Genomic DNA, 230,686 nt, shown 5'->3' on the forward strand with positions numbered 1-230,686 from the left:
GAAGCGAAAGAAATTGTTAAGCGTATCGGTTTGCCTTGTATTATCCGTCCTTCTTTCACTATGGGTGGAACAGGTGGTGGTGTAGCATACAACCTGGAAGAGTTTGAAGAAATTTGTGAGCGTGGTCTCGATCTTTCACCAACCAGTGAGCTTCTAATCGATGAGTCTTTAATTGGTTGGAAAGAGTACGAGATGGAAGTAGTTCGTGACAAAAACGACAACTGTATCATCGTCTGTTCGATTGAAAACTTTGACCCTATGGGCGTGCACACCGGTGATTCAATCACAGTTGCACCTGCGCAAACATTAACTGATAAAGAATACCAAATCATGCGTAATGCCTCGATGGCTGTGTTACGTGAGATTGGTGTTGAAACAGGTGGTTCAAACGTTCAGTTCGGTGTTAACCCAGACGATGGTCGTATGGTTATCATTGAAATGAATCCTCGTGTATCACGCTCATCAGCTCTCGCGTCAAAAGCAACCGGTTTCCCGATTGCAAAAATCGCTGCAAAATTAGCAGTAGGTTACACCTTAGATGAGTTACAAAATGATATCACTGGTGGTAAAACACCTGCTTCATTTGAACCTTCTATCGATTATGTAGTGACAAAAATTCCACGCTTTAACTTTGAAAAATTTGCGGGTGCAAACGATCGTTTGACTACGCAAATGAAATCAGTCGGTGAAGTGATGGCGATTGGTCGTAACCAACAAGAGTCATTACAAAAAGCACTTCGTGGTTTAGAAGTGGGTGCAACAGGTTTTAACCCAATTGTCGCGCTAGATGATCCAAGTGCAAAAGAAAAGATTATTCACGAACTTCGTGAGCCAGGTGCTGAGCGTATTTGGTACGTTGCTGATGCTATGCGTCACGGCATGTCTGTTGACGATGTATTTGAATACACCAAAATTGATCGCTGGTACTTAGTCCAAATTGAAGACATCTTAAAAGATGAAGCAACCATAAAATCAGGCGGTATGGCTGGTTTGACGAAAGATTTCCTTCGTCGCCTTAAGCGTAAAGGTTTTGCGGATGCTCGTATTGCTGAAATTGCAGGTGTCTCAGAAGCTGAAATTCGTAAAAAACGTCATAGCTTTGGTATTAACCCTGTTTACAAACGAGTTGATACCTGTGCTGCAGAGTTTAGCTCTGATACAGCCTATATGTATTCAAGCTACGACGAAGAGTGTGAAGCGAATCCATCAGATAAAGACAAAATCATGGTTATCGGTGGCGGTCCAAACCGTATCGGCCAAGGTATTGAGTTTGATTACTGTTGTGTACATGCAGCACTCGCACTTCGCGAAGATGGCTATGAAACAATTATGGTCAACTGTAATCCAGAGACCGTATCAACGGATTACGATACATCAGATCGCTTGTATTTCGAACCGATTACACTTGAAGATGTACTTGAAATTGTTCGTGTTGAAAAGCCAAAGGGTGTCATCGTTCAATACGGTGGCCAAACACCACTTAAACTAGCGCGTGAATTAGAAGCGAATGGTGTGCCAGTTATTGGTACTTCACCAGATGCGATTGACCGTGCTGAAGATCGTGAGCGTTTCCAACAGTTAGTCGAACGTTTAGACTTGTTGCAGCCGCATAACGCTACTGTGACTTCAACTGAAGAAGCCATGGCTAAATCGTTAGAAATAGGTTTCCCTCTTGTTGTTCGCCCATCTTATGTACTCGGTGGCCGTGCGATGGAAATTGTATACGACGAAGATGATTTACGTCGTTACATGACCGAAGCAGTGCAAGCTTCAAATGAAGCACCAGTTTTACTTGACCATTTCTTAGATGATGCAATTGAAATCGACGTTGATGCAATTTGTGATGGTGAGCAAGTAATCATTGGCGGGATTATGGAGCATATCGAACAAGCGGGTGTTCACTCGGGTGACTCGGCCTGTTCATTACCTCCATATACGTTAAGCCCTGAGATCCAAGATCGCATGCGTGACCAAGTGACTCGTATGGCACTTGAGTTAGGTGTTGTTGGTTTGATGAATACTCAGTTCGCTGTTAAAGATGGTGAAGTGTATCTAATTGAAGTGAACCCACGTGCAGCGCGCACAGTCCCATTTGTTTCTAAAGCGACAGGTGTGCCGGTTGCTAAGATTGCAGCGCGTTGTATGGCTGGCCAATCGCTAGCATCTCAAGGAATTACTAAAGAAACAATTCCTCCATACTACAGCGTTAAAGAAGTTGTTTTACCGTTTGCTAAGTTCCAAGGTGTGGATCCAATCCGTGGCCCTGAAATGCGCTCAACGGGTGAAGTCATGGGCGTGGGTGATAACTTTGCCGAGGCGTTTGCAAAAGCGCAATTAGGTGCAGGAAACATTTTACCTCGTGGTGGCCGTGCTTTATTATCAGTGCGTAATGGCGATAAAAAGCGTATTGTCGAACTTGCACGCATTATGACAGAACTTGGTTTTGAACTGGATGCAACAGGTGGCACTGCTGCGGCTCTTGAGGCTGCAGGCATTGAAGTACGTCGTGTGAATAAAGTGTTCGAAGGTCGTCCACATATTCTTGACCGTATTAAAAATGGCGAATATAGCTACATCGTTAATACAACTGAAGGCCGTCAAGCGATTGAAGATTCTAAAGTTCTTCGTCGTGGAGCACTTCAGCACAAAACAAACTATACCACTACGCTTAACGCTGCATTTGCCAATTGTAAAGCCAATGCTGCGGACGATCGCTCTACCGTAAATTCATTACAAGAGTTACACCGTCGCGTAAAATAAAAAATAGATACCCTAGTGACGAAGTCGCTAGGGTATATAAGTGAGATTTTATGCAACAAACACCGATGACTGTTCGTGGTGTTGAACTTCTTCGTGAAGAACTGAACGAACTAAAAACAGTTAAACGTCCAAGAATTATTGCTGATATTGCAGAAGCTCGTGAACACGGCGATTTGAAAGAAAATGCTGAGTACCACGCGGCCCGTGAAGAACAAGGCTTTTGCGAAGGCCGTATTCAAGAAATTGAAGCTAAATTATCAAATGTTCAAGTAATTGATGTCACCAAAATGCCTAATACGGGCAAGGTTATTTTTGGTACGACAGTGACAATCATCAATGTTGAGACAGATGAAGAAGTGACCTATCGCATCGTGGGTGATGACGAGGCGAATATAAAAGCTAATTTAATATCTGTTAACTCGCCAATTGCGCGAGGGCTGATAGGAAAAGAGGTTGATGATGCAGTGATAATAACCACACCCAAAGGTGAGGTTGAATATGAAATCACAGCAGTTGAATATATTTAACAATCAAGACTACAATAAAAGCTCGGTATGTACCGGGCTTTTTTTTTAGGGAGATAAAATTGCGCATTACAAGAATAATAACAATTGCACCCTTAGTCTTATTTCAACCTTCTGTGTTAGGAGCTAGTTGTGAAGAAACCTTTGCTGCCAATAATTACTCCGAAGCATTTACTTTGTGCCGAGAAGACAGCGAAGACAATAACGCTGCAGCTAGTTTTATTATGGCTAAAATTTACGCGCGAGGGCTAAGTGTCAGCCCGAATGTTGATCAATCGATTTCTTACCTCACACATGCTGCTGAATTATCTCACCCTGAAGCCATGTTTAATTTAGCGGTCGCATTTGAGTTAGGAAAAGGCGTACTTAAGAGTTCATCTGACGCATTTGATTGGTATGTCCGTGCAGCCGAGGCCGATTTTATTCCTGCACAACGTAAAGTGGCGTTAATGTATGAAAAGGGCAAAGGTACAGTGATAGATGGGAAGCAATCGTATGAATGGTACAAAAAAGCCGCAGAAGCAGGGGAGTCATACGCGCAACTTAAACTCGGTGCTATCTTGCTGCAAGACAAAGTTGTGCCTAAAGATATTGAAGCAGGGTTAAACTGGATAGAAAAATCTGCCAAACAGGGGGAAGTGGAAGCACAATTTGCCTTAGCAACCTTGTTGTGGAATAGAGATGTTGAGCAATCATTACATTGGTATGAACGTGCAGCAGAAAATGGCAGTAATTACGCGATGCATAACCTCGCGTCTATTTATCTAAAAGGTGAAAAAGTCGCTATTGATCTCGATAAAAGCGAGTATTATGCGAAAATGAGTATTGCAAATGGCCAAGAAGCAAGTGGAAAAATTTTGGCATTAGTTGAGCAGCTCAGGTTAAAAGAACAACAGTTAATGGCGAATGACACCCAGATAGAGCAAATCGCTCAAGCTGAGCCTGTAAAAGAGCAGCCAGAATCGATCCTCACAGTTGCATCGGCCTCATCGAATGATACTCAACCTTTATCTCATTCTGAGGGCTTAGTGACTACGTCATCAGAACAATGGTTACCTAAATCGGGTTTTGTTATTCAGTTTGCAAAAATCCATAGCCAGGCAGGGGTTGACCATTTTATAAAAAAATACCGTTTGTTAGACTCAGTAAACGTTTTGCCATTAGCGCAAGAAGGTGCGTATTTAGTTATTAGCGACTCTTTTTCAACTTGGCAGCAAGCTAACACTGCATTGGCTATTCTTTCTGAGTCGGTGAAAATCGAACAGCCTTGGATCCGTAATAACTCTGCAGTCCTTGCATTGCTTTAGGTAAAAAATGCGCAACCGGTTATTATTTTCTATTTTATTTTTAGCCTCATTACCCAGTTTGGGTCAAGAGCAGGTATCGACACTCAAGATTGCCTCAGATGCTTGGTGTCCCTACATTTGTGATGATCAAGACAAACCAGGTTATGTTGTTGAAATTGTAAAGCAAGTAATGGCGTTACATCACATTCAAATCGAATTTGAAGTCATGCCATTAGGCCGAGCATTCTTAGAAATTGAACACAATCGCCTTGATATTGTGTTGGCACTGACTGAAGTGCATATTAAGGAGCATGGACTAATCGCAAGTGAAGTAACTGTAGGTGATTATGCCAATGATTTTTTTGTGTTATCTAACCATTCATTTCAATTCAAGAATATTGATCAACTAAAAAATCAACGCCTTGGTGTAATTGAGTCTTACGAATACGGTGCGAACCTCGATGCTTTTATTCGATTACACCCGCAAAGAGTGCATATTGCTCATGGCCGCTCTCCTTTAGAACAGAATATTAATATGCTGCTAAAAGGTCGCCTTTCAGTGATCCTCGATACGAAAAATACAGTGCAGTATTTTTTGCATCAACAAAAAATTGATAATGTAGTGTATGCTGGCACAGAAGGGATCACCTCTCCATTGTATATTGGTTTTAATCCGAATCTGGTTCAGCTACCCACTTTACAGCTTTATTTAAAGGAGGGGTTAGTGAAGTTGCGTGAAACGGGTCAACTTGATCAACTGCTCAAGCGCTACGGTATATCGGATTGGCAATTCTCTCAGCCCTTTGCTCATTTGTAGCGTTGTTGGCTTGCTTTAACTACCCTTTTTAATAACTTAGACAGATCATTTTTTAGCTGGGCATAAAAAAGCCAGCGAAAAAATCCACTGGCTCGTCAATTGATTACACTTAGTTTACTGAAACTTCAGCCGTAGGCGTGTCAGTTTTAGCTGTTTTATTGCGCTTGAGTACGCGTTTTAAATCCTCCAAGGCGACGTATTGGCATGGAATCAAAATAAGCGTGATAAATGTGGCAAACAATACACCAAATGCCAGTGAAACCGCCATCGGGATCACTATTTTAGCTTGTAAGCTTGTTTCTGTGATGATGGGAATGAGACCAATAAAGGTCGTCACTGACGTTAACATAATCGCCCGAAAACGTCGGCAACCAGCATCTTCTACGGCTTGTTTGAGTGACGTGCCTTTTTTACGTGCTTGGTTAACAAAATCCACCATCACCAGTGAGTCGTTTACAACAACACCGGCCACGGCAATGATACCGAAAATAGATAAACTACTCATCGTCATGCCTAAAATCATATGGCCAAACATCGCACCAATCACCCCAAAAGGGATAACCGACATAATCAATAACGGCTGTGAGTAAGAGCGAAGTGGAATAGCCAGTAAGGCAAAGACTAAAATCATCGATAAAACAAAGTTACGCATTTGCTCGGCAGCACTGTTCATTTCATCTTGAATACGACCTGCCACACTACTTTGTACCCCTGGATAGTTTTTAAGCAGTGCAGGGAGGTATTCATCACGGATCTCTTTAGCTATTTCGAATGGCTGAGCTTGGTTTGTATCGACCGATGCCCACACATTGATAGTCCGTTTCGCATTTTCACGGCGTATACGGTTCACGCCATCAGCCAGAGAGACTTGGGCAACTTCGGATAGTAAGACTTCTGCACCAGTAGGCGTAATAATACGGGTATCGTTAATTTCACTGATGGAGTTACGCTGCTCTTCTGGGTAGCGGATCATGACTTTAACTTCTTCACCATCACGTAAAATACGTTGAGCCTCCAAACCGTAATAACTAAAGCTGACTTGTGATGCGACATCAGACAACGTCAGGCCCATGCTGTATGCCAGTGGTTTGAGATCTAAACGGACCTCATCGGTGGCATTTTGCATTGAATCATTTATGTCACCCACACCTTTTATGGTATTGAGTTTGTCTTTGAGCTCTTGCGCTACTTTGCGTAAATCAGCCACATTTTTACCTTCGAGACGGAAGCTAATATCACCATCATCACGTCCACCACCAAAAATGCTGTCTTGGATAGTCATTGATTTCATGCCCGGTAATGGCGGCATATTTTTACGCCACAAATCTGACAGCGCAAATGTATCAATAGGGCGAGAGTCGGGATCGACCAACACTGCCATGATCCGTGCATTGGTACGGCCATTTAAACTAACAGACAAGTCTTTGATCATTGGCATACCATAATCAGCTTTTACTTGTTCTTCGACTTCTAAAATGACTTTTTCAACCGCTAGAACAGTATCAAGAGTCGCCTTTTCAGACGAAGATAAGTTCATCTCAATACGCACAGCAGGAAAATCATGAGGAATTTTAGGGCTAGAAACAAACTTTACAAAACCGCCAGCAAACAGCCCGGCACTAATGATTAATATTGCGATAAAGCTGGCTATCACCGCATAGCGATAATGAATGCATTTGACGATAAAAGGGCGATAGTAGCCTTCTACAAATGCTTTTAACCCGCCATCGATGCGATTGCGTAAACGGTGCATTGGATTACGTGGGTTGTGTGGTGTCATTTTCATTTTTGCGATATGAGCCGGTAAAATCAGCTTAGATTCAACCAATGAAAACAACAAACATAAGATAATGACGCCACCTATCGCTTTACCAAATGCTGACTCTGGGCCTGTTGATAGCGTCATTGGTAAAAATGCGGCCACAGTGGTTAGCACCCCAAATGTCGCAGGCATGGCAACGCGTTTTACGCCACGAATGACATTATCTAATGAATGTCCATGTTCTTCGATTTCACTGTGGGCGGATTCGCCAATGACAATGGCATCGTCGACGACAATCCCAAGTACGAGAATAAACGCGAAAAGTGATGCAACATTTATTGTGACATCTAAAAAGCCAATCGGCATGAATAAAAATGCACCCAAAAATGAAACGGGTAAACCCATCATCACCCAAAAAGCGAGGCGAGCGCGTAAAAACAATGCCAGGATTACCATCACCAATAATCCACCCCAAACCATGTTATCAATCATCATGTTTAGGCGACCTTCAAGGTAATATGTGAGGTCAACGATGGGAGTAAGTTTGACGCCATCAGGTAAGGTGGATTCTTTTTCTGCCAGATATTTTTCGACCACGGCCGCGACTTTGGTGATATCTTGGTCTTCTGAAGCGCGAATATCAAACGTTAAGGCATTATGACCATTATATTTATGGTATTGGATCCCTTCTTGGAAACCATCATTAACAGTGGCAACGTCACCTAAGAAAATTTGGGTGCCATCAGGCAGTGAAATAAGCGGCAGGTTTTCAAATTGACGACCCGTATAAGCTTGGTTTTCAACTCGCATCGAAATATAGCCATTTTCTGCCTTAATTTGTCCTGCTGACATATTGGCCGAAAATCCGCGCACGGCATTGGCAATATCACGGAAGGTTAAACCGTATTCTCTCAGTTGGTCGGGGCTGACCTCAATGCCTATCTCGTAATTGAGTCCGCCATTAAAGCGGGCGATGTTGATCATGGGTAAGGCTTGAATTTCATCATGAACTTTATTGCCAAGTTCGCGTAAATCACGACGGTTTAAATCCCCGTAGAGAGCCAACACCATGACTTCTTGCTCAAACTTCTCCTGTGCAACAATAGGGCGCTCCATTCCGGCTGGAAAACTCGATATTGAATCGACCTGCATTTTGACTTCATCGAGTACATCTTGCACATTGTAGCTTTCATCGACTTCAATCCAGGCATTGGCGCTACTGCGGTTTGAATACGTGATTAAGCGTTTGACCCCTTGGATCCCTTCTAACGCTTCTTCAACTTTAATGGTGATCCCTTCTTCAACCTCTTGAGGAGCTGCTCCTGGGTATGCAACTTGTACACTTAACCAGTTGATTTGGAATTGTGGGAACATTTGCTTGCGGATTGTCATCGCAGTGAGTAAACCACCGAGCAATATGAACACCATTAAAAGGTTGGCTGCCACAGGATTGCGAGCAAACCAGGCTATAATGCCTTTTTCTGTTTGGGCGCTCATGGTTAATCTTCCTTCATGGCAAGTTGCGTAGTGTTGGCTGTTTCTAATGATTTATTGAATTCAGGATCCAGTTTCATCCCTTCTGTCGGGTATTCTAGAGCGGAAGTGATAATATTTTCTCCTGCTTGTAGGCCCGCTTGGGTGATAACCATATTGTTTTGTTCTCGCACAATATCGACGGTTCGAAAGCTCAAAGTATTATCCGCATTGAGAATAGCAACTCGGTTATTTTTTACCAGATGATGAGGAATGCGAGTGGCTTGTTCTACTTTTACACCTTCGATGGTGGCATTGACATACGCCCCAAAGCGCAGTGGTTTTTGCTCATTTGTTGTCAGCGCGTAGGGGTCGTTGACTTGAGCAACGAGATAAGTCATGCGACTTTTGTTATCGATAACGCCTTCACTGCGAACAATGTTGGCGGGCCAAGTAACGGATTGCCCTGCATAGTTCGCTGATAAATGAACCTTAGCACCAAGGCCGCTATTGACTAAGTACTGTAGATCTTTGTCTGGTACAGGTAAACGGATCTCAGCAACTTGTGTCGCATTGACGACTCCAAACGTACTACCTTGATTGACGACACTGCCTAAACTGATATCACGTTCGGAGATAATCGCATCGTACGGTGCTTTGATGTAAGTACGCTCTAAATTACGACTAGCGCGTTTGACCGCTGCTTCGGCTGCGCGATAACGGGCCAACTTTTCGGCCAATTGTGGTTTTCTTAAATACAACTCAGATGGAATGGCTTCATTCGAATTTTTACTAATACGATCCCATTCGCTTTGTGCTACATGCGCCTGAGCTCGCTCAATTTCGAGTGCTGAGCGTGCCTGCGCTAAGCTCGCATCGGCTTCAGTTAATGCGGCTTCGTAATCATTGGGGTCGATTCTAACTAAGACTTCCCCTTTTTTAACAAAACGACCTTGCTCAAATAAAGGGGACACAGAGACAACTTGACCTGAAACTTGTGCAACCAATTTGGTCTGGTCTTTGGCCATGACTAGGCCGTGGGAACGCACATCAAGAGATACCGTTTCTACCGTTGCTGCAGTGGTTTTAACCAGAGGCAAGATAACTGTTTCTTCTTTTTCTTCGGGTGGTTTTTTCATTGCAATCAGCGTTGACGCAACTGCAATTGCGATGATACCGATGCTCAGCGGTATAAAAATTTGTTTTTTAGTAGCCACGATGACTTCCTTTATTACTTATATTGATGACCCCTTTATAATAAGCAATATGATGTTTACAAACTGCTTGAAGTTGTAACAAACTGTTTGTTTTTTTATTTTAAATTTACTTTTTAGTTATCATCTATTTATATCGTGATGATTTATATAGTGTTTTAAAATTGAGTATGAGTTTAAGGAACGGGAAATTATTTTACTGCAAAAAGTAAGAGGATTAAGAATAGATATTTTTGTTTTAAAAACAGGTAATTAGATTAGGTTCTTAATAAAAATGACGGGCTAAAAAGAGGTGTTATGTGAAGTTGGCGCATCATTCAAAGCCTTGGCCACTGCCAAGTTCAATGATTGATGCATAGCTAAAAATTGTTGAGGGTATTACAATAGCGCCTCAGTTTAACAATAGGTGCGTTGATGAATTCAGATCCTTTACTCATTGCCATTACTGATTGGTCTCCCTGTATTTCGTCTAGCCATAACGTGGGCTGCGGGGCATGCTGTATCGCACCTTCTATTTCATCTGCGATTCCTGGCATGCCTAACGGAAAACCAGCCGGAGTGCGTTGTATTCAGCTAGATGATAGAAATTTATGTAAGATTTTTGGCCAACCTGAACGTCCTGAAGTCTGTAGTCAGTTTACTAATGATGATTTTATTTGCGGTCAAGGCCCAACCTATGCGTTAGACACCTTAACTGTGCTAGAGCAAGCGACAAGTTAAACAGAACACGCCATCACACTAGATGATGGCGCGTGCATGAGATTTATTGGGGAGGGAAATTACTTAAAATAGCAGCAACAGTGGTATTAATTGTGGCAGTACGTTGCTCTGGAGTTTGATTCTTTTTCAAGCGTCCTTCTTTTGCACCACGCCAAATTAGCTGGTTTGTTTTTCTATCAATAATATCAATAACCAGTGTACCGACTTCATAATTAGTGGTTTGTGTATGATGTTGGTAGCCCATTCCCCAATAATCCCAGCGAGCACCATAGCCTGTAGAAAAAGTATCGACTTCCACTTTAGTATCAACAGCAGCATGGTAATTCACTAATAAATCGGCGTTTTGTTCGTCACTTTTAGCTAATCCTAAGCCCGCTAAGTTTTGATTAACTGCATTTTTGACCCGTTGTTCCATCAATGGACTAATTTGGTAATTATTGGTGTTTTTCGTTAAGCTGGCATTAGGGATCCACGCGAAACTTTTATAATTAGAGAAGGTAACTGATTTGTCGTAATCCCAATCAGGTGTTTTAGCGCAAGCGGCTAACAATAAAACGCAGAGCGAAACGAGTAAATGTTTCATAGCGACTCCTTTTGACTGTAACTGTAATTATAAGAGCAACATAACATAAAATATTAACGCTGTATTGATAGTAGTTATTTTAAACTGAACCCGCGCTGACTGACGCGCTAAGAGGGATTATGAAACGAGATTGGATAAATCAAGCCATAGCCAAAATTGAAGCCGATTATGTACGTTCAGCTGATACACACCTAATTGTCTTACCTTTAGCATGTTACCCCAACATCGATATTTACCTAAAAGATGAAAGTACTCACCCCACGGGTTCCCTAAAGCACCGTTTAGCGCGCTCGCTATTTTTATATGCATTGTGCAATGGTTGGATTAATCAAGATACGGTAATTATTGAATCTTCGTCAGGTTCGACAGCAGTCTCAGAAGCTTATTTTGCACGAATGTTAGGATTAAAATTCATTGCCGTGATGGCAAGAACAACGGCCGCAGAAAAAATAAAACAAATCGAGTTTTATGGGGGGCAATGTCATTTAGTCGATAATACAAACGAAATTTATCAGGCTTCACGACGTCTTGCAGAAGAGCTTGGTGGCCATTATATGGATCAATTTACTTATGCAGAGCGTGCTACAGACTGGCGAGGCAATAACAACATTGCAAAGAGTATGATTGAACAAATGCAAAAAGAACGCTTTCCTGAACCTCGGTGGTTTGTGATGAGCCCTGGGACAGGTGGAACGTCAGCCACCATAGGACGATATATACGTTATTTGGGTCTGAACAGCCAATTAATGGTGGCGGATCCTGAACATTCAGTTTTTTATGATTTCTACCAACACGGTGATGTGTCGATAACCTCTAAAACAGGCAGTAAAATAGAAGGGATTGGCCGACCAAGGGTTGAACCGTCTTTTATTGCAGGCGTGATTGATGAGATGCAAAAAGTGCCCGATGGACAGAGTATTGCCGCGATGCAATGGCTAAATCATCGATTGGGTCGAAAAGTCGGGCCTTCAACCGGCACTAATCTGGTCGGAGTGCTTGCGTTAGCCGAGCGAATGCAGGCGGATGGTCAACAAGGTTCAATCGTATCGTTGATTTGTGACTCAGGTGAACGCTATTTAAATACGTATTATGATCCAACATGGCTGTTGCAGCATATCCAAACAGATGATGATTACCTAGCTTATTTGAGTCATATTCGGTAATCCAACACAATTTAGTTTTGACCCCCGCGCGCTTATGAAATAATAAGCGCACTGTTGTATGCATAACAATAAAAACGAGATTCCAGATGCAAGATTCAATTTATACATTGTTGCCACCCATCGTGGCTATTTTTGTCGCTATTTGGCGAAAAAGTGCGATTCAAGCACTGGCGGTGGGGCTCCTATTAACTGGCTTGATGCAAGCACAATTCAATCCTGTTGCAAGTATATTAACGACCAGTGATACATTAATCGGGGTGTTTTCTGGCGCATCAAATCAACGGATTATTATTTTCAGTTTATTAATAGGTGCAATATTAATGCTGATTAAACAATCGGGTGGCGTCAATGCTTTTATTGCAGCATTATCAGAACGTCATTGGGTTAAAAATAAGCGTCAAGCCAGTTTATTACCGAGTATTATCGGCACCTCTATTTTTACTGATTCAAATTTGAGCATGTTTACCGCTGGTATCGCGAGTCAAAGTGTATTTGATAAATATGGGCTCTCGCGTGCTCGGTTAGCATTTTTAATTGATTCAACCTGCTCACCCGTGAGTATTTTATTGTTGATAAATGGTTGGGGTGCATACGTTTTAGGTTTGCTAGATGGTTATGCATTAACAGATACGGTTGGTATTTTAATCCAAACCATAGGGTATAACTTTTACCCAATTATCGTGTTGGTTATGGTTTATTATACTGCTATTTCGACGCGAGTATTTGGCCCGTTGAAATATGCTTCAAGCAAAGTCGAAGAAACAGCAGATCAACAAGTCTCAACAATGGGCAAAACTCGCTATATGTTAGTGCCGATGGGATTAATCGTTATTGTGACCTTGATTTTGTTATACATCACTGGCGAAGGCGATTTGCGCAGAGGTTCGGGTTCATTCTCAGTGATGTGGGCAGTGATAACGGCATTTATTACGCTCAGTGCATTATTATTTATTGATAAAGTTGTCACTATTAAAAGCTGGTTTAATTACTCAAGTGCCGGTATTAAGCAGCTTCTTCCTGCGGTGGTGGTGCTCGTATTAAGCTTTTCTTTTGGAGATGCGGTTAAAGCCTTTGGGACGGGGATATATGTGAGCGGTATTATGTCGGTTGAGGTTGCCCAAATAGGGTTGGCCCCATTGCTATTTATAACTGCTGGTATTATGGCTTTTGCCACAGGTACTTCTTGGGGAACCTTTGCTATTTTAATCCCAATAGCTGTACCATTATCATTGCATACAGGTTTGCCGCCGGCATTCTTAGTAGCAGCAGTGCTTGGAGGTGGGGTCTTTGGCGATCACTCGTCGCCGATTTCTGATAGTACGATAGTGGCATCAATAGCGAGTGGTTGCGAGCATATTGAACATGTTAAAACTCAGTTGCCTTATACCTTAGTCGCGGGGGGATTAACGATTATTTTATATATAGTGACAGCGTTAATGTTATTTTAAATATAATACAGAATATTTAAGAATAGTTAGTAATAAAAGGTCAATAGATTTGACCTTTTATTATTTTAAGAGCTACCTTATAATCATCGAAATTATTTAAAAGGTAGCCGGTCACAATGAAAGATATTAAATCATTTATTAAAGATGCTTCATTTAGCGATTTAGAAAAAGCAAAAGTATTAATCGAAAATGCGCTGGGAGAGCGTCAAGCCCAGGAGCAAGCTAAACAGGAAGTGTTGGCATTGTTAAAAGAAAAAGGATTAACAGTGGATGATTTAGTAGACAGTGGTGCACAAGATAAACGTGCGAAAGTACAAGCAAAGTACCGCATTACTCGTGATGGTGAAACATTTGAATGGTCTGGGCGTGGAAAACGTCCTAAAGCGTTTGAAGGTGTATTACTTGAACAATACCTAGTATAAGCTTAGTGTTAATGTGCAATAAAAAAGGAGCGGATAGCTCCTTTTTTATTGCTTAAAATAACTGCTCGTCTTTATTAAGGAAAAGAATAGCGTAAAATACGTTTTAGAACTTGGCTATATTGTTTAAAAAAGTGTCCTGAATTATAGGGGATACCGTGACGAGCAAAGATGGCTTGTACTTTTGGCGCCATCTCTTGGTAACGTGAGGAAGGTAAATCAGGGAATAAATGATGCTCAATCTGAAAGCTCAGGTGCCCGGTTAAAATATGGAACCATTTAGCTCCTTGGATATTAGATGAGCCTAAAGCTTGACGGTAATACCATTGTCCTTGGCTTTCGTCTTCACAGTCCTTAGCATTAAAAGTATGGACATCAGTGGTAAAATGACCACAGAAAATAATGGTTGAAGTCCATAAGTTGCGTAGTAAATTTGCAATTAAATTGCCACTTAAAACCCATAAAAATAACGGGCCGGCTAGAGCCGGAAATAATAGGTAATCTTTGAATAGCTGTTTACCGCCTTTTGAGAAAAAAGCGCGTTTTAATTGTGAAGGTTGAACTTTCGAATCGCGGTCTTGTTTCTTCCGACCTATAAACACACGTTCAGCAGCGAGTTCGTGGTATGACACGCCCCACTGAAATAATAAACTGAGATTAATATAAGTTATAAATTGCCAGAGGTTTTTTATACGCCATTTAAAATCATTGGATAGTCGTAATAATCCATATCCGAAGTCCCGATCTTTGCCGATAATATTCGTGTATGTGTGATGTTCATAATTGTGAATACGCTGCCAGCTCTTACCATCACAGGCAATATCCCATTCAAATTGACGAGAGTTTATATGGGGGTCGTTCATCCAATCATATTGACCGTGCATAACGTTATGACCAATTTCCATATTATCGAGAATTTTAGCGGTTGCTAGACTCACAACTCCAACAAGCCAGTAAATAGGGTGAATGAAGCCCAGCATTAGTAAAACTCGGCCACTCCATTCAAATAAGCGTTGGTAAGCAATTATTTTCCGGATATAACGCGCATCTTGAGTGCCTACTTTGGCTAAGGTGTTTTTTTTCAATGTATCGAGCTCATCCGCTAACAATGGGTAATTAATGTCTTTCATTTCTAAAGTTCCAATTCTAACGCGGTGACGGCTTGGCTGACGCAAAGTTGAATTAATTGCTCGCCATTCTGAGATAGCTGACCTGTTTTAAGGTGTCTCACAACCCCTGACTTTTTTACACACTGGCATTGGTGACAGACTCCAATCCGGCAGCCAAAGTTTGCTTTTATACCTTGCTGCTCTAACGTTGTGAGTAATATATTGTCAGTATGGGTATGAACTTGTTGTTGTTTACCAGCATGATTGACAGTGATCGCAATACGCGAACTATCGCTAGGTTTGTCAGAAGTGATAAGAGGAGGCTGGTAATATTCTGCTTGGCGCTGTGCAGGATCATGATGAAGTCGATTAAGTTCGTTATCAACGTGGTGTTTAAAATCTGCAGGACCACAAATCATTACTTGATCTGAAGCCGCGCAACCTTCTAGCGCAATAGCCAATGAATCGCCTTGTAATCGGGCAAGCAATCTAAGATTAAAGCTTTTATGCTGAGACGCGAGCGTAGTGAGTTCATCGGCAAATAAGTGTTGATCTGGTTTTGCAAAGTACAGTAAATGAATTGGACGCCGAGTGCCTGTTTGACGTTCATATACGCTATGAAGCATAGCCATAAAGGGAGTCACTCCTGAGCCTGCAGCCACCATGTAGAGTGGGGCCTTATGCGGGGCAATTTTGAATGCCCCTTGTGGGGCACTGATATTAACAAAGCTACCTTGATCTAAATGGGCTAATAGCTGACCTGTAAATGCGCCTTCTTCACTGATTTTAATGGATAATCGAATGCGGTTTTCATGATTGGCTTGGCCTTCACTTGACGAGATAGAAAATGCGCGAGTCATTAAGCGGCCATTGATTTGCGCCGTCAGTAGCACATGTTGGCCAGCATGATGAGATGGCCAGCAACGCTCAGGCTTGAGTTCCAAGCTGATACACTGCGCGCGTAAATGTACGATTTTCATCACTTTTGCGCGGTAATAGTGAGCTCGCCATTCAGGCTTTATTTGCTGGATTAACGGTTCTAAATACGCCTTCAGTGAAGATGTATGAAACAAAATCTTTGCAGTTGTGTTTGTAATTTTATTTAATAAATTCATTTTGAGCGTACAAGTGTTAGCTTAAATTTCAGCGCACAAGTGTACGTCGAAAATTTTAAAATTCAAGAGGGTTAGTGTAAATACTCAAACTGTTGTTGCTAAAAGCTCACTTTTAATAAGGGTTAAATCGATAAAGAGGGTGTATTTTAGAGATAGATCAGTAAGATGGTTCGTTAATTAATCTTCGTTTTGGCTAAAACATTTGGACAAGAAATAGAATTGCCAGTGTTGAGGTTAACCCGATAAAATAAAAATAACTAAACCAATAATACAAGAGGCGAAATGGACTTTGTTACTGCATTTAAATACAAACAGTGGGCTAACTCGCAGTTGTTGAACTGCGCAGAGCCGCAGATCGGGCAACTTCCACAAGACGAGGCTCGCTTTTTTATTCGGATTTTAAACCATACAACGGTTGTGGATAGCTTGTTCATCAGTCGAATAAGTGGCGCTGCTGAGTGTTATACGAGTGATAATACCGATGAAACACCAACGCTTAATCAGTTACAACAAACCATGAGTATGCATGATCAATGGCTTGTTGACTACACATTGCAAGTCAGTCCACAAGAATTGCTGCGAAATATTCAGTTTAAATTTACCGACGGCGAACATGGGCGACTCACGGTGAGTGAAATTTTACAGCATTTACTGACCCATGGCAGTAACCATCGAGGCATGGCCTCACGGGTGTTAGCATCACATGGACTTGAGCGACCAAAAGATACGTATACGCGCTATTTGCATCTTACTGAGCCAAGTCGACGTAAACATCCTTAGCTCTGTTTTGTGTATAATATGAATAGATGAAATATCTATGGGTTAACGAGTTCACCGATCGTGATTAGGAGGAAGCAAATGAGTAAACGTGCCAAAATAGCATTATTTTTCAGTCATATTACTGTGGCAGTAATTGCGTTTGCGAGTGGAGTTTATACGTTACCTATACTGATGGCTCCTGCTTCCCCCTCTGAAGCTGAGCTTTTAAACGTTACAAAAAACGCTCGTTTTAGCAGCGAATTTGTCCGAGGTTTACAAGACAGCGATTGGTTACACTTTGGTGAAGGCGAGCTGTTTATTAGCTCTACTTCGGTGGCGTTTTCGGGCACGCTTGCACCTGGGCCAGATTACAGGTTGTACTTTTCACCGCAATTTGTGCAAACTGAAACGGATTTTAAGCGCTTGAAATCAACGATGGTTGAAGTGTCGAGCGTGAAAACTTTTAATGATTTTTTAGTCACAATTCCTGCACATATCTCGCCTGATAATTACACCTCAGTGATTGTCTGGTGCGAAACGTTCGAGCAGTTTATTACCTCTGCGCAGTATCAATAGCGTTTGTAATCAATGAAAAGGCAATAAAACGCATCCGCTTTGAAAAGAGAAGGGTTAAATACGTCTTGTGACTTACTTAACCCACATTTGAGACGATCACTAAGTTGAAAATACAGCTTTGATCTGTTTTGCAGCTTAGCTTAATAAGCAGCTAAAATTGCAATTAACTTTGTTGGATCCCCCCTTTACTTAACTGTGTTGGATTAAGCAGGTTGGTGAGTTCATCGCGGCTTAAGTCAGTTTGCTGCTCAGCCACATCTATAATAGCTTGCCCTGTTTTATAGGCATGTTTGGCGATACTGGCCGCTTTTTCGTAGCCGATGATCGGGTTTAATGCTGTAACTAAAATAGGGTTACGGCTTAAAGCTTGGTTGAGCGTAGCTTCATTGACCGTAAAGCCAGCAATGGCTTGATCAGCAATCGACTGACAACTGCCACTGAGTAATTCTATCGTTTGCAAAATGTTGTAGGCAATCACAGGTAACATCACATTGAGCTCAAAATTACCTGATTGACCCGCAATAGTTACTGTGGTGTCATTACCTATGACCTGAGCACAGGCCATAGCAACAGCTTCAGGGATCACTGGGTTGACTTTTCCTGGCATAATCGAAGAGCCAGGCTGTAATGCGGGTAGGCTAATTTCGCCTAAACCTGCGAGTGGGCCACTATTCATCCAGCGCAAGTCATTGGCTATTTTTGTCAGTGCCACAGCCAATACTTTCAGCTGCCCAGAAAGCGCGACGATCGCATCTTGGCTGCCAATGTTGTAAAAAAAGTTGTTGCTGGGGCTAAAGTTTACGGCAGTGACAGTAGTTATATGTTGATTAAATATACTGGCAAATTCAGGGTGAGCATTAATCCCAGAGCCAACAGCAGTCCCGCCTTGGCCAAGCTGCGTTAGCTGCTTTAGAGAGTGGTCGATCCCGATTTCGGCTTGTTCGACTTGTGTCAGCCAGGCGCCTAATGTTTGGGCAAAACTAACAGGCATTGCATCCATTAAATGGGTACGACCTGTTTTGATTATAGCTCCGACCTCAGTGATTTTTTTTGTGAGTTGTTGTTTTAATTGTTCGATTGCAGGTTTCAGTTGTTCGTTGATGGCAAGAACAGCACTCACTTGAATGGCCGTGGGGATCACATCATTTGAGCTTTGACCCATGTTCACATCATCGTTTGGATGCACCGTTTGACCACTGTGCTGTGTTGCTAACGTTGCAATGACTTCGTTAGCATTCATGTTACTGCTGGTACCCGATCCGGTTTGAAACACATTAACTGGGAAATGATCATAAAAACGGCCACTGAGTACTTGTTGACAGGCAGACTCAATCGCCACACTGGTCTCTTGCGACAAGAGCCCAAGTTGATGATTACTTTTGGCTGCTGATAACTTTATGATAGCTAATGCATTAATAAACGTATGGGGTAGGGTCAACTTGCTGATGGTAAAGTTATTGACTGCACGCTGTGTTTGCGCTTGATAAAGTGCGTCAATGGGGACTTGCAGCTCGCCCATACTATCGTGTTCGGTTCGGGTTAATGGCTTATTCATGGAGATCCTTAGTAAGGGTTAAATTCGTGGCTGAGCACTCGCATTTCTTGTACGAGTTGTAAGTATTTTTGTTTTGATGTGTCGTTACGCAAATAAAACCGTTTTAAAGCGATCATCGGCTTGTAGATTTGGTCTAAGCACTGTTTACGCATCCGTTGGGTTTGTAATGGATCACAATACTTATTGAGTAAATCGTAAAATGTACGTCGTAAAAACAACTCTTGCAGTAAAATACACTGTTCTTTTTCGTAACATCGCGCGAGCAATAAACTTGCTTCAATGAAGTTGGCCACGCAGAGTTCTGGACAACGGGATTTTAAATTAAAATAACGCAGTCGTTGAATATATAAGCAAAACGCTTTTTCACTAGTCATAAATCATTTGCCACAACTGTAATGAGAATCATTATCATTGCAGTTGTGGCAAATAAATGCAATCTACTTTTAACTCGTTTTATCAATCTATGTGTTTAAAAATACCCAATTTTGTGCATAGGTCAAATATGAACATCAATATAATCGCTTGAATTAAAAAATAAATTAGTGATTTTTTACTTTGAATATAAAGTCGGGTTAAGCAATTTGGAGAGTGAATTATTTTATGCAAGATAGCTGATGAGTCGTTTTACTTTTACTTCTAATACCCAGTTAAGGGCAGGGCATTGATGAGCAAAACGAGTTATTCAGGTACTTAAAGTTAAATAACTTTCACTTAAAGTAAAAAATATTTGACACTGTAGTGGTAAGGCAACTAAGCTTGGCTATGTTAAAAATTTTTAACTCAAGGTAAAAGATAAATGACTAGAAAAGAAATGTTCAAAGACTGGTTAAATAGCATCAGTTTTAGAGAAGTGACCCTCAGTGTTGATTTACTGGCGTGTCTGTATATAGGTTATTTTTATATTGGCAGCGTTTTGAAGGCTACGCCTGAGCAGCTCGCTTCAGCCACATGGCTCTCAGGTTTGTTACTCCAAGTCATTATCTACTCAGTGATTTTGATGGTGGTCAGTTATATTTTATTGGCGTTTGCAACCGATAACGAGCTTAACGATCCGCTTGATGTGCGCGAAAAGCAAATTAGTCTAGTGGGTTATAAATACACTGCATATATTCTTCAAGTGGGGATCTGCGTAGCCATTTTTCAGTATCAAATTGAAGCACAAAACATCACACCGCTCGAGTATCACATCCCACATTTACCGTTACATATCATGGTGGGGGCGTTTATAATTGCTGAAATTGTGAATTACGCTACACAACTTTATAAAGGTCGGACGGGTAATATTTATGAGTAGCAATATCAGCAACTCAATTCGTACATTGCGTTTTTTACACAATGAAATGACGCAAAAACAACTCGCGGACGCAATCGGTGTCACTCGGCAAACGGTCATGGCTATTGAAGCGAATAAGTATTCTCCGACTTTAGAAGTGGCCTTTAAAATTGCGCTGGTGTTTGAGTTACCACTTGAAGAAGTCTTTCAATATCAGCGAGACATTATGTCTAAAGATGCCTAAGGGCGTATGCATGCCTTCAGCATCCATATTATTTAAGGGAGTTTATGGAAGGGCTTTGGCACATCATTTAGTTTAAATTATCAATTTTATTTTTTAATAATTAGCTAGCTAAACCATGTGACCAAACTGGTAATGATGATGAGCCAAAATACAATGCCAAGAAAAACACAGCTATTAACGTGTTTTTCAGTATTTCTTGGGGGATTTCCTTGGGTTAGGCAATATAAACAAACTCGTCCAGTCCAATATAAAAGTGCTTCGACAATGAGATCAACGATGATAAATCGCAAAAATCGCCCGAGTCCCTGAAGAAAAATATCGGCTTCCATCAAAGCACCTCTGGTTTGAATTGACGAGTTAAGTTCATAATTATCATACGGGCTTTATTCAATAGTTAACTTCGTTTAGTTTCTTTGTTTCGTAACTAATGTTGATTAGTGTTTAAGTTTTCAGGTAGCTCAAAGGTGCGAGTTTTAATTGTGGTCGAAAATACCGGTTTGGTTAGTTCATATTCGCCTGTTTGTGGATTGAACTCCCAATCAGATGAGCCTGAGGCAATTATTTCAGGATCGTATTGTGCAGTGTTTGTTTCTACAGTGACATTGCAGCCGGTTAAAAAAACTGCGGTTGCGCATACGGTTAGTAAAGAAGATTTTTTCATTGTTAACTCACTATTGTTATTGGGTTGGCTTCTTAAGTATTGGCGCAAGTATAAAAGCCTCTTTGTTTGCCGTTCATTGAAAATGATGAGCGGTAAAAATAGCGGTTAAGTGGTTAATTCATTGAGTAAGAGTGAATTAATAACTGATATTATCAGTTCTGGCGTATGTTGGGGTTTGATTCTGCACCTTGATGTGCGGTGCGCACTAAAGCGTGCGCGCCATTAAGTATGAGTCAACATAGACACCTGCTTTTAGAGCATAGTTTTTTGCGGTGCCCTCAATCACAAAGCCATTTTTTTCGTAAAGAGCCAGAGCCGCTTCATTATCTGTATAGACTTCGAGTTCGATTCGGCTAATCCCCATCCACTGGATCGCGAGTTCAATGAAGGCGCTTAATAAAGCATGACCTACTCCTTGGTTTCGGGCTGATTCACACACTATCATGCCAATATTACAGGCATGACGTCGGCGTGGGTTGGTGTAGTTCTCAGCGCCAAGTTGACCCACCACCCGGCCATCAATTTCAGCCACTAAACTTAACCAGTTATCGGGCATATTTGTGAGTCGTTTAATCCATTTCTCTTTGTTAGCAAAGGGGTGCTGAAGGGTATTACTGTAGCAACTTTTTTGTGAAATGATGGCAAAAATACCATCGATATCACTGGCGGCACTGTGACGGACCTTAATTGTCATGTTCGTTCCTTTTTTATCAGAGGGTTAACCAGATTACCTTTAATAATCCGTTGTTCACAAATGAATTAAACTGCTGATTCAGATTAGATATTTTTATCTATTTTGAGACACGATATACTAGTGATGTGAACGATTTAACTCTAAAGGTCAGATTATCTACACTCTTCGTCCTTATCAGCAAGAAGCTGTTAATAATACGCTGAGCCATTTTAGGCAAACCAATGATGCTGCGGTGATAGTTTTACCGACTGGCGCAGGTAAAAGTTTAGTGATCGCTGAATTAGCACGCTTAGCGAAACGCAAAATACTGGTATTGGCTCATGTTAAAGAGCTAGTAGAACAAAACTGCGAAAAATATCAGAGTTATGGCCTGACAGCGAGTGTGTTTTCTGCAGGCTTAAAACAAAAATCGCTCAAAGCGCAAGTGACCTTTGCCAGTGTACAATCGCTCAGTGCGAACCTAGCGCAACTCGACGAACCCTATTCGTTGTTGATTATTGACGAATGCCACCGTGTTGATAACAGTGAGACAACTCAATACAACCGATTGATTTCAAAACTACAGCAACTTAATCCAGAGTTAAAAATATTAGGCTTAACGGCCACTCCTTATCGTTTAGGGATGGGATGGATTTATCACCATCACTATCACGGTTTTGTCAGGGGCACAGCACAAAGCCCGTTTGTGAAGTGTATCTATGAGTTACCGTTACGTTATATGATTAAACACAAGTTTTTAACGCCCCCAGAGGTGTTAGATGCGGCAATTAGCCATTATGACTTTGCGGCGTTACCACATGATAGTTTTGGACGGATCAGCGGCACAGATTTAAACCGCATGCTCAAAGGAAATCAACGAGCGACAAAAGCCATTATTGAGCAAGTGATCAGTTTAAGCGACGAGCGACAAGGAGTAATGATTTTTGCAGCTACAGTTGAGCATGCAAAAGAAATTATGCGCTATTTGGTCAACCATCAAGCGGTGCTCGTAACAGGTGAAACTGATAACGCCGTTCGTGACAGGATTGTTATTGATTTTAAGGCTAAAAAAATCAAGTTTTTAGTCAATGTATCAGTACTCACAACTGGGTTTGATGCGCCGCATGTGGACTTTATTGCGATTTTACGTCCGACGGAATCAGTCAGTTTGTACCAGCAAATTGTTGGGCGTGGGCTGCGGTTAAGTCCGGGAAAAACAGATTGCTTAGTCATTGATTATGCAGGTAATGGATTTGATTTATTCTATCCTGAAGTGGGGGCAAAAAAACCAAGTACTGACAGCGAACCGGTACAAGTGATGTGCCCAGGCTGTGGCTTTGCCAATACATTTTGGGGGAAAACGGACGAAAAGGGGCAAGTCATCGAGCATTTTGGCCGCCGATGCCAAGGGTTATTAATTGATGATGAGTTACAGCAGAGTCAGCAATGTGATTATCGTTTTCGTTTTAAAGAGTGTGATCACTGTGGAGCTGAAAACGATATCGCAGCGCGTGTTTGCCATGATTGCCATGAATTGTTGGTGGATCCCGACGATAAATTACGTGCAGCACTTAACTTGAAAGATGCACTGGTTTTACGCTGTGCGGGGCTTACTGCCACAGCTGTTGGAGAGGATAAAATAAAAATCACGTACTTTGATGAGGCAGGAACCAGTTGTGATGAGGTGTTTAATTTTGCAGTGAAAGCTGCATTGTATATTTTTAATCAGCAATTTGGTCAGCGAATGGGGCAAGGGCAAATACCAGTCGAGTTTACTGATGTGACTCAAGTATTACGAGTCGCCGAGGCGCTAGTTGCCCCTGATTTTGTAATTGCTCGAAAAGCAAAGTTTGGTTGGAAAATAGCAGAAAAAATATTTGATTATGAGGGAGCATACCGTAAGGCTCACCAAGAGCGCTGAGCCTTACATAACCTGAGCTGCACATAAGAAATGGAACTAAATGCCCTTGCGGTGATCAGATCTTTCGACCAAGAAACATAAGATTACCGAGGCAAGGGCATGAATAACTTAGATGCAATTTACGTAGATGTCGATGATTTTTGTTTATTGTTTGAACCTCAATGGCTTAAACACCTAATAGAATCAGGTGAAAAGCAACGCATTAAGCCATCTCGACTATCCTCTAGCGAAGTGATGACTATATTAATTGCTTTTCATCAATCAGGTTATCGCGATTTTAAAACTTACTACACCAAATTTGTTTATCAGTATTGGCGACATTATTTTCCTGATTTAGTCAGTTATACACGTATGTTGAAGTTACTTCAGGCCACGTTACCTGCTCTGTGCAGCTATCTGAAGCAGCGCTTTGATAAACCAACAGGCATTGCATTTATCGATTCCACTTCTCTCAAGGTGTGTCACAACATGCGTATTCCTCGTCACCAAGTTTTCGCGGGAGAAGCCAAACGAGGCAAAGGAACAATGGGCTGGTTTTATGGCTTTAAACTTCACCTCATCATGAATGATGAAGGGGGTTTATTAGCTGTAAAAGTGACAGCTGGGAATGTTGATGATAGACAGCCGGTATTAGATATGGTTGATAATGTTACAGGTAGTTTATACGCTGATAAAGGTTATGTATCTGCAAACTTAAAAGCGGAACTTGCTGAGCAAGGCATTGATTTTATTACAGGTCAACGAAGTAATATGAAACGTCAGCCAATATCATCTTGGGATAGAGCGATGTTATCAAAGCGTTTCATCATTGAAACAGTTTTCGACCAGCTGAAAAATATGGCTCAAATAGACCACACAAGGCACCGCAGCTGCATCTCATTTATGGTTAATTTAATGGCTGGATTAATTGCCTATACTTTTCAGACTAAAAAGCCGAGTATAAAAGTGACTCGGCTTTAATTCTTATGCAGATCTGAGGTTACATAGATTGATGGTTGAGGTTACTCGTTTAAATCATCGCCCAAAATACCCCATCCATCACCGTAGCCATTTTTAGGATTGGCGAGGCTTTCAATATATTGCTCAGTTTGGCCCAATAACGTGTGATCTGGCACCATTTTGACTGATGCAATCACTTCCCACACCCCTGTGTCTGGGCATTTTTGCAACGCAGTACTAGGCGCAAGCTCATCTGTTTCGATAAGGGTGATGAAAGACTCGGCATCAGGCTTTTGCTCAAATAGAATAAAAAAATCAACGGTATGGACTTGTGCCAAGTCTAAACCTGCGTCCGCCATGTCGGCTAATAATTGCCCATTGTCATCATCAGGAAATTGCATCTCAGGTACTCAGTAATTCGAATTAGCCGCTATTGTCTTAGAATTTAATCAAAATAAAAAGCGTCGTTGTAAAAAAAGCATCGATTATTTTTCATGGATTACAATTGCGAACATAAAAGGCTCATTTTACTGATTTTATATGATAAAATTGTTTTGTTTTTTCGCTTCGTTTTTCTGTAAGGATTGCTTTTTTGTTGCGACTCACTTGGTTTTATTTATGTTTTTTTTCTTTGGCGATCAGTGCGAGTGAGCTGCCAATCGAAAAGTACTCAATTAAAGGGCTCGATAGCGCACTTGAAGAAAATGTGCTGAGTTACCTAAGCGAAACTTTGCAAGCCGAACCTTCACCGTACATAAAGCAACATATCGAGCAACAAACTAGGCATGCTCTTAAAGCGCTTGGTTATTATCAGCCGACCATTAAAACTAAGTTCGTTAGTAAAAAAACGACGACGGTTGTTGAGCTTGAAATAGCCCGAGGGCCGGTGACTCGAATTGCTGGAATAGATGTCGTCATCAATGGGGAAGCACAACACGATCCAGAATTTATGGCTGTTGTGAAAACGTTACCTTTGGTGCAAGGCCAGGTTCTTAATCACAGTGATTACAGTGCAAGTAAAGACAAAGTGAGAAGTATTATCTTAGAGCTTGGTTATTTTGATGCTCAATGGAGCCAATCTGAACTGGCTGTAACCTTAGCGACCAATAGCGCACATATTCATTTACATTTAGAGAGTGGGGTGCGTTACAAATTCGGGCCTGTACAGGTAAAAAGTGACACGCCAGCAGGGGATTTTATCCGGGGTTTACAACCGTTTAAACTCAATGATCCCTTTAAAGCCGAACAATTAGCGCATTTCAACCTTGATTTGGGCAACACCCCTTATTTTCAAAGTGTCCGTGTGCATGCTGATGTGAGTAAACGAGCCCAAGGAGTTGTTCCCGTGGTGGTCGAAATACTTCATAAACCAGCCAATAGTTATGAAGTTGGTGGAGGTTTTTCGACGGATTTAGGAGCGAAAGCTCGATTTAAATGGAGTCGTCCTTGGCATGGCGAACGAGGTCATTATATTGACAGCAATTTAGAACTATCCGAAATAGAACAAGAAATCCGCTTTTCTTACACCGTGCCAGTTGCAAACCCAATCGATGATGTATGGCGTTATGTCGCCGGTTATTTGCGAGAAGATAATCCAGAAATCAATAAAACAACTGCAAAATTAACAACACAAATCCAGCGGCAATGGTTAACTTCCGATAACTGGATCCGGACTGCGTTTCTGAAATATGAGCGCGAGGATTATATGTTAGGCGAACAAGCGGATAAAACAGAAATGTTATTACCAGGGGTGAGTTACGCTCGCAAGAAAGCGCGCGGTGGCATGACGCCTTATTGGGGGCAACAATTAAACTTTACTTTGGAAGCGGGTAGCGAAAAGCTGATCTCAAGCACCGATTTACTGAAAATTCAATTACAGACAGCCATTCTCAGAACTTACGATACTCGTCATTTGTTTTTTTCAAGAGCGACATTAGGGGCTATTTTGGTCGATGATATTACCAGTGTGCCTGTCTCGATGCGTTTTTTCGCAGGTGGTGATCAAAGTATTCGTGGCTTTCAATATGAATCGGTTTCTCCGCGCGAAAATGACGAATTAGTGGGGGGACGGTATCTGACTACAGGTACCTTTGAGTACAATTACCAGTTTGCAAAAAGTTGGCGTGCAGCGGTATTTGTTGATGCCGGGACAGCGACCAATGATTTTAGTGAAGATCTCTCCGTGGGGGCGGGAATTGGCTTACGGTGGTTAACGCCTGTAGGACCCGTTCGACTAGATACTGCATGGGCTGTCAGTGATCCAGATAAACCTGCCCGCTTAAGTATTACCATAGGGCCTGAAATATGATTCGTCTGTGGTTTCGCCGTTTGCGTCACTGGTTGTTTTGGCCTGTTGTAACGATTTTCACTCTCTTATTTTGCGTGTTGTTTACCATTCCCGGTAATCAATTCATTGCTTGGTCTGCAAACCAGTTGGTGGCTGGTTTGCATATTGATATCCGAAATACCCGATTTTTCGATAACAAACCTTTTTCTGTTAGGTATCAGCACCAAGGTGTTCAGGTTAACGCATCTCAGATCCGTTTGGGCTTAGATTGGTTTTGCGAAGATGTGTGTATAAATAACCTCAGTGTGCAGTCGTTGGTCGTGCAATTACCTGATTCCCCACCTGAAGTAGAGCAAGATATTGAACGCTTTTCTACACCGCAGGCACTTGCTAGTAAACCGATTGTCATTATCCCTGAATCAGAGTTAATTGAACTACCATTTAGTTTAACGCTTGATTCATTAACGGTTGCTCATTTTAGATTACAACAAGGCAAGTTTAAGCAAGTTAAAGCGGCGCAATTAGCTGTGAAATTGCATGCTGAGCAAAGTACGCTCACGCTTAGTTATGTTCGGCTAAAAGAGCTGATTTATGTTGATGAGTCGCCTAAGCCAAAAACGGACACATCGCCTTTAACTGAATTGCCAGCACTGGCGAATTTTGAATTGTATAGTCCTCTGTTAGTGGTGGCAAAGGATGTCAGTGTAGCGTCTTTTCAATTTGAGAACCCGCAGCCAGTAGTTGCAATATCTGACATTCATTTAAGTGCCCAATTACATGAACAAGCGCTCGCGATTGACACGTTGTCGTTACGTCATCCTCAAGGACAATTGCATATTGTGGGAGAAGCAGAGCTAGTTGCTGATAATTCGCTGTCCTTAACAATGAATATCCAAAATGAAAGCAATCAGTTAAGTACTGTTGTGCAAGGCCCATTACATGACTTATCTGTGAAAATGAATAACGCTGGTCAGTATCCATTTTCTCTGACCGTAGGTGCAGACTTGACCCATGTTAATTATCCCTTTTCTTTGCAAGGAACGATAAATAATTGGCAATTGGCCATGATCGAACCGGCTATTTTTATTTCAGAAGCTAGCGTAGCGATGGATGGCCAAGCAAATAACTATCAATTGTCATTAAGCGCACAAGCCCAGTTGAATGGTTATGCAAAACTGACTAGTGCCATAGCTGGCAAGGGTTCATTGACGCAATTTGAATTAGAGCATGCGCAGATCAAAACTCCCAAGAGTGACATTACATTAGCAGGTCAGGTCGACTGGCAAAATGATCTTAGTGCCGATGCATCGTTGGCGTTAACTCAACTAGATTTAAGTGAAGTATTGGCGGGTTATTCAAGTCAGCTTCAGGGTGAAGCCCGGGTTAAATTTGTGCAACAAGCTGAGCATTGGCAGCTGGATGTATCGAAATTTGACGTGCAAGGTGAAGTGAATGAAATTCCGCTTTCGGTTGACATAGCCGCAGTAATTGATGAGCGTTTACATGCCCAATTTGAGGGTGTAAATGTCCGTAGCGGAGATAATTTTCTGCAATTAGTTGGTAACGTGACCGATGAATGGCAACTTGAAGGCGTTGTTTCGTTACACCAGCCTCAACAAATATCAGCAGAGATATCAGGTTTAGCTCGTGGTGAGTTTTCAGTCAATGGGCTACGGGCCTCTCCTTTTATTGATTGGCAATTCGAAGTTGAGCAGTTTAATGCTCCAGACATCACCATTGAGCGCTTTGATTCGGTTGGTCGGGTTGATATTGCGAATCATTTTGAGGCGACAATCGACGTGAATGCGGCAAACATTATATTTGAGCAAAAGCATATCCGTGAATTAACACTTGAACTTAAAGGTAATGAATATTCTCAAACAGGGGTCTTTAATTTGGACTCAGATTGGTTGAGCAGTGGGTTTTCATTGAGGGGGAAACGACAAGATCAAATTTGGCAAGGCGAGTTAGCTCAATTGTTTGTCTCAGATAATGTAAAACGTTTCACGGTTGAAACGCCGATGCGATTGTCGGTCAATTGGTCAAAACAAGCTTTAACGATTGCAGCTCATTGTTGGCAGTCAATTTATTCAACACTCTGTGTGGATAAGCTCGCTGCTGATACACAAGATGGCCATATAAAATTAGCGTTAAAAGAATTCAACCTACGTTCAATAGACCACCTGTTACCCTCGGAAATCACTGCGATGGGCTTGTTTGTAGGTCGTTTAGATTTGAAGTGGCGACAACGCAAACTGACCTCGCTTGATGCGACTATTCGCAGTGAAGAGTTTGGCTTAACACTGCGACAAGATGATCAAACGTTTAACCTTCCATTCGAAATGACGCAAGTCACCGCGCTGGCAGATGCAAACAGTGCGCAGCTATCAGCTCAACTTGACTCCACATTATTAGGATCGCTTAATTCTAAGTTAACAATTTCGGATTTAATGGGGATTCGAAATCTGGTGGGTCACTTGAACCTTTCGCAGACGCAATTAAGTAACTTCAAACCTTTTTTAAAGCAGTTTGATCAATTAAAAGGCGGTGTTTCGGCAGATGTCGCTATCGCAGGCACTTTGGCTAAACCGGACTTAACTGGACGGGTTATTGCACATGATGTTGCTATTGCCGGGACTCAATTTCCGATTGCTCTCGATAAAAGTGAAGTGATGGTAGAGTTTAATCAGCAACAAGCTGATATTCAGGCCCAACTTTATGATACTAAAGGTGGTCAGGCCAATGTGAGCGGGCAATTAGATTGGCAAGCGGAGCACTTAGCTGGGCACTTTAAGGCAAAAGGGGATCAGCTCTTAATCCAGCCTGATACAGGAATTAAGTTAAAATTAAGCCCTGATGTACACATCGCATTTTCTGAGCGACGATTTAATCTGTCTGGTGAAGTCGTCGTCCCTTACGGTCGAATAGAATTAAAAACGTTACCAAAAGGGGCGGTTAAAGTATCGGATGATGAGGTGATTGTCGACGCGCAAATAAAAACTCAGAAATCCTTACCATTTGATTACATTCTCGATTTGGACTTAATCGTCCGTGATGATGTGCGAATTGATTCATTTGGCTTAAACTCTAAGGTCAGAGGGCATATTAATCTTAAAAAAAATGCACTTAGTCCACTGTTAGCTGTAGGGGATATGAATTTAGTGTCTGGCAAATATTTAGCTTTATCGCAGGACTTGCAAATTCAAAGAGGTCAAATAGGCTTTAATGGGGCGCTCGATAAACCTTATTTAAATATTAAAGCAATCCGCAACCCTGATACGACAGCTGATGGAGTCATTGCTGGAGTCAAATTGACAGGCCCTATTGAGACCCCACAGTTGGAAATTTTCTCAGAGCCGAGTATGGATCAAGCAATGTCGTTATCGTATCTACTCAATGGCCGTCCTCTGGGGGAGGGTGACACATCGAATGATGGTTTGTTGACACAAATGCTCATTACCCAGGGCTTATCTCGCAGTGAAGGCATGGTCAGTCGTTTTGGTGAGGCAATAGGCATTGAAGATATCGCGGTTGGTTCAACAGGCTCAGGTGATGATACTAAGGTTGAAATTAGTGGTTATGTATTACCTGGCGTGAAGGTGAGATACAGCATAGGTATATTCGACCCCATTACGGAGATTGCAGTTCGGTATCAAATTATGCCTCAGCTGTATATTGAAGCGACGAATGGGGTGAACAATGCTTTGGATATATTGTATAAATTCGATTGGGATTAATCTATGTGGCTGAAAATAACGTGTCTCGGTTTAAGTATGTTCTGCTTGTCTGCAATCAGCGCGGTTGCAAAAGAACAGCCTTTACAGGTTCGTTTTTCAGCCCCTGCGAGTGATTATATTGGCGAATTGGTCGTTTTAGCTTTAGAGAAATCCGGCGTACAGTACCACTGTGAAGCGGTTGAAAATGTGCCAAGTCAAACGCGGGCCATTCGATTGTTAGGTAAAGAGCATGGTATTGACTTATCTTGGCATGTGACAAACTATGAACTTGAGCAGCAAGCGAAAGCTGTGCTAATTCCAATCGATAAGGGCTTGTTGGGTTATCGAATTGCATTAATACGTGCAGACACGCCTGATTTATTCGCAAATATAAGTAGCCGTTTTGATATGCGTAATATTAACTTTGGCTTAGGGTTTGACTGGGCTGATTTAGCCATTTTTAAAGAAAACGGCATTAAAACAACGCAAATTAGTGATATTAACCAGCGTTTTAACATGCTTTCACTTGGCCGATTTGACGCTTTACCGCTAAGTGTTTTAGAGCTCAATGATACTGAGCTTGATGCTGGAATTATGTTTGATGAACATGTGCTGATCCGCTACCCTTCAGCAACCTATTTCTTTGTTGCAAATGAAAATAAAGCGCTTCATAGCGCATTAACTAATGGCCTGAACGTTGCGGTAAGAGACGGCAGTTGGCAGCAGTTATTTGATAAGCACTTTGCAACCTTAATTGAAAATGCACATTTGGCTGAGCGGCGTATTATTAATTTAGAAAATGAAACGTTACCCAGTACAGCACCTCGAGATGAAGCCATTTATTGGTATTTAAAACAATAATAAGAAGAATTGTATGAGAACACAGTTTAAAACACTCAGCTATGTGTTATGCCTAGCCACAACTTTAAATGTAGGCACTGCTCTTGGGAGTGATAAAGTCAGAAGTCCAAGTGAAATTATTGCTAAAGCCCCAGACTCTGATTGGCGTGTACTTGATTTAGATAACACACTGTTACTTGAGCTTGCAACGGGTACGGTTGTTATAGAGCTTAATCCTTTATTAGCACCTAACCATGTTGAGAATATAAAGAAACTCGCTCGAGAAGGGTTTTATCAAGGGCTCAATATGTATCGTTTTGTTGAGGGATTTGTAGCACAAGGAGGTGATGCGAATGAAACGAAAAAGATTACGACCGCTAAAAAATCGATAAACGCTGAGTTTTACCATTCATCCAACACACCTTTAGCTATGACGCTGGTGGATCCGCAAGATGGCTACGCAGATAAAACAGGGTTTTTAAATGGATTTGCAGTTGCCCAAAATCAACAAAGTACCCAGACGTGGCAAACACATTGTGTGGGGACTTTTGCAATGGCTCGCAGCAATGAGGCAAATAGTGGTGGGACTGAGTTTTATGTGTCTTTGGGAGTTTTGCGCTACCTCGACCGCAATATCACTGCTTTTGGGCGCGTAATTGATGGTATGGAACATTTGCAGCGTTTAAGTCGAGAACCTGATAACGCTTCAAAAGCGGCTGCTCGCGCGTTTAATCCGATCACAAATATGCGTGTCGCCGCAGATGTGAACGATTTAACTACAAAATATGAAGTAATGAAAACAGACTCGGCATCATTTAAAGAGCTGATAAAAGCGCGTAGAAATCGACCGGGAGCTTGGTTTATTGAAACCCCCAATTATACGGATGTGTGTGCTGTATCAGTTCCTTCTCGTCCTTTTGCCAAAAAATAGCCGAAACTAACCTGTATTGATTGAAAATTGAAAAAAGCCACAAAGTTAAGTGGCTTTTTTATTGTTTCATTGGCGGTTAATTTTGAGTGTAAAAGCCGTGTTGTTTTGCTTACTTGAACGAAAGGGATTGATATCCAGTCCACCACGGCGAGTGTAGCGTGCATACACTTCTAACTCATTGATCCCTAATTGTTGCTGAATATCGCAATAAATCCGCTCGACACATTGTTCATGGAATTCATTGTGATTACGAAATGAAATTAAGTAGCGCAGTAAACCTTCGTGGCATATTTGCTTTCCGGTATAGCGAATTACAATACTGGCCCAATCGGGCTGTGAGGTGATTAAACAGTTTGATTTAAGCAAGTGGCTGTGCAGTGTTTCTGTGACGTACTCTTGACGTCCATCAAGTTGGAGTAATTGTTTATCCAAGTCGTAGCAATCAACCTCAATATCTAAATTGTCGAGGCAGATCCCTGGCATCGGTGTGTTTTCGATGCAATTAAATGCTTCAGGGCCATATATTTTTACTACGACAGGGGCGTTACAACCCGCGCTTAAGTCTTTAACTAGCACTTCTTGAATAGCTTCTAGGGAATTAAAGCGAGTTTGATTAAAGCTATTTAAGTAAAGCTTGAACGATTTTGACTCGATAAGATGACTACTTTGACATGGGAAAACAAACTCAGCTACAGCGACTTGCGGTTTTCCTTTACTGTTCAGCCAAGAGAGTTCGTAGCCGGTCCAAGTGTCCTCTCCATAAAAAGGAAGAGCACATTCATCAATATTGAGTTCATCGCGATTTAATTTACGGGCGATTGGGAAAAGTAAGCTGGCATCGTATTGATCTTTATACTCTGTTGTTTGCCCAAGTAAGGTGCCTTTAAGTTCAGGCGAATTTTCGTAATCTGTCATAATAATCATTTTGTGGTTACAATCGCGTTTATTGTAGCGAAACTCGAGAACTAGTACAGCATGGCAGTACAACAAGTATTAAAACAATTATTATCACAATGGCATGATAAAGCCATTGCACACACAGGAAGTGCTCCTCTGATTGAGCATGACGAACAATGGCCGAGTCCATGTGAGGTTATGGCGTCTGAAAACGATGGCTGGGTTCAATGGCAGGCTGTTCAAAGAGACATCCCCGGAGAATTTGAGCAACTGGCCAAGGCGTTAGAAGTGACGTTTCATCCGAGTATAGCTCAGTTTTATGGCTCATTTTATAGTAATAATTTACCGGTGACGTCTCATTTTGGCCAGTTTGAACTGTTACAAGCGTGGAGTGAAGATGACTTTACGCGATTACAGCAAAATATCACAGGCCATGTGTTGATGAAACTAAAATTAAAACAAGCACCGACCGTGTTTATAGGCTTAACAAACGAAGAAGATCAGTTGTTGTCAATTGATTGCAGTAGTGGAGATGTGTGCTTAGAATATGTGGGTAAAAAGCCGCATAAGGTCTTAACACACGATTTAGCTGATTTTTTAAGTTATTGTGAGGCAGACTATCGTTATTGATAGTCCCAAGACATATTCGATACAATCGCGCAGGTATCACAGCGAAAGTCGAACAAATCAAACCAAGGTTCCTCTAAGCGCCATTGCCCACCACAACTAGGGCAAAGGCGTTGGCTTTCTAGCTCTTTATTTTTCCCTCCGACACGGTATAAGTAATAATAAACCGGCTTTTTGGTTAGATACGTAATGCGTTTACAAATATCCATGCCTCGACGATACAAGTCACTGTCTACATCTGATAATTCTACTAAAGCTGGAAACTCGCAACGTGTTGCACCATTAATTTGAATTTGATCACAGGCTTGCCAATCTTCTTGCCATTTGAGAAGTGTTTTGTAATCTCCATTGGCAATGGCAGGGATTTTATAAAGAGGGACGGGTAAAAAATCATCGCCGCAATATAAAGGGCTACATGTGTGGACATAAGTGGTGTAGAGGATGTAACTAGACGGTTCGTTACAGCAATCTGAACCATTTGCATGAATGTCTTGGCCAATAATTTTGACTTTGGGTTGCAAGAGGCCTACTTCATTGAGTTTTTCAAGGCTATGTTTTACGAAAGGGCTATGATTAAGCGGATGTAAGGAGTCTTGTTCAGGACACATAACACGCGTGACAAAAAAACCATCTTTAAGCACCGTCGGGAACTCTTCACCGATGATTTGGCCATTAAAACGCAGAGCATTCACTAAACGGATAATCGCACTCTCTGCGGCGGCTAATGTGGTTTCTTCATAACAATCGAAGGTTAAATCTGCAACAAACATAATTAATTCTTCTCGAGTAATTGTATCAGACGGTCGAGCTTCGCTTCGATACGATCAAGCTGTGTGCTTGAGTCTAAATTTGGCACGTCAGGGTGTGCCTCTGGCTCACAGGTTGTTGCGATAATACTGTGTGGATCTTTTTTGTACTGGTTTAATACACTGATAATGATGGGCATCGGTACCGATTCGATGAGTTTGCCTTTGATGAGGGCGACAGTTGGCGTTTTATTGTGAGCAACCAGTTGTTTAATGGCCTTGATGACAGCGTCTTGCATAAATCATATCAATAGAAGAAATTTGTTAAATTTTAACGTAATTATCAGCAAGAGACTAGCTACACAGTTTTAGTTGTCTTTGAGTGTCCTAGATTTTATTAATTATTTATTCACAAGTGTAACTAACGTACGTTTATCCTGATTTGATTACATCAAAACACTCTAAAAGTATTTCATCGTTCTGCAAATTGGCTGCGTGGATTTAAAGATAACTTAATTATTGCTCGGCTTTGGGGTGTTTAGTTGCCTAAAACGCCATTTACATCCTATAAGTTATACAGCGTTTGCATTGAAATACGCATCTTTACATCGACTATAATAATAAGAAGGAAAGCAAAATGCCCGAAATTGCACTCGAAGAGGTGGTTAAAGCCGTTTATTTAACTGCAGAAGACATTAATATTGCAGCTAGCTTGCTCTACCAGGCTTACCATGATGATCCTCTGCTGCAAGATATCCTCCACGCAAAATCAAGCGATCCGCAAAGTTATGAAAAAAAGCTGAGGGCACTGATCCGCGAAGAGCTCAATAGTTTTTGGCAAGGCCATCAACCATTGATTGGCATCATGAAGGGCGACACTCTCAAAGCTGTCGCGTGTATGATTAAATCAGATACAGATCTGCAAGCTAAACGCTACTGGCATTGGCGATTGAAGTTAATGTTAAGCGCCGGCTATCTCACTACTCAACAATTGATCGAAAAAGAAAAAACTATTCGCAATGAATTGGCCCAGTATGATCATTATTTTTATTTAGCATTTATAGCCGTAGCACCTGGCATTCAAAAACAAGGTTATGGACGTTATTTGTTAAGAGCGCTCGATGACTTAGTTGCAAGCACGGCAAATTCGAGTGGTGTAGCAGTCTATGTAACACGCGACGAGTTAGCTGGTTTATTTACTTCTGAGGGTTTTGTAAACCTCAAGCGTTTGGAATTTAACCGGATCAGTGGTCAGCTGTTGTTTAAACATCGGTAATTACCGCCATTATGGAATTCACTCTGTGCGAAATATCCTACATGAATGTGCGCATTTGAGGCAAAACTAACTATTTATCACCCATAAAAATATATAAGCTCATGTTATTGCTTATTTTATTGGTTGTTTCAATTGTATGACTCCCTCTTTAATTAAAAAAAGGTCATTTTCTTATTCGCTGAATTCTCTAAACTTAGTCATGTAAGGAAAACGAAGGTCATAGGAAATGACCGAAAGCCAAGGATAAAAAGGATGATGGCATGACGCAGGAGTGTCTAGGATACAGGGACAAGGATGCATGGATGAGTGCATACTGAATGATTCAGTATATAGCAGGATGCTAAGGAAGGATCACATGATGTGATTGGATGAGTTAAGGTTGACTCAATGAGCATGGACAGGCAAGGATGGTTTGGAACACTTCAGGATAGAAGCAGGGACCGTATCAGGATGATACCGATGGGGACCAAGAACGGCTCCAATCAGGGCGATAAATAGGAAGGCTTTGCCACAGATACAGGATGTATCTTTGAATCATGGAATGATGTCTAAGATTGGGGCGTAACTGAGGTTACGCCTTAGTTTTTTGTGCCATGAAGAAATGTCATAGCATGGTCATATTCATCACCATTCACACAATAAATAACAGCAATATAAGTTAGATACCCCCGCATTTTTTAAAACTCAGACAGTCTGAGTAGCGACTGCTTCTACATTCGGTAGGGGGGAATGGTGCTTTTCACTAATTTAATGTCTTCAAATTCAAGCTCCCCTTGGTATTTTGTTTCTCCATCACTTGAAAATTCAAATAGAAACAGGCTCTTTATGCCTGGCTTGCCACTTTTGAGGATACCAATGCGACGCTGTGTGCAGGCAATGCTGAGTAGCTGAACATTCAATTGCTTTGCTTGTAGCTCAGCATGGTGCCAAGCGGCTTCAGCTATTTTTCTATTTTGCCAAAAAAAATATATGACAGCGGCACTGAGCATTAACATCCATAAAGTAAACATTTATTTAAATAAACTCCCAATCGCACGTGCTAACTGTTCACTGCGATTTTCTATCCTTAATAAAGCTAATACATGGGGTCTAAGTGTACTAATCGCAACTAAATCGGCAAAAATACCGGCGAATAGCATAGATTCAGTTTTGTTTTTGGCGACGAGATCCATATACAAATGAAGGCGTTCTGGTTTTTGTAAATGCAGCCAACATCGTCCCGCAATGGTTAATTGTAGGTCAGTTAACTGGCCAAGTGGGCTCGCTAAAATACAGTCGACTAATTGTGCACTTAAACCAGAAGCAGGTGCATTTGAAATTGCCCTTAAATAATGAATAGCAAATGATGCATTTTCATTGTTTACTGCTTCTTTGCCTAATTCAAGCAATGTTTCTGCTAAGGGAGTTGAAATAGCGACATGTTCAAGTAACGCTGAAAGAGGGGCCAAGACTTCTCCAGGAATATATTTAAGAGCGGCAATCAAATTGGCTTCGTTGTTGTCTTTATCCAGCCGCATTACAAAGTCAGCAAGGCCTTGAACAGCTAAGCTTTGCCAATCATTAAAACCAAGTTTCCCAGTGAAATACAGTTGGGCGTGTTCATAATATATGGATGCAGCTTGGTTTAATTCAACTTTCATCAATGCATTAAAGGCAGCACGCTTATTGGCATTTGGTGTAAAAACGTAAGGGTTGTTATCGAGTTGACCTGCTTGTTGATCATCACCTGTCAATTGAGTCCCTAAAGCTTCAATCACCATGGACGCAAAATGGTTCCTACTCGCTTGTATTAATTTACTTTGTTCATCTAAAGGCAATTTTAAAAACCAGATATAAGGTTCTTTCGATGCTTTTGGATCCCAAAATTGAAAGGCTAAAAAAGCATGTTGTTGCAGTGGGTATGGATATGCGATTTCAGCATTTTCTATTTTGGAGAAAGTCGCTTTATCAATTTTTGCAATACGACGACCGATATCATAGACACGCCATTGTGTACCTGCTGCATCAAGTAATTGGGCCAAAGTGGCGATATTTTTATCCATTTCACACTCTATGTAAGCAATTATGAGCGAATTATAAAGAGTTTACGCTTGATAACCAAGGCTCTTTAATATCAGTAGGCTATTGAGCGGATCAGAATAAAGGTATAATAATGTTATCGCATTCCAGCAACGAGTTTACAGTTTGAAAGAAAAGCAAGTCGCATTGTTATTAAATGACTTAGAGTCAGCTTTAAAAGCTGCAAAATTATGGCAGCCTCAGGCACCTTCGGCAGAGGCTTTACTCTCAAGTGCACCATTTTGCTGTGATACTTTATCTTTTTCTCAATGGTTGCAGTTTATTTTTGTTGAAAAAATGCGCTTATTGATAGCCGCAAATGTGCCATTACCGACAAGTATGGCATTACTGCCCATGGCAGAACAAAGCTGGCCCGTTCTTTCGCAAAGCCATCAGCAATTAATGGCAATAGTGGCGCAGCTTGATAACGCAATTTGTGGGGATGTGCCCTAATGTTAACCATTCTTTTTCAAGATGAACATTATGTTGCAATTGATAAACCTTCAGGTTTATTGGTGCATCGATCCTTTTTAGATAAACATGAAACGCAATTTGCGATGCAAATGCTTCGAGACCAATTAGGACAACATGTCTTTCCTATCCATCGTCTCGATCGCCCTACTTCAGGCGTGTTACTGTTTGCGTTATGCTCAGAATCTGCTCGAAAAATGAATGAGATATTTGCCAATCATCAGATGACGAAACGATACTTGGCTCTAGTACGGGGGTTTGCCCCTGCTTATAAAGTTGTTGATCGGCCTCTTAAGGAGGAGCTCGACAAAATAGCAGATAAATTTGCCGATCAAAATAAAGCCCCGCAAGCCGCACAAACGGAATTTCATTGTTTACAGCAAGCAGTGTTGCCTATTCCACTGGGTAAATACCCGTCAATTCGTTACTCGTTAGTTGAATGCTGGCCAAAAACAGGACGAAAACATCAAATTCGTCGTCATTTAAATTATTTAGCCTACCCAATCATTGGGGATGTTAACCATGGGGATAATCAGCATAATCATTTTTTTTGGCAGCATTTTAATTTGCAACGCTTAATGTTATTTGCTCAGCAGCTCAGTTTCGTCCATCCTTACACTGGCGAACAGATAAACATTGAAGCGCCGATAGGCGAAGCTGCTTTAGCTGTATTTAAGCAATTAGGATGGCCTGATGAAGAACATGCCTATAGATAAATAGGAGAGGTACGTGGCGGCAATAACTGTATTGGTTGGGACTGTTTATGGTGGTGCACTTGGCTTAAGTGAAAAGTTAATCGAAGTGATAAATTCACGAGGTCATGTCGCTGAGATTGCAAAGGCTCACTCTATTGACACGGTGCAAGCTGCAAGTGTGTTGTTATGTGTCACGTCGACCACAGGCTGTGGGGACATCCCAGATGATTTAGCACCGCTCATTGAACAGCTTCAGCAGCAACGCCCGTCGTTATCATTGCAGCAATTCGCGGTGATAGGGATGGGAGATAGTAGTTATGGTGAGACTTATTGTGGTGCTGGGCGACAAGTCGATACGCTATTTGAACAATTAGCAGCTCGGCGGGTTGTGCCACGATTAGAAATTGATGCTTGTGAATATTTTGAGCCAGACAAACCTGCGTTGGTCTGGCTCGATACGTTTTTACAACGCTTAGTGTGATGAGTATTACAGGATTAGGTACGCTTTACGTCAATATTAAGTTTAAGCTTTTGACCAGGTTGTAAATACTTCTGTGTATCAATGTTGTTCCATTTCACGATATCTTCGACAGAAACCTTGAATTTTGAAGCAATTCTTGCAAGCGAATCGCCTTTTCTTACTTTATAAGTAATCGATCGAGCTGATTGTGCTAAACGCGATGGCTGGTGATCTTGCAATGTTTTATGAATCACTAATTTTTGGTTGAGTTTTAAAATGGCATTCGCAGAAAGCTTATTCCAGTTTGCGAGTTGCTGGATTGTCACGTCATGAGCGTTACTAATATCCCAAAGCGTATCCCCTTTTTTGACGCGATAATGCACTGTTTTCTTTTTAGCAGGGAGAGTTGCTTTGTTCATTTTAGCAGTGAGTTGTTCGTTATCGATATTGCCATTACTTAAAGGCACTAACAGCTCTTGACCGACACGAATAATATGAGAGTGAAGTTCATTGAGTGTTTGGATAGATTGTGTGCTGGTATCAAAGCGGCTTGCGATCACTGATAAACTATCGCCTTTTTGAACGGTGTAATGTTGCCAGCGAATACGTTGTTTGTGATCTGTGTTGGCAAGACGCTGATTAAATTGCTCAATACTATCTAGTGGTAAGAGCAAAGTATGCGGGCCTTCAGGATCGGTCGCCCAACGGTTAAAACCTGGGTTTAAGCGATAAAGCTCAGTGATATTCATCTCAGCCATTTCAGCGGCAAGTGCTAAGTCAATTTGTGAACCGACATCGACGACATCAACAACCTGAGCATTTACAATTGGATCCCATTTTACTTTGAATTCATCTTGGCGCTTTAATAAGTCAGCAAGTGCTAATAATTTAGGCACATATGCAGTTGTTTCTTTAGGTAAATCAAGAGACCAGAAGTCAGTGGGTAAATGTTTTTTACGATTTTTTTGGATCGCACGAGAAACGCGCCCTTCACCAGAGTTATAGGCGGCAATGGCGTTGAGCCAGTCACCTTCAAGGGTTTTGTGTAAGTACGATAAGTAATCTAACGCAGCGCGAGTCGATTCAACGATATCGCGTCGCCCGTCATACCACCAGTTTTGTTTTAGATTAAATCGTTCGCCGGTTTCAGGCATAAATTGCCAAATTCCAGATGCTGAACGATGTGAGTAACCAAATGGATCAAAGGCACTTTCTACAATCGGCAATAGCGCTAATTCGATAGGCATTTGGCGCTTTTCGACTTCTTCGACAATATAATATAAATAGGGTGATGCACGTTTTGAAATGCGATCTAAATAGCGTTGATGTTTATTGTAGTAATTACGTTCAGAAACAATAGGACGATTTTGCGGCACAGGAATACTCAGCTGATAGCGAATACGCTCCCATACATCATCAAATACCGGAGCTTCCTCTTGATCAACTTGCAGCTCTGATAACGCATCAAGCGTAAGTGCATTGACGACTTCGTAGGGCTGCGCTGCAGGAAAACCTGCAGGAGTTTGCTCGTTAACCTCAACAATGTGAGGTTCTTCAGTCATTTGGCAGCCAGAAACAAATAGCGCTGCAACTAAGGCGGTCGATCTTTTTATCATTTTAATTATTCACTGCTCAAAAACAGCCAATGATACTACCGTTAAATTCGTTGGAATTCCAATTGCAAATTGTTAAACAAAAGTATTAAGCCATTTTTACCTAAAAGTGGTCCTTCCAGCGGCGTAGGGATGTAAAAACATCAAGACTAGAATGAGACCTCGTCGCGTAGTCCGCGGGTAGATGTTGGCTTAAATGTGGTTGATCAGTGCGTAAAAACGGATTAATCGCGCGTTCTAACCCTATGTTGCTTGGTAGTGAACACTCGCCACTTGCTCGTTGTTCAATAACTGTTTGATTATAGCTAATCAGCGCGTGGTTATTTGGCTCGGCAGCTTGCGCAAACTTTAAGTTGCTGAGCGTGTATTCATGTGTGCAAAAGACGAGAGTATTACTAGGTAATTTCTTAAGTTTGGTTAATGACTGGTGCATTTGTTCGGGTGTACCTTCAAACAATCGCCCACAACCGCCACTAAATAAGGTATCTCCACAGAAAAGCCAATTAAGCTCAGGCGTGTAGTAGCAAATATGATCGAGCGTATGGCCAGGGGTCGCTATAACCTGAAAGCTCAAACCGATGCATTCAAACCTAATTGTTTGCTGATCTATCAAAGGTTGCCGAATGCCTTTAAAAGGGCTTTCAGATGGGCCATAAACGGCTAAATTCGGATTCTCATTGACCAGCGATGCGACGCCATTGGTATGGTCCCAATGATGATGAGTGAGAATGACTGCACTGAGCTGCAATTGCTCGGCAGCTAAAAATTGTTGGACGGGCTCTGCTTGTCCCGGGTCGACCACGACACACATTTTTTGCTCTGCATTAATTATCGCCCAGATGTAATTATCATCGAACGCGGGAATAGGTTTCACTTGCAGCATAGTCATTAGCTTTGTATGTTAGAGATATGGGCATTATAAACAGGGAACTAAAAATTGAAACCAGCGTTGAGCTTTCGATATGCGCCAAAACCCGAAAATTGGCAGCAATTTCCGCATGGTGATTACATTCAAAGTGAAATTGAACGTAAGTTAACCCCTTGGTTGAGCCGCATTTTTGGTTATCATTTGTTAAAGCTCGGGAATCTAAGCGGTTTAACGGATACCTCTGCCTGTTGTATTAAACATCAAGTCTGTGTGGCGCCTTACAGTGATTATGCAGGGGTCATTGCTGATATCGATGAGCTTCCTTTTTCTGAGCATTCTGTCGATGCTTGCTTATTAAGTCATTGCTTAGAGTATTACAGCGACCCACATCATATCCTGCGCGAAGCGCACCGGACTTTAATTCCTGGAGGTTATATCATCATCAGTGGATTTAATCCGCTTAGTGCCTGTGGTTTAGCGCGTTTATTGCCATTTAGCCGTCAAAAACTGCCTTGGAGTGGTCGTTTTTTTACACCCGCACGCGTTAAAGATTGGCTTCATTTGTTAGGGTTTGAAGTTCTTGAAGACGAGCGATTTATCTTCTCATCTTTAGCGAGGGGAAAACGCTTATCTCGCTTTGAAGCATGGCAGCGTTTTTGTAAGCAATATTTAAAACCAACAGGGAGTGTATATTTAATTGTTGCCAGAAAACGTGTTACACCTTTGACCCCAATAAAACCAAAATGGCACGCTCGACCTCAGTTTAACCCTGCCGTCAAAGCAGGGTTGCGTAGTTCAATTAAACATTCCTCTGTGGAGGCGAAAAAATAGCATCATGGATCAAAGGGATCTTTAGATAACAATTTTGCGAGTCTTTAAGTGGAATGAGACCAGCATTGATATTGACTTGTATTGAAGGGTAGAGCAGTTTTGGTACGGCTAATCCTGCATCCCGAGTGCGTCTGATTTGCACAAAGTCATGTGCAGAGATGTGATTTTTTAAATGGATATTATATTTTTTTTGTTCTGCGACAGTGGTTTTCCAATATAACTCTCGGCCATTGGGTTGGTAATCATGGCACATGAATAGGTTCATCTCGTCACCTAATTCAAAAATTTGGCAAATAGAATGGTATAACTGATTCGCGTCTCCGCCAGGGAAATCACAACGTGCGGTGCCGCTGTCGGGCATAAAAAGCGTATCGCCAATAAAAGCGTTTCCTTGCACTATATAACACACACTGTCACTTGTATGGCCTGGTGTCGACATCACCTGAACCTGTAATTGACCGAGGTTAAATGTTTCTCCATCATGAAATAAATGGTCATATTGAGAACCATCGGTCTGAATCTCGAGCTCTAAAGTTTTAGCAAAATGCTGTTGGACTTGGATAATGTGCTGACCCATCGCTAATTTTGCCCCAAATTGTCGTTTAAAATATTGGGCAGCCGTTAAATGATCAGCATGGGCATGGGTTTCTAAAATCCATTCTACATCGAGGTGATGGGAATCAATAAAAGCCAAAATAGTTTCAGCTGAGGTCGTTGAAACAGTGCCTGAAGCTAAATCAAAATCGAGAACAGGATCGATAATCATGGCTTTTAGAGAGGCGCTGTCGTAAACCACATAGGTAAATGTTGATGATGGCTGATGAAAAAAATGATGGATTTGAACAGTCATTTGTAAACTCTGATTTTCGTTATAACTTATATCATAAAGTAATTAAAAACCAATTCAAGCAGATCTTCGCTAGGGTTGGTAGCCAGCATCTTCGATAAGTAACGTACTTTGGGCGGCTGCTTTGGCAAGTTGATCACAGCGCTCATTTTCATCATGCCCAGAATGGCCTTTTACCCAACGCCATTGCACGTGGTGGCGTTGATTAATGGCATCAAGACGTTGCCATAAGTCCTTATTTTTAACAGCTTGTTTTGCAGCGGTCAGCCAATTCCGATTTTTCCACCCGCTCAGCCAAGATTCGATGCCTTGTTTGACGTATTGGCTGTCTGTCGTCAAGGTGACTTCACAGACTTGTGTCAGGGCCTCTAAGCCTACAATCGCGGCCAGTAGCTCCATTCTATTGTTCGTTGTGAGTAAATATCCTTGGCTAAGTTCTTTGCAGTGGCCATTGTAATTTAATACGACACCATAGCCGCCGGGACCCGGGTTACCTAAACAAGAACCATCAGTATAAATAGCAACGCTTTTTCGCACAGTTGACCTTTAATTTATGTACAATGAAAATAACCATTACAAAATATCAGAATCATGCAGAAGGTGATATGGACCGCAGACAAATAGTATTAGATACAGAGACAACCGGTATCGATCCTAAACAAGGTCACCGAATTATTGAAATCGGGTGTGTTGAACTCATCAACCGCCGTTTTACCGGGAATAACTTTCATGTTTATATCAATCCCGAGCGCGATATTGAAGATGAAGCGATCGATGTCCATGGAATTACTAACCAGTTTTTACGTAATAAACCTAAGTATCATCAAATTGCTAAAGAGTTTTTAGACTACATTCAAGGTGCTGAGCTAGTCATTCATAATGCAGCGTTTGACGTGGGTTTTATGGACATGGAGTTTCACCGTCTTAGAGCGGGTTTTCCAAAGACTGCGGAAGTCTGCACTATTCTCGATACATTAAAGATGGCCAGAGACTTGCACCCGGGGCAAAAGAATAATCTTGATGCGTTATGCCGTCGCTATAATATCGATAATGGCAAGCGAACAATGCATGGAGCATTACTGGATTCTGAGATTTTATCTGATGTCTACCTTGCCATGACGGGAGGGCAGGTCAGTCTAAACCTTAATAGCCAGCATCAGGGGGAAAATAGTGGACAAAGACAAGGCGAAATCATACGTCTAAATGCAGATAGAGCGCCACTAAAAGTAGTGATGGCGACCGATGAGGAGCAACAGGCCCATCAAGAGCGTTTAGACTTAGTGCAAAGCAAAGGCGGGCAATGTCTTTGGTTAGCTGAATAATAGAGGCGGAGCATGAATAAAATAGTAGCGGTACTGTCCTGTTTGATGATGTGTCAATTGTGTTGGGCTAATGAGCGCAGTGATCCACTGACGATAATTCAGCGTGAAGCCGGTGAGAATGAAATCAAGTTATTCAATAATCGGTTTCGAATTGATCATGAAGTTGATGAAATTACGCTGTTATTTTTTCGTAAACGTGGCTCTGCACCCGTAATTCTGATCCGCCCTGACGGCTCTAAAATGTACGCCACGCAATCAAAAGAGTTAGGGGGGGAGTATGAATGGTATGACGATTTAACTTACGACATTGTTAAGATCAAGAACCCTATGCCCGGACCTTGGCAAGCAGTCGGCAATATTCTCCCTGAAAGCCGTATTCTTATTTTAACTGATATTGAACTTGAGGTCGATCCGCTGCCACCGTTAATGTTTAAAGGCGAAACCATTAAGTTAACTGGTCGCTTGACCAATGGTGGAGAGCCAATCACGGCAGGGCAGTTTCGTGATGTGGTGACATTAGATGTTGATTTTGTAAGTACTAATGACAGTGATTATGATAATTATGGCGCCTCGACAGTACGAGTAGCTGAATTTCGAGATGATGGTAAAGGATTTGATGAGCGGCCAGGGGATGCTGTTTTTACGGGAGAATTTAAGCTCGATATTGCTGCAGGGGTGTGGCAACCGGAATTTTTCCTGATCACGCCTTTAGTTGAGCGTAAACTCGTCCATGACCTCATTCATTTAGTACGGGCTCCCATTAGTTACGAAACGACATTGGCAAAAGAGAAACTGGATCAACATAACGTTGAAATAACACTGGATGAGTCAAAAGTTGATCCTGCTAGTGTGTTAATTCAAGGGCGTATTTTTTATCCGAATAATGAAGAACAGGCTTTTTCAATTGAAGCGAATCCGAGTAATAAACGAGAGATAAAACTCAATAATTATGATTGGGGTCGATATCGCCTAGAGTTGTCGATGTTTGGTAATAATATAAATGGCCGTGAATTTATGGCAAAACTCGATAACTTTGAGTTTGCAATCGAAGAGCCACTTGAAATAGTCCCTCCTATTGATGAAAGTGAGTTACTGAGCAAGGAAAATGATCCTGCTGAGATTATAGAAGAACCTCCAGCCGATCCAACCGTATTTATAGTTGCTGTTATTTTAGGTAATTTAATGATTCTGTTAATTGGTTGGCTGGTGATCCGAGTCTTTGTACAGAAAAAAGGGCTGCCTAAATTCGCGTTTAGTTTTAAAAAGAATAAAACTTCACCAACAGAAAATTCTGAGAAAAATCCAGAAGATCCAACAAATGCTCGAAAACCAAACGATGGTGGTGAAATTTTAAACCTTTCGATGCCGGATGACTAAAAAACCATGAAAAACTGAAAAAAACTATTGACTCATAGGGGTCTCATTCGTATTATTCACGCCGCTGCCAAGGCATGGCCTAGCAGCATTTGGAAACAGCGGAGTGGTAGTTCAGTTGGTTAGAATACCGGCCTGTCACGCCGGGGGTCGCGGGTTCGAGTCCCGTCCACTCCGCCAAATTCCAAAACCGTAAGTTGATGCGGAGTGGTAGTTCAGTTGGTTAGAATACCGGCCTGTCACGCCGGGGGTCGCGGGTTCGAGTCCCGTCCACTCCGCCACACACTTACATTGCCGAAAGGCAGATTATTATTTATTCCTTAGCGGAGTGGTAGTTCAGTTGGTTAGAATACCGGCCTGTCACGCCGGGGGTCGCGGGTTCGAGTCCCGTCCACTCCGCCAATCGAATAGATAATAAGTTGAATAGCGTTAATACTGCGGAGTGGTAGTTCAGTTGGTTAGAATACCGGCCTGTCACGCCGGGGGTCGCGGGTTCGAGTCCCGTCCACTCCGCCAATTAATATATTCAGCAAATTTACTTACAGCGGAGTGGTAGTTCAGTTGGTTAGAATACCGGCCTGTCACGCCGGGGGTCGCGGGTTCGAGTCCCGTCCACTCCGCCAACAAGTAAATAGCATTAATATCTCTGCGGAGTGGTAGTTCAGTTGGTTAGAATACCGGCCTGTCACGCCGGGGGTCGCGGGTTCGAGTCCCGTCCACTCCGCCAACAGATATTAAGCATCAAGTTATAGACCACTGCGGAGTGGTAGTTCAGTTGGTTAGAATACCGGCCTGTCACGCCGGGGGTCGCGGGTTCGAGTCCCGTCCACTCCGCCACTTGATTTATCAATTCACCCTTCCACCCTTATAAAGAAAAAACACTCAATAATATCTTGTTTAATTTAAGCAATGTCATTTCAATAATTGATTGGTAATATTTATAAAAGCCATTTTTATTGAATCAGATGCTCAAAATTACCAACCTTAATCATTCATTTGTTAGTACACCTATCTTTAAAGATTACTCGCTTGACCTATCGGCGGATAAAACCTGCTTAGTAGCAGCCAATGGTCAGGGAAAAACCACGCTTTTTGCAATTATTGCTGGGCTTATTAAAGTGCAATCTGGCAGCTTGATGCTTAACGGCCGGCCTTTAGACAAAGCAAATCAACAGGTATCGTTAGCGTCTGATAAAATTACTTTTCCCAATTTTCTGACAGCAAAGCAAGTTATTGAGTTAGTTTGTGCTTGCTGGCGATGCCCTTGGCCTGAATCTCTTCTTGTGGGTTTGGCCTTTAATATTCAGTTGAGCACTAAGATTAAAAATTTATCTTCTGGTAGCTTGAAAAAGTTACAGCTTATCACTGCACTGGCACGCGAGACGCCTTTAACTCTGTTAGATGAACCGAGTGCGGCACTTGATCATGAAAGCCTGGCTTTTTTGCTGCAGTTCCTTACTGAGCGAAATGGGCAAATTATTATAACCAGTCATGAACCTGAGCCATTTATTGAAGTAGGATTTGAACTCAAGGAATTGAAAAATGTTTAAGTCTTTTTATCGGTATCGTAACCAGGCGTTTAAATATGAAGTTCGTCTATTATCAGAGCAATTGAAACAGATCTTAGGGTTGGTATTTTTGGTTTTTGCCAGTGCAGTCCCAGGGATACTTCTATTGATCTTTATGGGCTTAGGTAAAGTGATCACTGCCCAAGGGGGAAGTAGTATTCAAGCGGGTGCAGCTTGGTGCTTTTTAGCAGGCCAAACCGTGTTACTATATGCGCTTCGCCATGCTATTTTAAATAATCAGCAAAGAATGTTTCAATTTAGTTTAGCGCAAAAGCCATGGTGGATCTGGATCTGCGACGGACGTAATTTACTCTTATCGCATGTTTTTATGTGGTGTTCATTGTTTTTATTGTTCACGATGAATACGGCCCAGCTTATACAAAATAGTGCGTTTATTGTTTTTATTTTATTGCAGATCAGTCTTGCTGGTTTGTCGATTTATCGTATGCAACAAAGTGTTGTTTTTTGTTTGTTGACCGCGCTGACAAGCATTTATTGGTTAGATCAGTCAATGCTGTCGATTATGCTGGCTTGGGGAGTGTTATTGCTTTTTTGTGCTCTTATGCCTTCTTATTCTGTAAACGTTGCGATTTCTGTAACTGGTCAAATGCGATTTTGGCTCAGTTTTTATCTCAATCATTATAAAGTTTTAGTATGGCGAATTGCTTGTTCAGTGCTGATAATGTCAGTGATGGGGATTTTGGCTTCTGAGCGTGACGATATGAGTTACTTGGCGAGCTACTTAAGTGGCTTTTTTTCGCTATTAATTTGGCTGACATTGCACATTGAAGTGAAAAAAATAACAGATGAATATTCTCTCTTTTTTTGTTCTATCGATCAAACAACACCATTTTTTCGATTTAGACTTTTGAATACTCTCATACTAATAACACTGATGACGCTAATTCAAATTAACCTTTTTGAGCAAGCAAAATTAGCAGTATCATTTTGGTGTATGAGTCTCGTATGTTTATATTTGGCAGAAAAAAAACCAGAGCTATGCGCTCTGGTTTGGGGAATATGTCTGGTTGGCGGCTTATTTATTTAAGCTGCTTTACTTTTTTTGCCACTCCTAGCTGCACCGGCTTTGAGATCTTCAGGATCGAAGTCATCAACATTGATAACTTGCAAGCGTGCAGCTTCAGCTTTGATAAGCATATCTGCTTCTTGCTCATTGATCACATTCAGTTCAAGCCCCATAGCGGCGACTTTATCTAAAGCAAAGAACGGCAGCTTTTCAGCTTTTGCTAGACAGATTTTATCAAAGATAGGCTCAACAGCTAAAATGTCCTTGAGTGTTTGTTCTTGACGGCCGATTAAGTTGTTTGGCTCATTGGTTAAATAAATATGGTTTGCTAACCGATCGCGAGTAGCGCTAGGCACTTGTAATAAATGCGCAACTTTTTGCTCAAGTGAGTCAGTCGGCTTACGAACCGGACGGCCCCATGGGAATAGAACCACTTTTAAGATTGCTCGCAAAGGTGCAAATGGCATGTTATTGATTAAGTCGGCTAAAGCACGCTGACAATGATACAGGTGCTCTTGACAGCTCCATTGCACTAATGCGAAGTCTTCTTTTTTACGACCTTCATCGTTATAACGTTTTAAAGTGGCAGACACTAAATACAAGTAACTCAACAAGTCGCCTAAACGAGCAGAAATACGTTCTTTACGTTTTAATGATCCTCCAAATACGGCCATACAGATATCTGACATGAGTGCTAATGAAGCACTAAAGCGTGACGCTGTTTGGTAAAACTCTGCCGTTTCATCTTTGAAAGGTGTTTTCGCAAATTTAGCACCAGTTAAGCCTAGCCAGACGGTTCGGACAAAGCTAGAGATCGTATATCCAATATGGCCCATTAAGGCAGTATCAAATGCACGTAGTGCTTCATCTTTGTCTTTGATGCTGCAAGAAGCAAGTTCATCAAGTACAAATGGATGGCAGCGAATGGCACCTTGACCATAAATGATCATATTGCGTGTGAGGATATTGGCTCCTTCAACAGTTATCGCAATTGGTGCGCCTTGATAACCACGTCCAAGGTAATTGTTTGGCCCAAGCATGATGCCTTTGCCACCGTGGATATCCATGGCGTGTAGAGTCGAGTCACGCATTTGCTCGGTGAGGTGGTATTTGATAATCGCAGATACAACGGATGGTTTCTCGCCGAGATCGACCGCACCCGTTGACATGCTGACAGCTGCATCTGAGCTGTATGCATAACCGGCCAGTTTGGCTAATGACTCTTCAACACCTTCCATATGCCCAATAGGTAAACGGAATTGACGACGAATGCGGCTATATGAGCCACTGGCAAGAGCAATGGCCTTTACGCCACCGGCAGAATTTGAAGGCAGGGTAATAGCACGGCCAACAGATAGACATTCGACCAGCATACGCCAGCCTTGGCCAGCCATTTTTGGACCACCAATAATGTAATCTATTGGCACAAATACATTTTCACCTTTGGTCGGACCATTTTGAAATGGTACGTTAAGTGGAAAATGGCGACGTCCAATTTCAACACCCTGTGTATCTGTAGGAATGAGGGCACAGGTAATCCCAGGTTCTTTATTGTTACCAAGTAAGCCATCAGGATCACGGAGTTTAAATGCTAAACCGAGCACTGTCGCAACAGGGGCAAGGGTAATGTAACGTTTGTTCCATGTTAGATTTAAACCTAATACTTCTTCTCCTTTCCACATGCCTTTACAGACAACGCCATAATCTGGAATGCTACTGGCATCAGATCCGGCTTCTGGAGAGGTTAATGCAAAGCAGGGGATTTCATGACCGCTCGCTAAGCGAGGTAAGTAATGATCTTTTTGCTCCTGAGTTCCATAGTGTTGTAATAATTCACCAGGACCTAAAGAGTTAGGTACACCCACTATTGATGAGAGCAAAGTTGATTTACTGGTCAGCTTTTGTAGTACACACGATTGCGCAAAAGCTGAAAACTCAAGACCACCGTATTCTTTTTTAATGATCATGGCAAAAAACTTATTGTCTTTTAAATATTGCCAAACATCTTCTGGTAAGTCAGTAAGCTCATGGGTTGCTTCCCAATCATCAAGCATGCTACAGACAGTCTCAACAGGACCATCCATAAATGCTTGTTCTTCAGTGTTTAAACGAGGAACAGGGTACTTGTGGAGTTTGTTCCAATTAGGATCACCACAAAATAAATCAGCTTCCCACCAAGTCGTACCAGCATCGATCGCAGACTTTTCAGTTTCGCTCATTGTCGGCGTCACTTTTTTAAATGCCGCAAAAATAGGTTTAGTTATGTACTGCTGACGTAAACTCGTTACAGACAGTGGCAGTACGATTGCCAAAAATATCAACCAACTGAATGTTGAAAATGCACCGAGAATGCTGCCCATGAGCATAAATGCGATACCTATACCGACACAGGTATGCCAGTTTGCACGGTGATAACTGGCGATTGCTAAACAAGTTAGCAAGCAGGCTACCAAGATAATTGTCATGTTTATTTTCCTTATTAGAGGTCTGACCACTACCTTGTAAGAGTAGCGTGTTGTGAAATTGGTTGCAAGTAGTGAAATTTATAATAATTCATAGCGCCGAAATTGCTATTTTAAATGGCTTAAGTAAACTGCCTGTAAGTTGGAGTTGTATGAGTTTTGTTTTATGTGTGAGTTACTTGGCATGTCTGCAAATGTGCCGACAGATATTTGTTTCAGTTTTTCTGGCTTATTAGAGCGAGGCGGCAATACCGGCCCACATCGTGATGGTTGGGGAATTACCTTCTATGAAGGAAAAGGATGTCGAACTTTTAAAGATCCGCTACCAAGTTGTGAATCTGAAATAGCCAAATTAGTCCGAGCATACCCAATTAAAAGCTGCTCCGTTATAAGCCATATTCGTCAAGGAAATCGTGGGCGAACATGTCTAGAGAACACACATCCTTTCACCCGCGAGTTATGGGGAAAAGAAATCACCTATGCTCATAATGGCCAGCTGTCTAACTATCAAGACTTAAAACCTGAATTTTATCGACCAGTTGGCAATACAGACTCTGAACTGGCGTTTTGTTGGTTGCTAGATAAAGTAAGAGAAAAATACCCAACTAAGCCCAACAGCATGTTAACTGTGTTTCGGTATGTCGCAAAGTTAGCTCATACACTCAGAGAAAAAGGGGTGTTTAATATGTTACTAACAGATGGCGTGTATGTACTTGCATATTGTACTAATAATTTGCACTGGATCACTCGTCGTGCACCTTTTGGTAAAGCGACCTTAATTGACGCTGATTTGATCGTCGACTTTCAAAAAGAAACCACACCCAACGACATTGTGACTGTGATAGCCACTCGTCCACTGACTAATGATGAACAATGGCACAAAATGTCACCCGGTGAGTCGGTGATTTTTAAGTTAGGTGAAATACAATAAAAAAAACGCCTCCGCAGGAGACGTTTAAATTTATGCTAACTCATTGCTTGGGCGTAAAAGATTTAAGTTGAACATCAAATTGCTCGACATTTTTTTCGCCTTTCCACATCCTTACCAATAAATAATCCATTTCAGGGCACAGCCATGCGATTGCTTGGCGCTTGTCATTATCGTAGACGCGTTCGACTTTTATAGCCTCAAGATTACCAATGGGTAGCGTGATCGTTTCTTTGCCGAGTACTTTAAACTTATAATGACGAACATTGCCTTTTTTATCGACTAGTTCGTAATCAAACTCTTCTTTACCCAGTTTAAGCTCTTGGCGCATCTGTACTTGATATGAAATACTATCTTGCCAAAGTTCATTCCATTCAATTTTGAGTGGAAATTTTTCTTGGTTGCTAATCACTTGCTTTTTATTGGTATTAAAAAACAATTGATAGTCTTTGTCTCTCCCCGTACCTTCTCGGAGCATGCGATAACTAATAGGGGATACTTGGTCTTCTTGATAAGAAAACACAGATGATTCCGTGCGTTTATCAGAAAAAACCATCCAGCTGATATCGCTCTTATAGCTAATTTCGTAATGGCCATCATCACGTTGTGTCAGCGAACGAGTCGCGCTGCCATAACGCTCGCCTTTACGCATTACATCGTAGTCAGCTGTGTATTGGTTTAATTGAGTTGCAAAAGAAGGGGAAATAATCAAAGCGCTCAACAGTAAAGAAAGAGCACTTTGATTGTTTTTAATTGTATTGCGCGCCTTCAGGAGGAAGTTCTTTGTCATCAAGAACAGCATAATGTGCTTCCATAGTTAGTCGTTGTTCACTGAACCACTTGACCACCAAAGGATAAATAATATGCTCTTGTTGATGAACGCGCTGCGCGAGTGTATCTGCTGTATCGTTTGGAAGAATATCCACTTTGGCTTGTACTATGACAGGACCGCCGTCTAATTCTTCTGTCACAAAGTGCACACTTACACCGTGAACGCTGTCACCAGCATCAATTGCTCTTTGATGGGTATTCAGACCTTGATACTTAGGCAACAAAGAAGGATGAATGTTCAACATTTTTCCTTTAAATTTTTGCACTAAGCTTGGGGTTAGAATACGCATAAAACCAGCTAATACAACCAAATCTGGTGTAAAACTCTCAATTTTATTCATCAAAGCGGCATCATATGCATCGCGTGACTCAAATTCTTTATGATCAAGAGTCACGGTAGTAATGCCTGCTTTTTCTGCTCGTTCCAGACCCAACACATTGGGTCTGTTACTGATCACAGCGCATAATTCGGCTTGGATATCACCCGTTTTCACCGCGTCGATGATGGCTTGTAAATTCGAACCACTGCCCGAAATTAAAACCACAATACGAGTGCGGGTCATTTATTTAGCGCTCGTGATTTCAACTTGTTCTTCACCAGCTGCAGCATCTTGGATTTCACCAATGTGCCATGCATCTTCGCCTGCAGCCTTAAGAATCTCTAAGCTCTTGTCAACATCAGCAGCAGGAACAACAATAATCATGCCCACACCACAGTTGAATGTACGATACATTTCGTGAGTTTCGATGTTTCCGTTTTCTTGTAACCAGTTAAAAACAGAAGGCCATTGCCAGCTGTCACCCTTGATTACCGCTTTTGCTGATTCTGGAAGTACACGTGGGATATTTTCCCAGAAGCCACCACCAGTGATGTGTGATAATGCGTGTGCATCAACTTGCTTTAATAGCTCTAAAACTGGCTTAACATAAATGCGAGTAGGCGTAAGTAGGTGTTCACCAAGTGTTTTGCCTTCAAACTCTGCATTGGTATCAGCACCTGAAACTTCAAGAACTTTACGGACTAACGAGTAACCGTTTGAATGAGGGCCGCTTGAAGCTAATGCGATGATTTGATCGCCCGCAGCAACTTTTGTACCGTCGATAATTTTAGACTTTTCAACAACACCGACACAAAAACCAGCCATGTCATAATCTTCGCCTTCATACATACCAGGCATTTCAGCAGTTTCACCACCAATTAATGCACAGTTTGAAAGCTCACAACCTGCGCCAATACCAGTGACAACATCCGCTGCGGTATCAACATCAAGTTTGCCCGTTGCGTAATAATCAAGGAAAAACAGTGGTTCTGCACCTTGAACGATGAGGTCGTTGACACACATAGCAACTAGATCAATACCAACGGTATCGTGCTTTTTAAGGTCAATTGCAAGACGAAGTTTAGTACCAACACCATCAGTGCCGGCTACGAGTACGGGTTCTTTATAACCAGTTGGTAATTGGCAAAGAGCGCCGAAACCACCAATTCCGCCCATAACTTCAGGACGTCTGGTTTTTTTTACAACGCCTTTAATGCGTTCAACCAGTGCGTTGCCTGCATCGATATCGACACCGGCGTCTTTGTAACTTAGAGACTGTTTTTGTTCGCTCACAGAATTTCCTTAACAGTTGCATGTGGGTTGCATAGAAAACTGGCGCATTTTACATGAAATTCGCGGGGGCGGCTAGGACTAAACGGGAGGTTATCAGGGAATTTGCATGAATCGTGCTGGGTTTTGAGCAATAGGTAAAACACTGCAGAAGGTCATACCAGAATATGACCTTCAAATTGTCTTATTAAACCGATTTCAATAATAATTATACAGTCGCGATGAAAATTGCACGAAGTGGTGCAGGATATCCTTCAATAGTTTTAGTCGGATCAAGCGGATCGAGGAAGTCACTTAACGATTCAGTTGGCATCCATGATGTTTTTCGTTGCTCGTCTAATGAAGTAATATCTTTATTGACTACTTTGATATTTTTAAAGCCTACACGTTCCATCCATAATGTCAGTGCATCACAGCTTGGGATATACCAGACATTACGCATCTTTGCGTAACGGTCAATAGGCATAAGTACAGCTTGTTCATCCCCTTCAATTACCAGTGTTTCTAAAACTAACTCGCCGCCAGGTTTCAATTGTGCTTTAAGTTGAGCTAAAAAATCGATGGGTGAGCGACGATGATACAATACTCCCATTGAAAATACCGTATCGAATGCTTTCAATTCGGGTAGCGCTTCAACCCCTAATGGCAATAAGTGTACATTGGGATCGGGGTTATAATGTTTGATTGCTTGGAACTGGCATAAAAATAAATCAGAAGGGTCGATCCCAACCACAAATTTTGCACCTGCGCCACGCATCCGCCATAAATGATAGCCAGATCCACAGCCGATATCGAGCACAGTGCGATCGGTCAAGGGTGATATATGCTCAACTAACCGATCCCATTTCCAATCGCTGCGCCATTCGGTATCAATTTCGACGCCATGGAGGGTAAAGGGCCCTTTTCGCCACGGCATTAACCCTTTTAAAAGGTGCACCATTTGCTTTTTTTGGCCATCAGAGAGCTCATCTTCAAACCCAAATTCGACTTTAGAAGTAATATTAATATGGCTAGTGGTTGACACAGGCAAGTTTTTGAGTGCTTTTTGCCATTTAGGTAAATCACCATGTGCCGCTTCTTTTTGCCAATGTGCCAATTGAGCGGGTAGGGTTTCGAGCCAAGCACTTAGCGGAGATTCGGCAATTTGGCCGTAAAATTGATTAAACCAATTGTTCATACTTTCTCTTCTATTTTATCGCGATCATTGAGCAAAAATTAAAACACTGATACCAAACTTGTGTTTGATTAAATCCAATCGTTTGCAAGCGAGTCAAGTGTTGCGCAAGTGATTCAGGTCGCATCACGTTTTCAATTGCAGTGCGCTTTTGGCTTATTTCTAACTCGGAATAGCCGTTGGCACGTTTAAAGTCGTGGTGTAAGTCAATCAATAATGAATCAGCTTGTTCGTCATTCCCACGAAACTTTTCGCTGAGTAATAACACGCCACCAGGTTTTAGGCCTTGATAAATTTTTGTCAGTAATGCTTCGCGCTTTTCTAGTGGGATGAATTGTAAAGTAAAATTCAGAGCGACGACCGACGCGTTCTCGATTTGAGCAGCTGTGATGTCACCTAAACGAATATCTACTGGGACGTGCGAGCGAAAACCACCTAAATGCAGCTTACAACGTTCAACCATCGCGGCGGAGTTATCAATTCCGATAATGGCACAGTTTTCTTTATCAATATTGCGGCGCATTGATAAAGTAACCGCCCCCAATGAACAGCCTAAGTCATACAAGTTTGAGTTATTTTGTGCAAATTGCCCTGCTAATTTACCCATTGTACTGACAATTGTGGCGTAACCAGGCACTGAGCGCTGGATCATATCAGGGAAAACCTCAACCACTTTGGCATCAAAAGTAAAATCTTCTACAGCCTGCGTGGTGGCATAAATGTTGTCTTTATTGCTCACGCTATTGTACCTATCCATCAATAATTGGCGTATTTTACGCATTTTCATCGCGTTCGTCAGTGTTAAATTGTGATGACGTTAAGTTCGGCAAAAAAAATTATCACTTCTATACTAAGAATAAGTCTTTCTAAGAGTGAAAAAAATGACGAAAAATAAAGTAATTAGCACAGAAGCCATCTTATCAACATTATGTAATTCCGTGACGGAAGTTTTATCCTCTGCCAGTGGCAATGAAATAGGTTATTCCGCCATGGTACAAAAAATCACACGCACCTGTATGCGACCTGACATTGGTTGTTTTGTGTTATTTGATGGAGGGTTTACTGGGTTGGTCATTACTAACTTCACATCACAAGCTGCTATGGAGATTTACGGTGATTATATGCGAAATATGGGCATGCCAGAATCGGAAATCGCTCATAGTCACCTTTCGGATGATGTCTCCAATGTTATGGGAGAACTCATGAATCAGATTGTGGGTGATTTTACTGGTAAAGTACGCTCTCAATTACATACCTCAATTACCCAAAATCAGCCAAAAATGATGGCAATCAATAAACAAGTGCAAATCTCAGTTGATACTAATATGGATCGTCCACAAGCGCGTCGTGTCACCTTTACGACGGGTAACCAAAATATCTTTTATCTAGAATTGGCGATGGATAAAACAGAGTTTATAAAACTGCATGACTTTGACATCGTCGAAGATGAAGATCCTGATACCATTATTGCTGAAACTAAAAAGCAGCAAGAAAGCAAGTCAGCCAAAGCAACTGAACCGACAGATATTGATGATGATTTTATGGCCGATTTGGGGCTGTAAGCTTAGATTTTGGGCGCTGGATGCGCCTTATTTTTAATATAACCCTTCAAAAAATTCACACTGGTAAATAAACAAACGTAAGTCGAGTTCAAGCTGATGGTATTGCGGCAGCATATGCTCACATAAATTATAAAATGCTTTGTTATGATCTTTTTCTTTAAAGTGGGCTAATTCATGTACTATTAGCACTTTTAAAAGTGGCTCAGGAGCATGTTTTAATTGCATTGCGATGGCAATTTCATGAGCGATTTTGAGTTTTCCACCGTGATTTTTGCTGCTGAATGTATGGGTGCCGAGTGCATTTTTGACTAGATCTTTTTGCTTTTTATACAGCGCTTTATTGATCACAGGCGTATTTTTCAAATAGCGCTGTTTTAATTCATTTGTATAATGAAACAATGCCTTATCAGAGGTGATTTGATGAGCGCTAGGATACTTATTTAATAAATATTGCTTTAGCTTGCCTTGTTCAATCAATTGACTAACTTGTTGTTGAATCGCTGGTGGATAACCTGAAAAGTACTGCTTGTCACTCATTAATTATACCCCTGTAAAAATCAAAGTTTACCAAATTTTACGGCCAAAGTAGCGCTAAAAAAGGCTGTTTTGCTGCATTTGTTTTTCAGCAGGAAAAGGCGCTAATACAGGGTGAGGCAGCTGAAGATCTTGCATAAATTGTCTGGCGAGCAAAGGGGAGTCATGATTGTCAGCCGTATGAAAAAATACATAGGGTGTTTTACCTTCATCGAGCCAGTGTTTTATTTTGTTTAACCAAGGTTGATAAAAAGTACGGTTATTTTCTAACTGACTACAGCCTACAAAACGGATAATAGGGGTGCTGGCTGTACTAATGACATGCAAGGGCACACGGGGTTTCTTTTGTTGTGCATCAATAATTGCAGCAGTCGTTGCGGGTTCATTAAAAAGCGGCCGGGTATCCATCATTACGCGATCAACCTTGTACTTAATAAGCAATTGATTAAGGTGTGTCTCATTGTCGTCTTTTTTGAAAAAATCTAAGTGCCTCACCTCCACACTAAGAGGCAACTGATCAGGTACTTGCTTCAAAAAATTTTCGAGTAAAGGTAAATGATATGGAGCGAATTGACTGGGCAACTGCAACATCACACTGCCTATTTGCGAAAATAAAGGGCTGAATAAATGACACCATTTCGCAAACTCTGCATCAATATGCTGTAAGGCTGCATCATGAGATATTCGTTTCGGTACTTTAAAGGTAAAACGAAAATCAGGACCGACGGCTTTGAGCCAGCGCTGTAATGTTTCTGGGGTGGGGTCGGCATAAAAGCTTGTATTCCCTTCGACAGAATTAAATATTTGACTGTATTGGTGCAGCATGTCGGCATTTTTACAATCTGCACTAAAAAATCGCCCGCGCCAATGCGAAGAGCCCCATTGTGGGCAACCTAAATAAAGCATAACAATTTAATCACCGAATAAATAAAGGAAAATAATAACAAAGCTGTTACAGCAAGGCGAAGTATATGCATATCTCGATATGAAAAATTCACCGTGTTTAAAAATAATTGCTTAGATTGTGCATCCCGTGATGACATTAACTGTGATTTTTATATAATTGGCGATTAATTTGTTAAATGAATCGAGTTACCTCGCCAAAAACTGTGGCTTGAGGTGACATACACAGGATAAATATGCGCTCTATATATTGCGGACAGCTAAATAATACACATGTAGAACAAACGGTTGAGCTTTGTGGTTGGATCAACAAACGCCGCGATTTAGGTGGCCTTATTTTTATCGATTTACGTGACCGTGAAGGGTTAGTCCAAGTGGTATTTGACCCAGAAGTTGCGGGCTTAATGGATATTGCCAATCAATTACGTAATGAATTTTGTGTCAAAGTAACGGGTATTGTTCGCGCTCGTCCACAAAGCCAAATTAATAGCGATATGGCAACGGGTGAAGTCGAAATCTTAGGGCAAGGCCTTGAAATTATTAATCGCTCTGAGCCGTTACCACTTGATTTTAATCAGCAAAATTCAGAAGAAATGCGCTTAAAATATCGTTATTTAGACCTACGCCGTTTAGAAATGAGTGATCGCATTAAGCTTCGCGCTAGAGCTAGCAGTTTTGTACGTCGCTTCTTAGATGAACAAGGCTTTTTAGACATTGAAACACCAGTGTTAACTAAAGCTACGCCAGAAGGTGCACGTGATTATTTAGTGCCTAGTCGTGTTCATAAAGGCAGTTTCTACGCGTTACCGCAATCACCACAATTATTTAAGCAATTGTTGATGATGTCAGGGTTTGATCGCTATTACCAAATCGTTAAATGTTTCCGTGATGAAGATTTACGTGCTGATCGCCAACCTGAATTTACGCAAATAGATATTGAAACCTCATTCATGACATCTGATCAAGTGCGTGAGGTGACAGAAAGGCTCGTTCGTGAAATGTGGCAATCATTACTTGAAGTAGACCTAGGGGCGTTTCCAGTGATGCCTTATGCTGAAGCGATGACTCGTTTTGGTTCAGACAAACCCGATTTACGTAATCCGCTTGAATTGATAGACGTTGCTGATTTAATGAAAGACGTTGAATTTAAAGTCTTTTCAGGTCCTGCCAATGACGAAAAAGGCCGTGTCGCTGTATTAACAGTACCTGGTGGTGCGGCGCTTTCACGTAAACAACTTGATGATTATACCAAGTTTATCGGTATCTATGGCGCTAAAGGCTTAGCATGGATGAAAGTCAACGATCCGGCACAAGGTGCTGAAGGTGTACAATCACCCGTTGCTAAATTTCTACCACCTGAAATTGTCGAGCAACTTTTAGCACGTACGCAAGCAAACGCGGGTGACATCATTCTATTCGGCGCAGATAAGAAAAATGTTGTGAACGAAGCAATGGGGGCATTGCGCTTGAAAATTGGCTTAGATCTTGAGCTCACTGACTTAAATGCTTGGGCGCCACTTTGGGTTGTTGATTTCCCAATGTTTGAAGAAGATGACGAAGGCACATTACATGCTGTACACCATCCGTTTACTGCACCAAAAGGCATTTCTGCGGCTGAATTAGAAGCAGCCCCAGCTGGTGCGATTTCAGATGCATACGATATGGTATTAAATGGCTATGAAGTCGGTGGTGGCTCAGTTCGTATTTATAATGGCGATATGCAAGAAGCGGCATTTCGGATTCTAGGTATTGATGCAAAAGAACAACAAGATAAATTTGGCTTTTTACTTGATGCTCTAAAATATGGCACACCGCCACATGCAGGGTTAGCATTTGGCCTAGATCGCCTCGTGATGCTGTTGTGTGGCACTGAAAACATTCGCGACGTTATTGCATTCCCTAAAACGACTCAAGCCAGTTGTTTATTAACCAATGCACCAAGCAAAGCGAACCCTGATTCGTTGACTGAACTTGCTATTGCAGTAAAAGAAAAAGAGTAACTGTTTCTTTTTAGAATTAAGCGGCCATTGGCCGCTTTTTTATTGCAAAAAAGCTAATTCAAATAAAGTGCACTGGTAATTTATACAGTTGTAAGGCATTATGGCGACATAAGCTACAACGTTATGGAGTGCTGTTTGGCCATTATTTTAGGGATCGATCCCGGCTCACGTTTAACGGGCTATGGTTTAGTTGAATTTCAAGGTGCAAAATATTCCTATATTGCCAGTGGCTGTATTCGTTTAGGTGAAAAACTACTAGCGGAGCGACTCAAGACGATCTATTTGGGCGTGAGTCAAATAATTGAGCAATACCAGCCTGATACATTCGCTATAGAACAAGTGTTCATGGCTCATAACCCTGATTCGGCATTAAAGTTAGGTCAGGCTCGTGGTGCTGCAATTGTCGCGGCAACAATGAGTGACTTGATGGTAAGCGAATATTCTGCGCGCCAAGTAAAACAAGCTGTGGTGGGCAATGGTGGCGCAGATAAAAAGCAAGTGCAGCACATGGTCAAAACCTTGCTTGCTTTGCCAAGTATGCCGCAAGCCGATGCCGCCGATGCGTTGGCTATTGCTATGTGTCATGGCCACTCTGAACAAAATTTAATAAAACTTGCCGGAAAAGCGAAAAAAACAGTACGCGGCAGATTAAGGTAATACAATAATGATTGGACGATTAAGCGGGCTATTAATTGAAAAGCAGCCGCCACAAATTCTACTTGATGTAAACGGTGTTGGTTATGAAATTAGTTTACCAATGACGTGTTTTTATCACTTGCCTAAAGAAGGTGAACAAGCAACTTTATATACTCACTTTGTGGTTCGTGAAGATGCGCAGTTATTGTATGGATTTAACCATAAAACTGAACGTGCTTTATTTCGTGAATTATTAAAAGCCAATGGCGTAGGGCCTAAATTAGGCTTAGCGATTTTATCGGGGATGTCTGCAGAGCAATTTGTGCAATGTGTACTCAATGAAGATGCCACGACTTTAGTAAAGCTACCTGGTGTCGGTAAAAAAACGGCCGAACGTTTGGTACTTGAAATGAAAGATCGTCTGAAAGATTGGGGCATGGATTTGTTCAGTGATTCAAGTAAAGAATTGGTACTTGAAATGCAATCAACCCCATCAAGTCAAGATAATGCACAAGATGATGCCATTGCGGCACTGGTTGCCTTAGGGTATAAACAAGCTCAAGCAGAAAAGACCGTTAAAGCATTGCGCGCCCCGGGCAAAACCTCTGAGGTCTTGATCCGCGAAGCATTGAAATCGATGCTGTAAATTGAACAAGAGAATCCCATGATAGAAGCAGATCGTTTAATTGCGCCAAGTGAATTAGCCAATGAAGATATTATTGATCGGGCAATTCGCCCTAAAATGCTGGCTGACTACACAGGCCAACCCCATGTTAAAGGGCAAATGGAGATTTTTATTCAAGCCGCAAACTCGCGGGAAGAAGCACTTGATCATCTTTTAATCTTTGGGCCTCCAGGGCTTGGGAAGACGACCTTAGCTAACATAGTCGCAAACGAGTTAGGGGTGAGCATTAAAACCACCTCAGGACCTGTACTTGAAAAAGCTGGGGATTTAGCCGCGATGCTAACTAATTTAGAGCCACACGATGTATTGTTCATTGATGAGATCCATCGGTTGAGTCCCCATATTGAAGAAATATTGTATCCGGCCATGGAAGATTATCAACTCGATATCATGATTGGTGAAGGCCCAGCAGCACGCTCAATTAAACTCGATTTACCACCATTTACCTTAATTGGTGCGACAACACGTGCAGGCTCGTTAACGTCGCCCCTCAGAGATCGTTTTGGGATTGTCCAGCGTTTGGAGTTTTATTCAGTTGCTGACTTATCAAGTATTGTGAAACGCTCGGCACAATATTTAAATTTGCATTTGGATGAACAAGGAGCCATTGAGATAGCAATGCGCTCACGGGGGACGCCGAGAATTGCAAACCGATTACTACGACGTGTTCGTGATTATGCGCAAGTAAAAGCCGATGGTGATGTCAATCAAGAGATCGCTAGTTTAGCCCTTGATATGGTCGATGTAGACAAACATGGTTTTGACTTTATGGATCGTAAATATCTCTTAGCGATTATTGAAAAGTTTATGGGGGGCCCTGTTGGGCTCGATAATATCGCTGCGGCCATAGGTGAAGAACGAGAAACAATTGAAGATGTGCTTGAACCTTACTTAATCCAACAAGGTTTTATTCAACGTACACCGCGTGGACGCATCGTTTCTGATCGTGCTTACGCTCATTTTGGATTAGCAAAAGCAGATTAGTGTTAGCTAAAATGTGGAAGAGCCGTGTTAACGGCTTTTTTTATGCCAAACTACAGACAAAAAAAAGCCCGCATATTGATGCGGGCAAAACAACAAGTTGAAGGAAGTATCCAGGGAACATTAAATGTCTGACGTTTAATGTCGAGTAAAATGAAAAATCAGAATCACTTTACTAGTAACTGTTTAAGAACAAGTGTGTTCGTTCAGTACAGAGTGAATAATACAGCTGAGAAGGGCGCTTATCAAACTAGAAAAATTTAATTTTGACATTAGTTTTTTTAATGGGTGAGGTATTTTATTTGCTGGATTTCTGATTAACTTTTCAGCACCTATATTAAATACCACTGATTTTTAATGAAAAAGTATAGTGTTTAATCCTTTTTATAAATTAGATTTAGTATTGTGACTATGAGTGATGTTTGTAGTTTTGCTCACTTATGCATTTAAAATGCATAAAACACGAGTTTTATGTTGTTTTTCTCAATATTTATTACAATCTAAATCGATTACAAAAAAGTCAGTGATTTTTAAGTTAAAAAACAGTCATTCGTCTTGTAAGCCATTGTCAGCAACTCATTCGCTAGTTACACTAGAGCGCACAAAAAAGGCTGGCGAGTTAAATTCATCCCTTGTTGAACTATATCGCAATCATTATAACTAAGTAGCCAATTATCATATAAAAACTACAGCGAACTGGAGAAGAAAGTAGTGGGATCAGAAATGTCATTTATCGATTTAATTTTAAAGGCCAGTTTTTTAGTTCAATTAGTGATGTTGATGCTAGTGGCGATGTCAGTGATTTCTTGGACCATGATTTTTCAGCGTCATAAAGCCTTAAAGCAAGCCCAAGTCCAAGCAAAAAAATTCGAAGATAAATTTTGGTCGGGCACTGATTTAAGCAAAATTTATACTGAATTGTCTGCTCGTACGCAAACACCTGATGGACTCGAGTCTTTATTTTGCTCAGGCTTTAAAGAATTTGCCCGTCTATCTAAAAGTAATCTCACGGCTGCGGGCACAATTATGGATGGCACCCACCGAGCGATGCGAGTGGCTTTATCACGCGAGATAGAAAAATTAGAGTCGAGTCTGTCTTTTTTAGCCACTGTTGGCTCTATTAGCCCATATATTGGCTTATTCGGAACCGTTTGGGGGATCATGAATGCTTTTATTGCTCTGGGCCAAGTCAAGCAAGCAACATTACAAATGGTCGCCCCAGGTATTGCAGAAGCGTTGATTGCAACTGCTATTGGTTTATTTGCTGCAATCCCGGCCGTTATTGCCTACAACCGTTTTGCACATAAAGTAGAAAAACTTGAATCAAGCTATGGAAACTTTATGGAAGAGTTTTCAAATATCTTACACCGTCAAGCGGTTGCGCAAAATGAGGCGAAAGCGTAATGTACCAGCGTAAAAAACGCCGCCCTGTGTCGGAAATTAATGTTGTGCCATACATCGATGTGATGTTAGTGCTGTTGATTATCTTTATGGCGACAGCCCCTTTGATTACTCACGGTGTAAAAGTCGAACTGCCCCAAATGGATCAGTCTGAGTTGGTTGAAAGTGATGGTTCGCCACCGATTGTGGTGTCAATCAATGCACAAGGCCAATATTTTGCCAGTATTGGGATTGACCCTGAAGCCCCTATGGATGCGATTGATATTGCTGCTCAAGTGAAACTAGCACTAGATAAAGATCCAAAAACTCCCGTGATGCTTAAAGGTGATGGACGAGTGTCGTATCAAGAAGTCTTGTTATTAATGGACTTCTTGAAAAAAGCAGGGGTACCATCTGTGGGTTTAATGACAGAATCTTTTGGGGAGTAGTTGTGGTTTTTAAAGAGATACTTCCATCGTTAGCGAAATCGTCCGCGCTGCATGTAGCGATTATTGTGATTCTGGTTGTAAGTGCGGGCTTTCCTACACCTGAACCCCGAGTTTTAGAAGTACAATTGAATTCGCCTGCAACGCCCGACAATAAACAGGCCGTTGAAGCTATTTCTGTGGATCAAAAAGCGGTGGCCAAGCGTATTGAAGAGTTAAAAAACAAGGATGCAGAACAAAAGCGTTTAGAGCAAAAGCGTATTAGCGATCTTGAAAAACGTGCAAATGACGCGAAAAAACAGCGCGAAGCTGAAGCGAGTCGAATTAAAAAGCTTGAGCAACAACGCAAACAAAAAGAGATCGAAAAACAAAAGGCTGATAAAGCGGCCGCGGATGCAAAAAAGAAACAAGAATCAGAGCAACGTAAAGCAAAGGCTGCCGAAGAGGCAAAGAAAAAATCCGAACAAGCAGCTAAAGATGCCCTCGCGGAACGAAAGAAACAAGAAGAAGCGTTGAAAAAAGCTGAAGCAGAGCGTGTAGCGAAAGAGCAAGCTGCTAAAGCTGAAGCAGAGCGTAAACGTCTTCAAGCACAGCAAGAGCAAATGATGCAAGAGCAATTAGCACAAGAGCAAGCTGCGCGTAATCGGGCTCGTCGCCAACAAGTATTGACTGAAGTTGAAAAATACCAAGCAATGATTCAAGCACGTATTCAACAAAACTTACTCCAAGACGAGAAAATGAAAGGTAAACAGTGTAAGGTCAACATCCGTCTTGCTTCATCTGGATTTGTTACGAAAGTAGAGTCGCTTGGTGGAGATAAACTGGTATGCGAAGCGGTAATTCGCGCCATTCGTATGGCTGATACGTTACCCGTCTCTAAAGATAAAGATGTATTTGAGCAGCTAAAGAATATTAATTTAACATTTAAACCTGAGCTATAAGAGGTCGTATGTTTAACCGTTTAAAAAATGTCACATTCATTGCTTTATTTTTTTCAAGTTTGCAGGTCTTTGCCGCACTTGAAATATTCATTACTGAAGGTGTTAACTCAGCAAGGCCGATCGGTGTTGTGCCTTTTAAATATATTGGCGCAGGTGAAATGCCGAGCCGTATCTCAGACGTTGTTGCAGCAGATTTGCGTCGTAGTGGGAAGTTTAATCCGATTGCTGCGATCAACATGCCGCAACGGCCTTCTAAAGACAGTGAAGTTGATTATGGCGCTTGGGCTGCTGAAGGGATTGAGGCTGTTGTAGTGGGCACAGTTGAGCAACAAAGTGGCGACCGTTATTTAGTGAGTTATGAGTTAATTGATGTATTAAGAGGCCAATTAACAGGCGGTCAAACACAAATGTTAACCAACGGGAAATTAGTCAATAATCAAGATCATGTGTTGGACGCGCGTCAAACGGTAATTACAGGTGAGAGTTTTCGTCGCTATGGTCACCGAATTAGTGATGTAGTGTATGAATCATTAACAGGCGAGCGCGGTGCGTTTTTAACCAAAGTGGCCTATGTGATTGTTCGCGATGACGAAGCGATGCCGTACCAATTGGTTGTTGCAGATTATGATGGATATAACGAACAAGTATTGTTGCGCTCCAAAGAGCCATTAATGTCACCTGATTGGTCACCTGATGGCACTAAGTTGGCTTATGTCACTTTTGAAAATCGCCAAAGCCAAATTTATATCCAAGATATCTACACCGGAAAACGCGAACGTTTGACTTCTCATCGCGGTATTAACGGTGCGCCTAAATTCTCGCCTGATGGAAAGAAATTAGCCTTAGTTTTATCTAAAGATAAAGGTGGTGCGACTGAAGTGTATGTCATGGATTTGAAAACTCGCCAAGAAAAACGCGTAACCCGCCATCGTAGTATAGATACAGAACCGAGTTGGCATCCAAATAGTCAGGAAATTGTTTTTACATCCGAAAGGGGTGGTAATGCTCAGATTTATAGCGTAAATTTAGCAACTGGAAAAACGCGTAGGTTGACTTTCAACGGTGATATGAATCTTGCAGGTTCGATAACACCTGATGGAAAAGATCTAATTATGGTAAATCGTACTGCGGGTCGTTACCATATTGCGAAAAAAGAACTCAAGACAGGCGATTTTCAAGTACTCACGCGAACTCGACTGGATGAATCACCGAGCATAGCGCCAAATGGCTCGATGATAATTTATAGTACTTTACACGATAATAAGCAGGTCCTGGCTCTTGTTTCGATGGATGGACGTTTCAAAGCACGTCTGCCCGTTGCAAACGGACAGGTTAAAGCACCAGCTTGGTCGCCATTTTTATAATAATAGGTACTGGTTTCATTTTTAATAAAGGAATCTAACTCAATGCAACTTAATAAAATTTTAAAAGGTCTGCTCATTGCAGTGCCAGTAATGACATTAGCAGCGTGTAGCTCTTCATCGAATGTAGATGAAGGGGCTGTGCAACAAGAGCAAACTAATCAAGTAGAACAAATAGAAAATGTTCAGGTTGAAACAATTGCGCGTGAGAAAACAGCTGAAGAGAAATTACGTGAAAAATATGAAGCGCTTCGTCAAGAGCAAATCATTTATTTCGATTTCGACAAAGCAACCGTAAGTAATGAATATATGGATTTACTACAAGCACATGCCAATTTTTTAGTTGTTAATCAGTCTGTGAAAGTTTTGGTTGAAGGTCATGCTGATGAGCGCGGTACGCCAGAGTATAACATTGCTCTTGGAGAGCGACGTGGTGATGCTGTTGCGACTTACTTACAAAGCTTAGGTGTATCAGCAAGCCAAATTTCTGTTGTTAGCTACGGTGAAGAAAAGCCATTAGTTAAATCTCGCACAGAAGATGCATTCGCTAAAAACCGTCGTGCGGTTTTAGTTTACTAATAAATAAGAAAGCGATGATGAAGCCAAAAATTATTTTGGCGGCTATTCTTTTGAGCGGGAGCACCCAAGCATGGGCTGCTCCCGCTCCTGTTTCTGATATTGCAAACAGTCCAAGTGATATTGAAACACGCTTAGCCGCTCTCGAAAACATGATTAAATCACGCAACCTATTACAAGTTGAGTTGCAACAACAATTCCAAATCTTGCAAGATGAAGTGAATCAATTACGCGGAACCACTGAAGAGCAAGGGTATAAAATAGAGAAGATGCTGCAGCGTCAGCGGGAGCTTTATCAAGAAATCGAAGAGCGTGTCTCTAGTGCATACAGTCAGCCAACTATAGTTACATCTGAGCCTGTAGATACCAACGCATCGCCAATTAGTAGTAACTTGTCAGAAAATGAAGCCTATGATCGGGCTGTTCAAATGATTATGAAAGACAAACGCTATGAACAAGCAATCCCACAGTTTCAGGCATTTTTAACTCAATATCCTGACTCTGTATATGTGCCAAATGCACATTATTGGCTTGGTCAATTACTATCAATGAAAAGTGATGATGCCACAGCTAAGAACCATTTTACTGCTGTTGTTGAGCAATACCCTGACTCAAACAAACGCCCTGATGCGATGTTAAAGCTCGCAACAGTCCATCAAAAGCAAAATAATTTAGTTGAAGCGAAAAAACTCTTACAGCGTTTAATCGAGCAATACCCAGATTCAACGGCCGCAAAATTAGCGGTCGATCGGATTACAAACCTGTAAAAACCTAATTTAGACTGCTTTTTAGCTAAAGCGGTCTAAAATTAGTCAACCAAGTGTAAAAACTAAAGAAAAATCTATTTTTAGGTTGCACTCAATATTTAAATAAGTATTATAAGCGCCCGCAGCCGCTAGTTAGTTACTTAACAAATGACTGCGCCAGTTTGAGTTATTAATACTTAAATCGGGTCATTAGCTCAGTTGGTAGAGCAGTGGACTTTTAATCCATTGGTCGATGGTTCAAGTCCATCATGACCCACCATATCTACATTATGTGCTTAACGTAGAGACCGAACGTTTTATCGGGATATAAATAGAAACAGTCGAGCGGGTCATTAGCTCAGTTGGTAGAGCAGTGGACTTTTAATCCATTGGTCGATGGTTCGAGTCCATCATGACCCACCACGTTCTTGGTTACGTATTTAACTAAGCAGTCGAGCGTTTTCATCGGGATATAAATAGAAACAACCCTGAGGGTCATTAGCTCAGTTGGTAGAGCAGTGGACTTTTAATCCATTGGTCGATGGTTCGAGTCCATCATGACCCACCACGTTCTTGGTTACGTATTTAACTAAGCGGCCGAGCGTTTTCATCGGGATATAAATAGAAACAGTCGAGCGGGTCATTAGCTCAGTTGGTAGAGCAGTGGACTTTTAATCCATTGGTCGATGGTTCGAGTCCATCATGACCCACCACGTTCTTGGTTACGTATTTAACTAAGCAGTCGAGCGTTTTCATCGGGATATAAATAGAAACAACCTTGAGGGTCATTAGCTCAGTTGGTAGAGCAGTGGACTTTTAATCCATTGGTCGATGGTTCGAGTCCATCATGACCCACCACGTTCTTGGTTACCTATTTAACTAAGCGGCCGAGCGTTTTCATCGGGATATAAATAGAAACATTCGAGCGGGTCATTAGCTCAGTTGGTAGAGCAGTGGACTTTTAATCCATTGGTCGATGGTTCGAGTCCATCATGACCCACCACGTTCTTGGTTACGTATTTAACTAAGCGGCCGAGCGCTTTCATCGGGATATAAATAGAAACATTCGAGCGGGTCATTAGCTCAGTTGGTAGAGCAGTGGACTTTTAATCCATTGGTCGATGGTTCGAGTCCATCATGACCCACCACTCTTCAAAACACTCCTTTTTTATTTCAATCAGATTCATACTTTTGCCACAATACTGTCTTTTACACTTACTTTTACGTATAATTCGCAACAATTTTTAATGTGGACTTTGTGGTCGAGAAAATGAGTCTAGCTGAACAGATTATGCCTGAGGATTATATTTTTCCTCCCAAACCAATGCCTTTAAATGAAGATGAGAAAGCTGCATATAAAGCGCGTATCAAACAACTACTGATCGATAAAAATGCAGTTCTTGTTGCCCACTATTATACTGATCCTGAAATTCAAGCGTTAGCTGAAGAAACGGGTGGTTGTGTAGCTGATTCGCTTGAAATGGCGCGTTTTGGTAGCAAACACCCTGCCAAAACAATTGTGGTGGCAGGGGTGCGTTTTATGGGAGAAACCGCCAAAATACTGACCCCAGAAAAAACAGTGGTGATGCCAACGTTAGAGGCGACCTGTTCGCTTGATGTTGGTTGCCCTATTGATGAGTTTTCTGCTTTTTGTGATCAACACCCAGATCGCAAAGTGGTCGTATACGCCAACACATCTACGGCCGTCAAAGCGCGTGCAGATTGGATCGTGACCTCAAGTTGTGCTCTTGAAATCGTTGAACACTTAGATGAACTGGGCGAGAAAATCATCTGGGGACCGGATAAGCATTTAGGTGCATATATCCAAAAAAATACCGGCGCAGATATGATCATGTGGAATGGTGCATGTATCGTTCATGATGAATTTAAAACTAAAGCGTTAAAAGATATGAAAGCGCTTCACCCAGATGCGGGTGTACTTGTTCACCCTGAGTCACCACAAGAGATTGTCGATTTAGCTGATGCAGTGGGTTCGACGAGCCAATTGATCAAAGCGGCGCAGACGATGGACAACAAGAAATTCATCGTGGCCACCGATCGCGGTATTTTTTATAAGATGCAGCAATTGTGTCCAGAGAAAGAGTTTTTTGCAGCCCCAACAGCAGGAGAAGGGGCAACCTGTAAAACCTGTGCTCACTGCCCGTGGATGGCTATGAATGGCCTAAAAGCGATTGAAGAAGCGTTAACACAGCCGCAAGGTCGAGAAGTATTTGTTGATATGGAACTACGTGAAGGAGCACTACGTTCGCTCAATCGTATGCTTGACTTTGCTGCAACTATTACAGTGGCGAGAAACGGTTAATAGAGTCTAAGCGTATAATTAATCATCAGTTAAACGTCAATCGGCAAAAAAGCCTTGCAGCGTTTAACGCGATTACATACTATACGCAGCCTAATAGAGTGAAGAATTTTTTCACGTTAAACTGAATTGTTTATCTCAGTTTAAATATGGTGAGGTGTCCGAGTGGCCGAAGGAGCACGCCTGGAAAGTGTGTATACGGAAACGTATCGAGGGTTCGAATCCCTCCCTCACCGCCATTATTTGAAAAAAGCGACTAAAGTCGCTTTTTTTGTCCCTGTAATTAATTTTTACTTGAGATTCTTAAGGTATAAGATCGCTTCTTCTGCACGCATTGGTTTGGCTATTAAAAAACCTTGCCCGTAATCACAATTAGTGTGTTTCAAAACGTCTAATTGACTTTGAAACTCAATCCCTTCAGCGACAACGTCAAGCTCTAAAGAGACTGCTAAAGTTAGAATTGCCTCGACTAGTGGATTGGTTTTTCCACCTTTCAAATTATCGATAAAGCTTTTATCGATTTTTAGCACGTGAATAGGCAATTGATGTAAATACCCGAGTGCGGAATAACCCGTGCCAAAATCATCTAAACAGAGTTTAACTTGATGTGGCGCTAACCCTTCGATAATTTTTGTTGCCAAACCGAGGTTTTCAATTAACCCTGATTCAGTGATTTCAATACATAAACTGCCAGGTTTGAGCTGATATGTTTTATACAAGTTATCAATAAAACTCACAAAATCGAGATTGGCAAAATGTCGCGAAGAGACATTGACTGTTATGCGAAATGGAGTGTGGATGGTCGTTTGCCACTGCTGTAGCTGTTTTGCTGCTTGTTCAAGCAAATGCAAGTCCAGTTGCATTATTAAACCAGTATCTTCAGCTACGGGAATAAAACTATCTGGGGTGACAAATCCTTTGTCAGGATGATGCCAACGGACAAGCGCTTCAAATGCCACCACCGTTTCATCGCTTATTCTAAAAATAGGTTGATAATAGAGTTCAAATTCGTTTTGTTGAATGGCGCGTTGGATATCTGTTTCGAGTAATGCGGCCCCTTTTAGCTTTTGTCGCATCGATTCGCTAAAAAACTGGACTTGGCCCCGACCGAGTGATTTGGCTTCGTACATTGCGGCATCGGCTCGCTGTAAGACCTTGTATGCTAAGTCGGTTTCATGGCACGCGAATGCGACACCGATGCTCGTTGAACCTTGTAATAAATTGCCATCAATTTCTATGGGATTTTCAAGCGCTTCTTGAATCCGCTTAACTAAGCTTTCGACTTCTTTGCTCGATTGGATATCTTCAACCAAAATAGCAAATTCGTCGCCACCTAGCCGCGCGAGTGTATCTATTTGACGGATACAGCTTTGAATAATCGCACATATTTCAATTAAAAATTTATCACCAATTTGATGACCGAGGGTATCATTAATTATTTTGAATCGGTCAAAATCTAAATACAGTAATGCATGCATACTGTGGCTAGATTGCCTAGAAAATCGACTAATAGCCTGGTTAAAACGATCTATCAATAAAGCACGATTGGCAAGTCCGGTTAATTCATCGTGCATGACTTTATGCTCGAGGCTTTGTCGTGCGAGTTCTCGGTTGATGGCTAAGCTAATTTGGCGGCTGATGTAGGTGAGTATATCCAAATCGTGCTGAGTATAATGATATTGCTGATCATAACTTTGCACCACCACGATGCCATTGTAAGCATTGTTCACTTCAAATGGCACGCCTAACCAGGAGTGGGGTAACCCGCCAATCAGCTCGAAATGCCCTTGCTCGATGTGGGCAAGGTAATCGGCCTGATTAAGTAACATGGAGCGATTTGATTTAATTAGATAGACAGAGGCAGTGTTACCAAATTGCTTTGTATTGAAGCGCTTTTGCGAAGTATTACGCACGCCAGCTTCAACAATGTAGGGAATTTCTAAAATCTCGGTTTTTTTCTCATATAAGGCGATAAACAGGTTTTGTGCATTAATTAGAGATTTTACAATTTGGTGCAAATCTTGATAAAAAAGGTCAACGTCAGCAGATTCGTAAGTGAGGCTGGCAATTTGTAGCATGCCTTTTTCTAGGGTTTGTGCTTGGTTAAGTTGTCGCACTGTTTGTTTTAAATCAATCAATGTATGGCATTGATTGATTTTGGCACTGAGCATCGATGCCACAGTAGTCAATATTTCTAAGTGTTCATCGGTAAAATAATGTGTAAGTGGATGCTCGCAGTCAATGACACCTAATACTTGGTGGTTATAGATTAACGGCACACAGAGTTCAGAGAGTGCAGGACGTGAGTCGGCTAGATAACGCGGATCATTTGAGACATCATCAATTAGTAATGGTTGACCTGTTTTAGCCACATAGCCAGTGATCCCTGTATTTAAAGGGATTTGTTGGTGTGCGATAATGTAGTCTTCATCCGCTGATTTTTCACCCATTGCAGCCACTTGGGTTAATACTTGCTGAGAGTAATCACATAAATAAATAACGCAGTCGACAAAACCTAATTGGCTGACCACTTCGGTGGTGACATAATGAAACAGCTCATCGAGTTCATTTATTTCAATGAGTGACAGCGAAAAACGATTGATAATGCTTAATTGCTGGCTTTTTTGTTGAAGCTGAGTTAACTCGTTAGAAAGTGTGGCGGAAACGAAGGGTTTTTTATGCATAAAACACAAGCCAAAAGAACACGTCAATAAAGGAAAAGGTACTATAAAAAGCCGTGTTTGACGACTCTAATTCGATGATCGGCCCAGTGATCGTTCAACTAGGGTTAAAAATTCGTATTTTTCCGGCTAATTGTCTAATCCGCTTTACAGTTTAGCCGTCTATGAATATGATCGTCTAAATTTCGCAATGGAAAAGAAAGCAATGACAAGTATTACGATTACCCGCCCTGATGATTGGCACATTCATTTAAGAGATGGTGAGCAGCTTAATGATACGGTTCGCGATGTCAGCCGTTACATGGGCCGAGCGATTATCATGCCAAACCTTGTCCCTCCAGTCACCAATACTGAACTTGCACTTGCTTACCGCGAACGAATTTTAGCTCAGCAGCCGCAAGGCAATTTTAAACCATTAATGGTGCTGTATTTAACCGATAAAACTAGCCCTGAAGAAATCAAAAAAGCGCATGCGACAGGGCATGTATTTGCGGCCAAACTCTACCCAGCCGGTGCAACCACCAATTCCGATTCAGGGGTGACATCCATTGAAAATATGGCGCCTGTGTTTGCGGCCATGGAAGAAGTCGGCATGTTATTGCTTGTGCACGGTGAAGTGACTGATTCAAGTATCGATATTTTTGATCGTGAAAAAATCTTTATTGAAACGAAGCTGAAAAAACTGGTAAGCGACTTCCCAACATTAAAAGTCGTGCTTGAACATATCACCACAGCCGACGCGGTGGAGTTTGTGAGTCAAGCAGGCAACAATATTGCTGCGACCATCACGGCACACCACTTATTGTATAATCGCAATCACATGTTAGCCGGTGGGATCCGTCCGCACTTTTACTGCTTACCGATTTTAAAACGTAATATCCACCAAGATGCGTTAGTCAAAGCAGCAACCAGTGGCTCGAAAAAATTCTTCTTGGGCACGGACTCCGCTCCACATATGAAAGATAAAAAAGAAGCAGCCTGTGGTTGTGCGGGTTCATACACGGCACATGCTGCTATCGAGCTGTATGCAGAAGCGTTTGAATTGGCCGGTGCATTGGATAAATTAGAGGCATTTGCTAGCCATAATGGCCCTGATTTTTATAATTTACCGCGTAATGCAGATACGATTACACTCGAAAAAGCAAGTTGGCAGGTACCTGATTTTTACCCGCTTGGCGGCGATAAAGTTGTCCCTATCCGAGCTGGTGAAACAATTGAATGGCAAGTGAAGTAACAGTCATTCGTCAGGTTGATTTTATTAAGGCGTATATAATGTACGCCTTATTTTTTATAATCTCGCCAATATTTTAAGTTAGTAAACGCAAAATCAAGTTTACTTATTGTGTACTCACTCTCTCGGGGCAATCGCAGCCCTGCAACGCCGGTTTTGACTTCCGATAATTCACCATTAGGAAAATATATTTGATAAGCTTGGTTACGCAATGAAACCGGCCGATATGCGGTCACTGCATTAATACGTTCGAGCACACTGTAGTGAACAATAGGGGTTAACTCATCTGTGGGCATGTCATTTTTGTGCACGCATAGCTGCCGTGGTGATAATGTTTGGCTTGCCACCTTTTTCGAACGTTGCTGTTCGTGAAGTACGCCGTCAATAAGTGGCACAATATCAATGTCATCCGCGCAAATAGACATACCATACGTGTCATTTAAACGACTAAAATCAATATCACTGGGTTGTAAAAAGCTTAGACCCGCAAGATGGGCTTGTTGCATCATAAACGTCAGCGTTACATCTGATAAACCATCGAACCAAAACCCACCACCGATATCTGAGTGCGCTCCAGAAAACCATACTTCAAGTACATTAGTTGCTTGATTAAATAACGTCGGTTGAAAAGCTAAACGTCGTTCATCCAGTGCAACAAGGTGAACGGCGAGGCGTACGTTGTCGCTTAATGAGCCATTTTCGAACACTACATCACTGGCAGGGCGGGTTGTAGCATTGAAATCAGTGAGACCAATGGCTGCAACGGTATCAAACACCCCTAAAAATGCCACGCTATGAAAAATTGAAGCCGCAAATCGTCTCGCTATCGCAGCACCGCGACTAAAGCCAAATATGTAGACTTCGACATCGTGTTCAGAATATAACGCTAAGTCATGTTGTGCTTGTGCCAAGATGGTTTTTACATCAGCAAATTCTGGCGCAAATACGGAGTTAAATGCACGACTTAACCATGAGCCATAAGTGCCCACACCCGAATAATAAAAGCTCGTTTGTGGGTGTTCATCCGCTGTGGTGGGGTTGTTGAGAGCGCCAGCTAACAGCAAATGTAATTTCACGATGTTTGTCACACTGGTATCGGAGAAGTAGTCTTCGCTATCTGAAGGGTGGTTGCAGGTACCATCAAAGCAAAATATGAGTTTTTTCATCGTGTCCTACCCTTGACGTTTTTTAGCAAAGAGTCTATCTAAAAGTCGAAACGGGAACAAGCCAAGCTACTTAACAATGCAAAACAAAATTAAATTTGTTCTGGGTGAATTTTGATCATTTAACTTGATGTAATTTCGTGGATTTATTTTGGTGATTGTCTTGTTATTGTTATCCAGTTTCACTAGAATCCTGCCATCGGAATTAAGCATTACTTTTACCTACTATAGGGATTATTTATTCATGTCAAAATTATCGACCACATTAACGCTCGGTACTTCTGTGTTAAGTATTTGTCTTTTCTCTTCTTCTGTTTTTGCCTCAGAGGCAAGCAGCGAAGCTGGGTTTAATTTTAAAGATTGGTATATTGGTGGTGAATTTGGCCGCAAACGCCAAGATGATTTATGTGATCCGGCTTTCATTAGCTGCGATAGCAGTGATAGTGCTTGGAGTGTTTTTTCGGGTTATGAGTTTACGCAAAACCTTGCACTAGAATTTGGCTACACTGATTTAGGTGACTACAGCACAACGTCACTGTTCAACACAATGCAAAATACAGCCACTACGAGCATGCGTGGTTATGAGCTTGCAGGTGTGGTTAATCTTCCGGTTGCAGAGCGTGTCAATATCTTCACTAAATTAGGTGCGATGTACTATGACGGGGAAGAGAAAAACCGTTTTGGTTCGTTTGATGATAAAGGTTGGGCGGGTTTATTAGGTTTAGGTTTAAGTTACGACTTTACGCAAAGCTTGCAAGCTCGTGCGGAATATAACTTTATTCACGATTTGGGTGACAGAGAGTTTGCAGGGGATCACGGTCACTTGACCACGCTTGGTTTAGTCTATCGTTTTGGCCAAAAACAAGCGGCAGCGCCGGTTCAATCTGCGCCAGCTTATGTAGCTCCAGCAGTAGAAGAGCAACCAGCAGTTGACGAAGTTGCACCTGAGCCAGTTGTTGTAGCGCCAGTTGTGGTCGAAGCGATTCAAGCGCACGCATTATTTGATTTTGATAAAGCAGACGTAAAAGTAACCGCTGAGTTAGAACAAGCTGCGGCGCACCTTGTTAATTACCCACAAGCCCAAGCAAACTTAACGGGTTATACCGATAGCTTAGGCGCGAGCGATTATAATGAAAAATTAGCACTTCGTCGTGCGAACGCTGTCGCTGCGTATTTAATGAGTCAAGGTGTGACTGAGTCACAACTGACAATTAACCCTGTGGGTGAAACAGATCAGTTTGGTAACAATACGAATATCAAAGAGCGTTTTAAAAATCGCCGTGTAACTCTTGATATTGCTGAATTTACAAAGTAATACAAATAAATAAGAAACCCCACACGGTTGGGGTTTCTTTATTGTAATTTAAGTTAATTGGTTAAGTGAACAATTAGACTGGATCTGAATCATCAACCACTTCATCAATACACGCTTTTACTGCTCGACCTGTGGCTTTTTTCATTTTGTGTGCATTGAACCACTCTTCTAAGCTAATTTCAGAGCTCATATCAATATCCGCTAAAGTGAATTTTTCGTGTGCATGAGCATTCATCGCAGCGATGACTTCGTCGATGTCTAAATCACCGCTAGCATCAGTGTCTAAGGCTGTAAATTTGTCTTGTGGCGCGGCAAATTTATCAGCTGAAGGAACCAAGATATTTTCATTGCCTGTCTCATCTTTAATATCTTGAACACATTGCACAATGGCGCCAGCAAATGATGATAAATCAACAGTATGACGTTTACCTGTTAAATACTCATCTAAGTTAATTGTGCCACTGGCATCGGTATCGAGTTTTTCTAAGCGTTTTGCTGCGTTGTTATCTAAATTGGCAGTGAGCTCTGCTAGGCTTAAGCCGCCACTGCTATCAGTATCTAAACGGTTAAACTTTATGACTACAGATTTTCTTTCTCTCTTTTGTTCTTGGGCTTGTAAAGTATTACTTGATAACAATAAAGTTAAAGCTGTTGCTACAAGCGTTATGTTAGTTAAAGTTTTCATAATGGGACTCTCTGTTTAATGAACTCAATAGTAACAACGCCTCAGCCTGCTTCTGGTTGACAAATAAATAAATTTAATTACGAATTTTTATATAAGTAATTGGATTATAAATAAATATTTATTTTTTAAATGTCGACTCATGCGGGTTAATTGCAAATGGATTATTTTTACGGCTACTTGTCAACCATACTGGTTTAGATACGTTAATAAGAGATAGCAGGTATAAATATTGTATCGATTAGGGGTGGAACATCGATTCACAAGCCGTAGATGTGATAAACATCACCATGAGTAGCGATCAGCGCAGGTTATCACTCAATCAGTTTTTGATTGAGGTGGAACGCAAAGCGTTTCAAATGGCCTGTATATCGGTGGCGAATCAAACAGAGGCACTTGATATTGTACAAGATGCCATGCTTAAATTTGCGACGACTTATACTGATAAACCCAATGATCAATGGAAGCCATTATTTTATCGAATAGTACAAAATTTGATTATTGACTGGCACCGTAAACAAAAAGTCCGCCGGATTTTAATGTTTTGGCGTGATGAAGATGAGATCACTTTGCCAGAAGGGCAGGATCATGCGAGTAACCCTGAGGCATCGTTAAGTCAAGATCAGCAAAGTCGTGCATCGCTTGAGGTATTGCAGCAACTGCCGCTTAAACAGCAGCAATGTTTCATGTTACGTGCTTGGGAAGGGTTTTCGGTCAAAGAGACCGCACAGATCATGAAGTGTTCAGAAGGGTCGGTAAAGACCCATTTTTCAAGAGCGAGCGCGAAGTTAAAAATATTGTTGGAGGTAACAGATGACTAAACAATTAGAACCCCATGAATGTGAGGTCGTTGCACAATTAGAGCACGCAGCTAACAATTTGACTGAAACTCAGCAGACGCGGCTCCAACAAGCACGAATGCAAGCAATAGAAACGGCAACGCAGCATACAAAGCAGCGACATTCTTTGCGCTTTATTTATGGCTCTGCGTGCGTGGTGGTGTTTTCTGTTGCAGGGCTGATTTTCTCTGGCCAATGGAATGAAGAACGATTAACTCCGTTGCCTGATACATTACTTTATGGCGCTATTGGAGATGCTGAAGTCGCGATGATTGAAGATCTCGCATTTATAACTTGGTTGGCTGAAAATGAAGTTCGTTTATAGTTTCGTGTTGGTAGGGGGCTTAAATAGTGCGGTTTGGGCGTCTGAACCGACTCAACCCGTTAAAGAGACAGTCGATTTAGTAAAACAAGCGCCGATCTCCCTCGATTTTTTACTGTATTTATCGCAATTGACAGAAGTCGATGGCGAGCTGATCGGGCCATTAGAAATGACAGAAGAAGTAATGAAAACCACTATCCAGAGTCTTGCAGAAGCTAAAAAACCTGATGTGTCTTTAACGACGAGTGCGCCTAACAAGGAGAGCAATCATGAATAAATTTGTTAGCTGTATGATGCTGTGTTTAAGCCTAATGAGTGGCGATGTGGTTGCAGCATTAGCATGGCAATCGTTATCTGCCGAGCAACAACAAGTATTACAAGCAGTTAAAAATGATTGGGCTAAATTTGATGGGGCTCAGCAAGAACAGCTCATTAAAGGAGCTGATCGCTGGATTACTATGTCAGCGCAGCAACGTACAGAGACCACAAATGGTTTTAAAAAATGGCAATCACTCTCGACTGAACAACGCAGTGCATTACAGCGAGATTATAATGAATTTCGTAAGCTTCCCGCTAAAACACAGTCTCAGTTGCGCGATACGTATAAACGCTTTAATGCAATGCCCCGCGAAAAGCAGACAATGCTTCGAGAGCAATATAAACGAGCAATGCAGAATAAACAGCGTCAAAAGCAAGTACAGCAACGTAAAAATCGCCCTTAAATGGGTTTTAGAATCCGTAGCTGAGCCCAACTGCCAGTGAGCGGCCATTAAAGTCGCTTTCAAAATCGTAACTGTAGGAGAGTGAGGCACTCCAACTCGGGCCAAATAAAAAATGACTATACAGATCAAAATGCGCATAGCTGTCACTTGCATAATGGTTCGTGAGAGAGTTTCCTCGGCGGATTGATTGTCTAAGTGCACGCTGTCCTCCAGAGGAGCCACTTTTTAGGCGGATACTTTGCTGGTTGGCTTGATCTTCATTAAGGAGTTGATGCCAACCAAGTTCGGCCCCGACAATAAACTCTACAAACGAATCGGTATGAATAAAACGAGAGGCGTCTAGCGTAACGGTGGCAAATTGCGAATCAGAGTTGAGCTGAATACGTCGCGATAGTTGATCAAGCGTTAAATCGAGCGTTTTTTGCTCCCACTCGTTACTTTGTACAGACAGTGCACTATTGATGTACCAATCACCCAATTCTTTGCCCCAAATTAGCTTTAAAGCGGTGCTGTGCGATTGGGTACTCTGAGAGTATGGCGCAAACTGAGATTGGCTACTAGAGAGAGCCGTTTCATCACGCCATTGAGAGTGAGAGGCTAGCAGACTCCATTGATCATTGAACATATAACCTATCAAGCCACTGTATGCATGGATTTCAAACTGAGCGATAAAGCGTGAGGCAACCGAATGATCTTGTTGCCAATTAGCGTAGTCAAGGGCAGTAAAAAGCTGTTGAGTGACATCAAACGAAACGCCTAAATTATAGCCAACAGGGTCGAATTCTATAATTTGGTTGCGAAGGGTCATTGATTGTTCAGTTTTGGATGTGGAGATATAAATACTGTGTCCCATGCTATCGGTGCTGCAACAAAATAATGATAAATACAGGGGGAGCGTTAATTTCAAGGAGCGCATAACATGCTGACTATTAATAAATAATAACTAAAGAGTAGCTGATTGTACGCCGAGTGGGTATTGGTAAATGGATTAAGGCACGAATTAATGAAACAAGTAACCAGGCAAGGGCCAGTCACACACAATAAAGGGAATTTTGTGTGTGACTGCGATTTATCCTACTTCAGGGTGTTGGACTTCAATCCAATCTTTTTCATCAACCCAGTTTTGCGCACCGTTTTCAACAGTCCGAATAGGTACAATGTAATCACAGCTGATCTGCGGTTTGACAGAAGCAAATATAGGTACAAACCCAAAGCTCAAAGCCGTGTCGATAATGGCTTTTTGATTTTGCGGGTCGATATCTGCCGCTTCATCGATATAAATCGGAATTCGATAGCGGCTTTGTTCTTGGTCCGATAATAAATAGCGAATAAACAACATGCCACACAAGAGTTTTATGGTTATTCGTGTACCATTTGAACCAGCAGAATCTATTTTATCAAAGTGATCGATATCACCAGCACGATTGACAACCTCAAAACGAATATCAAATAAATCAGCGAGCGTCAGACCCGCTTTATCACTGGCAAACTGTATTAAATGATCTTTGGCTGCATTGACGACTTTTTCATCGGCAGGCTCACTTGAGAGTAAATCGAGGGTGTCGCCTTGTTCGTACAGGTTAGCGGCACCAATAATCGTATCGATGCTGTCAATTAACTGCTTGCGAGGTAACACATTAATTTTAAACGCTTGCAGGTTGGAGATCTGATGCTGACTAATGCCTTTATTAAAACTATTCATTTCACGGCGCAAGCGGTCGAGATCTTCTCGTAAACCTTTTATTGTGGCAGCGACCTCAGTCAGTGCCACTCTTGCTTGGCGTTCCACTGCTTCGCGTTCATTATCAAGGTTATGAAAAGCAGCGATTAGCTTGTGATACTTAATTATTTCGTCCGGTTCATTATCAAATTTTGTAATGCCTGCATTATAAATATGCAGGTAAGTATTACGAACATTGATATCAAAATTGCGCAGCTCTTGGCAGTCTTTATTAAAGCGGTGGACTAAATCAGCCAAGTTATCAAAGTCGATGATGATATCAATTAAATAAGGGGTCACTTTACCTGAGTAGCAATCAAGGGTGTGATCAATTCGCTCCGATTTCACTTGACGTAATCGGTCAGCTTGGCGTTGTAATTGCTCTTTTTTACTTTTAACAATTGAACGGCGATCAGCAATGCCAGCAGCATCGCGTTGCACTTCTTGCAGTAAATCGGCGACTTGTTCTTGTTCGGCTGCAAGTTGCTCTTGTAACATTGCCTGAGCCGTTTCACTTTGCAGCATGGTTTGGTAAGTGGCAAAGCGCTCTAGTGCACTTTCAATCGCCATGAGTTCTTGATAAAGCGCTTCTTTCTCGGCTTGTTTACCCGCCACATTTGCTGCGACGTCTCGTTGGCGAGCAAAATCAACCAGAGCGACTTTAAGTGCATCAAGTTGAGCTTGGATCTGTTGTTTATCATCTCCCGTTTGCATCTGTAGGGCGGGCAGTTTTTTCAGTTTAATATTTGCACCGGGCAGTGTGAGCACGCCACCTTTGACTGCATCTGACAAGGTCGAAAGGAATTCACCAAAAGCCTGTTCATCATCAATGCAGACATCGCCTTGACTACCGGTAGCGAGGCTAAATAAATCAGGGTTTAAAATCCGAGAAATTTCTTCGACTTCTTTGAGGGACAGCTCTTCTCTCATTCGGGTAAACAAGTTGTATTCGAGATTTTTGAGCTGCAGTTTTAAACTTTTAATTTGTTTTTCGGTGTCTTTGATTCGAAAATCTAACGTATGTAGGCTTTGTCCTTGTGCGCTGGTGATCGAGTGTGAAAGCTGCTCATATTGTTGTTTAATATGAATTAAATTGGTTTTTAATGTTGCTTCGTTGGCTAATTCAAATTCGTGTTTAAGCGTTGTAAATTGACTAAACCATTGCTCTAATTGTGTCGACTTACGCTCAATATCACGCAATTGTTGCACATAGAGGTTTTGCTTTTGATCAAAGTCGTGTTTTTGGGCTTCAATCTCAGAAAAGTTTGATTCTAACTCATCGAGTTGAGCTTGTTGGTAGTGGTCAAAGTCAATTAAGGCTTGATCTATTTTTGGCCCGTGCGCGGCCAATTTTCCTTTAAGCACACTTTGATTTTCAAGCATTGATTCAAGTGCATGAATGGGCTCTTGCATTGATTCGAGCGCTTTGAGTTCACGCCGCGAACGGTTCACTTTATCAAACGCGCGGCGCCAGACTTCATAAAAGTCCACCTTAGAATTAGACATATGGCGTTCAAATACCCGCAACATAAAGCGTTTGACATCAGGCGCGCCAAGTTTGTGTAAGTTAAGAATTTTTCTGAAAATTTCTTTATAAATAGCAGAGTCTTGCACATTGTTTAGTGGAATCATTTTGAGGCTGATTTCACTATCAAACGGACTGGCACCGCCAGTGAGGAGTGCATTGAGTTCTTGGGCTTTTAATTCAAACGGGGAATAACTCAGTGACTTTAAATGATTAAATAGCTGCGTGTATTTAACGATGGTTTTGCCTTGGGTGTAGTCGGTAATATTGAGTTTGCCGTTATAGCAAAAAAACTGATGGGCAAAGCCGGCTATTTTTCCAAGGCCTGCCACTCCAATCACCACTGGGCCATGAGGGAGTTCAGCCTCGAGTAAAATATACGATTGATCCGAACTAAAATAGAACTTTCTGGTTTCTTCTAAATCGTGGCCATCCCACTCAGTGAGGCGTAAATCGTTGATCAGTGGAAACTGTAACGCGTTTATCACTGAGCTTTTACCGGTATTGTTTGGCGCACAAATTGAGCTGCTTTTATCAAGGGGAATAACACATTTTGCATAGCCTGCCGTGTTAAGCAGAGCTAATTTAGTTAAGCCGAATAATTGTTCCATTATTGCTCCTCCTCGGCGTCAAAATGATTAATCGCCATTAACGCATCGAGGTAGCGATGAATGGGCGTTTGCACTAAAAAGCCTTGTTCAACTTCTTTAGCTAAGCCAAAGCGGTTCATGCGCATAAACACATCTTTTCGTAAGTCAGAGCCAGAGAATATTTCCAGTTGATCGAACAAGTGTTTATTGTTTTGCACTAAAGTTTGCATCAGCTCAAGATCACAAACCTGTTCGAAGAGGGCGCGAAGGGGATCTTTACCTTGGTTGGCAAAATGTTCGATGAGTACATAGGTCGTTAAAGCAAAGGCGCGTGATATTTTGCCCATGTTTGGCGTGCTGTCTTCGATTTCGAGGTAATAAAAACCGCGACCATCTTTAATCAATTGATGGCCAAGGGCTTCAAACAGCGCGGTGTATTGCTCGTAGCAATGATCTAACTGTTGCCATAGTTGCAGATCTTGCTCACTGATATGGTAACCACTGACGAGTTTTTTATTAATGGTTTGTAGCTCTGAAAGTTCAGCTAAATTTATCTGTGTCATATTAATTAGTTTTTAAAGTGGCCTGATACGGGTGAAGTTTAAATTGTGTATCGGCAAGGGTAATAATGGTGGCATCGTCACTATGGGCGACGTGTAACTGGTCGTCATTGGCTAATTTTTGATACAGAAAAAGTATTTCATCTGCTTCAAGGGCCGGGTAGGCGGTGTCGAGCCAGTTGATTATATTGTGCGGGTGCGCAGTGTCACCGGATAGAGCCAGGTGAGCATTAAAACGTGTTTTGACCGCACTGTATTCAGGAGTATTTGGATTTATAAAGGCGGGCACATGAGACTGATCGGGCAATTGATACTCATCTTGTTCAAATTGCGCGATGTGGGCCATATAGGCAACCATCTGATGGGCCTGTCCGAGTGAAAACTTTTGTTGGTCGGACGTAATATGAGGTTGGCTATGACAGAGTGTTGCATCCACCCCTTGTTTGCGGATCACGCCGAGCACTTTGGCTGCTTGGCGGGTTAACAAGGTATTACGACGGAGTTCTTCACGTAAGGGCATTAACATATCAGCACTTTTGCGTAAGCTTTCACGGCCACTGAGGTGCATATCTAAAATGCGCGTTCGTAATTGCTCAAGTTGACGTTTTTCACTAAATAATTTACCCGTCAGGCTGATTTGTTCGAGTAAATCACTGATATGCGTTTCAATGGTGGTAAAACAAGCTTTGAATTCACCTCCAATATCGATCATTTCGAGCATAGGTTCAATATATTGATCAAAAGCTTCGATGACCGCTTGATAGCGCTTGGCTAACGAACGATGTGATTCATCAGCTTTGGCTTGTTCGACGATGTTTAAAATTGCATTTTCGTTATGGTAAAACAGCTTCACTATTTTTCGCACCCGTTCATCCATAATACGAGCATAACGGCGAAGTTCATCGATGTCTTCATCACGACCTGCTTGTGCTAATCGCTGACCTAATCGGGCTAAATCACGCACCAACACATGTACTTCTTCAGCGATGCCTAAATTTTCTTCTTGTAATAAGTACTGAGCAAATTCTGCGATCGACCGATTGAGTTCTAACTGGGAAGATTTGGCAAGCGGAATAACAATATCATGAGTGAGGAGGCGATTAGCTTCTTTAAAGATTTTTTCGCCAGTCCAGCTCGGGTATTTTGTTTTTAAGATGGCTTGCACATCGTGGATGTTAAAATCGGCCATGTTAAAACGGGTGATCAAGGTCTCAATTAGAGGCCAATGCTCAGACAAAATATTGAGTATTTTTTTCGGTGGGATCATAACTATCCACTGCTTGATTAATATCTATTCTAATTTGAATAACGATGACTCAGATCGTAGGTACACTGCGGTAGTTTTATGCCTTTTTAAGTGCTAGACTACGCGCCGCTTGATTGTAACGCAAATATTTTACTTTTCTATTAAAGGTTGTTAACGAAAAATGGTTACTGGTATCATTCTGTCGCTAATTGCACTCGCGTTTGTGCTTATCGTTATAGAGGATATTATCCATGTAAACAAGGCCAAAACCACGCTTTTTTTTGGCACTTTATGTTGGATTATCGCTTTTATCTTCCCAATTCATGGCCAAAGCCCTGAAACTATACAACATGAACTTGATCACAACATCCTTGAAATCGCAACTTTGTGGTTATTTTTGATGGCTGCGATGACCTTTGTTGCGTATTTAAACTCAAAAGGGTTTATTCAAAATTTAGTGCAACGAGTGATGCCTAAACAAATCAGCGAACGCAAATTGATGTTTTTAGTGGGGGGGTTTGCTTTTGTATTTTCGTCTATTTCAGACAATGTCACCGCAACCCTCATTTCGTTAGCGGTAGTAATGTCGTTAAAACTAGACAGTAAAAAATTAATCAAATACACCACCTTAATTATTTTTGCCGTGAATTCTGGCGGAGTATCGTTAATCACCGGTGATGTCACAACCTTGATGATTTTCTTAGCGGACAAAGTGACTATTGGTCATCTCCTTTTATTGATTGCGCCTGCTATTGTCAGCGTGATTGCACTGGCCGCGATGCTATCTGTGGGCATGAATGGCATTGTGGTGTTTGAAGAACACACCAATCGTCGGATAGAAAAAACGGATATCACTATTGCGGTGATTTTCCTTTCGACTATTTTTGGCACGTTGGCGCTGAGTGTCATGTACTCTGTGCCACCCTTACTGACGTTTTTATTTGGTTTAAGTTTAATGTTTTTAGTAGCACAGTTTTTAATGCGCAAAAAAGACGTAAACAAAAAAATAATCGATTACATCAGGGAAATTGAGTACGACACACTATTGTTTTTCGTCGGGGTTTTATTACTCGTCGGCGCGATGAAAGAAGTCGGGGTGTTAAAACAATTTACCCTCTTGTATGAAATTTTAGCGCCAGAATATGCAAATTATATAATGGGGTTACTCTCTGCCGCTGTGGATAACGTGCCGCTTACCGCTGCTTTATTAAAAGCTGATATTGCCATGGATGCACGCCAATGGTTAACCTTTACGTATGCAACGGGCGTGGGTGGCTCGATGCTGATTATTGGCTCTGCTGCCGGTATTATTGCAATGAGTAAAGTGAAAGAGTTGACATTTGTGAGTTATTTACGCCTCAGTGTGTATCTTTTGATTGCTTATACGATTGGTTATATCGGTTCATATTACGCAGGCTTTTTAATGACGGTCTAAAAAATCAGTCGGCTTGCTTAATAAATTAATCATTGACAGCTAGACGTCTAAACGTTAGATTTAAAACCCCGCTTTCGAGTGGGGTTTTTATTGCCTATTTAAATTTAAAATAAGCAATAACAGAAGAGGTGCGAAGGCCAGGTAGTGCATATGAGGACGCGGTGTCCAGTGACTATGTATCGAGGGGGACCTTCGCCGAGGGAAAATGCGCACCGCAGTGTTATTTTCTCGGTTTTAGAGGCTGAATCCTCTGAACTGTCACCAATTAATGGTGGAGAGCTTCTGGCAGTGGATTACATCGATTACCTTCCGTACCCTTGCCGTGCAGTTCTCCTTGAGTAGCATTTACTCGCTTTGCTTGTAAATAAGGAGACCCAATGAATTCATCTTATGTTGTTGCCAAATTTGGTGGCACCAGTTTAGCCGATTACCCCGCGATGCAACGTTGTGCGCAAATTATTCATGACGATAATAATGTCCGAGTGGTGGCTGTGAGTGCGAGTGCAGGCGTAACCAACCATTTAGTCGCGTTAAGCCAAAGCAATATTTCAGCTGATGAGCGCCAAACACATATTTCAGGCGTGTTAGCCATTCAACAGGCTATTTTAGCTCACCTCACTCTCGAAGCCGATTTAGCTACTGTGTTTTCGCAAACCTTAGCTGATTTTGAACAATGCGCCGCGATTACTAGCACCAGCGAGCAGCATAACGACGAATTACTTAGCTTTGGTGAGCGTTTATCATCGTGTTTATTTAGCCAAGTGCTGCGCGATGTAGGGGTGAGCGCCCAGCGATTTGATGTCCGCACTGTGTTAAAAACCGACGGCCATTTTGGTAAAGCAACACCGAATGTGGCTGCCACTCGTGAAGCTGCGGTTGCTCATCTTGTTCCGTTACTTGATGATGCAGTGATTGTGACACAAGGATTTATTGGTTCTGATCAACATGGCCGCACAACGACCCTTGGTCGTGGAGGATCTGATTACAGTGCGGCTTTATTGGCAGAGGCCGTTGCTGCAAAAAGTGTCCATATTTGGACCGATGTGGTGGGGATTTTCAGCACTGATCCGCGTTTATGTGATAAAGCCCGCCCAATCGCAAAGCTGAGTTTTGATGAAGCCGCTGAAATGGCGACATTTGGTGCAAAAGTCTTACATCCTGCGACCATCTTACCGGCTAGTCGTGCGGGAATTAGTGTGTTTGTAGGTTCTAGCCGTGAGCCTCATCAAGGTGGCACATGGATTGAAAAAGAAAAATCGCAGCATCCCGGCATTCGTGCGGTCACTCAGCGTAAAAATCAAATTTTGTTGACCTTAAAAAGCCCAGAAATGCTGTTAGCCAGCGGCTTTCTAGCGCGAGTATTTACGATTCTATCAGAGTCGAATATTTCGGTGGATTTAGTCACCACCTCAGAAATCAGTGTCGCACTGACGTTAGACAATGCCCCGAATGCTAGCCGTCCTGAGCTTGATCAGGCGTGTCTTGAACGTTTAAGTGAGTTTTGTCATGTGACGGTTGAAAATAACTTAACCTTAGTCGCGTTGGTTGGCTCAGAAATTCAATTACGCCAGCACGAAATGAACTTGATGCAAGTGTTAGCTGATTTTAATATCCGCATGATCTGCCACGGTGCAAGCAAACATAATTTGTGCTTTTTGGTTGAACAAACGGAATCTGATTCTGTGGTGCAATCGATTCATCGTCGTTTGCTCGAAGCATAATCAATTATATAAGTCTAAAAAACGAGCCGCTTGGCTCGTTTTTTAGACTTAACGCTAATTTATCAGGCTAATTGAGAGAGGCTGAAGCCTTTATCTTAACCTGTTTCAGCGTATTAAAATGTATAAGTAAAACCAAGATTAAGAGATGACCAGTCTTGCGATACCGTTTGAAGGCCATCGTTAATGATTACACCTACTTTATAATCAGGCAAAATTTGATACTCAATGGCAACAGAGACTCTTGGATCAAATTGATAGCTCACCCCTAGGCCATAAGTAAACCCATCAAACGTTTCTTTGATAGGAGAGGCCGGATTTTGTGTTTTAGTTTTTAGAGTGTCTGTAATTGTTGTATCTGAGTAGCCAGCTAATGCGAATATGTGTACGTGCTGATAAATTGGGTATGAAGCTTTGACTAACAGGTTTATTTGACGATCGATTTCAAGGGTGTATGAACCTTCTCCTTCAAGAGTCATCACATCTTCCTCATAATCTTTTACACCACTTTGGTAACGCGCTTCTAAAGAGACATATTGGTTGACGTGATAACCAGCAATCAAGCCTAATGTGCTGAAATCTTTTTCCGGAAAGATTTGTGCTTTGACTTCCTGCTTACTTGCATTTGCACCCACATACCAATCGTTGGCTAAAGATGGGGTCGACAGCCCCATTAACAGCAGTGCGCTTGTTGCAGTGATTCGCTTATTCATTTTTATCCTTAAATGTAATATTCGCAGTACCAAACTGGTACAGTTTTTTTCGTAGTTATTGAGCATATAATGTAATCTGGTTGGGTACAAGTTTAAATTATTATCAATTACAGTGAGTTAGTTTAATTTTTTAAACGTGGGTATCACAATTCTCTGTATTCTTATAGAAATATTTATGCATGCGTCCGACGATTAAACTTGAAGCTGCTCACACGACAGACGGTGTATTTCGACTGATATTGCGAAGTCACTAATGATAAAGCTCAAATCAAACTGATTAACTTGCGTACTATGGGTGTGCAACTGGTTGGAATGAATGAGTTCGAATACGTTAGGGCGCAGCAACTGAGCAATGGGCTTTTTCAGTGTTTTGGCCAGCGCTTCTTTGAGTGTCCAAATTCGATAAAAGCAGGCGGCTTGTTGTTCAGTGGTCGCGCATTGTTCTATCAGTGCCACTTCGTCTGGGTGATAAAAGTGCTTGGCGAGTTTTAAAAAAGCACGAAGTTTATTCGTGCGTTCTAAATCAAGGCCAAATGCAATATTTTCATGGCTTATTGCCACGGCTACGTACCCATTTGAATGCGATAAACTGACGGTAATGGCTAGTGGTTGTTCATTATGCCAAAGTTTTAATTCTCGTAAATCAGGGTCAAAGCAACTTTTGTAAGCATTGGCATGACCGCCAAAGGTGTTGACCAATATTTGCTTGATAATGCAACGGCTGACGCAATACTCTTGTTTTGCTTGTGGCTTTTTACGCTGGGCTAATATAGAGCGCTCTTGTGGGTGCAATATGTACTCAAGATTCAATGCCTGAATATCCACTTCTGAACCATCACACAACCAGATATTGACTTGTTTGTTAGGCAAGGTGAAATCTGGTTTGTCAGTGTGGTGATAGGCCAATGTGTTGGCAAAATAGTCAATTGGCATGAAAACTCAGCAATTAGGTTCAATTGGTTATGAATTATACCTAACTAAGTGATCCTTGGTACTGTTTTAGCTATATGAAGCGCGTTCAATATGGTTTAATAGCGCAAAATAACAAAAGATGAGCAGCAAATGGCACAACTTAGAGAGGGCTTTCAAAGCCGATTAGGGTTTGTTTTAGCCGCAGCCGGCGCGGCTGTCGGGCTGGGCAATATTTGGGGATTTCCCACACAAGCGGCTAATCATGGCGGTGGTGCGTTTTTATTAGTGTACTTTATCGTTATCTTTTTATTGGCCTTACCTGCTTTATATACTGAATTGTATTTAGGCCACAGTGCCCAAGCAAATCCGGTGGTGGCATTGAAAAAAGCCTGTGTCGAACAAAGCGCTAAAATGGGGGCGGCCGCAGGTTATATTGGTTTGAGTGGCGCAATTGTGATGCTGAGTTTTTATTCGATTGTTGCCGGTTGGATGATTGCTTATAGCATTGAGCCTATCGCAACCTTTTTGGGTTGGCAGGCTCTGGCTGATTTTCTCAATAGCGATACCATGCTGCGTAATTTTATTTTTACCCCTGTGATTTTATTTTTTACTGCATTAATCATTTTGCAAGGTGTGAAGTCGGGGATTGAAACTTGGTCACGGCGTTTGATGCCTATGTTGTTGATCTTATTGATTGGTTTAATTGTCTATATTGGGACTTTAGAAGGGGCGATGGCTGGGTTTTCGGCTTATCTTGTGCCTGATTTTTCACAGATAAGTGATCCCGATTTAATTATCGCAGCCATGGGGCAAGCGTTTTTTTCCTTGTCGCTTGGTGTCGGCTGTATGATGATTTATGGCTCATATCTAAAACCGAACGAGAACTTACCTAAACTTGCGTTGTCGGTGGCATTGCTCGATACCAGTGTCGCATTTTTAGCGGGTTTATTAATTATTCCAGCCATTTTTGTTGCTCAGCAGCAAGGTGTAGAAGTGTTTCAAGATGGCAAGTTGATTGGAGAAGGACGCTTAATCTTTGCGGTATTACCTGAGCTTTTTGCCACTATGGGTAAAATAGGGCTACTGGTTGGATTTTGCTTTTTTGTCTTGATGTCGATTGCCTCGATTACTTCAACCATTTCTTCGACAGAAATTCCGGTGGCGTTTTTAGTCGAAAATCATCAAGTTGAGCGAACTAAAGCCACTTGGCTGGTGACCTTAGTGATTTTTGCATGTTCGAGCGTCATCATTTTGAATTTTGAATGGTTATTTGGCTTAGTCATACAATTATTTACCCAGTATCAGCTGCCACTAATGGGGTTGTTTTACTTTATTACAGTGGGCTGGTTATGGCGCAGAGGCAATAAATTGCACGAAGTGACGAGTGGCTTTCATTATTGGTTTGCTCAGTACGTACGGTTTGTATGCCCAATCTTAATGACGGCGGTATTTTTAAACGTCGCGTTTGGTTAAACGGTAACATCAAAGAAAAGCCGCAGAAGCGAACGTGTCGTTTCTGCGGCTTTTTGTGTATACATGATTAAGGTTTATAGTTGCACTTGATTTGAAAGCGTTTGATCTTGCTCGAGTTGTTTGATGTTTAGATGAGTGATATGCGCAATTTCTTGTAATGCTTCTTGAGTAAAAAAGCCTTGATGTCCAGTGATCAATACATTGGGAAAGGTCAGTAAACGCTGGAATTCATCATCTTGGATAATTTCTTCACTCATATCTTTAAAAAATAACTCGGATTCTTGCTCGTAGACATCGAGTCCGAGGTATCCCAAGGTTTTGTTTTTAAGCGCGGAAATGGTTGCGAGCGTATCGACCAAGGCACCACGACTGGTATTAATGAGCATCACGCCCTTTTTCATTTTTTCATAGGCTGATGCGTCAATTAAGTGGTGAGTTTGAGGAGTGAGCGGGCAGTGTAAGCTAATGATGTCACTGCGGGCCAATAAAGTATCAAGCGGCACATAGTTGAGGGCTTCGACATTTGGCTGAGGGTCATAAGCTAGCACATTCGCGCCAAATCCGATTAAGATGTTACACAGCGCTTGGCCTATTTTTCCTGTGCCAATCACCCCCACCGTTTTGTTGTGTAGGTTAAATCCTAATAAGCCGTTGAGATCAAAGTTGCCTTCTTTTACTCGGTTGTAGGCCTTATGCGTTTTGCGACTGAGGGTGAGCATTAGCGCAATACAGTGTTCAGCAACAGCCTCAGGACTGTAAGCAGGGACTCGGGTGATTGGTAGTCCCAATGCGTTGGCCGCTGTTAAGTCCACATTGTTAAAACCTGCACATCGCAAGGTGACGAGCTTAATATTTAAAGCGCTTAATAGTTCTAATACTGGCGCACTTAAGTCATCATTGACAAATGCACACACCACATCGCAACCCTCTGCCAATTTTGCAGTTAAGCAATTGAGTGGCTCTGCAAAAAACCGTAGTTCATGATTGGCGTGGTTATGGGCGATAAAAAAAGGCTGTTCGTATTTTTGGGCACTAAAAAACGCAATGTTCATATTATAAAATACTCTCTATCACGGCACTGATTGCTTCTGGCTTAGTACGCGGAGCGTATCGAGCTTCAACTTGACCAGCGCGATTAATTAAAAACTTGGTAAAATTCCATTTAATTGCCCGAGCATGCATTAAACCGCGTGAGTTTGTTTTTAGAAAGTTAAACAGCGGTAATGCATCAGGGCCATTGACAGCGACCTTTGAAAATATCGGGAAGCTGACGCCAAATTGTAGCTCACAAAATTGTTTTATTTCATCATTTTGTGCTGGTTCTTTGTTTTCGAATTGATTACAAGGAAATGCGAGCACATTAAAGCCGTGGGCTTTGTATTTTTGATAGAGTTGTTCAAGTGCGACATACTGAGGGGTTAACTCACATTTACTTGCGGTATTGACAATCAAGAGTGGTTGGCCTTGAAATTGTGCGAGTTCGATCTGTTTACCTGTAGCAAGTGTGGCACTAAAATCAAAAATAGACGCCATTAGGTTTCCTTATAATAGGTAGGAAAACGACTCTGTTCTCCTTATAATCATGTTAATTATCAGAGTTTAGCAAGCAATTAGGACAAAATTATGTCAATCAAAGTCGCCTTTATTGGTTTAGGTGTTATGGGATACCCGATGGCGGGTCATTTAACTAAAGCAGGGTATAGTGTGACGGTTTATAATCGCACCACTGCAAAAGCGCTGCAATGGGCCGAGCACTATCAAGGCAAAGTAGCACAGACACCGGCAGAGGCCGCATTAGGAGCTGATTTTGTGTTTGTGTGTGTCGGAAATGATGATGACTTACGCGCCGTAACATTGGCTGAGCAGGGCGTCTTAGCGAGCATGACTAAAGGATCAGTATTAGTTGACCACACCACAACTTCAGCTGAGGTGGCCAAAGAAGTGGCTGAGGCTGCGAAATTAAAAGAAGTGCAGTTTATGGATGCGCCCGTTTCGGGCGGTCAAGCGGGTGCAGAAAATGGCGTACTGACTATCATGTGTGGGGGAGATGAAGCGGTATTTAACCAAGCTCAACCAGTAATGGATGCTTATGCGCGTTTTAGCCAATTGTTAGGGCCTGTAGGGGCTGGCCAGTTATGTAAAATGGTCAATCAAATTTGTATTGCGGGCGTTGTTCAAGGATTAGCTGAAGGGTTACATTTTGCCCGCTCTGCAGGTCTTGATGGTGAAAAAGTAATGGAAACCATCTCGAAAGGGGCTGCGGGCTCTTGGCAGATGGAAAATCGCCATAAAACAATGTGGGCGGGTGACTATGATTTCGGTTTTGCAGTCGATTGGATGCGTAAAGACTTAGGAATAGCATTGACTGAGGCTCGTAATAACGGCGCAACGTTACCTGTTACAGCATTGGTCGATCAGTTTTACGCCGATGTTCAAGCAATGGGCGGTAATCGTCATGATACATCAAGTTTGTTAGCACGTTTAGAGCGTAACCGTGGTAAATAAGTCCGAGCGATTATAAAAGGTGCCGAGAGCACCTTTTGTTTTTGCAGGTTGGTTTTGTGCAGTTATAAATTTTGCGCGTAATGATAGAGGGCTTTTAAAATACTCATATTGCGTTCATTACCTTCGTTTTCATGGACGAGGTTTTCTAAATTCATCATAAATTCTTGCGCGTCAATAGATGGACTGTCTTCGCCGTGCATAAGTTTGTTTTGGCAATATTTTCGCCATTGATCGAGTTCTTGAGGTGACAGTGTTTCTGGGTAGTTGCGGGCACGATAGCGAAACAATAAGGTATCGAATTTTTTATCTTCAAACTCAAGATTCAGTGTACCGAGCTCTTGTGGCTGAGCATCACGGATAATGTCGAATTTGTGTTTGTCAGCATTGGAAGTAAAGCCACTATACAGCTGGTAGTCGCAATTATCGCTGCCTATAAAGTCTTGTTGTGATTGAAATACCTCAGTGACTTTTTCACGCAGTTCAGGGTGTGCTTTGAGTACAGCTAAATGTTTTAAACATTGCTCACGATCAATGCCGATAGCGGCAGCGTTTTCGGGTAATAAAGTTTTAGCTGGCGCGACAATCGGACACTTATTCAGGTGAACCAGTTTCAAGCCTATGGGTTGCTCACCCTCTAATAATTCACTGCGTTTTGTATAAAGTTTGTCACGAATTTCGTCTGCAGTGAGCTCAAGTAATGGGCTTGGATCGTGGGTGAGATTAAAACAAATAACCGCATTTTTATTCACAGGATGAAACGCCATGGGTGCTATCCATGTTGTGCAACCTTGGCTGGCAGGAATTTTAGATGAAGTATGAACCAGTGGCACCATATTAAAGATATCAAATAAGTCAGCGACGGCTTTTTTAAACCTCAGCTTAAAGAAAAAATCATACAGTTTAGGTTGTTTATCTTTTATTAGCTTGGCCAAAGCGATGGTTGCAGTGACATCCGATAAGGCATCATGTGCGGCAGCGTGTTCAATGCCGTTGGCTTTGGTCAGTTCTTCAAGCTTGAAGCTTGGGCTGCCATCTTCTTTTCGCGGCCAGTTTATGCCTTCAGGGCGTAGTGCATAACAAGCACGGACTAAGTCGATAATATCCCAACGGCTGTTGCCATGCTGCCATTCTCGGGCATAAGGGTCATAAAAATTACGATAAAATGCATAACGACTGACTTCATCGTCAAAACGAATACTGTTGTAACCGGCCACACACGTATTGGGTTTGGCAAATTCGTCATGGATTTTGCCAATAAACTCAGCTTCGATTAAGCCATGTTTTTGCGCATGTTGAGGGGTGATCCCTGTAATTAAACATGCTTGCGGATGCGGCAGGTAATCTGGAGCGGGTTTGCAATAGATAATCAGGGGCTCACCAATGATGTTTAAATCGAAATCTGTGCGGATCCCAGCAAATTGACTCGGACGGTCTTTTTGAGGATTGGCCCCAAAGGTCTCAAAGTCGTGCCAGTAAATGGTGGCTTGTGGATCTGAATAAGCAGATTGAGTCATAAACGTGTTCAACACCTTGTGCTTGTTGGATTAATGGGCGGTTGATGATCGATATTCTACTCTGTTTTACTATCAAGTTACGAGTGCAGGAGTGAATTTCTTGATGATTCGGTTAACTAATGGGCCTGTATTAATGGCTTACTTGATTATAATGATGATCTATATCAAGTTAAAGTAATTACACTAAAATTTAGTTTTGATAATTTCATTAAGTAAATCAGATGGTTGAATGGTTTCTGTGCTTTTTTAGCTTATTTTTCAAACTGAAGTAAGCTTGTTATTTACCCATTAGATTTTTAAACTATCTCTTATTTTTTATTGGTGGAACTCTCATGCAACTCCCTACCGTTGACTACCTTGCAGACGATGCTGCGCAGCAATTTGTTGAATCTTTACGTAATACTGGTTTTGGGGTGTTAAAAAATCACCCGATCCCTCAGCAGTTGGTGCAATCGATTTATACAAATTGGCAGGCTTTTTTTAATTCTGAACAAAAAAACGACTTTACCTTTAATAAAGATACCCAAGATGGCTACTTCCCGCCGTCGGTATCTGAAGTTGCCAAAGGGCATCAAATAAAAGACATAAAAGAATATTATCATGTTTACCCAAACGGCCGTGTTCCTGCGCAATTAGAAGCTGAAATCCGTGAGTATTACCGTTTAGCCAGTGAGTTTGCAGCGCAATTGCTGAGTTGGGTGCAAGAAAATGCACCAGAAGACATCAGTCAGCATTTTTCGATTGATTTGAAAGATATGATTGCCAATAGTGAAAAAACCTTGTTACGTATTTTGCATTACCCGCCGATGACAGGCGATGAGGAGCCTGGGGCTATTCGTGCCGCTGCCCATGGTGATATTAATTTGCTCACTGTTTTGCCTGCAGCCAATGAGCCGGGTTTACAAGTCCAAACGCAAGATGGTGGTTGGTTAGATGTGCCGTGTGATTTTGGTAACTTAATCATCAATATTGGCGATATGTTGCAAGAAGTATCAGGTGGTTATTTTCCGTCGACTATCCACCGTGTTATTAACCCTAGCGGTAAGGCTTCGGATAAATCACGTATTTCATTACCGCTGTTTTTACACCCTCGACCTGATGTGGTGCTATCTGAGCGTTATACGGCGCAAAGTTATCTTGATGAACGATTAAGAGAGCTCGGTGTGAAATAACATCTGTTTGAATTGAATGAAAAAGCGGTGCGGGTCACCGCTTTTTGTATTTTTGTTCACTAAACAAGCTTAGTTTTAGTGGATTGTTTGTTTGCATTTAATAATGTTTGCCTTCTGCTTTGTTTTACTGTAACTAGTTTATTCTTAAAGTATTATCTAGAATTTTAGTTAATGCTTAAATTAGCGATAAACTTCTTTATTTATTTTTTAAGGTATAAATCTGTGCCAAAACCGTTTGTATTTAGTGGTACGCAAATTGATGCCGGAAGCCGGGTTCAAGTAAATATTCCTGTTGCAAAACTGTATACAGGGACAGATATGTCAATTCCTGTTACCGTCATTCGCGGTAAGCGCTCTGGTCCAACGCTATTTATCAGTGCAGCCATACATGGCGATGAACTCAATGGCATTGAAATCATTCGTCGTTTGCAAAGTCAAGATGCGCTGAATTCCCTCAAGGGGACACTTATTTTAGTACCAATGGTCAATGTCTTTGGGGTACTTAATCAAAGCCGATATTTACCAGACAGACGAGATTTAAATCGTAGCTTTCCTGGTTCGCAAAAAGGGTCGTTAGCAGGTCGACTCGCTAACCTATTTTTAAAAGAAATTGTTGAAAAATGTGACTATGGCATTGATTTGCACACTGGCGCTATTCATCGGAGTAATTTGCCTCAAGTTAGAGCCAACCTACAAGATGAAGAAACGTTGGCGATGGCTGAAGCGTTTGGTGTGCCCGTTTTATTAAATTCAAACTTACGTGATGGCTCGTTACGTCAAGCGGCTGCCGACAGTGGGGTGAAAATTTTATTGTATGAAGCCGGAGAAGCACTAAGATTTGATGAGCTGTGTATTCGAGCAGGTCTCAGAGGTGTGTTAGATGTAATGCGCCACTTAGGTATGTTGCGTAAAGTGAATCGAAAGCATAAAGTTGCACCCTTTGTCGCCAGTACCAGTTCTTGGCAACGCGCCACAGAAAGTGGCATCGTGCAATTGTTGAAAAACTTAGGTGATCATGTTCAAAAAGACGAAGCAATCGCCAAAATTTATGAACCAAATGGACAACGGGTCGAAACAATTAAAGCTAAGCAAGAGGGCATCGTGATTGGCCGTTTAAATATTCCGTTGGTGCAAGAAGGGGATGCGCTCATGCATATTGCTATTTTTTCTCAGACTGAAGAAGTCGCTGAGCATGTTGAGATAATGCATGAGATTTTTGAATAACAACATTTAAGCGATTTTAATTCGAACTACCTTCATAACTTCGATTTCAAATCCGGCTACGGTGTCGATTTGAGGGTAGTAAGTTAAATTAACTTGCGCACCCAACAGGGATTTGTATTTCTTTTTACGCTGAAATTTAAACGCGACCTCGCAACCTTCAATCATAATAGTGTTGAGGATCCAGTCATCGACAGCTCGTTGTACATGCGATATTACTTTTTGGTTTTCTGAATGCACGAGTTTTTGATGCGTTTTTAATAATTTATCGAGTTTTTTGTTCATGATCGCACTGAATATTTATTGGCCAGTTAGTATAACAGAACTTGTCGTGTAAAGCTTTGTACGGATTTTATTGAAAAAACAAATATAAATTCAGTCTGTTAGGCTATAATCTATATAAATAATATTTGGAGAATCGTTTTTTAGTGAGTCAAATTCAGCTTCGTCAGGATGAAAATTTATCGTTTAAATTGCGTCACCAATTATTGCCGCAAGACTTTATTCGTACTGACTTGTATTTTTCTTTACCTGTTGAAATGGGGATCAACCCGAGCACTCTTGAAGAGCAAGATTATTTTCATAGTAGTATCTCGACTCACAGCGCGTATTACTCAGATCAACTCCACCTACCTTTAGTACGAAGCCGTTTTATCAGTCAACAAAAAGGTGAACAAAGCGATTACCGAGTGAATTTGAATCTGTTTTGTTACCAAATTAAAATCGCGTTAGAAATCGATATTAAACAGACTCTTAAAATCAAGGAGCCCGAGCCTTTTTTTGCGGCAGCGATGGAAATAAGCGAGCAAACGCAGGGCTTGTTAAAAAAGCTCCGTCGTTATACGCCCCCAGATAAAAAGCTCAGTTCATTTTTTGAAACGGCTGATAATTATTTAAGTTGGCACATCGAACAATCCTTTTTAAAGTTGCTTTCACGTGGACCAAAGAGCTCTGATTTTGCGACTGAACGCGATGCATTGTTCGAATTTTGTGAGTCTGAAAAGCTTTATCGAGAAACAAGCCAATATAATTCGTTGGTAACTTTGTCTGATCCGAATCGGATCACTAATAAAATGCGTTTATTACAACGCCTGATCGAATTTGGAGTGGTGTTCCAAAAAGAAACGCGCAACCTAAATAATAATTTAAAACGCCTAGTTAAAGGGGTGGTGACGGCCGTAATGATGGCCTTTGTGATGACTTTAGTGCTTAATGCTCGGTCGAGTTTTGCCGAAATTACCTTTTTACTCGTGGCGTTGTTAGGGGTTATTTACGGGCTACGTGAAATTTTCAAAGATGACATGACGCAGCTTATTTGGCGTTGGATCCAGCGCGGCCGACCCAAATGGCAAAATGTTTTCACCAATAGTGCCACGAAAAAGCGCACTATAGTGCAAACACTTTGGCTCGAATACATTAAACCAAAAGAGTTACCACCAGAGGCGGATGCGCTGTTGCAAAAGCGCAGACAGCAAAACAAGCAAGATGCACAATTGCTGCACTTTCGCAGTGATAGCAAAGTGGTGGTCAAAGCATTTTTACCTGGATACGATGAAATCCAAGAAACAATCACGTTTAATTTAACCCCCTTCGTCCGTTATTTGAAAAAAGGGGCTGGACGTTTGTATAGTTCAGAAAACCGTAAAATATCTAAACAAGCCGTAGAACGTCGTTATCAAATTAACTTAGTTGTGACCCAAACAGATAAAGCCGAAACGGTTACTGCGCAGCGATTTAAAATCACCTTAAATCGCTCAGAAATTATCAATATTGAAGCTATGGAAGAAAGTGATGCAAAGTCAGCTGAATCACAGGAAGTAACGAACTAACGGCTCCTTACATATTCGAACAATCGCATACAGTTTCACACACCTAAACTTTGTATAGTCTGGTTTTCAGCGTGTTATCAAACCTAAAGGACTATATAAAATGCGACCAGCGACTTACTTTCCACTGAGTTTAGTGTGTTTAGCATTACAGGCACATGTGCTCCATGCTGCACAAAAAGCACCCACAATAAGCAATGAAGTTAAAGAAGAAAGTAAGTTTGAGCGGATTGAAGTGCGTCATCGGCGTAGTTCAATCATGTCTGAAATAACAGAAGATGCACAAAAGCTAGTCGCGATGCCGGGCGCAATGGGGGATCCGCTACAAGCGGCGTTTGCATTGCCAGGCGTTGTTGCTGCGGGTGGTTCAATGAGTGATCCTGCCGTTCGCGGCTCTTCACCGAGTGATAATTTGTTCGAAGTAGATTTTATGCCTGCTGGGTATATTTTCCATGATTTTGGAATGTCTATCTTTAATCGTCATTTAATTCAAGATTTTAAACTTTATTCTGCAGGTTATGGAACCAGTTATAGTAATGCCACTGGCGCGGTATTTGATGTCAGTTTACGTAACCCTAAGTTTCAACCTATCAAAACGACGCTTGATTTTACGATGTTTAACGCGGGGATATTTGTTGAAGGCCAATTGACTGATACAACGGCTTTTTACCTGTCAGCACGAAAAAGTACCTTACCGCTCTTTTTCGACGAAGGGGAAGAGCTCGAAGATGATGAGGGTGAACTTACTGGGGTCACGATTAATGAAGCACCTGATGACAATGATTTTCAAGGAAAATTTTTGTGGGATATCGATAATCGTAACAGTATTATTTTCTCTTTCACAGGGGCTCAAGATAAAGCGGGTGCAAACTTTAATCAGCGAGCAGAGCTGTCACTCAAAAACCCCGAGTATCAGGGAGATGCTGTATTTGATCGTCACTTTAATAGCCAAAGTGTAATTTGGGATCATGTTAGTCAAAATATCAACGCTAAAGTTGGCGTTGGCGTATTAAATGAAACTGAGCGTCTTGAATACGGTAAATTGGCCACGCTAACAGATGGTTTTTTTGAACAAGCGAAAACACAGCAAATCAGTTATAAAGCCCGGTTGAATTATCGTTTTGATCCGCAACATAGTGTGGTGTTCGATGCGGCTTATTTCGATAGTGAGTCGGATTTTTCTTATGATATGTTTCAATATGTTTGTACCGAACTCGATCCTGATTGTGATTTGAATCGTGGTGAGCGAATTTCTGGCCACGATACCTTTGACACCGATCATTACTTTGTTGCCGCCAGTCATATTTGGCAGTTTCATCCAAACTTCCAATCAGATGTCGGGCTACAATGGCAAACTAATCGTTACACCGATGAGTCGTTTTTACTGCCTCGCGTGGCGCTTCATTATTATGTGACTGCGGACAGCACAGTGAGTGCTAAATTTGGTCAGTATAACCGAATGCAGGACTTAGACGTGATCGCCCCTGAAATTGGTAATCCAGCGTTAAAATCTCAGCGTTCAGATCATGCTACGTTAGGGTTTACACAGCACTTGACGAATGACTGGAGTTGGTCAATTGAAGGGTATTATAAAACCATGGAAAATCTACCTTTAGCGCTGCAAGAATCCGAGCTTTTATACAGTAATCAAGTGGAAGGGCGAGCGTATGGTGTGGACTTATTAATTAATAAAAATAAAACCGATAATTGGTATGGATGGTTTGCGATTAGTTATGCTAAGAGTGAGCGCACCGATTTAAGCAAAGATATCACTCGAGACTATTTTGCTGACACGCCGCTGGTGGTGAATATGGTATTTAACTATCAACTCAGTGAGCGCTGGAATGGAGGGTTTAATTTTACAGCACGCAGTGGGCAAGCTTATACCCCCATCGTGGCAGTGAAAGCAAACCCAGAATATGACGACCGATTTTTGCCTGTATATGGCGAACCTTTCTCGGAACGCTTTGATGTGTACCATCGCTTAGATATTCGTTTTGAACGCGATACCGACTTCTTTGGTTTAGATGCGCAGCTTATCCTCGAAGTGATGAATGTGTATGGGCAAGACAATACCAGCCATATTGATTTGGATTATCAAAAAATCACCAATGTGAATGATCTGATTATAAAAGAAGAAACAGATGATTTTGAGATGCGTCCTTCCATTGGTTTTAGTGTGAGCTTTTAGAGTCAGTAACGCCCAAACTCTCAACTAAGGGCGTTTTAAACCAACATAGTGGGCTACTTTGTGGTTATACTGGTGGATGATTTTAACAGCCATAGGAACCTTGATGGCAAACTTACCCACTTTGGCAATTTTTGTTGATGTACAAAACGTTTATTACACATGTCGCCAAGCGTATAAACAGAACTTTAACTACAACCGATTTTGGCAAGAAGTGACGCATGGCTTTGATGTTAAATATGCTTTTGCATATGCAATCGGACGTGATGATGATAAACAAAAGCAATTTCAGAATATTTTGCGTGCGATTGGGTTCGAAATAAAACTCAAACCCTTTATCCAACGAGCTGATGGCTCTGCAAAAGGAGATTGGGACGTCGGGATAACGATTGACATGATGGATATTGCGCAAAGTGTTGATAAATTAGTCTTGGTCTCTGGGGATGGCGATTTTGCAATGCTACTTGATCGTATCGATGCAAAATTTGGCAAACCAACCGATGTGTATGGAGTACCGAGTTTAACCTCAGATATGCTCATCCGTAATAGCGCTCGCTTTGTGGCCATTGATGACACATTATTACTGTAAAATCTGTTATCAATGACTTATAGCCGATTTTGCGACCTTGTATTGGTGTAATCAGATCGCAAATAGCGGTGTTCAGTGTCTGATGGTGGAACTCGAATTTAAACAAATCGGCCATGACCTTTTTCGTAAATTGCATGCAAATGAATATCGATGGCTTTAAGTACCTCAGTGCGACCTATCGTGCCAAGTAAATGATTGTCGGCATCGACCACAGGATAAATCTTTGGTTTGTTTTCGGTCATTTCTTGTGCGAGTTCAAAGATTGAATGGTCTGTTCTCACTGTGAGCGTCTGCGTGCTCATTATTTCTTTGACAGTAAAATAAGACTCACTGAGATAGGTATCGTGTAACATGCGTTTAATACAGTCTTGTTCAGATATAAAGCCGATTACCTGTTTGTCATCGTTTAATACGGGCCCACCGGATTGATGTGACAAGAGTAAGCGTTCAGCTGCTTCTGCCACTGTCATATTGGCTTTAAAAGTGACAGGCCGTTTATTGAGATAATCGATCACTTTGATAGATTCCATTGAGCACTCCAAAATTAAGCTATTTTTGATTGTTCGTCATTGTGTTATAAAAATACTCGAACTTTTATAAGCGTAGCGGTTTTTTACGCTTTTGCTTTGCTAATAATACGATTGCTTTTTTTGCGATGGTTTATACTTGTATATAAAGATATACGACTAAATGCCAAGATTGGGTGTGAGGCATTTCAATGTTATAGTCTAAGAATCATAATTAGAGTTACAGCATAACTAAATCGATAATTTTTATGTAAATTAGTTGCTTAAGAATAACAATTGATTTGTTTTGACTTTTTTATAAAAAGTTAATGACAACGCTGTCATTATTTGTGTAACATTAAATCAACAATGGGTCGAGGGATATTAGACTCGGTAGCATAAGAAAAAGCCGAAGCTGATAATAAAACAAGAGAGATTGAGGTCATTTGATGGTTGCAATAAGTGCAAATAAAGACCAGTTATACATAGGTATTGATGGTGGTGGAACTAAGTGTCGCGCGACAATTTTTAGTCACGAACAAGGTGTGTTAGGCACCGGTCTTGGTGGACCTGCAAATCCGCTTCATGGTTTGGACCGCACGTTAGAATCAATCATGGTGTCAACTCAATTGGCAATTGAGAATGCTGGTTTAAGCTTAAGCGAAGTCAATAATATGGTAGCTGGCTTAGGTTTGGCTGGTGTTAATTTACCGAGCCTGTATAAGCAAATTATCGAGTGGCATCACCCGTTTAAAAAAATGTATCTTACCACAGACTTGCACACCGCCTGTATCGGGGCTCACGAGGGAGAAGATGGTGCTGTAATAATTACGGGTACTGGTTCATGTGGTTTCTCTTATGTTAATGGCCAAAGCACTAATTTAGGTGGCCATGGCTTTGCGCAAGGTGATAAGGGGAGTGGTGCATGGATGGGGCTAGAAGCAGTTAAAGTGGCCTTGCTTGATTTAGATGGACTTGGCCCAAAATCTGCGATTACAGAAGCAGTTAAAGCCCAACTACAAGCTGAAGATGCAATGGCAATTGCAGAAAAAATGGCGGGTAAACCGTCGAGTGTTTACGCTACTTTAGCGCGCAGGGTGTTTGAATGTGCGAATGCTGGCGATGATGTAGCGATTGCAATTGTGAAAGATGGTGCAGGTTATATCAGTGATTTAGCCGCTAAATTATTAGAAAAAAATCCACCTCGTTTGTCGATGATTGGCGGGTTGGCTGAGCCGTTACAAGCCTGGCTTCGCCCAGAAATTGCAGCACGAGTTGAGTCACCAAAACAGCCGCCTGAGATGGGCGCTGTCTATTACGCCGAAAAATCATTTTTGGTTTAATCAAGGAGCAATAAATGGATCAGGTCTTTCATGTTGAGCGCTTATTTAATGGCGAATCATTTTTAGATACGGTTACCCTTACGATTGCCTCTGGTAAAATTCAATCAATTGAAACCGGTTTTGTTGGTGACGCGACTCAGCTTCGAGGTTTAGTTATCCCTGGATTCATTGATGTTCAGGTCAATGGCGGCGGCGGGGCATTTTTTAATGCCGAACAAACGCCAGCCTGCTTAGATAAAATGGCTAAAGCTCATGGTCGTTTTGGTAGTACAGGTTTAATGCCCACTCTTATCACAGATAAAGTTGAAGTGATGCAAGCTGCCGCAGATGCGACCGCACAAGCTATTGCTGATAATGTCGCTGGTGTTTTTGGCATTCATTTTGAAGGCCCCCATTTATCGTTGCCTAAAAAAGGCACGCATAGTGAGCAATATATTCGCCCGATTTCAGAAGCTGAATTTGCAGTGTATGCGCGTCAAGATCTCGGTATTAAAATGGTGACTTTGGCCCCTGAAAATGTCTCTGTTACGGATATTAAACGTTTAGTATCGTATGGTGTAAAAGTGTGTTTAGGCCATACGAATGCAGATTTTGAGACAACCCAAGCTGCATTGCAGGCTGGTGCTGACGGTTTTACGCATTTATTCAATGCTATGTCAGCGTTTACTTCTCGTGAGCCTGGTGTTGTGGGGGCTGCGCTTTGGGATAACAATAGTTGGTGTGGTTTGATTGTTGATGGGCACCATGTTCACCCAACTGCGGCTAAATTAGCCATTCGTACAAAAGCACAAGGTAAAATACTTCTTGTGACTGATGCTATGCCTCCAGTGGGTACGGATTTAACTGAGTTTGACTTCTTTGATGGTCGTAAAGTGATTCGTACTGGCGACCGTTTAAATTCAACGACTGGTGAGTTAGCTGGCTCAGTGCTCGATATGGCCAGTGCCGTCAGAAATACGGTCAATACCCTTGATGTTTCCCTCGCAGAAAGTGTTCGAATGGCTTCATTATATCCTGCAGAGTATTTAGGGCTACAAGCGAGTAAAGGGCGTTTACTGGCAGGTTTTGACGCAGATTTTGTTGTGCTTGATGAAACCTTGCATGCAACACACACCTATATTGCGGGCCAACTCATTTGATAACAGTTCCTGGAATAAAAAACCCCGTTTAGCAATAAGCGGGGCTTTTTTGTTTTTAAGTATAAGAGAAATAAGAATGACAACAACACAAGACAAACCACAAAAACGTCGCTTAGCGTCGTTAGATGCATTACGTGGCATGGATATGTTTTGGATACTCGGTGGAGAAAAAATCTTTGCCGCTCTATTCATTTTAACGGGCTGGACGGGTTGGCAAGTTGCCCATGCACAGACCTTGCACAGTAACTGGCATGGCTTTACATTTTATGATTTGATTTTTCCACTTTTCATCTTTTTAGCGGGGGTGGCAATGGGGCTTTCGCCTAAACGTATCGATCACCTGCCATTTTCTGAGCGCCGAATATATTACGCTAAAGCATTGAAGCGGTTATTTTTATTGGCTGGCTTCGGGGTACTTTATAATCATGGCTGGGGGACAGGGATCCCAGTAAACCTTGAAGAAATCCGTTACGCGAGTGTCTTAGGTCGTATTGCTGTTGCGTGGTTCATTTGCGCGATGCTGGTGTGGCATACCAGTTTACGGACACAGATAATTACTGCCGTTGGTGTATTGTTGGGCTATTGGGTTTTATTGTGCTTTATCCCGGTACCAGGTGGACAAGCTGGACAGCTAACAATGGCAGGTACATGGAATGCATGGGTTGATCAGCACTTGTTACCGGGCATTAGCTATCAAAATCGGCCAACCGATCCTGAAGGACTTTTATCGAATGTCCCGGCTGTCGTTAATGCATTGATGGGCGTTTTTGCTGGCCGATTAATTGCAAAAGCCAATGAACTGGGCGAGTGGAAAACCGTGGGATATTTATTTAGCGCGGGTTTAGTGAGCTTAGTCTGTGGTTGGACGTGGGACTTAGCCTTCCCGGTGAATAAAGATTTATGGACCAGCTCGTTTGTTTTGGTCACCGTGGGTTGGAGTTTACTATTTTTAGCGAGCTTTTATGCGGTTGTTGATTTACTCAATACACAAAAATATTTTTACCCATTTGTGATCATAGGTGCCAACTCGATAATTATTTATTTAGCATCGAGCTTAGTTAAATGGGAATACATTGCGCAAAGTGTGTTTGGTGGCGTAATCCGGGCAGGCGGAGAGTCATGGCAGCCGATATTATCCGTTCTTGCCTTATTAGCCGTGCAATTACTTGTATTGCATTGGCTCTATAAACGTAAAATTTTGATTAGTGTTTAAGCTCCTTTAGGGTGAAATAAACACAAATATGTAAAAAAACGCGTTAATGGTCTTTACAAAAAAGATCATTAACGCAATAATGACAGCGTTGTCATAATGGTTTAAACCTATTGTCGTTTTATCCCGATTAGGTTTTGATCTATGGTTAATCCAACTGCACGGACGGGTTAATCATAGATCCCATTTTTTTCTCAACTCCTAACTCGAGCCCAGTCATATGCAAATAGTCATCCTGAAAGACGCCGCAGAGGTTGCACAATATGGTGCGCAAATCTTTGCTGATCAAATTAATAAAAAAGCAGACTCAGTAATAGGATTAGCGACAGGCTCAACGCCGGTTGCTTTGTATCAAAATCTGATTAGCCGTAACCAAGCGGGTGAAGTGAGTTTTGCAAATGTAACCAGTTTTAATCTTGACGAATATTTAGGCTTAACGGGGGATCATCCGCAAAGCTATCGCTTTTTCATGAATGAACAATTGTTTGATCATGTGGACATCAATAAAGCCAATACATTTGTACCTCCAGGTGATGCAAAAAATCCACTTACCGCCTGTAAAGCGTATGAAGAAAAAATTGTCGAAGCGGGTGGCATTGATGTGCAATTACTTGGTATTGGTCGCAATGGCCACATTGGTTTCAATGAGCCTTCATCTGGTTTAACGTCTCGTACACGAGTAAAAACACTGACCAAAGAAACAATTGATGATAATGCACGATTCTTTGCGGCAGATGAGTACCAACCGCACCTTTCGATTACGATGGGGATCGGCACCATTTTAGATTCGCGCAAAGTTGTGTTACTTGCGACTGGAGAAAACAAGGCTGATGCAGTTCAAGCGATGGTTGAAGGCCCGTTAACCGCTTCTTGCCCAGCTTCTGCATTACAAATGCATAAACATGCAGTGATTGTCATAGATGAAGCTGCGGCGAGTAAACTTGCCGATGTTGATTTTTACAAACACATCGAAGCTGAAAACCAAAAGTTATTGGCGCAATTAGCAGCGCTATAAGCTATTTTGAGCATAAAAAAGGCCGAAAGGTCTTTTTTTATGTTGCAGGTGCTACATATTGTGTAGCGAAAGTTTGCTGATTTTGTTAGTCTGGCAGACCTATTCATTAATTGGAGGCTGTTTATGGCGTTACCCATCCCAGGTCAAGCAGTGCGTGGTTCTAAAACGGGTAAGCCTATTATGGCTTTGTTTGATTTACTTGGCCGTACTTGGAGCCTGGGTATTGTTTGGCAATTGCGCCACGAAAATGCCACGTTTAGGCAATTGCAGTTACGTTGTGAAGCTATTTCACCGACCTTACTTAATTCACGGTTAAAAGAGCTGATTGCGCTGCAATTAGTGATGAAAACATCGCAGGGCTATGCTTTGTCGGCCCATGGTTCAGAGCTCGCAAAATTGATTGAGCCCATGGCAGATTGGTCACATCAGTGGGCATCGATGCTCACAGCAAGGAGTGAAGATGTTTAATTACGCCCAAATGAACTTAGATCGCGCCACTCAACAGCGTAAAGATGCCACTTGGCTCGAAGAAAAAAAACACGCTGGCAGTCAATGGGTATTAACGTATCAAGATAAAAACTTATTTCTATGTGATCAGGCTGTTCCTGTTTTTTTAACTCGTGAGCGCTTAGGCTCTCTTGATACTTCGCATGCAATTTTTTTAGGCCATCAAGACGATGAATACTTTTTTGCTTTGGATGTGACTGATTGTGATGAAACCACATTAAAAGCCATTGGTTATTTTGGCGAGTTTGTTGACTTACGACGATATGGTGGGACTATTTTCGGTGAACAAGCATCGATATTGGCGCTATCACGTGGATTGAGTTATTGGCATCGAACCCATCGTTTTTGTGGTCGATGTGGCGCACAAAACCGCTTAGCAGAGGCTGGTCATGCAAGGCGCTGTACTGATAAAACATGTCATCATTTAACCTTTCCGCGCACCGATCCCGCTGTTATCATGTTGGTGACAACAGTGTTTGAAGATGGCGAAGAGCGGTGCTTACTGGGGCGGCAGCAAAACTGGCCGGCGGGTGCTTTGTCTACGCTTGCAGGGTTTGTAGATCCGGGTGAAACACTCGAACAGGCAGTGGCACGAGAAGTCATGGAAGAAGCTGGCATTACTGTGTCTCAAGTTCAGTATTTGGCTTCTCAGCCTTGGCCTTTTCCTTCATCCATTATGTTGGGCTTTATTGCAAAGGCGAGTTCACAAACAATTCAAGTCGATCAAGATGAGCTCGAATATGCTCAGTGGTTCACGAAAGCGCAACTAGACACTTTTGCGGAGTGGGAACAAGACACTGAAGGGTTTAAATTACCGCGCGAAGATTCTATTTCGCGGTTTTTAATAGAACATTGGCGACAACAAGATTAATACCAGCATGCCTAGACGTGTAAGGGAGAAATTGATGAAAAAAGATACGCAAATAGTTTCAACAGGGCGAAAAAAAGATTACACCCATGGGGTGGTCAACCCGGTCGTACAACGTGCATCAACCATCGTGTTTGATTCGGTTGCTCAAATGAAAGATGCAGTTAAAAATCGCGCAAATAAGACTTTGTTTTACGGTCGTCGTGGCACGACCACACATTTTGCACTGCAAGATGCGATTACTGAGCTAGAAAATGGTGCAGGTTGCGCACTTTATCCTTCTGGTGCGGCTGCAATTAGTAATGCGATTATCTCATTTGTTAAAAGTGGTGATCATATTTTAATGGTCGATACCGCGTATGAGCCTACCCGTGATTTCTGTCGTGTAATTTTGAATAATATGGGGGTTGAAACCACTTATTACGATCCGTTAATAGGTGAAGGCATTCGTGATTTAATTCGTCCCAATACACGGTTGCTGTTTTTAGAATCGCCCGGCTCCATATCGATGGAAGTCCAGGACGTGCCGCTTTTAAGCCGTATTGCCCATGAACACAATATGGTGGTGATGCTCGATAATACCTATGGCAATGGCTATCATTTTAAGCCGCTTGATTTCGGGGTGGACATCAGTATTCAAGCTGCCACTAAGTACATTGTAGGTCATTCCGATGTGATGATGGGCGTTGCGGTGGCGAATGAAAAACATTGGGCACAATTGCGTGAAAATTCTTACTTAATGGGGCAGTGCACTTCGGCAGACGATGCGTATTTAGCGCTCAGAGGTTTGCGTACGTTATCTGTTCGGCTTCAGCAACATGAAAAAAGTGCATTAAAAATTGCCAATTGGCTGAGCACTCACCCATTGGTTGATCACGTTCGCCATCCTGCACTTGAGACGTGTCCGGGCCATGAGTATTTTAAACGCGATTTTTCAGGCAGTAATGGTTTGTTCTCTTTTGTAATGAAAACGGGCAATCAAGCTGCGATTAATGCGTTACTTGACGGTTTACATCATTTTAAAATGGGTTATTCGTGGGGGGGATTTGAATCACTCATTACTGCGAGTATGGGGCTTGAAGGCCTACGAAGTGCAACTGGTTGGGCACATGGCCCAGTGATCCGCATTCATGTTGGTTTAGAAGACTGCGATGATCTGTTGGATGATCTTCAGCAAGGGCTGGCACAGTATCAGGCACATTTATAATCTGCTGTGAGTAAAAGCAAAGACAATGAATACTAACAAGCCTGCACCTGCAGGCTTTTTTGTATAAAAAAGGGACAAAAAATACTTTTTAACAAATAAAGACTCGCTTTCGAACTTGGCAATGTTTAGTCTGTATTGATAACTAATAAAGAGAAAAAATATGTTAATACAACAAAGTATTAACCGCACTTGGTGTTTAGCAACCTTTGAGGTGGTGCGGTTATTTTTTACTAAACGTGGTTTATTAGCGCTCGCTGCTTTTGCCACTGTGTGGTTTGTGATTTTACGTTACCCCGTGAACTCGGCAGTGTCGATTGTATCTTCAGAAGACTTTCGGCAAATGGCAATGCAAATGTTCGGTGTATTGGGGTTATCTGAATTGCTGACTTGGAAAGTGCCCGAACTCGCGATCTATTGGTTAGTGGCATTGTATTCCTTTCCTGTTTTTGCCTTATTTGCGTCGAGTGATCAGACTTGCTCAGATCGAACCCGGGGTACGCTGCGTTTTATTACATTGCGTTCAACCCGTAATGAAGTGGTCTTTGGCCGTTTTCTTGGTCAGCTACTGATAGTAACAGCACTGATTGCGCTTACTTTATTAGCAACAGTTACGATGGCTACTTACAGAGAGGGCGCAATGTTTGTGCCGGGCTTAACCAAAGCAGCTTTGTTATTTAAAGAGTTAGTATTAGCTGTGTTGCCTTTTATTGCTTTGATGGCGTTTCTGAATAGCTTTATTCGTTCGTCAAAATTGGCCATTGTAATGTGCGTACTGTTTTATGGTATTGGCAGTGCACTAATTGCTATTTTAAGTCATTACATTCCGTTTTCTGAGTATTTATTATATATCTATCCAGGTTTTCAACTTAATGATGTAATCGGGCAACAAAGCTTTTCAATTGCTAACTATCTGATCCCGTTTATCCAAACTGTGTGTTATTTAGCCGCTGCCAGCTATGTAATGAAAAGGAGTGCATTATGAGCCAACTTATTACAGTAACAGGACTTAATCATTTCTTTGGAGCAAAACAGGCACTTAAAGAGGTCAGTTTTGATATTCAGGCAGGACAACCGGTAGCGTTGGTGGGCCCAAATGGGGCAGGTAAAACCACGTTATTTAGTATTTTGTGTGGTTATTTACAAGCGAGCTCTGGACAGGTTGAGATACTCGGGCATAAAGCAGGCAGTGCCGCATTGTTTGGTCAATTAGCGGCATTACCGCAAGATGCTGTATTGGATCCTCGTTTTTCGATTGCCCATCAGTTGAGCTTTTATGGGCGTTTACAAGGTCTCAGTGCCAAAGAAAGTAAACATGAGGCAATGCGTACTCTAGATTTAGTGGGTCTTAGTGAGGCGTTAAATGAAAAGCCTGCTGCACTGTCGCATGGGATGCGAAAAAGAGTAAGTATTGCGCAAACATTGATCGGCTCGCCAAAAATCGTCATGCTTGATGAAGCAACGGCGGGTCTTGATCCCATCCATGCTCGTGAAGTTCGTCAACTTGTAGCTGATTTATCGCAAGATATTACCTTTATTTTAAGCTCCCATGATTTAACTGAGCTTGAACGATTATGCCAACAAGTGTTGTATCTTGAACTTGGCCAAATGCATCAACATCAAACATTGGCTAGTGATACCACGCAAGGGTATTTAACTTTAGCAATGAGCCAGAAACAACCTGAGCTTATCGATACATTACAAGTGATGCCAGAAGTTGATAAGGTTACCATGCCACAAGACAGGGAATACTTGATCACCTTAGCACCGACTGTGTTGTGCCATGAAGCCGATATTAAAATTTTACAAGTGTGCCATCAACATCAATGGCGATATCGCAGTTTAGTTAATGGTAAAACATTAGAAAATCAGTTGTTTGAATAAAAAACAATCACAGTGCTTGTCATGTTAATACGATAAGTTAATTTATACTTGTTCAAAAAGTACGTAGGAGAACGAAATGGGTTTATTAAGTGGATTAATGGGAAATGCCAGCGAAGTCGATCAGGATGATTTAGATTCTTTACTTAACGACACAATAGTCGAAGGAGAGTCTGTTCAAAAAGCCTATAAAGTGATTCGTGATATGTTTATTTTTACCAATAAACGACTTATTTTAATCGATAAACAAGGTGTGACGGGCTCTAAAGTTGAAATGCTGACAATCCCTTACAGCAAAATCACTAAATTTAGTAAAGAAAGTGCTGGGCATTTTGATTTAGACGCAGAACTGAAAATTTGGATTGGCTCTGAGCCTCAGCCATTGGTCAAAGAGTTTAAAGCGGGTGATAACATCAATGATGTTTATCGTGTGCTTGGGCAATTTGTTTTATAAACTTACCACCACTCAGCACTCGGCATTTAAATGACTCGCTTTGTGCTGATTTTATAATTGTAATGATCAGGAACGTGAGCAAAGTTATTTAACGCGCTCAGTGAAAGGAACAAAAAGAATGAAAAAGTTAATTGCGTTAGCTTGTTTTGCTAGCGCTCCGGTAGCGGTTGCTGCCGATTATCAGACCTTTGCCAGCTTAAGTTATGTTGACAGCAAAGCTTCTGGTTCTGATGGGTTTGTATTTAATGCGACACATTATTTTGCAGCGCAAACCACTGGCGGAGTGATGGATGAGTTTGGTTATCTCGATACAGACTCAAAAATATTCACTGAGCTAAATAATTTAGGTACTGACGAACTGTTATCAGTTGGCGGTGAGTACTTTTATAATGAAAATTTTTTCGTTAATGGTTCATATGCTCGTTATGGTAACTCAGATGCGAATAGTGTTGGTTTAGGCTATTTGTTCAATAGCAATTTAAAGCTCAGTGTTTTTCGATCAGACAGTGATAATACCGATGATCAGTTTCACATCAATGCAGCTTATAACCATCAATTAACTGGCAAAGACTATGTTGGCGTGACGCTTGAGAGTGATACAGATTTTGATGCGCAACAAATCTCTGCGCGCTATTTTACGGCTTTATCAGAGCAACAATTTTTAGCCCTTGATGCCTCAATTCATCATACAGACTATGATGATGTTTTTAGTGCAGAAGCGAATTATTATTTTAACCCAGCGCTGTCTGTGGGAGTCGGTGTCAGTGACTCTGAATGGTTAGTTAAAACGAAAATGTATATTGATAACCACATTGCAATTTTCGCCAGTTATCAAGATGAGCAAGAGCAGTTTCAAATTGGTGTGTCTGGCCAATATTAATCGCTCTTTTTTCGTTATTTCCTAGCAAAAAAGCTCGTTCAGTACTGAACGAGCTTTTTTATTGCGAAGTTGCTAGCAATTAGTCGTGCTTACCAACCACATTGACGATCTTTATTTTGTTCATCTAGATACGTTTGCAGCGGTGCGAAGTAATCTAAAATTGCGGTCGCATCCATTTCAGGTTTACCTGTCACTGATGCTAATGCTTCTTGCCATGGACGACTTGAACCCATTTCAAGCATGGTATTCAAACGCTCACCAGCTTCTTTTGAGTTGTAAACAGAACAACGGTGAATGGCTTCTTTATTGCCTGCAATTTCACATAAGCTTCTGTGGAATTCAAACTGTAAAATATGCGCTAGGAAATAGCGAGTATAAGGTGTATTACCTGGGACATGGTATTTCGCACCTGGATCAAAGTCAGCTTCGGTACGTGCAATAGGTGCTTTAACACCTTGGTATTTTTCACGTAGATCCCACCAAGCTTGGTTGTAATTCTCAGGCGTAACTTGGCCTGAAAATACTTGCCAGCGCCATTGGTCGACTAATAAACCAAATGGAATAAAGGCAACTTTATCCATTGCCATTTTCATTAATAAACCAATATCTTTTGATTCATCAGGTACTTGGTCCAGTAAACCAATCTCTTTTAAGTAACCCGGTGTTACAGAAAGCGCGATAGTATCACCAATGGCTTCGTGGAAACCGTCGTTAGCACTTTCTTGATAGTATAAAGGCTGGGTGTTGTAAGCACGTTGGTAGAAGTTATGTCCTAACTCATGGTGAATGACCGAGAATTCTTCGCCCGTGCGCTGAATACACATTTTAATACGTAGATCATCTTTACTGTCTAAGTTCCACGCTGATGCATGGCATTGTACGTCACGATCTTGCGGTTTTGTGAATAAAGAACGCTCATAGAATGTGGCAGGTAATGGCTCAAAACCCATAGAAGTGAAGAACTTCTCGGCACCTTTGACCATAGTTAATTCATCGTAGTTATGCTTTGCTAATAACTCAGTCACATCATAGCCTGGATCGGCGTTTTCAGGAGCGACTAAGTCATACACATTGCCCCAAGTTTGCGCCCACATATTGCCTAATAAATGTGCAGGTATAGGTTGATCTTGCGGCACTTTATCGGTGCCATATTTTTCACCTAATTTAGCACGAACATGACAGTGGAGAGAGTTGTAAAGTGGTTTGACTTGGCCCCAAATTCGGTCTAGTTCTTTGGCGAAATCATCAGCTGGCATGTCATATTTACTGCGCCACATTGCGCCTGTATCGACATAGCCTAACTCTTTAGCACCTTCGTTGGCGAGGGAGACCTGTTGCTCATAAAGTGGACGCATTGGTTTAGACACTTGGCGCCAACCTTGCCATAAATCGAGTAATTCATCGTAGTCACGGCTTGTGGCCATTTTTGCTGTCATATCGCCAAGGCTTAAACAGTCACCTTCTGCTTTACAGTATTTACCTTTGCCGTATAAACCACCTAATTCAGCCATCAATTTTGACAGCTCTGCATTTTTAGCTTCGTCTTGAGGCGCAGCAAGTGTCAAAGCTTGTTTGAGTTTTTCGAGTTTGCGACGTGTGTCAGCATCTAATTCGAGGGCGTTAAACTTAGCCGCTTCATTGGCTAAACGAACCACAGTTGCAGTCATTTTTTCGTTTACAGCAGCAGATAATTCAGAGGTATCATGGGTGATGAAGTTAGCATAAACCCATTCGGCACGACTTGACTCTAAATAGAGGGCTTTGAGTTCTTTTTCTGAGGTAATAAGAAATTGTTTGGCGTCATCAGCGGTCACGCTTGTTGCTACCACAGGAGCTATCTGGCTCGTTTGTTCATTATTGCAGCCGACGAGAGTCAAGCTACTGCTTACCACTAGCGCGGTTAAGCTTAATTTAAAGATCTTTGTTTTCATGGTGTTTCCCGAAACATTTTTATTGTGTGGTCTGCATCATAACAGGGCAGTGATGGTGGGTAAATTGCTATAGATTGATCCTGAAATCCGATTTCGAAAAATATTTAAAAAACTTAGTATTAACAAACAATTATTAAGTTATGATAGGCATAATGTAAATCAAACGCAGCGAGCTTATCCTCTTGCCATGTAAATTTTACAGGGTGTGAAGTCGAATGAGACAACAACAAGACTTTACAGCGCATCAGGCTATACTTAACGGCAGTATTTTGTATTCACTAAAAAGGGATCTTGTATGTCTATTTTAATTCTCTTGATTGTGGCGGTGATCGTCATTTTCATGGTCACTGATATTCGCATGAGTTTAATCAGCCGACCAGCTTTTAAATTTTTTAAAAAAGTGTTACCGCCGCTCTCACAAACTGAGCGAGAAGCGATGGAAGCCGGGGATATCTGGTGGGATGGTGAGTTATTTACAGGCACACCTGATTGGCAAAAGCTGCACGGTTACGCCAAACCAAAACTATCAGAAAAAGAGCAGGCTTTTCTTGATAATCAAGTCAAAACATTATGTAACATGCTTGATGATTATAAAATTGTTCATCAAGACAAAGACATGCCACAAGAAGTGTGGCAATACCTCAAAGATGAAGGTTTTTTTGCACTGATTATCCCAGAAAGTTATGGTGGCCAAGACTTCTCTGCAATCGCTAATTCCACCATAGTGTCAACTATTGCCACTAAAAGCTTAACAGCAGCCGTAACCGTGATGGTACCCAATAGCTTGGGCCCAGGTGAGTTACTGATGCATTACGGTACCGATGAGCAAAAAGAGCGCTGGCTTCCGAGCCTAGCAAAAGGGAAAGATGTCCCCTGTTTTGCTCTGACCGGTCCTGAAGCTGGCTCAGATGCGGGTTCGATTCCTGATACTGGGGTTGTGTGTGAAGGTGAGTACAATGGCGAAACAGTTATTGGGCTGAGACTCAATTGGTCAAAACGGTACATCACGTTAGCCCCTGTTGCCTCGGTACTTGGTCTTGCGTTTAAAATGTCTGATCCAGATGGCTTACTTGGTGGTGAAAGCGACATAGGTATTACCTGTGCGTTGATCCCAACCGACCATCCTGGCGTTGAAATTGGTGAGCGTCATTACCCGATGGCGATGGCATTTATGAATGGTACAACCTACGGTAAAGATGTGTTCATTCCGCTAGATTGGATCATTGGCGGCCCTGATTTTGCTGGGCGTGGTTGGCGAATGCTCGTTGAGTGTTTGAGTGCAGGGCGTGGTATTTCATTACCTGCGCTGGCCAGTGCAACAGGTCATTTAAGTGCTCGTATGACCGGTGCATATGCCTATGTACGTAAACAATTTGGTTTATCGATTGGGAAATTTGAAGGCGTTCAAGAGTCGTTAGCGCGTATTGGTGGTCATACCTATGCACTTGAAGCCATGCGTTTAATGACAGCGGGGGCAATAGACATGAAATTGAGCCCGTCGGTTGTCACTGCGATTGCTAAATATCACATGACTGAAATGAGCCGCACGGTAGTCAATGATGCATTTGATATTCATGCAGGTAAGGCGATTCAACTTGGCCATAACAACTACTTAGCGCATGGTTACATGGGAGTACCTATTTCCATTACGGTTGAGGGGGCAAATATTCTAACCCGTAATTTGATGATTTTTGGACAAGGTGCGACTCGTTGTCACCCATATGTGCTTAAAGAAATGGAAGCGGCGGCGAATGAAGATTCTGAAGCTGGCTTAAAACAGTTCGATGAACTGTTAGTGAAACATATTTTATTTGCAGGCAGTAATGCCACTATGGCGTTATTCCACGGATTAACTGCGGCACATTTTAACTCGACTCCTGTATCGGGTCTGACCGCGAAATATTATAAACAGCTCGGTCGCATGAGCCGTGCGCTGGCAATCTGTACAGATGTCTCCATGCTGATTTTAGGGGGAGAGTTAAAACGAAAAGAGATGATTTCAGCTCGTTTAGGTGATGTTTTAAGTCATTTGTACATTGCGTCTGCTGTGTTAAAACGCTATGAAGATCAAGGGCGTCAGCAGTCAGATTTACCGTTTGTTCAATATGCTATTGAACACAGCTTGTACGAAATTGGGCAGGCGATTTATGGTTTTTGTAATAACTTCCCGAATAAGTTTATCGGGTTTGCGTTAAAGCGTTTAGTGTTCCCACTCGGTAATAGTTACAAAAAACCAAGTGATGATGCCGCGCAGCAAATTTGTGTACATATGCAACAGCCCGGCGTGATGCGAAACCGTTTAACACATTTATGTTATATCGATGATAATGCGGGCACAGGCGTGATGGAGCAGGCGTTTCAAGCGATGTATCGCTGCGAAGGTTTGTTTGCCAAACTCAGTAAAGCGCAGCATAAAGGGCAACTTCCTAGCAAAGTTTCAATTGTAGAGCTAATAGAAAAAGCGAAATTTAGTAAGCTTATTAGTGAGGATGAAGCTGAAACGATGTTAGCAGCCAATGAACTGCGTTTATTAGCTATCAATGTCGATAATTTCGCTCCGGGTGAACTTGAAGGAAAGAAAGCGAAATCGTCCAAGTCAAAAAAGTCTAAAGCTGCATAGATCAGTTTGATTTAAAATGAAAAAAGCCAACATGACGTTGGCTTTTTGTTATCTGCCATAAGGATCGTCGATAATTTTTTCAACAAACCATGTAGATTTTACTTTTATTAGTTTAATACTGCGCATATCGTCAACTTTGTTCCCATTGAGTTGCCCAGAAAAAATCAGTGTAATCGTGGCGTTATCTCCGTATATCTTGCGAACAGAACGACTCGTTTGATCGACTTCAAGGTTGACGCTGTCAAATTGCATATTGATGACATTACGAGCAAATTGTTTAGTTGAACCATAAGATTGAATAATGCGCGCAAGTTTAGGGGTCGACATTTCCATCACTTTTGCCAAATCTTGATCATTATACATGGCATGGAAAAAAGTAATCGCGGCGTATTCAGGGGTGTTAGTGTCACCTTTAATATCTGGGCCATCATCCCCACAGGCCATCAAAAATAAAGCACAAGTCGCCATGAGCATTGAACGTACGTAGGACATAGATTGTTACCCTTTAATATATATTGGTTTTTGTGAATACCTTATAACTATATCAGCTCAAAAGGGATGCGCAAACCTATCATCAAAGCAAAAAAAAGGGCACTTACGTGCCCTTATTCAGATACTTACCGATTATTGGACGAGTTCTTGATCACTAAACTCTTCAGCAAATAAAGGAGATGTTAAATAACGCTCAGCTGAGCTTGGTAAAATAACGACAATATTTTTGCCGGCATTTTCTGGCTTTTCAGCAATTCTGATTGCTGCAGCAACAGCGGCACCAGATGAAATACCAGCCAGAATACCTTCTTCTTTCATTAGACGATGTGCTGTTGCAATGGCTTCTTCGTTAGACACTTGCTCTACACCATCAATCATCTCTAAATCAAGGTTACCAGGGATAAAACCAGCGCCGATCCCTTGGATTTTATGAGGACCCGGTTTGATTTCTTGACCCGCTAATTTTTGAGAGATTACTGGAGAGTCAACAGGCTCTACAGCGATAGATTTAACATTTAAACCTTTCTCTAGTTTAAGGTAACGGCTTACCCCAGTGATCGTTCCACCAGTACCCACACCGGCAATAAAGAAATCAACATTACCGTCAGTCGCTTCAAAGATTTCTGGACCGGTCGTTTCAAAATGAATTTTAGGGTTGGCAGGGTTTTCGAATTGTTGCAATAAGATATATTTTTCAGGCTCTGCTTGCTGAATTTCTTGTGCTTTTTCGATAGCTCCTTTCATACCTTTAGCACCTTCAGTTAACACTAAATTTGCACCTAAAGCTTTAAGCAGCTTACGTCGCTCTAAACTCATCGTATTTGGCATAGTTAGCGTTAGTTGGTAACCACGTGATGCAGCAACAAATGCGAGGGCGATCCCCGTGTTACCTGAAGTAGGTTCAATAATTTGCTTGTCTTTAGTTAATTCACCAGACTTTTCTGCTTCCCAAATCATCGAAGCACCGATACGACATTTAACGCTGAAGCTTGGGTTACGTGCTTCAACTTTGGCAAAAACATTACCTGAAGTAACACGGTTTAATTTAACAAGCGGTGTGTTACCAATTGCCAGAGAGTTATCATTAAAAATTTGAGACATGTGCTTTCCTTATAGTTGATCCGATTAGGAATCTATTAAAACTAGCATACAATTATGGCTTAAAAAAAGAAGGAAGGATTGGCTATAACATATATCAATTAAGCTTACCTTTTTGGGTATAAAAAAGGGCCGCAGCCCTTTAATTTACAGTAACCATGCGTAACTGAGTTTTAAAAATATAGATCGCTCAGCGCGCTTAAGTAGTTCAATTTCATCATCACGATAGCCATTATCAGAATAGCCAGCAAAAAAGACCGTTTGTGGATTCACTTTATATGAATACAGCAGCTGAGTCGAAAAGCTTTGGTAGCGCTCATTGACAGGCTTGAGGTAATTATCTGTATTGCGGTCTATATCAGTATAGATAAATGCTAGACGTAAAAAGCTTTTAATATCAAATTGATAAGTTATACGTGCATCGGTTAAGTTGGCCGTGAATAAATGAGCATTAGCCGCATTCATTTTTTCATAAGTGTGGCGGAGCTTAAGTTCCAGGTGACGGGTTAAATTGTAATTAACAACAGGGCGTATTCGAACACGCTCACCAATCCGATTGTTGGTGAGATCGATTTGATCCCCTGAAGACACATTTACACTCATGAATAAACCTGCAAGTGGCTTTATTTCAGCATAGAGGGCAACTAAATCTTCATCAAAGAGTGTGGTATTGCCATCGATCGCCAGAGAACTTTTATCATGACGAAGCCCAGTTCTTTGGCGTTGCATGATCTCAAATTGTAAATAACTTTGTAAGGGGCCATTGATCGAGAAGCTGGCTTGTAGTTCTTTTTCGAGTAACTCTTGATTATCGTTGTGACTAATATCCCAGTCACTGTAAAACTCCATGCGATTCCACCAGCTTTTATCATCACCGTACCAACGGTAGCGTCCACCAGTGACAAATTTATTAAAATCCACTTGGCCCATAAATCCAAGATCGGCCCGAAAATCATCGCCAATATTGCTGTAATTAGAAAAAGCCATCCAATGCTTTTCGTTATGTTCATAGCTGATACGATAAGCGTTATCGGTCAAAGGTGTTTCCGATAGCACTCTTAAAAGTGGTTCACTGTAGGCACAGTCATTGCCAATTTCACATTCAGTTTCTTCAGGGTTATCGCATGTCTGAGCGCCACATAAATTATCGACAAACTCATCACTGTATTGAGTCTCTGATTGTGCATATTGAAAAACAAAGGTATCGCTGTCACTAAAGCGGTATTTGGTATCCAAGCTGACCATATAATTATGGTAATCGTCAGACTCTCTGGCAGTAGTGGTGGCCGCAATTGAAAAGTCATTAGAAAAGTCATAGCGGTAACGACCGGCCGCATTATTCGATTTATTATCGAGAGAGACAATGGTTGAACCTAAGTTGCCTGGAATGATTATATTACTTTGTTGGTCATTAGCGACAAATGCGGCAAAGTTATGTTGACCGACATTGCCTGTTACTTTCGCGCCAATGTCTGGTTCAGCCACATTGCGGGTGTAAATTAAGTCCCAAGGCGAAGCAAAATAATCAGCATTATCGGCAAAAAAAGCCCGTTTTTCGGGATAAAATAAAGCAAAATTATCATTGATGCTTAGCTGTGCAACGTCGGCTTCAACTTGAGAAAAGTCGGGGTTGATTGTGGTGTTGAGGGTAATATCGGGAGTGATCCCCCATTTTACATCTAAGCTTGGCTCGATATTAGACTCATCTTGCCATTCTGGTGCGGACGTACGCATATCACGTTGCTGGCTTTTTCCCATTACTAAAGCTGGTACTATGGTGAGGTTATTGCCTTGCTGGGTTTGCTCAAAGCCCGAGACCGTTGGCATTTGGCATATCCAACAATTATTGTTGTGATCGATTTTCATGCTTGATACACGCAGGCGTTCATTGCGCGGAATAAACCGGATAAACTCCATCGCCATTTGCTTCGTTTTTACACTGTCGTCAAAGTTTAATATACGCAAAGGAATGGCCACTTCAACGATATAACCTTGTGGCGTGATTTTACCTGCACTTTCCCAAATCCCATCCCAGGCATCGCTTTCTTGTTTTGTGAGCTCATTTTCAATTGAATCCATTTGCACGCCTAATGGATTTATAAAGAATTGATAAGCCAGTTTTTGATTATTAAATGAATCAATCTTTAAGCCTACTAAATCATCATTCCATGCCCGATCTCTATCGCGATAAAAGGCGCGGATTTTTTCAGGTGATGAATCATAGGCTTGATAGGCGACATAGAGCATTTCGCCATTTTCATAAACAAGTACATCCATTTTTTCTTCACTGGGGATATTCTCATAAGGCCAAGTAATATTATCGACGGTCAATGGGTGGGCGAGTTGCCAATGAGGTTCATCTAATACGCCATCAATGGTGGCATTTTTTGCAATGAAAGGAATGTTTATGTTATCGGCAGCAAACAATGGGAAAGTTAAAAAACAAAAGGCAGCAGCAACAGTGCGTTTTATCATGAAAGGTCCAAACAAATTTAATTTTATATCAATAATTGTGAATTAAATTAGGTGTAAATGTTTCGAGAATCAATTTTTTAACGATTAAATGCTTTTTTGTAAGATAGGATAACGATTACATAACAAAAAGGGCTGTGTCTAGCAGCCCAATCTCTTTTATATCAGTGGATGGGCTTTGCTTAACGCATAGCAAATACAATTAAACTTGGGAAGACAAAGAAAACTCCAAGCACATAACTGAGAGCCATCAATTTATTTTCAGCTCCTATCACCGCCAGTCGTTCTGCGGCTTTAAGCGGCAAATCACGTAATAGTGGAATACCATAAATAACCACGACAGCTAATACATTAAATAGTACATGAACCAAAGCAATTGTTAATGCCACCACTGCAGTGGGACCAGAGATAGCCGTTGCAGCAAGTAAAGCCGTGATGGTTGTGCCAATGTTCGCACCCAGTGTAAAGGGATAAATTTGTTTAGTTGAAAACATCCCGCTGCCAGCTAATGGGATCATTAAGCTGGTGGTCGTTGATGATGACTGAACCATCACAGTCACGACAGCACCAGAGGTGATCCCTGCAATCGGGCCTTTACCAATCGCGCTGTGTAAAATACCTTTGGCTTTACCTACCATGACTTGCTTCAAAATTTTACCAAGACCAGTTACAGAGACTAAAATTAAGCCAATTCCCAATAGGACTAAAGCGATACCGAGGCTTTTACCATCTAAGAAACCTAAAGCTGATTTGAAAAAATCAACACTTGGGCTGATCATAGCCTTCATAAAATTCATGCTTTTAAGCGATAAGTTTGCATCTGAAATAAACAGTTGCGACAAACTGGTTGCTATTTTTTCTAAAAAACCAAAAGCCAGTTCTAATGGTAAGAAAATAATGACCGCAAGGAGATTAAAAAAATCATGGACGGTTGAAGCACTGAATGCGCGTCTAAATTCGGCTTTTTCTCTTACATGGCCAAACGAGACAATTGTGTTGGTGATGGTGGTACCAATATTTGCCCCCATAATCATTGGAATGGCAATATTGAGCGGCAAGCCTCCTGCAACTAAACCGACGATAACTGAAGTCACCGTCGAGGATGATTGCACCAATGCGGTGGCTAATGCCCCCATTAATAACGCTACAAATGGATTGGTAGCAAAAGCAAAAATTTCTTTTGCGCCTTCAGAGCCACCAGAGAAAAGCTTAAAACCACTGCTGACAGTGCCGACTGCGACAAGCATCAAATAAACAAGAAACGCCACGCAAAACCAATTAAAGATTTTTTGAGGTAAACGAGGTTGTGTATGCATCATAAAGTGTCTCAGCCACAGCAAACATCATTTCTGCCTGGCTTGTTTAAGTGTTATTGCGTCCTGCAAAGTCAAAAATGAATCAGCGCAATTGTCGCACTCACTCTGTGTTGTGCGCATTAAACAGTAGCTTTGTTACAGTTATATTTCAGCTGCAGAACGCGAAAATAAAACTTTTATTAAAATAACTTAAAAGCTTTACCATCAATTGGTTAGATGTAGTTGATAATTAAAAAGTTGGAGGAGGGGATATAAAAGGCCTCAAAAATGAGGCCAACTATAATTATGCAAATTGCTTTTGATTGCTAAGTTTGGCATTTTCAGATTTGAGCTGCTCATTAAGGCTTTGCACTTGTTTGAGCTCATTCTCAAGCTGACGCGCTTTAGACTGAGCTTGCTCGGCACTATTGGTCAGGCGCTCGAATGTAGTCGTCGAGTTTTGTTTAATAAAATCAAGTTGCTCTGCGATGCGTTTGTTTTCAGAGACGGCTTTTTTAGCCTCTGTTTGTTCATTAATTAGTGCACTTTCAAGTTCTTTTATTTTAGCTATCGCTTGTTCGGAGTTAGTTGTCAGGCGCTCAATTGTCGAAGTTGAACTGTTTTTAATGAAGTTCATTTGTTTTGATAACTGAATGTTTTCATTTCTAAGTTCGGTCATCATTTGCTGAGAAGAAAGGACTTCTTCGCGGGCTTGTTCCACTTCCGTTTTTTGGCTGTTAAATGTTTCTTGCTGACTTTCGTTGACACGCTTGGCTTCAATGTTCTGTTTTTTGAGGTCTTCAATACTTTGTTCTGCAGCTTGTAAGTTTTGTTTTAGCTGTTTAATTGCTAATGTCGAATCTTCAAGTTCATTCCCATGTTGCTCAAACTGCGCTTCACTGGTTTTCAGCTTTTGTTTCAAGGTGCTGACTTCCGAAGTGAATGCTTCAACTTCCGCTTGAAGAGCGACAATGGTCTCTGCTTTTTGGCCAAGCTGCTCTGTTAATGATTGGCTTTTCGCTATTGCATCTGCAGTGGCTTTTGAAATTTGTTCATCGCGGTCGTCTACTAAAGACTTAATTTTCGAATTACTGTCAGTGGCTAGGGTCGCCAGTTTGTTTTCGAACTCATTTTTAAGTTCGCTGATCCGTTGTTCGCTCTGCTCTTGGGTGTTAGTTAAGACACTTTGATGCTTCGCGGTTAATTCACTGACGAGTTTTTCGTTTGATTGCGTAAGATCAGTGATATGTTTATCGTAATTTTGCTTGAGTTCAGCAATCGTTTGATTACGATTATCCGTTAGTTCGCTAATTAACGACTCGTAACCTTGTTTTAACTCTGATAATTCAGCAGCTGTAGAGTTACTTAAATTCGCTAATTTCTCTTCATAGCTATCTTTAATTTCTGAAATATTTTTTTGAGCATCGTGATTGAGCGCTAGAATCTGTTTTTCGTAATGGTTTTTAAGATCGGTAACTTGCTGCTGATTTTTTTGTTCAAGATCATGCAGGGTGTTGTCAAAGTTGACTTTATCTTCTTTTACTTGCTCTGTGAGGTCTTTCACAGATTGACGAAGTCCGCTTAATTCTGTTTCGGCTTCATCTAGGCTTTTTAATGAGAGATTTTCGACCTCTAATGCTTGCTCAAGTTGGGTATCTTGATCATGATTGAGCGCTTTGGCATAACGTTCGACTTCGTTTTTAAACGCATCTAAAAACCCTTCACTTAGGCCTGCTGGCTCTGAGTTAGCTTTTGAGTGTTCGTGTAATTCCTGACGCCATTGTTGATAAAACCCTAAAATTTTGGCTTGCGGGCCTGAAGACTGGGCGAGAATTTTGGCGGCGGTTACTTTTTTACCTGCAATTAAGAGTTCATCACAGATTTTTTTTATATCTTGGTAATTTGTTGTCATTGTTTTCCTCTACGCAAGTAGATACTTTACCATTTATAGGAAAAATTGTAGCTAGACTGTTTGTATGAATTTAATTGATAACTTGTTTTTTTTAATAAAAAAATGCTGCAAAACCTAGAGAAGAAGCACACTCAATGAAAATAGGGCACAGCGTCTTTCCAGAACAAATAATCAACAATTAAGATACAAATGTCATAATTGGGACATATGCTAAATTACGCTAATTTTCTCTGAGGATCAAGGAAGGAAATTGCCTCGTTAATACAATTACTTTGGTGTGTTGTGAGCGTGAGTATTCTCTGATTAACCTAGTTTGTTAACTCTCTGTTTATCAGTCAATTTCAAAATGAAAATTGTCATGAATTATGCATTTTGGTTGGTTTAATTTGTTGATTGTGAGTTCATTTTATTAGTTTTTGAATGTTTTTTAAGTCAATGTGTGTTTTGGCAATCGATTGGCTCTTGCACGCTTTTGTTTCAATTAAAGTCAATTGATTCACACTTTGCTATCCATCGGCAGAGACAACTCAAAATCTATCACTCCCTTTTTGGGTAATTGTCATGAAAATGACAAGTAAAAGTCAAAAAAATGCCATTGAATCAGGTTACCTTTTGCGCAAATGTAAAGGAGAGACCATGTTACGATTAAAAAAACGCCCTTCTATTGTTCATACACGTAGCAGTGCGAATAAAGTTTACGTGCCAGATAATGCCAGAGATAATCACTATTTACTTGTGTCATTTCGACCCGAAGATGTGGCACTGACAACGGTGAATTCCGGAGATAAGCAGGCTGTTTCGCATTATTATCGCCAATTTAGTGAACGATTCTTTTCATTATGTCAACGCAGTGAATTACATAATACGCATATCATCGCCAATGGTAAATTAGCAAGAGTTCGCTATGGTGAGGAGCAACAGCATATTGAAACCGAAGAACAAATTATTTTTTTCTACCACCCAGCTATGCACACCGGGCATCATTTATTTGTAGATGAAAACAAGGCTGTCGATAAAATTGATTTGTTGTTTTTAGCCAATGGTGAGCACCTTCGAGAGAATGCTTATTTATTTCATCAGCAAGTTATGGCGTTAATGGCTGAGTTTGCTTTGTTAATGAATGTGCCGCTCAGTCAGATTAAAGTTAAAGATCATCAACATTTAACCTATGACTTATATGCCCATGAGCGAGGGCATAAACAAACAAAGACTCATGGTTTGAGACAGCTTCGTTATCGGTATCAGGAGCAAGGGCTTGAAATTAGTCAGCAAAGTAACAACTTGACGTATGCAATAATCAATATTCCTGTCACGTTAACGATGCGCCAAAAAATTCACCAACAATTTGATGAGACACAACGCTATCGCGACTTTTACCTGTCAGTGCAAGCGCAAGTTTCGCAACTGTGTCACCAATATGGCATGTCGCATTGGGTGCTTGTGGCCAACGGCCAAGTCCCTTTAATTCGAGCAACCTCTCAGGATCCTCAAGGGCAACGCCGAGAGTTGTTGGATGTGAGTGTAGATGCAATCCAAGCCAATCAGCCGATAGTGTATGTGGACGACAGTCAACTGGTGGATAGTTTAAGTTTGGTTTTTATTGCGACAGAGCAAGATATCCAGCGCAATGGCTATGGAAAATTTGTGAATCAGCTGAGCTTTTTAATCAAAGAGTTGAGCTTATCACTTGGCTTAGAGTCCCAGCGCGATGCGCTGATATTGCGCTTTTTTCAGCATTTATCGTATCGGTTAGCCGAAGAAACATAGACTTTCGTCTCAATATTATCCGTTTCATAGAGTATGGTAAGCTGCTTTTTTAACATTGAGAATGAGGATAGAAAATGGAACAGTTTGAACTTGTCACAGTGGGTAAGGCAGCCAATGTATATTTTGATGGCCAAGTGACTAGCCGTACGGTCACGTTTAAAGATGGGAGTCGTAAAACACTGGGAATTATGCAGCCCGGTGAATATGAGTTTTCGACTGCGTTAGCTGAAGTGATGGAAATCACACAAGGGCAACTGGATGTATTATTGCCTGAGCAAACGCAATGGAAAGCAATTAGTGCGGGCGAGTTGTTTGAAATTGGCGCTAACCAATCTTTTAAAGTCAAAGTGCATTCCATTACAGATTACTGTTGCTCATACTTCGAGTAAAATTTGCCATCATTAGATATAAGAGGCGAAGGCCTCTTTTTTATTGATAAAAAAATTCGCTCTTTTAAATAAGAACTTTTTATTCGTCAAAAACAATAAACTTGTTTATCCTCAAATGATTAACTGTTTTAAAGGATGTTCAAGTGAAATATATATTATGCTTCATCTGCTTGATTGTTGTGGCGAATGCTGAGGCGACGGCTGCTAAATTACAATCAGGGCCTGTTATTACGCCTTTCGGTAAATATTACCCTGTTGACTCGGCTTTGGCTTTAAGCTCAGAGACACGTTTTAAAGTGGTATTTGATGTGAGTGAGCAAACAGGAACGAAAAAAGAAAATCGCTATTTCAATAATTTAGCCCGCTTTATCAATATGCATGTGAATGCGGGGGTGCCGTTGGAACACATTGATTTAGCTTTGGTGGTGCATGATAAGGCTGGCTATGATTTACTCAATGACAGTGGTTTTCAAAAAGAATATCAACGGAATAATCCCAGTGCGTCATTGGTTAGCCAATTGCTTAACGCAAATGTAAAAATCTACCTCTGTGGTCAATCGGCCGCTTTTTTAGATATTAAACAGACAGATTTAATCGCTGGAGTGGAGCAGGCCACATCGGCCATGACAGCACATGCTACTTTAGCTCAACAAGGCTATTCGCTTAATCCGTTTTAATGGAAAAATATTCAGTTATTGATTGGCTAATGCGCTGGTGCGGCGTTGTTTTGTTCGCACTGCCAGTGCAAGCAACCGTTTATACGCTTCCAGAGAATGGAAGGTTGATTGGTGAGCCAATTTTGCATAATGCGCAGCAAGGTGAATACTTTCAAAATCTTGCTGAGCAATATGATGTTGGTTTTTTGGCGTTAATGGCGGCCAACCCTGAACTTGATCCTCTCTATCTTAATGCTGACACTGTTGTAATTATTCCTAAACAGATGATTTTGCCAAATGTTCCGCAACGGGGCATTGTAATTAACTTGCCTGAATTACGCTTGTATTACTTTGAACCCACCGGTCAGCAGGTTTTTGTCTACCCAATAGGAATAGGACAGCCAGGATTGCGCACACCGGTTTCGACTTCAACAATTAGTGAAAAACGAGTTGATCCTAGTTGGGTGGTGCCCGAGTCATTAAAGCTGCGGTATTTTACGGAGCAAGCAATTCAATTGCCCGATATTATTCCACCAGGCCCGAGCAACCCTCTGGGTGGTTTTGCCATGAGGCTTGGCAGCAGTGAGTATTTAATCCACGGCAGTAATCAGCGTTTTGGCATTGGTATGAGTGTGAGCTCAGGTTGCTTGCGGTTATTTGATGCCGATATAGAAGAACTGTTTTCAATGGTTGAGATTGGCACGCCGGTGAGAATAATCGATCAGCCCGTCAAAATCAGCTATGAAGCAAATAACGCACGCTATGTTGAAATTCATAGTCCGTTATCTGATTCTAAGATGTCTGCTCACTCTGGATATTATCAAAAAGCGTTTAATGCGTTGATTCAAGGGCAAGAGAATGCGGATCTGCGAGCCCTTGTGACAGAAAATATCGCTCAGCTGCTGCTCCACACTACAGGTATGCCAGTCAATGTTATACCTGAACAAGTTATTTCTTCAAACACTGAAGTGCCCCCAAGCTAGACAGATTGAATGTTATCTATGGGGCACAAAATAATCGCTGGTGTACTTTATAGGCATATTCATCCGTCATACCCGAAATATAATCACTAATTACGCGATGACCTTGGCCTGTTTTATCTTGTGTTTCTGCCCATTTAGCTTGGCTGCTACTAGGCAGTAGGCGCATCGGATCGCTTGCAAATGCGCTGAATAAGTCAATGATCAACTTTTGCCCTTTAAATTCGATTTGCTGAATTTCGGGTTTTCGGATCACAACATGATAGATAAAACGTTTTAAGTGGGTTAAAAAGGCCTCTAGTGGCTCACTCAGGCCGACCTGATAACGGAGCAAACTGCATTGGAATTGCTCATTTTGTTGACTGACGTGTGCTTGAGTAATAAATAAATTAACTAATTCTCCGATCGCATCTTTTCTCTTTGGCTCTTGGCTTGAAAAAAGTTGCTGGCTAATGCGTGTTAAATTGGCTTTTAGCCATGGTAGCTCAATTTGTGCTAGATCATTGAGGGCCAACTCGTGCCAATGAGCGGCTGTGACAGTGCCTGTTGCGATGGCATCTTCCAAATCATGCACCGCATAAGCAATATCATCAGCCAGTTCCATAATTGAGCAATCGAGGGATTTAAAGACAGTGCGCTCGCGAAATTTATCCATAGGTTGGTAGCTTTGTAAAAGCTCAGCATCGTGCTCTGGCAGAGGCGATAAAAGCCAATCAAAGACATCGTTATCCACTTGATAAATGCCTTTTGCCGGTCGCCAATCTGTAGAGTTAATAAATGTATCGTTGGAATGAACTCGTGGCTGCTGTCTCCACAGCGTATCGATAATTTGTGGATACTTTATAAAACCAAGTAACGTTCTGCGTGTGAGGTTCATGCCAAAACCGGCTGTGTAGGGTTCAAGTTTAGCTACAATTCGTAAGGTTTGACCGTTTCCTTCGAATCCACCATGATCGCGCATCATATAGTTCAGTGCAATTTCACCCCCATGTCCGAAGGGGGGATGCCCGATATCATGGGCTAAACAGAGAGTTTCAATCATACTGCGACAGGGCAAAATAGCATTAAATTGTTGCTGAGAGCGCAGTTGACCTAGAATACCACTGCCAATTTGCGCCACTTCGAGGGAATGAGTTAAACGTGTCCGATAAAAGTCGTCTACGCCAATGCCCATAATTTGTGTTTTGGCTTGTAAACGACGAAAAGCCGCAGCATGAATGATACGTGCGCGATCTTTTTGGTAGGCGGTGCGATGATCGTCGGGGCGTTGTTTGTTTTCCTGGCCTCGGCGTTGTGTCCAAGTGCGTTGATCCATTACTGCTCCTTTTGAAATTGTCGCACATATTTTGCAACAACTGTGTCTAAGATCATTATTTTATTATGATTTTAATAGTATAAAATTAAAAGCATACTCACGAATTTAATTAGGAGGGGGGAATGGCCGTCCCATTGCTTTTAATTGCGGGTGCTTTAGGCGGGCTGTATTTAAGCGCACAACATAAAAAGGTGTTAATACAGCAAGATACTAATCGACGTTTATCTATTGAGCCTTCACTAGGCCATGAAGTCATCGCAAGGTGGCCTTCGGATGTCTACCCGAGTTCATTTAAGGTGAAGCCACAACCGGGGAGTATCGTTTGTTGCTGTGTTTATCAGGCCTTTGATCACACGGCCGTCGTCATTGATGATAATACGATTGTTGAATTACACGGTAGTGGTTTGGTGCGCGCGGTTTCACCTGAGCGCTTTCTAAGTGACCGTTGTGGTCAGCACATTTTTGTTGCTTGTAACCAAAGAGGTGAGCCATTTGTTTTTCCTGAGGTACAACAACAGGCGGTAAAAGAAGTGTTTAATTTTTATGATTACCATGTCGTGAAACTAAATTGTTATCGTCATACTTGGTTGTGTTTAACACAAGAAGATCATCAAATTGACTCATTTGAGCAGTTTAATCTGCTTCTAAGTCACACATTAAATGCAGCAATATATTGGGATCAAGCCGAGTTCAACATGCCTTAATTCGCATTTACTGTGGCTTACTGTATAATATGCCACCTAAAAAAGCGTATTACTAAACGGATATTGGGTAATACAGTCGATTAATCACTGAGGGAAATTACATGATTAAAAGCGCATTGCGATTACTTGCGATCACTTTTATTGTATACATTTTTGTATATCCATTTATTAATCAACAAGCTACGCCCACACCTTCCCCTGAACCAAGTCCAATCATCGAAGACGTGGTTGCGGTTGTAGTTATTGAACAGCCAAAGCATGATGTTAAGCTTCCAGACTTTGGCAGCATTGTTGATATAAAAGCCAAGAAGTCCGAGTTTTTTGATTTTATTCGTCCACATGTTGTGGCTCAAAATAAGCGGATAGAACAACAGCGTGCTGTACTCGAAATTGCATTAATGATGCTGCAATTTGACGAAGAATTGTCTGAGCAACAACAGCGCAAGATAAGCAAGATATTTAAAGAATATAAAATTAAACAAGCCATATCAGTTGAATCGCTTACTCGTGCATTGGTGCGTGTTGATATTGTTCCTGAGGAATTGGTATTGATGCAGGCTGCGAATGAGTCAGCATGGGGGACGTCTCGTTTTGCCCGCATTGGACTGAACTTCTTTGGTCAGTGGTGTTACAGGCGAGGTTGCGGGCTTGTTCCCCGAGGTCGAAATGAAGGCGCTCATCACGAAGTGGCTGTTTATCAATCGGTTCAACAAGCCGTGGCTGCGTATTTTAGAAACTTAAACACCAATCGAGCTTATGCGACATTACGACAACTGCGAGCCCAAGCTCGTGAAAATAATCAACTGCCCTCAGCTGTCGCTTTGGCCAATGGTCTACATGCATACTCTGAACGTGGCCAGCATTATGTTGCAGAGATCAGTGCGATGATAGTATCGAATCAGGAATATTTTAGTGAATAAGCGTTTTATAAGTGTTGTGTTACTTAGCGGACTGTCGTTTGTCAGTGAGGCCGCAGAATTTTCCGTCTCTTACGATGGCTTTTATGACCGAATGAAAGTGGTTAATAAAGGAGATTACTTGCAAGCGCGGGTCGGTTTTTATTTAGTCGATGCCAAGCAACCTGAAGCGGTCTGTAATATTGCATCGGGGAAAATAGTCACTGAAAAAACTGAGCAACCTCTCAGTTTTACTTCATCAGCTCAACTATTGTTGCCTTTTGAAAAGCAACTCGATAAAGATAAAGCTGTTATTGTGATACAAACCAATACTGAGCAATGTCAGCTTAAAATGCAGATTGAAGCGATTGATACTTATCAGGCTGTACTTACTCAAGACGCGTTATATGACACCTTTACTGAGTTAAACAATTTAATGGATGACTTGTCTGGTTTTTTTATGACCAAAGTGTTTTCTTTTTTAATGCCGACAATGACAGGGCTCACCGTTGAATTTACCCAACCTGTGCAAGTAATCGGTGATGATGAGTGGCTTTGTGAGGGTTATCGCTGTCGAATTACTCTTAAAGAAACGTGGAAAAATAGTCAACAAACAGTCCATTTTAACGCGACTCCTGTGCGGATCCTTCCTTATTTTGCACAATAATTCTTTGGCTGTTATTACTCGATAACAGCCGCTTTTTCTGTCAGTTTTATTCCCTTTATTCATTTGATTACTAAAATCGAGCAGCTAGATTTTGTAAAGAATTTATTACACTTTAGATTCCTTTTACGTTAACGTAAACTTATTGTGCTGCATCAGGTCTTTATTTGGTGTTTATAGCTGATTGATTGCTCGTTTTAGAATGAATAATCTAATTTATTTTACTTTAGTGAATTGTTTTGTTCTTAATGTGGTTAATGGTAGTTTTATCATCTCAAAATGTGGCGTGCTAAAACAGTTGGTGATAGAGTTCTGTCAAATTCAGTATTTATAATACCTGCTGTCAGGTGAATTATTTCGGAGAAAAAGCGTGGCTGTATTTAATAAAGTTGAGTTTGATAATCACGAACAAGTGGTGTTTTGCTCTGATAAAGAATCAGGCTTAAAAGCGATTATTGCGGTGCACAGTACCAAGCTCGGACCTGCTGTAGGTGGGTGTCGTCTTTGGGATTATGCATCCGATGAAGATGCTGTATATGATGTACTTCGTTTATCAAAAGGAATGACTTATAAAAATGCAGTGGCGCGCTTGCCATTTGGTGGTGGTAAGTCGGTCATTATTGGGGATGCAAAAGCGATTAAATCAGAGGCGCTATTCCGTGCATTTGGCCGTCAACTTGAGCGTTTAAGTGGCTCTTATTATTCTGCTGAAGATGTCAATATCACCTGTGCGGATGTTGCTATTATGAATAAAGAAACCAATTATGTGCTAGGGCTTGAAGGCAAAAGCGGTAATCCATCTCCTTTTACAGCACTCGGTACATTCTTAGGGATTAAGGCTGCATTTCAACATCAACGAGGTCATCAAGATTTAAGTGGTGTTAAAGTGGCTGTTCAGGGGCTTGGTGCAGTGGCTTATACTTTATGTAAATATTTACACGAAGCCGGTGCTGAGTTATTAGTGACAGATATTAATCAATCATCGATTGATCGAGTTGTTTCGGATTTTAATGCGACCGCCGTGTCAATTGATGAAATCTATGACTTAGATGTTGATGTATACGCGCCGTGTGCATTGGGTGCAACCATTAACGATCATACCATTGAACGCTTAAAAGCGACCATCGTAGCTGGCTGTGCGAATAATCAGCTGGCAGAATGTCGTCATGGTGAAATATTGCGACAAAAAGGCGTATTATATGCCCCTGACTATGTGATTAATGCAGGTGGGATAATCAATGTTTTTTATGAAACAGCCCCAGAAGGTTACAGTGCGCAAGCAGCAACAAAACACGTAGAAGGTATTTTTGATACCTTGACTGAAATTTTCTCGCGCTCAGAATCAGAGCAAAAATCAACGCACCTAATCGCTGATGAACTAGCTCAAGAGATTATCGAAAACGGTTTGTAATGATTACCTGTACTCTCCTTTTTTAAAACGCAGCCCAATGGCTGCGTTTTTTGATCCAGAGCGCAAAAAGTTAACAAATGAATGACAACCCTGATAGATAAGTATGGGGATTAGCGAGTTGAGTATTCTTGTGGGGTTAATAAACAGTCAAAATAGGACAGTTCAAACAAGTAATTGAACCAGAATGTTAACAACTACAATTAAACCAACATAATAGGGGAAGGCTCATAATGAGGGGAGCTCTAAAAGCAAAAGACAGCGCTGTCTTGTCTGGTGCACGTTTCAAGCATTCAACTGTCGCATTGAGTGTTGCAGCGTGTTTATTTTCTATCAGCGGTGTTGCGGCAGAAAATGAAAAATCAAAAGAAGCGATCGAAGTCGTTGAAGTAACGGGTATTCGTGGTAGTACTCAAGCCAGTATCAATACAAAGCGTTTTGCATCTACTCAAGTAGATGGTATTAGCGCAGAAGACATCGGTAAATTACCTGACGTGACCATCGCAGATTCACTTCAACGTATTACTGGTGTTCAAATTGAACGTACAGCAGGTGAAGGTGGGCCGGTTGCAATTCGTGGTTTACCGCAAGTTGATACCTTGATGAATGGCGAAGTGTTTTTAAGTGCGACCACCATTGATTCGTCTGGTGCGGATTTTGGTGATTTACCTTCACAGCTTTTTTCAGGCATTGATGTTTATAAATCGAGTGAAGCGAAAAGTTCAGCTGCGGGTATTTCCGGTTCAATCGATTTACACACCCGTCGCCCATTTGATATGGAAGAAGGCTACACATTTGCAGGCGGTGCTGAAGTTACTCGCGGTTCAATCAGCGATGAAACGGATCCGAATGTAAATGGCTTATTTAGCTATAATGGCGATTCATGGGGGGTGTTATTCACAGCGGTTGTGTCTGAAGCGAACTTGGCGACCGATTATAACGGTTATTTCGACACCTCAGAAAATGGCGGCATTGGTGCAGCCAATAATAACCATACTTGGGGCGCAAACCCTCGAGGTGAAGAAACACGTCATGTGGTTCCGCAAGGTTTTGCCGCTTTTAATAAACAAGAAGAGCGCGAACGCCAAGCGTTCCAGTTCTCTTTTCAGGCAGATTTAGGGGAAGGGTTTACCTTAACTGCTGATGCATTTTATACCAACCAAGATCGTTTCAATAATCGTCGTGGTTTATCACAAAATAACCGCTGGAACACGTTTAATGATTACGCGTATCCAACAGCTGATGGTTGGACAGGCGATACCTTTACCGATGAAGACGGTAATGCGTGGGGAAGCGTGAATGCTTTTGATATGAAGTCATACCGCTTACAGACTTTTACCCAAGTCAATAATAATGAAGAGACGTCACAAAACTTCAATTTACAATTGGACTATAACAATGGCGGTGCGCTAACAGGTCAGGTTCGTGTCACTCGTGCTAAAGCGACGGCAAAAATGCGTCATGGTTATGGTGAAGGCGATATTTTATCCATTGATCAAGGCACATTAGTCACAGGTCCAGGACAATTCGCGCAAGGCGAGCATTGTAATAACGGTGAAGAAATCGTCGGCAGTAATGGTGGATGTTATGCCAGCTTTGCACCAGGTGGTATTGAAGATGAGTTTATCTTAAGCTATGACGCACGTGGTGAATTTCCACACTTTAGCGGGTTTGACCAACTGGTAAATGGTGGCAATGGATTACGTTCTGTTGCTGATTATATGGGTGACATTAATTCTTATCACATCGGTGCATTCTCATCTGAAGGCAATACTGACGATGAAGGTGAGATTAATACCTTTAGCACAAAATGGAATTATGCGTTTGATGATCAGCCATTCATTACCAGTGTTGATTTTGGTATTCGCATGAGCGAACGAATCGTGGATCACGATCAGTTTACCTATACTTCAAACTTCGGTGATGGCTGTGATATCGCCCAATGGAAAGCGGTTGACCAATACATGAATACCGCTGGTTGTGAAGGTAACCCAGCTGCGGGTGAATACTTAACACAAGATGTGGGTGATCTGACAGCGGGTACTTGGGTTCCTTACACCATTTTACCGCCAACACGCTTAGATACCCATACGACGGTTTCGTATCAAACTGATTTTGGTAACGTGACAGGTATTCCGGGTATTTGGTCAATCGACCCAAGCAACTTTAAAGATCCTCGCCAATTTCATTTAGACACATTTGGTAATGTGCAGCGCACTGAAAATGGGGGAGCGAGTTATGATGTGACCCTAGAAGAGTTTTCATACTTCGTGCAAGCAAACTTTGATTACAATATTTTCAGTGGTAACTTCGGCTTAAAAGTCGTAGAAACTGATTTATACGTAAAACAAAACTTAGTCGGTGCCAGCTTACCACACAGTGGTTTAGGTCCAGATACTGGTGACGTAGTTACAGAGCGCAGCTATACCGATTACTTACCGTCACTAAATGTGAATGCAGCTGTTCACGAAGACGTGATTTTACGTGCCGCGTATTCTAAAAATATGCAAGCGTTAAACCTAGCTAGCCTAGGTGGTGGTAAAACAGTGGGCCGTGTCAACAATGAAGACTGTAACTGTCTTCGCGTTGTAAACGGAACTCTGACAGGTAACCCAGGATTGGACCCATGGCGTTCAAATAACTATTCACTTTCAGCTGAATGGTATAATGGCGATGCCTCTATGTTGTTTTTCGCAACATATATGATTGATATCGAAAGCTTCACCGAAGGTGGTGTGGTGATGATCGATGAGCCCGATGCCGATGGTATCAAGCGTGGTCCATGGCCATTTAATACTCAAGTACAAGGCAACGGTGGTGATGTAACCGGCTTTGAAGTTGGTGCACGTGTTGCATTCAGTGATATTACTGATATTGCATTACTCGCAAATGTTGGTTTTGATGCAAACTACACTTATAACGACAGCTCGCAAGAAGCTAAAGATGTAAAAGGCAACGATTTACCGTTTGTAGGCATGTCAGAAGATACCTATAACTTAGTGTTATGGTATGAAGATGATAGTTTCTCAACACGTTTGGCTTGGAACTCGCGTAGTCCACGTTTGATCACACAAGGTACTGTAGGCGCAGTGGGCGGTCAATCACTGTATCAAGATGATTACTCACAACTTGATATCAGCGCAACGTACAACATCAATGATGATTTCAGTGTGTATGTCCATGGTTCGAATATTCTTGAAGAATATCAACAAACATACTTAGAGTTTTCATCTCAAAAAGCATTCCAAAATGTGTATGAAGCACGCTGGACTTTGGGTGCACGTATGACGTTTTAATTAAGTTTTCTTAGTTAATATCGTGTTAATAAGCCACCGTATGTTGATACGGTGGCTTATGTATTTAAAAATTAGCAGTAGAGTGTGGCATGAAAACAACAATAAAATCGGTTGTCATCTTAGGGGGGGGAACATCGGGCTGGATGACGGCCGCTGCCCTAAGTCAACATTTTGCCCAAGCAGATGTTTCGGTGAAGGTGATTGACTCTGCAGACATTGGCACAATTGGTGTCGGCGAAGCGACCATTCCAACGTTACGGCGTTTTTATCAAAAATTAGGTTTGACTGATCAAGATGTGTTAACAGCCTGTCAGGCGACTTGTAAATTGGGAATTGAATTTAAAGATTGGTACCAAGCAGGCCGTTCATTTATTCATCCGTTTGGCTTATTTGGCCAGCCCGCCAATGGGGTGGCGTTTCATCACTACTGGTTAAAACTAAAACAACATGGTGATCCCAGCCCGTTGTCTGATTATTCATATGGTGTGCGTTTAGCGCAAAATAATAAATTCACCTTTCCTGTGAGTAACCCCAATTCGCCATTAGCCATTTTTGATTGGGCGCTGCATTTTGATGCCTCGTTATTTGCTGATTTGATGAAAAAAGTGGCCCTAAAATATGGTTGTGAGCATATTGATAACATCATCACTGGCGTTAACCTCGATGCCCAGGAAGAAGCAATAAGCAGTGTGACATTGCAAAATGGACAGCAGATAAGTGCGGACTTATTTATTGATTGCTCTGGCTTTAAAGCCCTGTTAATCGAAGGGGCGCTCAAGACAGGTTATCAAAATTGGAGCCAATGGCTCAAATGTGACCGAGCGGTTGCGGTACAAACCTCGCGCGTGGATGAACCCCTTAGCCGTACCGTGGTGCAAGCTCAAGAAGCAGGGTGGCAATGGACCATCCCGCTACAACAACGAACGGGGAATGGGCATGTCTACAGTAGCCATTATATGTCGCAAGAGGCGGCAACCCAGTTGTTGTTAGAGAACGTTAAGGGGGAAGTTTTACACCCACCTCGCCATTTTTCATTTACGCCAGGGCGTAGAACATTCGCATGGCAAAAAAACTGCATTGCAGTTGGTTTAGCAGCCGGTTTTTTAGAGCCGTTAGAGAGTACCAGCATTGCATTAGTTGAAACGGCGATTGATAAAATCATTCAAACATTTTCAGCTCCTGAGTATAGCGAGCAAGATATCGTGCGTTTCAATCAAGTAACGGCCACCGAATATGAGCGGGTGCGAGACTTTTTAATTTTACATTATGCCCTGAATCAACGGGAACAAGGAAAGATGTGGCAAGACTGCAAGGAAATGACTTTGCCAGATACTTTGCGAGATAAACTTCAGCAGTACCAAGCTCAGGGTGCGTTAACCCGTTTACCGTGGGAAATGTTTGGCCCAGATAGCTGGTTAGCTATTTTGGATGGATTTGGCTGTTACCCGAGTCAGTATGATCCTTTGGTTGATAAGTTATCGGTAGATTACTTAAGCACGAGTTTTAAATTGATGCGAGAAGGGATTACACATGCGGTTGAGCATGCCCCAAGCCACAGTGAGTTTTTGCGTCAATTGACTCATTCTCCATCCCAGCAACCCGAGCCAGCTTAATAAGGAGTCAATATGCGTGCAGTGGATAATGCAATTCAAGAAATCGTTATTTTAGGTGGAGGCACAGCTGGTTGGATGGCTGCCGCTATCATAGGGAATATTTTTAAATCCAGTGATGTGCAAATAACGTTAGTTGAGTCAGAGCAAATCGAAATCATAGGTGTTGGCGAAGCGACTATTCCACCATTATTAGCGGTATTAGACAGTTTAGGTATCGATCAGGCTGATTTTATTCAAGCAACCCAAGCGAGCTTTAAATGGGGCATTGAGTTTGTCGATTGGTGTGAAAAGGGCAAACAGTATTTCCATCCTTTTGGTGCATTAGGGCGGCCAATTGATGGCCATGAGTTTTATCAATGCTGGCTAAAAGCGCAAGCACAAGGGGATAAAACGCCCCTGATGGCCCACTCACCAGAAGCCATGTTATCAGCGCAAAACAAGTTTTACTTACCTTTTGAAGCGATGAATACCCCCTTAGCTGGCGCGCATTATGCGCTGCATTTAGATGCCGTAAAAGTTGGGCAATATCTACGCAGCTTTGCCGAAAAAATAGGGGTTAAGCGTGTTGTTGGCCATGTCGAAGTTGCCAATACTAATCAGCACGGATTTATCACAGAGTTAGTAGTTCAAGATGGGCAAACGCTAGCAGGTGATTTTTTCATTGATTGCAGTGGCTTCCATGGAAAGTTAATTGAACAAACTCTACAAACAGGTTATGACGATTGGTCTCAGTACTTGCCCTGTAATCGCGCAGTGACAGTACAAAGTGAAAATGTCAGTGAACCGACTCCGTACACGACAGCCAAAGCGCAAGATGCAGGTTGGACATGGCGAATTCCTCTGCAGCATCGCACGGGCAATGGTTACGTTTTCTGTGATAAATACATCAGTGATGAAGAGGCTATTGCCACATTATTGGCTAATTTGGACGGACCTACGGTTTCTGAGCCGCGAATAATTCCATTTCTGACTGGGGTACGAAAGCAAGCATGGAATAAAAATTGTTTGGCACTCGGGCTCGCCCAAGGTTTTTTAGAGCCATTAGAGTCTACGGCAATCCATTTAGTGTCAAAAACCTTAGCGTTATTTGTGCGAATGTTCCCCAATAAAGATTGTGACAGCGTATTACAAAACGAGTTTAATCGCCGCGTCCGGGTCGATTATGAAGAAATTCGCGATTTTTTAGTGCTGCATTATTGTACGACTTTGCGCGAAGACACTGCGTTTTGGCGCTGGTGTAAAACAATGACTCTCCCAGAGAGCTTGCAGTATAAAATCGACTTTTTTCAAACCGCGGGAGGCCTTATTCCTGAAGCGGAAGCCCTTTTTCAGCGTACCAGCTGGTATGCGGTTTTTGAAGGCATGCAGGTTAGACCCCGTAGTTACAACCCGACTCTTGATGCATTGGATAGCACTAAATTGTTGCAAAGCATGGAGCAAGGTAGGCAGAGTTTAGCCCAAGCGGTTGCAAAACAACCAAGTCATCAGGCTTTTATTTCACAGTATTGTGCGGCTAACAAGCCTTAACTCTGTCGCTGTGGTTTTATCACTCTCATTGGCTTCTCATAGCCAAAAATGAATAGACTGTGAGGGCGCTAGTCTATTTCGGCTAAACAATGTTGAGTGATAAAAGCTTGATGGGATAGCGCACCTTGAGCAGCGTGTGCAATGGATTGCTTCATCTGTATCAGACGTTGCTGCAGTATGTCAGCGGGCACATTGTAAGCGCGAGGGTCAAGACGTTCAGGTGTGATGCCATAACCATGATAAAAAGTCAGCCAGCTGGCCGGCTCAAAGGATTCGTTGTCATACATCGCGATGTGGCCACGACTTTTAAACAAGTCAATTTTATGACTTAAGCCATCAGGGAGAGGAATGTTTTGATACGCTTGCCAAAAAGCACTGTCATTTTTATCCGTCATTGTGTAATGCATAATCAAAAAGTCACGTATTTGTTCGAGCTCGCTGTTATGCAGACGGTTTACCTCGGCACTATCTGCGGGGTTAAAACTCATATCGGGAAAAAAGCTTAACAATTTGGCAATGGCTGTTTGAATGAGCGAGATACTGGTCGATTCAAGCGGCTCTAAAAAACCACTGGAGAGGCCAATTGCCACACAGTTTTTGTTCCACATTTGCTTGCGACGACCCGGATTAAAGCGAATAGTACGAGGAGTGGTGATCGGGTTACCTTGAATATTGCCCATTAATACTGCCTTTGCCTCCTCTTCACTTTGATGGCGTCGACTAAAAATATAGCCATTCCCCGTGCGGTGCTGCAAAGGAATATGCCATTGCCATCCTGCGGTTTGAGCAATTGAGCGTGTAAACGGTTCGGGCTCTGAGGTTGCGGTGGTTTGAACGGCGATGGCCGTATCGCATAGCAACCACTGACTCCAATCTTCGTAGCCAGTGTGAAGGGCTTTTTCAATCAACAGCCCCTCAAAGCCACTGCAATCAATAAATAAATCACCGTGATATTGAGTACCGCAGGTTAAAGTGACATGCTCAATAAAGCCTGTATCGGCAGTGAGTGATGCATTTTCGACAGTACCAATGACATGATTGACACCTAAATTTTTACTAAATTCTTTAAGGTATTGCGCATAGAGCCCAGCATCAAAGTGATAGGCATAGGCATAATCGGCCAGCGGGTTGTTTGGTTCGGTGTGGGGTTGGGCAAAACGGCCGCGCTGTGCTAATTGGCAGGCAAAGCTAAACTCATCGAGTTGATGTTCGCCACCTTGCTGGTTTGCACGTTGTAAGTAATGATGAAAATCCACATTATCAATCGTTAAACCATAATCGGCAAACGGGTGAAAAAAGGGTGAGCCTGTTTTTGTCCAGTTTTCAAATAGGATCCCGAGCTTAAAAGTGGCTTTAGTTGCTTTGATTAACTCGACTTCATCAATCCCTAAGTTATGGTTAAATTGGACGATGTTTGGAATCGTTGCTTCGCCGACGCCAACAGTGGCAATATTGCTCGATTCAATTAACGTAATTGAAGCACGCTTATTGACGTATTTTGCTAAGCTCGCCGCTGTCATCCAACCGGCTGTACCGCCGCCTACAATTACAATATTTTTTATCGCTTCAGCCATATTTCATCCAATTTAACGGGTCATCTATCAGCATGTGATTACATGCACGCGGGGCTAATATAAAACAATGAAAAACAGAGTGAAAGCTTCCGACATGTCCAGATAAGTTTTGGATAGAATGGTATGTAAACTCGGTAGCATAGGATAAGTTTTGGATCTATTTTTGTTTGTTATACAAAGTTCATTTGCGATTTGATTAAAGCCGAATAAACTTAGGCTACCAATAGTCTGTAGTGAAGCTAAGTGATGTATACCCCGATGGAAAATGCCAAGAAAATTGAATTATCTCAATGGCCGCGACAACAACATTTCGAATTCTATAAAAACTTTTCAGATCCGTACTTTAATATATGTGTCGAACTAGAAGCTGAAAGTTTATTTAACTTTACTCGCTTAAATAATATTTCATTTTTTAACAGCTATCTTTATTTTGCAATGGCAGCGGCCAACGATATTGAACCGTTTGCACTGCGCTTAGTTGAAGGAGAAGTGTGGCTGTTTGAGCAAATAAATGCCAATGTCGTGCAGCTCAATGATGACGAAACCTTTCGCTTTAGTTATTTACAGCAACAAGAAAATTTTTCGCTCTTTAGTCAGCATACAAAACAAGCGATTGCACTGGCCAAATCACAGCCATTTTTCTCCGAACAATTTTATTCCACCGGATTAGCCTGTAATTGTCTGCACATATCCGTGTTACCTTGGTTGAACTTTACCAGCTTTTCTCATGCCAGTAATCATTCTGAATATTCAGGGATCCCAAAATTAGTGTTTGGTAAATACAACAAGCGCACCGGCATTATGCCGTTGTCGATTGAAGTTCATCATGCGCTGATGGACGGTATTCACGTGGCGCAGTATGTGGCACGTTTGAAGCACTATTTTGATAATGCTTCAAAGTATATTTGAGGAAAACTTAGCGAATATCGACTACTTTACTGGCTTTTTTGTAGCGTATTTTCCAATTGGCCCAGGTGGGAAGCTCCCATCGTTTCGGCCCTTCTTTTCTTAAGCCACTGTGATAATGCGCAATCACAGTGCGGTTATTGACTCTATATTCAATGGTCAAGTTCAGCCCCGCGAGTTGCAGCTGCCGCGGGTAGTGCTGATTAAACTCATCGAGCTGCCAATCTGGAATAAAACTCAAGTCAAAATCGCTGCAATCAAGCAAAGCGATGTCATCAAGCTCGCTGATCCCGAGTTCTTCGATATAACGACGAATAAAAGTGTTGGCGCAACCACTTGGTGGGTCGATTTGATGCAGCGCTGAAAATAAGTGCGCTGATTGAAATTGCTCGTCAATTTTAGTCCACAAACCTGGTAATAAATCACCTTGATAAATGAGCTGACATAAGGCTTCAGTGAGATCTGAGGGAGGCACAGACTGTTTGATTGTTTGGATCACCTTACCCGCAAAATAATACGTGATATCAGCTATTATCTGTTCATTTTCAATATAAACAGCGGTGAGTGATTCGTCGCAAAGGTGTCGTTGCACTAAGCGCTTACTGGCAAAGGGCGCCACGCAGGTCGCCAATGTGCGTGCTTGTTTCACACCTTTACCTGCCAATGCAAATGTATCGAGCACCAGAGCCGCATCGCATGCCAAGACACGTGATTGCTTGGCTAGTTGCACTTCTTGCATGCCGTTGTTCATGGCAAACTGACGCCCAGATTGTTTAGCAATAAAGACTGATGAGGGCAGGTGTTCCATGATGGCATCGAGTAATGCGTCGCGCTGATAAGAAGCTGGATGGGTCAACGAAGGTAAATCAAACGCAGTGCGAATTTGCTCTGCCAATGCTCTCGCTTCGCCGAGTGCATCTGAGTCAATCTCTAACCCTTCAGAAACCTGACCTCGTACCAAGGCAATGCATAGCTCAACATCACACAGATTAGGCAAACATTCGTTCAGTGTCTCAACGGCCTCAGCGCTTTTACTAAGTTGATAAACTTGTTTTGGTACACCGATAATGGCAGCGACATCGGCCATGGCTTGGCGTAATGAATTGTTTGGCATTTGGCTGATTAAATGCGCAAGGTCGCTATTAATGGGTAAAGGATAAAGACGTTTGCCATGTTCTGTGGCTAACAATTGCTCATCAATTGCCCCTAAACGTTGCAAATCAATAATTGCGCGTTGCAAAGAGGCCTGTGGCAAGGGCTCTAAGAAGTCTAAGCTATCTATTCCGCGGCTGGCACAGGCGGCGCTAAGCACTAATTCATTGAGGCTTTCACGGTGGATTTCGGGCGGGGTTTGGGCAATCAGCGGGGCAAACTCGCCGTATAAACGAATGCAAAGGCCTGCTTGCGTTCGTCCCGCGCGACCTTTTCGTTGCTCGCTTGAGTCGTGGGAGATGCAATCCATATCGAGCACAGTCCGGCCGTTACGAAGGTGGGTGCGGCGTTCTAAGCCAGTATCAATCACACAATCAATGCCCGCAATTGTTAAAGACGTTTCAGCGACATTGGTGGCTAAAATAATTCGCCGATTCAGTTGTTTGTTCAGCGCTAATAGCTGTGTTGCACGATCAGAACCGGAATGCAAAGAGATAAGATCGACACCAAGGTGTGACAATGCCTGTTTGGCATGCTGAATTTCTCCCTTGCCGGGCAAAAACACTAAGATATCTCCTTGTGCGTATTCTAGAGCATACTCGCAGGCCTGTTTAATTCGTTCACTTAACCGCTCGGCACTGGGCATTTGGCGCATATCATTAGCAATATATTTTACAGTCACCTCATACTGACGCCCTGGAGCCCTTAAAACTCGGGCATCGAGATAGGTGGCAATTTTTTGCGCGTGCAAAGTCGCAGAGGTGACAACAAGCTGATGACCTTGATGTTGTTTTAATAAGGCCAACAGCAAGTCCGTGTCCCAACGTCTTTCGTGGAATTCGTCTAAAATGATGGTGGTAAACTCGGCCAGTTTATCTTCGAAGAACCATCTTAATACCACACCCGGCGTCGCGAAAATAATCCGAGTATCGGGAGTGAATTGTGTTTCGAATCGAATCGCAAAGCCAATTTTTTCACCGACCTCCGTGCCTTGCTGCTCAGCAAGAAACTGCGCCAATGAAGTGCAGGCAATGCGACGAGGTTCAATGACCAACACTCTACCTTGCTGCGCAGCCCAAAGGGGCAGGCGGGTGGATTTTCCTGAGCCTGTTTGTGCGCTGACGACGAGTGGTGATAGCGGTAATTGTGCTTCAAATGTAGGTTTAAGTATATCGATGGGTAAAGTCATAACAGTGTCTTTGTGCGGCAAAATCAAGCCTATTTTAACCGAAATTCACTCTCAGTGGCGCGTATGACTTGATTTTATTGTTTCAGAGTCCCATTGCATTGATATCTAAATAAGAGAAAGCCTATGATTAATTATATTTTGATCGTGATGTTAGTGTGCTTCGTGGCGGCATTTTGGCAGTGGGATGTGATAAGACGTCACTATTGGCAGCGCAAATATCAACTACAACAGCTAAGCCCGCAGCAAAAACAAGTGATAAGTCGTGTCATGCCAATTTACAATCGTTTAACGGTTGAACAACAATACAAATTAGATAAACACATTATTTGGTTTTTAGACAATATTAGTTTTTTAGGCCGTGATGGTTTAGTGGTCACCGATGCAATGAAATGGGTCGTTGCCGCAGATGCCTGTTTACTTGTTTTAGAAAAACCTTGGCCAATTTTTCGTAACGTTAAACAAATTTTATTGTACCCCAGTGCCTATTATGCCGGGCAAGAAGCCAGAGATAGCGCGGGGCTTGTCAGTTTTCATCAAGTTATTCGCCAAGGCGAGTCTTGGCCTGGAGGCACTGTGGTGCTGTCTTGGCATGATGTGCTCGAAGGCAATCGCTTACCAGGTGATGGTCATAATTTGGTTTTTCATGAATTTGCTCATCAATTGGATCAAGAAACGGGAAAAACTACAGGAACCCCTCTTTTAGCAAATCAACAAGCTTATGCCAATTGGTCTCGGGTGTTTAGCCGGGCATATACCAATTTAAAAGCCAGTATTGCTTATCAAATGCCGCACGCGATCCACAGTTATGGGGCTACAAACGAAGCGGAATTTTTTGCGGTGGTAACAGAAACGTTTATTGAAAAACCAAACGAGTTGCACCAGTTTGATAGCGAGTTGTACCAATTGTTGCGTGATTACTATCAATTTGATCCAAAAAAATGGCATTAATCGTTGAATTGAGTGATTTGAACACATAAATCTAGGCGCAAAGCACAGAGTCTGGTCAAATCAAAATAGAACGACAACATAATGATAACAAATTGGAACAACCCCATGAAAAAGATGCGTTATTCGAGCCTTGCTCTTGCAATTGCGGTGAGTGTCAGTCCCCCGATTTTTGCAAAAGATAAAATACAACCCGATACCCCTGCCAGTTGGCAAGTGGATGCGCCACAAGGTGAATTCTTCGATGCCAATGTTGCAGTAGAAGAAGGGACGTGGATGAACTTAGATATCAGCCCTGATGGACAGACTTTAGTGTTTGATTTGTTGGGAGATATTTATACCATGCCTATCTCAGGAGGGCAGGCAAAGCAATTAACGGCAGATATTTCATGGCAAATGCAACCACGCTTTAGCCCAGATGGACAGCATATTGCGTTTACCTCCGATGCTGATGGCGGTGACAATATTTGGGTTATGGATCGGGATGGTCAAAATGCCAAAGCGGTCACCAATGAAACCTTTCGTTTGCTCAATAGCCCGGCGTGGAGCCCTGATGGCGATTTTATTATTGCCCGTAAACATTTTACGGCCAGTCGCTCACTGGGCGCAGGTGAAGTGTGGCTTTATCATAAAGCCGGTGGCAATGGTGTTCAACTGACTAAACGTGACAACGATCAAAAAGATTTAGGGGAGCCTGCTTTTTCGCCTGACGGTCGCTATGTTTATTTTTCACACGATGCCACACCTGGTAAAACCTTCCATTATTCGAAAGATTCCGTCAATGGCATTTATAAGATTAAACGTTATGACCGCCAAACAAGTGAGATAGAAACGATTATTTCAGGCATGGGTGGTGCCATTCGTCCTACGCCATCACCCGATGGTAAAACATTGGCTTACATTAAGCGTGATGACTTCCAATCAAGCCTGTATTTGTACGATTTAGCGTCCGGTCAACATACTAAGCTGTATGGCAACATGGAGCGTGATATGCAAGAAACTTGGGCGATTCATGGCGTGTATCCAACCATGGCGTGGTCACCCGATAATAAAGGAATTGTCTTTTGGGCAGGCGGGAAAATTCATCAACTAGATGTCGCCAGCAAAAACGTGGCAGTAATCCCATTTAAAGTTGACACCACGAAAAAAATGCAAACCGCACTGCGTTTTGCTCAAAATATTGATAGCGACGAATTTGACGTCAAAATGCTGCGCAATGTGCAAATTTCTCCTGATGGTGACAAAGCGATTTTTGAGGCGATGGGCCGGATTTATATCCGTGATTTAACCTCCAAGAAAATTAAACCCTTGACTAAAAAAGCGGATGGATTTCAGTACTACCCGACGTTCTCACGGGATGGAAAATCGATTGCGTTTATTAGTTGGCAAGATGATGAGCAAAGCCAATTATATGTGGTGTCGGCGCGCACAGGTAAAGGGAAATCGATCTTAAAAGAAAAAGGCAAGTTTATTGAGCCGGTGTTTAGTCCTGATGGGCAAACAATTGTATTTCGCAAAGTCCGCGGTAGTGCCATTTTGGATCCTGATTGGTCGATCAAACCGGGCTTATATCAAGTCCCAGCTAAAGGGGGGGTAGCGAGTTTTATTTATAAACAGGGTCAACAACCACAGTTTGGCGCGAATAATGACCAGATTTATGTGTCAGGTATTGGCAGTAAACCTAGCTTGTCGGTGATTGACTTAGCCACTCAAAAAGCGCAAAAACTCTATGAGTCAGAGCTTGCAACAGAATTTAGAATTTCACCAGACAGCCGTTATTTAGCGTTTGCGGAACGCTTTAAAGTGTTTGTTACGCCGTTTATCAATAACGGTAAAACCATCAACATTGGCCCCAAAGATAAGCAATTTCCACTTGAGCAATTATCGGTTCGTGCTGGGGAGAATATAAGCTGGAACATGGCTGCTGATTCCTTGTATTGGTCTTTAGGGCCTGAGTTATATCATGCTGATTTATCAGGTGTGTTTGATATCACAACGGCAGATAAAACCTTCAAAGCGGCCGATGGTATAAACATTGGGTTTAAAGCTAAAATGGCAGCCCCCCAAGGCATGATTGCACTCACTGGCGCTAAAATCATCACCATGCAAGGCGATAATGTGATTGAAAATGGGGTGGTATTGACCGATGGTAAGCATATTAAAGCCGTGGGTGCTTTGGGTGAAGTTACTATCCCAAAAGGGGCGAAAGTCGTTGATGTGACAGGCAAAACCATTATGCCTGGGCTGGTGGATGCGCATGCCCATGGCGCGCAAGGTAGTCATGAAATTATTCCAGAACAAAACTGGAAAAATTTAGCCAGCTTAGCACTAGGTGTCACCACGATTCACGATCCATCAAATGATACTACTGAAATTTTTGCTGCCAGTGAAATGCAAAAGGCAGGCAAAATCGTTGGGCCCAGAATTTTCTCGACAGGCACTATTTTGTACGGCGCCAACGGCCCGGGTTATACCTCTCATGTGGATTCGTTAGACGATGCTAAGTTTCATTTAGAGCGCTTACAAAAGGTGGGTGCATTTACGGTGAAATCGTACAATCAACCACGTCGAAACCAACGCCAACAAGTGATAGAAGCTGGTCGTGAATTGGGCATGATGGTTGTGCCTGAAGGAGGCTCATTACTGCAACATAACTTAACGATGGTTGTAGATGGCCATACCGGTATTGAACACTCTATTCCTGTAGAGCATGTTTATGATGACATTAAGCAATTATGGTCACAAACTGATGTCGGCTATACCCCGACACTAGGCGTGGCGTATGGCGGTATCTGGGGTGAAAACTATTGGTATGATAAAACCGATGTTTGGAATCATCCGCGTTTGTCGAAATTTGTGCCAAAAAACCAATTATTACCGCGTTCAATGCGCCGTACAAAAGCGCCAGACCATCATTATAATCACTTCAATAATGCCAAGGTCGCCGCTGAGCTACAAGATTTAGGCGTCAAGGTTAATTTAGGCGCCCATGGACAACGTGAGGGCTTAGCTGCTCACTGGGAAATCTGGATGTTTGCCCAAGGTGGCATGAGCGCTTTAGAGGCGATCCGTGCCGCAACGCTTGATCCTGCGTATTACCTTGGCTTAGATAAGCACATAGGTTCGATTGAAACAGGCAAGCTTGCTGATTTAATTGTCATTGATGGCGATCCGATTACCGACATTAGAGTGACTGATCGTGTTAGCTATACCATGATTAATGGTCAATTGTTCGATGCGCAAACTATGCAGCGAGTTGATGGTAAAAAACGCGATCTTTTGTATTTCGAACGTTAAAAAAAAGACCACTTGCAATTGCTAAGTGGTCTGATTGATGATGCGTGTGATGAATTACATCACGCGCATACCAGGCTGTGAACCGTCATCAGGGTTTAAGATATAAATCTCTTTTCCGCCAGGGCCTGCCGCTAATACCATACCTTCAGACATACCAAAGCGCATTTTGCGAGGTTTTAGGTTGGCAACCATCACCGTAAGCTTTCCTTCAAGATCTTCAGGGCGATAGGCTGATTTGATACCTGCGAACACTTGGCGTGTTTCACCGCCTAAATCTAAGGTCAGCTTTAATAGTTTTTCTGCGCCTTCAACATGTTCTGCTTTGGCTATTTTTGCAACGCGCAGATCCACTTTTGCAAAATCATTAAACTCGATTTCTTCGGCTAAAGGCTCTTTAGCGAGTGGGCTATTCGGATCGATGCTTGGAGTCGCCACAAGGCTTTCTTTTGAATCATCTAACATGGCATTCACTTTATCCATTTCGACACGCTGCATTAATGCTTTAAATTTATTGATACTGTGATTGGTTAAGACTGTTTGTGCACTTTCCCAACCGAGCTCGGTATTTAAAAAGGCTTCAACATCGCTGGCCATTTTTGGTAAAACAGGTTTTAAATACACCATTAATAGACGGAACATGTTTAAGCCCATTGAACAAACCTGATGTGCTTGTTCTTGCTTGGTTTCATCTTTGATTAGCACCCACGGTGCTTGTGCATCAATAAACTGATTGGCTTTATCTGCCAGTGCCATGATTTCACGAATAGCGCGGCTGTAATCGCGACCTTCAAAGTGCTGAGCGATACTCTCAGAGGCGTTTTGAAATTCACTGATAAGTGCCGGCTCCATAACGGTGTCGCTTAACTTGCCATCAAATTTCTTGGTAATAAAGCTAGCACAGCGACTGGCAATATTAACCACTTTACCAACGAGATCAGCATTAACACGTTGGGCAAAATCTTCGAGGTTTAAATCAAGGTCAGTAATTCCAGAATTAAGTTTCGCTGCAAAGTAATAACGCAAATATTCAGGGTTGAGGTGGTCTAAATAGGTGCGCGCTTTAATAAAAGTGCCTTTCGATTTAGACATTTTAGCGCCATTGACCGTCACAAACCCGTGGGCAAAAACATTGGTCGGTTTACGGAATTCGGCACCTTCAAGCATGGCTGGCCAAAATAAACTGTGGAAATAAATAATGTCTTTGCCGATGAAATGATACAGTTCTGCTGTTGAATCTTTAGACCAAAATTCGTCGAAGTTTAAGCCCTTTTTATCACATAAATTTTTGAAGCTCGCCATGTAACCAATTGGCGCATCGAGCCAAACATAAAAATATTTACCTGGTGCGTTTGGTATTTCAAAACCAAAATATGGGGCATCACGGCTAATGTCCCATTGCTGCAAGCCATCTGCAAACCATTCTTCGAGCTTATTGGCCATTTCGCTTTGAATTGACCCTGAATGTAACCATGTTTTTAACATGTCTTCAAAAGCTGGTAAGTCAAAGAAAAAATGCTCTGAGTCTTTGAGTACAGGCTCAGCACCACTCATTACTGAACGCGGATTTTTAAGTTCTGTTGGGCTATAGGTTGCGCCACAGGCGTCACAGCTATCGCCGTTTTGATCTATGGCATCACAACTTGGGCAAGTACCGGTTACAAAACGGTCCGGCAGGAAAATGCCTTTTTCAGGGTCGAATAATTGTGAAATCGTGCGCTTTTTAATATGGCCCTTATCATTGAGGCGATTATAGATAAGCTCGCTTAGCGCTTTATTTTCTTCAGAGTGTGTACTGTGATAGTTGTCAAACTCGATATTGAAATCAGCAAAGTCACGTTGACGCTCAACACTGACATTGGCCACCATTTGCTCTGGGGTAATCCCTTGTTTTTGTGCATTAAGCATAATTGGTGTGCCATGGGCATCATCTGCACAAACATAATAGGCTTCATGACCACGTAATTTTTGAAAACGAGACCAAATATCTGTTTGTATATACTCTAATAAATGGCCTAAGTGAGTCGGACCATTGGCATAAGGTAATGCGCTAGTGATGAGAATTTTTCTCTGTAACATAAATGTATTTACCGTGTTCTAAGCGACTATTTGCGACAATAATAATGCTTAATTGTGTTAATTAATATCAATAATCAATAAGTTTGCCCGAACAAATTGGGGCAGCATTCGAATTTGATGGATTGGGCTGGTGTTAATGGCGTGAATGTTACATAATTCCGAGGCATTTTTCATTATAGAAACCTGAATTTCTTATCATGTTTGCTTTAAAATCACTTTTTAATCGCGATAAAAAACGTAATCAACAATTAGTTGACTTACTCGAGCGATATCGTTCGATGGCGTTTCCTGCCGGATTGAGTCAATGTGCCACAATATCAGTATCGCAGTGGCAAAAAGACCGCTTAACCTTAACCCTTGAAACGGCCTTTGCTGCATCAGGTGAAACAGCGGCAATCAGTGCGTTTTTATCAAAGCAATTAGCCTGTGACATTAATTTAACCCTGCAATGTCGCATTCAAACTGCCCCTCGTTTTTCCACAATCAAGCATATTATTTTAGTGGCCTCGGGTAAGGGCGGAGTCGGTAAGTCGACGACGGCAGTTAATTTAGCGGCAGCTTTGCAATTAGAAGGGGCGCAGGTAGGTATTTTAGACGCAGATATCTATGGCCCTTCAATTCCAATGTTAATGGGGTTAGATGGGGCTGAGCCGCAAGCAAAAGATGAAAAAACATTATTGCCATTTATTGCCCATGGTATAAAGGCTCAATCCATCGGATTTTTGGTTCCAAACGAGCAGGCAATGGTGTGGCGCGGCCCAATGGCCTCTCAAGCACTAACACAATTGTTATCTGAAACCGATTGGGGTGAGCTTGATTATTTAATTGTTGATATGCCGCCAGGTACGGGCGATATACAATTGACTATGAGTCAAAAAGTGCCGGCTAGTGGTGCGTTAATTGTGACCACTCCGCAAGATTTAGCCTTGGCAGATGCGCAAAAAGGTATCGCGATGTTTGACAAGGTCAAGGTGCCCATTATTGGTTTGATTGAAAACATGAGTGCATTTGTATGTGGTCATTGTGGTGAGACAAGCCATGTGTTTGGCCATGATGGCGGCAAAGCGTTAGCTCATCGACATGGCGTGCCTTTATTGGCTCAGATCCCGTTGCAATTAGCGATTCGAGAAGCCAGTGAAGTTGGGAAAAGTATTAGTTTCGAAAAAAATAGCGTTATTAGTCAACAATATGCAGAAGCTGCAAGATTAATGGCGAGTCAGCTTTATTATCAAGATGCGACGCAAAGTCAGCTTGAAATTATCATAACGGATGATTAATTCATGAGATTGTCAGATACAGATATAAAAAAATACATCGCAGATCAGCGAATCTTGATTTCGCCAGCACCGACAGCTGAAATGATTTCGGGTGTGACCGTTGATTTACGATTAGGTAATAAATTTAGAGTGTTTCAAGAGCATGCAGCCCCTTACATTGATTTAAGTGGCCCAAAAGAGCAACTAAATATCGCGATGGAGTCGATCATGAGTGACGAAATCGTCCTCAAAGGGAATGATGCATTTTTTCTTCACCCTGGAGAATTAGCATTAGCGATTACCCATGAATCAGTCACGTTACCAGCGGACATCGTTGGATGGTTAGATGGGCGCTCATCTTTGGCTCGACTGGGCTTAATGGTGCATGTGACGGCTCATCGAATTGATCCGGGTTGGTCTGGTAATATTGTGCTTGAGTTTTATAACTCAGGTAAATTGCCGTTGGCATTACGTCCGTTGATGAAAATAGGCGCTCTCAGTTTTGAAACTATGTCAGGTCCAGCTGAGAATCCATATAATGTTCGCGTAGATGCTAAATACAAAGGCCAAGATGGAGCTGTAGCGAGTCGCATCAGCGATGATAAAGATATATGAGTTTAAGCGGATAAACAAAAAGCACCTTCGGGTGCTTTTTGTTTATAAGCGTAATGAAAATTGACTTGTTTTCACAGAATCTAACAAATCTTGTCCCGAGTAACATAGCTTTTTACGCTTTTTCACCCATACTTTAACTTGTTCTGAGGATGCGGAGAAAAGAATGAGTTTTCAAGGAAGATACAGCGCCTTCTTAATAGTCCTACTTTTAATCTGCAGTCATGTATGTGCTGCGGTTGAAATTACGGACTCGCAAGGAGCGCTTATTAACTATGATGTGGAAGCTCTCTATGATGAACGCAGTGAACTTACTATTGATGCCTTGTTGCTTTCGGTAGATTCGTTACCATTTAAAGTGCATAAATCTGTCGCACTAGTCAAACCTTCATGGCCACTTTGGCTGAAAATCACACTTACAAATCGCTTAAATACTCCACAAGATTTTGTGATTCATTTAGAAAACCCAACCCTTGATTATATCGATTTTTATTTAGTAGAAAACAAAGTGGTGACGCAAACTAATTTTCTTGGGAGCCGAAAACAGGTTGAGCCGAAAACACTTAATGTATTCCCACATTTAAAAAGTCAGTTGAAGAGTAACTCAAGCGCTACAGTTTTTATAAAAGTTCAAGGTAAAGGTCTGCCGCATACGCCTATTTTCTTGCACACCCCTAATGAATTCGAGCAGTTAATTAATTTAGAATTTGCCTTTTGGGGAGCCTTTGTGGGTATTTTGGCCTTAATGTTTTTTTACAATATCTCTTTGTATTTGAATACGGGCAACACCAGTTTTCTTTATTATAATGGCTTTATTTTCAGTGCGTTAATGACTACGGCATTAAGTCATGGCTTTATTCATTACCTGTTACCAAGTTTAATTGTTGAACTAGTGATTGGCCATGATGTGCTGTTTAAATTACTTATGGCGACCTTTGCTGTTCAGTTTGCTTTGCGCTTTTTGAATGTTAAGAAAACAAACAAGCGCATGTTTACAATAGGGCTTCAGTATTGTGGCTTATGCTTAGCTTCTGTTTTATTGAGCTTTTTTATTGCTGAATCACTATTAAATCGTTTGGTTTTTGTTTATCAGATTCTTTTTTATGTCGTGATGACAGGTGTTCTGTACCTGTATATTCAAGCGAAACAACGCTGGGTTAAGACTTATCTAATCAGTTGGCTACCTATTTATATTACAGCGATTGTGGTTCCGTTGAGTTACTATGGTGTGCTTAGCTACTCACATACAGTAGTTAGCTCATTTATGATTGGCTTAATTGTTCAAGTGAGTTTAGTGACAATTGCTCATGCTGAACGTTACCGCGCGAAAGAAGAAAAGCAAAAATATTTAACGACCCATGATCCGGTCTGTGGCCTGCCTAATCATGTTGTATTGACTCGCGCATTAAGTCAGTTACACAGTTTATCAAAAGCGCATACACTCGTGTTCTTCAAACCTGATACATATGCAAGTACACGGGCTAATTTTGGTATTTTACACGCGAACGAATACATTACAGAGTTGAGCTTTCAGCTGAATACTAAACTCGATGGCTTAAGTATGTTGGTATTTGAGCAACGTGAACTTGGTATACCGGTTTATATTTGCCGGTTTAATGATGATACGTTTGCCGTAGTAATAAACTCAGAAGTTGCCTCTGAACTTATTGAGCAGTATGTATCAAATATTAAAGCCTCATTAGAACAAGGCGTATATTTGGATGGTACATTTCTAGTCGGGCAGGTAGATATCGGCATGGCACGTTTTCCTGAACATGCTGAGTCGGTAGAATTATTGATCCAGCGTGCTTTACAGTCATTGCAGCTTGCTGCGAATCAACCTGAGCATTGGCATCTTTATCAAAATGATACCGATACTCTGATGAAAAAACGGTTAAAGTTAGCTGCGGATTTACACCAAGCAATCGAAAACAACGAGTTTTCTTTGTATCATCAGCCCCAGATTGATCTTAAAACAAATAGTATATATGGCAGTGAAGCTTTGCTTCGCTGGGAGCACCCAGAATTGGGATTTGTCTCTCCTGAGGAGTTTATCCCTGTCGCGGAATCAGCGGGGATCATTAATGAAATAACAGAGTGGGTGGTTGAGCAGGCGCTGATGCACCAAAAAAATATACTGAGTCTGTTTCCAAATCATAAAATCTCAATCAATATTTCTGCACGAGATCTTAATAAACGAGAACTGCCAGTTCAGTTGTTGACCTTGCTAACAGAGCTCAATATTAAACCTTCTTTAGTGGTGATAGAGCTCACTGAGTCAGCCACTGTAGGCGATACAGTAAAAGCCAAAAATATACTCGATGATTTCAAAGAGATGGGTATTAAAGTTGCTATTGATGATTATGGTACGGGGTATTCATCGCTGGCGTATTTAAGCCAACTTGGTTTTCATGAAATTAAAATTGATAAACAATTTGTGATGAATCTAGAACACAATAAACGCGATCAGACTATCTGTAAAACAACCATAGAAATGGCCAATAATCTTGATGCGTATGTGGTGGCTGAAGGGGTCGAAAGTGAGGAGATAGCAAAAATATTACGGCAATTTGGTTGTGAAATAGCGCAGGGATACCATTATTCTAAACCGTTACCCTTTGCTGATTATTGCCAATGGTTACAACGTTATAAGCAATCAGCTTGATATACCCCTTTTAACCTTTCACTTCGAGTAAATCGGCTAATAAAGCAAAGTATTGAGTGAGCGCTTCGCCAATTTTTTGCTGGATATTTACATTTGGAAAAGCATTTAATGCAGCGAGTTTGCTCTGTTTTGTACCTGAGACGAGGTAAGTGTTTTTAATTTGTGTTCTGCTTTGTATCCATGCTTCAAATGCTCGAGCTGTTAATTCTTCAGGTAAACTGAAATAATTCATCTGTAATTGTTTATCTAAATAAATGGCGTGATTAACATATTCACTTGGTTGGCATAAATCTTCGCTTAATAAGAGGGTTTGAAAGACCTCATCAAGCAAGGCGTTTAGGGGATGCGAAATATTGGCAGCCTGCTTTAACCAAGTACTAGATGCAAACTGTAGCGGGGAGTCTGGAGAGAGCAAAAACGGACAAATATAGTGATCAAAAGCATGCCACCATTCATGGGCCAGTGCACCGCCACCGGCATTTTTAGCTAAGTATAAACAGCGTTCGAGGCTATTATAATGAGCTTGCACACCTAGTTGCCCCCCAGTTCCAAAGCTCAAACTCAGCTGCTGTCTTAATCCAATAACTTTAGGCGGCACATTTAACAAATTGGCTAAATCAGATAACGCATCAAAAATTAAGTTCGCAGCGAGTTGTTTTTCCTGCTTATCAACCCATTTACCTACGGTGAGGTTTTTAAATCCGAAGAGATGTTTAATTTGTAAAAAATCAACATCGTTGCCTGCGCGATGATCCGGGCCTCGACGATAAAACCCTTGTTGGAGGCGAGTCAATTTTGTTGTCATTGATCGATGTTATAGCGAGATCGAATATGTGCTGGCATGGCATCAAATTGTTGTTTCATCATCGCATCAAGTAAAGTATATAGCGCAGTGACATCGATTTTCTCGAGGGTGGATAAGCTATACGCCACGGCCTCAAGCGTTGACAGGCTATCTTCCCGAGGTGCTTTTCGAAGTGCATAGCGAGACGCAGGCAACACATTAAAACTTAAAAATGGGTATTGGGCTAACCATGGGTTTAATTGCAATAATTTAAAGGCTTTCTTCCAGGTGCCATCAAGAAAAATTAAGGTTTTGATCGTGGTCGTTGGTTGCGAAAGGCTCTCGATCATCAGTGCTTTCTTATCAGGATAAACAACATACGTGCTGGTTTGATCTAAAGTCTGTAATGCCAAAAAGTGTTCAGGAGATTCACCGACCCAGAGTTCAATATTTTGCAAACTTAATAGGAGTAACCGGGCGGTATTTTTGGCCGCTTTTACTTCGCTAGGATGCTGCATCATAATAATACGAGTGCGATTAGCCAAGTTATTGACGGCATCGCATAGGCACTGCGTGATCGGGTAATGGCAGATTTCGCATAATGTGCGTGACATAACTGAGTTACTTTGTGATATTTGAGCGTTATTATACGGTACTTTTTAAGAAAGACTCAAACACATCGTTACGGCTTGGTTTAGCGATTAAATACCCTTGATAAGCATCACATTTAACTTGAATTAAATAGTCGAGCATTGTTTTGTTTTCAATTCCTTCGGCTAAGATATCAATATTAAGTGAACGAGCTGCCTCGATAATACCTATGATAAGAGGCAGGCTGTGAGTGGCATTATTTTGGAATAACTGCTTGTCTAACTTGATACGATCAATCGGGTGGTGGTGTAAGATGGCGAGTGATGACACCCCCATACCAAAATTATCAATGGCAATTTTGACTCCGAGATCTTTAAGGTCTTTGAGGATTTTGCTGGCTCGTTTACTCGATAATAATAAGGTAGACTCTTTGATATCTAATTCGAGCATACTGGCATCAAGTTCAAATCGGTTAAGCTCATTTCGCAACATTTTAATTAAACTTGGGTGATAAAAAAATGACTGCGAAATATTAACTGCCAAAGTGACCTCGTCGTTGATCAATTCTTTTTGTAACCATGCTTTGCGTTGTCTACATGCTTCGTGTATTACCCAGCGCTCTATTTCGGTAAAACAACCATCTTGTTCCATTACACAAATAAATTGTTTAGGTAACATGGCTTTACCATTTAATCGCCACCTTAACAGCGCTTCAATACTCACTAAAGCTTGCTCAGAGGTGGATAAACTAGGTTGAAAAAATAATTCTAACTCTGTGTAATCCAAACCTTTATCGAGTTCACATTGTAACGTTGAGTGACGTTTTTGCTCTTGATTGTGTTGATAAATCTTAATTGAGCCGCGAGTCATCTTTTTAGCTTGATACATCGCAGAATCGGCGCGTTTATACAACTCTTGCTGGTCAATTTCGCCTTTTGTAATACAAGCTCCGACACTGGCTTTAGGAATGATTTCATGGCCATTGAGTAAGGTAGGACATTCGAGTTGACTAACTAGTTTTTTTAGTAAATCTCGGCATTGTTCATGAGAATCAATCTGTTCAAAAAGAATACAGAATTCGTCGCCACCTAAACGCGCGACTGTGTCGGTTTTTCTGATTGTTTCAGAAATGCGTTTGGCGACGACTTTTAGTAATTTATCGCCACTTTGATGGCCTAACGAGTCATTGATTTGCTTGAACTCATCTAAATCAATTAACACCATGGCCATAAATTTTTGATTTCGCTTACTGCGTCCTAAAGCTTGCTCTGTGCGATCTTCTAGCACTAAGCGGTTGGGGATTTGTGTTAACGGATCTAATCGAGCAATTTCAGATAACTGTGCTTCTTGCTGTTTGAACGAGGTAACATCTCTTAGCTGAGCAAGGTAAAAAGGCTCTGTGGGATGAGGTATTCTCGTAATGGATATTTCGTAGTGGTAATGTGTTAAAGCTGCGCAATGCTTTAAAGCCAGCCATTGTTCATTGTGATTCAATCCAAGCTGTTCAAGTGCAGTGTTAAGCGAGTAATCACGTAAATTTAATTCGGGTAATAGCTCTGTAATATCAATAAGTGGAGCGGTGAAAATTTTTTTAATCGCTTGGTTATAGTCGAGGATGAGTCCCTTTTCATTAAAAGTAAGTAAACCTTGGTGAATGTTATCGACAACGTTGCGTAACTTAGTTTCAGATTGTTTTAGGGCTTTACTCATTTGTAATAGTGATTGTGCCCGTTGATTAGATTGCTCTTGACGGTAAAGTGTATCAGAAACATTAAACACTTCTATCTGGCAGTATTGCTGAGATTGATAATCAAAAATAGAGAAATGAAGTTGCTGGCAAATCGGTAAGCATTTAACACTATCAAATAAAGGGAGAGTGAACGTATCATTTGGCGGACATAAACTGATAGGCTGTTGCCCTCTAAAGCACTCAGATACCGCATCAGCAAAAGAGCTATGACTTTCTAGCCCACACACTTTTAAAAAACTGTGTCCTTGGCACTCGCTCAGATCAATCCCTGCTCTGGTGCCTAACCATTTATTAAAGAAAAGAATTTTAAACTGAGCATCAACAACCAATACACCATGTTGTGCATGGGACAAAAGAGAGTCAAAAAGTTGCAAATTATTCATCCGTGAATAGCCTGGAAAAGTTATTTTTATATATTATTAGCTACTGATTATAGTAGCTTTTTACAGAGATACCAATTTATAAGCTTGGTTTAGGAATTTTTTAAAGATAAATTGGGTTTTTATTCGAGTTTGTTTACACTAAGAGTCAAGTCAACGAATTAAGGATACGGATATGTCAGAGGTAACTATTGATGAAAGCGCATTAGTCAGTATGCAGTCGCTATTGGGCGATCACTTTGAAGCCACTTTATTATTTTGTCACACTGAATTTGACCGCTTACATAGTGAATTAACAAGCAGCTTCAATACGGATAACGAAACAGCAATCAGAAACTCTCATAGTTTAAAATCCAATGCAGCTCAGTTCGGGGCCGTATCTTTGGCTGAGATAGCAAAAAATATTGAGCATTTATTAATAGAAAATAAATCGGCAGAAGCGGCCGTATTTTTAGCGCAATTAGAGCCACATATCCTTGCTACAAAAGAAAAAATGACGGCGTGGTTAATAAATAAATAAACTTGAATTAAATTCAGTCGCTGGCTCTTTTTCTCTAGGTATATTTCGGCTAGTCTAGGCCTATATCAATAGGGGTCAACTATGCCAATAATTAAAAAAAGTGATAAGTTAGAGGGTGTCTGTTACGACATCCGCGGGCCAGTTTTAAAGCAAGCCCGAAAAATGGAAGATGAAGGACAAAAAGTACTAAAACTCAATATTGGTAACCCCGCCGCTTTTGGATTCGATATGCCAGAAGATATGCACAAAGACATAGTCCGTAACCTCTCTGCTGGCCAAGGATATTGTGATTCTAAGGGGCTGTACTCTGCACGGGTTGCAGTTTACCAGCATTATCAACAAAAAAACTTCGCAAATCTCGATGTCGATAATATCTTCATTGGCAATGGTGTGAGTGAGTTGATTCAAATGAGCACTCAAGCTTTGCTCAACTCGGGCGATGAGGTACTGATCCCGGCACCTGATTATCCACTTTGGACAGCTTCAGTGCGTCTTGCTGGCGGTACGCCGGTCCATTATTTGTGCGATGAAGCACAAGATTGGTTTCCGGACATTGCCGATATTCGAAGTAAAATAACCAGTAAAACCCGCGCGATAGTGCTCATCAATCCAAATAACCCAACGGGGGCGGTCTATGATGAGGCCTTGCTGCAGGATTTACTTGGACTTGCAAGAGAGCATAAATTGCTCATTTTTTCCGACGAAATTTACGAAAAAATTCTTTATGATGGCGTAATTCACACCTCTATCGGATCATTATGTGATGACTTACCAATTATTACTTTCAACGGCTTAGCCAAAACTTATCGGGCTGCAGGCCTCAGAATGGGGTGGATGGTTATCAGTGGTAAATTGTCAGGAATTACTGATTATATTCAAGGCTTAGATATTTTGGCATCGATGCGCTTGTGTGCCAATGTGCCCGCACAATTTGCAATTCAGCAAGCATTAGGTGGCGTGCAATCTATTGATGATTTGATCAAGCCGACAGGACGTTTATATCAACAACGGGACATAGTTTGGCAGGGACTGAATGCGATAGATGGTGTGTCGTGTACTAAACCAAAAGGGGCATTGTATGCCTTTGCTAAGTTTGACCGAGCAAAATTCAATGTGCATGATGATGAAAAGCTGATTTTTGATTTATTGATGCAAGAGAAAATACTATTAGTCCATGGCCGTGCATTTAATTGGCCAGAGCCAGATCATTTTAGATTGGTTTTTTTACCTCACCAAGATCAACTCAAACCCGCTTTAGCTCAAATGGCGAGGTTTTTTGATGGCTATCGTCAATAAACCTAATATGTGCCAACTTACGTGTTTGGCACATTAATGTTTAGGACAAATTGCTGATAAATTGTTGGTAAATGCTGTAAAATCTGTGCTTTACCAGCAATATCTGCTTGATTGAGTACGCGATTTAGTAACTCAACATCTAACTGTTTTGCAATTTGCTGGCTTTGAGCGATGTGGCTAATATGCCAAGGCTCAGCTGCTACGCCTCCTAAGTCTCGACTGTATGGTTTAAAAAAGCCCAATTGTGGGAGTTGTTCGTCTAACCATTGATTGAATTGATAAAAAGGGCCGCCTTTTTCATATTCATGCTGCTCTAATTTTAGCTGGTAGTCGGCGCTTACTGCATTACTATCATAAATGTCGAGATCAGTTCCCCAGTGATGACGACTTGCCCCAGGTAAGGCAGAGAAAAGCAAAATAGCCATTATGCGCTCGTGATCGGACAATTGAGACATATCAACCGGCTGTTCATATTTGTCCAATACCGGTCGAATACCTGTAAATTTGTTATTCCATATCAGTAATTGTCGCTCAAAGCTGCGAAAGCTTGATGCAATCGCCAGCTTAAACCCTGCTTTTTGTGCTTCGTTTCGTAAACGGGTTAAATCAGGAATAATTGCCTGATGCACTTGATGGCCTTGAAAATTAGTTAAATGGCCTTCACTGGTACCGCAGGCTAGGTGCATGATCATGGCGCTAACAATTCTGTCAGTATGTGATAATACATGTCAGTGAGTTTTTCTAAGTCTTCGACACTCACACATTCATTTACTTTGTGAATGGTTGCATTACAGGGCCCAAGCTCAATGACTTGTGCACCTGTTTGTGCAATAAATCGGCCATCTGATGTTCCACCGGTTGTTTCTAGCGATGGACTAAAACGTGCAACGTGCTCAATGGCTTTAACAGTCGCATCCACTAAAGAGCCTGCAGGAGTTAAAAAAGGTAAGCCATTCAGTGTCCAGTCAATGTCATACTCAAAGCCATGATGATCAAGAATAGAGACTACACGCGATTTTAGTTGTTCGGCAGTTACTTCAGTACTAAAACGAAAGTTAAATTGCAAATCAAGTTCACCTGGAATCACATTGCCAGCTCCAGTCCCGCTATTGATGTTAGAAATTTGAAAGCTGGTGGCTGGGAAGAATTCATTGCCGTTATCCCATTGAATCTGAGATAACTCTGTCAAGGCAGGACTGACGAGGTGAATAGGATTTTTAGCTAATTGCGGATAGGCTACATGGCCTTGTATGCCCTTAACAGTTACAAAACCGGTTAGTGAGCCACGCCGGCCATTTTTAACTACATCACCGACTTTATGGCTGGAAGAGGGTTCTCCCACTAAGCACATATCAATTTTTTCATTGCGAGCTTCAAGGGTTTCAATGACACGCGGCGTACCATTTATAAATGGTCCTTCTTCATCTGAGGTAATAAGAAAGGCGATTGAGCCGCGGTGATCTGGGTAATCACTGACAAATCGTTCTGTTGCAACGATCATTGCTGCTAACGAGCCTTTCATATCTGCAGCCCCACGGCCATGTAAATAACCGTCTTGTATTAAGCCGCTAAATGGGGGCAAATGCCAGGCGGATTCAGGGCCGGTAGGCACGACATCTGTATGGCCCGCAAAACAAAATAACGGCGCTTGTGTGCCTTTGCGAGACCACATATTTAAAGTGTCGACGAAAAAAAGTGATTCATGTTTAAAGCCAATAGCATTGAGCCGTTCGGCCATAAGCTCTTGGCAACCTTCATCTAAGGGGGTGACTGAAGGGCGTTGGATTAATTGTTGTGCCAGCTCAATTACGCAACTCATGCAAAAATCTCTTGATATTGATCTGCTTTAAAACCTAAATGCATGCTGCCTTGGTGGACAAGCAGCGGACGTTTGATCATGGCTGGGTGTTCGATGAGCAGTGCTAAAGCGGTCTCTTTGTTCAGGTTTGCTTTTTGTTCATCTGTCAAAGCACGGTAAGTCGTGCCTCTTTTATTCACTAGTTGCTCCCAGCCTAATTGTGCTTCAAAGCTCTGTAGTAATTCAGCAGTTAAGCCATTTTTCCGATAGTCATGAAACTGATAAGGGATAGTGTGGCTGTCGAGCCATTTTTTTGCTTTTTTTATCGTGTCACAGTTGGCAATGCCATACATTAAAGTCATAAATAATCCAAAATTGCTCAGCGTCGTTGTTTCGCTGTAATGTGAAAAAGAATATCGCTTGGTGCGAGAACCTGTTGATGGCTGTAATAAATTCCACCTAACTGTGGGTGATTGATTACGGTAACAGCAACATGGATAGGCTCTTTTATTTGTCGGAAGTCGGCATAAAATAATAGTGACTTCGCCGTAAATGATTGTTTTTCATTTACATAGTAACGTAAGCCACTCAAAGGTAAGTAGCGTTCATCTACATCGAGAGATATGAGTAATTGGATCCCTTGACGAGATTTTAAAATAAATTCAGTGCCACCTGCTCTTATTTGTTCAATTGTGCCATCAAATGGAGCGTAAAGTTTGTGTCCGGTCATTAAAATCATGACGCCGCAGCCGACGATTCCCCGTGAAAAAAACGCATTAGGGTGGTGTTCCAGAGGGAATACTTTGCCAGATACTGGGGAATACACAGGTAACCCTAGTCCTTGAACTTGATTTTCATTGGCTTTTAAAACCTGCTTGTGGACAGCCATCATTAGACATTCGTCACTCTGTAGCCATTTTTACGTAAACTCGAGACCGCCGAACGGATTGCTGTTTGTTTCACTAACACATAGTCAGTATCAAAGGTTGATATCGCAAAAATAGATATTTTTTCAGCGGCAAGAACGGCTGAAATATTCGATAAAATCCCTGTCAATGAAAATCCAAGGGGGCCAAGCACTTCAAGGGCTGCCCAACCTGTTTCAGTTTCATTACTGTCTAGGCTGATTGAATCGGGACAGACTATCGAAAGTTCATCATAGGTTTTAGCAATGAAATAGACCGGCGCATCGTACACAGCCTTTGGGATCGGTTGGGATGGGTCAAAGCTGTGAATGGTGAACGTCTCATTCATGAGTTCTAACGTTTGTTTTGACATAGTGCATCCTTGAGTGACATCAATCATTATTGTGCGTCGATAACTGCGGCCACGCAAGGGGCAATAAATAAAAAATTAAATATTCACTCTAATAAAACATTATTTATCAGAAAGTTAAATTAACTTTACGATCTTTCGGACTTGTAGTATTTTTTAATCACAGGTTGATAATGAAAGATTGATGACTAAAAAATTAAAAATAGTTATCCTGAGTCTATTTGATTATTTAAACGCTAGAAACAGAAGGTATCTAGGTTAACGAATACTGTTAGCGTTATTAATTAACTGAATTACTTCCTGTTTCTTTTCCACAAAAACTGTGGATAACCTTGTTAATTAGTCTGTTTTAAATAGCTATCTTTATGATTTTAATATTAAATTATGTTTGGCACAAAAATTGAGTATCAGTTGTTAAAAAATTAAAGCAATAAGGTCGATAAATCGACCTTATTGCTTTGGGGTTCCATCAGTTAATTGTCTGAGTTGCTTGGATAGCAGTTAAGGCAATCGTATAAACAATGTCATCAACTAACGCGCCGCGGCTAAGATCGTTAACAGGCTTGCGCATGCCTTGTAACATTGGACCAATACTGATCAACTTAGCACTTCGTTGAACGGCTTTATAAGTTGTATTACCTGTATTGAGATCAGGAAAAATGAATACAGTGGCTTTACCCGCGACGAGGCTATTGGGTGCTTTTTTCTCTGCCACGCTCTCCATAATGGCTGCATCATATTGTAAGGGACCATCTATAATTAAATCTGGGCGTTTTTGTTGTGCTAACTGTGTGGCTAGTCTGACCTTTTCTACATCCGCTCCCACACCCGAAGTGCCAGTACTGTAGCTAATCATCGCTACTTTGGCTTCTATACCAAATGCAATGGCAGAATCCGCTGATTGAATAGCGATATCGGCTAATTGCTCAGCACTCGGATCGGGATTAATGGCGCAATCACCATAAACTAACACTTGATCTGGCAACAGCATAAAAAAGATAGAAGAGACTAATGATGATCCCGGCGCAGTTTTAACTAATTGTAAAGGGGGGCGAATGGTATTGGCAGTGGTATTGACTGCGCCAGATACGAGGCCATCAACTTCATTATTGGCAAGCATCATGGTCGCTAAAACGGTGTTATCAAGGAGTTGTTCTTGAGCAATGACCTCAGTCATCCCTTTATTTTTTCGTAATGCAACCAAAGATGTAACATAGTGTTCGCGCACATCATCAGGGTCAATAATCTTGACTTTATCGTTCAGCTGAACGCCTTGCTGCTCGGCAATTCTTAAAATTTCACCGCGATCGCCAAGTAAGACGGTATGTGCGATTTCCCGTTCGCCACAAATAGCTGCTGCCTTAATTGTTCGAGGCTCAGTTCCTTCAGGTAAAACAATCGTTTTGTTGGCGACTCGCGCTTTATTGGTTAGCATATGACGAAATGCAGGAGGGGACATTTTGCGTGTTCGCTCAACTCCCAAGGTTAAGCTGTGTAACCAATCGCTATCTAAATGTGCGGCATTATGATCTTTAACTCGTTCAATGCGTTGTTCATCATCAGTAGGGACTTCCATATTAAAATTATGCAGTAATAAAGAAGTGCGCCAAGTATCTGCGTCAGTTGATAAGATAGGTAGCCCAGTGGCCATGGCTTGTTCACAAAGTTTGATAATTCGCGGCTCGGGCTTGAAGCCCCCAGTGAGTAAAATAGCGCCAATTTTGGTGCCATTCATTGCTGATAAACATGCTGCTACTAATACATCTGAGCGGTCTCCGGGCGTCACTAATAACACACCAGGGTTAAAGTGATTCAATATGTTAGAGACTGTGCGGGCACAAAATGTCACACTTCGCAGGCGACGATGCGCCATATCACCTTCATTGACAATTTCAGCATTTAAATACCGAGCTAAATCCGACACTCGTGGCGCGACTAATTCAAAGTCCCAAGGCACACAGCCTAAAAGCTTAAACGTCTGTTTTTTGAATAATGGCATTGAGGCTAGGCGAGTGAGTTCGTGGGCTAGGTGTTCGGGTTCAAATAAATCAGCGAGATCAGCTCGAGCACGACCTTCTTCATCTAAAGGTGCATTCACCTTATTAAATATACAACCCAATACACGTTCGTTTTCTAAACCACCGTAAAAGCTGGCAGCGATTTCGAGCCTATCTTCAATTTGTTCCACAGGATCATTGCCGGGAGTCAAAACAAACACAATTTCAGCGCCTAAAGCTTGTGCTATTTCTCGGTTTAACCGTCCAGCGTAAGGTTGTTTTCTTGTTGGCACCATCCCTTCAATGATAGCGACTCCGCCCTCACTGGCGCTTGATTCAAAGCGGGTGATAACTTCTTCGAGTAAAATATCGCTTTTTCCATCGCCAATCATTTGCTCGGCATATTGCAGATCAAGTGGTTCTGCGGGTTTGATATTTGAGCCTCGTTTGACAATTTCAGTTGATTTTTCTGGGCCTTTATCCCCTGCACGTGGTTGGGCTATGGGCTTAAAAAAGTTAACCTTAACGGCTTTTTGCTCCAATGCACGCACTAACCCGACAGACACAGATGTCAACCCAACGCCTGTTGAAACAGGGATTAACATAATACGGTGCGACATTAATTCTTCTCCTTGGCTAGCGTAGCGGCATCACGGGCAATCATCCACTCTTCATTGGTAGGAACAACCAGTGCTTGAGGACCAGTCTGATTCGTTGATATCAGCCCAGATTGGCCAAAACGCGCTTGGTTATTTGTTTTTTCGTCCAAATGGAATCCAAAAAAACTTAATAAAGCCAAAACTTTTTCACGGATCAACTGCGAGTTTTCACCTATTCCGCCAGTAAAAATCAGGCCATCGAGATGCCCCAGTGGTACTACATATGCAGCTATTTGTTTTGCCAGACGGTAACAAAAGACCTCGAGAGCCAGACTTGCTTGGGGGTTGCCCGCAAGATGGGCATCTTCAATTGTGCGACAATCATTTGATAGTTCACTTAACCCTAATAGACCACTGTGCTTATTTAATAATGTATCGATTTTAACCGCGCTGTATCCGAGTTGCTGAGTCAGGAAATTAAATAACCCAGGATCAATGTCGCCACTTCGCGTACCCATAACAACTCCTTCAAGAGGAGTTAAACCCATACTTGTGTCGACACTGACACCATTTTTGATTGCAGTGACAGAGCAGCCATTCCCTAGGTGTGCACTGATTAACGCCAGTGAATTAAGTGGCTTTTGTAAAATCATTGCAGCTTGTTTTGCAACATAGTGGTGACTGGTACCATGGAAGCCATAACGGCGCACCCCATGCTGTCGGTATAAATCGTAAGGTAACGCATATAGATAGGCATGCTCGGGCATCGTCTGGTGAAAAGCGGTATCGAAGACGGCAACTTGAGGTAAGTCAGCAAAAGCATGCTCGGCGGCTTCAATACCAAGTAAATTTGCAGGGTTATGCAGAGGAGCCAAACTAATTGTATCTGCAATGACTTGTTTGACTTGTGCAGTGATAATCACTGAATGTGTAAAATGTTCCCCGCCATGCACGACCCGGTGACCGACAGCAATCAGCGAATGTTCTAGGGCGTTGTGTTTAATAATTTCGACTAATCGAGCGATTGCTTGTTGATGACCGGCATTGGAGGTCAAAGGCTCGATGTGTTTTTGGCTTTGGTAAGTGTATTTCAAGCGAGCATTTTCACTTAAGAGGCATTCAGCCAACCCGGTAATGATTTCATCTCCTGTTTGCGCTTCTAAAATTGCAAACTTTAAACTCGAACTGCCGCAATTGAGTACTAAGACATGTTGATCTAACATTTGTTTAATCCCATATAATGAGGTGTACCAGCGAAAAAAAGCCACGAGATGCCTGCATTTCCATGCAGCGTTGTGAGACTATGGTACACTTGAATTATCTAAGGGGTAATTTTAACCTAACTTATCGCATAAGGTTAAATGTTTAGGATCATTTGAGGAGTCCCTATGCAAAAAAGTATTATGTCTCAGCTCAACGATGGTCAGCAATACAGCAAAATATGGCCAAACAATGTGGCTTTAGCACCTATTTTTCCTGAGCGTCGAGTGATTAAGGCGACTCAACTGGCACTCAGAGTGATGCCCATGCTGGCTGTTTTAAGTATTTTTGTACAAATTCAATTTTTTGGCAGTCAATATTTACCACAAGCTTTAACGTTTGCTTTGTTTTTATTATCAATGCCAGTACAAGGTTTATATTGGCTAGGCAAACGCGCTAACACCACTTTACCGCCTTCGTTAGCTTCTTGGTACCGAGAATTGCAGTCTAAAATGCAAGAAAATGGCTATCAACCGACAGTCACTCGAGCGCAGCCTCGCTTTTACGAACTAGCTCAATTGCTAAAAGAAATGTTCGAGAAAATGGATCAGGCATTCACTAAAGAAATTTTTTAGTCTCGCTAACGTTATACGCTCAACCCTGATTGGTGTTGAGCTGTTCGCTTTTTAAATACTCTTTGATCGATATAATATTATCTACTGCAATACTAATCGGTTCTTTTAATTGTCCTTGCGAATTCATCAACTGACTAATATTTGATTGGTGATGTTGGTAAAAACCCGCTAAGGCAAATTCAATCAGTTTTACACTTGGAAAAAAACGACATACAGCGCCTTTTTTGAGTACCGTTCGCTCTGTTTGATTGAGCTTAAAGGTAAGTTCAATCTGTTGGTGCTTAGTTAAGGTTTGCTCGTGAGCGGTTTGTAATGCATCAGCTATTTCGGCCACGGCTTCTTTGAGGGTATCTGGCAAATCTGGCTTATCGCTTGGTAAAAATTGGCAAGTGACGCGCTGTGTTCTGATTGACAGTTTAAATTGTTGGTGGCCTAAATCAGTCAGTACATTTTCATAGATAATTAACCACCAGAGTTCGTCTTTCCATGCATTGATAAAAGTCTCGGTAAAAAATTCAAAAGAGGGAGGCTGCTCAAAAGGCAAAATTAGTATGTATTGGCTCGTTTTTTCTATTGCCACGATCGTTGTCGCGTTACCTTGTTTATGGAGGTGGCAATACCAATTCATGCAAAGGTGTTCTAGAAAATAAGGCAGTTTAACATTGGTGTGATGGCGTTTAATTGTCGTTTCTTGTGACTCAAGATAAGTGAATAAATCATGGGATAAAGCGATGTCACACTGCATCTTTGTTCTCCTTTTGATAAGCAAGATCAAGTTTATTACAAAGATGCGATTGGACTATTACGGTCTATTACACTGGAGCTAGAATAGGGGAGGCCTCTTCAGTTCGTTCAAATCGAGTGAGGTAAAATTCTAATGTCACATTAATATGTGCAAGTTGTGAGAGCGCTTGCCAATGTTCAGGACGAAATTTCCACGCAAAAGGTGTCATCATAACCAAGTGTTTGGCCATCTCAACATCAAGTGTGACATGATGAGTGAGCACTTTCTGATCAACTTGGATAAACCCTTGCGGACACTCGACTGGAGTATGCTGCTCAACATTTTGGTAAATAATACTTTTTAACTCTTTTAAATGCCAAGGCCCTGGGCTTGCAACCAATAAAATCCCGGCGGGATGCTGTGCGTCTGGTACTTGGGCGAGTCTGGCTAATTCATTGTCAAACAATGGGGCAAAAACACTGACTAGTGCTGAGGCGCAGCCATCTGAAAAAGGTGTTTGAGCAATTGATGCGACACTAAAGTGACAATCGGGATAGCGCTTGGCAGCATACTTTACCGCAGGTTTCGAAATATCGACACCATACACATGACAAGCTTGTGCTTGCTGTTTTAATGCTTGCGTATAAAACCCTTCACCACAGCCTAGGTCGATAATGGTACTGCCCGAAGGTAAATAATGCAGTTGTTGAGCAATGGCTTGTTGTAAAAACTGATAATGGTTTGAGGCTAAAAAGGCACGCCTTGCTTGTACCATCTCTAAATTATCACCCGGATCTTTCGATTTTTTATGTTGCACAGGCAACAGGTTCACATACCCTTCTTTAGCATAATCAAAACTGTGCTTGTTCTCACAGTGTAAAGTTTTATCGTTTAACTTAAGTGGATGCTGGCAAATAGGGCAGCGGTAAGCCATCGTCATTGTGCTAAATAGTCCTTATCATAAAAGGTTTTGACCCAGTGCGGGCGGTAAATAATCAGCAACGTTATGACCATGCCATTGATGGTTGCCTCAGGAAACCAAATCAGGGCTGCTAATACGGTGTAATTATCAAAAATAGTGGGCCAATCATATTGATCAAGGGCATAAAACAGCAACGAATTTGTTAAAATATGCGCTACTGCAGTTAACGCCGCAGTTAAAAAGCTTCCAATAAAAATATAAACAAATACATGGCGTGGCAAAAAGTGGTAGCACAGCAAAAATACGCCATAAGTGATGAGTATAGGTAAAATGGCTGTTGTGAGACCATACAGTGCGACTTGCCAAATCGGAACCATATCAAAAACTACTAACAACAAAAGAGCAAACGTGCTGATCAGCACCGCAAACCGCCAGCCAAAAACCAATGTAACAGCTGTCATAGCGAGAAGATGCACATCAAGTTGTGGGTAAATTCCAGCTTTAACAGCCCAAAGTCCTGCAATGATGGTGCTGGTGGCCATCACACTGTGCTGCAACGTCGGGTGAGTCAATATTTGTGTCCACGTTGCTTTATTTATTGTGCTTACAAAGAACCCGACATAAAGCAATGCGCAAAATAATTCAAAGATTGACATAGCGAATGACCATTTTTTGGGCGCGAACATGCATTACATGTCACGCCCAATAGTAATTAATTAAACTCTGACCAAATCGGCGCATGATCAGAGGGCTTTTCAATGCCGCGTAATTCGTAATCAATACCCGCATCTATACAGCGTTCTGCCAGTCCTTTGGTAGCCAGTACCACATCGATACGCAGGCCACGATTATCATCAAAGCCTTTTGAACGATAATCAAACCATGAATAACGATCGCTTGTATCAGGGTGAAGGGCGCGAAATGTGTCGATAAAGCCCCAGTTAAGTAAATCACTTAGCCATTGACGCTCTTCTGGTTGGAATGAACACTTGCCTGTTTTTAACCAGCGCTTAGCATTGACATCACCAATGCCAATATCTAAATCGGTTGGAGAGATATTTATATCGCCCATCACGACAAGCTGACTGTTGGCATCTTCATTGGCAAGATAAGTCATTAAGTCTTTATAAAACTGTCGTTTGTAAGGAAATTTAGTTTCATGGCTAATATTGTCACCTTGTGGAAAATAGCCATTCATAATTTTGACTGGTTGACCATGTTCGTCTTCAACTGTGACAGTAATCATGCGCCGCTGGGCTTCATCGCTATCTGTTGGGAAGCCCTTTTCAACAGAAATAGGTGCATTTTTGCATAACATGGCCACGCCGTAGTGTGCTTTTTGGCCATGAAAAAAAACGTGATAACCCATCGCTTCTACGTCTTCAATAGGGAAGGCTTCATCGTGAACTTTTATTTCTTGCAGACCAATGACATCGGGTTGATGTTTGTCAATGATCGCTTGTAATTGATGGAGTCGGGCACGCAGGCCATTTATATTAAACGAGATGATTTTCATTCGCGGATCCCAAAAGAAATAGAAAAGACAAGTAGCGCGCAATAATAGCATTAATTATGAGGCCAATAAATAATGTTCGGGTGTTTATCGCAATACAAAAGTAAGGGAATATGCGAAAAGTCATTAAGATTTTCAGGGATTTAATTTACACTGGCATTTGGAATCTCTCTGTGACGGATGCAAATTAGATGCTGCATATTATTCAATCAAATAGACTCGAAGTACTTGAACAACAATTGGCGCAGGTCCTCACGGATGAGCCGTTAAATACCGTGTTTGAGCAAGAGATTATCTTGGTGCAGTCTCCGGGGATGGCGCAATGGCTCAAAGTCAGTTTTTCTGAGCAACATGGCGTAGTGGCACAAATTGATTTTCCACTTCCATCGAGTTTTACTTGGCGTCTTTATCAGCGATTGCTGCCCCAAGTACCTGCTGAATCAGCATTTAATAAAAGCAATTTGACGTGGAAGTTGTTTGCGTTGCTGCCAACTTGTTTAGACGAGCCATTATTTGCTCCGTTGAAACGATATTTATTAAACGATAACGCCCAGCAAAAGTTATTCTCGTTATGTGAAAAAATTGCCGATGTGTATGACCAATATCTAATGTACCGTCCGCATTGGCTCGCCACTTGGCAAGAAGGCATTGATGAGCTCCCTGATGTGTCGATTAGTCATGCTCCTTGGCAACCCAGTTTATGGCGTAAGTTAGTCCAATACACCCAAGATCTCGGACAAAGTCATTATCATCGGGCCAATATGCATGAAGCGCTTTTGGAAGCACTCGCTCAAGCGCCTCGTTCGGCATTACCTGAACGAGTCAGTATTTTTGGTATTTCAGCGTTACCCAACGCTCAACTGGCCGTGTTTAATGCCTTAGCCCAGCGGATCCCAGTTTATTTATATTTCTTTAACCCCAGTGAGCACTATTGGGGCGATATTGTTGATGAAAAAACCTTAGCTAAAATACAGGCTAAATACGCAAAAAAACCCAATATTACAGCTCAAGATGAGCAATATTATTTTGTCGGTAATCCGCTCCTTTCTTCTTGGGGGAAACTGGGGCGGGATTATTTTGAGCAATTAATGCAACAAGATGCCCAGTGGCATGACTTGTTTATCGAGCCTTCTAATACCCATTTGCTTGGGGCTATCCAACAAGAAATTTACCAGCTAGCGTTTAAAGGGGAATCATTAGCCGATGATCCCAGTTGGTATATTTGTGATGAAGGTAAAATTACCGTTGCTGAAAATGATAACAGCGTCCGCTTTGCTGATTGCCATACGCCGTTGCGTGAAGTCGAAGTGCTACACGATCATTTACTTGACTTATTTAGTGCTGATCCCACCTTAACGCCCAAAGATATCATTGTGATGATGCCTGATGTCGGCGCGTATAGCCCTTACATTGAAGCCGTTTTTGGTTCGGCCACACAAGAGCGTTATATTCCTTATGCATTGGCTGATTTAGCAATTGCGCAGGAAAAACCCATTCTGACCAGCTTTCATCAATTAGTAGGCTTGCCGTTTAGCCGCTTTGGCGTATCAGAAATACTCGACTTACTCCAAGTGAACAGTATTGCAGATAAGTTTGCCATAAACGCCAGTGATCTTGATCAAATTCGTTATTGGCTGGAGCAAGTTGGGGTTAAATGGGCGCTCGATGCCGATCATAAAGGTGAACTGGACCAGCCGCAGTTTTCATTTAATACGTGGCGTCATGGTCTGCAGCGTTTGCTGTTAGGTGTAGTGCAAAGAAACGAAGACTGTGACTTTCAAGGGATTTACCCCGCCGATGAAGTGGAAGGGATGGCAGCAGGATTACTGGGCCAGTTATTAGAATTTATTCGCGCATTGGCTGATTTTAAACAGCGTTTAACACCCGATGTAACGTTAGGCGAAAAAGCCGACATTCTGCAGCAGTTATTGACGGCTTTTTATGATCAAAACTCCGAACAATCGTGGGATTTACTCCAGCTCGATAGCGTGATTGCTGATTTAGCGAAACACTATGAAAATAATGATTACCAAGGGCTTGTGTCGCAACGGGTCATCGTGGCGTTGATCCAGCAAGGGCTCAACCAAAGTGGGGTCGGGCAGCGCTTTTTAGTCGGCCAAGTAAACTTTTGTACACTCATGCCGATGCGTTCAGTGCCTTTTAAAGTTGTGTGTATGCTCGGCCTGAATGATGCGGACTATCCGCGTAGCGTGCAACCTGTGGGGTTTGACTTATTACCACTTAGCCAACGGCAAAAAGGTGATCGCTCGCGTAAGTTGGACGATCGGTACCTCTTTTTAGAAGCGTTACTCAGTGTGCGTGAACACCTCTATATCAGTTATATTGGCCGCTCATGCTTTGATAACACAGAGCGAGTGCCTAGTGTCTTAGTCAGTGAGTTACTCGAATATTTAACGCGAAGTTTTGATCAACCAGCTAATCAAACAGGGCAGACTTTTCCAAAAAATTTGATTACACAGCATCACTTGCAACCTTTTAACCCTGCTTATTATTTACCTGAACAGCCAAAAAGTTATAACCCAACTTGGCAGATCCAAGCGTATGAGACTCCTGCTGACGCGCGAGATATTAAGGTGGCGATAGGGGACGAAATCGAGTTAAGTGCATTTGTTCGCGCATTATGCCAAGTCCAAGAAAGCTTTTATCGCAATACTTTGGGTGTGAAGATTGCTCAGTTTGATGAAATCAATAAAGACGAAGAACCTTTTTCGCTTAATCATTTACAACGCTATTTTTATCTTGATGAAATGCTCGACGCGGCGTTGCAAGATCGCCCCCTCAATAGTGAGCAAATCCTGCAGCGTGGCGACTTGCCTTTATCTCACGTGGGCGCATTAACTTATGAGCAAATGCAGCATCGCATCAGTAATATGATTACTAGTTTGCGGGCTCATCAAGTGACGCAGTTTGAGGAGCCCGTTGAGGTCAATTTACAGCTGAGCGAATGTCGATTACAAGGTTGGTTGAGTCAGATTGTTAATACAAAACAAGTGTTTTATCGCAGTGCCAGCATTAAAGCGAAAGATAAAATAAAAGCGTATCTGTATCATTTAGTTGCGAGCGCCTGTCAAGTTGTAACTCAAACATGGGTGATAGGGCTCGATAGCGAATGTGTCTTTGAAACGCTTGATGCTGATGAGGCAATACGAACTTTGCAGCCGTGGCTTGAGCTTTACCGAGAAAGCTTACAACGGCCTATTCCATTTTTCCCTGTGGCATCGTTACAGTATGCCCAAGAGCAAGACTTTGCCAAAGCAATGAGTAAATTTTCAGGTGGTCAATACATTGGGGTGGGTGAAGCCGATAACCCCTATGTTGCGCTGGACTTTAGTGATCTCAGCCCCCATCAAGACGCTTTTATTTATTGGAGTGACACGTTACTTAAACCTTTAGTCGACAAAATAGCGGAGACAAAACATGCAAGTGCTTAATCCTGTAACTATGCCGTTGACGGGCGCGTCATTGATAGAAGCCAGTGCGGGAACAGGCAAAACCTACACCATTACCGCGTTATATATTCGTCAGCTTTTAGGATTACAAACCAGCGAGCCCGATAATCAGCCGCTGAGCGTGGAGCAAATTTTAGTGGTGACATTTACCGAAGCCGCCACCGCCGAAATTCGTGATCGGGTGCGAACGCGTATTATTGATGCCCGAGATGCATTAATGGGGGCCCCGTGTCACGATCCACTCTTAGCCGAAATACTTGCAGAAGTCAGTGATGCCAAGTTGGCTTATTCATTACTCGATGCCGCAGCTAAATCGATGGATGATGCCGCCATTTTCACGATTCATGGTTTTTGCCAGCGGATGCTCAAACAGCACGCGTTTGAATCGGGCGTGGCGTTTAATTTAAATTTTATTCTCGATCAATCGGAGCTGTTACTCGAAGCATTAAAAGATTATTGGCGTGTATTTGTGTATCAATTAGATAAAGACAAAACGCAAACGGTCTTAAATCTTTATCCGGCACCACAAAGCTTATATAAAAAAGTATTTAGCTTGTTGGCAAGACAAACCGCGACCGTGATCCCACAGTATAACCTTGCACACATGTGGCAATGTCAGGCTGACTATTACTTGGCACTAAAGCAATTTAAACAAGACTATTTAGCCAGTGATTTTGCCGCGCAAATAAGCCAATCAGATATCAAGAAAAATAAAGCGGCGGCGAAACCTGCCAACCTTGAAGCGTTACTCGCGTTTTGTCAAAGCGATCAACAAGACTTTGTTTTTGGCAGTGCAAAAAATTCGTTTGAAACATGGTCGCACACTATGTTTGAACAAGATGACATGTATAAAAAAAATGGTCAGTATTTTAGCCATCCTTTATGTCAGCAATTTACCGAGTTAAGTCGTTTACGCCAGTCAATTAAAGAGGGGCTACCGCTTGCGATTGCTCAAGATGCAGCGCAGTGGATAAGACAGGCGTTAATTACTAAAAAACAAGAGCTGAGCTTAATTAGCCCTGATGATTTACTTACATATCTTTATCAAGCTTTGATGAGCGACGGCGGTGAAGTATTAGCAACACATATTGCTCAGTGTTACCCAGTGGCCATGATCGATGAGTTTCAAGATACCGATCCGATCCAATATGGCATTTTTAGCCGTATTTTTTTAAATCAATCCTCCACTTTGATTATGATTGGCGATCCAAAACAAGCGATTTATGGTTTTCGTGGCGCAGATATTTTTACGTATATTGATGCTAAACAAGAGGTAGCCTCACAGCGGCAATACACATTAGCAAAAAACTGGCGCTCGAGTGAAGGGGTTGTCAAAGGGGTAAATGCGTTATTTAGTCATCACAACAACAGCTTTATCTTCAATCAAGCGATCCCATTTTTGTCAGTGCAAGCACAAGGTAAAAGCCCAGAGCAGGGGTTTTTGATCGAACATCAGCCGGTTAAAGCACTAGAGTTTTGCGTCCTTGAGCATGATAAACCTTTGACCAACAAAGCCTATGCGATGCCATTGTTAGCTAAACAGTTCAGCCAAAAGATTGCTCAACTATTACTGCAGGCACAGCAAGGACATGCAGTAATCGCGGGGCAACCTGTTGAAGCCGCCGATATTTGTGTCTTAGTACGCGATCGGGTAGAGGCATCGGTTATGAAACACGCTTTAACTCACGTTGGGGTGGCCAGTGTGTATTTAGCGCGAGATGGGATTTTCAGTACAGATTTGGCTGGTCATATTCTTAACTTTTTAACTGCATTACATGGCCAATATGATGAAGCTGCGTACCGTGGCGTGTTAGCTGGGCCACTATTCAACTTGAGCTATCAACAGATATTTCAATTAAATGAAGATGAGCAAGCTTGGCAACACTATCTCAGCTTGTTTGCTCAATTAAATGAAATTTGGCATAAAAAAGGCGCGATGGCGATGATGGAGCGACTCTTGACTCGCAATAACCTTGCTGGCCTGTGGCAATCGATGGCATTGCCAGTTGAACGTTGGTTGACGGACTTTAGGCATTTAACAGAAATATTGCAGCAAAAGCAATTAGAGCTTGAGGGGAGCTTACGTCTTGTGAGGTGGTTAGCACAAAGCATTGTTGATAATGATGGCGACAGTACGCAACTTCGTTTAGAAAGTGATGCTAAATTAGTTAAAATTGTTACTATGCACGCATCTAAAGGACTTGAGTACCCGATTGTCTTTATGCCATTTGCAGTTGGGTTTCGCGAAGCAACAGAACACATTTACCACCAAGATAATCAGCTTATCTATAACTTAATAAAAGATGATGAATCATCCGAATTAAGTGAAAAAGAGCGTTTAGCTGAAGATTTACGATTGTTATATGTGGCGCTGACCCGTCCTGTTCACCAATGTGTAATCGGTATGTATAACCTAGCTGTGGGGAATACCAAACGGATGATGATCCAGCGAAGTGCACTCGGACACCTGTTATTTGCAGGCCAAGAACTTGCATCAGCTGAAGATTGGCATGAGCAACTCAATACGTTTGTTGCCAAGCATAGTGATGAGATGGCTGTGCGTTACTTCAGTGAAGTTGATGAGCACGCTGGATTGGTTGCAAGCGACCATCTGATGTCTTATCAGCGTAAAGAGTTTAAAGGAAAAATTGAACGTGATTGGCGGCTCACTAGCTTTAGTGCACTGACGCATAATCAAGCATCAGAACACATCACGCCAGGTTGTGAAGATGAAAGCCATGAGCTTGATTGGCAAGGGGATGAAACACAATTGCAATTGGATGAGTTTAGTTTTCCTAAAGGGGCGAAAGCGGGTAGTTGTTTACATGCCATTTTTGAAGAAATCGATTTTCAGCAACCACATCAACATCCATCCGATCCAGCAAAAAATTTAGCGCAGGTCGTAGAAACGCAATTAAACAAATATGGTATCGATGCGAAGTGGCAGCCTACAGCGATAAATTGGGTCGAGAGTATTTTAGCGTGTCCCCTTAATGAGCAAGGCTTATCACTGTCACAATTGCCGATGAGCCAATGTTTAATTGAGATGGAGTTTTATTTACCTATCACACGTTTAGCGCCTTCGCAGATCAACCAAATTCTAGATTTAGTGAGCGATGACAGTGCAATTAGAAATAACCTTCGCTTTGAAACAATTACCGGGTTACTCAAAGGGTTTATCGATTTAATTTTTGTCTGGCAAGAGCAATATTATGTGCTCGATTATAAGTCGAATCATTTAGGGGATCAGGCCAGCGATTATAATCTGGAGAACATGGAGCAGGTGATGCAGTCTCATCATTATCATCTGCAATATTTATTATACAGCGTGGCACTGCATCGATTGTTGAAACAACGGATCAAGGGATATCAAATAGAACGAGATTTGGGCGGCGTGTATTACTTATTTTTACGAGGCTTACCTGCACAGCAAGGTATCTACTTTAAACAAGTCGATACAGCAGTGATTTTAAAGCTCGATGCGATTTTCGACGCACCAGCAAGTGAAGAGGTGATCTAGCATGCTTATTCAATTATTAGAACAAGAAAAAATCGCCTCGCTCGATGTCGAATTAGCCCAGTTGCTGATCAGGGATGAGTCAGATCCGCTTTTTTACATAGTGCTATTGCTAAGTAATACCAATGCACGTCAGCATACATGCTTAATTCTGTCAGAAATTGATTGGCATAATCCATTTAACTTGCCTGAGCCATGGTCGCCTTTTGCTGATAGCCAAAGTTGTATAAACGCCCTTGCGCAACATGAGGCAGTAGGTGAAGGCAAGCCATTGCGCTTAGTTGAAGACAGATTATATTTTGCACGTTACGCTGACTATGAAGCGACTTTAGCTGAAAGTCTATTAGCCATGGCGTCTCGAAATATTGCAATTGATAAACAGGCCCTAACACGTTTATTGGATCAGTTTTTTGCTCCGACACAACAAATTGATTGGCAAAAAGTGGCGTGTGCGATGGCGGTGCTAAATGCATTCTGTGTCATTAGCGGCGGCCCTGGCACGGGAAAAACAACCACAGTCACAAAGTTATTGGCTATTTTACAATCTTTGTATTTATCAGTACCGCTTAGCATTAAGCTCGTTGCTCCTACAGGCAAAGCGGCAGCGCGTTTAAGTGAATCAATTCGTGATGCCAAAGCGAAATTAGGGCTCACAGCACAACTGGCTGATGTTATTCCTGAGCAAGCGCAAACCATTCATCGATTGCTGGGGGTGATCCCTCAATCAAATAAGTATCGTCATAGCAAAAGTAATCCGTTACACCTAGATGTATTGATTGTTGATGAAGCGTCAATGGTTGATTTAGCATTAATGGCGAAATTGGTCGAAGCGCTACCGAGTCATGCGCGCTTGATATTGTTAGGGGATAAAGATCAGTTAACTTCAGTCGATACGGGCAACGTTTTGGCTGATATTTGCCAAGATTTACAATTGGGGAAACCGCCAGCCTATTCCGCACAACGAGTCGCCATATTGAATCAATTATGTTGCCAAGCAGGTGAGGAGCAGCTACAAAGTCAACCGACCCATTATCAGTTAGCTGATTACATTGCTCTTTTACAAAAAAGTCATCGTTTTGATCAACACAGCGGTATTGGTCAATTAGCTAAAGCAGTCAATAGTAATGACAAAACCTTATTGGCAGAAATAGAAGCGCGCGGGTTTTCTGAACTGACATTTTATGATTTATCTACTCATTATAAAGCCGCAATTATTCGCTGTGCGCAGGCTTACAGTGTTTATCTGGACTTGATTGCGCAAAAGGCCGCACCGGGTGATGTGCATCAGGCATTTCTACAATATCAGTTATTGGCAGCGGTTAGAGAAGGAAATTATGGGGTAAGTAAACTCAATAGTGAAATTGAAGCGCAGTTAGCGCGGATGGGGAAAATCACGCCTTCCCATCGTCATTATGTGGGTATGCCCTTAATGATCAGCCAAAATGATTATCAGCTGCAATTATTTAACGGTGATATCGGCATAATCATGCCTGATGAAGACGGCCAGCTGAAAGCGGTATTTATGGGGGAAGGTGGGCAAGCTAGATATTTTTATCCTGCAAGATTACCTGCCCATGAAAAAGTGTACGCGATGACAATTCATAAATCACAAGGCTCAGAATTTGCGCATACCGTCATGATGTTACCGCCACAACAACAGGCTAAAGTCGGGATGAATCGCCAGTTAGTGTATACAGGGATCACCCGAGCCAAACAGTATTTTGATCTTGTTGCGCAGCCGCAAGTGTTAAAAATGGCAATGAGCAAAGCTTTGACGCGTAGCTCTGGTCTTTATCAGCGACTTCAACAATAAGCAAAGTCAAAAACATTAATCAGCTTTTATGTTCGTCAAGGCTGATTAATGAACGAGAATGAATTGAGAGGTTTTTACAACAACTTTATGAATGTGGCATTGGCTATGCATTGTTCAATGGGTTGAAACTCAGTTGGAGATTGCTATGTTAAGTCATTCTTATTGTCGCGCCCTTGAAGTGAGAGTTTTTAAAAAATGTAAAGAAATTCGTCGCTTAAAAAGTCAGCTATTCTTTTTTAGGCTTATTAGTATCGCTTTTGTATGTTTATTTATTATCAGCCAAATTCATCTAGGCGCTTAATGTTATCGGGTCATTTTTTTGACAAAGACAACAACAAATAAAGCGAGCGTAAAGCTGCCACAGAAGGCTTCAATGGCTGCGATTAGCCTTGAATAACCAACAGGGGTAATATCCCCGTAGCCCAGTGTGGTAAAAGTCACTACAGAATAATATAAGCTATTGAAAAAGGCAGAAATGTTCTGGGCTGTGCTTTGTTGAGCAGAAAATTGGATTACCTCGTCGCCAAAATTGACCCCTAAGAAAAAATACGCAATAGCAGAAATCAAAATCAGTGATAATGAAAAGAAAATCACATTAGTGGGCTTTTCACCATAACCACACAATAGGTCAACAAATTTAGACACAATCCGGCGTTTGGAATATTTGGGCTGTTGATAGCGGCGCATGGTCATTTCTTTATGGGTAAAAGCGCCGGCTACTTCAAACAACCCTTGATGTTCTGCTGCTTTACGTAAATCTCGATAGATTTCTTCTGATTGTTCATAATAGTCCAGTGCATCGGCGTGTTTGCCTTGTTGAAGCGCTTCTTTTGCAAAGCGTTCTTGCTGGATGACATCACCCACCGCCATATTATCAATACGGGCACCAAATAATTTTATTCCAAGCATATTCGTGTGTTGCAGTTTGCAACAATGAAGATTCGCATCTCGCAAATCTGCTTTCATTAGCGAGCAGTGGGTGAGCTTGGTATTAAATAAGTGCGCGCCATGGAGGTTAGCGCGGTAAAAGTCACCATAAGATAAATCGTAGCCGTCTTTTGAACCCCGTCGGACTAAGTTTAAACCGGCCAAATTAGCTCGTTTTAACTTCAGCCCTTGCATTAAACCCCCATTATTGGCATACCTTTCGAGTTTATCTTTTAAATCGAGGCCGCTTTTATCAAATTTCTCATCATGCCAAAAACAAAAACCGGTGCCCATATCAAGCTCTTGGCACGCGTGGCCGGTGGGGCTGCAATATTTACAAATGGGTTTTTCAGTCATAAGCGTACGTGTGCAAATTGAGTTAATTTAAGGGTAGCACTAAAATCTTGCTTAGGTTCAAGAGGTAACTCATTTATAAGTGTTTTTATTGAGTGCTAAGGTGTGCGCTGATCCGTTTGAACTCGGTTTTTAGTTCAACACAACGATCAAAATGCGCTTTTGGTAAGCTGATCCCGTCTACAAGCTTAAAGCTTGCTTGGCATTTTTGTTTCAAGGCCGCGGTATCACTTCCTGGATGCTGCAGGACCTGTAAAAGCGCTTGAATCAAGTTTAGTGCGCTGCCTGTATTCATCGGGGCAAAATTAAGGGCTTTTTCGAATTCTTCGATGGCTAAACTAAAGTTACCTTTTTTATATTGTTCGATTCCCTGCTTATTATGGGCCTCAAAACTGGCAATTTTTTGTTGTGCGTTATCTGCTTGTTCAGCCATTATCGCTTCGATAAAATCAGTATTACTATCGCTACTTTCTTTAAATTCTTCTAAGAGTTCAAATGCTTGCTCAAATTCGCCTATTTCCAGTAATGTCATTATAGACTCTGGATATAAGTCGAGTGGTAGCTCATTTTCGCTTTTGTTTATTTGCTCTTGAACCGCGCCTAACGACTTTTTAGATTGTAAAAAGTTGCCTTTTAGTGCCTCTAGCCGAGCTAAACACATGGCTTCGAAAACATCAAAGGGTGTTTCAGTAAATAACTGCTGATCAGCTTTGGCTTTTTGTAACGCAATTTTAGTTTCTTTAAGGTAGTGTTCCTTATCGGGTTCATTTTCGCTATTTTGCGCAGCATCAAATAAAGCGCGGATAAAGTTGAGTTGATACGAAACATCTTGATGGATCGAGCGGCGGCTCATATCTAATAAATTCTGACACGCATTGATAAGTGAGTTATAAGCTTTGTTTTCTCTTGCGATATCGGCGAGTAAATATTGTCGGCTAAATGAAAAGGGAGAAATACTGACACTTTGCTTGACTGTTTTAAGTGCTTCTTTAGGCTGCCCCATGGCTAACTGGCAGCGTGCTTTTATATCATGTGCTTCTACACGAAAACGATTAATATCAAGCACTTCTTCGCACAATTCAAGTGCTTGTTCGTAATCTTTTTTGAGTAAGTAGATAGAAGCGCTCGAAATCAGCGCCCAGGTCACACGTTTAATGGCCAGCTCACTTTTGAGTAATTGCAGGGCATTTTCATAATCTTTTTGCTTGATGTAAATATTGCTAAGCAGCTGGACACAATATTGGCGATATCTGGGCTGAGATTTTTTGACAGCTAAAATCAACTCAATTGCAGTGCTAAATTGTTCTTGCTCTAAAGCCAACATCGCATCTTTTAAGAGTTGTTTACGTTTATAAACACGATGGATCCGTGACTTTAATAACCCCTGTGAAAAAGGTTTGATTAAATAATCATCAGGTTCAGCCTCGACCGCACCTAGCACCATAGGTCGGGTACTCTCACCCGATACAATCATATAGATAGCATCGACAGCCAAACATTTTTTTAATCGTAATTCTTCGAGTAATTGTCGGCCATTTTTACCTTGGCCTAAGTTATAGTCAATAAACAGTAAATCAAATTTTGTCTCAAGGCATTGTACTAATGCAGACTCTCCGCTGTTGGCAAAATTAATATTGCGTGCACCAATACTAAACAGCAATCCTTTCATCATGGTTTGAAATGATCGTTGGTCATCTACTATGAGAATTTTTTTATCTTGATAGTTAATGAGTGGTTTGGCTGTCATAGAATCGATTTTATGAACCTTTAATTGTTGTCTTTGCCTATTAGATAGTAAACTATTTACCAGCAAGCTGCTGTATTTCCTTCTCTAAATACAGGTTAATTTTTAAAAAGGTCTTATCTTGTGGTGTTACCTAAATTCACGATAAAAAAAAGCAAACGACGTAAAACAATCGCGATTAAAATTCAAAACCAACAGATCACTGTGCATAGCCCTTACGGGGTTTCGATTGATTACCTAACACAACTGGTTCAACAGAAACAACACTGGATCAGCAATCATTTAGAAAAACAACGTGCGCATGCTCAACCAGCACATTTTGACCGATTGACAATCGATATATTTGGACAACCCTATGAGCTGTGCTGGCAAGCAGCCAATAAAAGCAGCCATATGATTAGTGAGCAAAAAGTTATTATTCATACAGCTCGCCGTGTAAAAGATTCAGACTCTTTTCGAATTAAACAATTAGAAAGTGTATTCACACAACAATTGAGCGATTACATTGCGCATCGCATTAAACATTTTTCGCAATTAATGGCGTTAAACTATCAACAAGTTCAGATCAAATATTATCGTCGACGCTGGGGCTCGTGCTCGAGCAAAGGTGTGATTAGTTTTAATTTACTGTTAGCGCAAGCACCGACTTGGGTCATTGATTATGTCATCGTGCATGAATTAGCGCATTTGAGGTATATGGATCACAGTCAGCATTTTTGGCAACTAGTTCACGAGCACTACAAACAGGTGAGTGATGCACAAAATTGGTTAAACAAGAGGATGAATATATTAGACACAAGATAGAGGAATTTTATATAGGAGTAGATGGTGGAGGGAGGTGGATTCGAACCACCGAAGGCTGAGCCGTCAGATTTACAGTCTGATCCCTTTGGCCACTCGGGAACCCCTCCGTTTCTACGAGGGCGATAATAGCAAAAATTTGATCTGTGTAAAGAAGTTTTATGACACTTTCAGACTGTTTGCCTGTTTAATACACATCTTGATGTTTTTTAGTTCAAGTTGGTAAAGTTGTGAGTTCGAGTGTGCTGAAATATAGGAAGCGCTTGACTGGTGAAATATTTTAAGCACAACTGGAAACAGTCAAACAGTCAAACAGTCAAACAGTCAAACAGTCAAACAGTCAAACAGTCAAACAGTCAAACAGTCAAACAGTCAAACAGTCAAACAGTCAAACAGTCAAACAGTCAAACAGTCACTGTGATGAATTTTAATATATTAAATTAAGTAGCTATAAGAAGTGAATAAGTTTGAAGTAAATACTGAAAGAATGGTGGAGGGAGGTGGATTCGAACCACCGAAGGCTGAGCCGTCAGATTTACAGTCTGATCCCTTTGGCCACTCGGGAACCCCTCCAAATTCAGTGCGGGCATAATATCAAAAATGTTCTTTATGTAAAGGAAAAATATTAAAGAATTTGGCTGGCATGCCGATAAATTTGTTAATGAAAACAACAGTGGTTATATTTAATGCAGATTGATGGAATTTTAACAAACGAAGCACAGTTGGGTAATCAACTGGCCGTTTCGGTTGATGAAAACCGCCGATCAGACTTTTCGCTATTATTGGCGATGTTATCCCATGATGCGACAGATTTCGCACAGTTTCATTTACCTCAAGAAGAACAACCCAGCCCTTATCCAGAAATTAGTGATAATACTGATTTAAGAGTTAAATTAGGTGCGGGGCCTATACAACCTTTAGCGATAAAACCAATCGACTTTTTAATAGGAAAAGATAACAGGGCATTATTGGCATCTGATGGCTTGAAGCAAATAAAACTTAAACAATATTTAAAACCTGAGCCACTTGCTTTACGCGATGACCCATCGCATATTTCTTCAGAAATTATAAATAATTGTGAGTTAAATGTGAAAAAACGTTATTTTAAACAAGATACTCAAGTCGGTGATATGCAAATAAATGCAGCTGCATTTTATGATAACTTACAAAACCCTAACCTTCATACCCCTCTCTCTGTCATTTCGGCATAAACAGTAGTGTATCTCACTTATCGATTTGCAAAGTCATATTCTCGTTAGCATTAACCAGTAGCATGACACTTTTTATATTTCTTCTCACTACCACACGGGCATAAATCATTTCTACCGATTTTTATATCGGGTGTAGGAGTGATATCACCATCGATATAAAACCACTGTCCATCGCGCTTTTCAAAGCGAGATTTCTCATTAAGTTGGCAAAATAATTGTTGGTAAAAGTAGTGAACACTAAACTCGACGGTTGCACTATCAGCGTTTTCAGAGTTATTTAATACTTCGAGTTTGATAAATCGACAGCTTTGTGCAAAATCACGGATATCAGCGATAGAATTATCAAAGCGTTTTTCGACGGCGTACGTGTGGTGAATGTACTCTGCATTATTTACCACATAGGCACTAAATCGTGAACGCATAAGCTGTTCTGCGTGTTCTGGCAGTGCTTGGCCAGTTATAAACGGCTGGCAACAATTTTCAAAAGAGACGTCAGTACCACAATAACACATACAATATTTTACCTACTATTCTAAAGCTGAAAGTGTATCGTAAAATGATGATTCTTTGCTAAAAATACTTAGGTTATTTTATCTATTTCTCAACTCTCGCACTTAGCTGTTTACATACGAAGGCTTAATTAACAGCATACTTAGTATCGGCTTCTTTATTTCGCACAAAGCTATAAAGTTGCGCTGTTTTATTATTAAGAGTGCGTTGGTTTGCTAGTTGATTGAGTTGTTCAAAACTGAGCATATTTGTCCAAGTGATAACCGCAGAAAAATTGCCATTGTAAAGTGCAGAGTTGAGAACATATTCAAGATTAGAAAGGTGCTTTTGTCTTATAACTAATAATTTAGCTTTATCGATTGAACAGGAATCTAATAATGATTTGCTTGGCACAGCGTCAGGAGCAATGAGTAGAGTCCAACCAGGTTGTTGATTAAATTGATGCAGTATTTTTAAAAGTTCAAACGTCGCGCTGATATCATCATCGACTTCAACTAAGTGTAAATGAGTTTTTGCGCAGGTATCTTGGTAACTTTTAACTCGTCTTACATCAATTGTTTGTAACATAATTATCTCACTGGTTGTTTATACAGTACTCATATATGTACAGTAGTTTATACAGTTGTGTGGCGCAAGTGTTTTTTTTGCATTTTGTTTAATTAAACACCAGAACATGTTTGAAAATTCGGCTCCGGACTAGGCAAATAGTTGATATGTATAGGCTTGTACCTTATTTTTAGAGCATAAAAAGCCTACGTTAAATAGTAGGCGATTGGGGCGAAATTGAGAATGGGAGTTTATTCAAACAAACACATTGTCACGGAGCATAATTAGCGTCATGGATTTGCTCGTACAGTGATGCGGCATAAATTCGAGCATCTTTAATTTGTTTGGCGCATAAGTGTTTTTGTAACTTCGCGATAGCTTCGACTGCTTCTATTGAACCTTGCGATTCAGCCAAGCTTAACCAAGTAAATGCGTGATATTCGCTTTGTGGTAAGCCATTGCCTTTTGCAAACATTAAGCCAAGGTAATATTGAGCTTTTACATGGCCGCAAATAGCCGCACGTCGCATCCATTTTGCTGCACCAATATCATTTTTGGACTTGGCCATATGAATTGCAGTTGCAAATAATTGATTTGCTGAAGGAGTGTCGATGTCGTTTTTGTCCAAACTTTTTTGAGTCGAAAGCTCAGTTAAGAGATCATGTAAACTGATAAATGTTTCGAGCAGCTTCTTTTCAATTTCAAGTAAAGATAGGGAGTCGAGATTAAATTTATCTGCTTTGTCTTGTGCCGCTGGTTTTGACTCCGGGTTAACTTCGAGTTTAGGCTCTGCTTCAAGTTCAGGTTCTACCTCGATTTCAGGTTCAACCGCGAGTTCAGGTTCTACCACGAGTTCAGGTTCAACCGCGAGTTCAGGTTCATCCTCGATTTCAGGTTCATCCTCGATTTCAGGTTCAACCGCGAGTTCAGGTTCATCCTCGATTTCAGGTTCTGCCTCTATTTCAGGTTCTGCCTCGAGTTCAGGTTCAACATCGAGTTCAGGTTCAACCTCGATTTCAGGTTCAACCTCGATTTCAGGTTCAACCTCGATTTCAGGCTCAACCTCGATTTCAGGTTCAACCTCGAGTTCAGGTTCTGCCTCTATTTCAGGTTCAACCTCGAGTTCAGGTTCAACCTCGATTTCAGGCTCAACCTCGATTTCAGGCTCAACCTCGATTTCAGGTTCAACCTCGAGTTCAGGTTCTGCCTCTATTTCAGGTTCAACCGCGAGTTCAGACTCTATCTCGTGTTCGGGATCAAAATCTAAATCAGAATCCATGTCTAGCTCAAAATCAGGCCCTTCAAAAGGCTGCTGCTCGTTGTCATCAATATCAACCTGGCCAGCTAATTCAGCATCTTGTATTTCAGCCTGCTTGCTTAGATTGCTAAAATGTTTTTTTTGACTCGTTGAAGATTCAGGTTGACTGGGTGAATCTTCAGGTATTTCTTCAATGAGTTTTGATAATGACTGGGTTTGCGTAGTGCTAGGTGCATCGTCTAAAGCAGGCTGATCTTTAGCTGTAGTAGACTGTTCAATCTCTAACTCAGCTTTAATAGAATGGGGATCTTTTTCACTTGACATATAAAAGCTTCTCACTAGGCGTAAAAGTAACGGTATCCTAGTGAAAAGCTTAGTGGAAAATATGCTAAGTGCGAATATTGCGCTTAGTTATCAGCTGAGTGCCGGCGTTTAGGGGGCGGTAAATGAGCGCTAATAAAGACGAGGCATAAAATAACGATTAACGTTAGCGCATTCGCTCCTGCTTGCAAAGAATAATCAACGGTTGAGTGTAAGAGCATATGTAAAATTGCGACGGCACAGCCAAATGCAGTCCCTTGATAAAGAGGCGTTTTACGTTTAACCATCATATATAAAGCTTTAAATAGCGCATACAGTATGAGTGCGCCGAGCAGTAGAGTCAATGGGAGGCCAATTTCTACAGCAAACTGAATGTAGAGTCGATAATAAAGGTACCTTAAATAAAGTGGAGTTGAGATTGTTTCATGATTAACCTTTTTAGTTTCGAGGTGAGTTAAAAATCTCTAATAACTTTTAAAGTACTTAAAAATTCGTTGCACTCACTTTTTAGACAATCTTGAGAAAGTCTCATCGGCGGTTGAATAAACTGCCCCTGACAAGCATCACAGTGTAATTCAGTGACACTTTTATAGGTTTCTACGTCTTCAACGTGACATGCAATGACTTTAATGCCTAATCCGTGACATATTTGTGTTACAGCCTGAATAAAGTAATTATTGTCGGGGTTCTGCATTAAATCACGCACATAACTACCATCAAGCTTAATAAAATCGATATCTAAACCGCGTAAATATTTAAACGAACTAAGGCTAACACCAAAGTGTTCAATACATAATTTAATACCGTAAGACTTAAGCACTTTGATATGAGCAGTTGCGCTATTTATGTTATCGATTAATGCAGTCTCATTAATTTCAAAATAAAGGTTGTCTAATTGCCCAGTTTTGTCTTGCATAAACGTATCAAGCCACTGAGCGAAAGAGTCACTATGGAGTGATTGGCGGCTCAAATTAAGGGCAATCGGTTTATCTAATCCTCGTTGAATATTGGACCACAGCGCCAAAATTAGCTTTTTATCGAGTTCTGCTGTGAGGTTTAGTCGCTCTGCCATGGCAAATAACTGTGCATTTGCCACGACATTTCCATTATGGTTAAAACGTGCAAATAGCTCGTTATAAATAATTTTAATGCTATTGGCTTCTTTTATCGGTTGAAAAGAAAATTCAATTTCGCCCGTTGCAATAATATCTTTAATTAACGCGCTCCAGTCTTGTAAACCCAAAGCAGGGCCTTGCTCAAAGGCCTTTGACTGAAAACTATCAGTATTAAAACCACTGCCCAGTTGGGCCGTTCCGGCCGTAATCATCGTATCTAGGCGAGATAGCAGTTGGCTTATAGCATCATCATGGGTAAAACCAGTTACGACTAATTGACCAAACCCTTCGGGATAACGGCTAGAGTTTTGGGCGTGCAAAGTTTCATAAGCTTGTTGAACATGCTCTAAACAAATTTCAATACTGCAAGGCAACATAAATATAAAGCTGCCACCAGCAGTGCGAAATACTTTAGAGCCTTCAATTTCATTCACAGCCCCCTGTATAATGGATACGGCTTGCACAACATAATCATCCCCAGCTTGATAGCCAAAATCACGATTGATGCTTTGTAATGAAGGTAAAGTCGTTAGGCCAATTGAATATACATCGGTATGACCGTCTAAATCATGTTGAAAAGCTTTAAACTGGCTTTCAAACGCGCGGCGATTGCCTAATTTGGTTAGTTTGTCTAAATATGCATCTTGAGTGAGTGTTTCAGCATGTTTAGTCATCGACTCAAACGTTTTTTGCACATTTTCCACCATCGCATTAATGGCAGAAGCTAATACGTTGACTTCTTTAGTCCAGTAAAACTTGGGGTTTTGAATAAATTGTTTCTTAGTCACTGCATCTGCTTGGGCTGTAATTGCGGTAATGGGCCTTAATAAGGCTCGTAAAATCAAGTATGCAACAAGTAAACTCGCCACTAAAATACCCAGGGAGCCCCAAAAAGCACGTACACTGTAATCCCACAGTTGCAAATAGGATATGCTAGGGTGACTTGTCACATACAAGGTCCCAGCAATTTGCCAACCGTCATTAACTTCCGACGAGCCAGTAGGAGGCGTTAGCGCAAACCAATTCATAAACCATGCAGGCACAGACTCTACAGACTTTGGGTTTTCTCTGTTGAGTTTAATTGCGCCATGGGTATCAACAAACTTCATCGACTGATAATAACCAGAGTCAAAAATAGCGGCCATCATCGTATCGGCAATCACTAAGTTTTCATCATCCATATATGGAGAAATCGATAACCCTACACTGGTCGCGGCATCTTGAGAGTGGCTGGCCATTTGTTCATTTAAATAATCCCGCGTATGGTCAACGCTGATTAATAAATGCCCAGCAAAGGAAAGTAGGGCTAACACAATGATTAACCCATAAAGTTGAACTTTAAGGCTAATCCCTTTGTGATTAAATTTTGGCATAACTGATTCCTTTTGATTGACTCGCCTCAATGTTGTTCATTTCACCACGCTCAAACTGTTGCATTAGATGTTGCCAAGCAGAAACACCCTTAGAGTTTTTAACTTTTTTACCTAAGCCCTTAGCTTTTGCCATCAATAAACCTTGCCCGTTAAAACAGTAAATAGGTTTATGGTCGCTAGCGGGTTTGATACGTTGCTCGAAATTGTCGAGTACCATAAGGTTACTATTTGGTTTTGCAAAGTAAATAAGAACCATATGAGGTTAGTAAGCAGTTAGTGGACGCACAAATATTCAGCACATTTTTTCTTAAGGAATATTAACCACAATATAGAAAAATACTTAGCAAAGTCATACTTTATCTGAAAGACACAGTATTTCAGTAGGGTTGACTATATACTCATTATTATCCAAAAAAGGACGGTTTTTGGATGTTGAGTTAGGCGCTTGAAACGTGGAGTACTCAATGAAGCTGTGCCATTCATTATCTCAATTATTATCGGCGAGCAACGATAACAAATAGAACTGGCTTGATTATGCTTCACTTTCGTAGCGAATAGATCGATAAATCGAGACGTTTGTCTTCGTTAAATAAGCCTAGAGCCAAAACTTAACTTTGCAAAAGCAACATACTAACGAATAATAAATATTTATAAGTTAATTCAAAGATATAATGCTAGCATTTACATTAATAAAATTATATTACACTGTATTGCATATTTGGATGAAGACAATAAATACAGTAATTAGCTGGCAGCATAACACCAGCAAGGAATGAGTATGAAAGTTACATTTTACGGCATTGGTTATGTGGGCTTAGTACAAGCAACTGTCTTGGCCGACGCAGGCCACGATGTATGCTGTGTCGATATCGACGAAACCCGCATTGAAAACCTTAAAAAGGGCATTATTCCAATTTACGAACCAGGTTTAACGCCACTGGTCGAAAAAAACTTTGCAGAAGGACGCTTAACTTTTACCACCGACGCCAAATTTGGTGTGGAGTTCGGTGACTTACAATTTATAGCAGTAGGCACGCCGCCAGACGAAGACGGTTCAGCCGATTTAAAATACGTATTAAAAGTGGCCGAAACCATTGCCACCCACATGACCAGCCCTAAAGTGATTATTGATAAATCAACGGTACCCGTAGGCACAGCCGATAAAGTTCGCGCACAAGTACAGAGTGTACTCGATGAACGTGGCTCAAACCTTGAGTTTTCAGTGGTATCAAACCCAGAGTTTTTAAAAGAAGGCGCGGCAGTCAACGACTGTAAACGCCCCGACCGCATTGTGATTGGTACCGACAGCGCCGATGCTGAAGAACTGATGCGCGAACTGTACGCACCGTTTAACCGTAACCACGAAAAAATCATCGTGATGGACATAAAAAGTGCCGAGCTAACCAAGTACGCAGCTAACTGTATGCTGGCGACCAAAATCAGCTTTATGAACGAAATGGCGAATATTGCCGAACGTGTTGGAGCCGACATTGAGCATGTGCGCCAAGGTATTGGTTCAGACTCGCGCATTGGGTTTCAGTTTATTTACCCGGGCTGTGGCTATGGCGGCTCGTGTTTTCCTAAAGACGTGCAAGCCTTAGTACGCACCGCTGATGGCATTGGTTATGAGTCACAAATCCTCAAAGCAGTCGAATCAGTCAACTACGCACAAAAAAATAAACTATTCGAATACGTGAGCAAACATTACAATTTGGCCAATAACCCTCAAGCGCTAAAAGGGAAGACATTTGCACTGTGGGGCTTAAGTTTTAAACCTAACACCGACGATATGCGCGAAGCGCCCAGCCGCGTATTAATGGAACAATTGTGGGCTGCGGGGGCAAACGTACGCGCTTATGATCCAGAAGCGATGGAAGAAACTCAGCGCATTTATGGTAGCCGGACCGATTTAAGTCTCATGGGCACCAAAGAATCAGCGCTGAATAACGCTGATGCACTCATTATTTGTACGGAGTGGCAAAACTTCAAAGCCCCAGACTTTGATTTAATAAAGCATCGTCTTAACGAAGCGGTCATTTTTGACGGCCGTAATTTATTTGAACCTACTCGGATGAAAAAGAAAGGTTTTATGTATTGGTCAATAGGACGTTTAGCGCTTTGAGATTAAAATAAAATTGTTGTCGTTACGTTTTGAACCTCACATCAGGTAAGCTATTTTCAGTCAATTCGAAATTTTCAAGCTGTTTTTTTGTGATATACCGCATAAAATAGATGGCATGCAAGTGCATGCCTGTATTAATTAGCTATTAATCAGTTTGTTTAGTTGAGTGTTATAAAATAGAGGTTTTTGCTGCAGCAGCGCTAATAGACTCAAGAGAAAATTGCGTTTTGAGCAGCAATGCATTTGTTAACTAGTTTAAGCCTTTTCGCTACAATTCATTACTTACAGATTTCATGTCCATAAATTTATATAAATTACTTATTAAATACTGTAATCCAGTGTAATAAAAAATCATACTAAAAGCTTAAATTTTTGTTGCTGTTTTTGCAGTGTTTCCGTACAATTGCCGCCATTATTTTGCGGGCAGGTACGCTCGCACCGCTCATATATTCAGCAATTAAAGAATAGGGATATTCGTTACTTTAGATGAAAATTGTCCCTGTCTTGGTTGATAAATTATTACAGGTGACAAATGAAAGTACAAAAAGCAGTCCTTCCTGTTGCGGGATTAGGCACGCGAATGTTGCCTGCGACTAAAGCGACGCCAAAAGAAATGCTGCCCTTGGTTGATAAGCCACTTATCCAGTATGTAGTTAACGAAGCCGTTGCAGCAGGCATAAAAGAAATTGTGTTAGTTACCCACGCTTCTAAAAACGCCATTGAAAACCATTTCGATACCAGCTTTGAACTCGAAGCCACTCTCGAAGCCCGTGTTAAACGTAGTCTATTAGACGAAGTCCGTTCTATTGTACCAAAAGATGTAACCATTATTTCAGTGCGCCAATCAGCCCCTTTGGGTTTAGGTCACGCAGTATTAGCTGCGCGCCCAATCGTTGGTGATGCACCGTTTGCGGTATTGTTACCCGATGTGATCATTGATCAATACAAATCAAATTTAAAAACCGACAACCTTGCGCAAATGATTGCCCGTTTTGAGCAAACGGGTGCCAACCAAATTATGGTCGAATCGGTGCCTCAAGATCTGGTTGAACAGTATGGTGTGGTCGATTTAAATGGCGCTGTAATTTTTGAAGGTGACAGCGCTGTCATATCTGATATGGTTGAGAAACCAGCTTTAAAAGATGCACCGAGTAATCTAGCGATTACTGGCCGTTATGTGTTATCGCAAGCAATTTGGGACTTACTCGAGTATACCCCTCCAGGGGCTGGGGGCGAAATTCAGCTTACCGATGCTTTGCACCAATTACGTTTGCTTGAAACCATCGAAGCCTACCACTTAAAAGGTAAGTCACACGATTGCGGTTCAAAGCTCGGTTATATGCTGGCAAATGTAGAATACGCGATGCAATGCGCTAACTTAGGTGAAGACTTTAAAGCAGGGCTACAGAGCATGTTGGCAATCGAACACGCCAAAGTAAGCAGCAGGCAAACTGGTGAGGCTTAATAAATAAGGAGGATGCCAAATATGCCTGCGTACAGGCGTAAAATTGCGATCCCCAAAGCTGGATACTAAAAAAACAGCTGCGAATTTGTATGCAACAGCACCACAAAATATCAGTAATAACATTGAATTGATACGTTTCAAAAATTTATAAAACAGGTAACATAATGACAATTAAGGTACTCAGTGTATTTGGGACGCGCCCCGAAGCGATAAAGATGGCGCCGTTAGTTAAAGCACTCAATGATGCAGATGGGATTGATGCCAAAGTGTGTGTCACTGCTCAGCACCGCGAAATGCTCGACCAAGTCCTCGAATTGTTTGAAATCGTACCTGAGTACGACCTAAATATCATGAAGCCAGGGCAAAGTTTATACGACGTTACTACCAATATTTTGCTGGGTTTAAAGCCGGTTTTAGAAGAATTCAAACCCGACATCGTGTTAGTGCACGGTGATACCAGTACCACGTTATCAACGAGCCTCGCAGCGTTTTATCAGCAAATTCCGGTTGGTCATGTTGAAGCAGGTTTACGTACGGGTAATTTAAGCTCTCCGTGGCCAGAAGAGGGTAACCGTAAACTGACGGGTGCGATTACCAAACTGCACTTTGCACCGACAGAAACCTCTCAGCAGAATTTACTGAATGAAGCGGTCAACGGCGATGATATTGTCATTACGGGTAATACTGTGATTGATGCTTTATTACAAGTAGTTGAAAAAGTGCAAAACGACACGGATTTAATAGCCACACTCAGTGCTAAATTTCCAGAGCTTGATGAAAATAAAAAGTTGATTTTAGTAACCGGACATCGCCGCGAGAGCTTTGGTGGTGGGTTTGAGCGCATTTGTGAAGCGCTGGCCGAAATAGCCGCAGCGCATCCAGAGGCACAAGTGCTGTACCCGATGCATTTAAACCCCAATGTTCGCGAGCCAGTGAATCGTATTTTAAAAGACGTGAACAATGTTCACTTAATCGAACCACAAGAGTACTTACCGTTTGTGTACCTAATGAATAAAGCACACATTATTGTGACAGATTCGGGTGGTGTGCAAGAAGAAGCGCCGAGTTTAGGTAAGCCAGTTTTGGTGATGCGTGATACGACAGAGCGCCCAGAAGCAGTGGCAGCAGGTACGGTTAAATTAGTGGGTACAGATAAAGACCGTATTGTCAGCGAAGTACATAACTTGCTGACTAACCAAGCTGATTACGACACCATGAGTCGCGCTCATAACCCATACGGTGATGGTCAAGCCTGCGCGCGTATTGTCGCGAAAATTAAACAGCATTTTGCCTAAAATACAGCCGCAAAGGCTAAGGCAACCAGTTAAAGGCAAAACAAGTTAATTTTTTATTGCTCGCGTTGTTTGAGCCAACACAGAAGCTAACACGGCGCGTATCAATCACAAGTTTTAAGGAAAAAGACGATGTCTATCGAAAAAGTATCCGTTATTGGTTTAGGGTATATTGGCCTGCCCACAGCGGCCGTTATTGCATCACGTGGTATGCAAGTCGTGGGTGTTGATGTCAACCAACACGCAGTTGATACCATTAACGCCGGCGACATTCATATTGTAGAGCCCGATTTAGACATTGTAGTACGCGGAGTGGTAACAACGGGTAACTTACGTGCCACCACCACGCCAGAAAAAGCTGACGTATTTATGGTCGCCGTGCCTACGCCATTTATTCACAGTGATTCAGGCGAGCATAAAGCTGACCTAAGCTATATCGAAGCAGCAGCGAATGCCATTGCGCCAGTGCTTGAAAAAGGCAACTTAGTCATTTTAGAAAGTACCTCACCGGTGGGCGCAACAGAGCAGCTGGCCAAATGGCTCAGCGCTGCGCGTAGCGATTTAAGCTTTCCGCAAGACCAAGGCGATGCAGCAGATATTAAGGTGGCACATTGTCCTGAGCGTGTCTTACCTGGTTATGTATTACAAGAGCTGGTATCAAACGACCGTGTTATCGGTGGCATGAGTAAAGCCTGTAGCGCCAAAGCGGTTGAGCTGTACGAAACATTTGTACGCGGTGAATGCATTGTTACTAATGCACGCACAGCAGAAATGGCCAAATTAACCGAAAACTCATTTCGCGATGTCAACATTGCCTTTGCCAATGAGCTTTCAGTGATTTGTGACAAACTCAAAATCAACGTATGGGAATTAGTTAAACTGGCTAACCGCCACCCACGCGTCAATATTTTAAACCCAGGGCCAGGAGTTGGCGGCCACTGTATTGCCGTTGACCCGTGGTTTATTGTTGATAGCTGCCCCGATGAAGCAAAAATTATTCGCCAAGCACGCTTAACCAACGATGCAAAACCGTACTACGTCATTGACCAAATCACCCAAGCGGCTGACCAGTTCAAAAAGCCTGTCATCGCGTGTTTAGGCCTTGCCTTTAAAGCCGACATCGATGATTTACGTGAGAGTCCGGCACTACAAATCGTGCAAGAATTAGCAAGCGCCAACATTGGTGAGATTTTAGCGGTAGAGCCAAATATCAAAGCGTTACCAGCCAAAATGCAAGAAAGCAATGTAGAATTAGTGACACTGGATGCCGCACTTGAAAAAGCGAATGTGATTGTGGTGTTAGTTGACCACAAACAATTTAAAACCGCGGATAAAACACAATTTGTGAAGAAAGTGATCATTGATACGCGTGGAATTATGTAATTATCAATGAAGAGATTATATAGACCAGTTGGTAATAATGCTTATTCACATGTAGTTTAAGCCCTACTTTTAATAACGTTGACGTCAGGTCTGTCATTGTGTGTTCAAAACTTAATGCTTGACTTGGCGGTAGCATTTGGGAAAAGAGCTTATAAATCATTTCAAGCTATTGTAATAGGGTATGGATTTAAACTAATAATTCTATAACTTAAGTTAAACTGTAAATGGTTTAATTGTAATCGTAACTTACAGGTGAGTTATTGAATGCGAGTAAGTCTGTGAGATAATAGCATTGTTTTAATGATGCGATTGTTGAGAGGTTATTGGCAGGCTAACTCTGGCGGGTTTTATAAGTCATTGATACGAATACTGATTAGAAATGATCTTGGTGCGTATTTAAAATGACTGTGAAAGACTAAATGCGACTAACGAGTTGTATACCGCCAGTAGTATAAAGTGATATTCCAAAGGAGGCTGATATCTCTTTATCTTGTGGGTAAGTTACGTGGAGGCTGTTTTAAGTTTAAAAATCAGTTATTGGTGCTGTTATCTGATATGGTGAAATGCTTATAATATCTGCTTCTTCTTTATAGGCTCTTCTTATGCTTGTTCCTGTTATTTTAGCTGGTGGTGCTGGCACCCGTCTCTGGCCTCTGTCGCGAGGCCATTTTCCTAAACAGTTTTTATCCCTCGATCAGAGTGGGGCTTCACTTTTACAACAAACTATTTGTCGCCTAAATGGCCTAAACCATACTGCTCCTATACTTATTTGTAACGAAGCGCATCGTTTTATTGCTGCTGAGCAAGTACGCCAACTTGGTATCGAGCACTCCGGGATAATGTTAGAGCCAGTAGGGCGCAATACGGCACCGGCCATTGCTTTGGCCGCATTTAAAGCCATTGAACAGGGCGATGATCCGTTATTGTTAGTGCTCCCTGCCGATCATGTGATTAAGAAGCAAACGGCGTTTACAAAATCGATTGAACAAGCAACGAAGAGTGCGCTGAAAGGCCAGTTAGTCACTTTTGGTATTGTGGCTAATAACCCAGAAACGGGGTATGGCTACATTAAACGTGGCAATGTTTTAAACAATGGCTTTGTTGTTGATCAATTTGTCGAAAAGCCTAATTTGGCCACGGCACAAGTTTATGTTGAATCAGGTGATTATTATTGGAATAGCGGCATGTTTATGTTTAAAGCCAGCCGTTACCTCAGCGAACTGAACATTCACCGACCTGATATTTATGCTGCGTGCGAGCAAGCAATGGCCGTACAAAATCAAGATTTAGATTTTATACGTGTCGATAAACAAGCGTTTGAAGCCTGCCCAGGTGAGTCGATTGATTATGCGGTGATGGAGCCACTTTGTTCTAAGCCCGATAGCGATGATGTGGTGGTTGTACCAATGGATGCTGACTGGAATGACGTGGGTGGTTTTGCTGCGCTTTGGCAAGTGTCACCGCAAGATGAAAACGGTAATGCCTTCAAAGGTGATGTAAAAGCGGTCGATACAAAAAACACCTTAGTTTTTGGCGAAGATAAGTTAGTCGCCACAGTCGGCGTTGAAGACTTAGTGATTATTAATACCAAAGATTCAGTATTAGTGGCACATAAAGATAAATCTCAGCAAGTTAAAGAGATTGTTAACCAGCTCAAGGCTGATAATCGTTCTGAGGTCACACTTCATCGTGAAGTGTATCGCCCTTGGGGGAAATATGACTCGGTTGATAACGGCGCGCGTTTTCAAGTAAAGCGTATCACCGTCAAACCAGGCGCGAAATTGTCGCTGCAAATGCATCATCATCGCGCTGAGCATTGGATTGTCGTCTCAGGCACCGCCAAAGTTACAAACGGCAATACAGTGAGCTTGTTAACTGAAAATCAATCGACGTACATTCCGGTTGGTGTGATCCACGCCCTTGAAAATCCAGGAAAGGTCGATTTGGAGCTAATTGAAGTACAGTCAGGCTCTTATTTAGGTGAAGACGATATTATTCGCTTTGAAGACAGTTACGGGCGATAAATTCTTTCGAGATTTTAACTGTAAGCACTAATTTGCGGTGCCAGTTTAAGCAAAAGGATTAAATCATCGTTTTAAGATGAGTTAGGTGAATTACGGATAAGCAATAAGCGTGATTATTCACAAAAAAGGAGGTGCTTTGAATTTTCGAAGCTTCAATTTTAATATGAGTTTGCGATCCTTAATTCAATGATTCGCTGATTTTTTATTGGTTGGTAAAGTTGCTGTCGAAAATTTAAACAAAGTTTTGTGCACAATCGATAGTTCGAGAGTGGTATTTTGATCTTGTCATTAATTTCAGTGGGGTCATTTTATGGCCAAAATCTTAAGCCGACTATTTTTCAGGCGCTTTAGCGTTTCAATTCCTGTGTTATCGTGTTGTCATCAGTCTCAGGTGAAACTCAGCGGTCTAATTTTCTTCGTTGAGCGAAAGGAAAAAATACAAGATTAATTACCCGAGTGTGTAAACGTTTGTTGAGGAGAGATAAACAGAGAAAGTGAAGTTTATTACTTTTAGCAAATTTAAATGTGATAAATAGGTTTGAAAGTACGTTTTTGCGTTTTATTTTTCAGGTAAATATGGTTGGATTTTATGAATACGTGGTGGCTCAAAATGTGCCTGAGGTTTCCTTGCTGACAGGAGTGTTTTAAAACCTTCGCCACACCGTTGTTTTTGTGGTGATTGATCCGTTAAAGTTTCACACTAATTAACCATTTGTAAAATTTGCATCTGGTGCAAAAAACTTTAGACACAAAAAGAATCTTGGTTGTATCGAAAATACTGCAATACTTAGTTTAGTTGATGCTGCGCGTGTGTTTAAATACCCACAAACAGATAATAGGAGAATTTCATGGCGATTTTAGTCACAGGCGGTAACGGATATATCGGCAGTCATACTGTGGTTGAGTTATTAAATTTAGGCCACGATGTGGTGGTGTTTGATAACTTATCGAATTCTAACTTAGCGGTCTTAAACCGGATTGAAACCATAACAGGTAAACAACCGCATTTTATAGAAGGCGACATTCGTGATAGCGCAGCGCTTGATGCCGTCTTTACTGCACATAGTATTTCAGCGGTGATCCATTTTGCAGGTTTAAAAGCGGTGGGTGAGTCGGTGGCCATGCCTCTTAGTTATTACGATAACAATGTTTGCGGTAGTTTGCGATTGCTCGAGGCGATGAAGAAAGCGGGAATAAAGAAAATAATCTTCAGTTCGTCTGCGACAGTGTATGGCTCGCCTGAGCGACTCCCGATTGATGAAAACTGTGCACTGCGCACCACTAACCCTTATGGTGCAAATAAGTTACAAGTTGAACAAATGCTTGGCGATGTTTGTGTAAGTGACGCTAATTGGTCGGTGGTGGCGCTGCGTTATTTCAACCCTGTTGGGGCGCACAAGTCGGGCTTAATTGGTGAAATGCCTAATGGTATTCCTAATAATTTATTGCCTTATGTAACGCAAACAGCGCTTGGCATGCGTGAAAAATTGTCGGTCTTTGGTGGCGATTACGACACCCATGACGGGACAGGTGTACGAGACTACATTCATGTGGTGGATTTAGCACTTGGTCATATTTGTGCCCTTAATTTACTCGACAGTCAAACAGGTTTTGAGCCGATTAATTTAGGCACGGGTACGGGTTATTCTGTGTTAGATATCGTTAATTCGTTTGAATCGGTTAATAACATTAAAGTCCCGTATGTGATTGCAGAGCGCCGCCCTGGCGATATTGCGACGTGTTACGCTGATCCGCAAAAAGCCAAAACGCTGCTTAATTGGCAAGCCAAGCAAACCCTTGACGATATGATGCGTGATGCATGGCATTGGCAAAGCAATAACCCCAAAGGGTATGACGCTTAAGCTGGCTCACTGCCATTTAGCTATATAAAGCCTCATTTGTGAGGCTTTTTTGTGCTTGTCGTTTTATCTGTACTGAGTTGCTCAGACTTGGCTTCCCTTGTAGTATCTTCTGCATCTTTATGCCCCTAAGAAAATAAACTATGTTGCTAGAAAAAATATTTAAAATTCACGAACTAGGTTCGAATGTGCGAACAGAAGTGATTGCTGGGATCACCACGTTTGTCACTATGGTGTATATCGTATTTGTTAACCCAGCTATGCTGGCAGAAGCAGGCATTGATCAAGGTGCGGCGTTTGCTGCAACCTGTATTGCTGCCGCGATTGGGTGTTTTATTATGGGGTTTTGGGCCAATTACCCATTAGCGTTAGCGCCCGGGATGGGCCTGAATGCATTTTTTACGTATGGTGTGGTACTTGGCATGGGGCATACTTGGCAAGCTGCGCTGGCTGCTGTGTTTTTTTCTGGCTGTCTATTTTTGATTCTCAGCTTATTTAAAGTGCGCGAATGGATCATCAATGCAATCCCAGCAGTGCTTAAATTAGCTATTGCAACCGGCATAGGGGCTTTTTTAGCACTTATCGCTCTTAAAAATGCGGGTATTATCGTCGCAAGCCCAGCAACATTCGTGCAGCTTGGCGACATCACCCAGCCAGGTCCATTACTCGCGATTGCGAGTTTTTTCTTTATCGCTGCTTTGTTGTACCGAGATATTAAAAGCGGGGTGTTATTGAGTATTCTACTTGTGACTATGGTCGCGTTGGCGCTGGGTTTAGTGGAATATACAGGCCTTATTGATACGCCGCCTTCACTGGCACCGACTTTTATGCAGTTAGATTTTGCTGCTGCGCTTGAGTTGTCAATGCTGAGTGTGATTTTTGCTTTTTTGTTTGTCGATTTATTTGATACCTCTGGGACTTTAGTGGCGGTGTCACAAAAAGCAGGGATCGCTGATCACTCAGGTCAAATTCCGCGCCTAGGTCGCGCGCTCAGTGCTGATAGTACCGCCACCATTGCAGGGGCGACATTAGGCACATCAACTACTACGTCGTATATTGAGTCTGTTGCAGGGGTATCTGTGGGTGGGCGCACGGGTTTAACAGCCGTAGTGGTTGGCTGTTGTTTTTTGCTGATGCTCTTTTTTGCCCCGTTAGCGGCCATGGTGCCTGCATATGCAACCGCGGGTGCTATTTTGTATGTAGCGGTTTTGATGTTACAAAATCTTAAATTAATCGATTGGGATGACATGACCGAAGCAGTGCCCGTTTGTACGGTGTTATTGATGACACCACTGACCTTTTCAATTGCCCATGGTATTTCATTGGGATTTATTGCCTATACGGCAGTCAAATTACTGTGCGGAAAACGTCACGACATTAGTATGAGTGTGTGGATTTTAACTAGTCTATTTATACTAAAATTTGCATTTTTATAAGCTAAAAGTATAAGGTTGTATTTGATTGGATACAACCTTATTATTAATTCCATTGTGTAACAGTCACTTATAAAATGGCTGAGATCAGCAATATTTTCTCATTTACATTCCTATACAATCGCTCGTTTTTTATACTTTTATTTGCCGCTTTAACCCTGTACATTTGCGCAAAATTTGAACTGAACAGGACCTATAAATGCGTTTAAAGAAGAAGTTATTGTTATCATTTTTGTTATTGGGGGTGATACCTGCAGCGATTATTGCTGTTGTGTCATTGGTCATGGCAAGTAATGCATTGGAGCAACAAGTTTATAATAAGCTCACCTCAATCAAGCATATTAAAAAAGCACAAATAGAGCAGTACTTTGTTCAAGCTGAAGCTGATCTTAACATTGTTAAAAACTCGTGGTCAGTGCTTGATAATGGACAATATTCTTTAAGCGATAAAGCACACAATTATCATGATTTTTATCAAGATTTTATTCTTCAACAAGGCTATTACGACTTATTTGTTATCAATCCACATGGCGATATTGTCTATACCGTAGCTAAAGAAAGTGATTATCAAACAAATCTTATCCATGGGCTCTATAGAGACACAGGGTTGGCTGATTTATTTATGCAGGTAAAGTCGCGGGGGCAATTTTCAGTTGAAGACTTTAAACGTTATGCACCGAGTAATAACGAACCAGCGGCATTTATTGGACTACCCGTTTATAAACAGGGCCAACTACAGATGGTATTAGCGCTACAGCTATCGATAGATAAAATTAATACGCTAATGCAACAACGTGAAGGAATGGGCAAAACGGGCGAAACTTACTTAGTGGGTGATGATTTATTAATGCGCTCAGATTCATTTTTAGATCCCATTGGCCATTCAGTGAAAGCAAGCTTTGCGGGAAATGTTGCTAGTAATGGCGTTGATACCCAAGCTGTACGTAAAGGTTTGGCTGGTTTATCAAACACAGAAATTGTGATTGACTATAATGGCAACCCCGTACTTTCAGCGTATGTGCCAATTGAGTTTGATCATTTTAAGTGGGTTCTGTTAGCTGAAATTGACGAAGCGGAAGCATTTGCACCAGTTAAAAGCTTACGGTGGATTATCAAGTTTGTGGTGGCTATGGCTGTGTTGGCTGTATTGATTGTTGCGTATTTTGTGGCGCGCTCTATTTTAAGGCCTTTGGGTGGTGAACCAAAAGAAATGCAAGCCTTGAGTGAACGGATTGCGAATGGTGATTTATCTCTCTGTTTTTCTGAGCAATCCGCATCGGGCGTAATGGCCGCGATGAAAAAAATGACTGCAAATTTACACGGTGTGATGGGATCAGTGATTGATTCTACGGGTGTGTTGTCGGCAACGGCAGAGCAAACAAAGACCGTGAGTCTACAAGCAAATCATAGCTTGCAAGAGCAAAATGTGAATATTGAAAATGTCAGTACAGCGATGCACGAAATGACCATGTCGATTGAAGATGTCGCCCAAAATGCCCGCAATGTGGCTGATTTAAGCAATGCAGCGTTAACGACGACGAAAAATGCAGATGCGAGCTTGAATAAAAGTCAGCAAATTATGCAGCAACTAGGCCATGAGGTAGACAGCACTGAACATCTTATTACTGAAGTCGATGGTTTTTCTCGCCAGATCAGTAGTGTACTTGAAGTCATTAACACCATTGCAGAGCAAACTAATTTATTAGCGCTCAATGCAGCAATTGAAGCAGCCAGAGCCGGAGAGCAGGGTCGAGGCTTTGCTGTAGTTGCCGATGAGGTACGTCAATTGGCGCATCAGACGCAACAATCTATTGAGAAAACGGAACAAATGATTTCTCAGTTACAACTTGGTACTGCTAGCGCGGTCAAAGCAATGAAGGTGATGAATGAGCTTACTCTTTCATCTACGGTTATGATAAATGACAGCGCTGTTTCTGTTTGTCAAACCTTAGAAGAAGTCACTAATATGAGTGCCCAAGCAGAACAAATTGCAGCTGCCGTACATCAGCAAACCGCGACATCAGAAGAGATAAATCAAAGCATGGTGTCAATCCATCAAGTTGCGATAGAAAACGCAGCAGGGGCTGAGCAAGTATCAAGTGCGAGTAATGAGCTTCACCAACTTGCAGCGACGCTGAAACAGCTGACGGCTTCGTTTAAGTTGAATGCACACTAAAAATCAGTGTCCTTTAATTAAACAGTTTTTATATTGTAAAGGTATAATTTAGTTCATTTTTACATAAGGCGATGTGTTAATACATCGCCTTATTATTTTGTTTTTTCTGATAATCAGTGTGTTACGAAATTATTACCAAGCAGGTGGTGATGTTTTGTACATTTATAGAAACATTAATAAGATCGATTCCTATTTAAGTGCAGCTTTATTTCGGGTACTTTAGCGCATCTTTGAGGAACTTGAGTAAATATGGATGCGTTTAAAAAATAAACTATTGATTTCTTTCCTTTCTTTAGGAATTCTTCCTGCTGCAGTGATTGCCATTGTTTCGTTATTTATTGCCAGTGATTCACTTGAAACCCAAGCCTACAATCAGCTTACCTCGGTCAAAGCCATCAAAAAGCAACAAATTGAAAGCTACTTTGCGAAAAGTCACGCCGATATGATCACAATGGAACAAACTTGGCAGAACTTAGTTAAATACAATCCCGAGATTTCTACGTTTGAGCTGGCTGAACGTTATGATGCATTTTTTCGTCGGTTTATTGATGAGCATGGTTACTATGATTTTTTCATTATCACGCCAGATGGCCACGTCAGTTATACCGTTACAAAAGAAGCAGATTTTGATAGTAATTTAATCACTGGACCTTACAAGCGTTCAGGTTTGGCTTCCTTGTTTAAACGTGTGAGTGAATCTCGTCAATACGTAATAGAAGATTTCAGTCCATATGCACCAAGCAATAACGAGCCCGCTGCATTTATAGGTGTACCGGTGATGGAACAAGGAAAGCTAGTGGCAGTTGCGGCGTTACAGTTGTCAATAGAGCGGATCAATCAATTGATGCAACAACGGGATGGAATGGGCGAAACCGGTGAAACCTACTTAGTGGGTGCTGATTTACGGATGCGTTCAGATTCATTTTTAGATCCGCATGGTCATTCAGTGGTCGCGAGTTTTGCTGGCAATATTAAAGAGAATGGAGTGGATACTAAAGCAGTCAAACAGGCTCTGATGGGCGTGTCTGCGACCGAAATTATTATCGATTACAATGGTAATCCGGTTTTATCAGCGTTTACTCCGATTGATGTGAAAGGCTTAAAGTGGGTATTGTTGGCTGAAATTGATGAATCTGAAGCATTTGCACCTGTGGATAAATTAGCCTGGATTATTAAAGCAATTGTGTTATTTACCGTCGGGTGTGTGTTCGCTGTTACCGTGATTGTTGCGCAATCAATTTTACGTCCACTTGGTGGTGAACCAAGCTTGATGCAAGCCATCAGTGAGCGGATCGCATCTGGTGATTTATCGAGCCACTTTGCTGCGCAAGAAAAGCCCGCAACTGGGGTCTATCAGGCGATGATCCAAATGAATCTTAATTTGCAAAAAGTGCTCACTACGATTGTCGATTCAACAGGCTTGTTATCGTCGACAGCTGCACAAACCAGTGCAGCCAGTGCGCAAGCGAACTCTAGCCTCCAAGAGCAGCATGCAAATATTGCCAGTGTGTCGTCGGCCATGCAAGAAATGGTGGCGACGATTGAAGATGTTGCAACCAACGCGCGTAATGTCGCAGAGTTAACCCAAAGTGCTCAATATACCTCTGAAGATGCTAACCAATCATTAATGGCGACGATCAGCAATATCGACATTTTATGTGCTGGAGTTTCCAATGCCACCGAGGTGATCAAACAAGTCGCCAGCCATTCGCAGCAAATTGGTGGAGTGTTAGAAGTAATCCAAGGTATTGCTGAGCAAACCAATTTATTGGCTCTCAACGCAGCCATTGAAGCCGCCAGAGCGGGTGAGCAAGGCCGTGGGTTTGCCGTGGTGGCCGATGAAGTACGGCAATTGGCACAAAAAACGCAACAATCGACCCGTCATATTGAAGCCATGATTGAACAACTGCAACAAGGGACAGAAGAGGCCGTGAAGGTGATGGGTGAGTCAACCGACATCGCACGTACAACCATAGATTCTGCGCGTACATCAGGCAAAGCTATCGAACGCAGCTTAATAGAAATCCAAGATATCGCGCAAAATGCACAATTAATTGCGACAGCGGCTGAGCAACAATCTGTCAGTGCTGAAGAAGTAAATCAAAGTATGGTCTCGATCAATCAAGCGGCCGTCGATAATGCAGCGGGGGCCGATCAGGTTTCGGCTGCGAGTTTAGAGTTGAATAATTTAGCGGGCGATCTAAAGCAGGTGACCACTCAATTTAAGCTGAGTGCTTAATTTCATGTAAAAAAACGCGCTCATAGGCGCGTTTTGTTCAAGGGAAATCATACAATTACAATCAAGTGTGTTTTTTTGCAAAATAACAGCCGAACGAGGGCAGGTTAAGCTGGTTATTTACAAGTTGGCCACTGTGGTGGCTTATTTGTGCCATCTCAGTTAATCGAGTGTCGGCAAGAGTCATCGAGGCAGCTTGTTGACTTAAGTTAAAACAACAGAGAATGGTTTCGTTTTGGTAATGTCGCCAAAAGGCCAAGATGGGCTCCGCGGTCTCAATAAATGTAATGTCACCCACTTGCAAAGCAGGGTACTGTTTACGCCAATTCAAAAATTCTCGGTATGCATGTAGGCATGAACCGTTAGCAGCCTCTTGTTTATCGACCGACAGTGTTTGATGATCCGCAGCAACAGGCAACCAAGGTTTACCATTGGAAAAACCTGCATGCTCGCTTAATTCATTCCACGGGTGAGGCGTGCGGCAACCATCACGGCCTTTAAAATTAGGCCAAAAGGTAATGCCATACGGATCTTGCAAATCTTCAAACGCGACGTCGGCTTCTGTTAAGCCCAGTTCTTCACCTTGGTACATGCAGACGCTGCCGCGCAGTGACGCGAGTAATGCGGTGAGCATTTTTACTTGTTGATCGCTTCGACCTGCTCCTTGCGCCCAACGGCTTGCCACTCGAGTTACATCGTGATTGCTAAATGCCCAACACGGCCAACCTTCGGTCATTTGTGTTTCAAGACCTTGCACTGTTTCTTTGATATAGCTAGCGCTGTAATCGTTAGTTAATAGCTCGAAGCTGTAGCCCATGTGCAATTTATCACCATCGGCAGTGTAATCGGCCATGGTGGCCAAAGAGTCTTCCGAGGAAATTTCACCCAGTGATACTGTGCCTGGATATTGATCCAGCAAGGCACGAATTGACTTCATAAATTCGAGGTTTTCAGGTTGAGTATTGTTGTAATAGTGATACTGAAATGCGTAAGGGTTGTCTTCACTAAAACCGCGACCTTGGCGTTTTGCTTCCGGTTTCGCTGGATTGTCTCGAAGTAAAGCGTCGTGATAGCAAAAGTTAATTGCATCGAGCCTAAACCCATCGACGCCACGTTTAAGCCAAAATTCCACATTATCCAGCACCGCCTGACGGACATCAGGGTTATGAAAGTTTAAATCTGGCTGTTCAGTCAAAAAGTTATGTAAATAGTATTGTTTTCTTCTTGGCTCCCATTGCCAAGCGGGCCCACCAAAAATGGACAGCCAGTTATTCGGTGCGGTGCCATCTTCTTTGGGATCGGCCCAGACATACCAATCCGCTTTTTCATTTTGGCTATCTTGGCGACTTTGCGTAAACCAAGCATGTTGATCAGAGGTGTGACTGAGCACCTGATCGATGATAATTTTAATATCGCGTTGATGGGCTTGTGCAATTAGTTCATCAAAGTCGGCTAGGGTGCCAAAAATAGGGTCGATATCGCGATAATCACTAATGTCATAGCCAAAGTCTTTCATCGGAGATTTAAAAAAGGGCGAAATCCAAATTGCATCGACCGCCAAGCTTTTGATGTAATCAAGGCGGGCAATGAGCCCGGGGATATCGCCAATACCATCTTGATTTGAATCTTGAAAGCTACGTGGGTAGATTTGATAAATAACGGCACCTTGCCACCATTCGAGCTTGGCCATGGACTCTCCAAAACCTAATAGGTCTACTTGTTGTTTTTAGTGAACGAGTGCAGTGACTCGCATTTGATGACAAAAGCATACGTTATCCATTTTTTTCTGTAAAAGGCATGCATACGTATGCATGATAATCGGTTGGTTTTAAGGCACTTAAGCCGCTTTAAAACTCAGGATTGGTCTAAGAATAGGCTGAGGTTTAGCATGAGTTGACCAAACGCGTGATTTTTTAGCTTGCGCCGTTATTTAATGACATTTTTGTGACGAAAATAGCGCTGCACCAATCTGTTTTGCTGGTATGCACGAACTTGGTGCATACTTTAATACTTTGGTCTGACCAATTGACACAAAAAGGAAGGGTGTTTCTGTTTTCGATTTTTTAACATTAAAAGCATGGAATATGAGTCGAGGTTTCGAGCTTGATCTGCGCTTTAAAAATAATTAATAGCTGATAAGCCCTTCAAAACAGTGGATTCTGCGATTTATTAATCTTGTTTGGTAACTTCTTTTAAATATCGGGGACTTAGCACTACACTTGTAAAAATATTGTTAACTTTCGTCGGGGTATTTTCGTTGAATACGTATGCAGTCAGTTGTATCAGAATTGTTGCAAGCGTTACTATTTTTACCGACAACAAAAGCGACCCAATTTGGTGCACTCGCTACGCTTTAACACTCGCACTAATTTGGGGCTATTTACAAAATAGTCAATCGGGATAAAACACTATGTCTATATTTAAGCCAAGTATGCTAACTCTGGCACTTGTTTCAGCTGGGATCGGTTCATTCTCAGCGTATGCAGCAGAAGAACAAAAAAACAAAGAAGCAGTAGCTGAAGAAGTCGAAGTTATTGAAGTGCGTGGTATGCGTCGCAGTATCGTTGAATCAATTAACGTTAAACGCTTTGCATCAAATGTGGTTGAGTCTATCTCTGCTGAAGATATCGGTAAATTACCCGATTCTTCCATTGCTGAATCAATTGCACGTTTACCGGGTTTAGCGGCACAACGTCTTGATGGACGTGCGAGCCGAGTGTCTATCCGAGGTTTTGGCGAAAACGAAAGCGGCACGACATTTAATGGTCGTGAGCAAGTGTCAATTAGTGACAATCGTGGCGTTGAATTTGATCTGTATCCTTCAGAAATCATGAGCGGCGTTACTGTGTATAAAACCCCGAATGCGACCTTAGAAGGTGAAGGCATTGCGGGCGTGATTGATATGCAAACGATTAAGCCACTGTCGATTGATGAGCGTGTTGTACAAATTAATACCCAATTTGAACAAACCAGTTTTGATAAGCTGAATCCTGATGGCGCAGACACTGGTTTTCGTGGAACATTCTCTTATGTAGATAAGTTCGCCGATGACACGGTCGGTGTCGCTTTTGCGTATTCAAGTATGAGCTCTCCAAATCAAGAAAAACGTTGGAACTCATGGGGTTACCCTGAATTTACTGCGGCTGATGGCAAAGAGTACTCGATTTTAGGGGGAGCGAAACCGTTTGTGCGTTCTTCTGAACTTGAACGAGATTCGATGATGTTGGTGATTGAAGCTGCGCCTTCTGATGATTTACAACTGACATTCGATGCGTTGTATGTTGATTTCCTCGATACAAAAATCCTTCGTGGTATTGAAGTGCCGTTTGCTTGGGGTCAAGGCAATGTTTCAGCGCTTGAAATTGATGACGCGACTGGTTTTATCACTAAAGGTATGACCGAAGGGCAGCGTGTTGTGGTGCGAAATGACCATGAAGAGCGTGATGCAGAACTTTCGTCATTTGGTTTTAATGCTGACTATCAACTCAATGATAGCTGGTCCGTCGAATTTGACGTGAGCTACTCGAAAGTTGAACGTAAAATTTGGAGTATGGAAAGCTACGCGGGTACGGGGCGGGGTGATTCAGCAGGCGTTGCGGATAACTTAGGATATGAATTTAATGCCGGGAATACTGGCGCGATGTTCACTCATCAATTGGATTACAGTGACTATAGCTTGATTCAATTAGGTGGCCCATTAACGTGGGGCTGGAGTTCAGCACTAAACGATAGCCTGGCGATTACAGGTACACCGCTTGAAAATACTGGCCAAGATGGCTTTATTAATACCCCAACCATCGATGACGAATTAAAAGCCATTAAACTAGCGGCCACTCAAATCATCGACACAGAGGTGGTTTCTGCCATCACTTATGGTGTGTCACAACGCGCTCGTGAAAAACAAAAAGTATCTGAAGGTTACTTCATGACGCTTAATGCCTTCCCTGGCATGTTAGAAGTGCCACAAGATTATCGTTTAGGCACGGCATCGTTAGACTTTATAGGCATGGGCAATATGATTGCGTATGACTCAAAAGGATTAATTGATGATGGTTATTACACGTTATTAGCCGAAAGCTTAACAAATTCAAAACATGCGACTAAATCGTGGACAGTGAAAGAAACGATTACCTCTGCGTTTGTGCAAGCCGACATCAATACCGAAGTGGCGGGTATGGCGCTAACAGGTGGCGCGGGTCTGCGTTATGTGCACACTGAACAATCTTCACAAGGCTCGGCGTTTACTACCAATAGTGCGGGCCTAGTGGTTGCATCACCGACAGACATTGATCACAGTTATTCACACTTGCTACCGAGCTTAAATTTAGTGTTGAAGTTGGATGATGAGCAATCGTTACGTTTTGGTGTCGCTAAAACGATTTCTCGCGCACGTATGGATGATATGAATGCGTCAATTGATGCTAACTACAGTCAAAATCAACCTGACGATAATGGCAATTACTGGTCAGTGAGTGGCGGTAATCCATCACTTGAGCCAAAAGAAGCGACCGGTATTGATTTATCGTATGAAAACTACTTCTCAGACGAAGGGTATTTCTCTGTGGCGTTATTCCACAAAGATTTAAATCAATGGATTTTTGATGGTAATTATGAAGTAGACATGACGGGAGTGGCTGATCCGGCGACTGGCGAAATCCCACCTCATTCAACCGGTACTGGCTCTGGTAAAGTCAATGGCGGTGGCGGTACATTATGGGGCTACGAGTTAGCTGTTACATTCCCATTCAAATTAATTGATGAATCATTAGAAGGTTTTGGTATTCAAGCAAGCCATACTGGGATTGATTCTGATATGGAAGACCAAAACGGGAATGAATTTGAGTTGCCTGGGTTATCTGACAAGATCCAAACTTTTACCTTCTATTATGAAAACTATGGTTTCCAAGCTCGAGCTTCGATGCGTAAACGTAGTGACTTTAAAGGTGATGTCTATGGCATTGGTTTTGACTCACAACAAGTTGATATCTTAGGCGAAACGATTTGGGACGCGCAATTAGGGTATAGTTTTGAAGAATCTTCTGTTGAATCATTACAAGGATTGACTGTGTCATTCCAAGTACAAAACTTAACAGAAGAGCCGTTTACTGCATTGAGTGGCGACAACAATTTGCAAGTACGTGATTACCAAGATTATGGTCGTACTTACTTATTGGGTTTAAGCTACAAATTTTAACGGCTAGATAACCGTTCACTATCCAATGAAAAAGCCCTTGCTAACCCGTGTTGCAAGGGCTTTTATTTAGCTATTCAATGAGGTGTATTATGGATAAAAGAGTGCAAAATGTGGTGGTTGTAGGTGGCGGAACCAGTGGTTGGATTACCGCTGCGCTACTGAGTAAAATACTGGGTCATACATTAAATCTCACCTTAATTGAATCGGATAAAATTGGCATTATTGGTGTGGGCGAAGCGACGATCCCACCGATTATCCATTTAAATAATGCCCTTGGGATCAGTGAAAAAACCTTTTTAAACGAAACAAACGGCACCATAAAACTTGGGATAGAATTTGATAACTGGGGCCAACACGGTGACAGTTACATGCATGCATTTGGTGGGATTGGCAAAAATCTCCCATTTTGCGATTTTCATCATACGTGGTTACGGTCTCAACAGCTCGGTGATAGCGCAGATTTCTGGCGTTATTCACTGAACTATCAAGCTGCGAAACAGAATAAGTTTGCTAAACCCCCAGCAGGGCAAGGCGGGTTAGAATATGCCTACCATTTCGATGCCGGTTTGTATGCCAAATTGTTAAGCCGTTTAAGTCAGCAACAAGGGGTGACACGTATCGAAGGTGTGGTTGCAGACGTGCAGGTTGATGGTGACAGTGGCAATATTTTGTCAGTGCAATTGGATTCTGGTGAGCGGATCGACGGCGATTTGTTTATTGATTGCACGGGATTAAAGGCATTGCTGATTGAACAAACCCTTAATACAGGGTTTATTGATTACTCACATTGGTTACCGTGCGATCGGGCCGTCGCGGTACCGAGTGAAGGTGTATTGCCGATTATTCCTTATACGCGCTCTACGGCGCATCAAGCGGGTTGGCAATGGCGGATCCCTTTACAACATCGTACAGGCAATGGTTTGGTTTATTGCAGCCAGTATATGAGCGATGATCAAGCAATTGAGACCTTATTAAGCAATCTTGATGGCCCAGCACTCGCTGAGCCTAAAGTGATTAAGTTCAAAACAGGGGTACGGCGTAAACAATGGCATAAAAATGTGGTGGCAATCGGTTTATCGAGTGGTTTTTTTGAGCCTTTAGAATCAACCAATATTCACTTAATCCAAACAGCTGCGATCCGTTTGATCAAGTTATTTCCTCACCAAGGGATGGATGAATCTATGGTGGCAGAGTTTAATCGCCAATCACGGGTGGAGTCTGATCGGATGCGTGATTTTATTATTTTACATTACACATTAAATCAAAAAACCGACAGTCCATTTTGGCAACGGTGCCGAAATATGGATATTCCCGACACCTTGAAAGCAAAGATGGATCTGTTTGCTGATACTGGCCGTGTATTTCGTGAACAAGATGAGTTGTTTACCGAAATTGCTTGGCAACAGGTAATGATTGGGCAAAACCTGCGACCAAACGATTACCACCCGGTTGCTGGTGGATTATCTACAGAGCAAGTACTCGAATTCATGAAAAACCTGAGAACACTGACCGATAGGCAAGTAACACAGTGGCCCACTCACGATGAATTTTTAGCGTCTTTATAAACGAGTATTTTATGAAATTTTTTTTGTTGCTGGGTCTGTTTATTCTCAGCCTTCCCAGTGTTTGCGTACAAGCGTCGACTGAGATAGTGGTTGAACCGCCTTCTTGGTGGGTTGGTATGAAGTCAAACGAACTACAACTGTTACTTCGAGGCTCCGACTTCAAAGGTACAGAGCTGAGCTTATCAGAATATGCGGGTGTTAAGCTGACGCAATACACAGTGCTTGAGAATAGTTTGTATGCCACGATTGATCTGTTGATTGAGCCCAGTGCACAACCGGGTGAAATCACCTTGACTGTGCATTTTGCCAATGGCAAACAGCAAACGATTAATTACGCATTCGCAGCCCGAACGAAAGGCAGTGCCATGCGACGCGGTTTTTCGACGGGTGATGTGGTGTATTTGATTAATCCTGATCGGTTTGCCAATGGCGACAAGCGCAACGACTCAGTGGCTGCTTTAACTGAAAAGGCTAACCCAACTCATCCAGATGGTCGCCATGGCGGAGATTTAAAAGGGATTATTAATCAGCTTGATTATTTAGCTGATTTGGGAATCACACAGCTTTGGTTGACGCCAGCACTTGAAAATAATCAACCCGATTACTCGTACCATGGCTATGCGATAACTGACTTTTATCAAATTGACGCGCGGATGGGCGACAACACTGTGTATCAGCAATTGTCACAGCAGGCCAAACAAAAAGGCGTGGGATTGATTATGGACATGGTGCTTAATCACAGTGGTTCAGAGCATTGGTGGATGAAGAACCCACCTACCAGTGACTGGATTAATTTTGCTGGCACCTTCAGTGGCACCAGTCATGCCCGTCAAACCATTCAAGATCCGTATGCAAGTCAAGCAGATAAGCGACAGTTTAGTGATGGATGGTTTGTGCCAACCATGCCAGACCTTAACCAGCGCCAGCCGATTTTAGCTACTTATTTGATTCAAAATGCCCTGTGGTGGATTGAATTTGCCGATTTATCTGGCATACGTGTCGATACTTATTCGTATTCAGATCAACAGTTTTTGGCCAAGTGGACTGAGCGTATTATGAGTGAATATCCACAGTTTAATATTGTGGGGGAAGAATGGACAACCAACACCGCAACAGCCGCATATTGGCAAGCAGGAAAAATCAATCATGATGGTTATACCTCAGCGTTACCCAGTGTGATGGATTTTTCGTTGCAACAAGCGGTGGTGTCGGGGCTAAACGAGCCAGAAAGTTGGGATACTGGGCTGATAAAAATTTATCAATCGCTGGCGAACGACTTTTTATATGCTGATCCAAACAAGGTACTGGTGTTTGCAGATAACCATGATATGAGCCGTGTGTTTACAGAGCTTTATAATGATATCGCCAAAACAAAAATGGCCTTAGGTTTGCTGCTTACTACACGTGGGATCCCACAATTGTATTATGGTTCAGAAATTTTAGCGCACAATAACGATTCAGATGCCCATGGGGTGATCCGTGTTGATTTTCCTGGTGGGTTTGGCACTCAAATGGCAAATGGATTTACAGGTCAAGGATTACGGCCTGAGCAGTTGGCGATGCAAAATTGGTTAAAAAAATTACTCAACTACCGTAAACAACAACCCTTGTTTGCCGCGGGGAAATTAATGCATTTTAGCCCAGAACAAGGAGTGTATGTTTATTTTAGGTATTCAGAAACGCAATCAGTGATGATGGTACTAAATCGTAACGTTGAAAATACTGTACTGACACTTGAGCGCTTTACTGAGCGATTAAATGGTTTTAACTGGTATCAGACACCGCTTCAAGCTGTGAAAAATCAGCCAATACCCGAGCAACTATCGTTGCCTGCGCAAAGCTTTACTATGTATGAATTAAGCCGATGAATAGGGTGAATACGTATGCAAGTGCTATCTCTTTGCCAGCGTTCGCTTTAGTATTTTTTTATGTGGAAGCGAAGAATAAATAATATGAATATTTTAACTCATCTCAGCTATTCAATACTGGAACGGCCAATTAAGTATTTTGGTTTGCTGTGTGGCGTGGGCATGCTCCAAAGTTGCTATTTCGTCGATACAGAAACGGCTTTGATAGCCTCTCAAAGAAACGATAGCGTATCGACCTCTCAAACTAAGCCTGTAGTGTATCAAATGTTCACTCGTTTATATGGCAATAAAAATACAAACAATATCGCATGGGGAACAGTTGCAGAAAATGGTGTGGGGAAGTTTGACGATATCAATGCACAAGCGCTGAGCGCAATTAAGCAATTGGGAGTGACTCACGTGTGGTACACAGGTGTGTTACACCACGATGTGATTGCCGATTATAGCCAATTTGGTCTGAGTTTAGATGATCCAGATGTCGTAAAAGGCCGAGCAGGCTCGCCGTATGCGATAAAAGACTACTATAACGTCAACCCTGATTTAGCCCGTCACCCAGCCAATCGTTTAGCTGAATTTGAGAATTTGATTGCACGTACTCATCAGCATGAGATGAAAGTGGTGATAGATATTGTGCCTAATCATGTGGCGCGAAATTATCAGTCTTTATCTAAACCAGATGGGATCAGTGACTTTGGCCAGCACGATGACACATCTGTTGAATATGCAAAGCACAATAATTTTTATTATGTGGTGGGCGAAAAATTTAAGGTGCCAAACTCTTTAGAAGGGTATCAGCCTTTGGGTGGCGAACCGCATCCGTTAGCGGATGGAAAATTCGACGAGTTTCCAGCCAAATGGACAGGAAATGGCTCTCGGTTGGCGCAACCGCATTTTCATGATTGGTACGAAACTGTCAAAGTGAATTACGGTGTGCGCCCAGATGGCCGTTATGACTTTCCTCGTTTACCAGCTGAACTTGCAGAGCAGGATGTTCGCATGCATGCCCAATTTTGGGCAACGCAGACAGATCTCCCCGATTCTTGGTATAAATTTCGTGATATTGCCTATTACTGGCTCGATAAAGGTGTCGATGGCTTTCGCTATGATATGGCCGAAATGGTGCCAGTGGAATTTTGGAGCTTTTTAAATTCAGCGATTAAGATGAAAAACCCCGAAGCATTTATTCTAGCTGAGGTCTATAACCCTGAGTTATATCGCCCATATATTCAGCTCGGTAAAATGGACTATTTGTACGATAAAGTGGGTTTTTACGACACGTTGAAAGGATTGATGCAAGGCAAACAAACAAGTCAGACTTTATTTGATGTGTTTGAACAAGTGGCAGATATAGAGCCGCACATGTTGCACTTTTTAGAAAATCATGACGAACAACGTATCGCAAGTCCTGAATTTGTAGGCAATGCCGATATAGGCAAACCCGCTATGGTGGTATCGACCTTGATGGGGCAAGCGCCGACGATGCTTTATTTTGGCCAAGAAGTCGGAGAGCCGGGGGCTGAACAAGCCGGGTTTGGCCAACCGAGTCGCACTAGTATATTTGATTATATCGGCGTCCCTGCGCATCAACGCTTTATGAATAATGGTGCGTTTGATGGTGGCCAACTGACTGAACGCGAGCGGCAGTTGCTGGGATTTTATCGAGCGCTGTTGCCTTTATCTGCTTTAGAAGTCTTTACATCAGGAGTGTATTTGCCGATTAATGAAATGCTCGATACCCCTGCTCAAGCAAATTTAGATAACATTGTGGCTTTTACACGGTTTACCGAACATGACGTGGCGCTGGTGGTGAGTAACTTTTCGACGGTAGATAATTCTTCGCTATTTTTTCACCAACAAAATCATTTAGCGACGATCTGGCAGTGGCCAGATGGGCGATATACTTTGTATGATCGATTAAATCCGGAGTCATCAGCGACTTATCAACTTTTGATTGAACAAGGCCGCGCTACACTCAATTTGAATTTAGCTCCTTTGCAAAGCGTTATTTTAACGACAGCGCGGGCAGTGACACTTTCAACACAACAAAACAATAAGAAGGCGCAGTAATGACAGAGCAAAAACCGACCTTGTCATTTTGGCAAATTTGGAACATGTGTTTTGGATTTTTAGGGATCCAGTTTGGTTTTGCACTGCAAAACGGCAATGTTTCACGTATTTTTCAAACCTTAGGTGCATCGATTGATGACATTCCCATTTTATGGATCGCAGCGCCACTGACTGGGCTAATCGTGCAACCAATTGTCGGTTACATGAGTGATAAAACTTGGGGGAAGTTAGGGCGAAGACGTCCATATTTTTTATGGGGGGCGGTGATGACGACCCTTGCGCTCGTGGTGATGCCTAATTCACCTACTTTATGGATTGCCGCAGGCATGCTGTGGATTATGGATGCATCAATCAATGTCACAATGGAACCATTTCGGGCCTTAGTGGGCGACAATTTACCTAATAAACAACGTGCAACAGGGTTTGCCATGCAAAGCTTTTTTATTGGGATTGGGGCCGTGGTGGCGTCTGCTCTGCCTTGGATGATGGCGAACTGGTTTGAAATCAGTAATGTGGCACCAGAAGGACAGATCCCAGATTCGGTCAAATATTCGTTTTACTTTGGTGCAGCGGTGCTGTTCGTTGCTGTGGGTTGGACGATACTCACTACCCGCGAATACAGCCCCGAAGAGCTCGCGCGCTTTGAGCAAGCCACATTAACACAGCAGGCTGAACGTGATGACAGCCGTATTGTTTTTACTCATGGTGTGCTTTTAAACAGCGCCATAGCTGCAACAATTTTAGCGAGTGTGTATGTATTTTCTCTCGAAAAAGAGCTCTATTTAGCTGGTTTAGGTCTCGCTGCTTTTACTCTAATGCAATGTTTGTCGAATTGGCAACAGCAAACAAAGCGCACCAATAATGGCTTTTATCAGGTGATGGCTGATTTATTTACCATGCCAGAGGCGATGAAACAACTAGCCTGGGTGCAATTTTTTAGTTGGTTTGCTTTGTTTGCAATGTGGATTTATACCACCTCTGCGGTGACGGCTCATCATTATGGTTCGAGTGATCCATTAACCAGTTTGTACAACCAAGGTGCAGATTGGGTTGGAATACTCTTTGCCGCGTATAACGGCTTTGCTGCACTGGCGGCGTTTGTGATTCCAATCATGGTTAAAAAACTTGGCATTAAGGTATCCCATATGATCAATCTTGGCCTTGGTGCACTGGGCTTAGCATCGTTTTTAGTGATTGATGATCCCAAGTGGCTGCTGGCGTCTATGGTTGGAATTGGCTTTGCATGGGCCTCAATTTTGTCTTTGCCTTATGCATTATTAAGCAGCGCAGTGCCCAGTGACAAAATGGGGGTGTATATGGGGATTTTTAATTTCTTTATTGTCATTCCACAACTACTAGCCGCCAGTGTACTGGGGGTATTAGTGAAGCAACTGTTCGCAGGTGAAGCGATTTATGCGCTGATTTTAGGCGGCGTGTCTTTCTTAATTGCCGCAGTGTGTATGCTGCGTGTAAAACAACAATAATAAGTGATGTGTATGACTATTAAATCGACTTTAGCGCTGGCTATTTTGAGTGCAACCTTAGTAGGTTGCCAGCAGCCGGCTACATCAACGGCACCAGCCAAATTGGCAGGCAGTGCACCAGGTGCACCGGGTGAGACACCTTATTGGGCCTATTCGGGGAAAACGGGGATCGGCACCTCGTATGAGCAATATCAGCAATTACAGTATAGTAATGACGCACCAACAGGGGCGGTGTCTAAAGTGTGGTTCAGTATTGCACAAGGGATCATCACCGAAACCATGTTTGGCTTAATCCATCAAGCGCAGATTAAAGAGATGCAATTGGTGATTAAAGGGGCTGACTATGTCGCCACTGAGCGTGATGATACCCAGAGTGTGATCGAATATTTAGATACAGATGCAAGCGGGCGACCGCAGTCTTTGGCGTATAAAATCACTAATACAGATAAGCTTGGTCGTTTTAAAATTGTTAAACATGTCTTTACCGATCCTGATGGGCAAACTTTGTTTGTCCGCCATCAAGTGGTGAGCTTACAAGGTGAAATTGAAGCCTTTGTGAGTGTCAATCCATATGTGAACAATAATGGCATTGGCGATAGCGCTAAAGTAGTCGATGGAGCACTGGTTGCCTGGGATCAGGATAACTACCTAACACTTAAATCAAGCACCGGCTTTGAACAAGCAATGGTCGGGTTTACAGGTGAGTCTGATGGCTTGAGTCAATTACAGGCTAAACAAGCCCTGATTGCCTATCAAGACACGGGTGAACAACCAGGTAATGTGTCGTTTTTTGCTAAGTTAGGCCACATAGATCAGCACACAGCTCAGGGCAAAACATTTGATTTGCAGTTAAGTTTTGGAAAAAGCGAAGCGGAGAGTTTGCAACAAGCCAACCAGAGCCAAGCGCGTGGTTATGATGAGGTTTTGGCTCATTACAATGGTGAAGGTGAGCAAATTGGCTGGCAAGACTATTTAACTAGTTTACCGCAATTAGCTGCGCTTTCAGCCAGCACCACCGATGAAGGTAAATTATTATACACCAGTGCCTTGGTGCTCAAAGCCCAAGAAGACAAAACCCACGCAGGTGCATTGATTGCTTCTTTATCGAATCCGTGGGGAGACACTGTCAAAGCTGTTGAAGGGCATACAGGATACAAAGCTGTGTGGGTGCGAGACTTTTATCAAGTGGCGATGGCCCTGTTGGCTATAGGGGATACTCAAAGTGCAAAAACAGCGTTTAATTATTTAGAAAAAGTGCAAGTGAATGCAAATACACCAGGAAATGGCGGTGATACCGGCTGGTTTTTACAAAAAACCCATGTTGATGGTGAGCTTGAGTGGGTTGGAGTGCAGTTAGACCAAACAGCGATGCCGATTATGCTGGCCTGGAAACTTTGGCAAGCCAAGACATTGACTGATTCTGAATTGGTGAACTGGTATCAAAAAATGCTCAAGCCGGCCGCTGATTTTTTAGTGCACGGTGGACGCGCAAAAATCCTTTGGAATGACACACAGATCAACCCACCATTGACACAGCAAGAGCGTTGGGAAGAGCAAGCCGGTTATTCACCTTCAACCACCGCTGCTGTTGTTGCAGGTCTTATCACCGCCGCTGACATTGCAAAGCTAGCTGGCGATACTGAATCTGCGACTGTATATCTCAATACTGCCCTTCGTTACTCATCCGAGATTGAGCAACAAATGGTGACCTCTAAAGGTCAATTACCAGGCAGTGATGGCCATTATTATATCCGTATAAGCCAAGATAACGATGCCAACAGCCAGACAACATTAGCCAGTAATAATGGCCGTGAGGGCATGGCGAAAAGCCTTATTTTAGATGGCGGATTTTTAGAGTTAGTTCGTTATGGCGTCAGAGCGGTCGATGATCAGCATATTCAAGCTAGTCTGGCAGAATATGACGATGAAACGTTACCTGAGAACTTACGGGTTAAATACAGCTTTACATTTGATGGTGTTGCTGGGCGCTTTCCTGGTTGGCGACGCTATGGAAATGATGGCTACGGCGAAGATGAAGTCACGGGTACTAACTATGCAGAACTCGGTGACAATACCCCAGGCCAACGGGGCCGAGTTTGGCCGTTTTTTACTGGTGAACGTGGACATTATGAGCTTGCTCGTGCTAGCAGAGATTCCGATGGTCAGCCTGTTGCTCAACAAAAAATTAAAGCATTAAAAAATACCTATGTAAAAGCGATGGAACTATTTGCCAATCAAGGCATGATGCTCCCTGAGCAGGTGTGGGATAACGTGGGGGTGAATCCACAGGGATACCTATTTGGTGAAGGAACTAACTCCGCGACACCATTAGCTTGGACGCATGCTGAATACATTAAACTCGTACGTTCATTACATGATCAGCAAGTGTGGGATCACTACCCGATTGTGTCTAGTACCTTGAAACAGTAGCTGCAACTCATCAGCAAACTGATCAATCGCTTGGTCAGTTTGCTGATTGCACATGCAAACGCCCTGCAGAGAATGTGATTAAAAGTATCAGATTGTTACTCAAAAAGGTTCATACTGTTTGCGTGTTGTGCTTTAATAGCTCGGTTAATCGTTTCAGGGTGTTGGGTTTACATCTGTGCAGTTTATTTTTCGTGTTAAAGAAAGACCGTTACATATAACAATTCATATCCGTTTAGCTTGCGGACGTACGCTGCTGCTCAATGATCAAGCAGATGCGACGCCGGTTTATTTTCAAACTATCTATCAACTCGCAACGATTAAAGCCCAAAGCCTGCTAAATGAAGATGCATGCTACAGTGATGGCTTTATTTATAAAGATCTGTTATTCGAAGCTGTCTATCCCGACGAAACCCCACCAAAAACTCATCAACGAATTAACAAACACTTGTCGCGCTTTAACCAAAAAGTCCAACAGGTGTTGAGCCAACACGAGGCAGAAACAGCATTAGCAACGCACAGTGATCGTAAAAAAGATGGTGAGGTTCAGGTGAGCTTTGTGCCGGATGATATTGTGATTTATCTCGATGAGCAATGTGTCTTGGCAACCGTTGAACAACCCGCGCTTATGGAAGCCGAACTTGTTAACAAATCCGAAGAGGCAGGCCATACAACGGTGCTTGCAGCTCGGGAAGTTAATGACAAAATCGATACAGCTCACTTTGGTTTTCCTGCTTGGCAGGCGATGCGAACATTCATTAAAGGGTTATTTGAAAGCCGATTTGCTAAAGGGTTTGCACTTGGCTTGCTTGGATTAGGTTACTTGAATGCCTTTAAGCAACATCCACACCCTGTCGATGTGTCTTTACACGCTCAGCCTGTGATGAGCCAAGTCATGACAAATGAGACTCAATCGGTTGTTGTAAATGATAAACGGGTTGCAGATAATGCGGACCTTTTCGCTTTGTCTAATAAAGTGGTTTTTGATTTAAGTGCAAGTAAAACTCAATTTGAATCTGCGATAAATTTGCATAAAGAAACACGCGACCCAAGTTTATTTTCTGAGCTTAAACATTCTGTTGCGTTGATGTCTGATCAAAAAGTACTGTCTCCGACTTCTTTAGCGACCGCTATTTATATTGCGCAAGATGAAGCTCGATTAAACGATGCATTAAACCTCTTAAATAACGCCGCGGATTTAGGGATGTTTTCTGAGCAATGGCTGACAAGTCGCCATGCATCGATTTTACACCAAATGGATGATTGGCAAGGACTGATTGAACTGATAGAGGGCCGTGGCCTTGCTGTTTTAACACCAGAGCTGGGGACTTTTTTGCAAAAAGCCTACGTTGGACAAGGTGAGTTGACCCCATTTTATGAATTAAATCAACAGATGTTGCACAGAGTTTCAGAGCAACTGCAAAGCACCCCAATGTGGTTACACCAGCAAGAGGCACACATTATCTCGGCGTTGGAACTCCTGAGCCAACCAATCGAAATAGTCGATCGAAATTTGTTTGCCCATGCGCTGCGGCTCATCCGTGATTCTGAGCTTCGCACTGCAGCTCTGGATGTCCCAACGGCAACATTGGTGTTGGATTATCAATCATTACTGATCCGTCAAGGGAGCTTTCTGTTAGGTGACTTAACAGCACTTGAACAGGAAATAGACAAACAAATCAGTTTATTGCCATATTCTATTTAAGGCCAAACCACCCCTTTCTAATCATTCAGTCTGTGAGTGCGCTGGTTGAGTGTCTAACCACTAACTCTGGAGTAAGAATATCGTGGACCACGGCTTGACCGGCTATCAATTTTAATAAATTCTCGACCAGCATTTCACCTGCTTTTGATGTACTTTGTGAAATTGTGGTGAGGGGAGGGTTTACAAAGCTGGCTACAGGAATATCATCAAATCCTATCACCGAAACATCTTCAGGTACTGACAATCCAGCTTCTTTGAGTGCCCGAATAGCCCCAATCGCAATTAAGTCACTTGCAGCAAATAAAGCATCAAATTGAATTTTATTACTGATTAATGAATGGGTTGCATGGTAGCCTGAGCTCTCTGTTGAGATGGCATTGGCAATTTTACGAGTGTCGATTAAGCAATTGTGTTCGGCTAGGACATCTTTAAACCCGTTAAATCGTTCATTAAACTCAGGGCTGTGTTCAGAAGCATCGCCAATAAAGGCAAATTGACGACGTTGTTGTGTTAGTAAATGTTCTCCAGCTAAACGCCCACCTAAATAGTTATCGCATCGTAATGAAAGATCTGGGCGGTTAGGGACTTGCGCGCCCCAACAGACAAATTTAGTTTGGTTGGCCATTAGCTTATCGAGTTTTTCTTGGTAATCGATAAAATCACCATAACCAAGTAAAATCAAACCATCGGCACGGTGACTGTCTTCATAATCAGCATGCCAATCTTGGCTCGCTTGTTGGAATGAGACCAGTAAATCATATCCCGCTCGAGCACACGCACGGGTGATGCTACCGAGCATAGCTAAAAAGAATGGGTTTATCTGGGAATCATCCGCAGTGGGATCTTCAAACAATAATAAGGCCAACGTGCTGCTTTGTTGGGTGCGTAAATTACTGGCATTTTTATCGACTTTATAATTCAGTTGCTTGGCAATTTCATGCACTTTTTTACGCGTTTCTTCATTAACGAGCGGGCTGTTTCTCAGCGCGCGTGAAACAGTTGACTGCGATACGCCTGCGTAGTGAGCAATATCAAAAGACGTGGCTTTACCTTTCATCTTACATCCCAAACCAAAATGGACTCATCAGCAAATAAGCTGATTTTTGTATAATATATGAATGAATTGGCAGTTATTTATTGAAATTCACCTGACACCGGTGTCATAATGTGGCAGTTTTATCGTATTGTTGTCAATTCGTATATTTATCAAAAATTCACGATTAGTACGCTTCTTTTTGTAGCGAGAAGAAGGTAACACAAATCGGAATTCAATGACTAGTGTCAGGGTGATTTGATGGGTAAGTTTCAATTCGATATAAAAAGCCTTTGGCAGAAAAAGTGAGAGAAACACGATGAACAGTGTCACTAAATTTCAACCGATTATTGTCGCAGATGTAGGCGGAACCAATGCACGCTTTGCTTTGGTCACTGATTTTGATAGCGCATCATTGCAATTTACTATCACCCATGCCCACACTTTTGTCAGTGCTGAGTACTCGTCTCTTGAGTCGGTGTTATCTGCGTATATTAAGACTTTACCCTTCTCACAACCTACACGAGCAGCACTTGCCGTTGCAGGACCAATGAAAAGCCAAGAGGTTAACTTAACAAATTTAGGCTGGCGCTTTACTTTAGATGCATTAAAAGCTGAGTTTAATTTTCAAGAGCTAAAAGTCATTAATGATTTTGCCGCCTTTGCGTATGCAGCGCCTTATTTAAAAGCGGATGAAAATCTCCCAATCAAACACGGTACGGCAGAATCTTATAGCAATATTGCGGTAATGGGACCTGGTACCGGTTTTGGTGCAGCAGCATTGGTGTTTAATGATCGCCAGCAAAGTGTGCTGAGCTGTGAAGCGGGGCATATTACACTTGCTGCAGTGAATGAGTTTGAACGTAAATTGATCAGTGTTATTGCCCAAGAAGCACCTCATGTTTCGGTTGAAACTGTTTTTTCAGGCTCCGGATTAGAGCGCTTATATCGCGCGGTTGCCACTGTGAATCAACAGCCCGTTGAGGACTATTCAGCTGCTCAGATTTCTCAGTTAGCGCTGTCTGGTGAATGTGAAGTATGCATCCAAACCCTTGAGCAATTTTGTGATTGGATGGGGAGTGTAGCGGGTGATTTAGCACTCACGTTTGGTGCGCGAGGTGGGGTGTTTATTGGTGGCGGTATTTTGCCACGAATGCAAGATGTGTTGTTACGCAGCCAGTTTTCTGAGCGGTTTGCGAATAAAGGTATTATGAGCCATTACGTGGCAGATATTCCGGTTACTTTAGTAACCCAAAATAATATTCCATTTATTGGAGCGGCAGCGAGTTTAATCGCGCAATAAATTAAGTAATAAATGCCTGTTAAGGGTATTTATTAATGAGAGTTGAAATGGAAAAAATCACGATCAATAGTGTTGCCAAGCACGCTGGTGTATCAAAAAAAACCGTGTCACGTGTGTTGAATAACGAAGTAAACGTTAGTGATGCAACTCGTGAAAAAGTGTTGGCGGCGTTTAAAGAACTCGATTATAAACCCAATCCTATCGCAAGAGGCTTGGCCAATAATCGTAGCTTTATTATTGGTTGCCTATACGATAATCCAAGTAAAAGTTATATAACACGTGTTCAAACGGGCGCGCTCAAGGCATGCCAAGAGCAGCAATACCATCTATTGATCCATCCTTGTGAGCACCGGGGCCAAGCCTTACTCGATAATATTGAGACATTGCTGCACACCTCGCAGCTTGATGGCATTGTATTGACGCCGCCTTTTTCAGATCAAAAACCTTTAGTGGATTTTCTAAAAGCTAAAAATGTGCCGTATTCACGGGTTGCTTCAGTGTTATTAGATGATGATTCTATCTCTATTGGTAGCAATGACGGCTTTGCAGCTTATGAAATTACCAAGTTGTTGATCTCCTTAGGGCATCGTGACATTGCCTTTATTAAAGGGCACCCTGATCACAGTGCAACAGAACAGCGTTTTTTAGGGTATAAACAAGCATTAGCAGAAAGTGGCATTGCTTTTTCGGACCGCTTAGTTGATGAAGGTAATTTCAGTTATCACTCAGGGGAAGACAGTGCTCGGCGCATTTTAAATTTATCTCCAAGACCGTCAGCTGTGTTTGCATCGAATGATTACATGGCAGCGGCTGTATTAAAAGTTGCGTCGCAGTTAAAATTAGCCGTGCCCCATGATCTATCGATTGCGGGTTTTGATAATGCACCGATTGCACGACATATTTGGCCTGGCTTAACCACCATTGCTCAGCCTGTTGAGCAGATGACACACATCGCTGTGACTAAGTTAATCGAACAAATTAAACAGCCTGATGGCGGCATTTACAAAGAAAACTTACCTGCGACCTTAATCACCCGAGAATCTACCGGTCCTTACATCGCAAAGTAATTATTTCATTTAAATTCAGTATATTAAAAACGCCTTTATTGGGCGTTTTTTTATGTCTGCTCAATGACAATTCTGTGAAGCTTTGAATTTAAACTCGCTATTATTAAAAAGATAAACTAATTTTAGTTTTGAAGGTTGACACCGGTGTCACAAACATGAGTTAATACAGTGACACCGGTGTCAGGTTGTGATTGTGAGAGACATAACCTAATACCGCACCTTTGAACGGGTAAATCAAAATGCGCTCAGTACTGTGACTCGCCCTGGAGTCGGGTGAGTTTAGTACTGAGCCTTTTATCCACTATCAAAAAAGAGTTGAATTTTATGCTGCATCCTCGTATTCAAGAAGTCACTGAACGTGTAATCAACCGAAGCAAAGCGACTCGTGACGCCTACATGGCTCGGATTAACCATGCCAAATCTCAAACACGTGTCAGAGCTGGTTTAGGATGTGGTAATTTAGCGCACGTGATGGCAGCGTGTAGCTCAGATGAAAAATCATTATTAAAAGCAGACGAACAACCCAATCTCGCCATTATTAATTCTTACAATGACATGTTATCTGCGCATGTGCCTTACAAAGATTATCCAGATTTAATTAAAGACATCGCGAAAAAACATAACTCAACCGCGCAAGTTGCGGGTGGTGTGCCAGCAATGTGTGATGGCGTCACTCAGGGTCGCGATGGCATGGAATTATCGTTGTTTTCACGTGACGTGATTGCGATGTCAACTGCGGTTTCTCTATCCCATGATGTGTTTGATGGCGTATTTTGCTTAGGTGTATGTGACAAAATTGTCCCGGGGCTTTTAATCGGTGCGTTATCGTTTGGACACCTCCCTACGATGTTTTTACCAGCAGGTCCGATGCAGTCAGGTTTACCAAATAAAGAAAAAGCCCGTGTCCGTCAGCAGTTTGCACAAGGTAAAGTAGGACGTGAAGAATTGTTAGAAGCTGAAAGCGCTTCTTATCATAGCGCGGGGACTTGTACTTTTTATGGTACGGCAAACAGTAACCAAATGCTGATGGAAATCATGGGTCTACATTTACCAGGTAGCTCATTTGTTAACCCATATACAGAATTGCGTGATGGGTTGACGGCCCATGCTGTTGAAGAAATGCTGAAGCAGCTTATCGACACTAAAAATGCAAATTGTTTAGCAGATGTGGTGTCAGAAAAAACCATTATTAATGGTTTGGTTGGCCTCCTTGCCACAGGGGGGTCGACCAACCATGCAATTCACCTGGTTGCGATTGCAAAAGCTGCAGGCGTGATCCTAACGTGGAAGGACATGTCAGATTTATCTGAAGTCGTGCCTCTTTTAGCCCGTATTTATCCAAATGGTCATGCCGATGTGAATCACTTCCAAGCGGCAGGCGGGATGGGTTTCTTAATGCGTGAATTACGTAGTGCTGGCTTTTTACACGATGATGTGAAAACCATTGTTGGTGACGGGTTAGACCCTTATACCACAGAGCCAATGATTGCAAACGACAGCAATTTAATCATGAGCACCCAAACGGGCCCAGCAAAAGTGAAATGGGTTGCATGTCCTGAACAATCGCTTGATCAAGAAGTACTTCGCCCAATTTCCGATGCATTTAGCCCGCAAGGTGGTCTACAGCTGTTAACCGGTAACTTAGGTCATGCGGTAATAAAAGTGTCTGCTGTTGCTAAAGAGCACCAAGTTGTGACTGCACCAGCAAAAGTATTTAATTCACAAGCGGGCTTACAAGATGCGTTTTCTCGTGGTGAACTTGAAACTGATTTTATTGCTGTAATTAAAGAGCAAGGTCCTAAAGCGAAAGGCATGCCAGAACTGCATAAACTCACACCTATCATGGCCTCGCAACAAGATAAAGGTTTTAAAGTGGCCATAGTGACTGATGGCCGTATGTCAGGCGCATCAGGTAAAGTACCTGCCGCAATTCACCTTGCGCCTGAAGCCATTGAAGGTGGTGTGATTGGTAAAATCCGTGAAGGTGACTTAATTACCTTAGACGCCCCAGCAGGTTCGTTAGTGCTGCATGTTGAAGAAGCCGAGTTAGCGGCGCGTGAAGTAGAAATAAGTGTTCAAACGAATACATTTGGTACAGGCCGTGAATTGTTTGCCGGCTTTAGAAATACAGTCAGTAGTGCTGATCTAGGTGCCAGTGCATTTGGTTTAATTTACCCAGATTCAGAATAACCACGCGCAATCAAATAAGGATAATAACAATGAGTATTGAAAAGATTTTACGTTCGGCTCCCGTCGTTCCAGTGGTTGTCATTGATGACATTGACGATGCAGTTCCTTTGGCACAAGCGCTTTATAATGGTGGCTTACGTGCATTAGAAATTACACTGAGAACGCCAGTTGCTGCGCAAGCGGTGAAATTAATGAAAGCGGCGTTACCTGATGCCTACGTTGGTACGGGAACAGTTATTAACCGCGAAACTTTCCAAGCATCCGTAGATGCAGGTGCAGATTTTATGGTCAGCCCAGGGGTGAATGATGAATTATTAGCACTGGCTGCGGATTCAGATATTCCATTTTTACCAGGCGCTGCGACGCCAAGTGAAGTAATGAAGCTTGCATCACATGGTTTTTCATTTTTGAAATTCTTCCCGGCCGAAGCGGCGGGCGGCACAGCCATGCTTAAATCCATTAATGGTCCTTTACCACAAGTTCAGTTTTGTCCAACAGGTGGGATCAGTTTAGCAACAGCGCCAAATTATTTAGCGTTACCAAACGTTGTCTGTGTCGGTGGTACATGGATGTTAGATAAAACCTTAATTGCCAATAAAGATTGGACAGCAATTGAGAACTTAGCGCGTCAAGCGTGTGAATTGAATAGATAAGGGGAATGAGATGATTAAGGTAGCTATTAACGGTTATGGTCGTATTGGTCGTAATGTATTACGTGCTTTGTATGAGTCAGGCCGCAATAAAGACAT

The 230,686-nt window shown here is 41.9% G+C and carries 189 protein-coding genes, 17 tRNA genes and 1 riboswitch (2 of these 207 only partly in view); of the genes, 129 read left to right on the top strand and 77 right to left on the bottom strand.

The window, feature by feature from the left end; all coding sequences use genetic code 11:
- The 4 genes in view from carB to AC3KVK_RS06140 are tightly spaced (at most 59 nt apart) and all read left to right on the top strand, a layout consistent with a single transcriptional unit that may run on beyond the window.
- Positions 1-2,760: the 3' portion of a carbamoyl-phosphate synthase large subunit gene (gene carB / locus AC3KVK_RS06125; protein ID WP_490313404.1), read on the top strand. Its footprint begins 459 nt before the window's first position; only the last 2,760 of its 3,219 coding nucleotides appear in the window; the start codon falls outside the window, past its left edge; its stop codon occupies positions 2,758-2,760.
- 50 nt (positions 2,761-2,810) lie between these two features.
- Positions 2,811-3,287 carry a transcription elongation factor GreA gene (gene greA / locus AC3KVK_RS06130; protein WP_490313403.1) on the top strand — a complete coding sequence of 159 codons (477 nt, stop codon included), beginning with the start codon at positions 2,811-2,813 and terminating at the stop codon, positions 3,285-3,287.
- Positions 3,288-3,346: 59 nt separating this feature from the next.
- On the top strand, positions 3,347-4,591 hold the full coding sequence (locus tag AC3KVK_RS06135; RefSeq protein ID WP_490313402.1) for a tetratricopeptide repeat protein: 1,245 nt from the start codon (positions 3,347-3,349) through the stop codon (positions 4,589-4,591).
- Positions 4,592-4,598: 7 nt separating this feature from the next.
- The gene (locus AC3KVK_RS06140; RefSeq protein ID WP_490313401.1) at positions 4,599-5,387 is read left to right on the top strand and encodes a substrate-binding periplasmic protein; all 789 of its coding nucleotides are present in this window, start codon (positions 4,599-4,601) and stop codon (positions 5,385-5,387) included.
- Between the two features lie 109 nt (positions 5,388-5,496).
- On the opposite strand, the gene AC3KVK_RS06145 is transcribed toward AC3KVK_RS06140, so the two are convergent.
- Positions 5,497-8,646 (bottom strand): efflux RND transporter permease subunit, encoded by a 3,150-nt coding sequence (locus tag AC3KVK_RS06145; protein ID WP_490313400.1) that lies wholly within the window; start codon positions 8,644-8,646, stop codon positions 5,497-5,499.
- A 2-nt stretch (positions 8,647-8,648) separates the two neighbouring features.
- Positions 8,649-9,839 carry an efflux RND transporter periplasmic adaptor subunit gene (locus AC3KVK_RS06150; RefSeq protein ID WP_490313399.1) on the bottom strand — a complete coding sequence of 397 codons (1,191 nt, stop codon included), beginning with the start codon at positions 9,837-9,839 and terminating at the stop codon, positions 8,649-8,651.
- A gap of 411 nt (positions 9,840-10,250) precedes the next feature.
- Between AC3KVK_RS06150 and AC3KVK_RS06155 the strand changes: the two genes are divergently transcribed.
- Positions 10,251-10,556, top strand: coding sequence for a YkgJ family cysteine cluster protein (locus AC3KVK_RS06155; protein WP_490313398.1), 306 nt, complete (start codon positions 10,251-10,253; stop codon positions 10,554-10,556).
- 43 nt (positions 10,557-10,599) lie between these two features.
- Here AC3KVK_RS06155 and AC3KVK_RS06160 read toward each other — a convergent pair whose 3' ends face one another.
- Entirely contained in the window at positions 10,600-11,139 is a 540-nt protein-coding gene (locus AC3KVK_RS06160; protein WP_490313397.1) for a DUF4136 domain-containing protein, read from the bottom strand.
- Positions 11,140-11,258: 119 nt separating this feature from the next.
- On the opposite strand from AC3KVK_RS06160, the gene AC3KVK_RS06165 reads away from it, so the two are divergent.
- From AC3KVK_RS06165 to AC3KVK_RS06175, 3 genes are all read left to right on the top strand, one after another.
- Positions 11,259-12,302 carry a PLP-dependent cysteine synthase family protein gene (locus tag AC3KVK_RS06165; protein ID WP_490313396.1) on the top strand — a complete coding sequence of 348 codons (1,044 nt, stop codon included), beginning with the start codon at positions 11,259-11,261 and terminating at the stop codon, positions 12,300-12,302.
- A gap of 86 nt (positions 12,303-12,388) precedes the next feature.
- Positions 12,389-13,750 (top strand): Na+/H+ antiporter NhaC family protein, encoded by a 1,362-nt coding sequence (locus AC3KVK_RS06170; RefSeq protein WP_490313395.1) that lies wholly within the window; start codon positions 12,389-12,391, stop codon positions 13,748-13,750.
- Positions 13,751-13,866: 116 nt separating this feature from the next.
- Positions 13,867-14,172 carry an H-NS family nucleoid-associated regulatory protein gene (locus AC3KVK_RS06175; RefSeq protein WP_490313394.1) on the top strand — a complete coding sequence of 102 codons (306 nt, stop codon included), beginning with the start codon at positions 13,867-13,869 and terminating at the stop codon, positions 14,170-14,172.
- Positions 14,173-14,246: 74 nt separating this feature from the next.
- Here the strand turns inward: AC3KVK_RS06175 and AC3KVK_RS06180 are convergent, their stop codons facing one another.
- Both AC3KVK_RS06180 and AC3KVK_RS06185 read right to left on the bottom strand, forming a co-directional pair.
- Complete coding sequence (locus AC3KVK_RS06180) at positions 14,247-15,299, bottom strand: fatty acid desaturase family protein (RefSeq protein WP_490313393.1); 1,053 nt, start codon at positions 15,297-15,299, stop codon at positions 14,247-14,249.
- Positions 15,300-15,301: 2 nt separating this feature from the next.
- On the bottom strand, positions 15,302-16,393 hold the full coding sequence (locus tag AC3KVK_RS06185) for a flavin reductase family protein (protein WP_490313392.1): 1,092 nt from the start codon (positions 16,391-16,393) through the stop codon (positions 15,302-15,304).
- A 282-nt stretch (positions 16,394-16,675) separates the two neighbouring features.
- Here AC3KVK_RS06185 and AC3KVK_RS06190 point away from each other — a divergent pair, with 282 nt between their 5' ends.
- Both AC3KVK_RS06190 and AC3KVK_RS06195 read left to right on the top strand, forming a co-directional pair.
- Positions 16,676-17,173: a DinB family protein gene (locus tag AC3KVK_RS06190; RefSeq protein ID WP_490313391.1), complete on the top strand. Its 498-nt coding sequence runs from the start codon at positions 16,676-16,678 to the stop codon at positions 17,171-17,173.
- 78 nt (positions 17,174-17,251) lie between these two features.
- Positions 17,252-17,728: a DM13 domain-containing protein gene (locus AC3KVK_RS06195; RefSeq protein WP_490313390.1), complete on the top strand. Its 477-nt coding sequence runs from the start codon at positions 17,252-17,254 to the stop codon at positions 17,726-17,728.
- Positions 17,729-17,891: 163 nt separating this feature from the next.
- On the opposite strand, the gene AC3KVK_RS06200 is transcribed toward AC3KVK_RS06195, so the two are convergent.
- Complete coding sequence (locus AC3KVK_RS06200; protein WP_490313389.1) at positions 17,892-19,283, bottom strand: class II fumarate hydratase; 1,392 nt, start codon at positions 19,281-19,283, stop codon at positions 17,892-17,894.
- Positions 19,284-19,291: 8 nt separating this feature from the next.
- Entirely contained in the window at positions 19,292-19,657 is a 366-nt protein-coding gene (locus AC3KVK_RS06205) for a hypothetical protein (RefSeq protein ID WP_490313388.1), read from the bottom strand.
- Positions 19,658-20,079: 422 nt separating this feature from the next.
- Between AC3KVK_RS06205 and AC3KVK_RS06210 the strand changes: the two genes are divergently transcribed.
- Together AC3KVK_RS06210 and AC3KVK_RS06215 are read left to right on the top strand one after the other, a co-directional pair.
- A complete protein-coding gene (locus AC3KVK_RS06210; RefSeq protein ID WP_490313387.1) occupies positions 20,080-20,577 on the top strand; it encodes a hypothetical protein in 498 nt (165 codons plus the stop codon).
- Positions 20,570-20,800, top strand: a complete 231-nt coding sequence (locus AC3KVK_RS06215; protein ID WP_490313386.1) for a helix-turn-helix transcriptional regulator — start codon at positions 20,570-20,572, stop codon at positions 20,798-20,800. The genes AC3KVK_RS06210 and AC3KVK_RS06215 overlap by 8 nt, the downstream gene beginning before the upstream one ends.
- 424 nt (positions 20,801-21,224) lie before the next feature.
- Here the strand turns inward: AC3KVK_RS06215 and AC3KVK_RS06220 are convergent, their stop codons facing one another.
- Positions 21,225-21,461: a hypothetical protein gene (locus AC3KVK_RS06220; RefSeq protein WP_490313385.1), complete on the bottom strand. Its 237-nt coding sequence runs from the start codon at positions 21,459-21,461 to the stop codon at positions 21,225-21,227.
- Positions 21,462-21,666: 205 nt separating this feature from the next.
- Positions 21,667-22,155, bottom strand: a complete 489-nt coding sequence (locus tag AC3KVK_RS06225; RefSeq protein WP_490313384.1) for a GNAT family N-acetyltransferase — start codon at positions 22,153-22,155, stop codon at positions 21,667-21,669.
- Positions 22,156-22,306: 151 nt separating this feature from the next.
- On the opposite strand from AC3KVK_RS06225, the gene radD reads away from it, so the two are divergent.
- Both radD and AC3KVK_RS06235 read left to right on the top strand, forming a co-directional pair.
- On the top strand, positions 22,307-24,055 hold the full coding sequence (gene radD, locus AC3KVK_RS06230) for a DNA repair helicase RadD (protein ID WP_490313412.1): 1,749 nt from the start codon (positions 22,307-22,309) through the stop codon (positions 24,053-24,055).
- 99 nt (positions 24,056-24,154) lie between these two features.
- A complete protein-coding gene (locus AC3KVK_RS06235) occupies positions 24,155-25,015 on the top strand; it encodes an IS982 family transposase (RefSeq protein WP_518526932.1) in 861 nt (286 codons plus the stop codon).
- 41 nt (positions 25,016-25,056) lie between these two features.
- On the opposite strand, the gene AC3KVK_RS06240 is transcribed toward AC3KVK_RS06235, so the two are convergent.
- Positions 25,057-25,395, bottom strand: coding sequence for a ribonuclease E inhibitor RraB (locus AC3KVK_RS06240; protein WP_490313590.1), 339 nt, complete (start codon positions 25,393-25,395; stop codon positions 25,057-25,059).
- A gap of 191 nt (positions 25,396-25,586) precedes the next feature.
- On the opposite strand from AC3KVK_RS06240, the gene AC3KVK_RS06245 reads away from it, so the two are divergent.
- From AC3KVK_RS06245 to AC3KVK_RS06260, 4 genes are read left to right on the top strand one after another with little or no spacing between them, the layout of a single operon-like run.
- Positions 25,587-27,302, top strand: a complete 1,716-nt coding sequence (locus AC3KVK_RS06245; protein WP_490313589.1) for an autotransporter assembly complex protein TamA — start codon at positions 25,587-25,589, stop codon at positions 27,300-27,302.
- Positions 27,299-31,018: an autotransporter assembly complex protein TamB gene (gene tamB / locus AC3KVK_RS06250; RefSeq protein ID WP_490313588.1), complete on the top strand. Its 3,720-nt coding sequence runs from the start codon at positions 27,299-27,301 to the stop codon at positions 31,016-31,018. The genes AC3KVK_RS06245 and tamB overlap by 4 nt, the downstream gene beginning before the upstream one ends.
- A gap of 3 nt (positions 31,019-31,021) precedes the next feature.
- A complete protein-coding gene (locus AC3KVK_RS06255) occupies positions 31,022-31,858 on the top strand; it encodes a type 2 periplasmic-binding domain-containing protein (RefSeq protein WP_490313587.1) in 837 nt (278 codons plus the stop codon).
- Between the two features lie 13 nt (positions 31,859-31,871).
- On the top strand, positions 31,872-32,768 hold the full coding sequence (locus tag AC3KVK_RS06260) for a peptidylprolyl isomerase (protein ID WP_490313586.1): 897 nt from the start codon (positions 31,872-31,874) through the stop codon (positions 32,766-32,768).
- A gap of 66 nt (positions 32,769-32,834) precedes the next feature.
- Here AC3KVK_RS06260 and queF read toward each other — a convergent pair whose 3' ends face one another.
- Positions 32,835-33,683: an NADPH-dependent 7-cyano-7-deazaguanine reductase QueF gene (queF, locus tag AC3KVK_RS06265; RefSeq protein ID WP_490313585.1), complete on the bottom strand. Its 849-nt coding sequence runs from the start codon at positions 33,681-33,683 to the stop codon at positions 32,835-32,837.
- Between the two features lie 60 nt (positions 33,684-33,743).
- Here queF and syd point away from each other — a divergent pair, with 60 nt between their 5' ends.
- The gene (gene syd / locus AC3KVK_RS06270; protein ID WP_490313584.1) at positions 33,744-34,295 is read left to right on the top strand and encodes a SecY-interacting protein; all 552 of its coding nucleotides are present in this window, start codon (positions 33,744-33,746) and stop codon (positions 34,293-34,295) included.
- Here syd and AC3KVK_RS06275 read toward each other — a convergent pair.
- Positions 34,289-35,062 carry a Zn-ribbon-containing protein gene (locus AC3KVK_RS06275; protein WP_490313583.1) on the bottom strand — a complete coding sequence of 258 codons (774 nt, stop codon included), beginning with the start codon at positions 35,060-35,062 and terminating at the stop codon, positions 34,289-34,291. The genes syd and AC3KVK_RS06275 overlap by 7 nt on opposite strands.
- A 2-nt stretch (positions 35,063-35,064) precedes the next feature.
- Positions 35,065-35,337, bottom strand: a complete 273-nt coding sequence (locus tag AC3KVK_RS06280) for a hypothetical protein (RefSeq protein ID WP_490313582.1) — start codon at positions 35,335-35,337, stop codon at positions 35,065-35,067.
- Between the two features lie 338 nt (positions 35,338-35,675).
- Here AC3KVK_RS06280 and AC3KVK_RS06285 point away from each other — a divergent pair, with 338 nt between their 5' ends.
- A complete protein-coding gene (locus AC3KVK_RS06285; protein WP_490313581.1) occupies positions 35,676-36,314 on the top strand; it encodes a GNAT family N-acetyltransferase in 639 nt (212 codons plus the stop codon).
- Positions 36,315-37,024: 710 nt separating this feature from the next.
- On the opposite strand, the gene AC3KVK_RS06290 is transcribed toward AC3KVK_RS06285, so the two are convergent.
- Positions 37,025-37,324, bottom strand: a complete 300-nt coding sequence (locus AC3KVK_RS06290) for a DUF3301 domain-containing protein (protein ID WP_490313580.1) — start codon at positions 37,322-37,324, stop codon at positions 37,025-37,027.
- Positions 37,325-38,356 carry a DUF3549 family protein gene (locus AC3KVK_RS06295; RefSeq protein WP_490313579.1) on the bottom strand — a complete coding sequence of 344 codons (1,032 nt, stop codon included), beginning with the start codon at positions 38,354-38,356 and terminating at the stop codon, positions 37,325-37,327.
- A gap of 142 nt (positions 38,357-38,498) precedes the next feature.
- On the opposite strand from AC3KVK_RS06295, the gene AC3KVK_RS06300 reads away from it, so the two are divergent.
- Genes AC3KVK_RS06300 through AC3KVK_RS06310 form a run of 3 tightly spaced genes read left to right on the top strand, consistent with a single transcriptional unit; the run spans position 38,499 to position 40,019 of the window.
- The gene (locus AC3KVK_RS06300; RefSeq protein WP_490313578.1) at positions 38,499-38,825 is read left to right on the top strand and encodes a YqcC family protein; all 327 of its coding nucleotides are present in this window, start codon (positions 38,499-38,501) and stop codon (positions 38,823-38,825) included.
- Positions 38,825-39,559, top strand: coding sequence for a tRNA pseudouridine(65) synthase TruC (gene truC / locus AC3KVK_RS06305; protein WP_490313576.1), 735 nt, complete (start codon positions 38,825-38,827; stop codon positions 39,557-39,559). Before AC3KVK_RS06300 ends, truC begins: the two co-directional genes overlap by 1 nt.
- A gap of 13 nt (positions 39,560-39,572) precedes the next feature.
- Positions 39,573-40,019, top strand: a complete 447-nt coding sequence (locus AC3KVK_RS06310) for a flavodoxin domain-containing protein (RefSeq protein WP_490313575.1) — start codon at positions 39,573-39,575, stop codon at positions 40,017-40,019.
- Between the two features lie 14 nt (positions 40,020-40,033).
- Here AC3KVK_RS06310 and AC3KVK_RS06315 read toward each other — a convergent pair whose 3' ends face one another.
- Together AC3KVK_RS06315 and gloB are read right to left on the bottom strand one after the other, a co-directional pair.
- A complete protein-coding gene (locus AC3KVK_RS06315; RefSeq protein WP_490313574.1) occupies positions 40,034-41,614 on the bottom strand; it encodes a LysM peptidoglycan-binding domain-containing protein in 1,581 nt (526 codons plus the stop codon).
- Positions 41,615-41,714: 100 nt separating this feature from the next.
- Positions 41,715-42,494 carry a hydroxyacylglutathione hydrolase gene (gene gloB, locus AC3KVK_RS06320; protein WP_490313573.1) on the bottom strand — a complete coding sequence of 260 codons (780 nt, stop codon included), beginning with the start codon at positions 42,492-42,494 and terminating at the stop codon, positions 41,715-41,717.
- 54 nt (positions 42,495-42,548) lie between these two features.
- On the opposite strand from gloB, the gene AC3KVK_RS06325 reads away from it, so the two are divergent.
- Complete coding sequence (locus tag AC3KVK_RS06325; protein ID WP_490313572.1) at positions 42,549-43,310, top strand: class I SAM-dependent methyltransferase; 762 nt, start codon at positions 42,549-42,551, stop codon at positions 43,308-43,310.
- On the opposite strand, the gene AC3KVK_RS06330 is transcribed toward AC3KVK_RS06325, so the two are convergent.
- Both AC3KVK_RS06330 and rnhA read right to left on the bottom strand, forming a co-directional pair.
- The gene (locus AC3KVK_RS06330) at positions 43,279-44,160 is read right to left on the bottom strand and encodes an MBL fold metallo-hydrolase (protein WP_490313571.1); all 882 of its coding nucleotides are present in this window, start codon (positions 44,158-44,160) and stop codon (positions 43,279-43,281) included. The genes AC3KVK_RS06325 and AC3KVK_RS06330 overlap by 32 nt on opposite strands.
- A 69-nt stretch (positions 44,161-44,229) precedes the next feature.
- Positions 44,230-44,694, bottom strand: coding sequence for a ribonuclease HI (gene rnhA / locus AC3KVK_RS06335; protein ID WP_490313570.1), 465 nt, complete (start codon positions 44,692-44,694; stop codon positions 44,230-44,232).
- Positions 44,695-44,762: 68 nt separating this feature from the next.
- Between rnhA and dnaQ the strand changes: the two genes are divergently transcribed.
- The 11 genes from dnaQ to AC3KVK_RS06390 all read left to right on the top strand — a co-directional run bounded on the left by dnaQ (position 44,763) and on the right by AC3KVK_RS06390 (position 49,469).
- The gene (gene dnaQ, locus AC3KVK_RS06340; RefSeq protein WP_490313569.1) at positions 44,763-45,479 is read left to right on the top strand and encodes a DNA polymerase III subunit epsilon; all 717 of its coding nucleotides are present in this window, start codon (positions 44,763-44,765) and stop codon (positions 45,477-45,479) included.
- Between the two features lie 12 nt (positions 45,480-45,491).
- Positions 45,492-46,856 (top strand): TIGR03503 family protein, encoded by a 1,365-nt coding sequence (locus AC3KVK_RS06345; protein WP_490313568.1) that lies wholly within the window; start codon positions 45,492-45,494, stop codon positions 46,854-46,856.
- 100 nt (positions 46,857-46,956) lie between these two features.
- A tRNA-Asp gene (locus AC3KVK_RS06350) sits at positions 46,957-47,033 on the top strand.
- A gap of 24 nt (positions 47,034-47,057) precedes the next feature.
- Positions 47,058-47,134: transfer RNA gene (locus tag AC3KVK_RS06355), tRNA-Asp, on the top strand.
- A 44-nt stretch (positions 47,135-47,178) separates the two neighbouring features.
- A tRNA-Asp gene (locus AC3KVK_RS06360) sits at positions 47,179-47,255 on the top strand.
- A 37-nt stretch (positions 47,256-47,292) separates the two neighbouring features.
- Positions 47,293-47,369: transfer RNA gene (locus AC3KVK_RS06365), tRNA-Asp, on the top strand.
- Positions 47,370-47,399: 30 nt separating this feature from the next.
- Positions 47,400-47,476: transfer RNA gene (locus tag AC3KVK_RS06370), tRNA-Asp, on the top strand.
- A gap of 27 nt (positions 47,477-47,503) precedes the next feature.
- A tRNA-Asp gene (locus AC3KVK_RS06375) sits at positions 47,504-47,580 on the top strand.
- A gap of 33 nt (positions 47,581-47,613) precedes the next feature.
- A tRNA-Asp gene (locus AC3KVK_RS06380) sits at positions 47,614-47,690 on the top strand.
- Positions 47,691-47,818: 128 nt separating this feature from the next.
- Positions 47,819-48,403 carry an ABC transporter ATP-binding protein gene (locus AC3KVK_RS06385; RefSeq protein WP_490313609.1) on the top strand — a complete coding sequence of 195 codons (585 nt, stop codon included), beginning with the start codon at positions 47,819-47,821 and terminating at the stop codon, positions 48,401-48,403.
- Positions 48,396-49,469: a DUF6136 family protein gene (locus AC3KVK_RS06390; protein WP_490313608.1), complete on the top strand. Its 1,074-nt coding sequence runs from the start codon at positions 48,396-48,398 to the stop codon at positions 49,467-49,469. The genes AC3KVK_RS06385 and AC3KVK_RS06390 overlap by 8 nt, the downstream gene beginning before the upstream one ends.
- Here AC3KVK_RS06390 and fadE read toward each other — a convergent pair.
- Entirely contained in the window at positions 49,466-51,913 is a 2,448-nt protein-coding gene (gene fadE / locus AC3KVK_RS06395; RefSeq protein ID WP_490313607.1) for an acyl-CoA dehydrogenase FadE, read from the bottom strand. The genes AC3KVK_RS06390 and fadE overlap by 4 nt on opposite strands.
- Positions 51,914-52,076: 163 nt before the next feature.
- Between fadE and AC3KVK_RS06400 the strand changes: the two genes are divergently transcribed.
- On the top strand, positions 52,077-52,841 hold the full coding sequence (locus AC3KVK_RS06400; RefSeq protein ID WP_490313606.1) for a class II glutamine amidotransferase: 765 nt from the start codon (positions 52,077-52,079) through the stop codon (positions 52,839-52,841).
- Positions 52,842-52,881: 40 nt separating this feature from the next.
- On the opposite strand, the gene AC3KVK_RS06405 is transcribed toward AC3KVK_RS06400, so the two are convergent.
- The 5 genes from AC3KVK_RS06405 to cmoA all read right to left on the bottom strand — a co-directional run bounded on the left by AC3KVK_RS06405 (position 52,882) and on the right by cmoA (position 57,192).
- Entirely contained in the window at positions 52,882-53,628 is a 747-nt protein-coding gene (locus AC3KVK_RS06405) for a DUF3108 domain-containing protein (protein WP_490313605.1), read from the bottom strand.
- Positions 53,588-54,232: a phosphoribosylglycinamide formyltransferase gene (gene purN / locus AC3KVK_RS06410; protein ID WP_490313604.1), complete on the bottom strand. Its 645-nt coding sequence runs from the start codon at positions 54,230-54,232 to the stop codon at positions 53,588-53,590. Before purN ends, AC3KVK_RS06405 begins: the two co-directional genes overlap by 41 nt.
- Positions 54,233-55,282 (bottom strand): phosphoribosylformylglycinamidine cyclo-ligase, encoded by a 1,050-nt coding sequence (gene purM / locus AC3KVK_RS06415; RefSeq protein WP_490313603.1) that lies wholly within the window; start codon positions 55,280-55,282, stop codon positions 54,233-54,235.
- Positions 55,283-55,487: 205 nt separating this feature from the next.
- Positions 55,488-56,456: a tRNA 5-methoxyuridine(34)/uridine 5-oxyacetic acid(34) synthase CmoB gene (gene cmoB, locus AC3KVK_RS06420; protein WP_490313602.1), complete on the bottom strand. Its 969-nt coding sequence runs from the start codon at positions 56,454-56,456 to the stop codon at positions 55,488-55,490.
- Between the two features lie 10 nt (positions 56,457-56,466).
- Positions 56,467-57,192: a carboxy-S-adenosyl-L-methionine synthase CmoA gene (gene cmoA / locus AC3KVK_RS06425; RefSeq protein ID WP_490313612.1), complete on the bottom strand. Its 726-nt coding sequence runs from the start codon at positions 57,190-57,192 to the stop codon at positions 56,467-56,469.
- Positions 57,193-57,334: 142 nt separating this feature from the next.
- On the opposite strand from cmoA, the gene AC3KVK_RS06430 reads away from it, so the two are divergent.
- The gene (locus AC3KVK_RS06430) at positions 57,335-58,015 is read left to right on the top strand and encodes a DUF3334 family protein (protein WP_490313601.1); all 681 of its coding nucleotides are present in this window, start codon (positions 57,335-57,337) and stop codon (positions 58,013-58,015) included.
- Between the two features lie 33 nt (positions 58,016-58,048).
- Here AC3KVK_RS06430 and AC3KVK_RS06435 read toward each other — a convergent pair whose 3' ends face one another.
- Together AC3KVK_RS06435 and AC3KVK_RS06440 are read right to left on the bottom strand one after the other, a co-directional pair.
- Positions 58,049-58,552: a M48 metallopeptidase family protein gene (locus AC3KVK_RS06435; RefSeq protein WP_490313600.1), complete on the bottom strand. Its 504-nt coding sequence runs from the start codon at positions 58,550-58,552 to the stop codon at positions 58,049-58,051.
- Positions 58,553-58,606: 54 nt separating this feature from the next.
- Positions 58,607-59,455 carry a DUF72 domain-containing protein gene (locus AC3KVK_RS06440; RefSeq protein ID WP_490313599.1) on the bottom strand — a complete coding sequence of 283 codons (849 nt, stop codon included), beginning with the start codon at positions 59,453-59,455 and terminating at the stop codon, positions 58,607-58,609.
- Between the two features lie 233 nt (positions 59,456-59,688).
- On the opposite strand from AC3KVK_RS06440, the gene aspS reads away from it, so the two are divergent.
- From aspS to AC3KVK_RS06535, 19 genes are all read left to right on the top strand, one after another.
- Positions 59,689-61,452: an aspartate--tRNA ligase gene (gene aspS / locus AC3KVK_RS06445; RefSeq protein ID WP_490313598.1), complete on the top strand. Its 1,764-nt coding sequence runs from the start codon at positions 59,689-59,691 to the stop codon at positions 61,450-61,452.
- Between the two features lie 135 nt (positions 61,453-61,587).
- Positions 61,588-62,109: a crossover junction endodeoxyribonuclease RuvC gene (gene ruvC, locus AC3KVK_RS06450; protein ID WP_490313597.1), complete on the top strand. Its 522-nt coding sequence runs from the start codon at positions 61,588-61,590 to the stop codon at positions 62,107-62,109.
- 7 nt (positions 62,110-62,116) lie between these two features.
- The gene (gene ruvA / locus AC3KVK_RS06455) at positions 62,117-62,734 is read left to right on the top strand and encodes a Holliday junction branch migration protein RuvA (RefSeq protein ID WP_490313596.1); all 618 of its coding nucleotides are present in this window, start codon (positions 62,117-62,119) and stop codon (positions 62,732-62,734) included.
- An 18-nt stretch (positions 62,735-62,752) separates the two neighbouring features.
- Complete coding sequence (ruvB, locus tag AC3KVK_RS06460) at positions 62,753-63,757, top strand: Holliday junction branch migration DNA helicase RuvB (protein ID WP_490313595.1); 1,005 nt, start codon at positions 62,753-62,755, stop codon at positions 63,755-63,757.
- A 708-nt stretch (positions 63,758-64,465) separates the two neighbouring features.
- Positions 64,466-65,158, top strand: a complete 693-nt coding sequence (gene tolQ, locus AC3KVK_RS06465; RefSeq protein WP_490313594.1) for a protein TolQ — start codon at positions 64,466-64,468, stop codon at positions 65,156-65,158.
- Complete coding sequence (tolR, locus tag AC3KVK_RS06470) at positions 65,158-65,583, top strand: protein TolR (protein ID WP_490313593.1); 426 nt, start codon at positions 65,158-65,160, stop codon at positions 65,581-65,583. Before tolQ ends, tolR begins: the two co-directional genes overlap by 1 nt.
- A 17-nt stretch (positions 65,584-65,600) precedes the next feature.
- Complete coding sequence (gene tolA, locus AC3KVK_RS06475; protein WP_490313611.1) at positions 65,601-66,521, top strand: cell envelope integrity protein TolA; 921 nt, start codon at positions 65,601-65,603, stop codon at positions 66,519-66,521.
- Between the two features lie 8 nt (positions 66,522-66,529).
- Positions 66,530-67,885: a Tol-Pal system beta propeller repeat protein TolB gene (tolB, locus tag AC3KVK_RS06480; RefSeq protein WP_490313592.1), complete on the top strand. Its 1,356-nt coding sequence runs from the start codon at positions 66,530-66,532 to the stop codon at positions 67,883-67,885.
- A gap of 42 nt (positions 67,886-67,927) precedes the next feature.
- The gene (pal, locus tag AC3KVK_RS06485) at positions 67,928-68,461 is read left to right on the top strand and encodes a peptidoglycan-associated lipoprotein Pal (RefSeq protein WP_490313591.1); all 534 of its coding nucleotides are present in this window, start codon (positions 67,928-67,930) and stop codon (positions 68,459-68,461) included.
- 17 nt (positions 68,462-68,478) lie between these two features.
- The gene (gene ybgF / locus AC3KVK_RS06490) at positions 68,479-69,225 is read left to right on the top strand and encodes a tol-pal system protein YbgF (RefSeq protein ID WP_490313610.1); all 747 of its coding nucleotides are present in this window, start codon (positions 68,479-68,481) and stop codon (positions 69,223-69,225) included.
- A 183-nt stretch (positions 69,226-69,408) separates the two neighbouring features.
- Positions 69,409-69,484 (top strand) — tRNA-Lys (locus tag AC3KVK_RS06495).
- Positions 69,485-69,551: 67 nt separating this feature from the next.
- Positions 69,552-69,627, top strand: a tRNA-Lys gene (locus tag AC3KVK_RS06500).
- 69 nt (positions 69,628-69,696) lie between these two features.
- A tRNA-Lys gene (locus tag AC3KVK_RS06505) sits at positions 69,697-69,772 on the top strand.
- 69 nt (positions 69,773-69,841) lie between these two features.
- Positions 69,842-69,917 (top strand) — tRNA-Lys (locus AC3KVK_RS06510).
- Between the two features lie 69 nt (positions 69,918-69,986).
- Positions 69,987-70,062 (top strand) — tRNA-Lys (locus AC3KVK_RS06515).
- A 69-nt stretch (positions 70,063-70,131) separates the two neighbouring features.
- Positions 70,132-70,207 (top strand) — tRNA-Lys (locus AC3KVK_RS06520).
- A gap of 69 nt (positions 70,208-70,276) precedes the next feature.
- Positions 70,277-70,352: transfer RNA gene (locus AC3KVK_RS06525), tRNA-Lys, on the top strand.
- A gap of 122 nt (positions 70,353-70,474) precedes the next feature.
- Positions 70,475-71,527, top strand: coding sequence for a quinolinate synthase NadA (gene nadA, locus AC3KVK_RS06530; RefSeq protein WP_490312211.1), 1,053 nt, complete (start codon positions 70,475-70,477; stop codon positions 71,525-71,527).
- A gap of 148 nt (positions 71,528-71,675) precedes the next feature.
- A tRNA-Ser gene (locus AC3KVK_RS06535) sits at positions 71,676-71,763 on the top strand.
- Between the two features lie 51 nt (positions 71,764-71,814).
- Here AC3KVK_RS06535 and AC3KVK_RS06540 read toward each other — a convergent pair.
- On the bottom strand, positions 71,815-74,208 hold the full coding sequence (locus tag AC3KVK_RS06540; RefSeq protein WP_490312210.1) for a bifunctional diguanylate cyclase/phosphodiesterase: 2,394 nt from the start codon (positions 74,206-74,208) through the stop codon (positions 71,815-71,817).
- Positions 74,209-74,410: 202 nt separating this feature from the next.
- On the opposite strand from AC3KVK_RS06540, the gene pyrC reads away from it, so the two are divergent.
- Positions 74,411-75,439 (top strand): dihydroorotase, encoded by a 1,029-nt coding sequence (gene pyrC, locus AC3KVK_RS06545; RefSeq protein ID WP_490312209.1) that lies wholly within the window; start codon positions 74,411-74,413, stop codon positions 75,437-75,439.
- 47 nt (positions 75,440-75,486) lie between these two features.
- Here the strand turns inward: pyrC and AC3KVK_RS06550 are convergent, their stop codons facing one another.
- Positions 75,487-76,602 (bottom strand): phospholipase effector Tle1 domain-containing protein, encoded by a 1,116-nt coding sequence (locus AC3KVK_RS06550; RefSeq protein ID WP_490312208.1) that lies wholly within the window; start codon positions 76,600-76,602, stop codon positions 75,487-75,489.
- A 241-nt stretch (positions 76,603-76,843) separates the two neighbouring features.
- Between AC3KVK_RS06550 and AC3KVK_RS06555 the strand changes: the two genes are divergently transcribed.
- Positions 76,844-77,914, top strand: coding sequence for an outer membrane beta-barrel protein (locus AC3KVK_RS06555; protein ID WP_490312207.1), 1,071 nt, complete (start codon positions 76,844-76,846; stop codon positions 77,912-77,914).
- Positions 77,915-77,987: 73 nt separating this feature from the next.
- On the opposite strand, the gene AC3KVK_RS06560 is transcribed toward AC3KVK_RS06555, so the two are convergent.
- Positions 77,988-78,599 (bottom strand): EF-hand domain-containing protein, encoded by a 612-nt coding sequence (locus AC3KVK_RS06560; protein WP_490312206.1) that lies wholly within the window; start codon positions 78,597-78,599, stop codon positions 77,988-77,990.
- Positions 78,600-78,871: 272 nt separating this feature from the next.
- On the opposite strand from AC3KVK_RS06560, the gene AC3KVK_RS06565 reads away from it, so the two are divergent.
- The 4 genes from AC3KVK_RS06565 to AC3KVK_RS06580 are packed head-to-tail and all read left to right on the top strand — an operon-like array spanning position 78,872 to position 80,479.
- Complete coding sequence (locus AC3KVK_RS06565) at positions 78,872-79,417, top strand: RNA polymerase sigma factor (RefSeq protein ID WP_490312205.1); 546 nt, start codon at positions 78,872-78,874, stop codon at positions 79,415-79,417.
- Positions 79,410-79,760: a hypothetical protein gene (locus AC3KVK_RS06570; protein ID WP_490312204.1), complete on the top strand. Its 351-nt coding sequence runs from the start codon at positions 79,410-79,412 to the stop codon at positions 79,758-79,760. The genes AC3KVK_RS06565 and AC3KVK_RS06570 overlap by 8 nt, the downstream gene beginning before the upstream one ends.
- Positions 79,744-80,034, top strand: a complete 291-nt coding sequence (locus tag AC3KVK_RS06575; protein WP_490312203.1) for a hypothetical protein — start codon at positions 79,744-79,746, stop codon at positions 80,032-80,034. The genes AC3KVK_RS06570 and AC3KVK_RS06575 overlap by 17 nt, the downstream gene beginning before the upstream one ends.
- Complete coding sequence (locus tag AC3KVK_RS06580) at positions 80,027-80,479, top strand: DUF3106 domain-containing protein (RefSeq protein WP_490312202.1); 453 nt, start codon at positions 80,027-80,029, stop codon at positions 80,477-80,479. The genes AC3KVK_RS06575 and AC3KVK_RS06580 overlap by 8 nt, the downstream gene beginning before the upstream one ends.
- A 7-nt stretch (positions 80,480-80,486) precedes the next feature.
- On the opposite strand, the gene AC3KVK_RS06585 is transcribed toward AC3KVK_RS06580, so the two are convergent.
- From AC3KVK_RS06585 to AC3KVK_RS06600, 4 genes are all read right to left on the bottom strand, one after another.
- Positions 80,487-81,287 (bottom strand): hypothetical protein, encoded by an 801-nt coding sequence (locus AC3KVK_RS06585; RefSeq protein ID WP_490312201.1) that lies wholly within the window; start codon positions 81,285-81,287, stop codon positions 80,487-80,489.
- Between the two features lie 261 nt (positions 81,288-81,548).
- Positions 81,549-84,335, bottom strand: a complete 2,787-nt coding sequence (locus AC3KVK_RS06590) for an Mks condensin complex protein MksF (protein WP_490312200.1) — start codon at positions 84,333-84,335, stop codon at positions 81,549-81,551.
- Complete coding sequence (locus tag AC3KVK_RS06595; protein ID WP_490312199.1) at positions 84,335-84,877, bottom strand: condensin complex protein MksE; 543 nt, start codon at positions 84,875-84,877, stop codon at positions 84,335-84,337. Before AC3KVK_RS06595 ends, AC3KVK_RS06590 begins: the two co-directional genes overlap by 1 nt.
- 1 nt (position 84,878) lies before the next feature.
- Positions 84,879-86,141, bottom strand: a complete 1,263-nt coding sequence (locus AC3KVK_RS06600) for an MksB family condensin complex protein (protein ID WP_490312198.1) — start codon at positions 86,139-86,141, stop codon at positions 84,879-84,881.
- A gap of 160 nt (positions 86,142-86,301) precedes the next feature.
- On the opposite strand from AC3KVK_RS06600, the gene nhaD reads away from it, so the two are divergent.
- Positions 86,302-87,555, top strand: coding sequence for a sodium:proton antiporter NhaD (gene nhaD / locus AC3KVK_RS06605; RefSeq protein ID WP_490312197.1), 1,254 nt, complete (start codon positions 86,302-86,304; stop codon positions 87,553-87,555).
- Between the two features lie 115 nt (positions 87,556-87,670).
- Positions 87,671-87,845, top strand: a riboswitch (Lysine riboswitch).
- Positions 87,846-87,932: 87 nt separating this feature from the next.
- A complete protein-coding gene (lysC, locus tag AC3KVK_RS06610; RefSeq protein ID WP_490312196.1) occupies positions 87,933-89,276 on the top strand; it encodes a lysine-sensitive aspartokinase 3 in 1,344 nt (447 codons plus the stop codon).
- A 113-nt stretch (positions 89,277-89,389) separates the two neighbouring features.
- On the opposite strand, the gene AC3KVK_RS06615 is transcribed toward lysC, so the two are convergent.
- Together AC3KVK_RS06615 and AC3KVK_RS06620 are read right to left on the bottom strand one after the other, a co-directional pair.
- Positions 89,390-89,986 (bottom strand): porin family protein, encoded by a 597-nt coding sequence (locus AC3KVK_RS06615; protein WP_490312195.1) that lies wholly within the window; start codon positions 89,984-89,986, stop codon positions 89,390-89,392.
- A 192-nt stretch (positions 89,987-90,178) separates the two neighbouring features.
- Positions 90,179-90,919 carry a 4'-phosphopantetheinyl transferase family protein gene (locus tag AC3KVK_RS06620; RefSeq protein WP_490312194.1) on the bottom strand — a complete coding sequence of 247 codons (741 nt, stop codon included), beginning with the start codon at positions 90,917-90,919 and terminating at the stop codon, positions 90,179-90,181.
- Positions 90,920-91,048: 129 nt separating this feature from the next.
- Between AC3KVK_RS06620 and AC3KVK_RS06625 the strand changes: the two genes are divergently transcribed.
- Positions 91,049-92,371, top strand: a complete 1,323-nt coding sequence (locus tag AC3KVK_RS06625) for a sodium-dependent transporter (protein ID WP_490312193.1) — start codon at positions 91,049-91,051, stop codon at positions 92,369-92,371.
- A 74-nt stretch (positions 92,372-92,445) separates the two neighbouring features.
- Here the strand turns inward: AC3KVK_RS06625 and AC3KVK_RS06630 are convergent, their stop codons facing one another.
- Together AC3KVK_RS06630 and AC3KVK_RS06635 are read right to left on the bottom strand one after the other, a co-directional pair.
- Positions 92,446-93,423, bottom strand: coding sequence for a 2-hydroxyacid dehydrogenase (locus AC3KVK_RS06630; protein WP_490312192.1), 978 nt, complete (start codon positions 93,421-93,423; stop codon positions 92,446-92,448).
- A gap of 1 nt (position 93,424) precedes the next feature.
- Positions 93,425-93,904, bottom strand: a complete 480-nt coding sequence (locus tag AC3KVK_RS06635; RefSeq protein WP_490312191.1) for a glutathione peroxidase — start codon at positions 93,902-93,904, stop codon at positions 93,425-93,427.
- 90 nt (positions 93,905-93,994) lie between these two features.
- Here AC3KVK_RS06635 and AC3KVK_RS06640 point away from each other — a divergent pair, with 90 nt between their 5' ends.
- Positions 93,995-94,876 carry an NAD(P)-dependent oxidoreductase gene (locus AC3KVK_RS06640; protein WP_490312190.1) on the top strand — a complete coding sequence of 294 codons (882 nt, stop codon included), beginning with the start codon at positions 93,995-93,997 and terminating at the stop codon, positions 94,874-94,876.
- A gap of 62 nt (positions 94,877-94,938) precedes the next feature.
- Here the strand turns inward: AC3KVK_RS06640 and sbcB are convergent, their stop codons facing one another.
- Positions 94,939-96,390 carry an exodeoxyribonuclease I gene (gene sbcB, locus AC3KVK_RS06645; protein ID WP_490312189.1) on the bottom strand — a complete coding sequence of 484 codons (1,452 nt, stop codon included), beginning with the start codon at positions 96,388-96,390 and terminating at the stop codon, positions 94,939-94,941.
- Between the two features lie 332 nt (positions 96,391-96,722).
- Between sbcB and AC3KVK_RS06650 the strand changes: the two genes are divergently transcribed.
- On the top strand, positions 96,723-97,562 hold the full coding sequence (locus AC3KVK_RS06650) for an isopenicillin N synthase family dioxygenase (protein ID WP_490312188.1): 840 nt from the start codon (positions 96,723-96,725) through the stop codon (positions 97,560-97,562).
- Between the two features lie 222 nt (positions 97,563-97,784).
- A complete protein-coding gene (locus AC3KVK_RS06655) occupies positions 97,785-98,786 on the top strand; it encodes a succinylglutamate desuccinylase/aspartoacylase family protein (protein ID WP_490312187.1) in 1,002 nt (333 codons plus the stop codon).
- Positions 98,787-98,792: 6 nt separating this feature from the next.
- Here the strand turns inward: AC3KVK_RS06655 and AC3KVK_RS06660 are convergent, their stop codons facing one another.
- Positions 98,793-99,068: a hypothetical protein gene (locus AC3KVK_RS06660; protein ID WP_490312186.1), complete on the bottom strand. Its 276-nt coding sequence runs from the start codon at positions 99,066-99,068 to the stop codon at positions 98,793-98,795.
- A 143-nt stretch (positions 99,069-99,211) separates the two neighbouring features.
- Here AC3KVK_RS06660 and AC3KVK_RS06665 point away from each other — a divergent pair, with 143 nt between their 5' ends.
- The 3 genes from AC3KVK_RS06665 to AC3KVK_RS06675 all read left to right on the top strand — a co-directional run bounded on the left by AC3KVK_RS06665 (position 99,212) and on the right by AC3KVK_RS06675 (position 103,386).
- Complete coding sequence (locus tag AC3KVK_RS06665) at positions 99,212-100,612, top strand: hypothetical protein (RefSeq protein WP_490312185.1); 1,401 nt, start codon at positions 99,212-99,214, stop codon at positions 100,610-100,612.
- A 100-nt stretch (positions 100,613-100,712) separates the two neighbouring features.
- Complete coding sequence (locus AC3KVK_RS06670; RefSeq protein WP_490312184.1) at positions 100,713-102,800, top strand: TonB-dependent receptor plug domain-containing protein; 2,088 nt, start codon at positions 100,713-100,715, stop codon at positions 102,798-102,800.
- Positions 102,801-102,903: 103 nt separating this feature from the next.
- Positions 102,904-103,386 carry an NYN domain-containing protein gene (locus AC3KVK_RS06675; RefSeq protein WP_490312183.1) on the top strand — a complete coding sequence of 161 codons (483 nt, stop codon included), beginning with the start codon at positions 102,904-102,906 and terminating at the stop codon, positions 103,384-103,386.
- Positions 103,387-103,484: 98 nt separating this feature from the next.
- Here the strand turns inward: AC3KVK_RS06675 and AC3KVK_RS06680 are convergent, their stop codons facing one another.
- Positions 103,485-103,916 (bottom strand): CBS domain-containing protein, encoded by a 432-nt coding sequence (locus AC3KVK_RS06680; RefSeq protein WP_490312182.1) that lies wholly within the window; start codon positions 103,914-103,916, stop codon positions 103,485-103,487.
- 425 nt (positions 103,917-104,341) lie between these two features.
- On the opposite strand from AC3KVK_RS06680, the gene nagK reads away from it, so the two are divergent.
- From nagK to AC3KVK_RS06735, 11 genes are all read left to right on the top strand, one after another.
- Positions 104,342-105,235, top strand: a complete 894-nt coding sequence (gene nagK / locus AC3KVK_RS06685) for an N-acetylglucosamine kinase (protein ID WP_490312181.1) — start codon at positions 104,342-104,344, stop codon at positions 105,233-105,235.
- Positions 105,236-105,249: 14 nt separating this feature from the next.
- Positions 105,250-106,374 (top strand): N-acetylglucosamine-6-phosphate deacetylase, encoded by a 1,125-nt coding sequence (gene nagA, locus AC3KVK_RS06690; RefSeq protein ID WP_490312180.1) that lies wholly within the window; start codon positions 105,250-105,252, stop codon positions 106,372-106,374.
- A 76-nt stretch (positions 106,375-106,450) separates the two neighbouring features.
- Positions 106,451-107,587 (top strand): transmembrane glucosamine N-acetyltransferase NagX, encoded by a 1,137-nt coding sequence (gene nagX, locus AC3KVK_RS06695; protein ID WP_490312179.1) that lies wholly within the window; start codon positions 106,451-106,453, stop codon positions 107,585-107,587.
- Between the two features lie 217 nt (positions 107,588-107,804).
- Positions 107,805-108,599 carry a glucosamine-6-phosphate deaminase gene (gene nagB / locus AC3KVK_RS06700; RefSeq protein WP_490312178.1) on the top strand — a complete coding sequence of 265 codons (795 nt, stop codon included), beginning with the start codon at positions 107,805-107,807 and terminating at the stop codon, positions 108,597-108,599.
- 123 nt (positions 108,600-108,722) lie between these two features.
- Positions 108,723-109,067 carry a winged helix-turn-helix transcriptional regulator gene (locus AC3KVK_RS06705; protein WP_490312177.1) on the top strand — a complete coding sequence of 115 codons (345 nt, stop codon included), beginning with the start codon at positions 108,723-108,725 and terminating at the stop codon, positions 109,065-109,067.
- Positions 109,060-109,977 (top strand): NAD(+) diphosphatase, encoded by a 918-nt coding sequence (gene nudC / locus AC3KVK_RS06710; protein ID WP_490312176.1) that lies wholly within the window; start codon positions 109,060-109,062, stop codon positions 109,975-109,977. Before AC3KVK_RS06705 ends, nudC begins: the two co-directional genes overlap by 8 nt.
- 34 nt (positions 109,978-110,011) lie before the next feature.
- Positions 110,012-111,181: a cystathionine beta-lyase gene (locus AC3KVK_RS06715; protein WP_490312175.1), complete on the top strand. Its 1,170-nt coding sequence runs from the start codon at positions 110,012-110,014 to the stop codon at positions 111,179-111,181.
- Between the two features lie 160 nt (positions 111,182-111,341).
- The gene (locus AC3KVK_RS06720) at positions 111,342-112,163 is read left to right on the top strand and encodes an ABC transporter permease subunit (RefSeq protein WP_490312174.1); all 822 of its coding nucleotides are present in this window, start codon (positions 111,342-111,344) and stop codon (positions 112,161-112,163) included.
- A complete protein-coding gene (locus AC3KVK_RS06725; RefSeq protein WP_490312173.1) occupies positions 112,160-113,062 on the top strand; it encodes an ABC transporter ATP-binding protein in 903 nt (300 codons plus the stop codon). Before AC3KVK_RS06720 ends, AC3KVK_RS06725 begins: the two co-directional genes overlap by 4 nt.
- Before the next feature lie 76 nt (positions 113,063-113,138).
- A complete protein-coding gene (locus tag AC3KVK_RS06730; protein ID WP_490312172.1) occupies positions 113,139-113,513 on the top strand; it encodes a PH domain-containing protein in 375 nt (124 codons plus the stop codon).
- Positions 113,514-113,631: 118 nt separating this feature from the next.
- Positions 113,632-114,393, top strand: coding sequence for a putative porin (locus AC3KVK_RS06735; protein WP_490312171.1), 762 nt, complete (start codon positions 113,632-113,634; stop codon positions 114,391-114,393).
- Positions 114,394-114,482: 89 nt separating this feature from the next.
- Here AC3KVK_RS06735 and AC3KVK_RS06740 read toward each other — a convergent pair whose 3' ends face one another.
- A complete protein-coding gene (locus tag AC3KVK_RS06740) occupies positions 114,483-116,324 on the bottom strand; it encodes a M2 family metallopeptidase (protein WP_490312170.1) in 1,842 nt (613 codons plus the stop codon).
- A 295-nt stretch (positions 116,325-116,619) separates the two neighbouring features.
- Between AC3KVK_RS06740 and AC3KVK_RS06745 the strand changes: the two genes are divergently transcribed.
- Positions 116,620-118,944 carry an acyl-CoA dehydrogenase gene (locus AC3KVK_RS06745; RefSeq protein ID WP_490312169.1) on the top strand — a complete coding sequence of 775 codons (2,325 nt, stop codon included), beginning with the start codon at positions 116,620-116,622 and terminating at the stop codon, positions 118,942-118,944.
- Positions 118,945-118,992: 48 nt separating this feature from the next.
- On the opposite strand, the gene AC3KVK_RS06750 is transcribed toward AC3KVK_RS06745, so the two are convergent.
- The 5 genes from AC3KVK_RS06750 to AC3KVK_RS06770 all read right to left on the bottom strand — a co-directional run bounded on the left by AC3KVK_RS06750 (position 118,993) and on the right by AC3KVK_RS06770 (position 126,213).
- On the bottom strand, positions 118,993-119,436 hold the full coding sequence (locus tag AC3KVK_RS06750; RefSeq protein WP_490312168.1) for a hypothetical protein: 444 nt from the start codon (positions 119,434-119,436) through the stop codon (positions 118,993-118,995).
- 132 nt (positions 119,437-119,568) lie between these two features.
- Positions 119,569-120,537, bottom strand: a complete 969-nt coding sequence (gene cysK, locus AC3KVK_RS06755) for a cysteine synthase A (RefSeq protein ID WP_490312167.1) — start codon at positions 120,535-120,537, stop codon at positions 119,569-119,571.
- A 144-nt stretch (positions 120,538-120,681) separates the two neighbouring features.
- Positions 120,682-123,009, bottom strand: a complete 2,328-nt coding sequence (locus AC3KVK_RS06760) for a carbohydrate binding family 9 domain-containing protein (RefSeq protein WP_490312166.1) — start codon at positions 123,007-123,009, stop codon at positions 120,682-120,684.
- 179 nt (positions 123,010-123,188) lie between these two features.
- A complete protein-coding gene (locus AC3KVK_RS06765; protein ID WP_490312213.1) occupies positions 123,189-124,322 on the bottom strand; it encodes a Na/Pi symporter in 1,134 nt (377 codons plus the stop codon).
- A gap of 283 nt (positions 124,323-124,605) precedes the next feature.
- Entirely contained in the window at positions 124,606-126,213 is a 1,608-nt protein-coding gene (locus AC3KVK_RS06770) for a DNA-binding protein (protein ID WP_490312165.1), read from the bottom strand.
- A 636-nt stretch (positions 126,214-126,849) separates the two neighbouring features.
- On the opposite strand from AC3KVK_RS06770, the gene AC3KVK_RS06775 reads away from it, so the two are divergent.
- The 4 genes from AC3KVK_RS06775 to AC3KVK_RS06790 all read left to right on the top strand — a co-directional run bounded on the left by AC3KVK_RS06775 (position 126,850) and on the right by AC3KVK_RS06790 (position 130,008).
- A complete protein-coding gene (locus tag AC3KVK_RS06775) occupies positions 126,850-127,980 on the top strand; it encodes a DUF3083 family protein (RefSeq protein WP_490312164.1) in 1,131 nt (376 codons plus the stop codon).
- Between the two features lie 74 nt (positions 127,981-128,054).
- Entirely contained in the window at positions 128,055-128,369 is a 315-nt protein-coding gene (ppnP, locus tag AC3KVK_RS06780; protein WP_490312163.1) for a pyrimidine/purine nucleoside phosphorylase, read from the top strand.
- A gap of 143 nt (positions 128,370-128,512) precedes the next feature.
- Complete coding sequence (locus tag AC3KVK_RS06785) at positions 128,513-129,046, top strand: DsrE family protein (RefSeq protein ID WP_490312162.1); 534 nt, start codon at positions 128,513-128,515, stop codon at positions 129,044-129,046.
- Complete coding sequence (locus tag AC3KVK_RS06790; RefSeq protein ID WP_490312161.1) at positions 129,046-130,008, top strand: L,D-transpeptidase family protein; 963 nt, start codon at positions 129,046-129,048, stop codon at positions 130,006-130,008. Before AC3KVK_RS06785 ends, AC3KVK_RS06790 begins: the two co-directional genes overlap by 1 nt.
- Positions 130,009-130,024: 16 nt before the next feature.
- On the opposite strand, the gene AC3KVK_RS06795 is transcribed toward AC3KVK_RS06790, so the two are convergent.
- A complete protein-coding gene (locus AC3KVK_RS06795) occupies positions 130,025-131,320 on the bottom strand; it encodes an anti-phage deoxyguanosine triphosphatase (protein ID WP_490312160.1) in 1,296 nt (431 codons plus the stop codon).
- Between the two features lie 122 nt (positions 131,321-131,442).
- On the opposite strand from AC3KVK_RS06795, the gene AC3KVK_RS06800 reads away from it, so the two are divergent.
- The 7 genes from AC3KVK_RS06800 (at position 131,443) to AC3KVK_RS06830 (ending at position 141,428) form a co-directional block, all read left to right on the top strand.
- Positions 131,443-132,024 carry a hypothetical protein gene (locus tag AC3KVK_RS06800; RefSeq protein WP_490312159.1) on the top strand — a complete coding sequence of 194 codons (582 nt, stop codon included), beginning with the start codon at positions 131,443-131,445 and terminating at the stop codon, positions 132,022-132,024.
- Positions 132,025-132,125: 101 nt separating this feature from the next.
- The gene (locus tag AC3KVK_RS06805; protein WP_490312158.1) at positions 132,126-132,944 is read left to right on the top strand and encodes a glucosaminidase domain-containing protein; all 819 of its coding nucleotides are present in this window, start codon (positions 132,126-132,128) and stop codon (positions 132,942-132,944) included.
- Positions 132,937-133,587 carry a DUF2987 domain-containing protein gene (locus AC3KVK_RS06810; RefSeq protein WP_490312157.1) on the top strand — a complete coding sequence of 217 codons (651 nt, stop codon included), beginning with the start codon at positions 132,937-132,939 and terminating at the stop codon, positions 133,585-133,587. The genes AC3KVK_RS06805 and AC3KVK_RS06810 overlap by 8 nt, the downstream gene beginning before the upstream one ends.
- A 367-nt stretch (positions 133,588-133,954) precedes the next feature.
- Positions 133,955-134,995 (top strand): Leu/Phe/Val dehydrogenase, encoded by a 1,041-nt coding sequence (locus AC3KVK_RS06815; RefSeq protein ID WP_490312156.1) that lies wholly within the window; start codon positions 133,955-133,957, stop codon positions 134,993-134,995.
- 230 nt (positions 134,996-135,225) lie between these two features.
- A complete protein-coding gene (locus tag AC3KVK_RS06820; RefSeq protein ID WP_490312155.1) occupies positions 135,226-138,288 on the top strand; it encodes a TonB-dependent receptor in 3,063 nt (1,020 codons plus the stop codon).
- Positions 138,289-138,377: 89 nt separating this feature from the next.
- Positions 138,378-139,901, top strand: coding sequence for a tryptophan halogenase family protein (locus tag AC3KVK_RS06825; protein WP_490312154.1), 1,524 nt, complete (start codon positions 138,378-138,380; stop codon positions 139,899-139,901).
- Positions 139,902-139,913: 12 nt separating this feature from the next.
- A complete protein-coding gene (locus AC3KVK_RS06830) occupies positions 139,914-141,428 on the top strand; it encodes a tryptophan halogenase family protein (RefSeq protein ID WP_490312153.1) in 1,515 nt (504 codons plus the stop codon).
- Positions 141,429-141,496: 68 nt separating this feature from the next.
- Here the strand turns inward: AC3KVK_RS06830 and AC3KVK_RS06835 are convergent, their stop codons facing one another.
- Positions 141,497-143,002 carry a tryptophan halogenase family protein gene (locus AC3KVK_RS06835; protein WP_490312152.1) on the bottom strand — a complete coding sequence of 502 codons (1,506 nt, stop codon included), beginning with the start codon at positions 143,000-143,002 and terminating at the stop codon, positions 141,497-141,499.
- Between the two features lie 246 nt (positions 143,003-143,248).
- Between AC3KVK_RS06835 and AC3KVK_RS06840 the strand changes: the two genes are divergently transcribed.
- Positions 143,249-143,911: a CatA-like O-acetyltransferase gene (locus AC3KVK_RS06840; protein ID WP_490312151.1), complete on the top strand. Its 663-nt coding sequence runs from the start codon at positions 143,249-143,251 to the stop codon at positions 143,909-143,911.
- Between the two features lie 7 nt (positions 143,912-143,918).
- On the opposite strand, the gene AC3KVK_RS06845 is transcribed toward AC3KVK_RS06840, so the two are convergent.
- The gene (locus AC3KVK_RS06845; RefSeq protein ID WP_490312150.1) at positions 143,919-146,249 is read right to left on the bottom strand and encodes a helicase-related protein; all 2,331 of its coding nucleotides are present in this window, start codon (positions 146,247-146,249) and stop codon (positions 143,919-143,921) included.
- A gap of 123 nt (positions 146,250-146,372) precedes the next feature.
- Between AC3KVK_RS06845 and AC3KVK_RS06850 the strand changes: the two genes are divergently transcribed.
- Complete coding sequence (locus AC3KVK_RS06850) at positions 146,373-147,197, top strand: M90 family metallopeptidase (protein WP_490312149.1); 825 nt, start codon at positions 146,373-146,375, stop codon at positions 147,195-147,197.
- Positions 147,198-147,302: 105 nt separating this feature from the next.
- Positions 147,303-150,491, top strand: coding sequence for an amidohydrolase family protein (locus tag AC3KVK_RS06855; RefSeq protein ID WP_490312148.1), 3,189 nt, complete (start codon positions 147,303-147,305; stop codon positions 150,489-150,491).
- A gap of 54 nt (positions 150,492-150,545) precedes the next feature.
- Here AC3KVK_RS06855 and metG read toward each other — a convergent pair whose 3' ends face one another.
- Complete coding sequence (gene metG, locus AC3KVK_RS06860) at positions 150,546-152,567, bottom strand: methionine--tRNA ligase (RefSeq protein WP_490312147.1); 2,022 nt, start codon at positions 152,565-152,567, stop codon at positions 150,546-150,548.
- Positions 152,568-152,764: 197 nt separating this feature from the next.
- Between metG and apbC the strand changes: the two genes are divergently transcribed.
- The 3 genes from apbC to AC3KVK_RS06875 all read left to right on the top strand — a co-directional run bounded on the left by apbC (position 152,765) and on the right by AC3KVK_RS06875 (position 157,100).
- Complete coding sequence (apbC, locus tag AC3KVK_RS06865; protein ID WP_490312146.1) at positions 152,765-153,844, top strand: iron-sulfur cluster carrier protein ApbC; 1,080 nt, start codon at positions 152,765-152,767, stop codon at positions 153,842-153,844.
- Positions 153,845-153,847: 3 nt separating this feature from the next.
- Positions 153,848-154,438: a dCTP deaminase gene (gene dcd, locus AC3KVK_RS06870; protein ID WP_490312145.1), complete on the top strand. Its 591-nt coding sequence runs from the start codon at positions 153,848-153,850 to the stop codon at positions 154,436-154,438.
- Positions 154,439-154,601: 163 nt separating this feature from the next.
- The gene (locus AC3KVK_RS06875; protein ID WP_490312144.1) at positions 154,602-157,100 is read left to right on the top strand and encodes an EAL domain-containing protein; all 2,499 of its coding nucleotides are present in this window, start codon (positions 154,602-154,604) and stop codon (positions 157,098-157,100) included.
- Between the two features lie 10 nt (positions 157,101-157,110).
- Here AC3KVK_RS06875 and AC3KVK_RS06880 read toward each other — a convergent pair whose 3' ends face one another.
- Genes AC3KVK_RS06880 through AC3KVK_RS06890 form a run of 3 tightly spaced genes read right to left on the bottom strand, consistent with a single transcriptional unit; the run spans position 157,111 to position 160,608 of the window.
- Complete coding sequence (locus AC3KVK_RS06880; protein WP_490312143.1) at positions 157,111-157,905, bottom strand: CLCA_X family protein; 795 nt, start codon at positions 157,903-157,905, stop codon at positions 157,111-157,113.
- Positions 157,902-158,498 (bottom strand): tRNA-uridine aminocarboxypropyltransferase, encoded by a 597-nt coding sequence (locus AC3KVK_RS06885; RefSeq protein WP_490312142.1) that lies wholly within the window; start codon positions 158,496-158,498, stop codon positions 157,902-157,904. Before AC3KVK_RS06885 ends, AC3KVK_RS06880 begins: the two co-directional genes overlap by 4 nt.
- Positions 158,499-158,529: 31 nt before the next feature.
- Positions 158,530-160,608 (bottom strand): sensor domain-containing protein, encoded by a 2,079-nt coding sequence (locus AC3KVK_RS06890; RefSeq protein WP_490312141.1) that lies wholly within the window; start codon positions 160,606-160,608, stop codon positions 158,530-158,532.
- Positions 160,609-160,780: 172 nt separating this feature from the next.
- On the opposite strand from AC3KVK_RS06890, the gene AC3KVK_RS06895 reads away from it, so the two are divergent.
- Positions 160,781-161,125: an Hpt domain-containing protein gene (locus tag AC3KVK_RS06895; protein ID WP_490312140.1), complete on the top strand. Its 345-nt coding sequence runs from the start codon at positions 160,781-160,783 to the stop codon at positions 161,123-161,125.
- Between the two features lie 81 nt (positions 161,126-161,206).
- Positions 161,207-162,421 carry a pyridoxal phosphate-dependent aminotransferase gene (locus AC3KVK_RS06900; RefSeq protein ID WP_490312139.1) on the top strand — a complete coding sequence of 405 codons (1,215 nt, stop codon included), beginning with the start codon at positions 161,207-161,209 and terminating at the stop codon, positions 162,419-162,421.
- Positions 162,422-162,438: 17 nt separating this feature from the next.
- Here the strand turns inward: AC3KVK_RS06900 and AC3KVK_RS06905 are convergent, their stop codons facing one another.
- The 7 genes from AC3KVK_RS06905 to AC3KVK_RS06935 form a co-directional block, all read right to left on the bottom strand.
- Entirely contained in the window at positions 162,439-163,113 is a 675-nt protein-coding gene (locus tag AC3KVK_RS06905; RefSeq protein ID WP_490312138.1) for a M15 family metallopeptidase, read from the bottom strand.
- Positions 163,110-164,240 (bottom strand): succinyl-diaminopimelate desuccinylase, encoded by a 1,131-nt coding sequence (gene dapE, locus AC3KVK_RS06910; protein ID WP_490312137.1) that lies wholly within the window; start codon positions 164,238-164,240, stop codon positions 163,110-163,112. The genes AC3KVK_RS06905 and dapE overlap by 4 nt, the downstream gene beginning before the upstream one ends.
- Positions 164,237-164,581: an ArsC family reductase gene (locus tag AC3KVK_RS06915; protein WP_490312136.1), complete on the bottom strand. Its 345-nt coding sequence runs from the start codon at positions 164,579-164,581 to the stop codon at positions 164,237-164,239. The genes dapE and AC3KVK_RS06915 overlap by 4 nt, the downstream gene beginning before the upstream one ends.
- Before the next feature lie 17 nt (positions 164,582-164,598).
- Complete coding sequence (locus tag AC3KVK_RS06920) at positions 164,599-165,111, bottom strand: PTS glucose transporter subunit IIA (protein ID WP_490312135.1); 513 nt, start codon at positions 165,109-165,111, stop codon at positions 164,599-164,601.
- Positions 165,111-165,497 (bottom strand): ACT domain-containing protein, encoded by a 387-nt coding sequence (locus AC3KVK_RS06925; RefSeq protein ID WP_490312134.1) that lies wholly within the window; start codon positions 165,495-165,497, stop codon positions 165,111-165,113. Before AC3KVK_RS06925 ends, AC3KVK_RS06920 begins: the two co-directional genes overlap by 1 nt.
- Positions 165,498-165,963: 466 nt before the next feature.
- Positions 165,964-168,111, bottom strand: coding sequence for a phosphate acetyltransferase (pta, locus tag AC3KVK_RS06930; protein ID WP_490312133.1), 2,148 nt, complete (start codon positions 168,109-168,111; stop codon positions 165,964-165,966).
- Positions 168,111-169,313, bottom strand: a complete 1,203-nt coding sequence (locus AC3KVK_RS06935) for an acetate kinase (RefSeq protein WP_490312132.1) — start codon at positions 169,311-169,313, stop codon at positions 168,111-168,113. The genes pta and AC3KVK_RS06935 overlap by 1 nt, the downstream gene beginning before the upstream one ends.
- A 165-nt stretch (positions 169,314-169,478) precedes the next feature.
- On the opposite strand from AC3KVK_RS06935, the gene yfbV reads away from it, so the two are divergent.
- A complete protein-coding gene (yfbV, locus tag AC3KVK_RS06940) occupies positions 169,479-169,925 on the top strand; it encodes a terminus macrodomain insulation protein YfbV (protein WP_490312131.1) in 447 nt (148 codons plus the stop codon).
- Positions 169,926-169,944: 19 nt separating this feature from the next.
- On the opposite strand, the gene AC3KVK_RS06945 is transcribed toward yfbV, so the two are convergent.
- The 4 genes from AC3KVK_RS06945 to xthA all read right to left on the bottom strand — a co-directional run bounded on the left by AC3KVK_RS06945 (position 169,945) and on the right by xthA (position 173,087).
- Positions 169,945-170,670: a hypothetical protein gene (locus tag AC3KVK_RS06945; protein ID WP_490312130.1), complete on the bottom strand. Its 726-nt coding sequence runs from the start codon at positions 170,668-170,670 to the stop codon at positions 169,945-169,947.
- 67 nt (positions 170,671-170,737) lie between these two features.
- Positions 170,738-171,589: a 23S rRNA (guanine(745)-N(1))-methyltransferase gene (rlmA, locus tag AC3KVK_RS06950; RefSeq protein ID WP_490312129.1), complete on the bottom strand. Its 852-nt coding sequence runs from the start codon at positions 171,587-171,589 to the stop codon at positions 170,738-170,740.
- Positions 171,586-172,227 carry an energy-coupling factor ABC transporter permease gene (locus AC3KVK_RS06955; protein WP_490312128.1) on the bottom strand — a complete coding sequence of 214 codons (642 nt, stop codon included), beginning with the start codon at positions 172,225-172,227 and terminating at the stop codon, positions 171,586-171,588. Before AC3KVK_RS06955 ends, rlmA begins: the two co-directional genes overlap by 4 nt.
- Before the next feature lie 56 nt (positions 172,228-172,283).
- A complete protein-coding gene (gene xthA / locus AC3KVK_RS06960) occupies positions 172,284-173,087 on the bottom strand; it encodes an exodeoxyribonuclease III (RefSeq protein WP_490312127.1) in 804 nt (267 codons plus the stop codon).
- A 188-nt stretch (positions 173,088-173,275) separates the two neighbouring features.
- On the opposite strand from xthA, the gene recC reads away from it, so the two are divergent.
- Genes recC through recD form a run of 3 tightly spaced genes read left to right on the top strand, consistent with a single transcriptional unit; the run spans position 173,276 to position 181,884 of the window.
- On the top strand, positions 173,276-176,536 hold the full coding sequence (gene recC / locus AC3KVK_RS06965) for an exodeoxyribonuclease V subunit gamma (RefSeq protein ID WP_490312126.1): 3,261 nt from the start codon (positions 173,276-173,278) through the stop codon (positions 176,534-176,536).
- A complete protein-coding gene (gene recB, locus AC3KVK_RS06970; protein WP_490312125.1) occupies positions 176,523-180,074 on the top strand; it encodes an exodeoxyribonuclease V subunit beta in 3,552 nt (1,183 codons plus the stop codon). Before recC ends, recB begins: the two co-directional genes overlap by 14 nt.
- A gap of 1 nt (position 180,075) precedes the next feature.
- Positions 180,076-181,884 carry an exodeoxyribonuclease V subunit alpha gene (gene recD / locus AC3KVK_RS06975; protein WP_490312124.1) on the top strand — a complete coding sequence of 603 codons (1,809 nt, stop codon included), beginning with the start codon at positions 180,076-180,078 and terminating at the stop codon, positions 181,882-181,884.
- 303 nt (positions 181,885-182,187) lie between these two features.
- Here the strand turns inward: recD and AC3KVK_RS06980 are convergent, their stop codons facing one another.
- Both AC3KVK_RS06980 and AC3KVK_RS06985 read right to left on the bottom strand, forming a co-directional pair.
- Entirely contained in the window at positions 182,188-183,168 is a 981-nt protein-coding gene (locus AC3KVK_RS06980) for an ion channel (protein ID WP_490312123.1), read from the bottom strand.
- A gap of 85 nt (positions 183,169-183,253) precedes the next feature.
- On the bottom strand, positions 183,254-184,912 hold the full coding sequence (locus AC3KVK_RS06985) for a response regulator (RefSeq protein WP_490312122.1): 1,659 nt from the start codon (positions 184,910-184,912) through the stop codon (positions 183,254-183,256).
- 120 nt (positions 184,913-185,032) lie between these two features.
- On the opposite strand from AC3KVK_RS06985, the gene AC3KVK_RS06990 reads away from it, so the two are divergent.
- The gene (locus AC3KVK_RS06990; RefSeq protein WP_490312121.1) at positions 185,033-185,713 is read left to right on the top strand and encodes a M48 family metallopeptidase; all 681 of its coding nucleotides are present in this window, start codon (positions 185,033-185,035) and stop codon (positions 185,711-185,713) included.
- A 22-nt stretch (positions 185,714-185,735) separates the two neighbouring features.
- Here the strand turns inward: AC3KVK_RS06990 and AC3KVK_RS06995 are convergent.
- Together AC3KVK_RS06995 and AC3KVK_RS07000 are read right to left on the bottom strand one after the other, a co-directional pair.
- Positions 185,736-185,820: transfer RNA gene (locus AC3KVK_RS06995), tRNA-Tyr, on the bottom strand.
- 378 nt (positions 185,821-186,198) lie between these two features.
- Positions 186,199-186,283 (bottom strand) — tRNA-Tyr (locus tag AC3KVK_RS07000).
- A 113-nt stretch (positions 186,284-186,396) separates the two neighbouring features.
- Here AC3KVK_RS07000 and AC3KVK_RS07005 point away from each other — a divergent pair.
- Positions 186,397-186,921 carry a VC2046/SO_2500 family protein gene (locus AC3KVK_RS07005; protein WP_490312120.1) on the top strand — a complete coding sequence of 175 codons (525 nt, stop codon included), beginning with the start codon at positions 186,397-186,399 and terminating at the stop codon, positions 186,919-186,921.
- Between the two features lie 50 nt (positions 186,922-186,971).
- On the opposite strand, the gene AC3KVK_RS07010 is transcribed toward AC3KVK_RS07005, so the two are convergent.
- The 6 genes from AC3KVK_RS07010 to AC3KVK_RS07035 all read right to left on the bottom strand — a co-directional run bounded on the left by AC3KVK_RS07010 (position 186,972) and on the right by AC3KVK_RS07035 (position 192,177).
- Positions 186,972-187,433, bottom strand: a complete 462-nt coding sequence (locus AC3KVK_RS07010) for a YchJ family protein (protein WP_490312119.1) — start codon at positions 187,431-187,433, stop codon at positions 186,972-186,974.
- Between the two features lie 124 nt (positions 187,434-187,557).
- Entirely contained in the window at positions 187,558-187,998 is a 441-nt protein-coding gene (locus tag AC3KVK_RS07015; RefSeq protein ID WP_490312118.1) for a SulA-like leucine-rich domain-containing protein, read from the bottom strand.
- Positions 187,999-188,248: 250 nt separating this feature from the next.
- A complete protein-coding gene (locus AC3KVK_RS07020) occupies positions 188,249-189,559 on the bottom strand; it encodes a tetratricopeptide repeat protein (RefSeq protein ID WP_490312117.1) in 1,311 nt (436 codons plus the stop codon).
- 83 nt (positions 189,560-189,642) lie between these two features.
- Complete coding sequence (locus tag AC3KVK_RS07025; RefSeq protein ID WP_490312116.1) at positions 189,643-189,846, bottom strand: hypothetical protein; 204 nt, start codon at positions 189,844-189,846, stop codon at positions 189,643-189,645.
- A gap of 164 nt (positions 189,847-190,010) precedes the next feature.
- The gene (locus AC3KVK_RS07030) at positions 190,011-192,044 is read right to left on the bottom strand and encodes a bifunctional diguanylate cyclase/phosphodiesterase (protein WP_490312115.1); all 2,034 of its coding nucleotides are present in this window, start codon (positions 192,042-192,044) and stop codon (positions 190,011-190,013) included.
- The gene (locus tag AC3KVK_RS07035) at positions 192,031-192,177 is read right to left on the bottom strand and encodes a hypothetical protein (RefSeq protein ID WP_490312114.1); all 147 of its coding nucleotides are present in this window, start codon (positions 192,175-192,177) and stop codon (positions 192,031-192,033) included. The genes AC3KVK_RS07030 and AC3KVK_RS07035 overlap by 14 nt, the downstream gene beginning before the upstream one ends.
- Positions 192,178-192,822: 645 nt before the next feature.
- Between AC3KVK_RS07035 and AC3KVK_RS07040 the strand changes: the two genes are divergently transcribed.
- From AC3KVK_RS07040 to AC3KVK_RS07080, 9 genes are all read left to right on the top strand, one after another.
- Positions 192,823-194,166, top strand: a complete 1,344-nt coding sequence (locus AC3KVK_RS07040) for a UDP-glucose dehydrogenase family protein (protein WP_490312113.1) — start codon at positions 192,823-192,825, stop codon at positions 194,164-194,166.
- A gap of 532 nt (positions 194,167-194,698) precedes the next feature.
- Positions 194,699-195,631 carry a UTP--glucose-1-phosphate uridylyltransferase GalU gene (gene galU / locus AC3KVK_RS07045; protein ID WP_490312112.1) on the top strand — a complete coding sequence of 311 codons (933 nt, stop codon included), beginning with the start codon at positions 194,699-194,701 and terminating at the stop codon, positions 195,629-195,631.
- A 164-nt stretch (positions 195,632-195,795) separates the two neighbouring features.
- Positions 195,796-196,926, top strand: a complete 1,131-nt coding sequence (wecB, locus tag AC3KVK_RS07050) for a non-hydrolyzing UDP-N-acetylglucosamine 2-epimerase (RefSeq protein WP_490312111.1) — start codon at positions 195,796-195,798, stop codon at positions 196,924-196,926.
- A 129-nt stretch (positions 196,927-197,055) separates the two neighbouring features.
- Positions 197,056-198,306 (top strand): UDP-N-acetyl-D-mannosamine dehydrogenase, encoded by a 1,251-nt coding sequence (gene wecC / locus AC3KVK_RS07055; RefSeq protein ID WP_490312110.1) that lies wholly within the window; start codon positions 197,056-197,058, stop codon positions 198,304-198,306.
- A gap of 602 nt (positions 198,307-198,908) precedes the next feature.
- Positions 198,909-200,330, top strand: coding sequence for a mannose-1-phosphate guanylyltransferase/mannose-6-phosphate isomerase (locus AC3KVK_RS07060; RefSeq protein ID WP_490312109.1), 1,422 nt, complete (start codon positions 198,909-198,911; stop codon positions 200,328-200,330).
- 848 nt (positions 200,331-201,178) lie between these two features.
- Positions 201,179-202,192 (top strand): UDP-glucose 4-epimerase GalE, encoded by a 1,014-nt coding sequence (gene galE, locus AC3KVK_RS07065; protein ID WP_490312108.1) that lies wholly within the window; start codon positions 201,179-201,181, stop codon positions 202,190-202,192.
- 143 nt (positions 202,193-202,335) lie between these two features.
- Positions 202,336-203,625 (top strand): NCS2 family permease, encoded by a 1,290-nt coding sequence (locus AC3KVK_RS07070; protein WP_490312212.1) that lies wholly within the window; start codon positions 202,336-202,338, stop codon positions 203,623-203,625.
- Between the two features lie 196 nt (positions 203,626-203,821).
- Positions 203,822-205,798 (top strand): methyl-accepting chemotaxis protein, encoded by a 1,977-nt coding sequence (locus AC3KVK_RS07075; protein ID WP_490312107.1) that lies wholly within the window; start codon positions 203,822-203,824, stop codon positions 205,796-205,798.
- 253 nt (positions 205,799-206,051) lie between these two features.
- Complete coding sequence (locus AC3KVK_RS07080) at positions 206,052-208,037, top strand: methyl-accepting chemotaxis protein (RefSeq protein ID WP_490312106.1); 1,986 nt, start codon at positions 206,052-206,054, stop codon at positions 208,035-208,037.
- Positions 208,038-208,098: 61 nt separating this feature from the next.
- Here AC3KVK_RS07080 and AC3KVK_RS07085 read toward each other — a convergent pair whose 3' ends face one another.
- The gene (locus tag AC3KVK_RS07085) at positions 208,099-209,724 is read right to left on the bottom strand and encodes an alpha-glucosidase family protein (protein ID WP_490312105.1); all 1,626 of its coding nucleotides are present in this window, start codon (positions 209,722-209,724) and stop codon (positions 208,099-208,101) included.
- 720 nt (positions 209,725-210,444) lie between these two features.
- On the opposite strand from AC3KVK_RS07085, the gene AC3KVK_RS07090 reads away from it, so the two are divergent.
- The 7 genes from AC3KVK_RS07090 to AC3KVK_RS07120 all read left to right on the top strand — a co-directional run bounded on the left by AC3KVK_RS07090 (position 210,445) and on the right by AC3KVK_RS07120 (position 224,344).
- Positions 210,445-213,228 carry a TonB-dependent receptor gene (locus AC3KVK_RS07090; protein WP_490312104.1) on the top strand — a complete coding sequence of 928 codons (2,784 nt, stop codon included), beginning with the start codon at positions 210,445-210,447 and terminating at the stop codon, positions 213,226-213,228.
- 89 nt (positions 213,229-213,317) lie between these two features.
- Entirely contained in the window at positions 213,318-214,793 is a 1,476-nt protein-coding gene (locus tag AC3KVK_RS07095) for a tryptophan halogenase family protein (RefSeq protein WP_490312103.1), read from the top strand.
- A gap of 11 nt (positions 214,794-214,804) precedes the next feature.
- Positions 214,805-216,661, top strand: a complete 1,857-nt coding sequence (locus AC3KVK_RS07100) for a glycoside hydrolase family 13 protein (RefSeq protein WP_490312102.1) — start codon at positions 214,805-214,807, stop codon at positions 216,659-216,661.
- An 84-nt stretch (positions 216,662-216,745) separates the two neighbouring features.
- Positions 216,746-218,728, top strand: a complete 1,983-nt coding sequence (locus AC3KVK_RS07105) for an alpha-amylase family protein (protein ID WP_490312101.1) — start codon at positions 216,746-216,748, stop codon at positions 218,726-218,728.
- Positions 218,728-220,212: an MFS transporter gene (locus tag AC3KVK_RS07110; protein WP_490312100.1), complete on the top strand. Its 1,485-nt coding sequence runs from the start codon at positions 218,728-218,730 to the stop codon at positions 220,210-220,212. The genes AC3KVK_RS07105 and AC3KVK_RS07110 overlap by 1 nt, the downstream gene beginning before the upstream one ends.
- 12 nt (positions 220,213-220,224) lie before the next feature.
- On the top strand, positions 220,225-222,642 hold the full coding sequence (locus tag AC3KVK_RS07115; protein ID WP_490312099.1) for a glucan 1,4-alpha-glucosidase: 2,418 nt from the start codon (positions 220,225-220,227) through the stop codon (positions 222,640-222,642).
- Positions 222,643-222,817: 175 nt separating this feature from the next.
- Entirely contained in the window at positions 222,818-224,344 is a 1,527-nt protein-coding gene (locus tag AC3KVK_RS07120; protein ID WP_490312098.1) for a hypothetical protein, read from the top strand.
- Between the two features lie 25 nt (positions 224,345-224,369).
- Here the strand turns inward: AC3KVK_RS07120 and AC3KVK_RS07125 are convergent, their stop codons facing one another.
- Positions 224,370-225,401, bottom strand: a complete 1,032-nt coding sequence (locus AC3KVK_RS07125) for a LacI family DNA-binding transcriptional regulator (protein WP_490312097.1) — start codon at positions 225,399-225,401, stop codon at positions 224,370-224,372.
- Positions 225,402-225,696: 295 nt separating this feature from the next.
- Between AC3KVK_RS07125 and glk the strand changes: the two genes are divergently transcribed.
- The 5 genes from glk to gap form a co-directional block, all read left to right on the top strand.
- Positions 225,697-226,680, top strand: a complete 984-nt coding sequence (gene glk, locus AC3KVK_RS07130; protein WP_490312096.1) for a glucokinase — start codon at positions 225,697-225,699, stop codon at positions 226,678-226,680.
- 47 nt (positions 226,681-226,727) lie between these two features.
- Positions 226,728-227,747: a LacI family DNA-binding transcriptional regulator gene (locus AC3KVK_RS07135; protein WP_490312095.1), complete on the top strand. Its 1,020-nt coding sequence runs from the start codon at positions 226,728-226,730 to the stop codon at positions 227,745-227,747.
- Between the two features lie 324 nt (positions 227,748-228,071).
- Positions 228,072-229,937: a phosphogluconate dehydratase gene (gene edd, locus AC3KVK_RS07140; RefSeq protein WP_490312094.1), complete on the top strand. Its 1,866-nt coding sequence runs from the start codon at positions 228,072-228,074 to the stop codon at positions 229,935-229,937.
- A gap of 29 nt (positions 229,938-229,966) precedes the next feature.
- On the top strand, positions 229,967-230,590 hold the full coding sequence (eda, locus tag AC3KVK_RS07145; RefSeq protein ID WP_490312093.1) for a bifunctional 4-hydroxy-2-oxoglutarate aldolase/2-dehydro-3-deoxy-phosphogluconate aldolase: 624 nt from the start codon (positions 229,967-229,969) through the stop codon (positions 230,588-230,590).
- A gap of 10 nt (positions 230,591-230,600) precedes the next feature.
- Positions 230,601-230,686: the 5' end (the start) of a type I glyceraldehyde-3-phosphate dehydrogenase gene (gene gap / locus AC3KVK_RS07150; protein WP_490312092.1), read on the top strand. Its footprint extends 922 nt past the window's final position; 86 of the gene's 1,008 nt are visible here — the first part of the coding sequence; its start codon is at positions 230,601-230,603; its stop codon lies beyond the right edge, outside the window.

It is taken from the genome of Pseudoalteromonas sp. J2K-J979 (assembly GCF_058169715.2).

What these genes read in the sequence shown, in the direction of transcription:
- syd (WP_490313584.1), top strand. Translation starts at nt 33,744, where the DNA reads ATGGCAGTACAACAAGTATTAAAACAATTATTATCACAATGGCATGAT.
- AC3KVK_RS06705 (WP_490312177.1), top strand. Translation starts at nt 108,723, where the DNA reads ATGGCGTTACCCATCCCAGGTCAAGCAGTGCGTGGTTCTAAAACGGGT.
- AC3KVK_RS06200 (WP_490313389.1), bottom strand. Translation starts at nt 19,283, where the DNA reads ATGAATAAGCCATTAACCCGAACCGAACACGATAGTATGGGCGAGCTG.
- nagB (WP_490312178.1), top strand. Translation starts at nt 107,805, where the DNA reads ATGCAAATAGTCATCCTGAAAGACGCCGCAGAGGTTGCACAATATGGT.
- AC3KVK_RS06390 (WP_490313608.1), top strand. Translation starts at nt 48,396, where the DNA reads ATGTTTAAGTCTTTTTATCGGTATCGTAACCAGGCGTTTAAATATGAA.
- eda (WP_490312093.1), top strand. Translation starts at nt 229,967, where the DNA reads ATGAGTATTGAAAAGATTTTACGTTCGGCTCCCGTCGTTCCAGTGGTT.
- AC3KVK_RS06790 (WP_490312161.1), top strand. Translation starts at nt 129,046, where the DNA reads ATGGAAAAATATTCAGTTATTGATTGGCTAATGCGCTGGTGCGGCGTT.
- AC3KVK_RS07115 (WP_490312099.1), top strand. Translation starts at nt 220,225, where the DNA reads ATGACTATTAAATCGACTTTAGCGCTGGCTATTTTGAGTGCAACCTTA.
- wecB (WP_490312111.1), top strand. Translation starts at nt 195,796, where the DNA reads ATGACAATTAAGGTACTCAGTGTATTTGGGACGCGCCCCGAAGCGATA.
- AC3KVK_RS07035 (WP_490312114.1), bottom strand. Translation starts at nt 192,177, where the DNA reads ATGGCAAAAGCTAAGGGCTTAGGTAAAAAAGTTAAAAACTCTAAGGGT.
- AC3KVK_RS06585 (WP_490312201.1), bottom strand. Translation starts at nt 81,287, where the DNA reads ATGACCCTTCGCAACCAAATTATAGAATTCGACCCTGTTGGCTATAAT.
- AC3KVK_RS07080 (WP_490312106.1), top strand. Translation starts at nt 206,052, where the DNA reads ATGCGTTTAAAAAATAAACTATTGATTTCTTTCCTTTCTTTAGGAATT.
- AC3KVK_RS06170 (WP_490313395.1), top strand. Translation starts at nt 12,389, where the DNA reads ATGCAAGATTCAATTTATACATTGTTGCCACCCATCGTGGCTATTTTT.
- AC3KVK_RS06210 (WP_490313387.1), top strand. Translation starts at nt 20,080, where the DNA reads ATGACTAGAAAAGAAATGTTCAAAGACTGGTTAAATAGCATCAGTTTT.
- AC3KVK_RS06650 (WP_490312188.1), top strand. Translation starts at nt 96,723, where the DNA reads ATGCAACTCCCTACCGTTGACTACCTTGCAGACGATGCTGCGCAGCAA.
- nagA (WP_490312180.1), top strand. Translation starts at nt 105,250, where the DNA reads ATGGATCAGGTCTTTCATGTTGAGCGCTTATTTAATGGCGAATCATTT.
- ybgF (WP_490313610.1), top strand. Translation starts at nt 68,479, where the DNA reads ATGAAGCCAAAAATTATTTTGGCGGCTATTCTTTTGAGCGGGAGCACC.
- AC3KVK_RS06935 (WP_490312132.1), bottom strand. Translation starts at nt 169,313, where the DNA reads ATGTTAGATCAACATGTCTTAGTACTCAATTGCGGCAGTTCGAGTTTA.
- nagX (WP_490312179.1), top strand. Translation starts at nt 106,451, where the DNA reads ATGACAACAACACAAGACAAACCACAAAAACGTCGCTTAGCGTCGTTA.
- AC3KVK_RS06715 (WP_490312175.1), top strand. Translation starts at nt 110,012, where the DNA reads ATGAAAAAAGATACGCAAATAGTTTCAACAGGGCGAAAAAAAGATTAC.
- AC3KVK_RS06885 (WP_490312142.1), bottom strand. Translation starts at nt 158,498, where the DNA reads ATGTCACGCACATTATGCGAAATCTGCCATTACCCGATCACGCAGTGC.
- AC3KVK_RS06745 (WP_490312169.1), top strand. Translation starts at nt 116,620, where the DNA reads ATGTCTATTTTAATTCTCTTGATTGTGGCGGTGATCGTCATTTTCATG.
- AC3KVK_RS06430 (WP_490313601.1), top strand. Translation starts at nt 57,335, where the DNA reads ATGACGAAAAATAAAGTAATTAGCACAGAAGCCATCTTATCAACATTA.
- galU (WP_490312112.1), top strand. Translation starts at nt 194,699, where the DNA reads ATGAAAGTACAAAAAGCAGTCCTTCCTGTTGCGGGATTAGGCACGCGA.
- AC3KVK_RS07125 (WP_490312097.1), bottom strand. Translation starts at nt 225,401, where the DNA reads ATGAAAGGTAAAGCCACGTCTTTTGATATTGCTCACTACGCAGGCGTA.
- AC3KVK_RS06185 (WP_490313392.1), bottom strand. Translation starts at nt 16,393, where the DNA reads ATGAATTTATTAAATAAAATTACAAACACAACTGCAAAGATTTTGTTT.
- AC3KVK_RS06600 (WP_490312198.1), bottom strand. Translation starts at nt 86,141, where the DNA reads ATGATCCCACCGAAAAAAATACTCAATATTTTGTCTGAGCATTGGCCT.
- AC3KVK_RS06775 (WP_490312164.1), top strand. Translation starts at nt 126,850, where the DNA reads ATGTTACGATTAAAAAAACGCCCTTCTATTGTTCATACACGTAGCAGT.
- AC3KVK_RS07100 (WP_490312102.1), top strand. Translation starts at nt 214,805, where the DNA reads ATGAAATTTTTTTTGTTGCTGGGTCTGTTTATTCTCAGCCTTCCCAGT.
- AC3KVK_RS06555 (WP_490312207.1), top strand. Translation starts at nt 76,844, where the DNA reads ATGTCAAAATTATCGACCACATTAACGCTCGGTACTTCTGTGTTAAGT.
- AC3KVK_RS06670 (WP_490312184.1), top strand. Translation starts at nt 100,713, where the DNA reads ATGCGACCAGCGACTTACTTTCCACTGAGTTTAGTGTGTTTAGCATTA.
- tolB (WP_490313592.1), top strand. Translation starts at nt 66,530, where the DNA reads ATGTTTAACCGTTTAAAAAATGTCACATTCATTGCTTTATTTTTTTCA.
- truC (WP_490313576.1), top strand. Translation starts at nt 38,825, where the DNA reads ATGTTAACCATTCTTTTTCAAGATGAACATTATGTTGCAATTGATAAA.
- AC3KVK_RS06900 (WP_490312139.1), top strand. Translation starts at nt 161,207, where the DNA reads ATGCCAATAATTAAAAAAAGTGATAAGTTAGAGGGTGTCTGTTACGAC.
- AC3KVK_RS07135 (WP_490312095.1), top strand. Translation starts at nt 226,728, where the DNA reads ATGGAAAAAATCACGATCAATAGTGTTGCCAAGCACGCTGGTGTATCA.
- AC3KVK_RS06590 (WP_490312200.1), bottom strand. Translation starts at nt 84,335, where the DNA reads ATGGAACAATTATTCGGCTTAACTAAATTAGCTCTGCTTAACACGGCA.
- AC3KVK_RS06285 (WP_490313581.1), top strand. Translation starts at nt 35,676, where the DNA reads ATGCCCGAAATTGCACTCGAAGAGGTGGTTAAAGCCGTTTATTTAACT.
- AC3KVK_RS06620 (WP_490312194.1), bottom strand. Translation starts at nt 90,919, where the DNA reads ATGCCAATTGACTATTTTGCCAACACATTGGCCTATCACCACACTGAC.
- AC3KVK_RS07025 (WP_490312116.1), bottom strand. Translation starts at nt 189,846, where the DNA reads ATGATGGTTAAACGTAAAACGCCTCTTTATCAAGGGACTGCATTTGGC.
- yfbV (WP_490312131.1), top strand. Translation starts at nt 169,479, where the DNA reads ATGCAAAAAAGTATTATGTCTCAGCTCAACGATGGTCAGCAATACAGC.
- fadE (WP_490313607.1), bottom strand. Translation starts at nt 51,913, where the DNA reads ATGACAATTATCTTGGTAGCCTGCTTGCTAACTTGTTTAGCAATCGCC.
- AC3KVK_RS06190 (WP_490313391.1), top strand. Translation starts at nt 16,676, where the DNA reads ATGGACTTTGTTACTGCATTTAAATACAAACAGTGGGCTAACTCGCAG.
- AC3KVK_RS06730 (WP_490312172.1), top strand. Translation starts at nt 113,139, where the DNA reads ATGGGTTTATTAAGTGGATTAATGGGAAATGCCAGCGAAGTCGATCAG.
- AC3KVK_RS06615 (WP_490312195.1), bottom strand. Translation starts at nt 89,986, where the DNA reads ATGAATAAGCGAATCACTGCAACAAGCGCACTGCTGTTAATGGGGCTG.
- AC3KVK_RS06215 (WP_490313386.1), top strand. Translation starts at nt 20,570, where the DNA reads ATGAGTAGCAATATCAGCAACTCAATTCGTACATTGCGTTTTTTACAC.
- AC3KVK_RS06400 (WP_490313606.1), top strand. Translation starts at nt 52,077, where the DNA reads ATGTGTGAGTTACTTGGCATGTCTGCAAATGTGCCGACAGATATTTGT.
- tolR (WP_490313593.1), top strand. Translation starts at nt 65,158, where the DNA reads ATGTACCAGCGTAAAAAACGCCGCCCTGTGTCGGAAATTAATGTTGTG.
- recC (WP_490312126.1), top strand. Translation starts at nt 173,276, where the DNA reads ATGCTGCATATTATTCAATCAAATAGACTCGAAGTACTTGAACAACAA.
- aspS (WP_490313598.1), top strand. Translation starts at nt 59,689, where the DNA reads ATGCGCTCTATATATTGCGGACAGCTAAATAATACACATGTAGAACAA.
- galE (WP_490312108.1), top strand. Translation starts at nt 201,179, where the DNA reads ATGGCGATTTTAGTCACAGGCGGTAACGGATATATCGGCAGTCATACT.
- AC3KVK_RS06825 (WP_490312154.1), top strand. Translation starts at nt 138,378, where the DNA reads ATGAAAACAACAATAAAATCGGTTGTCATCTTAGGGGGGGGAACATCG.
- AC3KVK_RS06140 (WP_490313401.1), top strand. Translation starts at nt 4,599, where the DNA reads ATGCGCAACCGGTTATTATTTTCTATTTTATTTTTAGCCTCATTACCC.
- AC3KVK_RS06765 (WP_490312213.1), bottom strand. Translation starts at nt 124,322, where the DNA reads ATGCATACACAACCTCGTTTACCTCAAAAAATCTTTAATTGGTTTTGC.
- AC3KVK_RS06550 (WP_490312208.1), bottom strand. Translation starts at nt 76,602, where the DNA reads ATGAAAAAACTCATATTTTGCTTTGATGGTACCTGCAACCACCCTTCA.
- nagK (WP_490312181.1), top strand. Translation starts at nt 104,342, where the DNA reads ATGGTTGCAATAAGTGCAAATAAAGACCAGTTATACATAGGTATTGAT.
- AC3KVK_RS06750 (WP_490312168.1), bottom strand. Translation starts at nt 119,436, where the DNA reads ATGTCCTACGTACGTTCAATGCTCATGGCGACTTGTGCTTTATTTTTG.
- xthA (WP_490312127.1), bottom strand. Translation starts at nt 173,087, where the DNA reads ATGAAAATCATCTCGTTTAATATAAATGGCCTGCGTGCCCGACTCCAT.
- AC3KVK_RS06560 (WP_490312206.1), bottom strand. Translation starts at nt 78,599, where the DNA reads ATGAAAACTTTAACTAACATAACGCTTGTAGCAACAGCTTTAACTTTA.
- AC3KVK_RS06435 (WP_490313600.1), bottom strand. Translation starts at nt 58,552, where the DNA reads ATGAGTGACAAGCAGTACTTTTCAGGTTATCCACCAGCGATTCAACAA.
- AC3KVK_RS06985 (WP_490312122.1), bottom strand. Translation starts at nt 184,912, where the DNA reads ATGACAGCCAAACCACTCATTAACTATCAAGATAAAAAAATTCTCATA.
- AC3KVK_RS06875 (WP_490312144.1), top strand. Translation starts at nt 154,602, where the DNA reads ATGAGTTTTCAAGGAAGATACAGCGCCTTCTTAATAGTCCTACTTTTA.
- cysK (WP_490312167.1), bottom strand. Translation starts at nt 120,537, where the DNA reads ATGTCTCAAATTTTTAATGATAACTCTCTGGCAATTGGTAACACACCG.
- AC3KVK_RS06220 (WP_490313385.1), bottom strand. Translation starts at nt 21,461, where the DNA reads ATGAAAAAATCTTCTTTACTAACCGTATGCGCAACCGCAGTTTTTTTA.
- AC3KVK_RS06260 (WP_490313586.1), top strand. Translation starts at nt 31,872, where the DNA reads ATGAGAACACAGTTTAAAACACTCAGCTATGTGTTATGCCTAGCCACA.
- AC3KVK_RS06855 (WP_490312148.1), top strand. Translation starts at nt 147,303, where the DNA reads ATGAAAAAGATGCGTTATTCGAGCCTTGCTCTTGCAATTGCGGTGAGT.
- AC3KVK_RS06920 (WP_490312135.1), bottom strand. Translation starts at nt 165,111, where the DNA reads ATGATGGCTGTCCACAAGCAGGTTTTAAAAGCCAATGAAAATCAAGTT.
- metG (WP_490312147.1), bottom strand. Translation starts at nt 152,567, where the DNA reads ATGTTACAGAGAAAAATTCTCATCACTAGCGCATTACCTTATGCCAAT.
- AC3KVK_RS06160 (WP_490313397.1), bottom strand. Translation starts at nt 11,139, where the DNA reads ATGAAACATTTACTCGTTTCGCTCTGCGTTTTATTGTTAGCCGCTTGC.
- AC3KVK_RS06240 (WP_490313590.1), bottom strand. Translation starts at nt 25,395, where the DNA reads ATGCAATTTCCTGATGATGACAATGGGCAATTATTAGCCGACATGGCG.
- AC3KVK_RS07060 (WP_490312109.1), top strand. Translation starts at nt 198,909, where the DNA reads ATGCTTGTTCCTGTTATTTTAGCTGGTGGTGCTGGCACCCGTCTCTGG.
- AC3KVK_RS06180 (WP_490313393.1), bottom strand. Translation starts at nt 15,299, where the DNA reads ATGAAAGACATTAATTACCCATTGTTAGCGGATGAGCTCGATACATTG.
- AC3KVK_RS06580 (WP_490312202.1), top strand. Translation starts at nt 80,027, where the DNA reads ATGAATAAATTTGTTAGCTGTATGATGCTGTGTTTAAGCCTAATGAGT.
- pyrC (WP_490312209.1), top strand. Translation starts at nt 74,411, where the DNA reads ATGACAAGTATTACGATTACCCGCCCTGATGATTGGCACATTCATTTA.
- tamB (WP_490313588.1), top strand. Translation starts at nt 27,299, where the DNA reads ATGATTCGTCTGTGGTTTCGCCGTTTGCGTCACTGGTTGTTTTGGCCT.
- AC3KVK_RS06295 (WP_490313579.1), bottom strand. Translation starts at nt 38,356, where the DNA reads ATGGATAAAAATATCGCCACTTTGGCCCAATTACTTGATGCAGCAGGT.
- AC3KVK_RS06800 (WP_490312159.1), top strand. Translation starts at nt 131,443, where the DNA reads ATGGCCGTCCCATTGCTTTTAATTGCGGGTGCTTTAGGCGGGCTGTAT.
- AC3KVK_RS06820 (WP_490312155.1), top strand. Translation starts at nt 135,226, where the DNA reads ATGAGGGGAGCTCTAAAAGCAAAAGACAGCGCTGTCTTGTCTGGTGCA.
- sbcB (WP_490312189.1), bottom strand. Translation starts at nt 96,390, where the DNA reads ATGACTCAATCTGCTTATTCAGATCCACAAGCCACCATTTACTGGCAC.
- AC3KVK_RS06290 (WP_490313580.1), bottom strand. Translation starts at nt 37,324, where the DNA reads ATGTTTACTTTATGGATGTTAATGCTCAGTGCCGCTGTCATATATTTT.
- AC3KVK_RS06735 (WP_490312171.1), top strand. Translation starts at nt 113,632, where the DNA reads ATGAAAAAGTTAATTGCGTTAGCTTGTTTTGCTAGCGCTCCGGTAGCG.
- AC3KVK_RS06345 (WP_490313568.1), top strand. Translation starts at nt 45,492, where the DNA reads ATGAATAAAATAGTAGCGGTACTGTCCTGTTTGATGATGTGTCAATTG.
- AC3KVK_RS07085 (WP_490312105.1), bottom strand. Translation starts at nt 209,724, where the DNA reads ATGGCCAAGCTCGAATGGTGGCAAGGTGCCGTTATTTATCAAATCTAC.
- nudC (WP_490312176.1), top strand. Translation starts at nt 109,060, where the DNA reads ATGTTTAATTACGCCCAAATGAACTTAGATCGCGCCACTCAACAGCGT.
- AC3KVK_RS06925 (WP_490312134.1), bottom strand. Translation starts at nt 165,497, where the DNA reads ATGTCAAAACAAACGTTAGAACTCATGAATGAGACGTTCACCATTCAC.
- AC3KVK_RS06385 (WP_490313609.1), top strand. Translation starts at nt 47,819, where the DNA reads ATGCTCAAAATTACCAACCTTAATCATTCATTTGTTAGTACACCTATC.
- AC3KVK_RS06660 (WP_490312186.1), bottom strand. Translation starts at nt 99,068, where the DNA reads ATGAACAAAAAACTCGATAAATTATTAAAAACGCATCAAAAACTCGTG.
- AC3KVK_RS06405 (WP_490313605.1), bottom strand. Translation starts at nt 53,628, where the DNA reads ATGACAAAGAACTTCCTCCTGAAGGCGCGCAATACAATTAAAAACAAT.
- AC3KVK_RS06255 (WP_490313587.1), top strand. Translation starts at nt 31,022, where the DNA reads ATGTGGCTGAAAATAACGTGTCTCGGTTTAAGTATGTTCTGCTTGTCT.
- pal (WP_490313591.1), top strand. Translation starts at nt 67,928, where the DNA reads ATGCAACTTAATAAAATTTTAAAAGGTCTGCTCATTGCAGTGCCAGTA.
- AC3KVK_RS06725 (WP_490312173.1), top strand. Translation starts at nt 112,160, where the DNA reads ATGAGCCAACTTATTACAGTAACAGGACTTAATCATTTCTTTGGAGCA.
- AC3KVK_RS07015 (WP_490312118.1), bottom strand. Translation starts at nt 187,998, where the DNA reads ATGTTACAAACAATTGATGTAAGACGAGTTAAAAGTTACCAAGATACC.
- AC3KVK_RS06980 (WP_490312123.1), bottom strand. Translation starts at nt 183,168, where the DNA reads ATGACTGAAAAACCCATTTGTAAATATTGCAGCCCCACCGGCCACGCG.
- AC3KVK_RS06760 (WP_490312166.1), bottom strand. Translation starts at nt 123,009, where the DNA reads ATGATAAAACGCACTGTTGCTGCTGCCTTTTGTTTTTTAACTTTCCCA.
- dapE (WP_490312137.1), bottom strand. Translation starts at nt 164,240, where the DNA reads ATGAGTTGCGTAATTGAGCTGGCACAACAATTAATCCAACGCCCTTCA.
- AC3KVK_RS06630 (WP_490312192.1), bottom strand. Translation starts at nt 93,423, where the DNA reads ATGAACATTGCGTTTTTTAGTGCCCAAAAATACGAACAGCCTTTTTTT.
- lysC (WP_490312196.1), top strand. Translation starts at nt 87,933, where the DNA reads ATGAATTCATCTTATGTTGTTGCCAAATTTGGTGGCACCAGTTTAGCC.
- AC3KVK_RS06195 (WP_490313390.1), top strand. Translation starts at nt 17,252, where the DNA reads ATGAGTAAACGTGCCAAAATAGCATTATTTTTCAGTCATATTACTGTG.
- AC3KVK_RS07005 (WP_490312120.1), top strand. Translation starts at nt 186,397, where the DNA reads ATGCAGATTGATGGAATTTTAACAAACGAAGCACAGTTGGGTAATCAA.
- AC3KVK_RS06740 (WP_490312170.1), bottom strand. Translation starts at nt 116,324, where the DNA reads ATGAAAACAAAGATCTTTAAATTAAGCTTAACCGCGCTAGTGGTAAGC.
- ppnP (WP_490312163.1), top strand. Translation starts at nt 128,055, where the DNA reads ATGGAACAGTTTGAACTTGTCACAGTGGGTAAGGCAGCCAATGTATAT.
- AC3KVK_RS07095 (WP_490312103.1), top strand. Translation starts at nt 213,318, where the DNA reads ATGGATAAAAGAGTGCAAAATGTGGTGGTTGTAGGTGGCGGAACCAGT.
- AC3KVK_RS06205 (WP_490313388.1), bottom strand. Translation starts at nt 19,657, where the DNA reads ATGACTAGTGAAAAAGCGTTTTGCTTATATATTCAACGACTGCGTTAT.
- greA (WP_490313403.1), top strand. Translation starts at nt 2,811, where the DNA reads ATGCAACAAACACCGATGACTGTTCGTGGTGTTGAACTTCTTCGTGAA.
- AC3KVK_RS06625 (WP_490312193.1), top strand. Translation starts at nt 91,049, where the DNA reads ATGGCACAACTTAGAGAGGGCTTTCAAAGCCGATTAGGGTTTGTTTTA.
- AC3KVK_RS06330 (WP_490313571.1), bottom strand. Translation starts at nt 44,160, where the DNA reads ATGACTGTTCAAATCCATCATTTTTTTCATCAGCCATCATCAACATTT.
- AC3KVK_RS06845 (WP_490312150.1), bottom strand. Translation starts at nt 146,249, where the DNA reads ATGACTTTACCCATCGATATACTTAAACCTACATTTGAAGCACAATTA.
- AC3KVK_RS07075 (WP_490312107.1), top strand. Translation starts at nt 203,822, where the DNA reads ATGCGTTTAAAGAAGAAGTTATTGTTATCATTTTTGTTATTGGGGGTG.
- AC3KVK_RS06225 (WP_490313384.1), bottom strand. Translation starts at nt 22,155, where the DNA reads ATGACAATTAAGGTCCGTCACAGTGCCGCCAGTGATATCGATGGTATT.
- ruvB (WP_490313595.1), top strand. Translation starts at nt 62,753, where the DNA reads ATGATAGAAGCAGATCGTTTAATTGCGCCAAGTGAATTAGCCAATGAA.
- pta (WP_490312133.1), bottom strand. Translation starts at nt 168,111, where the DNA reads ATGTCGCACCGTATTATGTTAATCCCTGTTTCAACAGGCGTTGGGTTG.
- AC3KVK_RS06280 (WP_490313582.1), bottom strand. Translation starts at nt 35,337, where the DNA reads ATGCAAGACGCTGTCATCAAGGCCATTAAACAACTGGTTGCTCACAAT.
- AC3KVK_RS06315 (WP_490313574.1), bottom strand. Translation starts at nt 41,614, where the DNA reads ATGATAAAAAGATCGACCGCCTTAGTTGCAGCGCTATTTGTTTCTGGC.
- recD (WP_490312124.1), top strand. Translation starts at nt 180,076, where the DNA reads ATGCTTATTCAATTATTAGAACAAGAAAAAATCGCCTCGCTCGATGTC.
- AC3KVK_RS07090 (WP_490312104.1), top strand. Translation starts at nt 210,445, where the DNA reads ATGTCTATATTTAAGCCAAGTATGCTAACTCTGGCACTTGTTTCAGCT.
- recB (WP_490312125.1), top strand. Translation starts at nt 176,523, where the DNA reads ATGCAAGTGCTTAATCCTGTAACTATGCCGTTGACGGGCGCGTCATTG.
- AC3KVK_RS07040 (WP_490312113.1), top strand. Translation starts at nt 192,823, where the DNA reads ATGAAAGTTACATTTTACGGCATTGGTTATGTGGGCTTAGTACAAGCA.
- AC3KVK_RS06805 (WP_490312158.1), top strand. Translation starts at nt 132,126, where the DNA reads ATGATTAAAAGCGCATTGCGATTACTTGCGATCACTTTTATTGTATAC.
- AC3KVK_RS06540 (WP_490312210.1), bottom strand. Translation starts at nt 74,208, where the DNA reads ATGCATAAAAAACCCTTCGTTTCCGCCACACTTTCTAACGAGTTAACT.
- AC3KVK_RS06680 (WP_490312182.1), bottom strand. Translation starts at nt 103,916, where the DNA reads ATGGAATCTATCAAAGTGATCGATTATCTCAATAAACGGCCTGTCACT.
- AC3KVK_RS06770 (WP_490312165.1), bottom strand. Translation starts at nt 126,213, where the DNA reads ATGACAACAAATTACCAAGATATAAAAAAAATCTGTGATGAACTCTTA.
- AC3KVK_RS06835 (WP_490312152.1), bottom strand. Translation starts at nt 143,002, where the DNA reads ATGGCTGAAGCGATAAAAAATATTGTAATTGTAGGCGGCGGTACAGCC.
- AC3KVK_RS07030 (WP_490312115.1), bottom strand. Translation starts at nt 192,044, where the DNA reads ATGCCAAAATTTAATCACAAAGGGATTAGCCTTAAAGTTCAACTTTAT.
- AC3KVK_RS06165 (WP_490313396.1), top strand. Translation starts at nt 11,259, where the DNA reads ATGAAACGAGATTGGATAAATCAAGCCATAGCCAAAATTGAAGCCGAT.
- rlmA (WP_490312129.1), bottom strand. Translation starts at nt 171,589, where the DNA reads ATGACGATGGCTTACCGCTGCCCTATTTGCCAGCATCCACTTAAGTTA.
- AC3KVK_RS06720 (WP_490312174.1), top strand. Translation starts at nt 111,342, where the DNA reads ATGTTAATACAACAAAGTATTAACCGCACTTGGTGTTTAGCAACCTTT.
- AC3KVK_RS06915 (WP_490312136.1), bottom strand. Translation starts at nt 164,581, where the DNA reads ATGACTTTAATGTATGGCATTGCCAACTGTGACACGATAAAAAAAGCA.
- AC3KVK_RS07020 (WP_490312117.1), bottom strand. Translation starts at nt 189,559, where the DNA reads ATGTCAAGTGAAAAAGATCCCCATTCTATTAAAGCTGAGTTAGAGATT.
- AC3KVK_RS06635 (WP_490312191.1), bottom strand. Translation starts at nt 93,904, where the DNA reads ATGGCGTCTATTTTTGATTTTAGTGCCACACTTGCTACAGGTAAACAG.
- queF (WP_490313585.1), bottom strand. Translation starts at nt 33,683, where the DNA reads ATGACAGATTACGAAAATTCGCCTGAACTTAAAGGCACCTTACTTGGG.
- AC3KVK_RS06945 (WP_490312130.1), bottom strand. Translation starts at nt 170,670, where the DNA reads ATGCAGTGTGACATCGCTTTATCCCATGATTTATTCACTTATCTTGAG.
- glk (WP_490312096.1), top strand. Translation starts at nt 225,697, where the DNA reads ATGAACAGTGTCACTAAATTTCAACCGATTATTGTCGCAGATGTAGGC.
- apbC (WP_490312146.1), top strand. Translation starts at nt 152,765, where the DNA reads ATGTTTGCTTTAAAATCACTTTTTAATCGCGATAAAAAACGTAATCAA.
- cmoB (WP_490313602.1), bottom strand. Translation starts at nt 56,456, where the DNA reads ATGAACAATTGGTTTAATCAATTTTACGGCCAAATTGCCGAATCTCCG.
- AC3KVK_RS07105 (WP_490312101.1), top strand. Translation starts at nt 216,746, where the DNA reads ATGAATATTTTAACTCATCTCAGCTATTCAATACTGGAACGGCCAATT.
- AC3KVK_RS06850 (WP_490312149.1), top strand. Translation starts at nt 146,373, where the DNA reads ATGATTAATTATATTTTGATCGTGATGTTAGTGTGCTTCGTGGCGGCA.
- AC3KVK_RS06155 (WP_490313398.1), top strand. Translation starts at nt 10,251, where the DNA reads ATGAATTCAGATCCTTTACTCATTGCCATTACTGATTGGTCTCCCTGT.
- nhaD (WP_490312197.1), top strand. Translation starts at nt 86,302, where the DNA reads ATGGTTACTGGTATCATTCTGTCGCTAATTGCACTCGCGTTTGTGCTT.
- AC3KVK_RS06895 (WP_490312140.1), top strand. Translation starts at nt 160,781, where the DNA reads ATGTCAGAGGTAACTATTGATGAAAGCGCATTAGTCAGTATGCAGTCG.
- AC3KVK_RS06880 (WP_490312143.1), bottom strand. Translation starts at nt 157,905, where the DNA reads ATGACAACAAAATTGACTCGCCTCCAACAAGGGTTTTATCGTCGAGGC.
- AC3KVK_RS06890 (WP_490312141.1), bottom strand. Translation starts at nt 160,608, where the DNA reads ATGAATAATTTGCAACTTTTTGACTCTCTTTTGTCCCATGCACAACAT.
- AC3KVK_RS06235 (WP_518526932.1), top strand. Translation starts at nt 24,155, where the DNA reads ATGAATAACTTAGATGCAATTTACGTAGATGTCGATGATTTTTGTTTA.
- AC3KVK_RS06830 (WP_490312153.1), top strand. Translation starts at nt 139,914, where the DNA reads ATGCGTGCAGTGGATAATGCAATTCAAGAAATCGTTATTTTAGGTGGA.
- AC3KVK_RS07010 (WP_490312119.1), bottom strand. Translation starts at nt 187,433, where the DNA reads ATGTGTTATTGTGGTACTGACGTCTCTTTTGAAAATTGTTGCCAGCCG.
- gloB (WP_490313573.1), bottom strand. Translation starts at nt 42,494, where the DNA reads ATGCTGCAAGTGAAACCTATTCCCGCGTTCGATGATAATTACATCTGG.
- AC3KVK_RS06595 (WP_490312199.1), bottom strand. Translation starts at nt 84,877, where the DNA reads ATGACACAGATAAATTTAGCTGAACTTTCAGAGCTACAAACCATTAAT.
- AC3KVK_RS06905 (WP_490312138.1), bottom strand. Translation starts at nt 163,113, where the DNA reads ATGATCATGCACCTAGCCTGCGGTACCAGTGAAGGCCATTTAACTAAT.
- AC3KVK_RS06955 (WP_490312128.1), bottom strand. Translation starts at nt 172,227, where the DNA reads ATGTCAATCTTTGAATTATTTTGCGCATTGCTTTATGTCGGGTTCTTT.
- AC3KVK_RS06795 (WP_490312160.1), bottom strand. Translation starts at nt 131,320, where the DNA reads ATGGATCAACGCACTTGGACACAACGCCGAGGCCAGGAAAACAAACAA.
- edd (WP_490312094.1), top strand. Translation starts at nt 228,072, where the DNA reads ATGCTGCATCCTCGTATTCAAGAAGTCACTGAACGTGTAATCAACCGA.
- wecC (WP_490312110.1), top strand. Translation starts at nt 197,056, where the DNA reads ATGTCTATCGAAAAAGTATCCGTTATTGGTTTAGGGTATATTGGCCTG.
- AC3KVK_RS06275 (WP_490313583.1), bottom strand. Translation starts at nt 35,062, where the DNA reads ATGTTTGTTGCAGATTTAACCTTCGATTGTTATGAAGAAACCACATTA.
- dnaQ (WP_490313569.1), top strand. Translation starts at nt 44,763, where the DNA reads ATGGACCGCAGACAAATAGTATTAGATACAGAGACAACCGGTATCGAT.
- dcd (WP_490312145.1), top strand. Translation starts at nt 153,848, where the DNA reads ATGAGATTGTCAGATACAGATATAAAAAAATACATCGCAGATCAGCGA.
- AC3KVK_RS06175 (WP_490313394.1), top strand. Translation starts at nt 13,867, where the DNA reads ATGAAAGATATTAAATCATTTATTAAAGATGCTTCATTTAGCGATTTA.
- nadA (WP_490312211.1), top strand. Translation starts at nt 70,475, where the DNA reads ATGAGTCTAGCTGAACAGATTATGCCTGAGGATTATATTTTTCCTCCC.
- AC3KVK_RS07110 (WP_490312100.1), top strand. Translation starts at nt 218,728, where the DNA reads ATGACAGAGCAAAAACCGACCTTGTCATTTTGGCAAATTTGGAACATG.
- ruvA (WP_490313596.1), top strand. Translation starts at nt 62,117, where the DNA reads ATGATTGGACGATTAAGCGGGCTATTAATTGAAAAGCAGCCGCCACAA.
- AC3KVK_RS06840 (WP_490312151.1), top strand. Translation starts at nt 143,249, where the DNA reads ATGTATACCCCGATGGAAAATGCCAAGAAAATTGAATTATCTCAATGG.
- purN (WP_490313604.1), bottom strand. Translation starts at nt 54,232, where the DNA reads ATGACCCGCACTCGTATTGTGGTTTTAATTTCGGGCAGTGGTTCGAAT.
- AC3KVK_RS06145 (WP_490313400.1), bottom strand. Translation starts at nt 8,646, where the DNA reads ATGAGCGCCCAAACAGAAAAAGGCATTATAGCCTGGTTTGCTCGCAAT.
- AC3KVK_RS06640 (WP_490312190.1), top strand. Translation starts at nt 93,995, where the DNA reads ATGTCAATCAAAGTCGCCTTTATTGGTTTAGGTGTTATGGGATACCCG.
- AC3KVK_RS06575 (WP_490312203.1), top strand. Translation starts at nt 79,744, where the DNA reads ATGAAGTTCGTTTATAGTTTCGTGTTGGTAGGGGGCTTAAATAGTGCG.
- AC3KVK_RS06570 (WP_490312204.1), top strand. Translation starts at nt 79,410, where the DNA reads ATGACTAAACAATTAGAACCCCATGAATGTGAGGTCGTTGCACAATTA.
- AC3KVK_RS06440 (WP_490313599.1), bottom strand. Translation starts at nt 59,455, where the DNA reads ATGCTTTATTTAGGTTGCCCACAATGGGGCTCTTCGCATTGGCGCGGG.
- AC3KVK_RS06675 (WP_490312183.1), top strand. Translation starts at nt 102,904, where the DNA reads ATGGCAAACTTACCCACTTTGGCAATTTTTGTTGATGTACAAAACGTT.